The organism is Brevundimonas sp. (assembly GCF_016463295.1).
Taxonomy (GTDB): domain Bacteria; phylum Pseudomonadota; class Alphaproteobacteria; order Caulobacterales; family Caulobacteraceae; genus Brevundimonas.
This window is the reverse complement of sequence record NZ_JAEMRO010000002.1, coordinates 1-183,859: the sequence shown is the minus strand read 5'-3', so window position 1 is coordinate 183,859 and position 183,859 is coordinate 1. Positions and strand designations below refer to the sequence as shown.

178 protein-coding genes, 1 tRNA gene and 3 pseudogenes are annotated in these 183,859 nt (G+C 64.8%); 102 read left to right on the top strand and 80 right to left on the bottom strand.

Going from position 1 to position 183,859, the window contains the following annotated elements:
- Window positions 1-146 precede the first annotated feature (146 nt).
- On the bottom strand, window positions 147-1,598 hold the full coding sequence (cysS, locus tag JHC81_RS01995; RefSeq protein ID WP_292169930.1) for a cysteine--tRNA ligase: 1,452 nt from the start codon (window positions 1,596-1,598) through the stop codon (window positions 147-149).
- A 162-nt stretch (window positions 1,599-1,760) separates the two neighbouring features.
- Between cysS and folE the strand changes: the two genes are divergently transcribed.
- Both folE and JHC81_RS01985 read left to right on the top strand, forming a co-directional pair.
- Entirely contained in the window at window positions 1,761-2,387 is a 627-nt protein-coding gene (gene folE / locus JHC81_RS01990) for a GTP cyclohydrolase I FolE (protein ID WP_292169927.1), read from the top strand.
- 170 nt (window positions 2,388-2,557) lie between these two features.
- Window positions 2,558-2,998, top strand: coding sequence for a biopolymer transporter ExbD (locus JHC81_RS01985; protein ID WP_292169925.1), 441 nt, complete (start codon window positions 2,558-2,560; stop codon window positions 2,996-2,998).
- Between the two features lie 103 nt (window positions 2,999-3,101).
- Here JHC81_RS01985 and JHC81_RS01980 read toward each other — a convergent pair whose 3' ends face one another.
- The 4 genes from JHC81_RS01980 to JHC81_RS01965 all read right to left on the bottom strand — a co-directional run bounded on the left by JHC81_RS01980 (window position 3,102) and on the right by JHC81_RS01965 (window position 6,398).
- Window positions 3,102-4,019, bottom strand: a complete 918-nt coding sequence (locus JHC81_RS01980; protein WP_292169922.1) for a hypothetical protein — start codon at window positions 4,017-4,019, stop codon at window positions 3,102-3,104.
- Window positions 4,020-4,090: 71 nt separating this feature from the next.
- The gene (locus JHC81_RS01975; protein ID WP_292169920.1) at window positions 4,091-4,666 is read right to left on the bottom strand and encodes a DUF6468 domain-containing protein; all 576 of its coding nucleotides are present in this window, start codon (window positions 4,664-4,666) and stop codon (window positions 4,091-4,093) included.
- Window positions 4,666-5,724, bottom strand: coding sequence for a flagellar motor switch protein FliM (fliM, locus tag JHC81_RS01970; protein WP_292169918.1), 1,059 nt, complete (start codon window positions 5,722-5,724; stop codon window positions 4,666-4,668). Before fliM ends, JHC81_RS01975 begins: the two co-directional genes overlap by 1 nt.
- Before the next feature lie 2 nt (window positions 5,725-5,726).
- Window positions 5,727-6,398: a flagellar basal body-associated FliL family protein gene (locus JHC81_RS01965; protein WP_292169910.1), complete on the bottom strand. Its 672-nt coding sequence runs from the start codon at window positions 6,396-6,398 to the stop codon at window positions 5,727-5,729.
- Between the two features lie 177 nt (window positions 6,399-6,575).
- On the opposite strand from JHC81_RS01965, the gene flgF reads away from it, so the two are divergent.
- The 7 genes from flgF (at window position 6,576) to JHC81_RS01930 (ending at window position 12,435) form a co-directional block, all read left to right on the top strand.
- Entirely contained in the window at window positions 6,576-7,313 is a 738-nt protein-coding gene (gene flgF / locus JHC81_RS01960) for a flagellar basal-body rod protein FlgF (protein WP_292169907.1), read from the top strand.
- Between the two features lie 14 nt (window positions 7,314-7,327).
- Window positions 7,328-8,116: a flagellar basal-body rod protein FlgG gene (gene flgG / locus JHC81_RS01955; RefSeq protein ID WP_292169903.1), complete on the top strand. Its 789-nt coding sequence runs from the start codon at window positions 7,328-7,330 to the stop codon at window positions 8,114-8,116.
- Entirely contained in the window at window positions 8,113-8,715 is a 603-nt protein-coding gene (locus tag JHC81_RS01950) for a flagella basal body P-ring formation protein FlgA (RefSeq protein WP_292169901.1), read from the top strand. Before flgG ends, JHC81_RS01950 begins: the two co-directional genes overlap by 4 nt.
- Before the next feature lie 15 nt (window positions 8,716-8,730).
- Window positions 8,731-9,474: a flagellar basal body L-ring protein FlgH gene (flgH, locus tag JHC81_RS01945; RefSeq protein WP_292169899.1), complete on the top strand. Its 744-nt coding sequence runs from the start codon at window positions 8,731-8,733 to the stop codon at window positions 9,472-9,474.
- A 114-nt stretch (window positions 9,475-9,588) separates the two neighbouring features.
- A complete protein-coding gene (locus tag JHC81_RS01940; RefSeq protein WP_292169897.1) occupies window positions 9,589-10,026 on the top strand; it encodes a hypothetical protein in 438 nt (145 codons plus the stop codon).
- Between the two features lie 15 nt (window positions 10,027-10,041).
- Complete coding sequence (locus JHC81_RS01935; RefSeq protein WP_292169895.1) at window positions 10,042-10,548, top strand: hypothetical protein; 507 nt, start codon at window positions 10,042-10,044, stop codon at window positions 10,546-10,548.
- A 78-nt stretch (window positions 10,549-10,626) separates the two neighbouring features.
- Entirely contained in the window at window positions 10,627-12,435 is a 1,809-nt protein-coding gene (locus JHC81_RS01930; RefSeq protein ID WP_292169893.1) for a DUF885 family protein, read from the top strand.
- On the opposite strand, the gene JHC81_RS01925 is transcribed toward JHC81_RS01930, so the two are convergent.
- Together JHC81_RS01925 and msrA are read right to left on the bottom strand one after the other, a co-directional pair.
- Entirely contained in the window at window positions 12,432-12,773 is a 342-nt protein-coding gene (locus JHC81_RS01925) for an MmcQ/YjbR family DNA-binding protein (RefSeq protein WP_292169891.1), read from the bottom strand. The genes JHC81_RS01930 and JHC81_RS01925 overlap by 4 nt on opposite strands.
- 2 nt (window positions 12,774-12,775) lie before the next feature.
- Window positions 12,776-13,423, bottom strand: coding sequence for a peptide-methionine (S)-S-oxide reductase MsrA (msrA, locus tag JHC81_RS01920; RefSeq protein ID WP_292169888.1), 648 nt, complete (start codon window positions 13,421-13,423; stop codon window positions 12,776-12,778).
- Between the two features lie 135 nt (window positions 13,424-13,558).
- On the opposite strand from msrA, the gene JHC81_RS01915 reads away from it, so the two are divergent.
- Window positions 13,559-13,648, top strand: a tRNA-Ser gene (locus JHC81_RS01915).
- A gap of 389 nt (window positions 13,649-14,037) precedes the next feature.
- Here the strand turns inward: JHC81_RS01915 and JHC81_RS01910 are convergent.
- The 4 genes from JHC81_RS01910 to JHC81_RS01895 form a co-directional block, all read right to left on the bottom strand.
- The gene (locus tag JHC81_RS01910) at window positions 14,038-15,678 is read right to left on the bottom strand and encodes a recombinase family protein (RefSeq protein WP_292169886.1); all 1,641 of its coding nucleotides are present in this window, start codon (window positions 15,676-15,678) and stop codon (window positions 14,038-14,040) included.
- Window positions 15,675-16,103: a DUF2924 domain-containing protein gene (locus JHC81_RS01905; RefSeq protein ID WP_292169883.1), complete on the bottom strand. Its 429-nt coding sequence runs from the start codon at window positions 16,101-16,103 to the stop codon at window positions 15,675-15,677. Before JHC81_RS01905 ends, JHC81_RS01910 begins: the two co-directional genes overlap by 4 nt.
- On the bottom strand, window positions 16,103-16,363 hold the full coding sequence (locus tag JHC81_RS01900; protein ID WP_292169880.1) for a DUF3489 domain-containing protein: 261 nt from the start codon (window positions 16,361-16,363) through the stop codon (window positions 16,103-16,105). Before JHC81_RS01900 ends, JHC81_RS01905 begins: the two co-directional genes overlap by 1 nt.
- A 448-nt stretch (window positions 16,364-16,811) precedes the next feature.
- Entirely contained in the window at window positions 16,812-18,128 is a 1,317-nt protein-coding gene (locus tag JHC81_RS01895) for a hypothetical protein (protein ID WP_292169878.1), read from the bottom strand.
- A gap of 891 nt (window positions 18,129-19,019) precedes the next feature.
- On the opposite strand from JHC81_RS01895, the gene JHC81_RS01890 reads away from it, so the two are divergent.
- The 14 genes from JHC81_RS01890 to JHC81_RS01825 all read left to right on the top strand — a co-directional run bounded on the left by JHC81_RS01890 (window position 19,020) and on the right by JHC81_RS01825 (window position 36,173).
- The gene (locus JHC81_RS01890; protein WP_292169875.1) at window positions 19,020-19,340 is read left to right on the top strand and encodes a hypothetical protein; all 321 of its coding nucleotides are present in this window, start codon (window positions 19,020-19,022) and stop codon (window positions 19,338-19,340) included.
- Window positions 19,341-19,641: 301 nt separating this feature from the next.
- Complete coding sequence (locus JHC81_RS01885) at window positions 19,642-21,075, top strand: DNA methyltransferase (RefSeq protein WP_292169873.1); 1,434 nt, start codon at window positions 19,642-19,644, stop codon at window positions 21,073-21,075.
- Window positions 21,072-21,503 carry a DUF5681 domain-containing protein gene (locus tag JHC81_RS01880; protein WP_292169871.1) on the top strand — a complete coding sequence of 144 codons (432 nt, stop codon included), beginning with the start codon at window positions 21,072-21,074 and terminating at the stop codon, window positions 21,501-21,503. Before JHC81_RS01885 ends, JHC81_RS01880 begins: the two co-directional genes overlap by 4 nt.
- The gene (locus JHC81_RS01875; protein ID WP_292169869.1) at window positions 21,478-22,956 is read left to right on the top strand and encodes a hypothetical protein; all 1,479 of its coding nucleotides are present in this window, start codon (window positions 21,478-21,480) and stop codon (window positions 22,954-22,956) included. The genes JHC81_RS01880 and JHC81_RS01875 overlap by 26 nt, the downstream gene beginning before the upstream one ends.
- Before the next feature lie 179 nt (window positions 22,957-23,135).
- Window positions 23,136-24,128 carry a hypothetical protein gene (locus tag JHC81_RS01870; RefSeq protein ID WP_292169868.1) on the top strand — a complete coding sequence of 331 codons (993 nt, stop codon included), beginning with the start codon at window positions 23,136-23,138 and terminating at the stop codon, window positions 24,126-24,128.
- On the top strand, window positions 24,125-25,225 hold the full coding sequence (gene dbpB / locus JHC81_RS01865) for a DGQHR domain-containing protein DpdB (protein ID WP_292169867.1): 1,101 nt from the start codon (window positions 24,125-24,127) through the stop codon (window positions 25,223-25,225). Before JHC81_RS01870 ends, dbpB (JHC81_RS01865) begins: the two co-directional genes overlap by 4 nt.
- Window positions 25,222-26,508 (top strand): tRNA-guanine transglycosylase DpdA, encoded by a 1,287-nt coding sequence (dpdA, locus tag JHC81_RS01860; protein WP_292169865.1) that lies wholly within the window; start codon window positions 25,222-25,224, stop codon window positions 26,506-26,508. Before dbpB (JHC81_RS01865) ends, dpdA begins: the two co-directional genes overlap by 4 nt.
- Window positions 26,505-27,608, top strand: a complete 1,104-nt coding sequence (gene dbpB, locus JHC81_RS01855; protein WP_292169864.1) for a DGQHR domain-containing protein DpdB — start codon at window positions 26,505-26,507, stop codon at window positions 27,606-27,608. The genes dpdA and dbpB (JHC81_RS01855) overlap by 4 nt, the downstream gene beginning before the upstream one ends.
- Before the next feature lie 30 nt (window positions 27,609-27,638).
- A complete protein-coding gene (locus JHC81_RS01850; RefSeq protein WP_292169863.1) occupies window positions 27,639-28,010 on the top strand; it encodes a 6-carboxytetrahydropterin synthase in 372 nt (123 codons plus the stop codon).
- Window positions 28,007-28,702 carry a 7-cyano-7-deazaguanine synthase QueC gene (gene queC / locus JHC81_RS01845; protein WP_292169862.1) on the top strand — a complete coding sequence of 232 codons (696 nt, stop codon included), beginning with the start codon at window positions 28,007-28,009 and terminating at the stop codon, window positions 28,700-28,702. Before JHC81_RS01850 ends, queC begins: the two co-directional genes overlap by 4 nt.
- Window positions 28,703-28,842: 140 nt before the next feature.
- Window positions 28,843-31,362, top strand: a complete 2,520-nt coding sequence (locus JHC81_RS01840; protein WP_366465407.1) for a DEAD/DEAH box helicase — start codon at window positions 28,843-28,845, stop codon at window positions 31,360-31,362.
- The gene (locus JHC81_RS01835) at window positions 31,359-32,237 is read left to right on the top strand and encodes a hypothetical protein (RefSeq protein ID WP_292169858.1); all 879 of its coding nucleotides are present in this window, start codon (window positions 31,359-31,361) and stop codon (window positions 32,235-32,237) included. Before JHC81_RS01840 ends, JHC81_RS01835 begins: the two co-directional genes overlap by 4 nt.
- Window positions 32,230-35,481, top strand: a complete 3,252-nt coding sequence (locus JHC81_RS01830) for a hypothetical protein (RefSeq protein WP_292169857.1) — start codon at window positions 32,230-32,232, stop codon at window positions 35,479-35,481. Before JHC81_RS01835 ends, JHC81_RS01830 begins: the two co-directional genes overlap by 8 nt.
- A complete protein-coding gene (locus tag JHC81_RS01825; protein ID WP_292169856.1) occupies window positions 35,478-36,173 on the top strand; it encodes a hypothetical protein in 696 nt (231 codons plus the stop codon). Before JHC81_RS01830 ends, JHC81_RS01825 begins: the two co-directional genes overlap by 4 nt.
- Here JHC81_RS01825 and JHC81_RS01820 read toward each other — a convergent pair.
- Together JHC81_RS01820 and JHC81_RS01815 are read right to left on the bottom strand one after the other, a co-directional pair.
- Window positions 36,170-42,523 carry an AAA domain-containing protein gene (locus tag JHC81_RS01820; RefSeq protein ID WP_292169854.1) on the bottom strand — a complete coding sequence of 2,118 codons (6,354 nt, stop codon included), beginning with the start codon at window positions 42,521-42,523 and terminating at the stop codon, window positions 36,170-36,172. The two genes, JHC81_RS01825 and JHC81_RS01820, sit on opposite strands and share 4 nt — an antisense overlap.
- Window positions 42,520-44,169, bottom strand: coding sequence for a hypothetical protein (locus JHC81_RS01815; protein ID WP_292169852.1), 1,650 nt, complete (start codon window positions 44,167-44,169; stop codon window positions 42,520-42,522). Before JHC81_RS01815 ends, JHC81_RS01820 begins: the two co-directional genes overlap by 4 nt.
- On the opposite strand from JHC81_RS01815, the gene JHC81_RS01810 reads away from it, so the two are divergent.
- Window positions 44,119-44,490: a hypothetical protein gene (locus JHC81_RS01810; RefSeq protein WP_292169850.1), complete on the top strand. Its 372-nt coding sequence runs from the start codon at window positions 44,119-44,121 to the stop codon at window positions 44,488-44,490. The genes JHC81_RS01815 and JHC81_RS01810 overlap by 51 nt on opposite strands.
- A 589-nt stretch (window positions 44,491-45,079) precedes the next feature.
- Here the strand turns inward: JHC81_RS01810 and queE are convergent.
- A complete protein-coding gene (queE, locus tag JHC81_RS01805; protein ID WP_292169848.1) occupies window positions 45,080-45,715 on the bottom strand; it encodes a 7-carboxy-7-deazaguanine synthase in 636 nt (211 codons plus the stop codon).
- Entirely contained in the window at window positions 45,712-46,665 is a 954-nt protein-coding gene (locus JHC81_RS01800; RefSeq protein ID WP_292169847.1) for a metallophosphoesterase, read from the bottom strand. Before JHC81_RS01800 ends, queE begins: the two co-directional genes overlap by 4 nt.
- Before the next feature lie 340 nt (window positions 46,666-47,005).
- On the opposite strand from JHC81_RS01800, the gene JHC81_RS01795 reads away from it, so the two are divergent.
- Entirely contained in the window at window positions 47,006-47,920 is a 915-nt protein-coding gene (locus tag JHC81_RS01795; RefSeq protein WP_292169845.1) for an HNH endonuclease, read from the top strand.
- On the top strand, window positions 47,913-49,094 hold the full coding sequence (locus JHC81_RS01790; protein WP_292169843.1) for a DGQHR domain-containing protein: 1,182 nt from the start codon (window positions 47,913-47,915) through the stop codon (window positions 49,092-49,094). The genes JHC81_RS01795 and JHC81_RS01790 overlap by 8 nt, the downstream gene beginning before the upstream one ends.
- Before the next feature lie 686 nt (window positions 49,095-49,780).
- Here the strand turns inward: JHC81_RS01790 and JHC81_RS01785 are convergent.
- Together JHC81_RS01785 and JHC81_RS01780 are read right to left on the bottom strand one after the other, a co-directional pair.
- Window positions 49,781-50,320, bottom strand: coding sequence for a hypothetical protein (locus tag JHC81_RS01785; protein WP_292169840.1), 540 nt, complete (start codon window positions 50,318-50,320; stop codon window positions 49,781-49,783).
- On the bottom strand, window positions 50,317-50,628 hold the full coding sequence (locus JHC81_RS01780) for a PadR family transcriptional regulator (protein WP_292169838.1): 312 nt from the start codon (window positions 50,626-50,628) through the stop codon (window positions 50,317-50,319). The genes JHC81_RS01785 and JHC81_RS01780 overlap by 4 nt, the downstream gene beginning before the upstream one ends.
- Before the next feature lie 2,234 nt (window positions 50,629-52,862).
- Between JHC81_RS01780 and JHC81_RS01775 the strand changes: the two genes are divergently transcribed.
- From JHC81_RS01775 to JHC81_RS01765, 3 genes are read left to right on the top strand one after another with little or no spacing between them, the layout of a single operon-like run.
- Entirely contained in the window at window positions 52,863-53,126 is a 264-nt protein-coding gene (locus JHC81_RS01775) for a DUF2171 domain-containing protein (RefSeq protein ID WP_292169837.1), read from the top strand.
- Window positions 53,127-53,132: 6 nt separating this feature from the next.
- Window positions 53,133-53,342: a hypothetical protein gene (locus tag JHC81_RS01770; RefSeq protein ID WP_292169835.1), complete on the top strand. Its 210-nt coding sequence runs from the start codon at window positions 53,133-53,135 to the stop codon at window positions 53,340-53,342.
- Window positions 53,339-53,530, top strand: a complete 192-nt coding sequence (locus JHC81_RS01765; RefSeq protein WP_292169834.1) for a helix-hairpin-helix domain-containing protein — start codon at window positions 53,339-53,341, stop codon at window positions 53,528-53,530. Before JHC81_RS01770 ends, JHC81_RS01765 begins: the two co-directional genes overlap by 4 nt.
- Window positions 53,531-53,805: 275 nt before the next feature.
- Here JHC81_RS01765 and JHC81_RS01760 read toward each other — a convergent pair whose 3' ends face one another.
- Together JHC81_RS01760 and JHC81_RS01755 are read right to left on the bottom strand one after the other, a co-directional pair.
- Window positions 53,806-54,888, bottom strand: coding sequence for an NAD(P)-dependent alcohol dehydrogenase (locus JHC81_RS01760; protein WP_292169832.1), 1,083 nt, complete (start codon window positions 54,886-54,888; stop codon window positions 53,806-53,808).
- A 221-nt stretch (window positions 54,889-55,109) separates the two neighbouring features.
- Window positions 55,110-55,517, bottom strand: a complete 408-nt coding sequence (locus tag JHC81_RS01755; protein ID WP_292169831.1) for a response regulator — start codon at window positions 55,515-55,517, stop codon at window positions 55,110-55,112.
- 144 nt (window positions 55,518-55,661) lie between these two features.
- Between JHC81_RS01755 and JHC81_RS01750 the strand changes: the two genes are divergently transcribed.
- Window positions 55,662-56,648, top strand: coding sequence for a glutathione S-transferase family protein (locus JHC81_RS01750; protein WP_292169829.1), 987 nt, complete (start codon window positions 55,662-55,664; stop codon window positions 56,646-56,648).
- Between the two features lie 5 nt (window positions 56,649-56,653).
- Here JHC81_RS01750 and JHC81_RS01745 read toward each other — a convergent pair whose 3' ends face one another.
- From JHC81_RS01745 to JHC81_RS01735, 3 genes are read right to left on the bottom strand one after another with little or no spacing between them, the layout of a single operon-like run.
- Window positions 56,654-57,457: a thermonuclease family protein gene (locus JHC81_RS01745; protein ID WP_292169828.1), complete on the bottom strand. Its 804-nt coding sequence runs from the start codon at window positions 57,455-57,457 to the stop codon at window positions 56,654-56,656.
- A 58-nt stretch (window positions 57,458-57,515) separates the two neighbouring features.
- Window positions 57,516-58,076 carry a 2'-5' RNA ligase family protein gene (locus JHC81_RS01740; RefSeq protein ID WP_292169827.1) on the bottom strand — a complete coding sequence of 187 codons (561 nt, stop codon included), beginning with the start codon at window positions 58,074-58,076 and terminating at the stop codon, window positions 57,516-57,518.
- On the bottom strand, window positions 58,069-59,271 hold the full coding sequence (locus JHC81_RS01735; RefSeq protein WP_366465400.1) for a histone deacetylase: 1,203 nt from the start codon (window positions 59,269-59,271) through the stop codon (window positions 58,069-58,071). The genes JHC81_RS01740 and JHC81_RS01735 overlap by 8 nt, the downstream gene beginning before the upstream one ends.
- Window positions 59,272-59,336: 65 nt before the next feature.
- Here JHC81_RS01735 and JHC81_RS01730 point away from each other — a divergent pair, with 65 nt between their 5' ends.
- Together JHC81_RS01730 and JHC81_RS01725 are read left to right on the top strand one after the other, a co-directional pair.
- A complete protein-coding gene (locus tag JHC81_RS01730) occupies window positions 59,337-59,747 on the top strand; it encodes an ester cyclase (RefSeq protein ID WP_292169825.1) in 411 nt (136 codons plus the stop codon).
- Window positions 59,748-59,755: 8 nt separating this feature from the next.
- Window positions 59,756-61,144, top strand: a complete 1,389-nt coding sequence (locus tag JHC81_RS01725) for a dihydrolipoyl dehydrogenase (RefSeq protein WP_292169823.1) — start codon at window positions 59,756-59,758, stop codon at window positions 61,142-61,144.
- An 857-nt stretch (window positions 61,145-62,001) separates the two neighbouring features.
- On the opposite strand, the gene JHC81_RS01720 is transcribed toward JHC81_RS01725, so the two are convergent.
- Window positions 62,002-62,439 carry a hypothetical protein gene (locus JHC81_RS01720; RefSeq protein ID WP_292169822.1) on the bottom strand — a complete coding sequence of 146 codons (438 nt, stop codon included), beginning with the start codon at window positions 62,437-62,439 and terminating at the stop codon, window positions 62,002-62,004.
- 272 nt (window positions 62,440-62,711) lie between these two features.
- Here JHC81_RS01720 and JHC81_RS01715 point away from each other — a divergent pair, with 272 nt between their 5' ends.
- Window positions 62,712-63,407 (top strand): hypothetical protein, encoded by a 696-nt coding sequence (locus JHC81_RS01715; protein ID WP_292169821.1) that lies wholly within the window; start codon window positions 62,712-62,714, stop codon window positions 63,405-63,407.
- Window positions 63,408-63,567: 160 nt separating this feature from the next.
- Here the strand turns inward: JHC81_RS01715 and JHC81_RS01710 are convergent, their stop codons facing one another.
- Both JHC81_RS01710 and JHC81_RS01705 read right to left on the bottom strand, forming a co-directional pair.
- A complete protein-coding gene (locus JHC81_RS01710) occupies window positions 63,568-64,632 on the bottom strand; it encodes a zinc-binding dehydrogenase (RefSeq protein ID WP_292169820.1) in 1,065 nt (354 codons plus the stop codon).
- A gap of 202 nt (window positions 64,633-64,834) precedes the next feature.
- Window positions 64,835-65,686 (bottom strand): PhzF family phenazine biosynthesis protein, encoded by an 852-nt coding sequence (locus JHC81_RS01705; protein ID WP_292169819.1) that lies wholly within the window; start codon window positions 65,684-65,686, stop codon window positions 64,835-64,837.
- 164 nt (window positions 65,687-65,850) lie between these two features.
- Between JHC81_RS01705 and JHC81_RS01700 the strand changes: the two genes are divergently transcribed.
- A complete protein-coding gene (locus JHC81_RS01700; protein ID WP_292169818.1) occupies window positions 65,851-67,182 on the top strand; it encodes an Hsp70 family protein in 1,332 nt (443 codons plus the stop codon).
- Window positions 67,183-67,379: 197 nt separating this feature from the next.
- Entirely contained in the window at window positions 67,380-67,607 is a 228-nt protein-coding gene (locus JHC81_RS01695; protein ID WP_292169817.1) for a DUF3072 domain-containing protein, read from the top strand.
- Window positions 67,608-67,816: 209 nt separating this feature from the next.
- Here the strand turns inward: JHC81_RS01695 and JHC81_RS01690 are convergent, their stop codons facing one another.
- Both JHC81_RS01690 and JHC81_RS01685 read right to left on the bottom strand, forming a co-directional pair.
- A complete protein-coding gene (locus JHC81_RS01690) occupies window positions 67,817-68,548 on the bottom strand; it encodes an SOS response-associated peptidase family protein (RefSeq protein ID WP_292169815.1) in 732 nt (243 codons plus the stop codon).
- A 13-nt stretch (window positions 68,549-68,561) separates the two neighbouring features.
- A complete protein-coding gene (locus JHC81_RS01685) occupies window positions 68,562-69,014 on the bottom strand; it encodes a hypothetical protein (RefSeq protein WP_292169813.1) in 453 nt (150 codons plus the stop codon).
- Between the two features lie 134 nt (window positions 69,015-69,148).
- On the opposite strand from JHC81_RS01685, the gene JHC81_RS01680 reads away from it, so the two are divergent.
- On the top strand, window positions 69,149-69,529 hold the full coding sequence (locus JHC81_RS01680; RefSeq protein ID WP_292169812.1) for a helix-turn-helix transcriptional regulator: 381 nt from the start codon (window positions 69,149-69,151) through the stop codon (window positions 69,527-69,529).
- 274 nt (window positions 69,530-69,803) lie between these two features.
- Window positions 69,804-69,953, top strand: a complete 150-nt coding sequence (locus tag JHC81_RS01675; RefSeq protein WP_292169811.1) for a hypothetical protein — start codon at window positions 69,804-69,806, stop codon at window positions 69,951-69,953.
- A 54-nt stretch (window positions 69,954-70,007) separates the two neighbouring features.
- Here the strand turns inward: JHC81_RS01675 and JHC81_RS01670 are convergent, their stop codons facing one another.
- Complete coding sequence (locus tag JHC81_RS01670) at window positions 70,008-71,267, bottom strand: Y-family DNA polymerase (protein ID WP_292169809.1); 1,260 nt, start codon at window positions 71,265-71,267, stop codon at window positions 70,008-70,010.
- Window positions 71,264-71,695: a S24 family peptidase gene (locus JHC81_RS01665; protein ID WP_292169807.1), complete on the bottom strand. Its 432-nt coding sequence runs from the start codon at window positions 71,693-71,695 to the stop codon at window positions 71,264-71,266. The genes JHC81_RS01670 and JHC81_RS01665 overlap by 4 nt, the downstream gene beginning before the upstream one ends.
- Window positions 71,696-72,071: 376 nt before the next feature.
- Here JHC81_RS01665 and JHC81_RS01660 point away from each other — a divergent pair, with 376 nt between their 5' ends.
- Entirely contained in the window at window positions 72,072-72,617 is a 546-nt protein-coding gene (locus tag JHC81_RS01660) for a type 1 glutamine amidotransferase domain-containing protein (protein ID WP_292169805.1), read from the top strand.
- An 18-nt stretch (window positions 72,618-72,635) separates the two neighbouring features.
- On the opposite strand, the gene JHC81_RS01655 is transcribed toward JHC81_RS01660, so the two are convergent.
- Window positions 72,636-74,021: a DUF6880 family protein gene (locus JHC81_RS01655; RefSeq protein WP_292169803.1), complete on the bottom strand. Its 1,386-nt coding sequence runs from the start codon at window positions 74,019-74,021 to the stop codon at window positions 72,636-72,638.
- Window positions 74,022-74,171: 150 nt separating this feature from the next.
- Between JHC81_RS01655 and JHC81_RS01650 the strand changes: the two genes are divergently transcribed.
- Window positions 74,172-74,447 carry a hypothetical protein gene (locus JHC81_RS01650; RefSeq protein WP_292169938.1) on the top strand — a complete coding sequence of 92 codons (276 nt, stop codon included), beginning with the start codon at window positions 74,172-74,174 and terminating at the stop codon, window positions 74,445-74,447.
- A gap of 16 nt (window positions 74,448-74,463) precedes the next feature.
- Here JHC81_RS01650 and JHC81_RS01645 read toward each other — a convergent pair whose 3' ends face one another.
- Complete coding sequence (locus tag JHC81_RS01645; RefSeq protein WP_292169801.1) at window positions 74,464-74,676, bottom strand: hypothetical protein; 213 nt, start codon at window positions 74,674-74,676, stop codon at window positions 74,464-74,466.
- Between the two features lie 223 nt (window positions 74,677-74,899).
- A complete protein-coding gene (locus tag JHC81_RS01640; protein WP_292169799.1) occupies window positions 74,900-75,367 on the bottom strand; it encodes a hypothetical protein in 468 nt (155 codons plus the stop codon).
- Window positions 75,368-75,441: 74 nt separating this feature from the next.
- Here JHC81_RS01640 and JHC81_RS01635 point away from each other — a divergent pair, with 74 nt between their 5' ends.
- From JHC81_RS01635 to JHC81_RS01620, 4 genes are all read left to right on the top strand, one after another.
- A complete protein-coding gene (locus JHC81_RS01635) occupies window positions 75,442-75,966 on the top strand; it encodes a DUF2231 domain-containing protein (protein ID WP_292169797.1) in 525 nt (174 codons plus the stop codon).
- Window positions 75,963-77,303, top strand: coding sequence for a sorbosone dehydrogenase family protein (locus JHC81_RS01630; protein WP_292169795.1), 1,341 nt, complete (start codon window positions 75,963-75,965; stop codon window positions 77,301-77,303). The genes JHC81_RS01635 and JHC81_RS01630 overlap by 4 nt, the downstream gene beginning before the upstream one ends.
- 78 nt (window positions 77,304-77,381) lie before the next feature.
- On the top strand, window positions 77,382-78,065 hold the full coding sequence (locus JHC81_RS01625; RefSeq protein ID WP_292169793.1) for a cytochrome c oxidase assembly protein: 684 nt from the start codon (window positions 77,382-77,384) through the stop codon (window positions 78,063-78,065).
- Window positions 78,062-78,772 carry a cytochrome b gene (locus JHC81_RS01620; protein WP_292169791.1) on the top strand — a complete coding sequence of 237 codons (711 nt, stop codon included), beginning with the start codon at window positions 78,062-78,064 and terminating at the stop codon, window positions 78,770-78,772. Before JHC81_RS01625 ends, JHC81_RS01620 begins: the two co-directional genes overlap by 4 nt.
- A gap of 334 nt (window positions 78,773-79,106) precedes the next feature.
- Here the strand turns inward: JHC81_RS01620 and JHC81_RS14400 are convergent.
- Window positions 79,107-79,313, bottom strand: a pseudogene (locus JHC81_RS14400) (c-type cytochrome); the annotation flags it as partial.
- 155 nt (window positions 79,314-79,468) lie between these two features.
- Between JHC81_RS14400 and JHC81_RS01615 the strand changes: the two are divergent.
- From JHC81_RS01615 to JHC81_RS01595, 5 genes are all read left to right on the top strand, one after another.
- Window positions 79,469-79,867 (top strand): c-type cytochrome, encoded by a 399-nt coding sequence (locus JHC81_RS01615; RefSeq protein WP_292169788.1) that lies wholly within the window; start codon window positions 79,469-79,471, stop codon window positions 79,865-79,867.
- Entirely contained in the window at window positions 79,860-80,828 is a 969-nt protein-coding gene (gene coxB / locus JHC81_RS01610; RefSeq protein ID WP_292169786.1) for a cytochrome c oxidase subunit II, read from the top strand. Before JHC81_RS01615 ends, coxB begins: the two co-directional genes overlap by 8 nt.
- Window positions 80,825-83,368, top strand: a complete 2,544-nt coding sequence (locus JHC81_RS01605) for a cbb3-type cytochrome c oxidase subunit I (protein WP_292169784.1) — start codon at window positions 80,825-80,827, stop codon at window positions 83,366-83,368. The genes coxB and JHC81_RS01605 overlap by 4 nt, the downstream gene beginning before the upstream one ends.
- 2 nt (window positions 83,369-83,370) lie before the next feature.
- Window positions 83,371-83,676 (top strand): hypothetical protein, encoded by a 306-nt coding sequence (locus JHC81_RS01600; protein WP_292169782.1) that lies wholly within the window; start codon window positions 83,371-83,373, stop codon window positions 83,674-83,676.
- 195 nt (window positions 83,677-83,871) lie between these two features.
- Window positions 83,872-84,441: a PRC-barrel domain containing protein gene (locus JHC81_RS01595; protein WP_292169780.1), complete on the top strand. Its 570-nt coding sequence runs from the start codon at window positions 83,872-83,874 to the stop codon at window positions 84,439-84,441.
- A 26-nt stretch (window positions 84,442-84,467) separates the two neighbouring features.
- On the opposite strand, the gene JHC81_RS01590 is transcribed toward JHC81_RS01595, so the two are convergent.
- A complete protein-coding gene (locus tag JHC81_RS01590; RefSeq protein WP_292169778.1) occupies window positions 84,468-84,992 on the bottom strand; it encodes a DUF1543 domain-containing protein in 525 nt (174 codons plus the stop codon).
- Window positions 84,993-85,078: 86 nt separating this feature from the next.
- Here JHC81_RS01590 and mmsA point away from each other — a divergent pair.
- Window positions 85,079-86,086 (top strand): annotated as a pseudogene (gene mmsA / locus JHC81_RS01585) (CoA-acylating methylmalonate-semialdehyde dehydrogenase); the annotation flags it as partial.
- 301 nt (window positions 86,087-86,387) lie between these two features.
- Here the strand turns inward: mmsA and JHC81_RS01580 are convergent.
- Window positions 86,388-87,284 carry a LysR family transcriptional regulator gene (locus tag JHC81_RS01580; protein WP_292169776.1) on the bottom strand — a complete coding sequence of 299 codons (897 nt, stop codon included), beginning with the start codon at window positions 87,282-87,284 and terminating at the stop codon, window positions 86,388-86,390.
- Window positions 87,285-87,384: 100 nt separating this feature from the next.
- Between JHC81_RS01580 and JHC81_RS01575 the strand changes: the two genes are divergently transcribed.
- From JHC81_RS01575 to JHC81_RS01510, 14 genes are all read left to right on the top strand, one after another.
- A complete protein-coding gene (locus JHC81_RS01575) occupies window positions 87,385-87,882 on the top strand; it encodes a lactoylglutathione lyase family protein (protein ID WP_292169774.1) in 498 nt (165 codons plus the stop codon).
- A gap of 359 nt (window positions 87,883-88,241) precedes the next feature.
- Complete coding sequence (locus JHC81_RS01570; RefSeq protein ID WP_292169773.1) at window positions 88,242-89,864, top strand: MFS transporter; 1,623 nt, start codon at window positions 88,242-88,244, stop codon at window positions 89,862-89,864.
- Window positions 89,864-91,009 carry an HlyD family secretion protein gene (locus tag JHC81_RS01565; protein ID WP_292169772.1) on the top strand — a complete coding sequence of 382 codons (1,146 nt, stop codon included), beginning with the start codon at window positions 89,864-89,866 and terminating at the stop codon, window positions 91,007-91,009. Before JHC81_RS01570 ends, JHC81_RS01565 begins: the two co-directional genes overlap by 1 nt.
- A 5-nt stretch (window positions 91,010-91,014) precedes the next feature.
- Window positions 91,015-92,412: an efflux transporter outer membrane subunit gene (locus JHC81_RS01560; protein ID WP_292169771.1), complete on the top strand. Its 1,398-nt coding sequence runs from the start codon at window positions 91,015-91,017 to the stop codon at window positions 92,410-92,412.
- Between the two features lie 349 nt (window positions 92,413-92,761).
- Window positions 92,762-93,469, top strand: coding sequence for an IS6 family transposase (locus tag JHC81_RS01555; protein WP_292169769.1), 708 nt, complete (start codon window positions 92,762-92,764; stop codon window positions 93,467-93,469).
- A 399-nt stretch (window positions 93,470-93,868) separates the two neighbouring features.
- Window positions 93,869-94,426 (top strand): hypothetical protein, encoded by a 558-nt coding sequence (locus JHC81_RS01550; RefSeq protein WP_292169768.1) that lies wholly within the window; start codon window positions 93,869-93,871, stop codon window positions 94,424-94,426.
- A gap of 125 nt (window positions 94,427-94,551) precedes the next feature.
- Window positions 94,552-95,253 (top strand): hypothetical protein, encoded by a 702-nt coding sequence (locus JHC81_RS01545; protein ID WP_292169766.1) that lies wholly within the window; start codon window positions 94,552-94,554, stop codon window positions 95,251-95,253.
- Window positions 95,254-95,274: 21 nt separating this feature from the next.
- On the top strand, window positions 95,275-97,851 hold the full coding sequence (locus JHC81_RS01540; RefSeq protein WP_292169764.1) for a fimbria/pilus outer membrane usher protein: 2,577 nt from the start codon (window positions 95,275-95,277) through the stop codon (window positions 97,849-97,851).
- Window positions 97,820-98,740, top strand: coding sequence for a hypothetical protein (locus JHC81_RS01535; protein WP_292169762.1), 921 nt, complete (start codon window positions 97,820-97,822; stop codon window positions 98,738-98,740). Before JHC81_RS01540 ends, JHC81_RS01535 begins: the two co-directional genes overlap by 32 nt.
- Before the next feature lie 205 nt (window positions 98,741-98,945).
- Window positions 98,946-99,611, top strand: coding sequence for a LuxR C-terminal-related transcriptional regulator (locus JHC81_RS01530; protein ID WP_292169760.1), 666 nt, complete (start codon window positions 98,946-98,948; stop codon window positions 99,609-99,611).
- 92 nt (window positions 99,612-99,703) lie between these two features.
- Window positions 99,704-100,078, top strand: a complete 375-nt coding sequence (locus JHC81_RS01525; protein ID WP_292169758.1) for a hypothetical protein — start codon at window positions 99,704-99,706, stop codon at window positions 100,076-100,078.
- A gap of 120 nt (window positions 100,079-100,198) precedes the next feature.
- Window positions 100,199-100,435, top strand: a complete 237-nt coding sequence (locus tag JHC81_RS01520) for a hypothetical protein (protein ID WP_292169756.1) — start codon at window positions 100,199-100,201, stop codon at window positions 100,433-100,435.
- Window positions 100,436-101,345: 910 nt separating this feature from the next.
- On the top strand, window positions 101,346-101,768 hold the full coding sequence (locus JHC81_RS01515; RefSeq protein ID WP_292169755.1) for a GreA/GreB family elongation factor: 423 nt from the start codon (window positions 101,346-101,348) through the stop codon (window positions 101,766-101,768).
- Window positions 101,769-101,899: 131 nt separating this feature from the next.
- Entirely contained in the window at window positions 101,900-102,127 is a 228-nt protein-coding gene (locus JHC81_RS01510; RefSeq protein ID WP_292169753.1) for a hypothetical protein, read from the top strand.
- A 272-nt stretch (window positions 102,128-102,399) separates the two neighbouring features.
- On the opposite strand, the gene JHC81_RS01505 is transcribed toward JHC81_RS01510, so the two are convergent.
- On the bottom strand, window positions 102,400-103,266 hold the full coding sequence (locus JHC81_RS01505; protein ID WP_292169751.1) for a LysR family transcriptional regulator: 867 nt from the start codon (window positions 103,264-103,266) through the stop codon (window positions 102,400-102,402).
- 93 nt (window positions 103,267-103,359) lie between these two features.
- Between JHC81_RS01505 and JHC81_RS01500 the strand changes: the two genes are divergently transcribed.
- The 5 genes and pseudogenes from JHC81_RS01500 to JHC81_RS01480 all read left to right on the top strand — a co-directional run bounded on the left by JHC81_RS01500 (window position 103,360) and on the right by JHC81_RS01480 (window position 107,234).
- Window positions 103,360-104,589 (top strand): amidohydrolase family protein, encoded by a 1,230-nt coding sequence (locus tag JHC81_RS01500; RefSeq protein ID WP_292169749.1) that lies wholly within the window; start codon window positions 103,360-103,362, stop codon window positions 104,587-104,589.
- The gene (gene uraH / locus JHC81_RS01495; RefSeq protein ID WP_292169747.1) at window positions 104,586-104,984 is read left to right on the top strand and encodes a hydroxyisourate hydrolase; all 399 of its coding nucleotides are present in this window, start codon (window positions 104,586-104,588) and stop codon (window positions 104,982-104,984) included. The genes JHC81_RS01500 and uraH overlap by 4 nt, the downstream gene beginning before the upstream one ends.
- 120 nt (window positions 104,985-105,104) lie before the next feature.
- Window positions 105,105-105,620, top strand: a complete 516-nt coding sequence (locus JHC81_RS01490; protein ID WP_292169746.1) for a heme-binding protein — start codon at window positions 105,105-105,107, stop codon at window positions 105,618-105,620.
- Window positions 105,621-105,803: 183 nt separating this feature from the next.
- Entirely contained in the window at window positions 105,804-106,364 is a 561-nt protein-coding gene (locus tag JHC81_RS01485; protein ID WP_292169744.1) for a lipocalin family protein, read from the top strand.
- A 163-nt stretch (window positions 106,365-106,527) separates the two neighbouring features.
- Window positions 106,528-107,234: pseudogene (locus JHC81_RS01480) on the top strand (IS6 family transposase).
- A 169-nt stretch (window positions 107,235-107,403) separates the two neighbouring features.
- Here JHC81_RS01480 and JHC81_RS01475 read toward each other — a convergent pair.
- Window positions 107,404-108,453, bottom strand: coding sequence for an LPO_1073/Vpar_1526 family protein (locus JHC81_RS01475; protein WP_292169742.1), 1,050 nt, complete (start codon window positions 108,451-108,453; stop codon window positions 107,404-107,406).
- Window positions 108,450-108,620: a hypothetical protein gene (locus JHC81_RS01470; protein ID WP_292169740.1), complete on the bottom strand. Its 171-nt coding sequence runs from the start codon at window positions 108,618-108,620 to the stop codon at window positions 108,450-108,452. The genes JHC81_RS01475 and JHC81_RS01470 overlap by 4 nt, the downstream gene beginning before the upstream one ends.
- A gap of 649 nt (window positions 108,621-109,269) precedes the next feature.
- Here JHC81_RS01470 and JHC81_RS01465 point away from each other — a divergent pair.
- A complete protein-coding gene (locus tag JHC81_RS01465) occupies window positions 109,270-109,938 on the top strand; it encodes a superoxide dismutase (protein WP_292169935.1) in 669 nt (222 codons plus the stop codon).
- A gap of 47 nt (window positions 109,939-109,985) precedes the next feature.
- Here the strand turns inward: JHC81_RS01465 and JHC81_RS01460 are convergent, their stop codons facing one another.
- Entirely contained in the window at window positions 109,986-110,273 is a 288-nt protein-coding gene (locus JHC81_RS01460) for a hypothetical protein (RefSeq protein WP_292169738.1), read from the bottom strand.
- Here JHC81_RS01460 and JHC81_RS14395 point away from each other — a divergent pair.
- The gene (locus JHC81_RS14395; protein WP_366465420.1) at window positions 110,157-110,408 is read left to right on the top strand and encodes a hypothetical protein; all 252 of its coding nucleotides are present in this window, start codon (window positions 110,157-110,159) and stop codon (window positions 110,406-110,408) included. The two genes, JHC81_RS01460 and JHC81_RS14395, sit on opposite strands and share 117 nt — an antisense overlap.
- Window positions 110,409-110,511: 103 nt before the next feature.
- On the opposite strand, the gene JHC81_RS01455 is transcribed toward JHC81_RS14395, so the two are convergent.
- A complete protein-coding gene (locus JHC81_RS01455) occupies window positions 110,512-111,117 on the bottom strand; it encodes a TetR/AcrR family transcriptional regulator (RefSeq protein ID WP_292169736.1) in 606 nt (201 codons plus the stop codon).
- A gap of 137 nt (window positions 111,118-111,254) precedes the next feature.
- On the opposite strand from JHC81_RS01455, the gene JHC81_RS01450 reads away from it, so the two are divergent.
- The 7 genes from JHC81_RS01450 to JHC81_RS01420 all read left to right on the top strand — a co-directional run bounded on the left by JHC81_RS01450 (window position 111,255) and on the right by JHC81_RS01420 (window position 118,157).
- Window positions 111,255-112,400 carry an ABC transporter permease gene (locus tag JHC81_RS01450; RefSeq protein ID WP_292169735.1) on the top strand — a complete coding sequence of 382 codons (1,146 nt, stop codon included), beginning with the start codon at window positions 111,255-111,257 and terminating at the stop codon, window positions 112,398-112,400.
- Window positions 112,401-112,405: 5 nt separating this feature from the next.
- Window positions 112,406-113,119, top strand: a complete 714-nt coding sequence (locus JHC81_RS01445; RefSeq protein ID WP_292169733.1) for an ABC transporter ATP-binding protein — start codon at window positions 112,406-112,408, stop codon at window positions 113,117-113,119.
- Entirely contained in the window at window positions 113,109-114,095 is a 987-nt protein-coding gene (locus tag JHC81_RS01440; RefSeq protein WP_292169731.1) for an efflux RND transporter periplasmic adaptor subunit, read from the top strand. The genes JHC81_RS01445 and JHC81_RS01440 overlap by 11 nt, the downstream gene beginning before the upstream one ends.
- Window positions 114,092-115,465 carry an efflux transporter outer membrane subunit gene (locus JHC81_RS01435; protein WP_292169729.1) on the top strand — a complete coding sequence of 458 codons (1,374 nt, stop codon included), beginning with the start codon at window positions 114,092-114,094 and terminating at the stop codon, window positions 115,463-115,465. The genes JHC81_RS01440 and JHC81_RS01435 overlap by 4 nt, the downstream gene beginning before the upstream one ends.
- Window positions 115,466-115,705: 240 nt before the next feature.
- On the top strand, window positions 115,706-115,849 hold the full coding sequence (locus tag JHC81_RS01430; RefSeq protein WP_292169723.1) for a hypothetical protein: 144 nt from the start codon (window positions 115,706-115,708) through the stop codon (window positions 115,847-115,849).
- A 221-nt stretch (window positions 115,850-116,070) separates the two neighbouring features.
- The gene (locus tag JHC81_RS01425; protein WP_292169721.1) at window positions 116,071-116,475 is read left to right on the top strand and encodes a hypothetical protein; all 405 of its coding nucleotides are present in this window, start codon (window positions 116,071-116,073) and stop codon (window positions 116,473-116,475) included.
- Window positions 116,476-116,528: 53 nt separating this feature from the next.
- Window positions 116,529-118,157, top strand: a complete 1,629-nt coding sequence (locus tag JHC81_RS01420) for an FAD-dependent oxidoreductase (RefSeq protein ID WP_292169719.1) — start codon at window positions 116,529-116,531, stop codon at window positions 118,155-118,157.
- Window positions 118,158-118,201: 44 nt separating this feature from the next.
- On the opposite strand, the gene JHC81_RS01415 is transcribed toward JHC81_RS01420, so the two are convergent.
- Genes JHC81_RS01415 through JHC81_RS01400 form a run of 4 tightly spaced genes read right to left on the bottom strand, consistent with a single transcriptional unit; the run spans window position 118,202 to window position 120,979 of the window.
- Window positions 118,202-118,816 (bottom strand): DUF1190 domain-containing protein, encoded by a 615-nt coding sequence (locus tag JHC81_RS01415; RefSeq protein ID WP_292169717.1) that lies wholly within the window; start codon window positions 118,814-118,816, stop codon window positions 118,202-118,204.
- Window positions 118,817-118,823: 7 nt separating this feature from the next.
- Window positions 118,824-119,237: a DUF350 domain-containing protein gene (locus JHC81_RS01410; protein WP_292169715.1), complete on the bottom strand. Its 414-nt coding sequence runs from the start codon at window positions 119,235-119,237 to the stop codon at window positions 118,824-118,826.
- A gap of 26 nt (window positions 119,238-119,263) precedes the next feature.
- Window positions 119,264-119,926 carry a YjfK family protein gene (locus tag JHC81_RS01405; RefSeq protein ID WP_292169714.1) on the bottom strand — a complete coding sequence of 221 codons (663 nt, stop codon included), beginning with the start codon at window positions 119,924-119,926 and terminating at the stop codon, window positions 119,264-119,266.
- Between the two features lie 9 nt (window positions 119,927-119,935).
- Window positions 119,936-120,979, bottom strand: a complete 1,044-nt coding sequence (locus tag JHC81_RS01400) for a potassium channel family protein (RefSeq protein WP_292169712.1) — start codon at window positions 120,977-120,979, stop codon at window positions 119,936-119,938.
- A gap of 98 nt (window positions 120,980-121,077) precedes the next feature.
- Here JHC81_RS01400 and JHC81_RS01395 point away from each other — a divergent pair, with 98 nt between their 5' ends.
- Genes JHC81_RS01395 through JHC81_RS01385 form a run of 3 tightly spaced genes read left to right on the top strand, consistent with a single transcriptional unit; the run spans window position 121,078 to window position 123,689 of the window.
- A complete protein-coding gene (locus JHC81_RS01395) occupies window positions 121,078-121,758 on the top strand; it encodes a YjfI family protein (RefSeq protein ID WP_292169710.1) in 681 nt (226 codons plus the stop codon).
- 16 nt (window positions 121,759-121,774) lie between these two features.
- Window positions 121,775-122,521 (top strand): PspA/IM30 family protein, encoded by a 747-nt coding sequence (locus JHC81_RS01390; protein ID WP_292169708.1) that lies wholly within the window; start codon window positions 121,775-121,777, stop codon window positions 122,519-122,521.
- Window positions 122,522-122,525: 4 nt separating this feature from the next.
- Window positions 122,526-123,689 (top strand): glutathionylspermidine synthase family protein, encoded by a 1,164-nt coding sequence (locus JHC81_RS01385; protein WP_292169706.1) that lies wholly within the window; start codon window positions 122,526-122,528, stop codon window positions 123,687-123,689.
- 29 nt (window positions 123,690-123,718) lie between these two features.
- On the opposite strand, the gene JHC81_RS01380 is transcribed toward JHC81_RS01385, so the two are convergent.
- From JHC81_RS01380 to JHC81_RS01355, 6 genes are all read right to left on the bottom strand, one after another.
- The gene (locus JHC81_RS01380) at window positions 123,719-124,846 is read right to left on the bottom strand and encodes a cyclopropane-fatty-acyl-phospholipid synthase family protein (protein ID WP_292169705.1); all 1,128 of its coding nucleotides are present in this window, start codon (window positions 124,844-124,846) and stop codon (window positions 123,719-123,721) included.
- 236 nt (window positions 124,847-125,082) lie between these two features.
- Window positions 125,083-125,802 carry an anti-sigma factor gene (locus JHC81_RS01375; RefSeq protein WP_292169703.1) on the bottom strand — a complete coding sequence of 240 codons (720 nt, stop codon included), beginning with the start codon at window positions 125,800-125,802 and terminating at the stop codon, window positions 125,083-125,085.
- Window positions 125,799-126,353, bottom strand: a complete 555-nt coding sequence (locus JHC81_RS01370) for a sigma-70 family RNA polymerase sigma factor (protein WP_292169702.1) — start codon at window positions 126,351-126,353, stop codon at window positions 125,799-125,801. Before JHC81_RS01370 ends, JHC81_RS01375 begins: the two co-directional genes overlap by 4 nt.
- A 59-nt stretch (window positions 126,354-126,412) precedes the next feature.
- The gene (locus tag JHC81_RS01365) at window positions 126,413-126,817 is read right to left on the bottom strand and encodes a DUF2177 family protein (protein WP_292169700.1); all 405 of its coding nucleotides are present in this window, start codon (window positions 126,815-126,817) and stop codon (window positions 126,413-126,415) included.
- Between the two features lie 2 nt (window positions 126,818-126,819).
- The gene (locus JHC81_RS01360) at window positions 126,820-127,842 is read right to left on the bottom strand and encodes a cyclopropane-fatty-acyl-phospholipid synthase family protein (RefSeq protein WP_292169698.1); all 1,023 of its coding nucleotides are present in this window, start codon (window positions 127,840-127,842) and stop codon (window positions 126,820-126,822) included.
- Window position 127,843: 1 nt separating this feature from the next.
- Window positions 127,844-128,650 (bottom strand): DUF1295 domain-containing protein, encoded by an 807-nt coding sequence (locus JHC81_RS01355; protein ID WP_292169697.1) that lies wholly within the window; start codon window positions 128,648-128,650, stop codon window positions 127,844-127,846.
- Between the two features lie 141 nt (window positions 128,651-128,791).
- Here JHC81_RS01355 and JHC81_RS01350 point away from each other — a divergent pair, with 141 nt between their 5' ends.
- From JHC81_RS01350 to JHC81_RS01340, 3 genes are read left to right on the top strand one after another with little or no spacing between them, the layout of a single operon-like run.
- Window positions 128,792-130,147, top strand: coding sequence for an FAD-dependent oxidoreductase (locus tag JHC81_RS01350; protein WP_292169696.1), 1,356 nt, complete (start codon window positions 128,792-128,794; stop codon window positions 130,145-130,147).
- A complete protein-coding gene (locus tag JHC81_RS01345; RefSeq protein WP_292169694.1) occupies window positions 130,144-130,947 on the top strand; it encodes a DUF1365 family protein in 804 nt (267 codons plus the stop codon). Before JHC81_RS01350 ends, JHC81_RS01345 begins: the two co-directional genes overlap by 4 nt.
- The gene (locus JHC81_RS01340; protein WP_292169693.1) at window positions 130,940-131,461 is read left to right on the top strand and encodes a lipocalin family protein; all 522 of its coding nucleotides are present in this window, start codon (window positions 130,940-130,942) and stop codon (window positions 131,459-131,461) included. Before JHC81_RS01345 ends, JHC81_RS01340 begins: the two co-directional genes overlap by 8 nt.
- Here JHC81_RS01340 and gspM read toward each other — a convergent pair.
- The 13 genes from gspM to JHC81_RS01275 all read right to left on the bottom strand — a co-directional run bounded on the left by gspM (window position 131,455) and on the right by JHC81_RS01275 (window position 146,134).
- Window positions 131,455-131,931, bottom strand: a complete 477-nt coding sequence (gene gspM / locus JHC81_RS01335; RefSeq protein ID WP_292169692.1) for a type II secretion system protein GspM — start codon at window positions 131,929-131,931, stop codon at window positions 131,455-131,457. The genes JHC81_RS01340 and gspM overlap by 7 nt on opposite strands.
- Entirely contained in the window at window positions 131,928-133,034 is a 1,107-nt protein-coding gene (gene gspL, locus JHC81_RS01330) for a type II secretion system protein GspL (RefSeq protein WP_292169690.1), read from the bottom strand. Before gspL ends, gspM begins: the two co-directional genes overlap by 4 nt.
- Entirely contained in the window at window positions 133,031-133,987 is a 957-nt protein-coding gene (gene gspK, locus JHC81_RS01325) for a type II secretion system minor pseudopilin GspK (RefSeq protein WP_292169688.1), read from the bottom strand. Before gspK ends, gspL begins: the two co-directional genes overlap by 4 nt.
- A 32-nt stretch (window positions 133,988-134,019) precedes the next feature.
- Window positions 134,020-134,607, bottom strand: coding sequence for a type II secretion system minor pseudopilin GspJ (gene gspJ, locus JHC81_RS01320; protein ID WP_292169686.1), 588 nt, complete (start codon window positions 134,605-134,607; stop codon window positions 134,020-134,022).
- Window positions 134,604-134,966: a type II secretion system minor pseudopilin GspI gene (gspI, locus tag JHC81_RS01315; protein ID WP_292169685.1), complete on the bottom strand. Its 363-nt coding sequence runs from the start codon at window positions 134,964-134,966 to the stop codon at window positions 134,604-134,606. The genes gspJ and gspI overlap by 4 nt, the downstream gene beginning before the upstream one ends.
- The gene (locus JHC81_RS01310) at window positions 134,959-135,450 is read right to left on the bottom strand and encodes a GspH/FimT family pseudopilin (protein ID WP_292169683.1); all 492 of its coding nucleotides are present in this window, start codon (window positions 135,448-135,450) and stop codon (window positions 134,959-134,961) included. Before JHC81_RS01310 ends, gspI begins: the two co-directional genes overlap by 8 nt.
- Before the next feature lie 46 nt (window positions 135,451-135,496).
- Window positions 135,497-135,940 (bottom strand): type II secretion system major pseudopilin GspG, encoded by a 444-nt coding sequence (gene gspG, locus JHC81_RS01305; RefSeq protein WP_292169681.1) that lies wholly within the window; start codon window positions 135,938-135,940, stop codon window positions 135,497-135,499.
- A gap of 12 nt (window positions 135,941-135,952) precedes the next feature.
- A complete protein-coding gene (gene gspF, locus JHC81_RS01300) occupies window positions 135,953-137,167 on the bottom strand; it encodes a type II secretion system inner membrane protein GspF (protein WP_292169679.1) in 1,215 nt (404 codons plus the stop codon).
- Window positions 137,167-138,684: a type II secretion system ATPase GspE gene (gspE, locus tag JHC81_RS01295; RefSeq protein ID WP_292169677.1), complete on the bottom strand. Its 1,518-nt coding sequence runs from the start codon at window positions 138,682-138,684 to the stop codon at window positions 137,167-137,169. The genes gspF and gspE overlap by 1 nt, the downstream gene beginning before the upstream one ends.
- 15 nt (window positions 138,685-138,699) lie before the next feature.
- Window positions 138,700-140,796, bottom strand: coding sequence for a type II secretion system secretin GspD (gene gspD, locus JHC81_RS01290; RefSeq protein WP_292169674.1), 2,097 nt, complete (start codon window positions 140,794-140,796; stop codon window positions 138,700-138,702).
- Window positions 140,796-141,680 carry a type II secretion system protein N gene (locus JHC81_RS01285; protein ID WP_292169672.1) on the bottom strand — a complete coding sequence of 295 codons (885 nt, stop codon included), beginning with the start codon at window positions 141,678-141,680 and terminating at the stop codon, window positions 140,796-140,798. Before JHC81_RS01285 ends, gspD begins: the two co-directional genes overlap by 1 nt.
- Before the next feature lie 190 nt (window positions 141,681-141,870).
- The gene (locus tag JHC81_RS01280; protein WP_292169671.1) at window positions 141,871-144,546 is read right to left on the bottom strand and encodes a TonB-dependent receptor; all 2,676 of its coding nucleotides are present in this window, start codon (window positions 144,544-144,546) and stop codon (window positions 141,871-141,873) included.
- A 79-nt stretch (window positions 144,547-144,625) separates the two neighbouring features.
- On the bottom strand, window positions 144,626-146,134 hold the full coding sequence (locus tag JHC81_RS01275) for a hypothetical protein (protein WP_292169669.1): 1,509 nt from the start codon (window positions 146,132-146,134) through the stop codon (window positions 144,626-144,628).
- Between the two features lie 298 nt (window positions 146,135-146,432).
- Between JHC81_RS01275 and JHC81_RS01270 the strand changes: the two genes are divergently transcribed.
- Entirely contained in the window at window positions 146,433-147,185 is a 753-nt protein-coding gene (locus JHC81_RS01270) for an A24 family peptidase (protein ID WP_292169668.1), read from the top strand.
- Window positions 147,186-147,202: 17 nt separating this feature from the next.
- Here the strand turns inward: JHC81_RS01270 and JHC81_RS01265 are convergent, their stop codons facing one another.
- The gene (locus JHC81_RS01265; protein WP_292169667.1) at window positions 147,203-148,192 is read right to left on the bottom strand and encodes a hypothetical protein; all 990 of its coding nucleotides are present in this window, start codon (window positions 148,190-148,192) and stop codon (window positions 147,203-147,205) included.
- Window positions 148,193-148,280: 88 nt separating this feature from the next.
- Here JHC81_RS01265 and JHC81_RS01260 point away from each other — a divergent pair, with 88 nt between their 5' ends.
- From JHC81_RS01260 to JHC81_RS01240, 5 genes are read left to right on the top strand one after another with little or no spacing between them, the layout of a single operon-like run.
- Window positions 148,281-149,645, top strand: coding sequence for a hypothetical protein (locus JHC81_RS01260; RefSeq protein WP_292169666.1), 1,365 nt, complete (start codon window positions 148,281-148,283; stop codon window positions 149,643-149,645).
- Between the two features lie 34 nt (window positions 149,646-149,679).
- Window positions 149,680-150,309: a hypothetical protein gene (locus tag JHC81_RS01255; RefSeq protein ID WP_292169664.1), complete on the top strand. Its 630-nt coding sequence runs from the start codon at window positions 149,680-149,682 to the stop codon at window positions 150,307-150,309.
- Window positions 150,309-151,889 carry a tubulin-like doman-containing protein gene (locus tag JHC81_RS01250; protein WP_292169662.1) on the top strand — a complete coding sequence of 527 codons (1,581 nt, stop codon included), beginning with the start codon at window positions 150,309-150,311 and terminating at the stop codon, window positions 151,887-151,889. Before JHC81_RS01255 ends, JHC81_RS01250 begins: the two co-directional genes overlap by 1 nt.
- A 1-nt stretch (window position 151,890) precedes the next feature.
- Window positions 151,891-155,463, top strand: coding sequence for a hypothetical protein (locus tag JHC81_RS01245; protein ID WP_292169661.1), 3,573 nt, complete (start codon window positions 151,891-151,893; stop codon window positions 155,461-155,463).
- A gap of 2 nt (window positions 155,464-155,465) precedes the next feature.
- Complete coding sequence (locus tag JHC81_RS01240) at window positions 155,466-156,335, top strand: hypothetical protein (protein ID WP_292169660.1); 870 nt, start codon at window positions 155,466-155,468, stop codon at window positions 156,333-156,335.
- Window positions 156,336-156,503: 168 nt separating this feature from the next.
- On the opposite strand, the gene cysE is transcribed toward JHC81_RS01240, so the two are convergent.
- Together cysE and JHC81_RS01230 are read right to left on the bottom strand one after the other, a co-directional pair.
- Window positions 156,504-157,334, bottom strand: coding sequence for a serine O-acetyltransferase (cysE, locus tag JHC81_RS01235; protein WP_292169658.1), 831 nt, complete (start codon window positions 157,332-157,334; stop codon window positions 156,504-156,506).
- A gap of 22 nt (window positions 157,335-157,356) precedes the next feature.
- Window positions 157,357-158,007 carry an NUDIX hydrolase gene (locus tag JHC81_RS01230; RefSeq protein ID WP_292169656.1) on the bottom strand — a complete coding sequence of 217 codons (651 nt, stop codon included), beginning with the start codon at window positions 158,005-158,007 and terminating at the stop codon, window positions 157,357-157,359.
- A 46-nt stretch (window positions 158,008-158,053) separates the two neighbouring features.
- Here JHC81_RS01230 and JHC81_RS01225 point away from each other — a divergent pair, with 46 nt between their 5' ends.
- Window positions 158,054-158,656 carry a nitroreductase gene (locus tag JHC81_RS01225; RefSeq protein ID WP_292169654.1) on the top strand — a complete coding sequence of 201 codons (603 nt, stop codon included), beginning with the start codon at window positions 158,054-158,056 and terminating at the stop codon, window positions 158,654-158,656.
- Here the strand turns inward: JHC81_RS01225 and hutI are convergent.
- Window positions 158,653-159,864: an imidazolonepropionase gene (hutI, locus tag JHC81_RS01220; protein ID WP_292169933.1), complete on the bottom strand. Its 1,212-nt coding sequence runs from the start codon at window positions 159,862-159,864 to the stop codon at window positions 158,653-158,655. The genes JHC81_RS01225 and hutI overlap by 4 nt on opposite strands.
- Window positions 159,864-160,757 (bottom strand): agmatinase family protein, encoded by an 894-nt coding sequence (locus JHC81_RS01215; protein WP_292169652.1) that lies wholly within the window; start codon window positions 160,755-160,757, stop codon window positions 159,864-159,866. The genes hutI and JHC81_RS01215 overlap by 1 nt, the downstream gene beginning before the upstream one ends.
- Before the next feature lie 25 nt (window positions 160,758-160,782).
- On the opposite strand from JHC81_RS01215, the gene hutU reads away from it, so the two are divergent.
- Together hutU and hutH are read left to right on the top strand one after the other, a co-directional pair.
- The gene (gene hutU, locus JHC81_RS01210) at window positions 160,783-162,456 is read left to right on the top strand and encodes a urocanate hydratase (protein WP_292169651.1); all 1,674 of its coding nucleotides are present in this window, start codon (window positions 160,783-160,785) and stop codon (window positions 162,454-162,456) included.
- Between the two features lie 2 nt (window positions 162,457-162,458).
- Window positions 162,459-163,988: a histidine ammonia-lyase gene (gene hutH, locus JHC81_RS01205; RefSeq protein WP_292169649.1), complete on the top strand. Its 1,530-nt coding sequence runs from the start codon at window positions 162,459-162,461 to the stop codon at window positions 163,986-163,988.
- On the opposite strand, the gene fni is transcribed toward hutH, so the two are convergent.
- Window positions 163,985-165,007 carry a type 2 isopentenyl-diphosphate Delta-isomerase gene (gene fni, locus JHC81_RS01200; RefSeq protein WP_292169648.1) on the bottom strand — a complete coding sequence of 341 codons (1,023 nt, stop codon included), beginning with the start codon at window positions 165,005-165,007 and terminating at the stop codon, window positions 163,985-163,987. The two genes, hutH and fni, sit on opposite strands and share 4 nt — an antisense overlap.
- Window positions 165,008-165,072: 65 nt before the next feature.
- Here fni and JHC81_RS01195 point away from each other — a divergent pair, with 65 nt between their 5' ends.
- Window positions 165,073-165,573 (top strand): sterol desaturase family protein, encoded by a 501-nt coding sequence (locus JHC81_RS01195; protein ID WP_292169646.1) that lies wholly within the window; start codon window positions 165,073-165,075, stop codon window positions 165,571-165,573.
- Window positions 165,570-166,382, top strand: a complete 813-nt coding sequence (locus JHC81_RS01190; protein ID WP_292169644.1) for a fatty acid desaturase — start codon at window positions 165,570-165,572, stop codon at window positions 166,380-166,382. Before JHC81_RS01195 ends, JHC81_RS01190 begins: the two co-directional genes overlap by 4 nt.
- Here the strand turns inward: JHC81_RS01190 and JHC81_RS01185 are convergent.
- Genes JHC81_RS01185 through JHC81_RS01170 form a run of 4 tightly spaced genes read right to left on the bottom strand, consistent with a single transcriptional unit; the run spans window position 166,306 to window position 171,791 of the window.
- Window positions 166,306-167,244 (bottom strand): phytoene/squalene synthase family protein, encoded by a 939-nt coding sequence (locus JHC81_RS01185; RefSeq protein ID WP_292169642.1) that lies wholly within the window; start codon window positions 167,242-167,244, stop codon window positions 166,306-166,308. The two genes, JHC81_RS01190 and JHC81_RS01185, sit on opposite strands and share 77 nt — an antisense overlap.
- Window positions 167,241-168,743, bottom strand: a complete 1,503-nt coding sequence (locus tag JHC81_RS01180) for a phytoene desaturase (protein ID WP_292169640.1) — start codon at window positions 168,741-168,743, stop codon at window positions 167,241-167,243. The genes JHC81_RS01185 and JHC81_RS01180 overlap by 4 nt, the downstream gene beginning before the upstream one ends.
- Window positions 168,740-169,912: a lycopene beta-cyclase CrtY gene (crtY, locus tag JHC81_RS01175; RefSeq protein WP_292169638.1), complete on the bottom strand. Its 1,173-nt coding sequence runs from the start codon at window positions 169,910-169,912 to the stop codon at window positions 168,740-168,742. Before crtY ends, JHC81_RS01180 begins: the two co-directional genes overlap by 4 nt.
- A gap of 37 nt (window positions 169,913-169,949) precedes the next feature.
- Window positions 169,950-171,791 carry a PPC domain-containing protein gene (locus JHC81_RS01170; protein ID WP_292169637.1) on the bottom strand — a complete coding sequence of 614 codons (1,842 nt, stop codon included), beginning with the start codon at window positions 171,789-171,791 and terminating at the stop codon, window positions 169,950-169,952.
- A 96-nt stretch (window positions 171,792-171,887) separates the two neighbouring features.
- On the opposite strand from JHC81_RS01170, the gene JHC81_RS01165 reads away from it, so the two are divergent.
- The 5 genes from JHC81_RS01165 to JHC81_RS01145 all read left to right on the top strand — a co-directional run bounded on the left by JHC81_RS01165 (window position 171,888) and on the right by JHC81_RS01145 (window position 175,916).
- Complete coding sequence (locus tag JHC81_RS01165; RefSeq protein ID WP_292169635.1) at window positions 171,888-172,811, top strand: bifunctional methylenetetrahydrofolate dehydrogenase/methenyltetrahydrofolate cyclohydrolase; 924 nt, start codon at window positions 171,888-171,890, stop codon at window positions 172,809-172,811.
- Between the two features lie 52 nt (window positions 172,812-172,863).
- Entirely contained in the window at window positions 172,864-173,544 is a 681-nt protein-coding gene (locus JHC81_RS01160) for a LemA family protein (protein ID WP_292169633.1), read from the top strand.
- Entirely contained in the window at window positions 173,541-174,365 is an 825-nt protein-coding gene (locus tag JHC81_RS01155) for a TPM domain-containing protein (protein WP_292169631.1), read from the top strand. Before JHC81_RS01160 ends, JHC81_RS01155 begins: the two co-directional genes overlap by 4 nt.
- On the top strand, window positions 174,359-175,051 hold the full coding sequence (locus JHC81_RS01150) for a TPM domain-containing protein (protein ID WP_292169629.1): 693 nt from the start codon (window positions 174,359-174,361) through the stop codon (window positions 175,049-175,051). The genes JHC81_RS01155 and JHC81_RS01150 overlap by 7 nt, the downstream gene beginning before the upstream one ends.
- A gap of 82 nt (window positions 175,052-175,133) precedes the next feature.
- Window positions 175,134-175,916: an endonuclease/exonuclease/phosphatase family protein gene (locus JHC81_RS01145; RefSeq protein WP_292169627.1), complete on the top strand. Its 783-nt coding sequence runs from the start codon at window positions 175,134-175,136 to the stop codon at window positions 175,914-175,916.
- On the opposite strand, the gene JHC81_RS01140 is transcribed toward JHC81_RS01145, so the two are convergent.
- Window positions 175,858-177,306, bottom strand: a complete 1,449-nt coding sequence (locus tag JHC81_RS01140; RefSeq protein WP_292169625.1) for a phospholipase D-like domain-containing protein — start codon at window positions 177,304-177,306, stop codon at window positions 175,858-175,860. The genes JHC81_RS01145 and JHC81_RS01140 overlap by 59 nt on opposite strands.
- 132 nt (window positions 177,307-177,438) lie before the next feature.
- Between JHC81_RS01140 and JHC81_RS01135 the strand changes: the two genes are divergently transcribed.
- Both JHC81_RS01135 and rsmA read left to right on the top strand, forming a co-directional pair.
- A complete protein-coding gene (locus JHC81_RS01135; RefSeq protein ID WP_292169623.1) occupies window positions 177,439-177,627 on the top strand; it encodes a hypothetical protein in 189 nt (62 codons plus the stop codon).
- A 136-nt stretch (window positions 177,628-177,763) separates the two neighbouring features.
- Window positions 177,764-178,600: a 16S rRNA (adenine(1518)-N(6)/adenine(1519)-N(6))-dimethyltransferase RsmA gene (gene rsmA, locus JHC81_RS01130; RefSeq protein ID WP_292169621.1), complete on the top strand. Its 837-nt coding sequence runs from the start codon at window positions 177,764-177,766 to the stop codon at window positions 178,598-178,600.
- Between the two features lie 208 nt (window positions 178,601-178,808).
- Here rsmA and gmk read toward each other — a convergent pair whose 3' ends face one another.
- The 6 genes from gmk to JHC81_RS01100 all read right to left on the bottom strand — a co-directional run.
- Window positions 178,809-179,450, bottom strand: coding sequence for a guanylate kinase (gene gmk / locus JHC81_RS01125; protein ID WP_292169619.1), 642 nt, complete (start codon window positions 179,448-179,450; stop codon window positions 178,809-178,811).
- Between the two features lie 57 nt (window positions 179,451-179,507).
- Complete coding sequence (mltG, locus tag JHC81_RS01120) at window positions 179,508-180,617, bottom strand: endolytic transglycosylase MltG (protein ID WP_292169618.1); 1,110 nt, start codon at window positions 180,615-180,617, stop codon at window positions 179,508-179,510.
- Between the two features lie 48 nt (window positions 180,618-180,665).
- Window positions 180,666-181,946 (bottom strand): beta-ketoacyl-ACP synthase II, encoded by a 1,281-nt coding sequence (gene fabF, locus JHC81_RS01115; RefSeq protein ID WP_292169617.1) that lies wholly within the window; start codon window positions 181,944-181,946, stop codon window positions 180,666-180,668.
- Between the two features lie 111 nt (window positions 181,947-182,057).
- Window positions 182,058-182,297, bottom strand: coding sequence for an acyl carrier protein (locus JHC81_RS01110; protein ID WP_292169615.1), 240 nt, complete (start codon window positions 182,295-182,297; stop codon window positions 182,058-182,060).
- Window positions 182,298-182,453: 156 nt separating this feature from the next.
- Window positions 182,454-183,194 (bottom strand): 3-oxoacyl-[acyl-carrier-protein] reductase, encoded by a 741-nt coding sequence (gene fabG, locus JHC81_RS01105; protein WP_292169613.1) that lies wholly within the window; start codon window positions 183,192-183,194, stop codon window positions 182,454-182,456.
- Window positions 183,195-183,364: 170 nt separating this feature from the next.
- Window positions 183,365-183,859 (bottom strand): ACP S-malonyltransferase (locus JHC81_RS01100; RefSeq protein WP_292169611.1); only part of this gene is annotated, 495 nt, incomplete at its 5' end.

Here is a 183,859-nt window from a genome sequence, read left to right as displayed (position 1 = left end):
CACATCCCCATCGGTCTCCGGGCGACAGCCCGGCGCTCCGCCGGCCCATCCCACCTTCAACCGGCTGCGGCATTCCGCAGGCGGGGAAGTAGCCTGCCTGGTTTTTCAGAGACCAAAGAAACAGAAAGAACCGATCGATCTCCGCCCTACCCCTTCACTCGCCAGGTTGCGCCGTCCGGCCCGTCCATGACGACGACATTCAGGGCATTCAGCCGGTCGCGGATACGGTCGGCCTCGGGCCAGTCCTTGGCGGCGCGCGATGTCGCGCGTTGCTCCAGCAGGGCCTCGACCTCGGCCTTCAAGGTCGCATCGCCGCCCTCGAACCATTGGTCCGAAGACAAGGTCAGCACCCCCAGCAGCCCGGCGGCCTCGATCAGGCTCCAGCGTGCCATGGCCACATCGTTGATGTCGGCCTCGGCGTCGTTCAGCAGGTCTCGCAGGGCATTGCCGAGGCCGAACACCTGGGCCACGGCCGCCGGCGTGTTCAGATCGTCCTCCAGCGCGTCCAGCACCGGGTCCAGCGCATTCTCGGCCAGTTCCATCTCGGCCTCTTCAAGCGTGGCCATGTCGAACCCGATCAAGGCCGCATCAGCGTCGCGCAACACGCCGTACAGCCGGTCCAGGTTCTTCCTCGACTGGTCGAGCAGCGCCTGGTTCCAGTCCAGCGGCTGACGATAGTGCGCGCTCAGCAGGGCCCAGCGGACCACCTCGCCCGGCATGGACTGCACCAGATCGTGCAGCAGCAGCACATTGCCGACCGACTTGGACATCTTCTCCGCATCGACGGTCAGAAAGCCGTTGTGCATCCAGTAGCGGGCATATTCCTGATGCGCGTCCGCCGAATGGGCGTGGCCGTGGGCGCAGACGCCCTGGGCGATCTCGTTCTCATGGTGCGGAAAGACCAGGTCGATGCCACCGCCGTGGATGTCGATAGGCAGGCCAAGGGTCTGTTCGATCATGGCCGAGCATTCGATGTGCCAGCCGGGACGCCCCTCCCCCCACGGCGACGGCCACGAAGGCTCGTCCGCCTTGGACGGCTTCCACAGGACGAAGTCATGCGGGTTCTTCTTGTAGGGCGCGACCTCTACGCGGGCCCCCATGATCATGTCGTCCAGATTGCGTCCCGACAGCCGCCCATAGGTCTCGTAGGACGAGACGTCGAACAGCACATGCCCCTCGGCCTCATAGGCGCAGCCGTGATCGATGATGGCCTGGATCTGGGCCACGATGGCGTCCATGTGGTCGGTCACATGCGGCGCGATGTCCGGCGGCGACACGTTCAGCTGGGCCATGTCGGCCAGATAGGCGGCCTCGTAGCGCGCGGTCACCTCGCCGATCGGCACGCCTTCTCTCGCGGCCTTCTGATTGATCTTGTCGTCCACGTCGGTGACGTTGCGGGCATAGACGACCTTGTCCGCCCCATAGGTCCGGCGCAGCAACCGCACCAGCACATCGAACACCACCGGAGGCCGCGCATTGCCGATGTGGGCGTAGTCATAGACGGTCGGCCCGCAGACATAGAGCGTCACCCGGTTCGGATCGCGCGGCGTGAACACGCGCTTTTCGCGGTGCAGGGTGTCGTGAAGCGTCAGCGTCATAATGCTGCGGTGCCTTGGAAGTGCTTGCGGCCAAGCCGGGGTCGCCCATATAGCCGTTTCGTCCCTTCCGCGAACAGCGGCGGGGACATTATTCAAGGGAGCGCGGCGCGCGTCCATCCGGGGCCATCGCCCCGGCGCTACTTCGCCGCAGACACACGACAGATGACCACTTCGACCAATGCTGCCCTGGTGACCGTCAACGATGCCCGCGACACCGTCGTGGTCCGACCCAGCCGCGACGAGGCCCTGAAGGCCGTCCGCACCCTGCTGGCCTGGGCCGGCGACAATCCCGATCGTGAAGGCCTGAAGGATACGCCCAAGCGGGTGGTCGACGCCTATGCCGAATGGTTCGACGGCTACGACGCCGATCCGGCCAAGGAGCTGAGCCGCACCTTTGAGGATGTTCAGGGCTATGACGACATGGTCCTGCTGCGCGACATCGAGGTGGAAAGCCACTGCGAGCACCACATGGCCCCGTTCCTGGGCAAGGCCTATGTCGCCTACATCCCCACGGAAAAGGTCGTCGGAATCTCCAAGCTGGCCCGCGTGGTCGAAATCTTCTCGCGCCGTCTCCAGACCCAGGAAACCCTGACCCAGCTGATCGCCGAGGCGATCGAAACGAATCTGCAGCCCGCCGGCGTGGCCATCCTGATCGACGCCGAGCACCAGTGCATGACCACCCGAGGCGTGCATCACCGCCACGTCTCGACGATCACCACCCGCTTCACCGGCGTGTTCAAAACCGACGAGGCGCTGAAGGATCGCTTCCTGAAGCTGGCCAAGGGCTGATCACCGCCATTTTTGCGCCCGCAAGGCGTGAATAACTGCGGTTGAAGCGATGCGGGAACGCAATGGGTGCCGAACGTGCTTTACAAGCGCGAACCGGGACGCCAAGAAACGACCCGAGTTAATGTTGTCGCCTGCCGCGTGTCGCGCCGGGCTTGAGGGAGAACCAGCGTATGGGCGCTAAACTTTCCGGTCCTGGCGGTGGCAAGGGCAAGACGATCGAGCAGAACTCGGACATCAACGTCACGCCGTTCGTCGACATTATGCTGGTGCTGCTGATCATCTTCATGGTGGCCGCACCGCTGGCCACCGTCTCGATCAAGCTGGACCTGCCGCCGGCGATCCCGAACCCGAACGACCCGAACCCGAAAGAGCCTGTCTACATCTCCATCCAGGAGGGCGGTCGCCTCTTCATCGCCGAGAACGAAACCGCCATCGACCGCCTGGCCGCCGACGTCTGCGCCGCCCAGGAAGTCACCACCACCTGCCAGGACGAACGCGTCTTCGTCCGCGCCCAGGCCGAGGTGAAGTACAACCAGTTCATGGAAGTCATGAACGAGCTGCAGGACAAGGGCTTCTTCAAGGTCGGCCTGCTGAACGAAGACATCGAATAGGCCTTCACGCCTGTTCCATACGAAAGAAGCCGCGCCCTCCGGGACGCGGCTTTTTCATTGGCGGCGATCCGATGACGGACCGAGTGTCGAAAGACCGTAGGGCCTATTCCACCGACTGGCGCGGCGTCGCCGGTGCCGCGGCACCCGCCTGATACGGCTGCGGTCCCGACGGAGCTTCGGCAGCCGGGGTGCGCGGCGTCGGCTGCGGTGCCCGGGTCGCCGGCCTCGCCGCCGGGCGCGACGGCGTCCGTCGGGCCGCGGGCCGCGGGGTCGGTGCCGGCGTGGCCGTCGAAGCCGCCGGGGTCGGCGCGGGTGCAGGCGCGGCGGCGGCATTGGCGGTCGGAACGACGGTCGGGGCCGGTACTGATGCGTCGGCCGCCGCAGCGGTCGCGGCCCGGGCGGCCAGTTGCTGACGCGCGGCAAAGCGGCGGGCCAGTTTCTCGGTCAGTTCACGGGCGGCCGCCGGCTCCATCTGGGCCATGACCGCCGCCAGCGAGCGCGGCCGCATGGCTGCCGCGACCGGCAGGCGCACATCGTCGCTCAGGGTCGCGAACACCCGCGCCGCCTCCTTGGGGCGCATGGCGGAATAGACGGCGACCAGCCGATCGTTCTCGGCCTTTTCCTGCTCGCTGACCTGACCCAGCAGCTGCTGCACCTCGGCCTTGACGGCCTCCAGTGCCTGGACGCGGGCATCCAGCTTTTGCTCGGCCGTCGCCATCAACGGCAGCATGGACGCCAGATCGGTATCGCGGGCATCCAGCTGGGTCCGGCGCGACTGCAGCGATTGCAGAATCCGCAACTCGGCCGGCGAAATCCCGGCCTGCTGCGCCAGCTGTTCCGGCGTCAGGGCACAGACGGCGGCGGCCGGTTTCACCGCGGCCGCAGCGGCGACCGGTACGGCCTCCTCGGCCCAGGCCTGGGCTCCCTCGAAGAGACCCGGCGCAATGCCGACGGCGCGCACGACCACCACCCCGCCGATGGCGACAGCGATCAGGGGCAACAGGCGCGGTATCTTGCTCATGGTCGGCTACTCACAGGAGCCCTCAAGTCGCCTGCACGCCGCGCGTGAAGGTATAGGGCAAGAAGGACAAATCAGGCGGCGAACAGGTCTTCGTCCAGGTTACGACGCGCTTGGTTGAGGCTTTGCTTCGCGGCTTGGTTAGCGGTCATCGCGCCCAGGATGGCCGATACGTTCGATCCGCCGGGCGCTTGGGCACGGGCCACCGCCGGCGCGGCCATACCCTGGATGCGCTCGGCCAGAGCCGCCATGCGCAGAGCGCGCTCGTCATCCGCCGTCGTGACGGCCGGCTTGGCGACAGGCGCGGGCGCAGGCCGTGGCGCAGCGACGCGCAGTTCCAGCGGCGCTTCTTCGGCGACGGCACGGGCCGGAGCGGCGGGAGCCCGGGCGATCAACCCTTCCAGCTGCGCCTTGACCTCGCGGGCCTTCACGATGCGGTCGTGCAGCAGGTCGGTCTCATGGCCCGAAGCCCGCAGCGTCGCCAGCGCCGTCTCGGCCCGGCCCGCCGCCGTATTCAGCTCGGTCACCGCCGAGGCGAACGCCTGCTGTCCCGCCCGCAAGGCCGACAGCTTGCGCTCCAGCCGCACGCCGTATCCGAGCGCCGCGACCAGCAGCACCATCAGGACACCATCCAGGATCAGACCGGTCATCAGCGTTTTCCTCCAGTCAGGCGGGCGGCGGCGTCGATATTGATCGGGGCCTCCACACGCACGGCGATATGCTGGCCCTTGCGGCCCATCTTGCCGGTGGTCAGCGGTATGGTTCCAGCCCGGATCGAGATGTCCGAATCCGGCGTGACATTGAACATCATGGTGTCGCCGACCTTCAGGTTCAGAACCTGCGACAGCGGGGCCTGTTGCTCGTCCAGCACGCAGCGGACCTCGGTTTCCGTGGTCCAGAGCTCGGTAGCCAGGTGGCCTTCCCAGATGTTGTCGCGTCCAAACTTCTCACCCATGAACTGCTGCAGCAGCATCTTGCGGATGGGCTCCAGCGTCGAATAGGGCAGCAGCAGTTCGACCCGACCGCCGCGGTCCTCCATGTCGATGCGCAGCTTGACCAGGATGGCCGCATTGGCCGGGCGCGCGATGGCGGCGAAGCGCGGATTGGTCTCCAGACGATCCAGGTTGAAATGCACCGGCGTCAGCGGCTCGAAGGCTGCGCGCGCGTCGTTCAGGATGACCTCGACCATGCGCTGGACCAGCACGCGCTCGATCGTCGTATAGGGCCGCCCCTCGATCCGCAGCGCCGCCGTGCCCCGGCGTCCGCCCAGCAGCACGTCGACGATCGAATAGATCAGATTGGAATCGACCGTCAGCAGGCCATAGTTGTCCAGCTCCTCGGCCCGGAACACGGCCAGGATCGCCGGCAGCGGGATCGAATTCAGATAGTCGCCGAACCGGATCGAGGAGATGTTGTCGAGGCTGACCTCGACGTTATCGGAGGTGAAGTTCCGCAGGGACGTCGTCATCAACCGAACCAGGCGGTCGAACACGATCTCCAGCATCGGCAGGCGTTCGTAGGAGACCAGCGCCGAGTTGATGATGGCCCGGATGCCCGACCTTTCGGACCCGTCGTCGTCGCCGAGATCGAAGCCCAGCAGGCTGTCGATCTCGTCCTGGTTCAGGACGCGTTCGGACAGGCCGGAGGCGCGATCCTCGTCCTCTTCGCCCAGCGGGTCGATCGGTTCGGCGAAGGCGGCGTCCGTCATGCCTACTGCACCAGCATTTCTTCGATCAGGACCGCGTCCACCTTGCCCGGCGCCGCCACCAGATTGACCCGGCGCAGGATTTCGGCCCTCAGCTGGAAACTGCCCGCCGATCCGGCCAGATCCTCGGGCCGCAGCTCGCGCAGGAAGCCCTGGAACATGTCCTGCAGGCGCGGCATCTCGGCCTGCAGCTGCTCGGCAACGTGCGCGTCCTTGGTTTCCAGCGTCAGCTTCAGCTTCATGACCATGGGCCGACCTTCCGGCCCCTGAATGTTCATCACCATGTCCGGCAGGGTGAAGAAGGTGACGCCGTCAGGCCCCTCGGCGATTACGCCCATGGACGGATCGGCCTCGCCCTCGGCACCGCCGCCATGGTCGCCGCCTTTCTTCTTCTCTTCGCCGTGACCGGCGTCGGCCTTGGCCTCGCCGTGCTCGCCGCCCTCGGCTTCAGCGGCTGCAGGCTTGGGCTGGAGCATGAAAAAGGCCGCAGCCCCTCCCCCGCCCAGCACCAGCACGGCAGCCGGAATGGCGATTAACAACAGCGGGATTTTCTTCTTCTTGGGCGCGGCATCCCCACCCTCCCCGCCTTCACCTTCCGCGGCGGGCGCATCGGACACGGCCGGCAGGTCGGCGTCACCGCCGCCCTTCTTGTCCTTCTTCTTGCCGAACTTCAGCATGCACAGCGCCCCGGAGAATCTCAGCCTCCATTCGACCGTTTTTTGGTTAACGAGCCGCTAAGAACCGGCAAATCCTGCCGGGTGCACTCTGGCTTCATCCAGTCCAAAGGCCCGCCACCACTGGATTAACCGTGTTGGCACGACCGTTGCGAGGCCCCTTTGCGAAAGGAGCCGCTCATGGAAAATGCCGCCTACGTCGGACTGTCGCGCCAGATGACGCTCCGCCGCGAGCTCGACATCGTGGCCAACAACATCGCTAATGCCGACACCACCGGCTTCAAGGTCGAGCAGCTGCTGGTCGGCACAGAGGTCGGCGAGCGCGCCCGCAACGCCTTCATCCGCCCCAGCGCCAGCTTCGTCTTGGACAAGGGCGTCGGCCGCGACTTCGGCCAGGGCGCACTGGAACAGACGGGCCGCAGCCTGGACTTCGCCATCGAGGGCGAAGGGGCCTTCTTCAAGCTGCAGGACGGGGCCGGCGAGGCCTATACCCGCGACGGGGCCTTCACCCTGAACGCTGAGGGACAGCTGACGACCGAGGGCGGCGCGGCCGTTCTGGGCGACGGTGGCCCCATCATCCTGGACCGCGCCTTGGGCGAACCCGCCGTTGGCCCGGACGGCACGATCAGCCAAAACGGTCAGCTGACGGGCCGTATCTCCGTCGTCCGCTTCGACACCCTGTCGGTGCTCGAAAAGGGCGGCGACGGCCTGTACCGCAACGCCTCGAACACCACGCCCGTCGAGGCGACGGACGCCCGCGTGCGTCAGGGCATGCTGGAAGGCTCCAACGTCAATCCGATCCTCGAGATCACCAATCTGATCGAGATCCAGCGAGCCTACGAGAGCATATCGCGGATGATCGAAAACACCAACGACCTGTCCCGTCGCTCGGTCGAGCGGCTGGGCCGGGTGTCGTAAGGAGAGACTGAACCATGCGCGCACTCCGCACCGCCGCCTCCGGCATGGCCGCCCAGCAGCTGAACGTGGAGGTCATCTCCAACAACATCGCCAACATGAACACCGTCGGCTACAAGCGCCAGCGGGCCGAGTTCCAGGACCTGCTGTATCAGAACGTCGAGCGGATGGGCGCACAGTCGTCCAGCCAGGGCACGGTCGTCCCGACCGGCATCCAGATCGGTGCAGGCGTCAAGGCGGGGGCGGTCTATCGCGTCACCGAACAAGGCACCCCGACCAATACCGGCGGGTTGTACGACGTGGCCATCGACGGGCGCGGCTATTTCCAGATTCTGTTGCCCTCGGGCGAAACCGCCTTCACCCGCGCCGGCAACTTCGCCCTGAACGGAGAAGGCCAGCTGGTCACCGACGACGGCTATGCGGTTCAGCCCAACATCTCCATCCCGCAGGATGCGGTCGATGTCTCCATCTCCAAGTCCGGCCAGGTCCAGGTCATTACGGCGGGCGAGACCGAGCCCTCCATCGTCGGCCAGCTGGAGATCGCCACCTTCTTCAACGAGGCGGGACTGGAAGCGGTCGGCGACAACCTTCTGCTGGAAACCACGGCCTCGGGCCCGGCCAATGTCGGCACACCCGGGGAGGTCGGTTTCGGCCAGTTGCTGCACAAGTTTACCGAGGCCTCGAACGTCGATGCCGTGGCCGAGATCAGCTCGCTGATCATTGCCCAGCGCGCCTATGAGATGAACTCCAAGGTGATCACCACCGCAGACCAGATGCTGTCCGTCGCCTCGCAGGTGAAGTCATGAGGGCGCTGATCCTGGGGGCCGCGCTGGCCTTGGCCGTCGCGGGTTCCGCCTTCGCTGGCCCGGTGACACTGAAGAGCAATCCCGTCGATTCAGACGGCCAAGTCACATTCGGCGACCTGTTCGACGGAGCCGGCGGCGCGTCTGGCGTCGTCGTGGGCCGCCGGGTCGGCCCTTCCATTGTGTTCGAGGCCGGTCAGCTCCAGAGCCTCGCCCGTCAATCCGGCCTGGACTGGGCAAATCCGACCGGGTTGCGCCGCGTCGTGGTGCGTCATGCCGCGGAGGCACCCGCCGTTTCCGCCACTATCGCGCCCACGGCCTCTTCTAATGCAGCTGTCGCGCCCACCTATGCCCCTGCCCGCGCGGCCTACGGGGACCGCGTCATCAGCCGCAACGACCTGGTCGAGGTCGCCTTCGAATCCGGCGGCATCCGCCTGACCGTCACCGGCCGCGCCCAGCGCAACGCCGGGATGGGCGAGCCCGTCGCCGTGCTGAACCTGCAGTCCGGCCGCACCATCGACGCCGTCGCCACCGGCCCCGGCCGCGCCATCGCGGGCCCTGCCGCCCAGTCCGCCCGCTCCAACCAGTTCGCCGCTCGCTAAGAGGGATCACAGTTCATGCGTACCGCCCTGATCACCACCGCCGCCCTCGCCTCTACCCTGGCCCTCGGTGCCTGTTCGACGGCCGTGGAGGCTATCCGCGGGCCGGAACTGGCCCCCATCGGCTATCCGGCGGCCCTGGTCCCGACCAGCCAGGTCTATCTGCCGACGCCCGAGCAGCAGCGTGCGGACCGCGCCGCCAGCGCCAACAGCCTGTGGCGGGTCGGGTCGCGGACCTTCTTCGGCGACCAGCGCGCCCGTCGCGTCGGCGACATCCTGACCGTCAACATCGACATCGACGACCGCGCCCAGACGCAGAACTCCACCCAGCGCAGCCGCACCAATGACGCCTCGGGCGGGGTCACAAACTTCTTCGGTCTGGAGAACAACTTGGGTCGCATATTCCCCGGCGGTTTCGACCCGGCGAACATGGTCGGCATCGAGGGCGAGTCCAACGCCAGCGGCTCGGGCTCGGTAAACCGCTCGGAGCGGGTTTCGTTGACCATCGCGGCCGTCGTCACCGACGTCATGGCCAACGGCAATCTGATGATCCAGGGCCGTCAGGAAGTCCGCACCAACCGCGAGGTACGCGAGTTGACCGTCGCCGGCATCGTCCGGCCCGAGGACATCAGCTCGGCCAACACCATCGCCCACACCCAGATCGCCGAGGCCCGCATCAGCTACGGTGGTCGCGGCGACATCAGCCGGGTCCAGGCCACGCCTGCGGCCCAGTCCCTGGTGGAGCGGTTCAGCCCGTTCTGAGGCCAGAACCGCGTGTAGCCTCGGATGGGCAGGCGCCGCCGCATCCTTGACGGCGGCGGAACATCCCGGGCTTGATGATCGTTCATCGCTTCGAACGACAGCGGGGTCGCGACATTGTCCGTACTTTCAATCCTGGCGACGCTGATCGGTGTCGCCAACGTCCATGCCGCACAGGAACCTGCCTGGACCTGGACGCTTTATGCCGACAGCGCGCCCGTCGTGCTGGCCAACGAAATCCCTGACACGCCCAGCCTGCGCACGACTCTGGAGTGCGAACCGGGGTCCAGCGTGGCGCGGGTCACCCTGTATCAAGCCGCAGGCATGACCGGCATGACCCGTCTGGCGGCCGGCTCATCGACCGCCATGACCGAAAGCGAGGCTGGACGTGGCGGGTCGGCAAAACTGGCCCTGCGGACCGACCACCCGGTCTTTGCCGCCTTTGCCGCGGACGGCAATCTGTCGATGACAGCGGGCGAGACGCGACGCACCATCGAAATCCCGCAGGCCCATCTTGCCAAGCTGCGCCGGTTCGCCGAGCTTTGTTCCGGCTAACGGTCGGAGTATCCCATGCGTCGCGCGTCCCTGCTGATCCTCTTGGCCACGACCGCGCTGGTCGGTGCCTGTTCGACGACGACGCCGGAAGTTCCAGCCACAACCGTCCCAAGCTCCGGCGCGCCGCAACCCGTCGAGGGCTACGACTGGTTTCTGTCGGAAGACGGCACCAACGCCAAGCTGGCTTACGGGACGGCTCAAAGCGACGACCTGAAGCTGGGTCTGGAGTGCGCACGGGGAACGGGCAAGCTCGACCTCACCGCCAGCGCGGACAAGGGAGCGTCGCCGGAAATCCATATCGAGTCCGGCGGCGACACCGAGCGCTATGCAGCCGCCGCAGAGCCCGCCGAAGTCCACGACGGCCTGATCCTGACGGCCGAGGCCGAGGGCGATGCCCCGGTCTTTCAGCGTTTCCGCCGGATCGGCTGGCTGGCCGTATGGCAGGGTGGCGCGCGCCAGACCTATGTCCCCCAGCCCGGCTCGCGCGACCGCATCGAACGGTTCTTCGCCTTCTGCGCCTAGTGCGGGCGATCATGGCTTGACGTGGGCCCGCCCCTCCGATGCATTCACCCGGAACCCGTCAGGGGTTTGGGGGTCCTCATGAAATCCGTCATCGCCGTCAGTGTCCTGGCCTTGCTGTCCGCAATGCCCGCAGCCGCGCACGCCCAGCCCACCGGCCAGGCACCGGGCAATTCGACGCAAGCCCAAGCATCGAATGCCGACCTGGCCGTACTGCTCGCGGATTACGAGGCCTATCTGAAAGCCAACGATCCGATCACCGCCGGCATGGACGGCGACCGTGCCGCTCTTTCGCGCCTGCCCGATATTTCGCGCGAGGCCGAACTGGCGCGTCGTTCGCCACTTCAGGCCTTCAAGACGCGACTGGAGGCGGTTCCCGTCGCTGGCTTGTCGGACAACGAGGCCCAGAACCGCGCCTTCCTGCTGTTCCTGATCGACCGCGACCTGGAAGGCATCGGCCTGGACACCAGCCGTCTGGCCCTGAACTCCGAAGGGGCGGTCGGCCAATCCCTGGCCTATATCGCCTCCGTCACCCGCATTGCGACCAAGGCCGATGCCGAGGCCTGGCTGTCCCGCCTCGCCGGCATGCCCGCCATGTATGACGCGACCCTGGCCCATGCCCGGCGCGGTCTGGAGACAGGCTTGATCCAACCCCGGTCCGTCGTCGAAAGCGCGATGACCTTGGCCCGCAGCGATGTCGGCCTGACGCCCGAGACCGATCCCCTGCTGGCCCCTTTGACGGCTCTACCCGACACCATCCCGGTCGCCGATCAGGCCGCCCTACGCGCCGCTGCCGCCGCCATCGTCGCCGGAGAGATTGCGCCCCGCCGAGCAGAATGGCTGCGCTTCCTGACCGATGACTATCTGCCCGCCACCCAGACCGAACCCGGCATCGGCCAGCGGCCCGGCGGTCGTGACCTCTATGCCTATTTCGTTCGCGGCTACACCACCACCGACCTGACGCCAGATCAGGTTCACGCCATAGGCCTGGAGGAGGTCGCCCGCATCCGCGCCCGCATGGACGAAGAGATGCAGGCGGCGGGCTGGACCGGCGACTTCGCGGGCTTCCTCGCCTTCCTGCGTTCCGATCCGCAGTTCTATGCCACGACCCGCGAGGATCTGCTGGAGAAGGCGTCCGAAATGGCCAAGCGGGCCGACGATGGCCTGCCCGCGCTGTTCGGCACCCTGCCCCGCCTGCCCTATGGTGTCCGGCCCGTGCCGCGCGAGATCGAGGCCAATTACACCACCGGACGCTACTCCCCCGGGTCGCTCAAGACCGGCGTCGCCGGCGGTTATCTGGTCAACACCTCCAGCCTGGACCAGCGACCCCTGTACGAACTGCCCGCACTGACCCTGCACGAGGCCGTGCCGGGCCACCATCTGCAGCTCGCCCTGCAGCAGGAGGCCGAGGACCAGCCCTATTTCCGACGCGGGGCCGACGTCACCGCCTTCATCGAGGGCTGGGGCCTGTATGCCGAATTCCTGGGTGAGGAGATGGACTTCTATCGCACGCCCTACGAACGCTTCGGTCGGCTATCCTACGAGATGTGGCGCGCCTGCCGTCTGGTCGCCGACACCGGCCTGCACTGGCTGGGCTGGGACATCGAACAGGCCAGAGCCTGCTTCCGCGACAACTCGGCCCTGGCCCCTCTGAACATCGAAACCGAGCTTCAGCGCTACATCGGCTGGCCCGGCCAGGCGACAGGCTACAAGATCGGCGAAATCCGGCTGCGTGCCATTCGCAGCCGAGCTGAGGCCGCCCTGGGCGACCGGTTCGACATCCGCCGCTTCCACGACGCCCTGCTGGTCGATGGGGCCTTGCCGCTGGAACTTCTGGACGCCCGCATGGACTGCTGGATCAGCGAGGAAGTGGCTCGGCCTCTGCCCTAGAGCCCCAACCCCGCCCGCGCCTTCTTCGTCAGCTTGGCCGCAATAATCCCGTGCGCGATCGCCAGATGCTCGGCCAGTTCATCGTCCGGCCAGGTGTCGATATCGTCCAGATGCACCCATTTCGCCCGCGCCAGATAGGGGGCCGGGCGGGCGCGGCCATCCTCGGTCAGCACCTCATAGGCGATGTCTGACACCTTGAACGACAGCCCACCCTGCCCGCCGACCATGGCGAACATCTTGCCCCCAACCTTGTAGCAGTCGTGGTCGTCACCGAACGGATGATCCAGCGTGACCCCGGTCAGGGCCAGGCAGACCTTGCCTACACCCTGCCGGTCCACCTCTAGGCCTCGATACCGACGCCGATCGGACAAACCACGCCGGTCCCGCCGATCCCGCAATAACCGGCGGGGTTCTTGGCCAGATAGCCCTGGTGATAGTCCTCGGCGAAATAATAGGGACCCGCTGGCGCGATCTCGGTGGTGATCTGGCCGCGCCCCGCCTTTGACAGCGCCGCCTGATAGGCCTCGCGCGACGCCTCCGCCTCGGCCCTCTGGTCTTCGTTCAGATAATAGATGGCCGAGCGATAGGTGCTGCCGATGTCATTGCCCTGGCGCATGCCTTGCGTCGGATCGTGGTTTTCCCAGAAGGCTTTCAGCAGTTCGGCATAACTGATCTCCGCAGGATTGAAGACCACCTGCACCACCTCGGTGTGGCCGGTGCGCCCGGTGCAGGTCTCCTCATAGGTCGGATTGGGCGTGATCCCACCTGAATAGCCGACCGACGTCACCCACACGCCGGGCAGCTGCCAGAAGATGCGCTCCACCCCCCAGAAACAACCCATGCCGAAGATCGCCGTCTCGAACCCCTCCGGATGCGGCCCCTTCAACGGGCGACCCGAGACGAAATGCACCTCGTCGGTCGGCAGCGGCGTATCACGACCCGGCAGGGCGGTGTCGGCGGTCGGCAGTTCGGTTTTCTGAAACAGCATGGCGATGATCCTCACGAAATCGGCTTTGCACCCATATGGGGACAACAACCCCGCTTGCCGAGGGGGTCCGCTTGTTCTATCAGCCTGCCCTCCGCTGGAACGACCGTCCGGCGGCTTCACGCGCGTCGTGGAAACGGACAGGTGGCGGAGTGGTCGATCGCGCACGCTTGGAAAGCGTGTGTAGGTGAAAGCCTACCGAGGGTTCGAATCCCTCTCTGTCCGCCACGCACTTCCTGGATAACCGCCGGGTCCCTATAACACGGGAAATAACCCCGACATTACCGCGCCTTCGTCGAACCCGGAGACAGACAGCCTGTCTCTGATCGAGTGATCTTGCCTGCAACACGCCGTTTTTGCCGGCCCCGTCTCCGCTCGCCCGGCGACGGGTCGTTTTTGCCTGTCCCTGAAAACAGGGAAGTACAGGGAAATTGCTCGAATTTGCGATTCGAACGCCCCTCATCCCAACCCGGAAAGCCCCGCTATGACTGGGATTCCAAGCGGGCTCAGCGTCGTTTTCCCGGAAGAGGAACAGGGAATTTCACACCGCTGAACAGGGAATATTTTCAGAGGAACAGGGAAGCTCTCTGCCGGATCAGGGATGCCGCGCCTGGGTATCAGCCGCCGGCGTAGAGACGGCGCTGTGCTTCCCAGTCGAGGGGCATCTCGTGGCGGGTGACCGCCTCCAGCGTCAGGCCGGCCGGCAGGCAGCCGTCGAGGATCGCCGCCTTCAAGTCCGGGGCTAGGAAGGCTGTGCGGATCGTTCGGGCGGCGTAGGCTGCGGTCACACCTTCAGCCTCGGCGATCTGGTTCAGTGTCTTGGCCTGCCCCGTCAGCAGTTGGCGCTTCCAGGCCTCGGCACGGATCAGGGCCGCGCTGAGCGCAGGGTCGGTGGCGCGGTGATGGATCGCGGACTGACCATCCGGCCCGATGGCCACCTTGGCCCCGCCGCGTTTCACAACCCGGACCGGGATGGTCAAAATCCGGTCGGATGCCCGGCGCTCGAGCCGGTCGATCGAGATCCGGTCCTGCGGTCCCAGGTTGCGACTTGCCTGCTCAAGCATCGCCTCATCGAACTGGAGGGTGACGGCGTCGCTCGTGACCTCAACACGGTCGACCAGATTGCGGATCGCGAGCCAGTCCGGTGCCCCCTCGGTCTGGATACAGAGCTTCAACTCGTGCAAGCGAGTGGCCACGATCTCCTCCACGATGTGGGCCGAGATGCGCGGCACGGCGCCCAGGTTCTGACGCCGCCCGGCCTGGATCGGGCTCGAGACATAGTACCGGTAGGTGGTTTTGCCGGGCCGCGCCGCTTTGAGCGGCGTCATGCGATTGCCGGCGGAATCGAAGATGATGCCCTTGAACGGCGCACCCTTCTGAGGCCGCCGCACCTCGCCGGGCTTCCTCGTCTTGAGGTCGTTCTCGGCCAATCGCGCCTGGACCGCATCGAACACGGGCCGATCCACGATGGACGGATGCTGGCCCGGGTAGCTGGTCTTCTTGTGGGGGATTTCTCCAACGTAGGTCCGATTGTGCAGGATGTGGAACAGCGCCCCCCGGTCAATCCTGCGCCCACCCCTCAGCACGCCCGCCTTGGTGGGCCAGCTCTTGGATACGACACCCGCCGCCTCAAGCTCCTGGACGATCTTGTGGGCCGAGCCGACCTCAAGGTAGCGCCTGAAAATCCAGCGCACCGTTTGGGCCTCGGCTTCGTTGATCGTCAGGGTGCGGCCGGCGGCGTCATAGCCCAACGGGAGGTTTCCCCCCATCCACATGCCCAACTTCTTCGACGCCGCGATCTTGTCGCGAATCCGCTCACCCGTGACCTCCCGCTCGAACTGGGCGAAGGACAGCAGGACGTTCAATGTCAGCCGTCCCATGGAGGTGGTGGTGTTGAAGGCCTGGGTGACGCTGACAAAGCTCGCGCCGGCCCGGTCGAGCACATCGACGATGCGTGAGAAGTCGGTCAGGGCGCGGGTCAGTCGGTCAACCTTGTAGACCACCACAACATCGATGAGGCCGGCTTCAACGTCATCGAGCAGACGCCTCAGGCCGGGCCGAGCCATGTTGCCGCCGCTGAACCCGCCATCGTCATAAACATCAGGCAGAAGGGTCCAACCCTCGCCGGCCTGGGACAGCACATAGGCCGCGCAGGCATCGCGCTGCGCATGCAGGGAGTTGTAGTCCTGCTCCAGGCCCTCCTCGGTGCTCTTGCGCGTGTAGATCGCGCAGCGGAGAACGCGTCCTGGCTGGCTCATGCGCCGACCCCATCACGCAGGCCGAAGAACCGAGGCCCGTTCCAACGGACCCCGGTGATCAGGCGCGCCACCTTGGAAAGGCTCGCGTGCTTCTGATCCTTCCAGACGTACCCGTCCGGTCGAACCTCGACCTCGTGGCGCACGCCCTGCCATTCCCGGATCAGGGTCGATCCCGGTTGGAAGGTCGAAGTCCGCAGCCGGGGCTTCTTGCCCGTCCGGTGTTGGCTCGCCGCGCGGGACAGCCGGTTGTCCAGGGCGACCGACTGGCCGCCGACTTCGATCTGGAGCGCTTCAGCCAGAGACCGGCGAAGGACATCGGTCGAGCGCACCGGGGGCGGCTCGCCGAGCCGCTCCCGCCACACCGCACGAAGCGCCTCGATGTCCATGGCCGTGAGGCTGGCCAGCGTTTCGCGCAGGTCGCTCATTACTGAGCCGCCTCAACCGGTGCGGCGATCCGCCAGACCCGCCGCTTACCGGCCTTCTCGCTTAAGACGGCATGGCCCCTCTTCTTCAGCGCGCCAGCCAAGGCGCCGCGGACCGAATGCGCCTGCCAGCCGGTGGCTTCGACCATCGCGGCCATATCGGCTCCGTCCTCGTGCAAGAGGATGGCGATTAGGCGATCGAGCTTGGACGGCGGGCGCGGCGTCGAGGCGGGCTTGGCTTCGGGCTTGGCTTTGCGAGGCATGATCGGTGTTCCTGGGTCATCGAGCGCGGGGTTGCGCCTACTGAGCCGAGCCCGGAGTGCCGGGCGGGAACGGGATCACTACCGCTTGCCGGGCAGCGATAGTCCAGTCCGAAGTGCAGCGAGATCGACACGGCGGGTCATCTGCTGATCTGGCGTGTGAGAACTGCCCGGTCGCTAAACTATGGCGCGAAGGCAACCGGCTTCGTCGGGGCTACCAGTGCCAAGAGCAGACATTAGATTCGCAGGACAAAGTAGACCTCGGACACCGCCTCACATCGGCAGGGATTGCGCCTCGGCAAGGCACCCCGTCGCTCGCCTCTGCGCGACGCGCCTTGCGAGTTACAGCGCTCGACAGCCGCGGAACGGCTCCGGACGTAGATGAAACGAAGGACGATGAACTACGGAGCTCTTACATCACCCGACAGATCGCGAGCGTGCGTTGGTCGATCTACCAAACCTTGCCGGGATTGGAGTTCTCTAGATCATTCCACGCATCGCAGGCGAGGCTAAGAACGTCTTCTGCTTCGATGTTGCTCCAACGGAAATTCACATCCGTCCAAAGGGAATCATAGACGCCGTCTAGGCGATAGCCCCGTTGATAGTCGAGCACGAGCAGGCCGGCCGCGTTCAGGCCCACGGCGTCATCGACAAGAAGACCTTCTCTTGTCAGCACACCGTCCAAAGTGCCTGCGCCTTCAAAGCCCGGCCTCTGATGCACCTGCCAGCCGATACGGCCGAATGCGGTCATGTAGATGAAGCCGCTGAGGCAAGCATCAGCTTCCAAATCGTAAGCGGTCGGAAAGACCGCCGCCGGGCCTTGATCGAAAGACTGGGTCCTGACGAAGACGATGCAGGCGAAGGTGGGGCCGAGCTTGAACTGCGTGGCCTTGAACACATTCTTGCACCGGTCGATGCAGCGTTCAGCGATGAAGCGCAGCGAGTCGGATCGATAGTCCCGGTCGCCCGGCCTGCGCCAAGGCGCCATCTCGCGCGCCGCGAATGCGACCCGTTTGCCACCCTCGATCTGCGATTCCAGATCGATATTGACGTCTAGCGCCGTCTCGCGCGCCAAGTCATGCGTGGCGGCACCGCCCGCGACATCCAGCGTCTTCACCTCGACGTAAAAGGTCAGGGGCGTAGTCCGACCTCGCTGATTATCAACGGCAAGCACACACTCGAAATCCGGCGCAGAAGTCTTGGACTTAACCTTGCGGATGGTCAGGGCCTCGCCGAAGCGTTGGCGCAGGAGGCGCTGAACTAGGGCTTCACCATAGACATCGTACATCGCAGCCGCCTGGATCGAGGTCAGGAGCGTTCGGCCCTTCAGATGGCTTAGGGCTTCGTTGACGATCGCCGCGGTGTCGGGGTTGCTGACGGAGTCGTCCTCGATCTGCCGCAAGATACCGACATCCACGGCATCCAGGTTGTGATCGCTCGTGATGCCGGCCGCATAGCCTTGATGGCGCCGCACCGCGGTGATCCAAGGGTACGCTTGCTCCACCGCGTTATCCAAGGCCTCCAAAAAGGCTCGCATGGCATCAGGGGTTGGATCGGCGTCGAGCGCATCTTCGATCTTCTGGACCAAGGGTTGGAGAGTCGGGTCGACTCTTAGCCGCGTTGCGACTGCCCTTAGCCATGCTCCTCGCTCAGGATCGACGAAGAGTTCACGCCGACCGGAGGTCGCCGCCCTCCATCCATCGAGCTTCGCGTCGAGGGCTGTAGGCGCCAGGCCTTCGGCGAAGTCCGTCTTGGCGAAGACGCTCATGTCCTATCGATCCTCAGTGTTTTCGTAAGCCAGCGGCATCAGCTAGACCGCGCACGAACGTCGCTAGCGCTGACAGGGGCGGAGCGGTCTCCTCGACCCACTCCGGCCTTGGGGCCGACCCTTCGCATAGCGAAGCCGAGGTCCCAAGCTGCGGCGTGCGGCCGACCAGCATGTTGAGGAACCCGGCCATGCTTCGTTCGCCTGTTTTCGCCCAAGGAGAAGGCCGATAATCGGATATGACCACCACGGCACAGTTGCCTCGCGGCTTCGGGGCACCACCGAGCGACTGATCCCGCGAAAAGCGGCCAATCTTCCCGGCTCACAGTCGCGAAGTTCCCGGAATAGGCAAGGGCGAAGTTACCAAGGCCGGTCCAATCAAGGCGATGGGCGCAAGTCAGTTATGGCGTTGATGCCGTAAGGTAGTACAACCATCAACGCTATAACTCTCATCGGAATTGCGCCTGCCTAGAGCAGTCCGCTGAAGTTCAGCTAAGAGGCGCAGGGGCTATTGACCTGGGCCGAAGAGAGGAGACGAATTTGACACCGTGCGACGACGATTTCGACCAAGCGAAATTCGAGCAAGGGTTTTACGCGATGGTAGGCCGGTGTCTCACCGCATGGGCACCGATCGAACGTCACCTATTTACGCTCTGCGATTTTGCGCTCGGATCAGACATACGTCGCACCGCGATAGTCTTCTACAGGACACCTAATATAGAAGCGCGCCTCACACTAGCTGATGAATTACTACAGTCTCGCTTTCCGCCGACGACAAGCGGCCAACACAAAAGCCCAATCCAGAAGCAATGGACACACATTCTTAAGCGAGTCCGCCAACAACTCAAAACTCGGAATGTTATCGCTCATCAGCCCGTGCTTATGGGAATTGGCATGTCGATCACGGAGATTCCTGGGCAATCGAAACAAATCAGATCGTTGCCGTTTCAAATGGGAGTTTTCCGTACTCCTGAAGAACAACTGCGGGACCGTTCCCACGATGTGTACAAGGTTCACGACCACGAACTACCGGCTCACCTCGCTGAACTGGAGGAGTTGGCGACCACACTCACGGCCTTTGTCGACGAGTTCATAGAGAACGCCCCGACGCCGGCTGAGATCGCGGACACGCTGATCGAAACGTCCCCGGACGGCGTTACTAGAGCGATCGTTTTGCGAGGTCATCGGAACAGGAAGCGCGACCAAGGTGGATGAAATGTCGCGGTTGCCTGAGCGCGCTCAACTCAGCGCTCTTTACCTCAAGAGAAATTCAGAACGCGGGCACCGCCGCTTGCCGTCCTAGCCGTCATTCCCTGTATGCATTGACCTTTAAGGCCCCGTGCCACTTGCGCTCGGTCTGAGACTCCCCAACTGACCTGACGTCGACGCTTCGCGCCGATGGAAGCGCTGGGCAGCCCGTGTCGCCAGCCGAAGTGCTTCACCAGTCCCCCCACATCCGCGGCCGCAATAACGCGCCCCGCCAGTCGATACATGCAGGTGAACTATGCCCCCGGGTATGGCCCGCGCGAGCCAGATCGCGCCCATTCTTCCCCAGTCTCTCACTCTCTCCATCGAATACTTGCCGATCGCAGACCTCGCCCCCCTGTCGCGCAAGCTCAAGATCCACAAGAAGAAGGACGTCGCCGCGCTAGCCGAGGCGATCGAGCTTTTCGGCTTTGTCGTTCCAGTGCTGGTCGACCAAGCCGGCCGGATCGTTTCCGGCAACGGCCGCCTAGACGCCGCTCGTAGCTTGGGCATGACTGACGTCCCCTGCATCCGCTTGTCCCACCTCGACGAGGACAAGCTGCGGGTCTTCCGTATCGCCGAGAACAACCTTGCGCAGTTGGCGGGATGGGACACTGAAGCCCTCGGCCTCGAACTGCAGGAGCTATCCAACATCGATCTGGGTTTCAGCCTGGAGGTCACGGGTTTCACGTCAGCGCGGATCGATGCGCTCATAATCGAGGGGGACGGCGGCGGCGAGAACGCAGACACCCTGCCGGATCGCCCTTCTGACCCCGTCAGTCGTCTGGATGACGTCTGGCTGTTGGGAGACCACCGCCTCTACTGCGGCGACGCGACCTCCACAGTCAGCATGGACGCCGTCCTCCAGGGAGAGCCAGTCCGGGCAATCTTCACAGACCCACCCTACAATGTCGCGGTCGCAGGCCACATCACCGGCTCTGGGCATCATGACGAGTTCGTTATGGCGTCGGGTGAGATGAGCCAGGACGAGTTCACCGCCTTCCTGACCAAGGTGCTTGAGCGATCCCGGGACGCGCTCGTCCCCGGCGGCCTTTGCTACTTCTGCATGGACTGGCGCCACATGTCGGAAACGCTCGCGGCGGCCGACGCAACCGGCATGGAGTTTGTGAACCTCCTGGTATGGGACAAGACCGCCGGCGGTATGGGCAGCTTCTACCGCTCTCGCCACGAGCTCATCTTCCTGTTCCGAAAGCCGGGCGCGTCGCACCTGAACCGGGTCGAGTTGGGCAAGCACGGTCGCAATCGCTCCAATGTCTGGGCCTATGACGGGGTCAACGGCTTCGGAGCCAAGAAGGCCAAGGCCCGCGAGATGCATCCCACGGTCAAGCCGATGGCGCTGGTGCGCGACGCGCTCCTCGACTGCAGCGGTCCGGGCGACGTCGTGCTGGATCTGTTCAGCGGCAGCGGCACGACCCTCATCGCCGCCGAGCAGAGCCGGCGCCGCGGCCGGGCGACCGAGCTTGACCCCCGGTACGTCGATGTCGGGGTCATCCGCTGGCAGGACTACACTGGTCAGGAGGCCCGCCTTGCGTCCACAGGACAAACCTTCCGCGAGGTTCGCGAATGCCGTCGGCAGGAAGTGCATGCCATCGCGCCCCTTACCTCACCGATGGCGATGCCCGAGGCCCGCGTTCGCACCCGCACCCGTCCGGCGACGCCGGTCGCCTTGGCGGCTGATGCATGACCACTCCCGCTCCCTCCTACGAGGTTGGCTACGGCCGGCCGCCGTCGCACAGCCAATTTAAGAGCGGCCAGTCGGGTAACCCGCGGGGCCGCCCGCCCGGCTCGAAGAACCTTCAGACCATTCTGCGCGAAGAACTCGACCAAAAGGTCCAGGTCACTGAGAACGGCCGGCCCAAGCTGATGACCAAACGCCGGGTCGCGGTTCGGCAGCAGGTCGATAAGGCCGTGAAAGGCGACCCCAAGGCATTCAGTGTGCTGGTGAAGCTCGACATCGACCCTGGCCGGTCGACAACTAGTCCCCACAGTCCGGATGCGGGGCTCCCGAGCGAGATCCCGCCCGCCGCCTACGACGACGTGGTCAGCAGCTTCTTGGAGCAGTTTCAGGATCGCGCGGGAGGGTCTGATGACGGCATTGCCTCTTCCGACTGAGGACTTCGTCCACACGGTTGCGCGGACCAACTTCGAGGTCTTCCTCGGGCTGGTGTTCCATCACCTGAACCCGTCCAAGCCATTGTCGCGCGGTTGGTACCTCCAAGCCATGGCGCAGGCGCTGATGGAGGTGGCCGACGGTGAGAGCCGACGGCTGCAGATCACCGTCCCGCCCCGGCACCTGAAGTCTGTGATGACGACAGTGGCCTTCCCGGCTTGGCAGATGGGCCAGAGGCCAGACATGCGTATCATCTGCACCAGCTACAGCCAGGATCTGTCTTCCAAGCTGGCGCGGGACTTCCGCAAGGTGATGCAATCCAACTGGTATGCGGCGGTCTTTCCGGAGACCGCCGCTTCGGTCGTTCGGGACACCGAAAACGACTTCGGCACGCGCCAGGGCGGCTACCGGTTCTCCACAGCGCTGGGCGGCACGGTGACCGGCTTGGGGGCCGACCTGATCATTATCGACGACCTTATGAAGGCGCAGGACGCCCGCTATCCCGAGGCCCGCCTGCGCGCCCAACGATTCGTCGATGAGACCCTGCTGTCGCGCCTTGACGACAAAGCGAAGGGCGCTGTGATCGCGATCCAGCAGCGCCTGCACGAGGATGACGTCTGCGCCCACCTGATGGGTAAGGGCGGCTATCGTCATCTCAACCTGCCGGCCATCGCCGTCCGCGACGAAATCATCCCCCTGACCCTCGGCCGGCGGCACGCCCGCCGTATCGGCGACCTGCTTAACCCCCGACGGGAGTCCCAGGACACGCTGGACCGGCTGCGGGCGGAGATGGGTCCACGCGCCTTCGAAGCTCAGTACCAGCAAAACCCAACGCCCACCGAGGGTGACTACCTGCGTTGGGAAAAGGTGCAGTTCTACGATCGCGTTCCCGAGCGGGAACGGTTGCAAAACGTCGTCATCAGCTGGGATCCGGCCTCATCCAGCGACCCGAAGGCGGATTATTCTGTCGGCACGGTTTGGGGCCACGATGGCACCGCCTGGTTGCTCCTCGAAGTGATCCGCGAGCGGCTGACCTATACGGATCTGCTCGCTCGGGTTCGGATGGAACGGCGGCGCTGGAAGGCGGACCGCATCCTCATCGAGAACGCATCCGTCGGGCATGGTCTCTTCTCGGATCTCAAACGGGATATGCGGGGCCTGAGCGAAGCGATGCATTGCAGCCCCGGCTGTGCGCCGATCTTGATCCGGCCGGACGGATCCAAGCAGGATCGGTTCTTCACCTCGGTCGAACGCCTCTACAATGGCTTCGCCCAGCTTCCCCGAGAAGCGCCGTGGCTCGACGACCTCCGCCATGAACTCATCAGCTTCCCCGACGGCCGAAACGACGACCAGGTCGACAGCATCAGCCAGTTTCTAAACTGGGCGGTGGGTCGCGGGGGGCGCACGACGCTACTGGGCCGGGAAGCCCGACGCGATGGACCTCGGCCGAAATAGTACTCCAGGTCTTGTTCACACGCTCCACGCTGCCGGCCCGGGTCGAAACTATCCCCGCACAGTCGCTGACATCCACTTCGCTTGTGCGGCATTGGCTTTTTCCGGGTCTGGGCAAGCTGCGAATTTGGCTAAGAAATCGAACTTTCGTTCAACTTTCGACTGGCCTTTGCGCCATTTGGATGGAAAAACTGCGCGACGTTGAGTGCAGAACATGCAAAAAACTGCGCCTCCCAGCAGCGCAATATCGGGCAAAAACTGTGACCCTTGTGATCTCGAACTGCAGCAAGCGAAAGCGAGTGCCGGTCGATTCTGCGCTGCAGGCAAGAGACCTTCCGATGGGCTCGACTGAGGCGGTCGCATCAGCTTGGGCAACACGCATCCGCGCGGCCGCCGTCACAGGTCGGGCTGATGACCTCTACGGTGGCCGCGCCTTCGTTGAGGCCCGGAGAGCGGCCAGGGAATCGGGGGGCAAGCTAGCCATTGTGTCCGCGGGCCTGGGCCTCATCGATGGTCATGCTTCAGTCCCAGCCTATGGGCTGACTACGATTTCCAAAGACGCGGACAATGTCCTTTCCAAGACGGCCGAGAGTGCGCCAGACTGGTGGGACGCCCTTGGACGCTTGTCTCCCTTCCAGAGTCAGGCGCTCGAGAGTGAGCAAGGGCTGATCCTCGCCGCCCTGCCCGGTCCGTACCTTGCCATGGTCGCTGACGCTTGGGCGCTTTGGCCTGCTGAGCGTTTGGCGCGGCTGCGCCTCTTCTGCAGGGCAAGACCTGACTCCCTGCCGACTGCTCTGAGGGACGCCTGGATGCCTTACGACGACCGCCTCGACTCGATCGCGGTTAATCTGCGAGGCACGAAGATAGATTTCGCCCAGCGTGCGGCCAGGCATTTCGTCACGGGGATCATCGGCGGCGGTTCTGCCAAGCAGGATCGGGACGCCGTTCTTGCGGCCCAGCAGGGTCTCGTCGCCCGAGTAGTTCCTGTGCGGATCCGGTTAACCGACGCCGAAATCGTGACTACAATCGAGGCCCACTGGGATGCTGTGAACGGTCGGTCCCACGCCATGCTGCGCCGACTGCGAGACGATCTGGGTTTGGCGTGCGAACAGAGCCGGTTCAAAGGGCTGTTCCGGGCCGTCGCCGATCGGCGTGCTCGCGGGAGCCTTCTATGAAAGCTCCCAAAATCTCCGTTCGCGCCCTGCGCACCCATCAAGGCCCGGATATCGAGGTGTTCGCCTTTTTCCTCCCTGGCGATCAAGTCACTCAGGTCGCCGATATCACCCGACTTCGGCGCGGCGACGGGCAGTTGGACGGATTCCAGCGCAAGGAGATTCGCGCGCACGTCTCGGAGATCGCGGACTTCCTAAGCCAAGGCCCGGTACTCTTCCCGAACGCCATTATCCTGGCCCTGTCGCCACAGGTTCGCTTCAAGCTGTCGCGAGGCCCCGCCTCTGCGGACGAGGCTGTCCGGAGCGGAGAGCTCGAGATTCCCGTCCGACCGGAAGGACAACGCGCTGCCTGGATCGTCGATGGCCAACAGAGGTCGCTGGCCTTGGCTCGCTCGAAGCAGCGAGACCAACTCGTCCCGGTCATCGCTTTTGTCTCGGGCGACCTTGAGACCCAACGCTCCCAGTTCATCCTCGTGAACAAAGCCAAACCGCTCCCGTCACGCCTCATCGACGAACTCCTCCCGTCAATGTCGATTGCCCTCCCCAAGGCGTTGAAGGCCCGCCAACTTCCCAGCGCTCTGTGCGCTGCCCTGAGCGATCATCCCGACTCGCCCTTGCAAGGTATGGTCAAGCGCGAGTCTCAAGGACCCCGCTCATCCGCAGTCATCATCGATACAGCCCTCACCACGGCCATCGCCGCCAACTTGCGGCCGGCCGGCGCGCTCGGCGCCTATGATCCGGACAGCGGACTGGATGCCGCCTTTCAAGCTCTATGCCTCTACTGGGCCGCGGTGCGCGATGCCTTCCCCGAGGCGTGGGGTCGATCCTCCAGTGACAGCCGGCTGATGCACTCTGCGGGCATCCAGGCCATGGGCGCCCTGATGGATCCGATCTGGACCCGAGCCGACGCCAGCGAAAACCCCGCTGCTGAGGTCGCGGCCGCGCTCGCTCGTATCGCTCCGCGCTGTCGTTGGACCGAGGGCTGCTGGGACGATCTGGGTTGGGCCTGGGATGACATTCAAGCGACAAGCAAACACATCAAGGGCCTGAGCGAGCATCTGCTGAGACTTGACCGAGAACTGTCGAGGCCTGCACGGTGAAGTTCATATTCGCAGACAGCCTGGATTTCGTGGATCCCGGCTACGACTTCATCAGAGATCGGAACGCGCCAGGCCGGAAGCCCTACTGGGATGATGCCTATCCGCATGAAATCCTCGGCTACGCGCCCTATCACGGGATGCTGGTTTCGCGCGGCATCGTCGGCGACGGGCCGGTGAAGGGAAAATATACCGAGGCTCAGGCCATGCGGTTCAGGCGGGTGGGTGCTCGCGAATTCTTGCGTCTCAATACTCCGGAATTCGCCAACCTCGCACTCTTCGGCGACTGCGGAGCCTTCACCTATGTCAAGGACGACAAGCCCCCCTACACGCCCGCTGACACGATGGAGTTCTACGACGAGTGCGGCTTCACGCATGGGTGTTCAGTCGACCACATCATCTTTGACTTCGACGAGACCGTGGAAGGGATGGAGGGCGGGAGCGCTGAGGCGCTCCGGCGGTTTGACATCACGCTCGAGAACGCCGCCGACTTCCTCAAGGAGGCAAGCCACGCCGGGCGCTTCACGCCCATGGGAGTTATCCAGGGCTGGTCGCCGTCCAGCATGGCCGAGGCCGCGCGTCGGCTGGTGGCCATGGGCTATGACTACCTCGCTATCGGCGGAATGGTTCCCCTGAAATCAGATCAGATCAAACGCTGCCTCGTGGCAATCCGCGCCGCCATCCCGGCTTCCACACGCTTGCATATCCTGGGCTTCGCCAAGGCCGACGACATCCACGAGTTCGCTTCGTTCAACGTGACCAGCATCGACACGACGTCGCCCCTGCTGCGCGCCTTCAAGGACGACAAACAGAACTATTGGCTCGGAGATGGTCCCAAACTCACCTACTACACGGCCATCCGCGTACCTCAGGCGATCGAAAATCCGCGACTACAGCGGCACGTACGCCAAGGGGATTTCAAGGCAGAAGAGCTGACGCGGATGGAAACCAGCGCCTTGGCGGCTCTACGAGCCTATGACCATGACGACCTCGACCTGGAGGGCGTGCTCGAGACGGTGCTCACCTACAATGCTGTCCTCGCGACCGGGCAGGCCTACGAACATGTCCGCAGCAATCCCACGATGGAAAAACTGCGTGGGCGCTATCGCACCACCTTGGCCGATAAGCCTTGGCGTCACTGCGCTTGCACCATCTGCAAGGATGTTGGCATCGAGGTGATGATCTTCCGCGCCAGCAACCGCAACAAGCGTCGAGGCATCCACAATCTCGCAGCTTTCAAGACCGTGGTGGACAGCCTCCCATCAAACAAAGATCAGAACCCATGACGACACTGACCTTCCTCGCGGCCCGAGCACGCCAGAGTCCCGAGCACGATGTCCTGACGTTTGCAGCCACGGCCGATCAGGTGCTGTCTTTCGCCGAAATTGATCGGGTCGGTCGCGATGACGCCGGAACGTTGCGCGGCTTCCAGCGCCCTCAGATCGCCGGCCATATCCGCGAGATCCGCGACTATCTCGAAACGGGTGCCGCCGTGCTGCCCAACGCGATCGTGGTCGCGTTCATTGAGGGGGTATTGCTCGAGGATCTGGGCGACGGCATCTGCCGCGTAAGCATCGACCTGTCGAAAGGTGCCAGAGGCCTCGTTGTGGATGGTCAGCAACGCCTCACGGCGCTCAGTCTATCGGCCCGCAAGGATTTCCAGTTGTTCGTGTCGCTGCTCGTTTGTCGCGACGAAGCCGAACTCCGGCGTCAGTTTGTCCTGATCAACAACACTCGACCCCTGCCCAAATCGCTGATTTACGAGCTGCTGCCAACGGTCGACGGCCTGCCCGATCGCATGCAGAGCCGCGCGTTGGCTGCCCAACTGACGGAGCGCCTCAACTTCAGTCCGGCCTCCTCACTGAAGGGCCAGATCTATCAACACACCAACCCTTCCGGCGTCCTAAAAGATACCTCGATCCAGAAGGTGTTGATGAACTCACTGAGCGACGGCGTGATGCGCCTGCTGGTACTCGAAGCCAACGGCCAGAGAAAGTGCTTCGATCTCATCAGCGAGTTCTTCAAAGCCGTGCAGATGGTGTTCCCCGAGGACTGGTGGGGTCACAAACCCGCCACCTCCCGCCTAGTCCACGGGGCCGGGATCCAAGCCATGGGCTTTGTCATGGAAACGCTGGCGACGCTGGATAACGCCCGGACATGGAGCGAATTCGCCAAAGGATTGGCCAGCCTCGAAGGGCGCACGGCCTGGACTTCGGGATCGTGGGACTTCGGTAACGGCGACGTTCGCCATTGGAAGGCGGTCAATGTCACGAGCAGCGACGTCGCGCTTCTGACCAAACATGTGGAGGGCATCGTCCGCCGTGATCTGCGGGCGCGACGCGCGGGGGCAGCCGACGCCGAAGTGCCGCAACCCGCGCTCCTCTAACCACCCGACTCATGATCTTCTCGGCGACCCATGTATGAACTGACCAAACAATTCCGCTTTGACGCCGCCCACACCCTCGAGCGCGAGATCGAGGTCGAGGGCAGCCGTCGGATTCACGGTCATTCCTACCGTGCCGAAGTGACTCTGCGCGGCAGGCCGGACCCCCAGACTGGCATGATCATCGACACGGGGTTGCTGGCCAACAAGCTGGCCCAGGTCCGCGATGCGCTCGACCATCGTTTTCTCGACGAAATCAATGACCTCGGCCCGGGGACGATGGAGAACCTGTGTGCCTATATCTGGCGCAAGCTCGAAGACGAGATCATCACGCTCCACAGCGTGACGGTGCTGCGAGACTCTACCGAGGACCGGGTGACCTATTATGGGGAAGCGACCGCGTGAGCGGTGCCTTGGTCCTGTTTTCCGGCGGCCAGGATTCCGCGACTTGCCTCGCTTGGGCGCTCGATCGGTTCGATCGCGTCGAGACCATTGGCTTTGATTACCGGCAGCGCCACCGGGCCGAGTTGGATGCCCGCACCGTCGTCCTCAACAAAATGCGTACCTACAAGGATTGGGATGAGCGGCTCGGCGATGACCGCGTCCTCGATCTGAGCGTCCTCGGCGAGATCAGCCACACGGCCCTGACCAAGGACGTTGAGATCGTCACAACCGCGTCCGGCCTGCCCAATACCTTTGTGCCGGGCCGTAACCTGCTCTTTCTCACCTTCGCGGCCGCCGTCGCCTATCGCCGCGGTCTCAAGCACGTAGTCACCGGGGTCTGCGAGACCGACTACTCCGGCTATCCTGATTGCCGGGACGATACGATCAAGGCGCTCCAGGTGGCGCTCAACCTCGGCATGGAAACACGCCTCGTTTTAGAGACGCCGCTGATGTGGGTCGACAAAGCCGAGACTTGGGCCTTGGCGGATGGGTTGGGCGGGCCGGACCTCGTCGAACTGATCCGATCCGAAACCCTGACCTGCTACCAGGGCGAAACCGAAACCTCCAACGCTTGGGGTCGAGGCTGTGGCGAATGCCCCGCCTGTGATCTGCGCCGCAGTGGTTTCGACCGCTGGCGCGCCGCCTCCGCCTGATTCATCCACCGGTCTGCCTTGCGTAATGATTTGCCAACGCAAGGTTGCTGCGCTTTGATGTCCTCAAGGGGGAGTTTGAGTGCAGGGTTTACAGTCCGAGGTCGCGGCGCGGCCTAGCGATCACGAACGCTTCCCTTACGATGACGCTGGCCTCGGCAGGGTCCGCGTTAATGGCTGACGGCTGGCTGGAGGATACGCTTCGGACGACGCGAGAGCGCTATCAGACGGCGACGGCGCCCTCAGATCGCCTCGCCCTGCTCCGGGAGTTGGCGCGGCTGAGCGGCGGTCGCGCCCTGCCTCCCGCGCCGCTCATAGCGGCGGAGACCGCGCAGCTGCCCCGGTTTGGACTCGCGGCCACAGCGGATGGCGCTGTTCGAATCCTCGACGAGGATCTCTCGGACATTGCTCCCGGTCTGGACGTTGCGCTCAGGATCGACGCCGCGCCGCGGGGCGGTGTGTCGCCGGCACCGGCAGACGCCGTCCTGCTTCGCCTCACGCCTCACGGTCGGTACCGCAGTCGTGCCCAGAAGTCCGCCGTGCAGACCGCCCTGACGGCTCCCAGAGGGAGTTCCCTCATGGTCTCGATGCCAACCGGCGCCGGCAAGAGCCTGCTTTTTCAGGCTCCCATCCTCTTCTGGAGAGAAACCAATCCGGGGGCCTGCGCCGTCGTCATCGTGCCAACCATCGCGCTGGCGGAGGATCATGAGCGCACTCTGCGGGCCATGCCGGGCCTGGAGGCCAGTCGGGCGCTTAGCGGTTCAACGCCCCCGGCCCAGCGCGAGGAGATACTCGCCAACTTCCGCAATGGCGACATTCCGCTGCTGCTGCTCTCACCAGAGGCCGCGTTTGGGGCCGCCCGACCCGATCTTCTGCAAACGGCTCTCGACCTCACCGCGCCGGAGAAATACGGCCAGAAAGGTCTCCTCTCGGCTGTCTTCATTGACGAAGCCCACATCATTGAGAGTTGGGGACGAAGCTTCCGCCCTGATTTCCAACGCCTCCCCGCGCTCATCAGGGAATTGCGCACGCGGAATCCGGACCTGCGCACCGTTCTTCTCTCCGCGACCCTGGTCCCCGCCTCCCAAGCCGTCCTGCGCGCAGACTATGGCGCCGGTGCTTGGGGCGAGATCCATGCGCGCACGCCACGCTATCAGTTCGATCTAAGCGCTGCGGATTTCGCGGATGAAGCCGAGCGAGACACCGCTCTGCTTCGTCTGATCGACCGGGCGCCGCGACCCGCCGTGGTCTACACGACGCGGGTCGAGCACGCCGTTCGACTCCACGACCGCCTGACGCAGGACGGCGGCTATACTCGCATCGCTCTGTTCACTGGCGCGATTTCGGATGCGAAGGCTCGACGGGATATCGTTGAACGTTGGGCGGCCGGCGATCTTGATCTGGTGATCGCGACATCAGCTTTCGGCCTGGGGGTCGACAAGGCTGACGTGCGAACGGTGATCCACGCCTGCCTGCCCGAGAGCGCAGCCCGTTGGTATCAAGAGGTCGGGAGGGCATCGCGCGACGGCTATCAGGGCTTAGGCGTGACCCTCTGGACCCGCAAAACGGAGCGCGCAACTCGGCGACGCCGGACGACCGAAGAGGTCGATAGTTACGACTCTGACGAAGACGATGCGGCGTCGATGGCGGGTAATGGCTGGCTGTCGGCCGAACTCGCCGAGGCGCGCTGGACCGCCCTGTTGAGGGGCGCCAGCAGCGATAGCAGAGATCCGGCTACGGGCGCGGTGCGCCTGATCCTGCCGCTCGACGCAGCGCGGGACGGTCTGGACCCGCGCTACACCGGCGAACGTAATCGGGGCTGGAACCGCAGCCTTCTGAACCTGATGCAACGCCAAGGCGTGCTGACGGTCGAGGCCGAGGCGCCGCGTGAGGACGAAACACCCAAGCATTGGCGAGCGACGATCCTGTGTGACGAGATTCTGGACGCTCAGGACCAGACGTCTTGGTCGAAGGTCTGGGCGCGGGTTTTCGCCGGTCGCGATCAGGAGGCGGGCCTCGCCCGCGCCGAACTGCGAGCTTTTGTGACGGCGATGAAGCGGCAAGATCGCGATTGCCTCCTCAGGTCCGCCTACCGTCTGATTGAGCCAGATGCTGCGCCCGTTGCGTGTGGCCGCTGCGAAGCCTGTCGGCGGCAGGGGGTATTTCCGCCTGGGGGGCTTCGTTCCGATGTTGCGCGCTTCGCCTGGCCGCCCCCCGAGGCTCTGCGTCCGACCCTTCCGCGCGGGCTGATCCTCGTCGCGCCAGAAGGGTCCCAGGACCGGCTCATCAGCCGCCTGGCCCGCTCCGGGATCGAGCAGATCGTGGCTCCAGAGGCTGAAGCCGCCCACATCGCCGCAGCCTTGGCAGACCACCCCGTCCGGTACGGTTTCGTTCAATCCGCCGAAGACTGGCTGCGCCGTGACGGCATGCTTCCAGATCTCCCGACCGCCTTCCTGCCTCCGCCATCGTCATCGCTTGGACCATGGCTAAGGGAGCTTGAGCGGATGACGAAGGCGCGCCCTGATCAACATCTGATCCTGGTTGCTGAGCCGACCTCGCGGGTTGATGGTCGAGCGCTTCACCAGATCGCCTCCCAACACGCGCCGTATGGCGAAGCGATCCTTGATGAGTATATCATCGCGTCCGATGGAGTGAGCTCATGAGTCTCCTTAGCAGCACCCAGGGGACGCCCGAGAGAGTGTGGTCCGCCATCCGGATCGTCGAGGCTGAGGGCGGGCGGATCGGTCGCGACGACCTTTGGACCTGGTTGAACCCCGCCTTTGTCACCGATGGGGTTGCGCGCCAGATCGCCGGCGAGGCCGAGCGCCAGGTGATCGGCGCGGCATCCAGCCTCGAGTTCCTCAAACTCGAAGCACCGGACTATGTCCTCACCGCTGACCCCTTGGCCGACTACGAGGCCTATGCCGACGAGGTGCATGATCGGCTCTGCCGAACTTCCCCAGACCATCCTGACCACGTCATGCTGGAGACTTTCGCCTGGCTGGGTCTCAAGGCGGAGAGTTCAGGCACGGACTGGGCGGCTGCAGGCGACTTCGCTGACCGGGTCGAAGCGGACCTTGGGAACGCCCAGACGGGCGACGCCCGACGTTTCAACGACACCAAACAAACCGCGTGGAGGCGTTGGATGGGCTTCCTTGGCCTGGGCGTTCAACTCCCCGTACGTTTGAGCTTCCACCCGGATGTCACGCGCCGGATCGCCATCGAACTGAGGCGCGCCGGGCTCCCGACCGGCGTCGCTCTCCCGATTGATGCGGTCCTGCAAGCCCTGTCTCAGCGCATGCCCTATCTGGATCGCGGCACCCTTCGCGCCCGCGTGGCGGCTGCAACGTCGATCAAGGACGATCCGAAACGCCTGTCTCACCTGCTCAGTGCGGCGTTGCGCGAACTGCATGACGAGGGACGGGTCGTGCTGGACCGTCGTGGGGACGCCACCGGCTATGTAGATCTGGCGCCTGATCCCTTTCACGAGGTGAAGTCGGTCCTCACCATCAAGATCCTGGCAGGCTCGGATGACTGAACTGCACCACCCACCCTGCTGGACGCGCGCGAATGCGGACGCGATCCTGCAAACCCAGGCGCTCGCGGCGGAGGAGGCCATTTTCCTCGCCACCCACACCGCGGTCCGGGACTTCGAAGCGACATCAGAAAAGTTCGATCTGGAGGCGGCTACCCAGGAGGGCTTGCTCAAAACGCTGTCGAACCCGGCGCGTCGCCACGCCTTCTGCGTCGTCCAAGGCGAACCCGGATCGGGCAAGTCCCACCTGATCCGATGGCTGGAGGTCAACTGGCCGGCCGAACGGGACTTCTGTCTCCTGATTCAGCGCGCAGACGGTTCGCTTCTCGGCGCGCTGAAGCAACTCAAGGCGAAGCTTCCAGCCGAACTGGGCTATCTCTTCGACGGTCTGGGCCAGAGGCATGCGGCCGGACTCGAAGGCCGCGCCTTCCAGTTTTTGACCACGCTGGGCGCGATGCTGGCCGCCAACTATTTCGACGCGCCGCCCGAGGACATCGAATGGTGCCGTGATCATGAACCCGACAAACTGATCCTGTCAGCGCCCGTGCGAGAGCACTGGAAGGGCCCTGATCGCATCCTGCGCATCATGAGCGGGGGCAAGGACCGCAACTCCGCGTCAGCCACCTTCGACATCCCCGACGTGATCGAACTCGGCGAGCTTTGGCAAAGCCATACGGCCGGTGACTCGGAGAAGGCGCGGCGGCTCGGCATGAAGCTGTCCCTGGAGAGCAGCGTGATCGAGGAGGCGCTGGCGCAAGGGTCCTCCATGGAGCACATCCAGGCCGATCTCGCCGATCAGATCCCCAACGTTCTGATGATGGTTCAAGCACTGAACGCCCGACGCAATCAAGCAGTGCAGGGCGTGCTCGGTGTTTCCGCCGAGGCCCTCAAGCGCCTCTTCATGGAGTTGCGCGCGGAGTTGGCGCGCCAGGATAGGGACAAGCCGGCGAGCCACCGTCGCCGCCTGGTCCTCCTGCTCGAAGACGTGACCATGTGGGAGGGGCTCGACGATAGCCTGGTCGACGCCCTGGTCGCCGACGCGACCTTGCGCGACGACGGCGACGTCTGCCCCCTGATTTCGGTGATCGGCCTGACGACCGAATACTACCGCCAGCTCAAAACCAACTATCAGCAGCGCATCACCCACTCCATCCGACTCGGCGTCAGCAGCGATGGCCAGGCCCGCGAGATCGCAGCCCTTGGCCGCGGCGAGCGGACCCGGTTCGTGGCGCGTTATCTGTCCGCGGTCCGAACTGGAGTGGACGACCTGGTCGCCTGGCGGTCCGCCTATCGGGATGACGCCTCGCTGGAGCCGCCCAATCCCTGTCCGATGTGCCCCCGCGTCGAGCCGTGTTTCAGTGCGTTCGGGCAGGCCGACGGAATCGGACTGTTTCCCTTCACGGCGGAGGCGGTCGACGGCTTCTATGAGGCCCTCAAGAACGATGATGACGGCCAAACCCACAAGACGCCCCGCGGCGTGCTTCAGGGCGTTCTCAATCCGACATTGCTCAATCCCGAGAGGCTGGAAACGGGCGCCTATCCGGGTCCCGAAATCGAGTCCCGCTATCTGGAGCCGCCCTTCCTGGACGGCTCGATGCGGACCCTGGTTCGCAACAGATCCGATGATCCCCTCGCCGAGGCGCGACTGAACCGCGTCCTCCGCTATTGGGGCGACCTTCGTCCCCGCAAGACGGTCGAGGACGGCGTCGAACGTTTCGCGGGCGTGCAGCGCAACGTGCTGGAGGCCTTCAACCTCCCCTGGATCGGGGACGGGCAGACGGTGTCCGCGGCCGAGCCTCCGGCGACGCCGGTTCGTCCCTCGGCGCCTGAGGCCGGCGCCCAGGGCGACAGCCAGCCTGCTGCGCCAACCGGGCCGGCCCAGCGCGTCCGCACGGTGACGACGCCGACGCGAGTGACGAACGAGCCCCGACAGGCGACGCGGCAGGAACTGCAGAGGCTGCTGGCACAGGTCGAGACGCTTCGGACCGACGGCATCGTGCCCAATGTCAGCGAATGGAATGACGCGGTGTACCGCGTCGTCCGCGAGATGGATCCGCGTCGGCTGGGCACCGACCGTCGCACCTTCGAGCAGGTCTTCACCGCGTCCAACATCAAGATCGCCGGCACCGGTCAGACGGGAAGCACCCACTTCGTCATCCCGCGAGAGGCCTGGCTGATCGAAGGTCTGGAAGCCTATGCGCGGTTGCGCGTGGACGATGACCTGACGGGCGAGCAGACGGAATTTCACAGAGGGCGATTGGCTCGTTTCAGCCGTCGCCTTGAACAGCGGGCGCGCTCGCATCTGGACCGACTCCTGCCGCTCACCACGGACGGCCGCCGATGGTCGCCTGTCGCCGCCGCGACCCAGGCGCTGGCTGTCCGCGCCTGGTTACGCGGCGCGACCTCGCCGACCGAACGCAGCGCCGTCCAGTGGGTCGCCCTGCTGAGCGACGAAGGCGAGCCTTCAACGGCGCCCAGTCAGCGGACCCAGCCCTGGCAGGAGGCCTTGACGGGCAGCGACAAGCGTCACCAGAACGTTCGGCAGTCTCTGCGCCGCATGATCAGCCTGCCTCAGGGAACGGCGGCTACCTTTGGTCTGGCGGACGCCAGCATGGCGGCCGAGGCGCTTGCTCAAGTCCGCAATACCCTCGCCTTCTCGCCAGGCGTGGAACCTTCGACGCCCGAGTTGCCCTTCGACTGGCGCGATATTCGCCCCATGGCGGACCGCCTGGCGCAACATCTGCCGCGCATCGTTCGCGGCGAAAACGAAATCCTCAAGGATCGCGTCAACCGTCTGATGGCCATGCTGCGCGGCAAGGCGCCGCGGGACCATAATGAACGGTTGGTCGCCCTCATCGATCAGGTGTCCAGCGACATGATCGGCAAGGCGACGACGGAGGTGAAGGCCTGGGGAGACGAGCGGCGACGCCAGGCCCGCATTCTGGAGACCGAGCCCCACAATCGCTTGATCGAACTGCTCTGGCGGCTCTCGCCGGAAAGCGGCTCGACACCGCTGACCGGTCCCGAAGGCCTGGCCTGGCTGATCGCCGCGCCTGCGGGCGAACTGTCAGGCGCTCTAGATCTCTTCAGTCGTGGTGAAGCGGCCGTGGCCGCCCTCCTGCCCCATGTCCGCGATCTCGTGGGCGACGCCGACAAGACCGTAAACATCGATGACATTCATACGGCGGGGCGGACGCTGGCCGAGGCGGCTGAACACGCGCGCGAACGACTGGAGGCCGCGAAATGACGGACGCTCTTGAACGTCTCGAAGACCTCGCACCGCGTATCGCTAGCTCCAAGAAGAGCCTAGCCTTTGGCGCAGCGGCTGATAAGGCCCGGGTTCCCGTCGAGCAGGCCCCCCGTCATGCGCTCTTGCTGGCGCGCCTTGTTCAATGCGCGCACGACCTGGACGGCCTGAACGACGCGGCCCTGCGCCAGAGGTTGTCGGGGGCGATCGCCAAGGCGCAGAGCGTGGGCGAAAGCCTTGAGGACGCCGAGACGGCGGATGAACTTGAGGCGGCCGCGGCGGACTATCCTATGGTCGGCTCCGCCCTGATGCAGGTCATCGAGCGGCTCAGAAACCACTGGTCCCAACTGGTGGCGCAGGATTTCGTGGACTTGGCCGCTGTCGGCCACCTCCTTTCGAAGATCGCAGGGGCGGAGGCAATCGGGCATGATCTGGTCGAGATCAGCACCGCCGCCCAGACGCTCGCCAATGGTGATCCGTCGGCCGAGAAGCTTGCCGAAGGCGCGCCGGCGCTTCGCCTGAGGCGGGCCCAGACCCTGGACGCGATGCAGGCGTTTACCGACGAACCCGAAGTCGACACCTTTCTTGAAGCGGTCACGCGCCAGGAAGCCAGCCTGGACATGGTCACGCCCAAGGTCATGGCCTGGTTGACGGAGAAGGGCGCCTTGTCGGCTTTCCGCGTCCGCGGCTAGGCCTCTTCACAGAGGAAGCGGCTCAGCAGCGCACGGCTCGTCGATGCTTCCATCAGGCCTTCGCTCATGAGGTCGCTCGGCCGATGCACGCAGGCCGGGCAACCATCCACGCAGAGGCGCGCGCTCAGGCGATAGACCTGGTCCGCCAGCCGGCCTCGCGCGCTGAGCCCCTCCTCTTGCAACCCTTCCTCCAACCCGCCATAGGCCGCCAGCAAATGGTTCAGGACAGAATCGGGCTGGGTTTCGGCGCCGCGGACGGCGACGCTCGTCGCCTCCCAGGCGGTCGGCGGGCGCCCCAGTCGAGCTTGCAATGAAAGGCTCGAGCCGCGCACGGCGAACGCCAGGTCATAGAGATCGAACCGTTCGCTTCCGACCGCTTCAACCCCGAACAGAACCCTCAGGACCCCGGCCGGCAGCGGCATGTTCGGATCCAGGCCGAGAGGTTCGGCCAAGGTTTGGAGCGCGGCCGGGTCGTTCGGATCGAGCGCCCGCCAACCGGCATGGTGCTCCTGAAGAGAGAAGAGGCGATCCAGCGCGGCGTCCTCTGTCGCATTCGGGCAATCACCAAGGAAGCCGTCACGCCAATGGCTGGCGGCGTCGTCAGCCTGACCGACAAAGGCGCGGGTCGTTCCGTCTCCATGATTACCAACTTCACAGATGATGATGTCGCGGCCTCCCTCGAGGTCGGCGCCGAACTGCAGCGGCAGGGCGGCATGAACGAGGACCTGCCGATCATCTCCGTGCCCGATGTGAACGAAGCTGTCCTTCAAGCGGAGCGCTAGACTGTGAACGACGGCGGACTGCAGCCAGGCCCTGATCTCGGCGCGATCTCCCGCCGCCCGCAGCGCCTCTGACAGGATCGGCTTGAGACGGTCGTCAGAGAAGGCATCGGCCACCTTGACCACGCGCTCGGGCGACAGGAGCGGATGACAGGCCAGCAGATCCGCCCGCACATCTTCGAACAGGGAGGCGATATCGCCCTTGTTCCAGAGGAAGGCGATCCGATTGAGCCGGTCTAGATAGGCCGGGTCGGCCAGGGCGCTAGAGATCAACTCACCGGCGCGGCGCATCTGGAACATGTTCAGCCCGAGCGACTGGGCGCCGCTCTCCACCTTCCAACGGACCAGGGCGCTCACGACGCGCTTGCGGGCCTGATCATCAACCGTCAGCCGGGCCGCTTCCCTGTCGAGGAAATCGCCCAGCCGACCGGCGTCGAGACGGTAACGAACTCCCTCAGTCTGCACGTGATAACCGTGCAGGGTCGGCCCCTTGCCTGGCGAGGTGAAGACCTGGGTGATCGGAAGGGTTTCGCGGGGCGGGCCGGTCAGAACGAGTTCGGCGTCGGCGCCCCAGAACACCCGCGCCAAGCCGAGACCCGTCGTTTTGCCGCCAACGCCGTCGCCGAGGAAGGCGTTGAAGGCCTCGACCCAGGGCTTGAGCCGTCCGGTGGACAGCGGTCTCGCCTCATCGTCGGCCGGCTTCAGGACAGGAAAGCCGCGCAGATGGCTATGAGACTGGTGGCCGATCTGCCGGTTTTGCGGCGCATTACGCGCCGGAACGAGATTATCGCTCGCGTCCAGCCCGAAGTCGGCGATCCAAGTCGCGCCATGCACCTGACCGAGGCGCTGCAGGGTGATCTGCCGGGGCCGGACATACTCCGCCTCAAGGCCGGGCAACAAGGTTCTCGCCTCCCTTGGCAGACGCTCAAGCCAGGCGTTTGGATCATCACCGAAAGGCCTCAGCCTCTGGGCAGAGTCATAGTCTTGCGCGGCCAACCATGGCCCCTGCCCCGCCACCGGTGGGCGCCAGTCGACCTCGACGGCGTGATAGCGTCGCGTGGCGCCGCCGGGCGACACGGTGGCGGCGGCGAGAGACACGTCCTCCGCGCGAGGTTCGGCCTCACCGGCGCGGATGACGTTCAGTCGGGGCAGGTTGATGGAATCGAACAGAAGGTCCGGCGCCCAGTCGAGCTCGCCGCGTAGACGCGGCAGACCGGAGCCCCTGGCTGTGCCATTGCGCTGCGCGAGGGCCAGCGCCCAAAGCGCGCCCAGATCCGCCGCGTAACCCTCCCAGACAGGGCCGCCGAACACGCGCCGAACGAGCGCCTCGGCCTCGACCAGCGCCGGCGGGGGCGGCGTGTTCGGATCGAAGCCGCCGAAACGCCGCTCGTAGCGCGCGAAGGCGTCTAGGATGGTCGAGACGATCTGACCGCGTCGCACGAAGAAATTGTCGGGGTTGAGGGGGCTGTTGAAGCCCGTCGGCTCGAGCATGGTCCACGGTCGTTTGAACCACCAGCTATCGCGGCTCGTATAGATGGACAGGGTCACCGCCGTGATGGGGCGGTCATCGCTGCCGCGCCCTCCCCGCCCCTTGCGTTGAACGAAGCTGGCGAGATTCTGCGGCGCATAGTGTTGATAGACGAGGGTGATATCCGGATCGTCGTAGCCGACCTCCAGCGATGAGGTGGCGAAGACCACGTCGGCCGCCTTGATCGCGTCCTCGACCCGTCCCGTCGAGGCGGAGGTGACGGGCCTGTCGATGACGCTCAGCGGTTGGCCGGGTCGCCGCAAACCCTGGGCACCGATCTGGGCGGTGTCCTGCGCGGCGAACACCCAACATTCGCCACCCTGGAACCGGTCGCACCCATAGGGCTCGCCGCAACACTGCGTCGGGAGTTCTCCGGTCGCGGGATCTTCGGGATATTTTCGGGTGCGGTAGCTTGCGAGTTCCTTGCCGTCCTCGGCGTCGGTGTAGTCGCCGTGCAGGCGGCGAACCTTGTCGATTGAATCGAGGAACACCACGCTGCGGAATCCGCCATCGCTGTCGGTCCGTCGCCTCATGCCATGGGCAAGGCACATCAGGCTCTGGATCGTGGTGGAAGCGCCCGCGATGTCCGCGCCGCGGGACTCGACCTCGGGCTGGATGAAGTAGAAATACTCCCGGCCGCGCGGATTGATCTCCTTTTCCTTGTCGCTGGCGGCGATCGACAGAACCTCGGCGCGCCCGGCGAGCCGGCCCCAGGTGGCGGCAGGGTCGCCCAAGGTGGCGCTCATCCCGACCATCAGCATGGCGGGGGCATCCGGCGCATTGATCGCGGCGCGCGCTGACAGGCGCTGCAGCGCGAGCGCGACCTGGGCGCCATGGACATGGGAATAAAGGTGGATCTCATCGGCCATGACCGCCCGGGGCGGGGCGTACGCCGGATCATCTCCGAACAGGCGGCCGGCGATCGGATTGTGCATCCACTGATGCAGCGAGTCCGTCGTGATGATGAACAGCGCCGGCGGCGTCTCGCGCAGGCCATTTTTGCTGCCGATCCAGCCGTCGAACGACCAGTCGCACGCCACGCATGCCAGTCGGTCGGCGCCGGCGTCCCCTCCCCCATTGTGGAGATGGAGGGTCTGACCACACTCCGGGCAGCCGAACAGGGGGAAGACGAGTTCGCGATCGGACAACAGCCGCCAGCCCTCGTCTCTGTCCCAGTCCTGAAGGGCGTCCAGCCGATTGGGCGTGCCCTTGAACTGCATGCCGACGGTGAGTCTGGGGGCTCCGGGTTGGCGTGAGAGAATGGCCGCATAGCGCACGAGACGCTGAGCCTGATTGGTCGCGAGCCTGATCCGGGGATAGGCGAGCACGGCTCGCACGCCCTTGACGCCAGCCAGACGGTCCGCCGCGGCGCCGGCGATCAACGGAAGGGCCGCCGCCTCGGTCTTGCCGGCCCCGGTGTCTGCGGAGATGACGACGGCGTCGGTCCCGACTCCCGCCCAGGCGCGACTGAGCGCCTCTAGGCTGCGGCGCTGGAAGCCGGCGATGGTCGCCTTCGGGCCCCAGAGCCCAATGAGGCCGTCCTTAAGCGATATCAGGGCTTGGGCATGGGTCCCGCCCAGTTCCGCCGCCAGATCATCGAACACGGCCGCCAGCGGTTCGGATCTGAGGGGCTTGTTGCGATCTCGCAATTCCACCTTCAGGCTGCGAACCAGGAAGGGGCGCTTATCCGCATCATCCCGATCGAACCGCTGCTTCACATAGCGGACCTCGCGGGCGAGTTCGGCCATCCGGCTACGCACGCGCCCCTCGCCGGCGAACAGCACCCAGCCGTTCGCCGCGAGCCGACCCAGCGCGGCCTGGGCTTGGGGTCGACTGAAGCCTTGGCCATCCGCCAGGGTGGCCGCCGAGGTCCAGCCTTCAAAGACCCCGAAATTGATCCGTTTGGCCTCCAGGGTCTCGAGCGCGTTCAGGACCGCGAAATCTTCATCGGACAGGGCCGGCGCTTCGGGCGGTTCGGGCAAGGGCTCCAAGGTGGCGACGCCCGTCCATTCGATCCTGAGCTTTTCGCCATCGCTCGAATACTGGATCAGCCCTTCATCGCGCAGGCGATCGAATGAAGGCCGCACGACGTCCCGTCCCTCAACGTTCACCCAGGCGAACTGGCGTCGAACATCGTCATAGAGGGGCGGCTTGCGGCTTCGCTTGGACTGGTTGATGACCTCCTCAGCGCGGCCTTTGACGGTTTCATGGTCGGCCGGGAAGATCCGGCGGGGCGGGTCGAGCGGCCGCGCGTTCCAGAAATTGGCCTTGGCCGTAATGACTTGCCACAGGTCGATGTAACCCCCGGCCTGCAACCGGCTCAGACCGGGCAGAACGGACTTTGGCCCGAGGCGCTTCTCGAGCGCAAAACTCGCGGCCGTGCCATAGGCGCTGGCGAGCGCGACATCCCGCACAGCCTGAAGGAGATGCTCGTCCTCATCGGTCAGGGCTTGGGTCGAAGGCGGCGCAACAGGCGCCTGGACCGGCGGGTCGATCAGGTCTCCGGAGTCTTCAAAGCCGACAAGACGGATCTGAACGTCGACCTTGGCGCCGGTGTTGTCGACGACCTCGACTTCGCGCATGAGTGCCGCGTCGAAGACGAACTCGCGCAAGCCCTCGGCCTTGTCCATCTGTTCCTGGTCGACCGGCGAGGCCTCAAGCAGGCGGCGGCTGATCAGAACGATCAGCTTGTGACGCGCTCGCGTCACGGCCACGTTGAGGCGTTCGGGCGCGAAGATGAAGTCCGCCTCGGCGAGGGCAAACTCGGTGTCGGCAACACAGTAGGACAGAACGACCGCATCGCGCTCCTTGCCCTGGATCCGGTCCACGGTTTCGACGAAGGCGTTGGCGCGCAACGGCGCCGGCAAAGCGTTTCGAATGGCTGTGTTCTGAGCGCGGTGCGGACTGACCGCCGCGATCCGTTCACGCCAGAGATCGCTCTTGTAGGCCCCGTCCGCCTCGGTCACATCCTCCAGACGCTCGGCCAGCTTTTCCAGCAGCCGCGCGCTGGCCCAAGCTTCGAACGGATTGCTGCTCGAAGCGGACGGACCGTCATGGACGAGAACCGCGATGGGCCAATCGGGGTCGAGCGCATGCGCTTCCCACGGCTCAAGTCCTTCACGCCAGTCGGGTTTGAGGGCCAGACGCGCGTCCCGGACGGCGTCCGCCGATCGATATTTGCCGAGATAGAAGGTCTTCTCCGGGAAGGTCGTGAGGGGTCCGTTGAGGCGGAAGGTTTCTTCGAGGGCGAACTCCGGCGCGCCCGCGGATTTCAGGAAGGCGTAGAGAGAGCTTCCGAGTTGACGTCCGCTGACATCGACGTCGCGGCCCGCACGGATCGGGGGTAGTTGCCGGTCATCACCAGCGACGACGATCCGCCCATCGGGCTTCAGTCCGGAAAGGGCCATCAGGCCTTGGCTGAGCACCAGTTGCGACGCCTCGTCGATACAGACAAGATCAAACAGAGGAGCCAAGACGCCGTCGCCGGGCGCCTTCTTGTGCGAAAGCAGGCGGTGCAGTTGCCAGACCGAGGCGCCGACCACGACCGCCTCGGCGTCCAGGTCCGCGAAGGCCGCCTCGCCCTCCTGTTTGGCGACCGAGGCCCGATGCTTGATGCGCTGCGACAGTCCCGCGGGAGGCGCTGCGCCCAGGTAATGGACGTCGAAGGCCTCTGGCGCGAACTGTCCGACCCGGGCGGCAACGCTGTCGAGAAGATTGCCTATGGCGTTGCGGGTGAAGGCGCTGACGAACACGCGCGCCGGCAGGCCGGCCGATCTCCGCGCCAGGATGTAGCCGACGATCAGCCACGCCAGGAGGTGCGTCTTGCCGGTCCCGGGCGGGCCGAGCACAAGACCCGCGCGGGTGGGAGCCAGTCCCTCCCAAGCGGTGACCTGCGCGGGTCGCAACGCAGGCCCGCCGCCCTCTCTGAGGAGGGGCGCAGCGACCTCGCGAAGCGCCTGAAGCCAGACCTCCGGATCGCTCGCGCCGGTGGCGAAGGTCTCTGGCTGATTGAGAAAACGCAGGATGTAGTCGCGCGTGCTCATGCCGCCTGCCCCGCGGCCAGATGGCGCAGGAAGCGCGCGGCCTTGTCTGTGTTGAAGTCGATGAAATGCCGATCGAGATGCCAGCCGTTGGCCGGCGTTGTCCGGAGCAGGTCCTGGAAGAGGGGCCCGTCGAAGACATCCTTTCGTACGATCACCTTGACGATGTTGGGATAGGCTAGGTCCTGCTGGGACGGCTGGAGGATCCGACACTCCACCAAGGGCCACTGCAGCATATCCAGGCGCAGGTCCGGCTGGTCGTCGGTGAGGATCAGTTTGAGATCGTTGGGCCCGAGATCGCTGTCCTGACTGGCGGGCGGAATCCTGAACCTCATCAGCTTGTCGCGGCCGTAGTTGACCATGGACATCAACTCGAGGCCCGCCATGGCGCGGCCACCGTCCCGGCGTCTGCTGGCGGGTTGGGCCAGGTTGACCAGCGCCTCAAGAAGGCCCGCCCGGTTCTCCAGAAGTTCGCAGGCGATGAGAACATCCAGGTCCGCCGCATCGAGCGGATCAAACGTCTCGTGGAACAGGAACGGCCGCTTATTCAGCCGCAGCATAGGCGCGCCGGCGGCGGCCGCGACCGCATGCTGTTCGTAGAGCCAGGCGATCACCGCCTGCAGGGCGCCAAGCCGGGCGGCGACATCGGCGACGATGTCAGCCGTTTCGGGCGCACCGGCCACGCCTTCCCGGAACCCGCGGATGACGTCGATGGACAACAGAGACGAAAACGGCCGCTCGAACCCGTCCGCCGGCGCATAGGGCGCGGCGGCGCCGACGGTGGCGAGCGCCTGGCTGACCTGGCGCAGATCATAGGCGACCGAGACGGGCAAGGCGTAGAGTTGCTCCACGACACTGCGGACGGCGGTGGCGGGCAGATGGTGCGCGCCTTTGAACTCCGGCTCCGGAACGATGTCCTCGGGCGGAAACAGCCGGACCAGATGCAGGAGGGCACCGCGGACGCGAGGGTCGTCGAGATGACGGCCGACCGCCTTTTGCAGGCTCAACGCTTCGGAAGGCTCGTAGAAGAATATGTGCGCATATTGGAGCGCGGCTTCGTCGCCCCGGTCCATCGCCTCGCGATTGGCTTGATCCACGGCGGCCAGATCGGTGATGAGCCGGCCCATGACCCCCACCAGGGCGTCAGCTTCATCCTTGAGCTCCGCAGTCTGGGGGACGCGGATGTCATCGCTGGTCGTTCCATCCGAACCCATGCGGCGATAACCGATGGCGGCGATCCGATCATCGACGGGGTCGTAGTCGACCGAGACCAGAAACCGCAGATCGGCTCTCGGCGGCATGAGAAAGCTGTGCTCCTCCTCGGTGCGCTGGATGGTGTTGGTCGACAGGGCGGCCGCCCGGGCGACCAGCCGCGACGCATTGCGGGTCAGCGACCATCCCGCACCGGGAGTCTTCGCCAGACCGTGGGCTTTCGACAGCGCCCCGACAGTCTCGATTCCCATCCTTTTGAGCGCACGTTTGGACTCGTGGGTAACGCCGGGGACCGCAGACACGTCCCGCGCCGCGCCCAGCTCCGGTGCAATCGATTGCACGCAGTGTTCCCGGAAGGCGCACTGTTCGCATTTGAAATACAGGTGGTGGAAGGTCTGATCGGACGGACCGCGGCCGATACGCTTCTGGGCGATCACCGGCAGAGTCTGGCTGCAGAAATCGTCGACCTGACGCAGATAGGGACGCAGGGCAAAGACCTCCGGCTCCGCCCGATCGCCCTGGGCCGTCCCGCTGTCCGGGATACGCCAGACCTCCCCGTCTCGGTTCAGGGTGGCGGGAGCGGCCAGGCGGATCTCGGCGAGCCGCTCTTCCAGCACCCGCACATAGAAGGCGATCTGGGTCTTGTGGAAAGCCGTGGCGCGCCGGGTCGCCTTGATGTCGATGATCGTGAAGCAAGCACGACCGTCGGGCAGGATTTCTCGCCGAACGAGATCGGCGATGTTGCGGTTGAGTTCTAACCCGGTGCCCTCCAGAAAACGCGGAACGCCTTTGGGCTTCAGATTGACTTGGGCGGCGTAGGTCTCCGATCGTTCGCCGCGCAGAAAGGCAAGCGTCAGTCGCTCGGACAGGACTTTCTCGCCTGGCGCCGGCTGCAGAACTGACGCTTCGGCCGCCAAGCGATGGACCACGCGATCTTCGAACTCATTGCCGAGTCTGGCCCAAGGGGCTTCGCGAATGTCTTTGAGCACCGGCACAGCCGCCAGTTCGTCATCGCTTGAAAGCTCGTATCTGACCTTCCGCTCACACCGGTACTGGAACCACGACTTGACCGTGGACGCACTGAAACCCTTCAACGCCTCATGCCCCCTGCGCTTACTCACGAAGCGCTTGCCCCGACGCTACGCAATCAGCCTATCGCGCGAGACGTGTATTGACTACCCACACGACCCAAGCTGAGCGAGACGTCCAGATCGCTTGAAAGGCCGCTATCGCGACCTACCGCGTTCAAAATGTCGTCGTCGAAGGCACGAACCCTTCGTTCGATTTTGTACAGCGACTGGACAACTTCACCTGAGTTCCGCGCCACCCCGCGATCACAGAAACCGCCTAGCGCACCCCGATGTATTTGTGGGTCTGGATGCTGAGACGCCACCTCGGATGCGCGAGACAGTAGTCCAGCGCGGCGGCGGTGTTGGCCGCCTGATCCGGTCCGTCCATCGGCTGCAACCAGAACTGCTCGAAGGCCAACCCCTCAAAGCGTTCAGGCATGGCCAAGGCTTGAGGATAGACCAACTTCAACTCCTGACCGGAGATCTGCGTCACAGGGGCCGCGGCCTTGGGGCTAACGCAAATCCAGTCGATCCCTTCCGGCGCAGCCATGGTGCCGTTGGTCTCCACGGCGATGTCGAAGCCCTGGTTTTTTAAGGCGGCGATCAGGGGCCTGTCCAGTTGCAGCAGGGGCTCCCCGCCCGTGCAGACGACGAGCCTGGGATCGCCTTCGCGGCCTCGCCACATCGATCCGACATGAGCCGCCAGCGCCTCCGGGGTCACGAACTTGCCGCCCCCGTCGCCATCCGTGCCCACGAAGTCCGTGTCGCAGAATGAACAGACGGCGCTGGCGAGGTCGCGCTCCAGTCCATTCCAGAGATTGCAGCCTGCGAAGCGCAGAAAGACCGCCGGCCGGCCGGCTTGGCCGCCTTCGCCCTGCACCGTCAGGAAGGTCTCCTTCACAGCATAAGTCATGTGCGCCGCACCTCCGCTCCGACGTCCACGGCCACAAACTTCGCGGCGCTCAGTTCGGGCTCGCCATCATAGCGATAGGCCACGAGCGGGCCGCCCTTTGCGACGCTGAAATCCACGCACGCTACACGGTGGGTGACCGGCGCGAGCGGCCCAAGCGGGTCGAACCAGTAGTGACCGATGAAGGTCGGACGGTCAGGCGCTGGACGCCGCTCAGAGGTGGGCAGCGGCAGGTCGGGCATGTCGACGCCTGCCGGACCGATATAGGCGGCGCGGTAGGTGGTTGGCGTCGGATCCCACCAGCGTATTCGAATAGCCGTGCGATGATGTCCGTCCTTGTCAGTGAAGCTGTGACCGTCGGGGAGCTCGACCTCGGCCCCCTTTAACAGCGTTTCGACCGCTTCATATTCGGGCGAGCCGCGCTGGCTCGCCGCCTGGACCAGGTCGACGCTCAACCGCTCGCCCTCGCGCAGCAGCGGTCTTAGGTGGTCAGCGTGTTGAGGGCTCCAGCACGCGTGCACCACACGGAACTCTGGCTCCTCGATCCAGAGCGGCAGCTCAAGAAACCAGGCGACCCAACGCTGATGATCGGCGCCGTCGGCCGCGACTTCGGCCAGGAACGCCTGGTGCTGGTGACGATTCTTCTCGCCCACCGGGCCCGCGCGTGAGCGCAGGTAGGCGCCTTCTTGCGCCGGGTGCGGGGTCGCCCATGCGATCGCGTTGAACTCGTGATTGCCCATCACCGCCCGCGCCGAACCGGCCTCGACCATGTCGCGCACCATCTCGAGCGTCCGCAGTTGACCCGGACCGCGATCGACAAAATCGCCGACAAAAATCACCGATCGGCTCGGGTGACGCCAAGCCCCGCCGCGGTGCTGGTAGCCGAGCGTTTGAAGAAGCGAAATCAGTTGGTCCGCGTGACCATGGATGTCGCCTATGATGTCGTAGCTCATGACGACAACCTAGCGGCGTCGGCGGATAAGGCGAGCGCGATCACGACCTGCCGGGACTTCAGTGAGGGGTTGCAGCCTCGGTTTAGGCCATCCTCGCCGGAGGTTCGGCGTACGGGCCCAAAGGCATATGAGACGGGAAGACGTGGGGCTCCGTCAGCCACCCGACGGCTCTGTCAGGGTAGGATTTGCGCCTACTAGTTAGGCCTTCAATGGTTGGCATTTTTCTGTATTTTGACTTTAACAGCACCGCTTTACGCTTTGGCGATCGCGCTATAGGCACCTCGAATAGGCGGATGACACAGTTAATGTATCGAATTGAAAGGTCTATGAGGAGAAAGGCATGACTCCAAGCGGCGTTGCTCTTACGAAGACCTATTTATTCGGCGAGGAAATTGAATCCAAAGCAGCAGACTGGGGCGAGCAGTTGTGGCTTATTCTCAAGCAACTGTTGCCCGTTTCACCACCGATCAGCCTCCGGGCAAGCGACAGCTATGCTTATCTGGGCGACCGCCTCACCAACTTCGTCCATAGCCGGTTGATCGTCAGGGGCGTGCAACTCGTTGGGGAATTTAATGATCTTCCAGGAGAGGCGCTTGACCAGGAACTCGACAATCTCGTCGATGACCTTCTGGATCTTAGCGCGGAAGAACGCGCAAACATCGTCTGGTTTCTTCGACGGGCCTGCGAACGGATCCGGGCGGGAGGAGCGGACCCCACCAAAAGTCAAAAGAAGACCATTCGCCGCTTCGCCCAAGCCAACAGCCATCGCTGCTACCTTTGCGGCCATTCTCTCATTTTCGGCAATGAGGCTGAAGCCGAGGAGGAGTTGCCCGATGACGCGTTGCCCGAGCAGCGAGCGCCGCAGAATTACTGGACTTTCGAGATTGAACACGTTTTCCCACAACGCCGGGGCGGGAGCAGGCATCGGTCTAATCTCGCCGCCAGTTGCAAGTCATGCAACAAGTTCAAGGATGTATTGATTAGCTTTGCGGACCTGCCGGTCGAGACCTATGTAACCCCTTCGATCACTCCTTCTCGGATCACGGAAACGTTCGGGGGTGTGAAGAAGTTCGCATTGCTCTGGCGTCAGCGTGGTTGCTGCGCGCGCTGCGACGTACCGTTCTATGAGGCGGCCGACGAGCGTCTATTCATCGTCCGCGGCGACCCAAAGGACGCCTATCATTTTTTCAACGTGGAGATCGCTTGCGGTCCCTGCGGTGACGAGATCGAAGAAGGGATACTGCTTCGTGCATAAATATAGAGGCTTTCTGGTCGAGCAACAGGCGGGGACAGACGCGACATTTCTAGTCTTCGTCGCTAACGCCAAGGAAATCACAACCTGGGCGCATGCCGACAATATCAAGCTGGACAGGGGTAATGTGCAGCGCGCCCTGGTTGATGCGCGTTGGCGCCAAATCAAACGCTTCTTCGGCGCGTCCCTGAACAACGTCATTCCCACGAGCGTGACCATCGCTTTCGATGAAGGCCTTCCCCATATCGATGACCCAACGACCCTTACGGATGATGTCGCCGGTTATTCGATGCAGCAGATCGACGATGATCTGTGGGAATTGACGCTCTCGAACGCCGTTCAGGACCACACATACATCTTGGATGGGCAACACCGGCTACGCGGAATGGCCGAGGTAGAGGCCGAAATCCCGGTACCCGTTTGTCTGTTCCCTAGTATGTCCAAACTGGAGCGCGCGTTCCAGTTCGTCACCATCAATAACAAGTCACACAAGGTACCGACCGACAATCTCAAGGCGCTGATCGCGAATTTCGACATGATCGAGATTCCGCTCCGTGACCGTCTTACGCAAGCGTCCGTCACCGTTCCACGCTTCGCGACCTTCGTCGACGTTCTCAACGAAGATCCGGAGAGTCCATTTTATAAGATGGTCAACTGGGTGAACAACCGTTTCCCAGGCGCAGAGCCTGTTGTTCAACCCACCGCGCTGGAAAATTCGCTGAAAGCCATCACGCGCGCCTTTCCGGAGACGAAGGAGGATGAGAGCGACGCCCTTTCGGTGCTTTACGCCATCTGGAAGGCCATCTTCGCGACGTACGGCATCACCGCGGACAACGCCGGAAGGTATCCGAACCTCGTGTTGAAGGCGACGATCCAATCCCTTTCGGAGATGATCGTCGATCAACTGAAGGCTCAGTACGATATTGCCTTCAATGACCACCCAATTATGGGCGATGACGGCAAATCTGCTGGCGACGCCGCCAGAAATTTGATGACGGGCGTTCCGGCCGAGTTCTGGCAGGATGTCTGGGCTCTCAAGAGCCTCGATACTTCTGCAGGCAGAGACATCATTCAGGACGATCTTCGTCGTCTAAAGAAACTTGTGCGCGGCACAGGTCGACTCCCGGCCGACTGGAAGGCGCAACTCGCCGTCTATCGCATCATGGACGACGACTGATGGCACCGCGCGGCGACGGTGCCGGACGGCACCGCTTCCGACTGCGAGCTTTCAGCGGCTCGAACTTGAGGATGGCCCCCCCGGAGGACTAGGAAGGGCGCACAGGCTAGCCGGGGGACTCAACGGGACGCGCACTAGATGTTCCCGCCTCGTTCGCGAAATGCGCATAATCGGCAATCCTAGAACCGAAGGTCCGCTCGTGACTCGTAGCTGCCCTTCGGAGCTTCCGCTGATTGGAGGCGGGTGAGCCGCCGCAAAGCAGAAGTCCCTGACGTCCGCTTTGGGTGGACAACGGACACTAGCGAGCCTGCGATCTGGCTTTCCCTACGAAGCAGCCTCGGAGGAAGCGGCTCTCTCTTGCCAAGCGGTTATCGGGCCAAAGCAGGCGGCCAGGACGACAAAAATTATGATGCCGGCTGCTACTTGGGGGCTCGGCAGCAGTGGCCACGCTGCAGCGAAGAACCCTGCAATCAGCAGATTCGCGATAACGGCTGCCCAGCGACTGAACGGCGCGCTGCTGCGCAGAGCGCCAACGTTCATAAGCGCACAGCAGACGACGGCCAGGCCGCTCCCGGCGAACCACAACGCCTCCAGTGAAAGGCGTCCGTAGATTGGAAGCGTGAGGGCCAGATGCAGGACGCCCAAGAGCAGACCCGATAAAGATAGCAGCCACATGGCCTTCCGGGTCATGCGCCGCGCTCGAGTCGACGGGCCAGCGCATGAGCAAGAGCAGCGGCGCCCAGGAACGTGGCCAGGATTATATACGCCTCTACGGACAAGGCGCGGACGAACCCCGGCGGCTCGGCGGCACCTCCCGCCCATGCGACCACAAACACGGTGTTCAGCGCGATGCCGCCGAGTGCGAAGACGGACATGCCGCGAAGACTCCAACGCGCCGTTGCCGCAGCTCCTGCCGCATAGCTGAGCCCGAGGGCGGTCATCATAGGATTGAGCGGCCCGAAGGTCCCGAGCAGGGCATGGATCGTGACAAGGCCGGCCAGCGACGCGCTGGCCGCGACGAGGCCGGCCTGGGTGACTTTGCGCACCCCGTCCGGCGTCCAGATGCGCCAGACGACCGCCGCCGCGAGACAGCCGCTTGCGAAGCGCAGTCGCTCCGCAGCCGGTATGAACTCGAACTCCATCTGCATCGCTCTGAGCCAGATTTCACGGTCCGCCGGGCCGACCTTGATCGCGAATTCAAAAAGCAGTGTCGTGAAATTGGTCATGCCGTAACCTGTCTGGAACGCGATTTGGACGCCCTGACCGGCTTGACGGATTGGGATCGGGCGAACTCGATCCCTGCGCTCGTAAGCCGATAGGCATGTCTGGGGGGTCGACCCGGCTGCAACGACGGCCTCCACTCGGACTCCAGGAGACCTTGCTCCGAAAGGCGGGCGAGGGTCGGGTAGAGGGTCCCTGATCCAAGCCCGGTCGACTTGCTCAACTCATAGCCATATCGCCACGCCTGGGGTTGGTCGGCAAAGTGGGCGAGGAGGACGCGGGTCTGGTTAGAAGCGTTTGCGGGACGTGTCATTCCCATAACTCGCCATATGTCGAGTTATGAGTCAAGCGTTCTGAATTGGTGACGGCTTCATCTGCTTACGGGAGGCTGTGCAGACGTCCGCTTTGGGTCGATTGCGGCCCCCAAGATCGGTCCGAAAAGTGGACATCGAGCGAGCGGGAGGCGGGATTTCCACCCGCAACTGCGGTTGTAACCGGCGTTTTATTTAAACTACTCCCGACCCCAATCTAACCTGCACAAGCTGACCTGCAAGGTCCGCTATGGGTCGACTGCGGACACCAGGTCGCTGCCGAAAAGCAGACATCCGGCCTGCGGCCCGCGAGCCGACATCCGAGCGGCGGCTGGGGGTGGAAAGCGGATGTTTCCTCGGCCCACATCAGCCCCTCACTTATTTGTCCCATCCTCTAGGCGGAGGACGGTCTCAAGCCGTGCAAGGTCGCGAGCCGTTGGAAGCTCCCAAGGCACGGATCTACAGGGTTCGACTAGGCTCACCATCCACCAATCCGCTCCGTTAGCCTCGAACAGGCCTGAGCATGAGTAGCGTGGCTGGCCAAGAGGACCAACGATTGTAAAGAGGCAGGACGCGCGCGCAGAGCCGTGAAGCTCACAGCTAGCCTCGGAAACAGAGCTTGCTGGTCTACTCCCGCAGATTGCTGGCTCCGGGCAAGGCAGTCGCGCGCTGTAGGCACGATAGGCACTTTGAACTTGCGCAACACTTGGGGCATCTGAAATGAGGCCGCTCGACGACTGAGGAGAGGTCGCGCACCCCGCCATGGCTAGGGCCAATAATAGGCTGCACCGTCTATACATCATCCTTGGCACCCCGATCTGCTCAGGCGAGCTCCCGTGTTGAACTCAAGCGCTTTCTCCAAATGTCCGCAATGGGTCGATTGCGGACGTTAGCTTCTAGTCCGGAAGCGGACACCCGGGGCCTGACTTGGTCCCGGCTGACGTCTAGCCTCGTTCAGACAAATACTTATCACCCTGCACGACGTTCTTGCCCGTTACTCCTTTGGGGGTGGCGGGCTTCTCTAGTTTGAAAGGGTGACTGGAGAAACCGTGACGCTCTGAACGTGCCCCCGCTTCGTCATGCAATCCACGCCGCTGCCGAACCACTGGTACAGCACTTGGTCTGATGCCGGCAGCGGCTCGACAGCAGGGTCGCCGGTGAGTGTTACGCCTTGAGCCGAGGCTTCGACCCGGCAGGCATCTTCGACCGGTATCGTTGTGCAGCCGGTAAGACCGGCCGCGGCAGCGATCGCTGACAGGGCAAGACGATCTGTGCGCATCTATTCGCGGACCGGCTCGGCTCGCCAGAGGAAGACGAAATCCCGGTGCTCGGCCCAGGTCTGACCTTCGGCATGGTCGCCTACCGCACATACGGTGGTGTGATACGGACCAACGCCATCGGTCGTCCGAAAAGCGGCGCACGTGCGGCCGCGCCGACTGGTCCAGCGGCCCGCCTCAATCTGGCTGTCGTAAAAGTCACCGGTGACGGAGCCGTCCGGAGCAAGCCGAAGCATCATTGGTTTTTGATAGGGCGTGTCAGGCTCAGTCGACAGGTCGACGCTCCACGAGCCATCCAGGGTAGGCGGGACCGGGGGCGGGCCGAAGGTAATTGGCACAGGCGCGGGTTCTAGTGGCGGTCTGGGACGGCCATAAGTGACCTGCTCCTGTGAGTATTGATCGGCTGGGTGAAGACCCGGGGGTGTCTGTGAGGATGGCTCTTGGGGCGACGTTACCAACAATAGGTACAGCGGTATGAGCATCGGCATCCTCCACCGGACACGGTCTCCCAGAAATGCGCTTACGTCCAGTGGTAGCGCCCGCAAACAACACCAGCCGTGTCCGCTATGGGTCGAAAGTAGACTTTAGCTTCGATCCCCAAAGCAGACTCTGGCCCGTCGCCTCGCCGAATCGGCATTCTCGAAAACACCTGCCACTGAGCCTTAGCAACCAAGGTGGATTTGTATGGATCTACACCGACGGGCCAAGTTGGCTGCTAAGCGCCGAAAGGAGACCTTCGAGCTTCGGCGGAATGCGACGCAGCTATTGTTAGCCTTGTCGCGCGCTTGTTGCCCCGCCGCCGCCGACATTAGAGGCCTTTTGAGGTGCTAGTCGGACAAGCTTCAGCGCGATCACCATCGCAGGGCCTTGTCAGCCTTGCCGTTGCGGTGATCTGCCCAACTTTCTGGAACGTCGTAGTCCAGTCTCCGTTAGCTATGGCAGTCAGAAGGAGACCCGCGATGACCGATCTTTCGCAGATCAAAGAACATATGGAAGTCATTGGTGCCGACGGAGTCCACCTAGGCACAGTCGACAAAGTCGAAGGCGATCGAATTAAGCTTACCAAGGCCGACAGCGGGTCGCACAGCGATCACCACCACTACCTCTCCGGCGGGCTGGTAGCCGCCGTCGAAGGCAATCAAGTCCGGCTGTCCGCCAACGCCGATAACGCCGCCCTCCTCGAAGAAGAAGAGGCCGGCGAAGCGATCGCCGACTTGAAATAGCGCAGCATGACAACTGATAACGAGGCGGTCGCCGCCCAGCTTCAGGCGATCCGCGAGGAACTGGAAGCCAAGGTCTGGCCAACAGCGGTCGACGCGGCAGCATCCGGCGACCACGAACGTATCCGCGATTTGGTCAAACTGAAGGTGGACATCGAGGCCATCGATTTTGCGCTTGCCCATCGCCCGACTGGGTTGTCCGAGGGCAGTCAGAAATGATCGACCTCAACACCGCGACTGCCGAAGAGTTCGACGCCATCGACGGGTTGCGCGGCCACGGCTTCGAGATCGTTCGATATCGCGAGGAGCGTGGTCACTTCACAAGTCTACGCCAACTGGATGAGGTGCCTGGCTTAGCCGGCAAGACCGACGGCGTTGGTGCCCACGTCTCGGTCGAGGGGAGCTGACATCGCCAACGCCGTAGCGACGAGCTGGGCGCGCCGAATGTTGGCGTCTTGTTTCTCGACGAACGGATGCTGACGACACGCCATCCTGCTCTGCGGACCCTAGAAACCGCCACTACACGCCAAAACCCGCCCCTGGCTTTCCGACGCGAGTGCACTTTTCTACATCCACACTGATGGGCGGAAGTGGCTGTTACTCACCAAGACCAAATCCGCGACTAGCGAACGAAGCGAACATTCAAACCGCACACCAAGAGAAGCTGCCTCGTCGAGGTTGGTCAGCTCAAACTCTGCATATCGATGACGTAGCGGTACCGCACCTCCCCGTTCTCAATCTTCACGTAGGCGTCGTTGATGTCTTTGATGTCGATCATCACGACCTCGGGCGCGATGTCGTTGGCAGCACAGAAGTCCAACACGTCTTGCGTCTCCTGCAGATTGCCAATCAGCGAGCCCGCGAGGCTCTGGCGTTTGAACGCCAGCTTGGAATTGTCGACCCCGTCGATGACGTCGAGATTGCCGACCACCACGAACTGACCGTCGCGCTTCAGCAGGTCGAACAGAGCACCAACCTCATGCTTTTCGGGCACGGTCGAGAGAATGAAGTCGAAGGCGTTCTCGAATTCGGCAAGGGCGGTCTTGTCGGTTTCGATTACCGCATTGTCCGCGCCGTGCGTTTTCGCATCCTTCAGCTTGTCGGGGTTTGACGTCAGGACTGTGACTTTGCAGCCCATGGCCTTTGCCAACTTGACGGCCATATGACCCAGCCCGCCGAAGCCGAGAACGGCGACATGGTCACCCTTCTCTACGCCCCAGTGCTGCATCGGCGACCAGGTCGTAACGCCGGCGCAGAGGATGGGAGCGGCCTTCTTCGGATCCAGCCCCTCGGGCAAGGTCAGTACGAAGTCCTCCGGCACGACGACAATATCGGAATAGCCGCCGAAGGTGTTGTCGCGACCATAGATGTTCGTGCCATCCGCTGTCTCCGTCGCCGGAGTCATCGGGCCGTTATAGGTAGCAAGCCAGCCGTTCGGCCCCTCACAATAGTTCTGGTCGCCATCCTTGCAGGGTTCACATGTGCGGCAGCTGTCGATCATGCAGCCGACGCCAACCATGTCGCCCTCCTTAAATCGCGAAGCGGAGGCACCGACGGACTTCACACGACCAACGATCTCGTGGCCAGGGATGCAGGGATAGACGGTGTTGTGCCATTCATTCTTCACCTGGTGGATGTCAGAGTGGCAGACCCCCGCGTAAAGCACCTCGATCACCACCTCATTGTCCTTCGGATCGGGCCGGTCGATCTCCATGCGCTCGAGTTTGGAGCGGGCGGTCTTTGCGCCCCAAGCGATCGACTTCATGAGAACTTCCGTGGCTTTGAGATGAGACAGAAAAAGCCGCAGCCGCTATGGGGGTTCCGTACCGTGAAGTCTCGGCTGCGCGTCTGACGACGATACGCCAGCAGCACACAGCGCCTGCCAGATGCGGGCACATTCTTCTAAATCTACACTCAGAGTACGATCTGGGTTTGTAGCTCCGCCTCGGAGCGGACCGACATGAGTCGTTGATGATCGAGGGCTATTCAGACCGCAATCTTCAGCGGGTCAGGCTTTTTGCCATCTGGCAGGAGCCGCCGCAGTTCCTCATGCACCACCTCTGCCGAGAACGGCTTGGTTATGAAGGCTGCCTTGGCCGGCATCTCGCCGGTTAGCGGCTGAACATTTCCGCTCGAAACCACGATCTCAATGTGGGGCCATCGATCTGCGACATGGCGAGCCAACGCAAAGCCATTCACTGACCCTGGCATCTCGACATCTGTAAACAGCACGACCACCGATGATGCATGCTGCTCGAGCACCTCGAGCGCATCATCGCCACTCTCAGCATCCATGCAGCGGAACCCCGCCTCTTCCAGAATGGCGCGCGCATCCATTCGTATGATCACGTCATCATCGACGGCGAGGGCGTAGGGAACTGTTGAAGTGGTCATGACAAGCCAACCGTCCCGCACTCGATCGGTTCACCACTTTCTGCCCTCGGACAGAAGAAGTCCGAACACCCTGTTCAAGCGAACAGTGGCGGATCATCCACGCCCTCGACACGTTGGACAGCGCGCAGCAAAGAGAGACGTAACATGGGTCAGATGATCGACGGACAGTGGCAATCGGGGAAAGCGACCGAGGCCAGCAAGGGCGGCAGTTTCAAGCGGCAAGACAGCGGGTTTCGGGATTGGATCACGCCCGATGGTGAGCCTGGTCCTGACGGTCGGAACGCCTTTCCAGCAAAGTGTGATCGTTACCATCTCTACGTCAGCTTTGCCTGCCCTTGGGCGCACCGCACGCTGATCGTACGCGCTCTGAAGAAGCTAGAGCCGTTCATCCCCATCTCGGTCGTACACCCTTTGATGCGTGAGAATGGTTGGATGTTTAAGGTTGAAGACGGTTCAACCGGCGATCTCGAGAACGGGCTGGACTATCTTTGGCAGCTCTATGCGAAGGGCCGGTCTGACTACACTGGTAAGGTGACCGTGCCGGTGCTTTGGGACCGCGTCGAACAGCGCATCGTCAACAATGAATCGTCAGAGATCATGCGCATCTTCAATCGCGCGTTTGATGGCTTGGGAGCCGCCGCGCTTGATCTGTATCCAAGTGTGCTCGCCACGCAGATCGATGAAGTGAACGACCAGGTCTACGAAGCGGTCAACAACGGTGTCTACCGCGCCGGTTTCGCGACCACGCAGCGAGCGTATGAGCAGGCCGTCATTCCGCTATTCGAGCAGCTCGATGCGCTCGATAAACGACTGAGTTCATCCGACTGGCTCTTCGGCGATCTTATGACCGAAGCCGATATCCGCCTGTTCACGACCCTGATCCGCTTCGACGCTGTCTATCACACACACTTCAAATGCAACGTCAGACGGATCGTCGACTACGATGGTCTGTCGCGTTTTCTCGAGCGCATGATGGCCATCCCCGAGATCGCCGAGACCGTGCATTTCGACCAGATCAAGCAGCACTACTTCACCAGCCACCTCGACCTGAACCCGTCAGCCATCATCCCGGTCGGTCCGATCCCACATTGGGGCCGAGACAAGCGCAAGTACTCCAACGCGATAGAATGAGACGGTCAGCCCGCCGTGCCACAGAGCATCTCACACGGTTCACCATCGCTGTTGCCATCGAGTGAAGAGACACCACACACCTGCAGATAATAGTGCGCTTCTTCGCACGAGCTCATCTGACGACAGTAGCGTTTGCCCGAACATGTGAACGACCCGCTCGATAGCGATGGCGCATCCGCAGGCTCTTCAGCCGGTGACAGCAGCGACTGCACTGGTGGTGCCGATGACCGCTCGCGCAGTTCTACACTCGCCGCCCTACGATCGAGTTGAGCCTGCGCTACCCGCACCCCCTGTCGCCATTCCCAGGGCGGCACGGTCTGAGCATCGCTCATCGACCACAGACCACTGCGCTCACCACGCGCACGCGCTTCAGTTGCGAGTAGCGTTTGATCCGTGAGGTACCGACGGTATGCCCAAGCATGTCCGTCTTTGACCATCGCGCGATTGACGTCTTGGCCATCACCGAAGACGCGCGCCACGACACGACCATAGCGATCGGTATCGGTTTGCTGCACCGACACCATCTTGCCGAAGACGAGCGCAGACAGCGCTTGCTTCGAGCGATCCCCCCAGGGCTGACCGCGTTCTGGTGCGTCGATCTCAGCTAATCTGATTTTGTGCTGCTGATTGGTCGCATCGAGCACAGTGATGGTGTCACCATCGCTGACACCGACCACCGTCGCTCTAAACGAAACGGCAGTTTCAGATTGCGATGACGAGAGCCCCTCCCCCACGACCGTTGCCAGCTGATCGCACGCAGCGACGCTCGCGAGACACAGCACGCTCACCATCGCTGCGAGCGCGCGCATAAATCGCGTCAGTGTGTTTGTCGTGATGTACACTCAGCAACTGAGTGGCCAATAAAGCCTACGATCTGGTGACCTGTTTTGGTGCTGTATTGTTCTGCATACTCGTAGGTGCGTCGAACGCGAACCGGTCGATCAACCCCCAAGGCCCGTCGAGATAGCGCCAGAGCAGCAAGCCCTCAGCGACGATTTGGAATGGCTCGAACTCCAGTTGGAGCTGCTCAAGCAACTCGCTTGCCTCATCGGGCTCCACCTTGTTCTGCACAGTGATGTGCGGCCGAAACGGAGCCTGGTCTTGCCGTGTCAGCCATGGCGAAAATGCCTCTGCAAGTTCTTGCCGTAAATCATCAAAGCCAGGCGACCCAAGCCGATAGGCTACTCCGCGACCTATTGACCAAGGGCCGCGGACATCCAACGCAAAAGGACATCGGCTCTGGCAGGCCCTTTCCAACGTCTGCACGATGTCGCGCTCGTGCTGCCCTGGGAGTGCATGAAACAGTGTCAGATGGGCCGGCACCTTGTTGCGGTGGCGCGGGAAGTGCGACTGACGCAGGTCTTCAAACCAGGCGAAGGCTCCTTCATCTAGCGCCGCCGTGACGATCAGGGGTGGGTATTCAGACATCGCTTAAGGCTGCCGGGCGAGCTAAACCACTGCGCCATGCAGTAGCGGCCGCGCGATGAAGAGTGGCATGGCGACGTGCCAACTTGTAGATGTCGAGGTCATAGCCACCGCCCGTGACGCCAACGACCGGTGCCATAGGCAGGCAGGTCTCGAGAACATAGCTGTCGCGCTCGAGAAGCCCTTCGTCGCTCAAAGCCAACCTGCCGAGACGGTCGCTAACGTGAGGATCGACGCCAGCGATGTAGAAGACGAGGTCTGGTGCGACGCGTTCGAGCAGACCGGGAAGGGTCGCCCGCAGCTCGGTCATGTACAATTCGTCGCCAGTCCCATCCGGCAAATCGATGTCGAGATCGCTTGGGCCCCTCCGAACGGGATAGTTCTTTTCGCCCTGCATTGAGAAGGTGAAAACGCGAGGCTCGTCCTCGAAAATGAAGGCGGTTCCGTCGCCCTGGTGAACATCGAGGTCAACTACAAGGACCTGCTCGATTTCGCCTGCGTCGATCATTGCGCGGCAGACTACGGCGATGTCGTTAAAGACGCAGAAGCCAGCGCCCTTAGTCGGTCCAGCATGGTGACTGCCCCCGGCGGTATTGCAGGCGAGGCCATAGCGAAGGGCAAGCTGCGCTGCCAACAGCGTGCCGCCGACCTCCATCCTAGAGCGGTCTGATACACCCCGCGTCATCGGCAGGCCGATGACACGCTCCACCTTGGACGGGACGGTGAGATCCAAGACCTCGCGCACGTAGACGGGCTCGTGCACCGCGGCGAGCAGCTCGAAACTCGCGGCCTCGGGGGTATGCAGCCCCTCGGGCCCTATCAGACCCTCCTCGCCCAGCACCTCAGCCAGTCGCGCATACTTCTGCATGGGAAAACGATGACCCGCCGGGAACTCGGGACTGTAGGCCGGGTGGTAGACGATCGGAGGAAGCGGGCGCGGTGAGGGCATGCGGATGGAGGCTAACAGATTAGCGGAGGCAAGGCTGTGTTTGCATGACAGATGGCGCTGCAGGTTCGCCGTCTCAACAAGACGCCAACTGCAAGCAGACATGGCCAATCCGTCTACTTCGGCAAGACGGTCAGGCGCGCTTTCGCGCAGTGCGCCCGCCGCCCCTCCCGCCGTCTCAGTGCATTTGTGCTGATGTACACTGAGTATGCTGCAGCTTTCTCCGACCAAGCGCTCGTGCAGCGTCGACACTGACCTCACCGCAACCAATCACGCATCAGAAGGTTACCGCGTCGAACTTTACGCAGGAAATCTCAATGTCCGACGCCGCCATTGCCGCCACCAAACGCTTCGGCGAAATCGTCAACACCGGCGACCTAGACGCCTTTTCGGAAGTCGTCGCTGAAAGCTGTGTCGACAACGATCCAGCACCGGGACAGGGTGCTGGTCCTGACGGGTTCAAGACCTTTTTCGCCGGCATGCGGAAGGCCTTCCCCGACATGAAAGTCGAGCCTCAGACCATGGTCAGCGAAGGGGACAAGGTGGCCTTTGCTTATACGCTGACTGGAACCCATCAGGGCGATTTTCTTGGTATTGCTGGCACCGGCAAACCCATTGAAATCCGCGGAATGCAGATCGGCCGCTTCGAGAATGGCAAGATGGTCGAGCGCTGGGGGTCTTCCGACGAGCTTGGCATTCTAAAGCAGATCGGCGCGGCACCGGTCTGAGACACCGAATGCTTAAGCACAGGACCTGCGACGTCGCGATCATTGGGGCAGGTACAGCAGGTCTGGCAGCTTACCGCGCAGCAAAGGCTTCCGGCGCGAAGGTATTATTGATTGAAGCCAGTCCTGGCGGAACGACCTGCGCCCGCTACGGATGTATGCCATCGAAGCTTCTGCTGGCAGCTGCGCGCTCAGCGCGTGATGTCAAAGCTGCAGACACATTCGGCGTGCGCGTCAACAAACTCGAGATCGATGGCAAGGCCGTCATGGCTCGTGTGCAACGCGAGCGCGATCACTTCGTCAAAGGTGTCCTTGCACAAGTCGCTGACATCCCAAACTCAGACAAACAGCGAGGCTGGGCGCGGTTTTCTGCTCCGGACGCCCTGACGATCGACGAGCACACGCTTGTCGAAGCCCGATCCATCGTGATTGCCACAGGTGCACGCCCGGTCGTCCCCAATGATTTGGCCGAGGCTTGCCAAGAACGGGTGGTCACTCACGAGACCATCTTCGATCTGAAGACCCTGCCCCGCTCACTGGCTGTGATCGGAGCCGGTCCGCTCGGTCTTGAAATGGCTCTCGCTTTCGCTCGGCTTGGCGTGAAACTCACAGTGTTTGACGATGGCGACACGATCGGCGCGGTCAGAGATCCGGTCGTTGCAAAAGCTGTATCTGATCAAATGAAGCGCGAGCTGATCATCGAACTGGGCGTAGAGGTCGTCGCGAAGCGCAACGCAAACGGCGATGTGCTGGTCAGCTGGAAAGACGCTGGTGGTAAGTCGCGACGCAGAACCTTCGAATACGTGCTCGTCGCGGCAGGCCGCAAGCCGGCGCTGGACGGGCTGGATCTGAACGTCGCGGGCTTGAAGTGCGATGAAAAAGGCGTGCCACTTTTTGATCCAGCCACGCTCCGTTGCGGGCGATCCAATGTCTTCATCGCCGGCGACGCCAACGACGACCGTCCGGTGCTGCACGAGGCATCGCTTCAGGGTGAGCTGGCAGGTCGCAATGCTGCTCGCGCGCCAAGGCTAGAGAAACGTGACCCAATGCCGTCTATGGCCGTGGTCTATTCAGACCCCGATATCGCCAGCGTTGGACCCGGTTGGGACGAAGAGGCAGCGAAGGGCTGGAACATTGGATGCAGTGATGATGTCGGAAGAGCGAGGGTTGATGCGAGGCCATCCGGAATGTTGAGGGTCTATGCTGATGCGAAGAGCGGTGCGCTGATCGGCGGTGAACTGTTTGGGCCGGACGTGGAGCATCTCGCTCATCTATTGGCGTGGGCGGTCCAGTTGAAAATGACGGCGAATGATGTGCTCGAGCTGCCCTTTTACCATCCAACGATGGAAGAGAGCTTCCGGACTGCTCTTCGCGATCTCGCTAACCAGCACAAGCTTTGACCTGAGCTGGTCATTTGATTTCAGACAAGCCCAATTCTGTGTTGCGAGTTAACCCAGCCGATCGCCAACAAACCATTGCCAAACCACAATCCGCTGCTTGACCTTCTGCTACAAGTGACGGCCAAATTTAAGCGGCGATCGTGACTGAGTGTCTTTGTCTTGATCTACACTGAGCCGCCTAAAGCGGACCTATCCAGTGTCCTCTATGGTTGGAAAGCGGACGTCCGACAGCCAAGGTGCGTCAGGGTGTCAACGGCCCCCAGCAGCCAAGTAGGGTTGAAACGGCGTCGTGCCCCCATCGCGCATAGGCGTTGCCCCCTGCGACCTCGACCGTGCCGTAAGAACCGTCATCCGTCCGCGTCGCGAACCTCAAGCGGGTCGAGAAACCGTCCTTGCGTGTCGGCGGCATTGGTTCAGCGTCGTCATGGATGCGGGACGACAAAGGGCTCACGGGTATGTCGGGCAGGTAAGAGAAGGACAGGGCGAGACGCTCAAGCGCGGGGCAGGCATCAGACCTGACTTCCTCGACGCCCCTCTCTGAGACGCGCGTGGCTGTCCAGAGCCGACCCTCTAGTTGCGCTTCTGTGCGAGCCGCGACCGGCTCTCCCGCCCTGATGACGATCTCATGGGCGAGCGTATGGGGACGGTCTTCGGCAACCGTGATCGAAACTAGCCGGTCGAAGCGTATAGACGCATCTTGGGCCTTGGCCGTGCAGCCGGACGCAAGAACGACCAAAGCAGTTGTGAATGTCGGCAAGCGCATGACGCGACGATAGCAGCCACTCCCATATCCGTCATGCACGCCAAATGTCCGCAATGGGTCGAAAGCGGACGGTCGCTTGTGGGTGAAACAGACGTCAGTTCTCTGATGCGGCGACCGGGACCGCCAAAGCGGCGCCGACACCGCTGCACTCCGCTGCATGCCTGGCAGACCTCCTCAGGTTCTCCGGCTCATCCCAACTGCCGTCTCGCACCAAACGAGGGCCTACGACTCCCCATGAGCCATCATGGAAGAAGCCCTGAAAGGCATAGGGTTGTCGTTTGCCATCCCGGATCAAACCGCACACGAAACGACCATTCGGGCTGACGACAACGTTCGAGACCTCAGCGTCCGGATAGGCGAGAGCTCTCTCCAGCACAGTCTCAATGACTATGGCTTGCCCATCTTCCAATCGGTCAAGATCGCGCTTCACTTCGATTACCGTTACGACTTGCGCAGAGGGCTGCGGGTCTATCGCTTGGCAACCGCTCAACGCCACAATCGAGCACGCAATCAGGATCATCGTCTGGTTCATACGTCAGTGGTGAAGCACTTTTGTAGCGAACCGGATAGTCCGCAATGGGTCGTTTTTAGACACCAGCTTCCAGCACAGGACCGGACACCCAGGACCTTTCGGTTAGGGGGTAGCTGGCGTTAACGGCAGCCGATGTAGGGAGTAGCGGCTCCCAGCAAGGAAAGCGATATGCGTTGGACCGTGCCTCTCATCGCCTTTGCTGTTTTCGGGCTCGCGTCATGCGAGGCTGAGCCGCCAGTTCCGCGACCACCCAGCATCCTCGAGGCAGCCCAATGAAGTATTTGGCCGTAGCAGTCACGACGGCAGCGCTCATGGTTGCAGCTCAGCCCGCCTGCGCCTGCCCAATGCATATCGACACTCCCATAGAAGAGACGCTCGAGTCGGATGCCGTGGTGATCGGGTATGTCGTTGACTTCAAATCGGTGCAGCGTGTTGAGCGCCCCTTCCCTGCTCGCGTTTGGCAGCGCTTGCTGGGAAAAGACGGCAATGAAGGGCGCGACGCACCCGCGCTGGTAACTTTGCGGGTCGCAGAAACGCTTGCCGGGTCCGTGCCGACGACGGTCACCGCCGACTGGCACAACGGCTTAAACAACGGCCCGCCTGAGGAAATGCGTGGGGCCTATCTGATGGCGTTGCGGATTAATGAAGCATCGCGATTGCCGGACGCCAGCGCCTATTCCGTCGTCAGCGGCATCTGTTCTGGAGCCTTGGTCTTTCGCCGCGGAAGCGAGAAAGCGAACGCGATCCGCGCATTGTTTGGATTACAGTCGGAACCGCTTGAGCTGCCGCCAAAGACGTTCGCCGAGAGTCTCGGATATCGTGCAGTCCCATGGCCCACACTGGTCGCTTATGGTTTTCTAGCGGTCAGCGTCATTTTGATTGGGTTGATCGCGATGTGGCCCAGGCGGCGAGCTAACATCCTCGAGTCGGATGGAGATAAGGCTTCGGACGACGACGGATCTGTCTAGATGAATATTGCTTCGGCAGAGGTCCGTTTTGGGTCGAAAATAGACATTAGCTTTCAGCTCAACAACAGATGCTGGACTCTTGTCTCGCCTGACCGCCATTCCCGAAAAGGGCACGGCCGGTTAGGGCGCTCGCCGCCCTGCAATCGGCCTCGCGCCGGCCTTAGCCGAGGGTTGGATCGATCAAGAACTTTTCGCCGGTCGCCTTGCGCTCGTACGCCTTCAAGACTGCCGGATCGAGCGCTTCAGCCAAGCCGATCATGCGCGTGTAGTGCGTGGCAAAGGTGGTGGTCAGCTCGTCGAATACACGTTTTCTGAGTCGGGCCACCGTCTCTGGACCGGCTTTCTGAAGGAAGGGTGTCAAAAGCCAGCCCGACACACTCCACTGGAAACCGAACGACAGACGGTCCAGGGTCGTGGGAGAGAGATCGAGCGCTCCGTAGATATAGAGTTGCTTGAAGGTGGTGGAGCCGTAGGGGCTGTAGTCGGTCATGCGCTGGGCGGCGGACCGTTCCATGGCTCGCATGATATCGCTGCCAAGCGATCCGCCCCCGATCGCATCGAAGGCCACGGTCGCGCCGGTCTCGGTGATCGCATCGACCAGCCGGTGACGGAAATCGTCATCGCGGCTGTTCAGCACGTGGGTCGCGCCAATATCCCGCATCAGCGCAACCTGTTCCTCCGACCGCACGACATTGACCAGCCCCATGCCGTCGCTCGCGCAGATGCGCTGCAGCATCTGACCGAGGCTTGATGCCGCTGCGGTGTGAACGATCGCCGAGTGGCCCTCTGCTCGTGCAGTCTCCACGAACCCCAGCGCCGTCATCGGATTGACTGTCAGAGCCGCGCCTTGGGCCGACGTGACACCATCTGGAAGCGCCAGGGCGTCACGGGTTTTGATCTTGCGCAGGTCGGCGTACATGCCGCCACCGATCAGGCCTACTCGACGACCGATCCAGTCCTCACTCTCCGAGCCTGCCGCCACAACGGTCCCCGCACCCTCGTTGCCTACAGCCAGCGATTTTCCGACGCGAACCGCGAGCCCGGCACGACGCGCCTCTGGAATGTCGAACACTAGCTCCGGTCGGTCGAACTCACCCGCCACACGCATCGAGCTGACATCGGCCGGTCCGAGCAACACCCCCAGATCGCTGGGATTGATCGGGGCAGCCTCCACCCTGACCACGATCTCGTCAGCCGCCGGATTGCCAATGACCAGCGGCTCCAACGAGAGCTTCAGAGTGCCGTCCTCCTGAACTGTCGATCGCAGGGCGCGTCCTGTCAGTGCCATCTGGTCTGTTCCTCTTTGTCGCCGGGATGATGATCGCGGTGATGGTAGCGTGATGACGTGTGCATGTCAGAGACGTTCAACAACTGACACGCCGGATTAGGCTTCTGCTGATCCTCACATCCTCGACCTTCGCCTTGGTTCAGCGTGACGTCGTGCCACCTGACGGACCTACCTCGAGAAGGGGGCTGCGCCAGCGACTTTCAATCACCGTCACGGCTCTGCCGCGAATGAGAACTCTGGAGCCCGCAACTTCAGTCTCAATCCTGCCTCCCCGTTCCGGATAGGCCTGGTAAAATGACAGCCGGGTCCGGCCCAGTCGCTCGGCAAACAGAGGTGCCAGAATGCAGTGAGCGGAACCGGTAGCGGGATCCTCATCAATGCCGCATCCCGGTGCGAAGAAGCGGTCGATCACATCAACACCCGGCGTGTCAGACAAGGCACAAACGACCACTTGCCCCGCCTCTTCCGCATGGCCCGTCAGCCTGGAGACGGAATCAATATCCGGGGCCAGTCGCCTGACTGCCACTTCACTATCCAGGATCGCGACGAGATACCGCCCGGCCCAGACCTCGACCGGCTCGATTCCCAGCGCCTCGGCCAGACCTGGGTGAGTCTGCAGGCGTCGCGGCGTATCGGCCGGGAGATCCATCTCGTAGCCGCCCTCGTGACGCTGAACCGTCAGCGCGCCGGATCGGGTAGAAAACGTCACCTGCGCTCTATCCAAGGCCAGCTCGTGCAGCAGCACATGGGCCGCTGCAAGCGTCGCGTGCCCGCACAGATCCACCTCCATCGAGGGTGTAAACCAGCGGAGATCATACTGCGATCGCTTGCCGGTCAGGCGCAGAAATGCGGTCTCGGACTGATTGTTCTCGCGCGCAATGGCCTGGAGCGCGGCATCAGCCGGCCACGCCGCGAGAGGCTCGACGACGCAAGCCGGGTTGCCCAGGAAAACGCGTTCGGCGAAGGCATCAACGGTCCATTGGCGGGTCATGCCGAAGCTCTAGAGAGCGCGGCCGATAGCGTCGAGCGCCCGCAGCCTGCCGTCGGCGAATTTCGTCACAGCTATCTTCAAGGTCGACATACTCATCGACAACCCATGCAGCTTTCTAAGCTCGATTGCGCTAGCTACGCCGCCCACCGATCAAAGAGAGCAGCATGACCCGTCAAACCCCGCAGACGGTAGGGATCGACTTTGGAACGACCAACACTGTCGTCGCCGTAACCGATACGGACGGGCAGACTATGGTCATTCGCTTCGATGCGCCGACCGGTGAGGTGACTGCGTTTCGCTCGACGCTGAGTTTTCAGGTCGAACCGGCACGTGGCGCTGAACCAGCTCGGCGGCTTGTGGAAGCTGGTCCGTGGGCCATTGATGCCTATGTCGAAGAAGCGCTGGAAACCCGGTTCATTCAGTCGTTCAAGACCTTCGCAGCGAGCGCAGCCTTTACCGAGACCGTGATCGACAATCGGCGCTATGCATTCGAGGACCTGCTTGCGGCGTTTCTGCTGAGGCTGCGCCTTCATGGCGGAGAGGCCATGTCAAATCTGCCCGCGCGCGTGATCGTCGGTCGGCCGGTCACTTTCGCGGGTGGCGCACCCGACGAACAACTGGCGCTGAAACGCTACGAAGCCGCTTTCGCGCGTCTTGGCTTTACGGACATCCGGTATGCGTATGAACCGGTAGGGGCCGCTTTCTTCTTTGCCCGAACGCTCAAGACCGACGCCAATGTGCTGGTCGCAGACTTCGGCGGCGGAACCAGCGACTTTTCGATCATCCGCTTCGAACAGTCCGACGAGGGTCTGCGTTCGAAAGCGCTCGCCCAGTCGGGGGTCGGCGTTGCCGGCGACGCGTTCGACTATCGCATCATCGACCATCTGGTTTCGCCAGAACTCGGCAAGGGCGGGCAGTACCACGCGCTTGGAAAGACGCTGCCGATCCCCCAACGCTACTATGCTGCGTTCGCGCGATGGGACCAGCTGGCGCTGCTACGCGCCTCAAAGGACATGCGCGATATCCGCGCCTTGGCACGCAGCGCTACCGAACCTGAAAAGCTCGATCGCCTGATCGAGATCCTCGACGACAACCACGGCTACGCGCTTTATCAATCGGTGTCAGCGCTCAAGATGGCGCTTTCGCGCGAGGACGAGGCGACCTTCAGGTTCAAGGCTGGCTCGGTTCTGATCGAGACCCCCGTGAAGCGGTCGGAGTTCGAACACTGGATCGCGCCCGAACTGGCTGCGATCGAAGTCGCGGTCGATGAAGCGATTGAACGATCGGGGTTGTTTGCTGAGCAGATCGATAGGGTCTTTCTGACCGGCGGCACATCGTTTGTGCCGGCCGTTCGAAACATCTTTCATCGCCGCTTCGGCGCAGAGCGCATCGAAACCGGGGGCGAGTTTGAATCTATTGCTAGCGGGCTGGCTTTGATCGGTCGCGAAACGGACCTGGACGTCTGGAGCCAGCCTCGTTCATCAGCCTCCAACTAGGCTCACCAACAGCTCATCTGTCGCCCCCCCGCTTGCCGACATTACATGCCGACCATCATTGCACTGAGTGCGTTTGTCTTCATTTACACTGAGACGCTGTGTCGACTGGTCAAGGGGTGGCTTTGAGGCACTCGCGCGTCAAGCCAGCAGCGGAACATATTGATCGAGAGAACATTAGGTGAACACAGGAGATCATTATGACCGACACCACCAACCCCAAACTTGACCCACACCCTGGCGGCAACACCGAAAAAGACCCGTCGGATTGGGTCTCTGGCGATGATGCCATGACAGGCGCACAGGCGTCTTATCTCAAGACGCTATCTGAAGAAGTAGAGGCACCAGAGGCATTCGAAGACAACCTAACCAAAGCTGAAGCGTCTCGGCGTATCGATCAGCTCAAGGATCGTCAGAACGCACCATGATGAGGTGATAACGCTCGATGCGCTCTTCTAACGCTGGCGGTGGTCGGGGTTGCGACGAGTAAGACGGTTCGCAATCTCGTCATGCCAAAAGCCCATAAAGCGGTGGTAGATCATCGTTGCGAACCAACGCGCGTTGGCAGCAGCTTCATAATGGCGAACGGCGTGCGCTCGCATATCTAGAAGAGCCCGTCGTTCATCGATCGGAGGTCTCATTGATTGGGCGTTTGCCGCGGCGCGTCAAACTCAATGAGCGCATTATTAGGTAAAGCTCGCTGCAACGCGCTCGCTTCGCTCCAGGGCGCACGCATCCACATGTCGTACTCTTCAACTGTCGTGAGGATCACCGGCATCGCTTTGGGATGGACAAACTTCACCGGTTCGCTGGGGTCGGTCGTCAGAAAGGCGAACAGGTCGAGCGTCTCCATCCCCGTCTTGATCTTACGTACCGAGGTCCATGCGCGGGCGTGAATGCCAGCGAAGAAGGCCAGTGTGTCGGGATCGCTGGCGGCCAAGCGGAACCAGATCGGGCGGTATCGGCCTTCGGTGTCCCGTCCTGGCTCGCTGAAGGCGGTGAACGGGACCAGGCACCGGTTGGCCGGTTCCAGCCACGGCTTCCAGTGAGACGAGCTGGTGTTACGCACATTGGTGGTGCCGATGTCAGGCTCCATTTCCAGCAGTCGGGGGAAATCGACCTCCTTTCCCTTGGCCCTCAGCTTGTCGGCTCGCTTAGTCGCCGCGTCGAAAAGCGACTTCTTCGACGATGGCATGCCCCAGCGCGAGAGCGCCAGTTCCCGCTCGCCGTTGAGGCCGTGGCGGATGATCGGAGCGGGATAGTCGGGATAGACGTCGCCGGGTGCGAGGTTGCCCACGCTGGAGTTCATCGCTCTGGCGATGTCCAGAATGGCCTGCGGCCCTGATCGGATCTTGTAGAGATTGCACATCAGATACCCCCCCTCACCCCTTCCGACGAGTTGCTTTGAGCTCATTGACCAAAGCGGCTCGTTCGCGATCGTGCTCGCTCGCTGTTTCGTGGCGGCGGCGTTCAATGTCAGCGACTTGGTTGTCGAAGTCGGCAAGCGTTTGCGCGTGAGCTGTGTCGAGGTCGGCTAGACGTCTCTCCAGCGCGTCTTGTTTGCGCTTCTTTGCTTTTGACGCTGAGTTTGTCGTGCGTGATTTGGCTTTGGTGATTTTGCCGATATCGACCGCAAGACCGCGCTCGATCACTTCGTCAGGGGCTGCGATCGCCGCATCGTAGTCAGACCCTCCACTCAGCTCGCTAGCTAAACCCGATGCAAAGAGATCCTGTTTAGACCCCCACGCGTCTAATGCTTTTGGTCTTGAAGTCGTGGCGATGGTGAATGCGTGAAAGCCATCGGACCAGGTGAAAACTTTGAGACGAGCTGCCATTCTGACATCCAGACAGACAAGCGCTCGAATGGCTAGTGCGATCCCGATCCTCCCCGCTTGGCGAGACGTCTAACAGCGCCTATTCGACCTTCTCTTGTGCGCGGGTTTCCAACCACTGGCGAACGGAGAACACGATGTCGAAACCAGTTCCAGATGGCCCTGACCCCGTTGATATTTCGGTTGGACAGCGTGTCGCTGCGCGCCGTCTGGAGCTGGGTTACAACCAATCTGACTTGGGTCGTGCGCTAGGGCTGACGTTTCAGCAGGTGCAGAAATACGAGAAGGGGACGAACCGCATCTCGGCTTCCAAGCTATGGGCCATATCCCAGTTTCTTAAGGTCGATGTTGCCCATTTTTTTGTTGGATTGAGCGGCGAAGGTTTCCACCCGGAAGCCCAGATCCCCAGTCGCCTGTCACAAGAGATTTCTAAGGCGGTCAACGGTCTCGCATCGGCCGACCAGAAGCTAGTTTTAGATCTTGCACGTCGGTTGTCGGCGGCTGAGCCATCGAGCTGATCGCTGATCTCGACGCGCAGCACTGGCCGTTACGAACCGGCTGATACTCGTGTTCACTCGTGGGCTCCAACTTATCGGATCTGGTGTAACCGGGTGCGATTTTGAGCGGAGATCAGACCTCACAGTGAGATTTTCTCTGCACGCGTATTGAGAGTGGAATCGTTTTGACTCACAACTCTTGGTAAGCACGTAATAGCAGAGGCGTCGCCATTCAGCGACGTGTTCTCACGTGCCTTCCGCTGTCGCCGCACCTTTGCGGTGATGGAGGAAGACCATGCAAATCGAACGTAAAACCCCCGAGAAAGCCGCTGCTCAAGACCAGGTTTTGGGCTGCGTTTCGCTCATGATCGAAGCTATCATCCAAATGCTCGCCGACGCTGAACTAGACGATCAAGCTAAGCGATTAGCGCAGTACGAGTTGTAGGTATCAGCCCGCTGCCGCCTCGTCGTGGCGGCGGGCTCACTATGCGTGTTGCAATCAAGCTGCGAGCACAGGGGTCTCAGACAGTCGTGTTGTGTAGGCTGGACTGCGCATGTCGGCTCGCAGGGTCCATGCTCGCATCACACCTGTCTGTGCCGGAAACACTGTGCCCCGACCAAAGCGTCGGTTCAGGTGGTCCATCGCCGCCATCAGTTCAGGGCGTCGTGGGTCGGTCGGCTCGATCAAGGCGCGCGGCGCGTCCGCCGGCGTGACCAGATCGTCCAGGATCACACCCGCCTTGGCATAGCGAAAGCCATCGGCCCAGATGCGGCGTGTTGCCTCGCTGGCCGCGCGGACCAGGTCCAGTGTGTCCGATGTCGGCTCCCGCATCCGGGCAATACCGGACACAGAGCGTGCCGGGCCGTCGGCGAACCTGCTGGTATGCATGAAGACCTGGATGTGCGCAGCCAACATGCCGTGGCGACGCAGCTTTTCACCTGCCCGCGTGGCGTAAACGGCTGTGGCCTGCAGCATTGCCGGCAGCGTCGTCACCACCTGGCTGAACGAGCGCGTGACGGCGATCCCCTTTCGCGACGGCGGGGTCAGGTCCAGGTCATTGCACAGCACGCCATTTAACTCGCGCACCAGACGTTCGCCAACGACGGTCAGCAGGGAGCGCGCGACACGCGGATCGAGTGCGCGCAGGTCGGCGGCGGTGTGAACACCGATCTCCTGCAACTTGGCGACCGAGGCCCGGCCCACGCCCCAGACGTCTTTGATCTCCAGCTGCGGCAGCAAGCGATCGCGCGCCTCTGCGGTCGTCAGGTCACAGACACCGTCGAGTTCCGGCCGCTTCTTGGCCAGGTGGTTCGCAGCCTTAGCCAGCACGCGGGTGGGGCCTAGGCCGACACATGTCGGGATGCCGGTCCAGCGTCGGACGGTGCGACGCATGTCTCGCGCGCGCTGTTCCGGATCGGGCATCCCGGTAAAATCGAGAAAGCTCTCGTCGATTGAATAGACCTCAATGTCGTCGGCGAAGGTCTGATAGGCCTCGTTCACGCGACGACTCATGTCGCCGTACAGAACGTAGTTGGACGACCGCGCGACGACACCCTTGGCATGACACAGGTCGCGGATTTTGAACCACGGCGCGCCCATCTCGATGCCCAGGGCCTTGGCTTCCGGCGTGCGAGCAACGGCACAACCATCGTTGTTCGACAGCACGATCACCGGCCTGCCTTCCAGCGAAGGGTCGAACACGCGCTCGCAGCTGCAGTAGAAACTGTTACAGTCCGACAGGGCGAAGACACGGCTCATCGCGGTGCGGGTCGCAACGGTGTCAGCGACCAGGTCACGACGCCCCAAACAACGGCTTCGGATGCCTCGTCCAGAACGAGCGGCGTGCGGGCCTCGTCGGCGAATGCCAGACCGACTCCACCGCAGCGCATCCGCACGACCTTCTTGGCACTGGGCAGGCCGTCAATCACCGCGACCACGACGTCGTCAACGCGCGGTACCAGCGAGCGGTCGACCACGACGAAGTCTCCGTCGTTGACGCCGGCGCGGACCATGCTGCGGCCTGTCACGCGCCACATGAAGGTCGACGCCGGGTTAGTTACGATCAGGCGCGAGGGGTCCAGCGCCTCCTCGACGTAGTCGTCAGCTGGGGACGGAAAGCCTGCGCAAAGCGGGCGGCCTATCAGCGGAATCGTGACGTCGGCCGGATTGACCAGGGTTAAAGTCACTGGTCACCGACTGTGCTGATCCCGAGGCGTTTGAGCTCCAGCCCAGCGTTGACCTGCCCGATTATGCCAGGAGCTCTCTCTTCCAACTCGCGCAACAGACAGCGAAGGCCAGCCCGACCATCGGCGCTCGTCAGATCCAGTCCCTCTATGCAACGTCTCAGCACAGCCGCGTTCGAAGCGATTTCCATCGCTGCTCTCCCAAAAAACGTGCCGTGCCCGTGAGCGGCTTACGAGGATCGGTATGGAAGGGGAAGCTGAAAGTTCTGCTTTCGTTCTTCTGTTGTGGAAGAGCGGTTGGTGGCTTGGGTTTGGGAACGTCGTACCCACCGCAGCATTCAGGGCGTCATCGCTCATATCCAAGTTGGAGACTGCTCTCGTGGCAAACACATCACTTTCCGGGAAGACCATTGCCGTTCTGGCCACCGACGGGTTCGAACAAGTCGAACTGACAACCCCGGTTAAAGCCCTCAAAGAAGCTGGTGCGTCGATCGTGATCGTCGCTCCTGAGGCCGGCTTCATCCAGGGGTTCAACCACCACGATAAGGGTGACACCACATCGGTCGATCAAACGCTCGCCGATTCTGATGCCTCCTCATTCGACGGACTGCTTTTGCCAGGCGGCGTGATCAGCCCGGATGCCCTCAGGATCGATGAAAAGGCCATCGCGTTCGTGCGCAGCTTCGGCGAAGCCGGCAAACCGATCGCCGCCATCTGCCATGGACCGTGGACACTGATCGATGCAGGGCTGGTCGACGGCAAGAAGCTGACATCTTGGCCCTCGCTTAAGACGGATCTCACCAATGCTGGTGCGAACTGGGTGGATGAGCCGGTCGTCAGCGACGGGGGCCTAGTCACCTCAAGGAACCCGGACGATCTGCCCGTCTTTTGTGACGCCGCAATCGAGGCGTTCGCTAAAGGCTAAAGAGTCCCGAACCTCTGACTATGCTCGCCGTCGCGTGCTCCGCGACGACCTCAAAGCGGTCGCGCGGAGCTCTTCGAGATAGGCCGAATGCGGTATGATATCGTCTTCAGCGGTAGCCTCGGTGGCGAGCGCTTGAGCTTCATCAAGCAGTTGAGACACGCCATCAGCTTCAAGCGAGCCGGACATCTCAGCTAAGGTCGCTGCTCTGGCTCTCAGCAAATGCATCGCCGCAACGGGGTATCGAGCAGCCAAGCGCGCTGCCCACAGCGCGCTCGCGTCGGCGCGCCCGTTCAACTCTCCAACGCGGGCCAATATGGTCTCGGCCGCTTCGCGCAGGGCATTCTGCTCAAACATAAACGCGAGACCTCGATTGAGGTCGAAGTTGCTGGCAGCGAACGCGAGCGCGCGATCGGTCGCGACAACGTCTTCGAAATCATTCAGGCGCGAGACAATGTCGTTCAGGCTCGCCACGCTCAGTGATCGCTCGAACTTCAACCATCGCGCAGTCATTGCGGCTTCGCTGCGCCCCTCGCTATCCAGCACAGCGATCTCTGCATCGAACCACCGCTCGTCGCGAACAGGGGTTGGCTCAGGTGCGTGCCAGCCCAAGCGCTTGCGAGATGGCTGCACCAGAGCGGCTTCTAGTGCCGCCCGAGCGTCAACAGCTCGTCCACCTCGTGCAAGACGCAGTGCACGCTCAACCTGGATCTCTGGCTGGTGAGACGTTTTGTTATCGAAGCTCGCCAGCCAAATGTCGAGATCGCCGACGTGATCAGCCAACCGACGCACGATCAGCGCGAGCCGACCGGACTGTGGGACCTGCTTGACAGTCAACGACGCTAGCAAGCCCTTCGCCAATTCGTGGTCGAGCGTGGCGACTGCCCGCCCCAACAACGGCACCCAGGTGGTTGAACGCGTGAGAACAGCGTCGACTAGAACAGGCGACGCTACCCCCTGCCCTGCCGACGATGCCATCGCACCGAGCGCAGGTGCTGCTGCTTCAAACAAAGTCGCGACCTCCTCACGAGGATCGTTCGTGCGCGCTTGCAGGGGTTCCTGAAGATCAAACCACGCGACCAGACGCGGAAACGCCAAGGCTGCATCAGCGACTGCGAGGCGCTCGACGATCATGGTGCGCAACAGTGCGAGCTCTCTCAGCAGCTCAGGTCGCTTTCGCCACGAGATGCGCGCGCGACTGGTCGCCAGCTCGTCGAGGCGCTTGTCCAACGCTTGCGCCAACTCTGCTGCGCCGAGTTCCGATGCGAGCTCGAGCCGAAGACTGCGCTTCAGTGCAGGATCCGTTGCGGCGGCCGCAAACAGAAGCGATGCCAACCGGTCAGCACCCAGTTGAGCGAGATTGGCTTGAGAGAGCGTCTTGCGCAGTTTTGGCGCAGCTTTGGCCATAGGTTGGAGAATGTTTCTGCGGCGAAGTTGGAGGGAGAAGCCATCAGCTTTGCCGCTAAACGGCGAACTGATCTGCAGTACGCACATTGCAGCAAGATGGTTCGCGCGTCCCGATCATATCCGGTCACATTAGACGGTCGATATTTGATCGTGCGCGATCGCTTGTGGCGAACGTCAAATCCAACGCTCGACCCTGACCACCGCCAAGCGCTCGTCGACGAACTGATGCGCGCGCGTCGCTCGGTGAAAGAGCATCGCGAAGAAGGTGGCACCGCGCTCGTCGAAGCACGCAAGGCCGTCAACTCAGCCAAGATCGAATTAGGCGAACGAGGACCACCGTGGTGGACCGACGGCGCGCCTGACTACAATCGGCACCTCGTCGCCAATACCCCCTATGCGACGTGGTACGCGACGCTTGATCGCTAGCGCTGTTCGCACAGAACTACCGGTCCATCTGCCGCATATGGTCAGACCGCTGAGCCGTCTGTGCAGCATGACGTCTCATCGCCAGCACGAGGATGTAAGCGACCGGGAAGCCCATGATGAACCCCGTCGTTTCCAGCACCGCTGCAAACACGATGACCACGATCGCCACCATCACCCATTCGGCAGCCGTGAGTGATTTCACATTCGCTTTGATGGTTTCGACGTTCATGACCCTGTCCCTCAGTTGACCATCAAAAGCGTATCAGCTGCGCGTCGCACGTCACGTTAAATGCGAGACATCTCGCACTAGGCGAGGGGGTGCGCTCTTATCGCTCAGTGCACTTTTCATGATATGCACTGTGACGCCGAAACGCACCTGATCAATGGCGGCCAATAAGGCCCCTGACATATGTCGGCTGCTGATATTGGTCGTCCGCCAGACCGGACCCTTGCTATCGTTTACGCGATACCGCCAAAACGATTGCAACAGCGCTACAGACAATCATGGCATCTTCAACCAGGCCGCTCCGCGTCTGGCCGATCCGCCTCATGGCCCGTTTGCGCCCAGCCAGCGTGAGATAAGCAAGGGGCACGGCGGTCGCCACCGCGATGACACCGCCGAGCCGGTCGCGTCCTTTGGGCGCCAACGCTGCTCCGGCTATGCCCGCACTCATGACACGCGCGAGCAGGCCTAGGGCGACGGTTCGGTCCGGTGCAGTCTTCATCTTGTCGCCAAACAGCTCGCCGACGCCCATCATCAAGGCCCCCGCCGTAAACAGAGGCTGCTTGAGAAGGAGTAGCCTTCCGGGCGTGGACCGACCGGCAAGGTGCGCGGCGGCCAACGCCCCCATCGGAGACATCGATCGCGCGCTGGCCACAGCACCGATTAGCACGGAGGGAAGCAGGTCACGGTATTTCATGCCTCTCAAATACGCAGCGGACCATCCGGTTCATCGCGCTCACCCACGGTTGAAGACCCGCCGGCCAGTGATCCATGGAAACCAATGCCAAGCTGGAGTGTTCGCAATCTAATGAGTGGCCACCGGTGAGCGACACCGAGCCGCGATCTCAGGAGATATCGATGACGGCTGATGCCTTGCATGCCCGGTCAGGGCCCCATCCCCTTCATGCCATCCTGCTGGGCTTCCCGATTGCCCTGTTCAGCGCCAATCTGGTCACCGACATCGCCTATCTACGCACCGAAGAAATCCAGTGGACCAACTTTTCGGCTTGGCTCAACGCCGGAGGCCTGGTCTTCGGAGGGCTGGTGTTGCTCTGGGCCCTCGCGTCGCTTTTGCTCGGCTTGTCCGGCCCGATCCGGCTGCGCCGGCTGGTCTATGCCGGGATCGTCGCCCTCATGTGCGTCATCGGCCTGATTAATGCCTTCCAGCACAGCCGGGACGGCTGGAGTTCGGTGGGGACTTTCGGCCTGCTCCTCTCGATCGTCACCGTTATTCTGGCCCTTGCCGCAGGCGTGATCGCCCACACCCGTCTCTTCAGCCGTGAGGTCGCACGATGATCCGTTACCTGATGGGCGCGACCGCCCTGCTTGTCGTCCTGTCCGCCTGCGGGCGCAGCGATCCCGGCCTGAACCAGACGGGCTCTCAACCCGATATTCCGCCGATTGCCGAGGGTCTCGTGCCGTCCATGAAGATCGCCCAGCCAACAGGCTGGGGCGATCAGGTGCCGACCGTCCCCGCCGGTTTCACCGTCACCGCCATGGCCACGGATCTCCAGATACCGCGCCAGATGCTAGTCCTGCCCAATGGCGACATTCTCGTCGCGGAAGGGCGCGGCGGAAACGCCCCGCCCCTTCGGCCCAAGGATGTGATCGCAGGCGTGATCAAGAAGCAGGGCAATACCAAGGTTGAGAGCGGCAACCGCATCACCCTGCTGCGCGACGCCGACGGCGACGGTCGTGCCGAGGTTCGCAGCGTCTTCATCGACAACCTGGATGCGCCCTATGGACTCGCATTTGTCCAGGGCACTCTCTACGTCGCGAACCAGGGCGCTCTGGTCAGCTTCCCCTACCAGGACGGACAGACGCGGATCACCGCCGCGCCGACCGAGGTGACCAAGCTTCCCTCGGCCATCAACCACCACTGGACCAAGTCTCTCACTGCCAGCGCCGATGGTCAGACCCTCTATGTCGGGATCGGGTCCAATTCGAACGTCGGCGAGCGTGGCATGGCTGTCGAAGAAGAGCGGGCTGTCGTCTGGGCCATCGACCGGACTACCGGCGCTCGCCGCACAGTCGCACGCGGTATCCGCAATCCCACCGCCCTGGCCATCGAACCGACGACCGCTGCCCTTTGGGCGGTGGTCAACGAGCGTGACGAGATCGGCCCGCAGGCCTCGCCAGATTATCTGACCTCGGTTCGCGAGGGAGCCTTCTACGGCTGGCCCTATACCTACTGGGGCAAGGTGGATCCGCGCGTCCGCCCCGCCAACCCCGAACTCGCAGCAACCGCCATCCTGCCCGACTATGCGCTTGGATCACACGTCGCCGCCCTTGGTCTGTCCTTTGCGATTGACGGTGGCTTCGGGGGCGTGTTCTCGCAGGGGGCCTTCATCGGCGAACACGGCAGCTGGAACCGACAGGACCTCAGCGGCTACAAGGTGACATGGGTGCCCTTCGTCAACGGTCGGCCGTCCGGCGAGCCGGTCGATTTCGCCACCGGCTTCCTGACGGATGACGGCCAGGCGCGGGGTCGCCCCGTGGGCGTGACCTTTGATGCCGGTCGCCGCATCCTGCTTGTCGCCGACGACCTGTCGAACACGGTCTGGCGGATCGCACCCACAGCAGCGTCGCAGCCGACGTCGCCTGCCGTGGCCCCGACGCCCGCGACGCGATAGGCGGCGGTCGGTGGCAGATTACGCGCGATGATCTGGCAGCCTTACTGCGGCCCAGGCGCGCTCCCGTCTGATCTCTGGATGCGGTGGAATTTCGATCCCGCCCTTTTGATCGGGCTTGCCGCCATCTCGGCTGGTCTGGTCTGGATGACACGTCAGGATCCGCGCAGCCGTAGCCTTGCACTTGCGGCTGTGGCCACTCTCATTGTGGGTTTCGTGTCTCCGCTGTGCGCCCTCAGCTCGGCCCTCTTCACGGCCCGGACACTCCACCATGTGCTGCTGGTCGCCATCGCCGCCCCACTCCTGGCCTGTGCCCTTCCGCGCCTGCACCGCTGGCATGGTGGCGCGCGGCTCATCGGAGTCTTCGGTTTCGCTGTCCTGTTCTGGGCCTGGCACACCCCTGCCGCCTATGCCTTCGCCCTCTCGAACGACGCCGCCTACTGGGTCATGCAACTGAGTCTTCTCGGAACGGCTACGGTGTTCTGGATGTCGGTTCGGGTGTCTCCCGGGCCGGCGGCGGTGATCGCCCTGCTCATCACCATGGTCCAGACGGGCCTGCTGGGTGCTCTCCTGGTCTTCATGCCGGCCGCCATCTATGCGCCCCACCTGTTGACCACCACGGCATGGGGTCTGAGCCCGCTGGAGGACCAGCAGCTGGCGGGCCTGATCATGTGGGCCCCTGCCGCCGCCGTCTATCTGGTCGCCGCCCTGACGATCCTGGGGCGCTGGATCGGACCTGACAGGCTGCGGAAGCAGTCCGCATGATCGTCAAGCCGATCCAGCGGGTATTGGAATGGGCCGCAGGCCATGCCGACGAGGGCCGGTATTCGCCCGTCGGAATCGTCTTCCACTGGACCATGGCGGTCCTGGTGCTGTTCCAGCTGTTCTGGGGCTGGTTGATGAACCAGCTTCGCGTCGGCGGCGACATGGTCGCAGCCTATGACCTGCACTATGCCATCGGCGTGCTGATGCTGGTCTTGGCCCTGGCGCGACTGGGCTGGCGACTGCTGGCGCCCGGTCCGATCAATGATGCGGACAAGCCCGGCTGGCAGAGTATCGTGGCCCATGTGACGGCCTGGGTCTTCTACATCTGCCTGCTGGGCCTGCCGCTCACGGGCTGGGCCATGATCTCCGCGACGGCCCGGGAACAGCAGCCGGAGCTGCTCTGGCTCGTCAAATTTCCGCTCATGCCGATGCAGGAGCTTACCAACAGCCAGAGATGGGCCATTGAGGCGGTGGCGGAGTGGATGCACTGGGGGCTGATCGTCACCCTTCTGGTGCTGATCCCGATGCACGTCGGTGCAGCGCTGAAGCACCATTTCATCGATCGGGACGACGTGGTCCACGGGATGCTGCCGGTCCTGCCGCAACTGCCGCGGCGGCGGACGCGCTGGCAGCGTCGCTGGCTGGCGATGGAGACGTGGGTCGGGTCTCGAGCCAGAGGGCTATGGCGGAGATTTCGCGACCGCTGAGCCCGGCGACCGCCTGAGACATGACATTGCGTGGGTCATTCCGGCGCTCCGCCCGCTTCCAGCGCATCAACTGGTCGACCGTATAGGCGAACGGTTGACCAGAGACGGCTGGATTTCCGGGTCCAACCCCCTCTCCCGCCATCCCGTGGCAGCTAGAGCAGGCGGGAACGTCGCGGGCGATATCGCCTCGAAGCCAGATCGCGGGTGCCGCGCGGGTCTCACCGACACCCTGCGGTGCCGGCAGGTCAGCATAGTAGAAAGCCACGTCGCGTCGGCTGTCGGCGCCCAGACGCCTTGCGATCGCGCTCATGACGTCGTGATGCCGGGTATCCGCGGCATAGTCCTCCATCTGCTTTTGAAGGTAACCGGCGTCCAGACCCGCAAGGCGGGGTACGCTGACCCCGTCGCCCTGCCCCTGGAGTCCGTGACAGCTGAAGCAGGCATTGGCCGCACCGCTCGCACCGCCGCTCAGCGCGACCAGCTCACCGGTCTCGGTCAGGGCGGCGTCTGTCCGGCTCGGCGGCAACTGACAGGCCGACATCGCGGCGAGTGCCAGGGACATAGCAAGCATCGACAGGGCGCGGCTTTGAAAACCAGACATCGTCCGGAAACACAGGGTTACGGCACAGGTTCCGATCCTTGGGGAACCGCGACGCTTCAGGGGGATTGGTGAAAACACGGGAGGGGCCATGAACCATGCAGACAGGCGAGTATCTGCGCACGACATCCGGCCTGCTCCTGATGGTGCCGATCCTTGTGCTGCTCTCAGCCTGCGCCGACAAACGCCAGCAGCCTCGCGACATCACCGGCGCGGATGCTGCGGCGGGTCTTGCGGTCATCGAGCGGCTGGGCTGTGCGGCGTGCCATCAGATACCGGGCGTGGACTGGCCCCAAGGCACCGTCGGCGGTTCACTGGACGGGTTTGCGGACCGATCGATGATCGCGGGCCAGTTCCCCAATCAGCCAGAGACCCTGGCCACCTGGGTCAGGAACGCGCCTTCTATGAGTCCGAAGACTGGAATGCCCGCCATGCCCATGACATCTGCCGAGGCCCGCGACGTGGCCGCCTATCTGTACACGCTGGAACATGACTGAACCGATCGACGGCCTGCAAGGCTGGCCCCCGCCCGCGCTCGATCCCGCCGGACCCTTCGCCGGTCCGGTGAACACCCTGTCCTGGGCCCTCATCGCCATGGCCGTGAGCGTGTTTCTGGTCGTCATGATCGCCTTGGGCGTGGCTCTCTTCGGCCCCCGGTCATGGCGCAGGAAGATCGGCGGGGAGAAGGTTCTGTGGACGCTGGGTCTGGCCTTCCCGGTTGTTGTCCTGTCGGTCCTGCTTGTCTGGGGTCTCAGCCTGACCGCACAGCTCAGCGAAGAGCCACGACCTGGCGAGATGCGCGTGCGCGTCACCGGAGAGATGTGGTGGTGGCGCGTGGCCTATCTGGACGCAGGGGGCAACGAGGCCTTCCAGGATGCCAATGAAGTCCACATTCCGGTGGGCCAACCCGTCGTGTTCGAGCTGGAGGCCGCAGACGTCATCCACTCCTTCTGGGTGCCCCGCCTCGGTGGAAAGATGGATATGATCCCCGGACGCCGGAACATTCTCAGGCTCCAGGCGGACGAACCCGGGGCTTACGGCGGTCAATGCGCCGAATACTGCGGCGGGCCCCATGCCCTGATGGGCCTGGTCGTCGTGGCCCATACGCCGGAAGAGTTCGCGGCGTGGCGGGCACGTCAGGCCGCGCCCAGCGCGGGCCTGCTCGCAGCCACAGCCCTGCCCATCTCTGCCGGCCGGCAGGTGTTCCAGGCCTCCGGATGCGGGGCCTGTCATACCGTCAACGGGACCGAGGCCAATGGACAGGCCGGCCCGGACCTCAGCCATGTCGGCTCACGACGGACGCTCGGTGCCGGCATCCTGCCCAACAATCAAGGCACGATGGCCGGGTGGATTTCCGACAGCCAGGCGATCAAGCCCGGCAACCGCATGCCGGCCTATCCTGTCCTGACCGGCCAGCAACTGCGCGACGTCTCCGCCTATCTCGAGAGCCTGGAATGACCGAAGCCCCCTCGGAGACCGGCTTCGACACCGACCTTTACAAGCGCTTTCCGACCCAGGGCGAGCGGCCCGAAGGCGAGAAGGATGAGCTGGAGAAGATCTGGTGCGGTCCCAAGGGCTGGGAGTGGATCACCGTCATCAACAACAACTACGTCGGTGTCTATTACATCGGCGCAGCCATGCTGTTCTTCGTGCTGGCGGGCATACTGTCGCTCCTGATGCGAACCCAGCTGGCCCTGCCGCTGAATGGCTTTCTGGAACAGGAAACCTACAACCAGCTGTTCACCATGCACGGGACCATCATGATGTTCCTGTTCGCGGTGCCCGCGGTGGAGGCGCTCGGAGTGCTGCTTCTGCCCCAGATGCTGGGGGCCCGCGACCTGCCGTTTCCCAGGCTCAGCGCCTATGCCTTCTGGGCCTATCTGATCGGCGGCCTAGCCTTCTTCTGCTCGATCTTCTTCGGCCTGGCCCCCAATGGCGGCTGGTTCATGTATCCGCCCCTGACCTCGATGACCTATTCGCCCGGCATCAATGCCGATTTCTGGTTGCTCGGCATCGGCTTCATCGAGATCTCGGCCATTGCCGGAGCCATCGAGATCATCGTCGGGGTGCTCAAGAACCGCGCGCCGGGGATGACGCTGGACAAGATGCCGATCTTCGCCTGGGGCATGCTGATCTTCGCCTGCATGATCATCATCGCCTTCCCCTCGGTGATCCTGGCCACCACCCTGATGGAGCTCGAACGGGCGTTCGGCTGGCCGTTTTTCGATGCGCTGAAGGGCGGCGATCCGATGCTGTGGCAGCATCTGTTCTGGTTCTTCGGTCATCCGGAGGTCTACATCATCTTCCTGCCTGCTGCGGCGGCCATGTCGACCATGGTCGCGGCGGTCGCGCGGACGCCCCTGGTCGGATACCGGCTGGTGGTGCTGGCCATGATCGCCACGGGTTTCATCAGCTTCGGTGTCTGGTCGCACCACATGTTCACGACCGGCATGCCGTCGATCTCGATCGGCTTCTTCTCCTCGGCCTCCATGGCCGTCAGCCTGCCGGCCGGCATCCAGGTCTTCGCCTGGATCGCGACCATTGCCGCCGGTCGCATGCAGTTCTCGACTCCCGGTCTGTTCGTGCTGGGCTCGCTGACGGTCTTCGTCATGGGCGGCCTGACCGGCGTGATGGTGGCCATGGTGCCCTTCGACTGGCAGGCGCACGACAGCTATTTCATCGTCGCCCACCTGCACTACGTCCTGATCGGCGGGATGGTGTTTCCCTTCTTCGCCGCCCTCTATTTCTGGACCCCGATGTCCTCCAGGCGGCCGCTTAACGAGCGGCTGGGCAAATGGGTCTTCTGGCTGATGTTCGCGGGCATCCACGTCACCTTCCTGCCGATGCACCTCACCGGCCTCATGGGCATGCCGCGCCGGGTCTATACCTATCTGCCGGACCGGGGCTGGGAGATCCCCAACATGATCTCGACCGTCGGGGCCTTCCTGTTCGCAGCCGGGGTCCTGATCTGGATCGTGGACATGATCCGCAACTTCCGCCCGTTCGGTCCCAGGGACGCGGGCAACGTCTTCGAGTCCGGTGGTCTGGAATGGCTGCCGACGGGCCTCTATTCCACCCGCAGCATTCCGATCGTGACCACCCGCTATCCCCTCTGGGAGCAGCCCGACCTAGCGCGTGACGTCGAGGCCGGACGCTACTTCCTGCCCGATGCCCCGACCGGCGACCGAGAGACCCTGGTCACCAGCCCCCTGACCGCCGAACCACAGTATCTGCAGCGGATGCCGCGCCCCTCGGGCTGGCACGTCTGGGCGGCCGTCTTCACGGCGGCCTTCTTCCTGCTGCTGGTGATACAGGCTTACTGGGTCTCGGCCATCTGCGGCGGCTTGGCCATCTACTGCATCTTCCAGTGGTGCTGGTTCCTGGACCGGCCCCGCGTTCAGCCCGAGGTCGATATCGGCGCGGGCATCCGGGTGCCCACCTATATGAGCGGGCCGCGCAGCCACGGCTGGTGGGCCATGGTCATCACCCTCGTGGTCGCCGGGATGATCCTTGTGATGACGGCCTTCTCCTACGTCTTCCTGTGGAGCCGCAATCCGCTGGCGTGGGTCGCGCCGCCCTCCACAGGGCTGATCACCACCGCGACCCTCTACGTCTTCGCAATAATCGGGGTGCGAGCGTCCAACGCCGCCCTGGCCCTGGACCGACCGCGCAGCCCCGTCATCGCCACCGGCCTGATGCTGGCCTCCCTCGCCCTAATCGCCGGCGGCTGGGCGATCGATCTGGCCGGATGGATGGCCACGGATCTCAGGCCCCAGGTGTCCGGCCAAGGCGCAACGGTCTTCTTCTTCCTGTCCTGGCAGGGCTTCTTCGTCTTCACTTCGGCCATCATGGGGCTCTATGCCCTGCTGCGCTGGATCAGTGGTCATGTGGAAGCCGGGCGACCCTCGACCTTCCAGCTCATCGGGCTATTCCTGGGCTATACGGCGACACAGGGGCTGATCTCCATCCTGCTCACCCGGCTGTTTCCGGGAGGCTGACGATGCAGCGCTGGCTCTACATGCTGGGAGGGCTGCTCGTCTGGGCCGTCCATTTTGTCGGGGTCTATGCGATCGCCAGCATCGGGGACGTGGTTTCCGATGCTGATGCCCCCGCCTGGCGTCTGATCGGCCTGGCGTTCAGCGCCGTCTGCGCCATGCTCGCCCTCGCACTGCTCATCCACGCGCTGCGACGCGCCGACGACGTTACTGATACCATAGATCTGGCCAACACCTTGGCCCGGCTCGGTGCCCTGCTCGCCCTGATCTCGGTCATCTGGCAGTCGCTGCCGACCGTCGTAGGTTACTGACGCCGCCCAGCCTTGCACGGACGATCGTCCCCTTCGGACGTGCCCGGCGACACAGACCTGCCGGGACAGCACTCGCTATGCCGCCCCGCAAACATTGGGAGCGGGAGCCGAGTCATCGCGTTTGCTCTTTCCGCGCGGATCGTCGGGCGGGTGCGCCTGTCCCGGCAGTATCCGGGTTCTTCCCGGAGTCTGCCCTTGCCCGACATCGCCGGCTGGATCGCCCCTCTCGCCACCGCCCTTGCTGCCGTCATGACGGCCTCCAACCTCGGGGCCCGCGTCACGGGCTGGGGGTTTGTCGTCTTTCTGGTGGGGTCGATCTGCTGGTGCATTGTGGCCCTGACCACCGATCAGCCGAACCTCCTCTGGGCCAATGGCTTCCTCACCCTCGTCAATGGTCTGGGCATCTGGCGCTGGCTCGGTCGCCAGGCCCGCTATGAACGCGGCGGCCAACTCGCCAGTGCCCGCAGTGCCCGGACCGCGTCCTCGACCCTGGTTCCCCTTGGCTCCCTGATCGGCAGCACGGTTTCGGGACCAGACGGGTCCCCTCTGGGTCAGGTCGCAGAGATCATGATGCGGTGCGACGACGCCGCACCCGCCTACCTGGTTGTGAGCGTGGGGGGCCTCGGCGGGGTCGGAGAGACCCTGCATGCGCTCGATGCGGGCGAGTTCGACCTTTGTGCAGACGGCATAAGAAGCCATGTATCGGCGGCCGTGCTGGGCGCACGCGCACCGATTGCGCCCGACAACTGGCCAGCGAAGGCCTGAGGTCGCCCGGCTCCCGATCTCCGCTCCTAGCGGGCCGGACGTGCGCGAATAGGCGTGTAGGCGCAGCTGAACGCAGGATCGCCTGCCCCGATATCGGATTCCAGATGAATGTGCAGGCGCGCCTCGCCCGCTGCCTCATCGAGGGCAAAGGCCTGTTCGGCTTCGTAAAGATCGTCCCGGTGGGGGGCCGTCCAGCCGCGGGCGCGTTTCAGGGCCCTCGACTTGGCTCCAGCCAGGCTGTCGGCGACCACGAAGACATTGCGATGCCGTTCGACGAAATCCTCGTCGTCATAGCCGCCGAGGTTCACATAGTAGAGCCGGGCCGGACCCTCGAACGGCTCCGGTCGAAGGCTGATGCGATAGCCGTCAGCCTGATCGATTTCGGCCCAGCCATCGATATGCAGGCTGCCCGGCCGTCCCCACCACTGCGCCCTCAGACTGTCATAGGTAGCCTCGATCGTCGGGGCCACGACGAAGCGTATGTCATGCACTTCGATATTGGCGCGGGGATGCTCGCCCCCGATGTAGATCGCGAACAGCTTGGGAGTCATGCGGCCTCCGGGGCGCGGCGGGTTGTGGGATTAAGGCCACGCTGCGACGCGAGCACGAGTTCACGCCCGACCACCTGTCCCATCCGGTCGGCAACACCTTCATCCTCAAGCCCTCGGAGCGCGATCCGTCGATGCCGGTGCGTCTGGCCGAGCTGATGATGGAGGCGGGCGCCCCCGCCGGCGTGCTCAACGTCATCCACGGCGACAAGGTCGCGGTCGACGCCATCCTGACCCACCCGCTGGTCCACGCCGTCAGCTTCGTCGGCTCGTCCGACATCGCCCACTATGTCTATCAGACCGGCGCCGCCAACCATAAACGGGTCCAGGCCATGGGCGGGGCGAAGAACCACGGCATCGTCCTGCCCGACGCCGATATGGACCAAGTCATCAAAGACCTGTCCGGCGCAGCCTACGGCTCTGCCGGCGAGCGCTGCATGGCGTTGCCGGTCGTCGTTCCCGTCGGAAAGAAGACGGCCGACGAGCTGCGCGAGCGGATGGTGGCCGAGATCCCGTCGATGCGGGTCGGTGTCTCCACCGACGCGGGGGCCCATTATGGTCCGGTTGTCACCGCCCAGCACAAGGCCCGCGTCGAGGGCTGGATCGACCAGGGGGTCAAGGACGGGGCCGAACTGGTCGTCGACGGTCGCGGCTTCAGCCTGCAAGGGCACGAGAAGGGCTATTTCATCGGCCCTTCGCTGTTCGACCACGTCACCCCGGAGATGGAGTCGTACAAGGAGGAGATCTTCGGCCCGGTGCTGCAGATCGTCCGCGCCGCCAGCTTCGAGGAAGCCCTGTCGTTGCCGTCGAAGCACCAGTACGGCAACGGCGTCGCCATCTTCACCCAGAACGGCCGCGCGGCCCGCGACTTCGCCGCCCGGGTCAATGTCGGCATGGTCGGGATCAACGTCCCGATTCCGGTGCCGGTGGCCTATCACACCTTCGGCGGCTGGAAGCGCTCGGCCTTCGGCGACACCAACCAGCACGGCATGGAGGGGGTGAAATTCTGGACCAAGGTCAAGACCGTCACCGCCCGCTGGCCCGACTCGGACCTGGAGCACGCGGACTCCAGCTTCGTCATCCCGACGATGAGGTAGCCGTCACGCTGATGTCGACACTTCGGCCGTCTCCTTTTGGCGAATGGCCGAATGTCCGGTCGTGGCGCGAAGCGGCTGCCCTACCCTCCCCTTTGTTCCCGTCCCGTTCGCGAAATGCGCATAAGGTGCGTTCCGCGAAATGCGCCTTACCCAGTTTGTCTGCGCCAACTCAGGGATTCGAACCTGACGCGCCCAACACCCCTTCTCTCGCTCGGAATGCCGGTTCTTGACTCATAGCGGCGGTTTGGAATGGCGGTTTATGGCAAAAATGTCATTCGATCGCGCTCAGTCCGTGGGTACTTCACGGAGCCCCTAGGCTCAGAGCGGCTGAGCGAACGATATCAGCGACGGCTCGGACACGGGCGGGATATACCCGGCCGCGACGCATGATCAGCCAGAGTTCGTGATGCCGTTTTTCGGGCAGGGGCACGATCCGAAACTTGGCCCTGTAGGGATAGGCATCGACGCCGCTGCGCGGGAGCAGCGTGTAGCCGAGGCCTTCGCCGACCGGGGACGGGATCTGGCTGATCTGATTGATGAAGGTCCGCACATTCAGATGTTCGGAACCTCGGAAAGTGGCGGGGAAGTTGAGCGAGAAAAGGTCGTCGGCATAGGCGAAGGCGTCCGGGTGGGCGACAAGGCCCATGGCGTCCAAGGTCTCGAAACTGGGCGGCAGGGGCGACGTGTCCCGCGGCACGATGAGGCAAAGCTCTTCCTGGCCCAAAAGCTCGGCGTCGAGCCGCGGATGGCGTGGTTCATGGTCGACAACCCCGAGGTCAAACCGTCCGTCCAGCACGCCCGCCAGCACCGTGTCCTGTGGAGCGGCCTCAAGCCGGATCGTCAGATCCGAAGATGCCTGCATCGACGGGAAGAGGCAGGGATAGAGCAAGACCGCAAAACTGCCCGAGCAGGCGATGGACACTTCACCGACACCCGGGTCGTCGCCCAGTATCGACTGCCGAAGCGCCTTTTCCTCGATCCGCCTCGCGCGGCCGACGGCCAGCACTGCCTCGCCAGCCGGCGTTGGACTGAGACTACGGCCCTGGCGCGACAGCAGCGCCTGTCCGACCTGGTTCTCGAGCTTGCGGAGGTGTTGCGATACGCCGGGCTGGGTCATCCCGCGCAACTCGGCCGTCCGGGTGAAATGTCCCGTTTCGCAAAGGACGGTGAATGTTTCCAACCACTGGGCGTTCAGCATGATCCATCAGTAGCTGTTATGAAAAACTGTCCCAATGATTATTTCTGGTGACGCTCCGTTTTGACTATCTCGGGTGCCAGAGAGCAAACAGGAGAGCACCATGCTGCCCACCCCACGCACCTTTTCGCATATCGGCCTGTCCGTGCCGGACATCGAGGCCGCCGTAAAATTCTACACCGAAGTCCTCGGTTTCTACACGATCATGACCCCGACCGGGATCACCGAAGACACCAGTCCGATTGGCCAGATGTGCACCGATGTATTCGGTCCGGGTTGGTCGAGCCTGCGCATCGCGCACCTCGCCACGGCCGACCGGATCGGGTTCGAACTGTTCCAGTTTGACGGCAACCGGGCACCCGAAGACAACCTTCCCTTCCGCCAACACGGGACGTTTCATTTCGCCATCCAGGATCCTGATGTCGAAGGGCTGGTGGAGAAAATCGTCGCGGCCGGCGGGAAGCAGAGGATGCCGATCCGCGAATATTTCCCGGGCAAGAAGCCGTATCGAATGGTCTACGTCGAAGATCCGTTCGGCGTCGTTTTTGAAATCTACAGCCACAGCTACGAGCTGACCTACTCCGCCGGTGCCTACTCCTGATCGGATCGATTGCGATCAGTGGCCCCACGCTTCCGATCAAGCGGTATGCGACGGGAAGCGAGGCCACTGGTCGTCAGGCTCTACAGACGCAGCGCCCACCAACGGCATCCGCCGGCCGTTGCGGGACCCTCGACCGGCATGGTCGATCCGGTGCCACGTTAGTTGTACATCCCCCCTTCAAGACCGGGAAATGGAACGTTTCTGGTCTTGTCGGGTTGTTCCGTTACGGGGCGGACCTCGAATCGAAAACGATACGTGCTCGCGGCCCTGCCGCAGTCATCACTGAGACCATCTGATTGATGCCGGATCAACCTCGCCTGACTGACAGCCGGGGCGGCTACGCATTCAAGCCCCACGAGATGCCGATCCTGCCCGGGTCGCCCGCCAACCCGGATCATCCGGCGCGGCGCAAGGTCGCCTATCTGGTGATCGGCGTGTTTCTGGGTTTGGTGGGCGGCGCGCAGAACGGGTTCCTGCTCGCCAACACCGCAGCCCTCCAGGGCGACATGGCCCTGACGCCGGTGGAAGCGGGATGGATCAGCGTCGCCTTCTACTCGACCTACGCCTGCATGAGCATGTTGCTGTTCCGGGTCCGCCAGGAGTTCGGAATTCAGCCCTTCGTCCGCTATGCGATGCTTGGTCTGGTCGCCGCCAATTTCGTGCAGTTGCTCGAGCTTGGCTATACGGCGGAACTCGCGGCGCGGGCGGTCGCGGGGATCGCCGCCAGCGGCCTGTCTGCCCTGTCGCTCTACTATCTGATGCAGGGCCTTCCGGCGGCCGCCCGGATCGGTGCCCTGGTCATCGGCATCGGGCTGAGCCAGACCGCATTTCCGCTGGCGCGGGCCATGTCACCGTATCTGCTCGTCGACGGCGACATCAGCCGCGCCTTCCAGCTTCAGTTCGCGCTTTCGCTTGTCGCGCTCGGTGCCGTTTTTGTGCTGAGGCTTCCGCCCGGATACCGGTCGAAGACCTTCGAAAAGCTGGACCTGCCCAGCATCACCCTGTTCATGGCCGGGGTCACCGGCTTGCTGGCTTTCCTGATCCAGGGGCGGATTCAGTGGTGGGATACGCCCTGGCTGGGCGGGGCCCTGGCAATGGCGATCCTGTGCCTGGGCGGAACCGTCCTGATTGAGCGAAACAGGCGGCGGCCCATGCTCGACACGCGCTGGCTGTCGAGCCGGGCAATCCTCGCGCTGGCCATCACCGGGGCGGGGGTGCGTATCCTTGTTTCCGAACAGAGTTTCGGTGCCACCGGCCTGTTTTCGGCGCTTGGCTACGGCAATGAGCAGCTGACCGGCTACTATGCGATCCTCGCCGGAGCCACGATCGCGGGCAGCCTGCTTTCGTTGGCGCGTCTGGATCCCAAGGATCTGACTCGGCCGATCCTGTTCGCGATCCTTGTCATCGCCATCGCTGCTTTCGCAGATACGCGCACCGGGATCATGTCCCGCCCAAGCGATCTTTACTTGACGCAGGCGGCGATCGGGTTCGCGGCGGTGTTCGCCATGGGCCCGGTGCTGATGGAAGGGATACTCCGCGCCCTGGCCGCGGGCCCGTCCTATGTGGTCAGCTTCATCGCAGTGTTCTCCCTGTCGCAGACACTGGGGGGGCTGGCCGGGGTTTCGGCGCTTTCCGCCTTCCATACGATCCGACTGAAGACCCATCTGATCGACGCCGGTGCGACGCTGACGGCGGCGAACCCCCAGCTCGCCCGGGAACTGGGTCAGGCAACGGCGCGGCTTGGCACAACGATTTCCGACCCGGCGCTCCAGCAGCAGGCAGCCGCGGCCCGCATTGCCCGGGAGGTCGGCCGTGAAGCGGCCGTGCTGGCTTTTAATGACGTTTTCTTCCTGATCGGTTCGCTTGCGACCATCGCCTTTGCCATCGTCCTGTTGCCGTGGGTGATGAACCGGGTGCGCGGGCGAAACCCGCTCAGCAAGGAACTGGTCTTCCTCGAAACCATGCGAACCGGGAACAAATGATGGTCCAGACCGACAAGACAGAGACCGCGGGACCGCCCAAGGGGAAGACCAACGCTGCCGAATCTCCGGAGCCGGCGGCCGCGGCTCCCGACAGTTCCGACCAGCGCGGCTGGGCCCCGAACGTCTCCCGCAAGAAGGTCGGCATCGGTGTGGCCGTGATACTGGCTGGCGTTTTTGCTGCCCTCTACGCTTGGGGCCTTACCCCCCTAAACAACGGCAACCAGACAACGAACAACGCCTATGTTCGCGGTCAGACGACGGTCATCAGTCCGCAGGTCGCCGGCTATCTGGTCGAGGTTCTGGTGAAGGATTTCGACCGGGTTCAGCAGGGTCAGTTGCTGGCGCGGATCGACGCCGCCCCCTACCAGCAGCGGCTGCAGCAGGGGCAGGCGAACACCGCCGCCCAGCGGGCCACGCTCGCCAACAGCCAGCAGAGTTTGCGCTCGGGCGAAGCGCAGATGCGGTTGCAGGATGCCACGGTCGCCATTGCCAGGGCGGGACTGGAAAAGGCCCAGGCGGATATGCGCCGGATCGATGAACTGGTCGGTGAGGGGTCCGTGTCTCTGCGCGAACGCGATCAGGCGCGTGCCACGTTGCAGCAGGCGCAGGCCGGCGTCCGGCAGGCCGAGGCGCAGCGCGCGATCGCCGCCGAGCAGGTCCGGTCCGTCCAGGTCGGGCGGGGCGCGCTCCAGGCCCAGGTCGAGGGGGCGAACGCTGCCTTGGAGTTGGCGCGCATTGAGCTATCCCGCACGGAGATTCGGGCGCCACGCGAGGGCCGCCTCAGCGAGATTTCCGCTCGCGTCGGTCAACTCGTCACCGCCGGCACGCAGCTCATGTATCTGGTGCCCGACGATCTCTGGGTGACGGCGAACTTCAAGGAAACCCAGACGGCCAGAATGGCGGTGGGGCAACGTGCGACCCTGAAGGTCGACGCGTTGGGCGGGGCCGAGTTGACCGGAACTGTGCAGAGCATCGCGCCGGCGGCCGGCAGCGAATTCAGCCTGATCAAGCCGGATACCGGGGCGGGGAATTTCGTGAAGGTGCCGCAGCGGATCGCAGTGCGAATCCGGCTCGATCCCGACCAGGCCGGGGTTCAACGACTGGGGCCGGGCATGTCTGTCGTGGCAACCGTGCACACCCGGTGAGGCTGATGACTGTGACCCGCTTCTCGCAACTGGCCCTGTCTGTAGCGCTCACGGGCGCGGTCGTTCTCGGCGGCTGTGCGCCGCAGTTGCGACCGCTTCCCGCCGGGGCGATGGTCCAGCCCGCCATGGAATGGCGCACGGCTGTTCAGGGCACGGTGCCCCTTGACCGTCTCTGGTGGGAAGGGTTTGGCGACCCTCAATTGGCGGCGCTGGTCGAGCGGGCCAGGGTCGGCAATGCCGACGTTCAGGTCGCCGCGGCCCGGGTTGAGGAAGCGCGGGCCACTGAAGCCGCATCCCGCTCCCTTCTGTTTCCCACGTTCGAGGCAGGACTGACGGCGGGTGCGAGACGCGAGGTATCGGCCTTTGGGCAGGGGCAGGAGTCTCTCGCCGCCCAGCCGCAGTTCCGGGCCGCCTACGAGGTTGACCTGTTCGGGCGCAACCGGGCCGGCGTGGAGGCGGCTGAGGCGGGCCTCGCTGCCAGCGAGGCCGCCGAGGAGGCAGCCTTGCTCTCGGTGAGCGCCGCGACAGCAAGTGGCTATGTGACTCTGCTTGCGCTCGATGCGCGTCGCGAAATCCTGCGCCGAACCCTGGACGGACGGGCGGAGGCGCTGAAATTCGCCCGGGACAGGGCCGAGGTCGGCTACACCTCCCAGCTGGAATGGCGTCAGGCCGAGGCTGAATATCAGGCGACAGCACAGTTGCTGCCGCAGATCGAAGCCCAGATCGCGCGTCAGGAAAATGCCCTGTCGGTCCTGACCGGCGAGGTGCCGGGCGATGTCGTTCGCGGGACTTCACTCTCGGCCCTGCGCCTGCCACCACCGCCCGAGGTCGTGCCGTCCGAGCTGCTGCGGCGGCGCCCCGATATCGCGGCGGCGGAATACCGGCTGGCGGCGACAGATGCACAGATGCGGGCGGCAAGGGCTCGATTCATGCCGACTGTCGGCATCAGCGCCACGGCCGGTGCCGCCTTTTCCGATCTACTGGCTGACCCGATCGCGTTGTGGTCGATCGGTGGCAGCATACTGGCTCCGATCTTCAATGGCGGACGACTGCAGGCCCAGGTCGACGTCGCGACCGCCCAGCGTGACCAGGCGGCCTTCGCCTATCGCGGGACGGTGTTGAACGCCTTTCGCGAAGTCGAGGATCGTCTCGCAGTGCTGGCGCGGCTCAGCGATCAGAAGGGCGCGCTCGAAGCCCAGCGCACCGCCGTCGCCGACGCTGTCCGGCATGCGCAGAACCGATATCGTGCGGGCTACACGCCCTATATCGAACAAGTCGATGCACAGCGCAGTCTTCTCGCGGTCGAGCTGTCGCTCGTTCAACTGCGTGCAGACCAGCTCAATGCGATGATCGGTCTGTATCAGGCGGCGGGCGGGAGTCCGGAGCGGTCGGCCCTGCAATGAGTAGCTGAAGCGGCACTCACAGAGTCTCTGGTACCCGCGTCAATCGTGAAGCTGGATGATGGTTTCCAAGCGGGCCTCGTTCCGCCCCCGGCCGGCAACCCGATAGCCTGGTCGGAGCGTCATCGGAGGAGGCCCGCTCAGGTGACTCCAGTGCCTGTCGGCAGTCCTGGTCCACGACGCCGATCGTGCCCGCGGGAGCCGGTTTAGTCGCAACGAGAGCAACGCAAAGCGCGCGTGAACGCTCATCAGTCCTGCCCCCTCAACACGGAACGCTGAATCATGAGTTCGAAACGGTACTGTCAGCCCAAACTTAGCCAGCCGGTAATCCGCCCCGCCTAGCGTCGTCGCCATGGCCAAGAGCACTAACCCGTTCCGCTACTTCGACAGCTCGCCGGAGGTGATCCGGCTCGTGGTCATGATGTACGTGAAGTACCCGCTGTCTCTCCGGAACGTGGAAGATTTGTTGGCCGAGCGCGGTATCGATATCTGCCATGAGACGGTGCGGCTGTGGTGGAACCGCTTCGGTCCGATGCTTGCCGCCGAGATCCGCAGGAAGCGGGTCCAGAAGATGCGCGCCTTCACTCACTGGCGGTGGCACCTCGACGAGGTCTACGTGAAGATCAACCGCGAGATGCACTACCTCTGGCGGGCTGTGGACCACGAGGGCGAGGTGCTGGAATCCTTTGCCAGCAAGACCAGAGACAAGCCGGCCGCTCTGAAGTTCATGAAGAAGCTGATGAAGCGGCACGGGCGAGCCAAGGTCATCACGACCGACGGTCTGCGCTCCTACAAGGCGGCGATGAAAGAGCTCGGTAACACCGACAAGCAGGAGGTTGGCAGGTGGGCCAACAACAGGGTGGAGAACTCACACCTGCCCTTCCGACGACGAGAACGGGCCATGATGAGGTTCCGGCAGATGAAGACACTGCAGAAGTTCAGCTCAGTCCACGCCGCCTTCCACAACCACTTCAACCAGGACCGCCACCTCATCAGCAGAGAGACATATAAGGCCCAACGCTCAGCCGCCCTGGCTGAGTGGAAGACGCTCGCCGGATAGGCACTACGCCCCCTGCCCTACCTGCGCTCAGTGGAGACAAGTTGTCGTTGGGCTGACAGCACCATCCCTACACCTTGGTAGAGGATCGTTCGGCGGGCCCCAGCGGTACAGACGATCGCGCCTTCTGCCCCATCGGGGCCCCGGCCGACCGTGGCCAAGCTTCCTCCCGGCCTTCTGGCAACCATCCAATGCAGCCCGCGAGCCATACCCAAGCCACATATTCCGGCTTTTCGAACACACCAATCTACAGGTTTCGACCAAATGGTTAATCAATTTTAATGATTTGAAATGCCGATGTTCTGCGAGTTCGCCCCGGGTAGCAAGTGTCATGCGGGCTGTTCCGCGTTCGGCGGTTTTCCAGAGGATGCCTGCCGGTCCACACGAATGGAGGGCTAAACTATGCGTGCATTCTACCTCGCCGCCGTCGCCGTCGGTGCCCTGATGACGGCTCCGGCCGCCATGGCTCAAGACACCACCCTGGTCGTCAGCACCAATGTCGCCAGCTACTGTGCGATCTCGCTGGCCAATGTCGCCGGCAGCAATGTGTCCGTCGCCAATGGCCTGCGCCAGAAGGTGACCACCATGCGTCTCGCCTGCAACGATCCCGATGGCGCGGTTCTGACCACCAACAATGCCAATGGCGATCTGCGTGGCCCCCCCGGACCGGGCTCCGGCGGTTTCCAGATCATCAACTATGACTGGGAACTGGTCGTCGCCAATCCGGCCGCTGGCTTGGGCTTCGCTCCGGCGGACACCTTCCCCGGCGACGGTCCGACGGTGACCAATGCCGCCTATTCGGAGGGTCTGGCCAATGGTGTGTCGGCCGACTTCTTCCTGAACCTCTGCTATCAGGAACCGGGCGGCTCGACGGGCTGCGGCGGGGCTGATTCCGAGGCCCTGTCGGCCCCGGCCGGCATGTATCAGGAAACCTTCACCTTCGACCTGAATCCCGCCTGACGCCAACAGGAGCCGGAGCCGCCTTGAGGAGGCTCCGGCCTCTTGCCATTCCATCGACATCGCAATCCAGGGGGGATCGAAAGATGTTGTCCCGACGCCTTTTCACCGTCGGACTGGCCGTCGCCGTGTCCGGCGTCTGGGCCAGTTCGGCCAAGGCCATGCAGGTCTCGCCCATGGTGGCGGAGATCACACCCAGCGGCCCGAAATCCACCTACCGGATGGCCATCCGCAACGACAGCGCTACGCCGATCACCGTGGAGATCGTCAGCTTCAGCCTCGCTGTGGATGATCAGGGAGCCCAGACCCTCGCGGAAGATGCAGGCGACATCATCGCCTATCCGCCCCAGTCCATCATTCCGCCCGGCCGCGAACAACTCGTCAACGTCCGCTACGTCGGTGCCGCCGATATCACGTCTCCAAAGATGTATGTCGTCCGCGCCGCCCAGCTCCCCGTCCGTCTCGGCGATGCCCAGACCGACGCACCCAGCGATGCGGCCGAGGTCAAGGTCGGGTTCAACATCAATACGCATGTCTTCGTGTCCCCCCCCGGCACGGAGCCCGAAGTCAGGGTGTCGTCGGTACGCCGCGCGGAAAATGGCGACGCCCTGATTTCGGTGTTTAACGCCGGGACCGGCATCGCCCGGCTCCGCCGCGCACGCTACCATCTGAGCGACGCTGCAGGCCACCAGGTCGAACCCCCTGCCTCGGACGTCCAGCTCGGCCAGGTCAGCGCGCTACCCGCCGGACAGAGCAGGGAACTGAGGATCCCGGCGGCCGCGATCACCGCCCTTGTCGGGGAGATAGCCGCCGTCATCCGGCTCGAATGACGCACGGTCGGGGGACGCAACATGACCGCGACCAGCGACCAAGCCGTTCTGCGCCTTCAGCTGGGTCTTTGCGTCCTGCTGTATCTCACTGGCCATGCCGGCACTGTGCTGGCCCACGACGATCCTGATGCGCCCATCATGACCGCTCCCAGGATTACGGAGGGAGGTATTACCGTGACCCCACCCGGCACCGATCCAGGATCGGTCGCTGCCGAACCCTCGACAGACATCCAGGACGCCGGTCCAGCGTCGGGTCGTCAGGCGCGGGTGCTGACGCCCATCCAGGGCCCCCTGAAACTGGACGGCCGCTATCTCGGCGACATCAGTGGCGAGGTCGGGCTGGATGGCTCGGGGCTCGTGGATGCGGCCCGTCTGCTCAGCCTTCTCGAACCGGTCATGGATCCGGCAGGGCTGCAGGCGCTGAGGGACAAGGCGGGCGGGCGCGACAGGGTGTCCTTCGACAGCCTCGAGAGCGAGGACTTCAGCCTGTCATTCGACACCTATGCCCTGTCGTTCGAGGTCCGGCTCGGTGCCGGCCTCCGTAGCCGCCAGCGCATCGATTTCGGGTATTCGGACACCCTCGACCCCACCGATTTCGAGCCGCCCGCCACCTTTTCGGCGCAGGCCAATATCTCGCTCGCCCAGATCTATGACCACGATGCTGAAGAGTTCGGAAGCCTTCGTGGTGTGACCGACGTCATTCTCAACTGGGGCGGTTTTGGAGGCGTAACCCTGGTGGGCGGCTTCGACTACGACGGCGGATCCGAAGACCGTATTCGCCGCCACGAGTTCCGGCTCACCAAGGATTTGTTCGGATCCGCGATCCGGCTAACGGCGGGGGAGTTCTCGCCGCCCGTGACCGGGTTTCAGGGCTCCGACCGGATCCTCGGCGTCAGCGCTGGCCGCGCCTATTCCGTCATCCGCCCCTTCCAGAACGTGCGACCGTCGGGTCGACGAGAGTTCGTCCTGGATCGTGCGGCCTTCGTCGAGGTCGAGGTCAATGGCGTGATCGTCGAGCGGCTGCAGCTGGATCCAGGCCCCTATTCGCTCAGCGATTTTCCCTTTGGTCAGGGGGCAAATACCGTCCGTTTCCTTGTCGAGGACGGGGCGGGACGCCGGGAGATCGCCGTCTTCGACCTGTATGGCGGAGCCGCCCTGCTGGATCCCGGCATCGTCGACTTCGGTTTCTCGGCGGGGCTTCTTCAGGACGGGGGTGAATACGAGTACGGCGGTACGCCGGCCGTGAGCGGCTATGTCCGCAAGGGCTTCACCGATGCCCTGTCGCTGGGAGCGTCTGGTCAGTGGGTGGACGACCGTGTGATGGCCGGTGCGACCGCGACCTGGGGCTCGCCGCTGGGTCTCGTGGAGGTCGGACTGGCCGCGAGCCACAATGGACAGACGGGGCAGTCAGGATTTGCCGCTTCCGTGGACTATGTGAAGGCGTTTTCGGTCCTCGAACGCGACGATACCCGCGTGATCTTCACCAGCCAGGCGACCAGCCGCGACTTCCAGGATGCCTTCGAACGCGGCGCATCGAACCCCGAGGCCTGGCGGATTGCCGGCCAGGTGTCCAGCCGTCTGAACCGCTACACCGTCAACGTGGGAGCCGCCTATGTACGGGGACGGGACAACTTCCCCGACGAGCGATCGGTGGACGTCTCCCTCGGTCGCAGCTTCGGCAGGGTCGGGGTGACGTTTTCGGTCGGGCATCGCAGCATCGACGGACGGGAGGACGAGACGCGTGTGGGACTGTCCCTGACCATGGGCCTGGGCCGGCGCTGGAACGCTCAGGCCCGCTATGACAGCGGTGATGATTTCCGCGAAGTTTTGTTGCGCCGCTCTTCGAACGGGGACCTGAATGACCTGTCCGGCGGCGTCCGGATCAGTCGTGATTCCGGACGCGAGACGATCGGCGGCGACCTCCGCTACATCAACAACCGCTTCGATGCCGAGCTGATCAGCAGCCGGCTCGCGTCACGGACATCCGGCGGGGCCACCACTGAAGAATCGCTGTGGCGGGTTTCCACCGGGCTGGTCTACGCCAATGGGTCCCTCGGGATGGGCCGCCCTGGCCGCGAAGGGTTCATCATGGCACGCCGTCATGAGAGTCTGCGCACAAGCCGCCTCGCGCTGACGGACAGCAATGGCCGGGCGATCGCGCGGGCGGGCTGGTTCGGCCCCGCCGTGGCCCCGATCGACCGGGCCTACAGCCCGCAGCGTCTGGAAGTCGCGGTCGATCCCCTGCCGAGCGGCTACGATCTGGGCAGCGGGGTGATCACGACCTTCCCGGGCTTCGGCTCTGGATACGCCTTGACCATTGGAAGCGACGCTTCGCGCACGGCGATCGGCCTGCTGGTCAATCCCGACGGAACGCCGGCGGCCCTGATGAGCGGGACGATCGTAGCGGTCTACCCCAGCCAGGCCACAGCCGAACCCAAACCCTTTTTCACCAATCGCGCCGGTCGCTTTGTCGGCGATGGCCTGGCCCCCGGTCGTTATCGCCTGATGGTGGGAGACAGGACGATCGGCGAGTTCATCATTCCCGAAGAGAGCGAAGGCATAACCGATGTCGGTCATATTCAGATCCGCCAGCCATAAACGCGCCCCGCTCCTCGCCGCGGCGATCACGACCATTTTGGCTGCGGCCAGTTCGGTCGAGGCAGACCCCTGCGACCTGCGGCTGACGCGCGATCCGGTTCCGGTACGGATCGACTACGACCCGTTTGCCTTCAGCCGCCCCCCCGGGCGTCTGGATCTGGACTTGGTCAACGATGGCGATGGGCGATGCGATCTGGAGCTGCGGCTTCTGGATCTGGACGGTCAACCCCTGCACTCTCTCAGCCTGGACCAGGTGGCGCTTGAGGTGCGCCTGCGCGAAGGCGGGGTCGCAGGCGCGACCCGTCTCGATCCTAACCGTTTTAGCCTCTCTGTGCCGGCCAACGCCCCGACAACCGTGGCGTTCGACCTGATGGTTCTGTCAGACGCGGTGGCCGAAGCCGGTGAACACCACACTGCCTTCCGGGTCGAGATCGGTCCGGCCGGTGGCGCACCCCTGGTTCTCGTCGGGCCTATCGATGTCGTCCTGGCGTCCCCGCCTCGCGCCCAGCTTAATATCGCCGGCGCTGCGGGGGCCTTTGGCTCGACCTCGAGCGTCGAGGTCATCGATTTCGGCGAAGCCCGGCCCGGAGCGGTCAAGCGCGCCTTTCTGCAGATCCGCGCCAACACCCCGTCCCGCCTGACCTTCCGGTCGGAGCATGGCGGCAGCCTGCGTCGACTGGGGGCGGCCGAGGACGAAGCGGGGATTGACTATCGCGTCACTCTGGACGGCGAACCTCTCGATCTCCGGCAGCAGGCCGTACGCAGGGTGGACCCGCCCCGAACTGTTCAGGGCCAGTCACTCACCCTGGACTTCGAGCTCGGAGCCACCTCGTCCAGACGGTCAGGATATTACGAAGACCTGCTGATGGTGGATATTGACCCCAACTAGACTATCCTTCGGCAACCACTGGTATATAAGTTGATCCAGATCAAGAGAGGTTCACTCCACCCCGTCTAGTCCAGCGACCGGTCCTCTGCGGCCAAGCGGTCTTTGGTTCGATTGACCCCAAGGGCCGTCTCATTGAACGCCTGAATCTCATCAACGGGCCGCATCGCTGTTCCCCAGGATGTTCCCCTCAAAGAACGAGATGTCCATGCAGTTGATCCGATCATCCGACGCAGAGACCACCCTGGCGTATCAGCATGCCCCGTTCGATGGACACGAATCGACCACGCAGTCAGAACTCCCGCTCCATTCGCTCGGCTCTCCAGCCGCACGGACCGCAGAATGGTTCGAAGTCAGCCCCCGCGCCTGCTTTCTGGTCGATGCCCTCGCTCGGGTTCACGCGGCCAACTGGGAAGCCCGAAGGACCCTGGCCGTCGGTACCTATCTGTCAGAAGCAGGAGGGCGTCTTCGGTTCCATTGTGAGGCGAGCCAGCGGATCCTTTGCACCGCGCTATCGGCGGTCTGCAAGGGCGGCAAGGACAGGGTTCAACGCCTGCTCCGCGCCGACGATGCCGAATGGCGGATGATCTGCATTGTTCCCACCGCCGACCACACCATGGCTTTCGTCGCCCTCGCCCAGAGTGACGGCGCGACCAAGGTCATAGACCAGCTCAGTGACGCCTTTGGCTTTACGCTGGCGGAAGCCAATGTCTTGAAGCTCATCTTGGAAGACGAGGCTCCGAAACAGGCAGCGGCCAGCCTTTCAATCTCCACCAACACGGTCCGCACCCATCTGCGTTCCATCTACAGCAAGATGAACGTCAGGGGATTGGCGCAAGCCATCCGGTTGGCGTCCCGGCTGACAACGTCTTGAGAGCGATAGATTGCAGCCTAGCGGCTGGGTCCGCGTTCGACCCAGAGTGGACCTTGAAATCTTGCTGGCCGCTCTGGCGGAGGATTTAGACAATGTCCGTGCACGTGAAACTCGAAGAAGGATTGAAGCGGGCCTGGCTCACCGTTCTCCCAGAGCCTCAAACCACGACCATCGCGGCCACCATTCTGCAACTGACAAAGCAGCGACCGACCCTGGGTAGTTGGGATTGGATTATCGATCTCCGCAAACCGCACACTCAGGCCACCTCCGAAGAGCTGGATAATATTGCGGCCGCATTTAACGCGGTGACGAGTAAGCAGAGCTACACGATATTTGTGAGCAACGATCCGTCAGCTCACGACGGTTGTGAACGCCTCGCCCAAAGATTTCTGCACCGACGCCACCTCGCTGCGAAGAGCCTTGCCGAGGCCAAGGCTCTCCTTCCTAAGACGATGCACAGCATTTGATGGGCCGTATTTGCCCAATAACAGAGCACATTCGGCCAGGAGGCCCACGAGAGGCTGACGAGAGTTTGATTCGACTCTGTTGGTTGACTGTGATGAACTTTCTGGCGGGGAGTTAACGCCATGGCATCGACTAGGAAGCTGCTGCGCGAAGAGGCGGGCGTAAAGCTATACGAAGTCGGGGAGCCGAAGTCGTACGGTCGGGCGAACGGCGGTCACTATCGCATATCCACCATGCGCCAGAACCTGCCGCGCGTGTTGGCGGACCTAGCCGAAGCCGAAGATGCATTCGACCTTGAAGTCATCTCGTCACTCATGGACCCTGTCGTCCAGAAAATGATGAGCCGGACAGAACACTGAGGTTTGTGCAACCTCCACCGGGTCGGGACCAAAGGCGATCGTGGATCCGGCAAATGACATGCAATGTGACGTAGGCAACCTCGCACCGGGCGGCGTCTATCCTGACTACCCTGCGCCGATGGTCCGCGATGGGCCGGCCCGCGAATGCCAGCACGCCTTTTGATACTAGTGAGACGGGCCGACAGCGGGTCAAGGGAGGCTGACGTGTTGAGACCGATCACCATTAAGCTATCACCCGGCGCCTCTCTGGTCCTTCTGGATTGCCTAGAGCACGGAGTCATGTTCAGCGAAAAAGAGATATCCCGGGGCCAAGCGCAATCGCGTCTTAGCGGCATGGAGGTCGTTTTTGATGTGACGGCTTGCGGCGAGGAGTGGTCGCCTGTCGTCTGGTATCAGCAAAAGCAGCCTATTGGCTGGGTTCACCTTGACGGGCGTAGGTCCGAGGGGCCCACTCGCCCATCCTAGACGTAGGTTTACTTCACCCAACGCCTGGCGAAGCACGCGCCGCTTTATGGCTGGCTGAGCGGGCAGCCAAGTGCGCCCCTCCCCCAACGCGATGCATCAACCTTCGTGCCGGCAGAATAGTGCCCGCTCAAGCGTCGAAGTTGACAAGGCCCCACTATTAAATCCATAGATGCCCTCATCATGTGGAAATGCGCTATCCATTCGCGGAATACGCTTCACGCCGGACGCTTCGTCGGAGGCGTCTAGCCCCAAACTCATTTCGAGCGAAAGCTCAGAGTTTGGGGTCTATTTTCTTATAGAAGATATTACGGTGTAGCGCCCTTTGAGTGAGGCGTTGCTCAGGCTTTTGGCCGGATACTTAAATCTCAATCATTCAGTCAGGCGTGTCGACTTCGGTCGGCCGTTTGGGCTGCGCGATTTCATGACCGAACCCGGAGGGTTGAAAATGACCAGCGTCAAGGCGAGAGCCGTTCGTAAGCCAAGATTACTGATGACATCTCAGGACATGGAGACGATCGAGTCGCTCATGGGGCGCGCGTCGTGCTCCGGCGCGGCTGGAAGGCTCCTGGAGGAGGAGCTTTCGCAGGCCGTGCTCGTCAACGAGTCTTTTTCCGGGAGACCCTTCTGTCGCATTGGCAGCTGGGTCACCTATGAAGACCTCGGTTCGAGACAGGTCCGAAACATCAAGCTTGTTCTGCCTGTCGACGCCGATATCGACAAGCGACAGGTCTCTGTACTTAGCCTTGTGGGGGCCTCTCTGCTCGGTTTGGTGGCTGACACTGAATTTGCCTGGTCGGACGACAACGGCCGTCCGCACCGCCTGAAGGTTCTCCATGTTGGAGCCGAGCCTCATGCCCCACTGGAATGACATCAGCCTTCGGATCCTTGATGCAGCGGTTGCCGATGCTATTGCCGCCGCCCAGTGGGACCGTATCGATCTGCAGACCCGGCGTCCCGATCAAGACAGCAAGGACCCTCGCCAAGGCGGCAGAGCTCGCCATGTCGCCCATCGCCCGGGATCAGCTGACGTCGGCGGCTCTCGACCACGGCGTCCAGACGTTTCATCCGGATCGTCCTCTGATCGACTTGGACTGCTGCTCCGACGCGCGCAGCGTGATCATAGATCGAGTCTTCGCCCTCGGGCCGCACAAGCGATCAGAGACGGAAACCGTCATCCTGGCGCTCGAGGCGCGTCACGCTCGACGCCTGTGCGAGGACATTCGCTGACTGTCTAAGGCAGGACGCCGTCATCCAGGAAGCGCTCTGGAGCCATCCCGGCATCCCGGCTTCGGACGCCGTGAGGCTGACAATGTTGTGCTCGATCGCCCGGCTCAGACAGCGAGCCGATGACCTGTCTTTCTCCAGCGCAGGCTTTTGCCAGCGCATCGTCTCTCTTGCTGGAGGCCTTTGCGACCCTTCCGATCTGAACAGCCCTCTTGGCGTCACGCCGGTCGGCCCTGGTTACGGGATCGGTCCTGACAGACAGCCCTCCGACACGCTCAAGATAGCGTCGTTGCGTCGCGTTCAGACAGGACAGACGTCATGGCCTCGACGAGTTCTCCAATCGCGCCGCCGCTCTCCCATGCATAGACGGACAGGCAGAGTGAAGCCTCTCCCGTGAACAAGGCGCTGGCCCTTACGGAATGGGCGCGGGTGACGCTGACAGGCAGGACCGACACGCCCAGGCCCGCTTCGACGGCCGACAGGACGCTGCCCAGGCTGTTGCCGGTGAAGGCGATGTACCAACGTCGATGCTCGCGCTCGATGCGCTCGATCATGAGGTCCCGATAGAGACCTCCGGGCGGAAAGGTGACGAGCGGTATCGGCTCCGGCCAGTCGCCTTCCGGCATCCCGCTGGCCTCAAACCACGCGAGCGGTTCGGGAAAGGTCGCGCGCACATCGCCGGCGGCTGACGCTTCCTTGACGATGGCGATATCGAATTCGCCGTCTCGAAATCTCTTTGAGATATCGCGGCTCAGTCCCGTCGTGACATCGAGACGGATTTCGCGATGACGCGCTGAAAAGTTCGCGAACTGGCGGCTCATGGCAGGCGTCACGATATCGTCTGGAACACCGATGCGGATGGTTGCCGTGCCGGCGGGATCGCTGAGGAGCATCTTGGCCTCAGCCTGCAGGGCCAGCAGTCTACGCGCATAGCCAAACAGGCGTTCGCCAGCCGGCGTGGGTGCGATAGGACTCGAAGAACGGTCAACCAGCCGGTGCCCGACCACCGCCTCGAGACGTCCCAGCTGCTGACTGACCGTAGACTGGGTGGAGTTGAGGCGGTCGGCAGCGACGGTGAAACTCGCATTGTCGACAATAGCCACGAAGGTTCGGAGCAGCCTGGGATCCAGCATGGCGGTCATTCTATTTATGAATGACGTTCATGCAAACATCCCATTGGCCAATGTCGATCACCCTCAATAGAGACAGCGCCTTCACTGAGAAGGTCATTCCGATTGCCACCCTCCGTCCGCCAATGCCTGTTCCGCAACGCTCGGCTGCCAGATGGCAGCAAGGGCGATCTGGCTGTATGTGATGGCCGGTTTGTCGGCACGCATGACCTGACAGATGCCATAGATGTCTATGACCTGGAGGGCCTGCTCGTCCTTCCTGGTTTCGTGGACGGCCATATCCATCTGGACAAGAGTTTCGTTGGCGATCGGTGGCGTCCGCATCGCCCGGCGACACGGCTCGACCAGCGCCTGCAGATCGAAAAGCAGATGCTGGCGGACGCCTTGCCGACAAGGGATCGCGCTGACGCCCTGCTGACACAGGTGCATGGTTTGGGAACGGTTGCAGTACGCAGCCATGTCGATGTCGATGCGACCGTCGGCCTTTCCAACCTTCACGACATCATGGAGGCCAAGGCGCGCTGGTGTGATCGCGTCGATATCGAGATCGTCGCCTTTCCCCAAGCGGGTATCCTAAGATCGCCGGGCACCGCAGATCTCCTAGACGCCGCCGTCGGGGAAGGGGCGACCGTGGTCGGCGGGCTCGATCCGACAGCCTTCGATGGAGACGCCCATGCGCATCTCGACATCGTTTTCGGGATCGCCGAGCGACACGGCGTCAAGATCGACATCCACCTGCACGAGTCGGGGTTACGGGGCACCGAGCAGATCAGGCGCATTGCCGCTCGCACCTCAGCGGCGGGAATGGGCCGCAAGGTCACCATCAGTCACGCCTACGCCCTCGGAGAGGTCGACGACGGTGATTTGGCACGCACGGCAGAACAGTTGGCCCGGGCGGAGGTGGCGATCATGACGAACGCGCCCGGCGACCGTGAATTCCCGCCCGTCGCCCGGCTTCGTTCCGCTGGAGTGCGCGTCTTCGCGGGCAGCGACAATATCCGCGACGCCTGGTGGCCCTATGGCGACGGAGACATGCTCGGTCGGGCGATGATGATTAGTTACCGCTCAGGGTTTGGAGAAGACGCAGACCTTGATCTTGCCCTCCAAATGGCCACGACGGCATCGGCTATCGCGCTCGGTCTCGAGGGCTACGGCCTGGATCCGGGTGACGAGGCAACCTTTGTTATCCTCGATGCCCCGAATGCGGCCGCTGCCGTGGCGGCCCCGCCCCCGCAGCGGCGTCTGGTCCAGCGAGGCCAACTGGAACCGATATCGCCTTCACGCTTGAGCTCGCTCAGTCCCAATCTCCAGACCCGCAAAGGAAATCCATCATGAAAACCAAAGCCCTCTCGCTCGCCCTTGTTCTCGGGGCCATGGCGGCACCGGCCCACGCTGCCGAAATATCCACCCACGTTCTTGATCTTTCGCGCGGGGCCGGCGGCCAGTCGGTGCCCGTCACGCTATCGAAACGCGATGCCGATGGACGCTGGGTGCAGGTCGGCGCGGCGGCGACGGACGCCAATGGGCGTGTTAGGCGCTTTGACACGTCCGGTTCATTCGAGACCGGTGTCTATCGCCTGCAGTTCGACATGTCCGCCTATCCGGACGCCTCGTCCAAGCCATTCTTCCCAGAAATCACGCTGACGTTCAGAGTAACGGATGCGGACGGTCACTATCACGTTCCAGTCGTCGTAAGCCCCTTCGGGTATTCGACCTATCGCGGCAACTAGCAGAGGCGCTCGCTCACGCTGAGACGCCAACAGATCAAGCCGACTTTAGAAGCGCTGCCGCTCCAACGAACGTGCGAGGATAGTCGCTTCAACTGATACCTTGCAAACAAGGATGTGAATGTGCTGAGCATCGCAATACTGCTTTCCGTCAGCCCTCTGACCCCTGACACCGCGCCGAGGATCGAGCGTGGGACCATTTCTCTGACTGCTGCAAACACCCTTGCTACCGCTGTGATCGCGTCATGCCGCTCGATCGGGCGTGAGGCCGTGGTTGCCGTTGTTGATCGGGGTGGCAATCTAATCGCGCTTCAGCGTGGCGACGACGTCGGGCCTCACAATACCCTAGCAGCCCAGCGAAAGGCTTTCACCGCCCTGTCCACCAAGACTGGCACCACTGTCTTGGCCGAACGCGCCGCTTCCGATCCGACCTCGCAGAACCTCGTCTCGATCCCCGAACTTCTCCTGCTAGGGGGTGGCCTGCCACTGAATATCGATGGCGAGACCATCGGCGCAGTTGGTGTTGCGGGCGCTGGCGGTGCGGCAAATGATGACCACTGTGCTCGTGCAGCCATCGAACATCTTGTTCATGAGCAAGACTCTGCGTCACCTGCGGCAGAAAACTCAGATCCGAGATAAGGGCTAAAGCAAGCCAACTCTGACCGAGACAAGAGAAACCATGGCAGGGCTTGACGTAGAAGCTCCGCAGGTGACCACTGACCTCTGCGGTGCAACGTACGCCGCAAGGCGGCCTGGCTCACGATGCCCCCTGCTGAAGAAGCCAGGCCGCCACTTGTGTCGCTCCGAAGAGACTTCCGGGAAATGACCATGCCGGTTAAACGCCTGTTCCCAATCGCGCTCGTTGTCGGCGCTGCAGTGGCCCTCTCTGCCTGTGCTACGTTCCAGCGAGGTCCTGTCGGCAATGCCGCCGTTCCGCAGCCGAGCAAGGCCGTCGATCTAAACCGATATGCTGGGCTCTGGTACGAGCTCGGCCGCTACGAGAATGGCTTTGAACGTGACTGCGAGGGCGTGACGGCTCGCTACACTGTCCGCGATGATGGTATCGTGGAAATCCTGAACACCTGCCGCCGGGACAGTGTCACCGGCCCGAGCAAGAGCTCTAGCGGCAAGGCCAAGGTCGTAGAGGGTAGCGAGAACGCCAAGCTGAAGGTCTCCTTCTTCGGCCCCTTCTATGTCGGCGACTACTGGGTGCTTGACCGCGCCGACGACTATTCCTGGTCGATCGTCGGCGAGCCATCAGGTCGGTATCTGTGGCTGCTTACTCGCACGGCCCAACCGAGCGACGAGACGCGGGAGACGATCATGAACCGGGCCCGCGATCTTGGATACGATCTGAGCCTGATCCGCGCTACCCAGCATTAGTCGAACCAGGCAGAGAGCCCACCCATCGTGGACCTTCTACGTCACAAACATGAAAACGGCCGACGCGTAGCAGAATGTAGCGCGGCTCAGCCACTATGCCGACTAGGGCTCTGTCAGCCCAAACTTAGCCTGCCGGTAATCCGGTCCGCCTGGCGTCGCCGCTATGGCCAAGAGCACTAACCCGTTTCGCTACTTCGACAGCTCGCCGAAGGTGATCCGGTTCGTGGTGATGATGTACGTGAAGTACCCGCTGTCGCTGCGGAATGTGGAGGACCTGCTGGCCGAGCGGGGCATCGACATCTGCCATGAGACAGTGCGGCTCTGGTGGAATCGCTTCGGTCCGATATTCGCCGCCGAGATCCGCAGGAAGCGGGTCCAGAAGATGCGCGCCTTCACTCACTGGCGATGGCACCTCGACGAGTCTACGTGAAGATAAACGGCGAGATGCACTACCTCTGGCGCGCCGTTGACCACGAGGGTGAGGTGCTGGAATCCTTTGCCAGCAAGACCAGGGACAAAGCCGCGGCGCTGAAGTTCATGAAGAAGCTCATGAAGCGCTATGGCCGGGTGAAGGTCATCACGACCGACGGACTACGCTCCTACAAGGCTGCGATGAAAGAGCTCGGCAACACCGAGAAACAAGAGGTCGGACGCTGGGCCAACAACAGGGTGGAGAACTCACACCAGCCCTTCCGACGACGAGAACGGGCCATGCTGAGGTTCCGGCAGATGAAAACGCTGCAGAAGTTCAGCTCAGTCCATGCCGCCTTCCACAACCACTTCAACCAGGACCGCCACCTCATCAGCAGAGAAACATACAAGGCTCAACGCTCAGCCGCCCTGGCTGAGTGGAAGACGCTCGCCGGATAGGCACTACGCCCCCTGCCCTACCTGCGCTCAGCGGAGACAAGTTCGCGTTGGACTGACAGCACCGCCACGCCTCATTGTTATCGTTGACTGTTTTATCCTGCGCAGGCTCGCGCCCATCATAAAACCTATCAACGAACTTGAACTACGATGCGACGGCATTTTGAGCGCATCACTTGATCCAGATCGACAAAGCGCCGTTGAAATCGATACGACTGACGAGGACGGAGTGAGCCAAGGCTTTTCCGAGGGACGTGAGGACGCTCTGCCTTATCTGTGTTTTCGACCAAACTTCGTCGAACCGCGCGAACGCAGACACAGCTGCAGTTAACTCCTGTTTGATTTCTTCTTCCGTAGGTGTCCTGGAATCAACTAGCGCCAACAATCCAACGACAGCGCCTTCCGGTATAGCCCTCTCCCGCAAACCCTCTTCAAGCTCCGCACGTTTGGGTCCAACAAACCAGAACTTTCCATCGTTCAATCTGGTCAACTGGCCAGTGAGTTGAGGAATTGTAGCCTCCCCAGCAAGCGCTTCTTGCAACTCCTGAGCATCGAACCCCCGTCCAAAGCGAAAGCCGTATGTGGAGTGGATAGCTTTCCAAAGGTCAACACCGCTTATGAGGTTGACGGATAGGCAACCAATACTAGCAAGATATTCATAGGCATGATTTTCGGAAGGTAGTTGGGTAATAAACTCATCTAAAATGCGATTGAATGAATTTATAATATCCTCTTTTGTAACGCCCCCCACTGAAACGTATTTGATAAGAAAAGTCATTGCCAAGGCGGAATACTCTTCGCTCGTTAGCTTTCCTGCTATCCTGATTGCGTCGTTCAATATGAGAGCCGGCCTCGTACCCGTCTCCATCATGGACCTTTGGCCTAACAGATTTACCAGCTCTTCCCTGAGCTCGTCGCCGCCCTTCCGGCCATAAGATTCGTGTGCCGCCTTAAGGACGAACTGATAATCGGGATCCCGGAAAGCGCCGCTGTCTGCCTTTGCCTCAGGCTTGGAAAACTCTTTGATCAACTCATCCCGCAGCTCAGCGCATCGCTGATCGAACGTCGCTCCGGCCTCCGCAAGGTACTGCTGAAGTTGCTTAGCCATCGCTATCATGAGCTCTGACATTTGATCGGCGGACATTCCTCGATTGACAGTCAGAGACGTACCAGCCTGGTAAGCCTCTCCGCCCTCGCCAACCTTTTGATCCTGTCGGCTCACGGCTTTTTGTCGATGTTGATGTCGCCCCCAGCCTGATAACCGGTGCCACCTCGATCGATCCGTTGTTTCTGTGATTTCTTTCGTATCGACTTGACTGCGAAGAAACCAGCAACACCGAAGATCACGGTGATCACTATTCCAAGCCAACCCAGCATTTCAGCCGACATTTTCTTACCCTCGTTTATGAGGGTCGGACTATGTTTCGCGGATTGTATCGACACAAGTGCGGCCGACGCGGAACCCCTCCACGCCGGCCATGCTCGTCGCGCGCCGAAGGAGAGGCGCCGCGAGCTGTCGGTGTTGTTTATCGGAACACCGCCGACTGGTTCCGCCCCGGCTCCGTCCCCGGGGACCGACGCTGCCGTGACGCGGCGCCGGATTCTGGCGGATCAGCCGGTCTAGGGGATCGGATTCTGGGGAATCGGTCCCAGATCGTCTCGGAATCAAGAATTGGCATCAAGACAGCGGGAGGCGGCAGCCCGTGCGGGTGCTACCACTTGAACGGTCTTCCCTCGACTGTTGGAACGGCGATACCGTGAAGGCCTGACGAGGCATGGCCCCGCGGTCTTTCAGGTCCTTCCGGCACAAAGGTGTCGCAACAGAAGTGCGTGATATCATGCAGTCCACGTACGCTGCCTTCTCGGGTCAGGTGCGTGCGTTCACCGGGACTTTGGTCGCTTGAATCACCATGCCGCAGGATCGGTCGATGTGTCGCATGATCCTTCGAGCGATTCACGCGTTGCCCATCATCTTGGAAGGAGCACCATCATGATCAAGCCTCTGGCCCTCACCTGCGCCGTCGCCTTGTCTGCCGCGATGGCCGTCCCGGTCGTCGCCCAGACACCCGTCCGAAGCGCCTCCGCACCCGCGCCAGTCGCTTTCACCCTGCCTGACCTGCCCTATGCGGCGAATGCCTTGGAGCCGGCCATCGATGCCCAGACGATGGAGATCCATCACGGTCGGCACCACAAGGCGTATGTCGACAACCTGAATGCGGCAGTGGCCGCCGATCCGACCCTGGCAGGCGCTTCGATCGAGGATCTGATGGGTAGGGTCTCCACCCTGCCGTCCACCATCCGCAATAACGGCGGTGGACACTGGAACCACAGCCTGTTCTGGACCTTGATGGCTCCGGTCGGTCAGGGCGGCGAGCCATCGGACGAGTTGGCGGCCGCGATCACCCGCGACTTCGGCTCCATGGACGCCTTCAAGACGGCCTTCAATCAGGCCGCGACCAGTCGTTTCGGCTCAGGCTGGGCCTGGCTGATCGTTAAGGACGGCAAGCTGCAGATCACCTCGACCGCCAATCAGGACAATCCCCTGATGGATGTGGCCGAGGTCCGCGGTGCGCCCATCCTCGCCGTCGATGTGTGGGAGCACGCCTACTATCTGAAATACCAGAACAAGCGTGCCGACTATCTTACGGCCTGGTGGACCGTCGTGAACTGGAACGCCGTCAACCGTCTGTACGCCGAGGCAGAGTAGTCGCACTGGCCTTCAGCCGGGCTGCCGCCACGGCCCGGCCATACTGTTCAGCTCGGCATGATCCATTCACACTCCACATCGAGACGCCCTCGGTCAGCGCCTACCTGCGTCTTCGCATGGTCGCCGGGCTTTCGCCAAAAACGCAGGAAGGCGCAGCCTCGGGTTTGCCGGACACCCTGTTCGCGGTCGTGATCCGAAGGGACCAGGAGGTCGTCGGGATGGGTCACATCGTCGGCGATAGCGGGCTCTTCTACCAGAACTTGGACATCGCGGTGGTGCCAGCCCACCAGTGCCAAGGTTTGGGCAAGGCAGTTATCGCCGCCCTTCTCGATCATTTGCCCTACCGCGCCATGGGGAGCCTACGTTGGCCGTGGATTGACAGCACCGTTCGGCTCTTTGCATCCGGACGGTTCGGTGCGACGGCTCAGCGCCAGCGGCCGCTTTTTCTACGACGAAGAGAACACGCCTGATCAGATGGTTGGGTCCATGCTCGACGTCACCGGGCGTCACGAACGCGCTTGCGGCCAATTCTGGACCAAGACTGCTTTCACTTTAATTTAGCGAAAAAACGCGTCAGCTATGCGCTCGGATGAACTCTTCTGCGGCCGCTTCGATATGGTGTTTCAGCCGCGCAGGCTCGACAGGCGGCAGGCCGAACGACGCTCGCAAATGCGCCTCGCCTTTGACTCCGCCAAGAAAGCGCCAAGCAGCACCATCGGGATCACGCACATTAAGTCGTCCGCGGACGGTCTCAAGCCTTAGCCAGTCGGCGAGACGATTCTTCAAGCTCAGCACTGCCGTCTCATAGAACAGTTCGGCCATGCGGGGTGCCCGCCCAGTCTCGGCGACGAGCACGCGATTCATCTGCATCGCCTTTTCTCCCGTCACGAGGTCCAGAAACCGCGTGGCGAGGACAACCAGAGTATCGCGTACAGACTGGCTGGGGTCGGGGGCAAAGCTGTCGGACGACACCGCGCGCTCGCACTCATGCCGGAGGACGGCAGCAAAAAGGGCATCCTTATCGGAATAGCGCGCATAAATGGTGGCCTTGGACACGCCTGCTCTCTGTGCCACGGCGTCCAGGCTGACCGCCTCATAGCCGTGCTCCATGAACAGATCGCCCGCAGCTTGCAGGATGGCCTCGTCTTTGGCCGCATCACGCGGTCGGCCGCGCTTCACGGGGGGTCCGGCGCGCGTCATCTGACCGTCACTTGACATACTGAACCGTTCGGTATTGTTATTCGGGCTGTACCCTAGTTTACCCCGATGCGCCAGTCCCGGCGCAACCCCCAACCCCGGATTACAGGACTCCGAGGATGCGATCTGTCGCGCTCAAAATGCTGCTGGGCGACCGCGCCAAGTATCTGGCGTTGGTGTTCGGGGTGGCCTTCGCCACCCTGCTGATGAGCCAGCAGGTCTCGATCTTCATCGGCCTGATGACCCGCACCGCCAATCAGGTGATCGAGGTGCGCGAGGCCGACATTTGGGTCATGGACCCCCGCGTCCGCTACGTCGACGAGGTAGAGCCCCTGCCTGACGCCGCTCTGGGCCGGGTGCGCTCGGTCGAGGGCGTCGAATGGGCCGCGCCCCTGTTCAAGGGCAACGCCATCTTCCGCACCCGCGACGGCCTGATCAACCAGATCAACATCCTTGGAGTAGACGACGAGACCCTGGTCGGCGCCCCGCGCGAGTGGCTGGCGGGCGATCTGGAAGCCCTGCGCCAGCCCAACAGCATCGTCTTCGACAAAGAGGGCGCGACCCTGATCTGGCCAGACGACGACCCCCTGTCCAAGGTCGGGACCGAGGCCGAGATCAACGACCGCCGCGTGGTCGTGACCGGCATCGCCAACACGGCGCCGTCCTTTATCACCTTCCCGCTGGCCTACGCCCGCTATTCCGAGGCCATCCGCTTCACCCCGCCTCAGAGGAACAAGATGTCCTTCGTGCTGGTGCGGGCCCGCGACGGTGTCGATCACAAGGCCCTGGCCAATCGGATCGAAGCGCAGACCGGCTATCAGGCCCTGACCTGGGACAGCTTCGCCTGGCGCTCGGTGCAGTATTATCTGACTCGCACGGGCATTCCGGTGAACTTCGGCATCACGGTGATGCTGGGCTTCATCGTCGGGGCGGCGGTGACGGCCCAGACCTTCTACCTCTTCGTCATCGAGAACCTGCGCCAGTTCGGGGCGCTGAAGGCCATCGGCGCGACCAATGGCCAGATCACCGGCATGGTGCTGCTGCAGGCGGGCGTGGTCGGGCTGATCGGCTATGGGCTCGGCATGGGCGGGGCGGCGGCCTTCTTCACCTTCGTGCGGGGCACCGCGGCGCTGGAGGGCTTCTACCTGCCCTGGCAGGTGCTGGTCGGCACCGGCGTGGTGGTCTTCCTGATCATCCTGATCTCGGTGCTGGGCAGCCTGACCAAGGTCTACCGCGTCGATCCCGCCATCGTGTTCCGGGGCTGATCGTCATGAGCGCCGTGATCGCCCGCGACATCGAAATGGCCTTCGGCTCCAACGGCCTGAAGACCCAGGTCCTGTTCGACATCGACCTGCAGATCGCGTCGGGAGAACTGACCATGCTGGTCGGCCCGTCCGGCTGCGGCAAGACCACCCTGCTGTCCATCCTCTCGGGTACGCTCAAGCCCACCGGCGGCGACGTGGAGGTGATGGGCAACGTCATCACCCGCATGAAGGATTCCGAAAAGGTCATCCTGCGCCGCCGCCGGATCGGCTTCATCTTCCAGCAGTACAACCTGCTGCCCGCCCTGACGGCGGCCGAGAACGCGGCCATGGCCCTCGTCGCCGACGGCATGCCGCTGAAAAAGGCGGCGGAGAAGGCCCGCGTCGTGCTCGAAACGCTCGGCATGGGGCCACACGCCGACAAGCTGCCGCGGATGCTCTCGGGCGGCCAACAGCAGCGCGTCGCCATCGCCCGCGCCATCGTCCACGAGCCCGACCTCGTCGTCTGCGACGAGCCGACCGCCGCGCTGGACGCCGAGACCGGGCGACAGGTCATGGAACTGCTGAAGGAGGCCGCCGCCGGCCCCGGCCGCGCCGTCCTGGTCGTGACCCACGACAACCGCATCTACCGCTACGCCGACCGGATCGTCGCCATGGAAGACGGCCGGATCGTCGGAGACAGCCGCCTTGGAACACTCCCGGAGGGACTCCATGCCCACTAATCTTCGCCAACGCATTTCGCGCCTCGTCCTGCCCGTTCTCGCGGGCGGGTGCCTGGTCTTCGCCGTCGCGGCCGTGATTCGGCCCGAGCGCACCCGCGCCGACCCGCCCGCCGCGCCGCCCAGCGCCGCGTCCGCCTCGGTCGTCGCCGGTATCGGAACCATCGAGCCCCAGTCCGAGCTGATCGCCGTCGCCGCCGAGGTGCCGGGCGTGGTCCGCAGCGTCCTGGTCCAGCCCGGCGACCGCGTGACTCAGGGCCAGCCCCTGTTCCGGCTGGACGCCCGCGCCGCCGAGGCCGCCGTGACGACCGCGCTCGCCGACGCCGCCTCCGCCGAAGCCGCCGCGCGGCAGGCCGAGGTGGCTCTGGCCGACGAACGCCAGCGGCTGTCGCTGTTCGAGGCGGTCGACGACCCCCGCGCCCTGTCCGGCGACGAGCTGGAGCGCCGCCGCTTCGCCGTCCGCCGGGCCGAGGCCGCCGCCGCCCACGCACGAGCCAGCGCCGCCGCCGCCCGCGCCCAGGCCCAGGCGCGCCGCGTCGATCTGGAGCGTCTGACGGTCGCGGCGCCCATCGCCGGGCGCATCTTCCGCGTCGATGTCCGCCCCGGCGAATACGCCCTTGCCGGCGCGGCGTCAGAGCCCCTGATCGCCCTGGGCGAGGACGCCCGCCTGCACGTCCGCGCCGAGTTCGACGAGGCCGACGCCGCCCGCCTGACCCGCTCGGGCCGGGCCTACGGGACCCTGCGTGGCCAGGCCAACCGCCGCATCCCCCTGACGCTGGTCGGCATCGAGCCACAGGTGGTCGAGAAGCGCGCCCTGTCCGGCGGCTCCGAGCGTGTGGACACCCGGGTGGTCGAGGCGATCTACAGCTTCGATCCCGCCGCCGCCCCCACCTACCTCGGCCAACGCATGGACGTCTTCGTGGAGGCCGCGCCCTCGCCGACGCAGGCCGCCGCCCCGACGACGGAGCCTGCGCGATGATCCGCCAGGCCCTGCTGATCACCACGGCGGGCGTGATCCTGTCGGCGTGCGCAACCGACCTGACGCCGCCTGCTTCGGCCCTGGCCGCCCCCGCCGGCTGGGACGTCGCCGCCCTCCCCTCTGCCGACCCTGCGACCGACTGCTGGTGGACCACCATCGGCGACCCGGTGCTCGACGAGATCGTCGAACAGGCGGGCGACGCCTCCGACGTCCGCATCGCCGAGGCCCGCCTGTTCGAGGCCCGCGCCCGCCTCGGCTCGGCCCGCGCCGCCCTGCGTCCCGAGATCGGCGGACAGGCCATGGCTGAGCGCGAAACCGCCGACGATCTGGATCAGGAGACGTTTCAAGCCCTGGTGTCCTTCAGCCTGAACCCCGACCTGAACGGCGCGGTCCGCACCCGCGCCCGGGCCGAGCGGCTGCGCGCCGAGGCCGAGGCCGCCCGCATCGAGGCCGCCCGCCTGACGACCCGCTCCACCGCCGTCCAGCTCTACGCCGCCTACCGCGAGGCCGAGGCCCGCGTCGCCGCCGGCGACCTGGCCGTGCGCGCGCTCGAAGAGTCCCTGTCGCTTGCCGACACACGCGAACGGGCTGGTCTGACCTCGGGCCTCGACGCCGCGTCCGCCCGCGCCGCCCTGGCCTCCGCCCGCGCCCGGCCCATCGCAGCCCGTCAGGCCGCTGAGGAGGCGCGGGTGGGTCTGGAGGCTCTGCTCGGCCTCAACCCCGGCGCCCTGACCGCCTCGCTCACCCAGCCGACCCCGGCCGCCTTTGAGACCCCCGCGGTCCACGCCCTGTCGGCCCCCGCTGCCGTCCTCGCCCGTCGCCCGGACCTGCGCGCGGCCGAGCTCCAGCTCTGGGCCGCCGGTTCCGATGCGCAAGCCGCTCGTCGCGATTTCTGGCCGACGCTGTCGCTCAGCGCCGCGCTCGGCGGTCAGGAACTCGATCCCGAGACGCCCTTCACCGCCTCGGGCTTCCTCGGCCAGATCGCCGGCGGACTGACCGCGCCCCTGTTCAGCTTCGGTCGGCTGGAGAGCGCCCGAGACGCCGCAGACGCCCGCCGGACCCAGGCCGAGATCGCCTATCGCCAGGCCGCCGTCGACGCCCTGTCCGAGGTTGAGACCGCGCTCGTCGCGCTCGCATCGGCCGAGGCCCGAGCTGCGACCCTGGCCGAGGCGGTCGCCGCCGCCGACGACCAGACAAGACTCGCCAACCAGCGCTATCGGGCCGGCGTCTCGCCCTTCATGGAGGTCTTGACCGCCCAGCGCGCCGCCGCCGATGCCCGAGCGGCTGAGGCCGCGGCTCGCGGGGACGCTTTGATTGCTTACGCCCGACTCAACGCGGCGGCGGGACTGGGCGGGGCAAGCTCCACATGAGCCGTTACTGGCTCACTCTATCATCAGGTGACGCCGACCGGCGCGCGAGCGTCAATTCCGGCTGAAAACTATCCGGGACTGTGGGGTCATGGCTGAGTAGGCCTCGACGACGGATGGCGGCATGCCGGTTTTCATCGGCGAATGGGGCGTGGACGGGGTAACCGCCACAACGTCACGGACCGCAACAACATCCGCCTGTAGTACGCCCGCTTCGGCGCCGTTCATGCCAGACGTTTCGGCATGCCGACCGCAATCTGGGACGATGGTGGGTGGTTCGAGGTCTATGACCACGACACCGACAGCGTCCGGAACAATCTGATCGACTGCCTGGACGGAAACTGCGCCGCGTCGGTGTCCGAACGGTTCGGGCCGGACTGCACCTGACCGACATATCCCTGTCGTCCAGATATGCGGTTATCTGGCTACCCGCGACCGATCAGGCCGGATGAGGCCGTGGATGCCATGGAAGCAAGAGTACGCTACAAGCTTGGCCATGAGGGACGGTGCGCCACATAACGGCGCACAGAGGCGATCGCCTCAGTCAAGCGGTCGCACTGTGGGGGAGACTAGGAATGGAACCGTCTTATGCCGCCATGTTCGGTGCCTTGGCGGGTTCGCTGATCGGAGGCTTGACCTCTTTTTCAACGGTCTGGTTCCAGCAACGCGCCCAGCATCGCGAACGCAAGACCGAAGCGGACCGACTGCGACGTGAAACCCTCTACGCCGAGTTCATCAGGGAAGCGTCGCGGCTATACGGCGACGCCATGACGCACGAGAAGGACGACGTCACCGATCTGGCGGGCCTGTACGCGGCGGTCAATCAGATGCGTCTGTTCGCGACCCCGGCGGTGATCGAGTCAGCCGAGCGAACGATGGACGATATCGTGAAGACCTATCTGACGGCCAATGTCCCGTTGCATGCGATGGCCCGGTTTGCCGAGGCCGGCGGGATGAGACCCATGAATGCCTTTGCCGCTGCGTGTCGGCAGGAATTGGAAGCCTTCGTGTGACTGCCCAAGCCTGCGCCCCATGTTTTTGGTCGATCGTCTGAAGGACATCCGAAATGGTCGATAGTCGACACGACGAGCGCTTCCCCACCCTCAACGAGGATGAAATCGCTATCGCAGCCCGTTTCGGGTCACGAAAACACTATTCGGCCCAGGCGTCGCTGTTCCGTACGGGAGACACGGGGATCGGGCTGTTCGTCCTGATCGCCGGGCGCGTCTCCATCACCCGTCACGACGGCGCGGGACATGTCGCCGAAGTGGCGCGGCATTCGCCGGGGTCTGTGATCGGCGAGACGGCCGGCCTGCTGGGACGCCCTGCCCTGGTGGACGGGACCGCGATAGACGACGTCGAGGTTATCGCCCTGTCACCAGAAGGCTTACGGGCCCTTGTCGTGGCCGACGCCGATCTGGGCGAAAAGATCACCCGCGCCCTGATCCTGCGCCGTGTGGACCTGATCGCCGTCGGCGCGGGCGGGCCCATACTGATCGCGCCGGCCGACAATGCGGCACGTGTCGGGCTGGCCAACTTCCTGCGTCGCAATGGCTGGCCATTCTCTTCCACGACACCTACGGACCCGGAGGGCGCGGACCTGCTGGCCCCCCTGGATATCGGTCCCGACGATCTACCGATCGCCATTCTGCCTGACGGCACAGTCCTGAAACGGCCGGACCAGACCCAGTTGGCGCGTGCGCTCGGCATGATAGCCGACGCAGACCCGGATCAAGTCTACGATGTCGCCATCGTGGGCGCAGGACCCGCCGGCCTGGCCGCCTCTGTCTATGCGGCGTCCGAAGGGCTGTCGGTCGTCGTTCTGGATCAGCGCAGCTTCGGCGGCCAGGCTGGGGCCAGTGCCAGGATCGAGAACTATTTCGGCTTCCCCACCGGCATCAGCGGCCAGGCCCTCACCGCTCGGGGCTTCGTTCAGGCCCAGAAGTTTGGCGTTGAGATCGCCATCCCGACGCGAATAATGGACTTGGTCTGCGGCGGCCATGGCGGCATTCATCGTCTGACCACCGACGATGGCCGGACCTATTGCGCCCGGGTCATCGTCATCGCTTCGGGGGCCCGTTATCGTCGACCCAACCTGGACAGACTGGACGAGTTCGAGGGGCGTGGCGTCTGGTACTGGGCATCCCCGCTGGAAGCGCAGTTCTGCAGCGGCCAGGAGGTCGCTCTGGTCGGCGGCGGAAACTCGGCGGGCCAAGCAGCGGTCTATCTGGCCAACCATGCGTCACAAGTCTGGATGCTGGTCCGCGGCGAAGGCCTGGCCGCGACCATGTCGCGCTATCTGATTGATCGCATAGAAGCCAATCCGCGGATCACCCTTTTGCCCCATACCGAAATTGCGGCCCTGGATGGAGACCCCGCAGGTCTTTCCGCTGTGCGCTGGCGAAACCGCAGAACAGGGGAGGATCAGGACGCACCGGTGCGCAATCTGTTCCTGTTCATCGGGGCGGACCCGGAAACCGACTGGCTCTCATCGTGCGGCATCGGGCTGGACAGTCGCGGCTTCGTCGCAACGACGGCCAACAGTCGCGCCACGGACCACCCCGGCGTCTTTGCCATTGGCGATGTGCGATCCGGTTCCGTCAAGCGCGTGGGCGGGGCCATCGGCGAGGGTGCTGCCGTGGTGGCCGAAATCCATGCCTATCTGGATGGTCTCAAGACCTCATCCAGCGTGTGAAAAGGCCGACCGAAACAGTGGATTCGACCCTTTAGCGAATGGCCTCAGCCGCCGTAGCCGCGACCGCCCCCGCCGAAGCCGCCACGGGACACCACAGTGGTGCGGTTCTGGACCCGGCTGGGAGCCTGACGCGCTTCGGGCGTATGGTCCCGCGCATTGGTGATCGTTCGACCGGTCCGGTAGTCGCGGCTCAGATAGCCGCCGCCATAACCATTGGAATATTGGCCGTCACGATCGCGATACAGCGGGCCGCCACCGCGATAGCCGCCGCCGTTCAGCAACTGGCCGATTATGAAGCCAGTGGCCAGGGGGCCGAAGAAGGAGCCGCCGCCATTGTTCAGCGGGCGACACTGTTCGGGGCCCCAAGCGCCTTCGCATTCGGCCTGCGTCGCATAGCGGGGCGCGCTTTCGGCGGCGACGCGCTGGGCCTCGGCATAGGCGGCGTCGCACTCTGCGTCGGGGATGTCGTTGGCCGCCTGGCATTCCGCGACCGAGGTATAGGCGAGAGCCGGGACCGGCTCGGGCACCGACCTCTGGGGCGAACCGCAGGCGGCCATGGAGAAGCTGACCGTCGCCATCAGGCTGGAGACGTGCAGCGTCCGCGAGCGCTTCAGACGCCGCATGGTGGAGGTGTCGGAGATCTGGATGTCGTCGGTCATCGTGGCCTCACGCCGTCATGCAGGCGGCGTTGAGCAGGCCCACGCCGATGGAGATGGAGCCCAGATAAATGCCTGCCGCCATCTCGCCCGCCTCGATCCGCGCGGCCAGACCGCGATAGACCAGTCGGCTGACGACGATGAAGGCCACGATCTGGATCACGCCGGCCAATACGGCCCAGAGCGCGAATTCCATCAGGCTGACGGTCTGGGACAGCGCCGAGGCCAGCGGCAGGACGAAGCCGATCAGGGCTCCACCCAGCGATACGGCAGCCGCCGTGTTGCCCTGCCGGATCAGGCTGCTCTCGTGATAGGGCGTTACCAGCTGGTAGATGAATTTGAACGCCACGAAGAAGGCCACGGCCGCGGCGAAGGCGATGATGAAGGCGGTGGCCCCCGTCTGAAATGTGAACCAGTCGAACACGGTACCCCCAGTCAGTTTTTGCGCGGTCAGGCGCGGAACTCGGCCATTTCCAGTGGAATGCCGATCATGATTTCGTGTGTGACGTCGCCGACGATGTCGTCCTGATCGTGCGGTTCCATTTCCAGGGCCATCATCAGCTCGCGCCCGCCGGACAGGTCGCGCGCATACAGCATGCAGGTCTGGAAGATGCGGCTGTAGGGGTCCGTCGCGGCCCGATCGTCGAACAGGGATTCCCATAGCTCCACCGGCGGCTGGATCGCGTCGCTTTCAGAAAACCAGAAGCGGGGATAGGCTGGCAGGTCCTCGGCCGCGCCGTCGAACACCGGGGCCGACAGCCGGTCGCGCCACATCCGCCGCTCGCGCTGACCCGGCGGATAGGCCGAGGTCCAGGGAATGAACAGGGTGAAGTCATAGGCCCCCTGACCATCGGGGCTGTCGCTCATGGCCTGAAGCATGACGTGGTCGTCGGTATAGAAGCGGTGCACATGCTGGCCGCCGTCCAGAACGACCCGCCCCTGGGCCGTGATCTCCAGCGCATCTCGGTCCAGTTTGAAATGCGTCTCGTCGCCCAGCCGCTCCCACGCCAAGGGGTCCAGCGAAACCGTCCGGCCCACGGTGATGTTGCGCACCTCGGCCAGGGTGACCGCAGGCGGGGTCTTGTCGCCGGAACCGAACAGTCGCTTGAACATGACTCCCTCTTACCCCGCCAGGGCAGCCGCATCGACCCTGTTTGACGCGACATAGAACAGTCGGTCGCCGGGTCCGACCGCGTGATCGGGGGCGGGATTGAAGGTGGGCGTCGTATCTCGTCCCGTCTGGATCGCCAGCAGCGTTGCGCCGAGATCCAGCAGGGCGCGCGCAAGATCTCCGAAGGGACGGGCGTCGCGGTCGGGCCACGACAGGCTGAACAGGGTGGCCCCTTCGTCCAGATGACTGGTCAGGGCACTGATGACCTGACTGGCACCGGGGTCCTTGCAGGCGCGCGCCACCATCTCCGGTCCGGCAGACAGTACGACCTCCACCTGCGGACAATGCTGATCGATCAGCCGGGCGTGATCCTCATCCTCGAAATAGCAGACGATGTGGGCCTCAGCCGGGGCCAGCGCACAGGCTGCCAGGGTGGCCGACAGCGTGTCGGAATCGGCATCGGTGAAGACCAGGACCCTGCTGGCACCCGGCACGCCCGCGCGCGTCAGGGCGGCGGTTGAGGTCAGGCTCTCGGACTGGACATAGCGGATGCGGGCATCAAGGTCGGTCAGCGTCTGGCGCGTCAGCAGCACCAGGGTCTGATCCGGCGACAGGTCGGCGCACAGCTCATCGATCATCTTCGGCGTGCGGGCGGGGTGGTAGCCGATCAGGACGATGGAAGCGGTCATTTTCGAATAGTCTCCCTTGCCGGAGCGGCGGACGCGCCAGACTTCGCCGATGGCGGCCAGAACCTTGGCAACGATGGTGGTGAATGCGGCGATGGCACCGGGGAATACCCACAGGGCGGTGACCAGGCGACCAGCATCGGACTGAGGACTGAGGTCGCCATAGCCGACCGTATAGGCCGTCGTCGCATACCAGTAGAAAAAGGTGGTCGGGGCCGTCAGTTCACGCTCGCCCGCCAGACCGAACAGCACCCATGTAGACAGGGCATGAAAGGCGATCAGCATGAACAGCAACGTCCAGTGCAGATCGGCCATCGCGTGGAAGGCCTTGTCGAATATGCGCGCCAGTTTCAGTCGTGGCAGCAGCATTCGTCCTTGACCCCGGTCGGGCCCCATGCCCGGAATGCGTGAAGTCATCGCAGACGGCTGGCCAATGTCAACCGTTCCTGTTACGCGTTACATGAAACATGCGTAATCAATCCTCGAAACCCTTGCCCTCGGCGAATGATCGTATACGTGCTTGGCGCAAGGCCCGGCGTGAGGCGGGCATGGTCAAGCTGGAGTTCTGGGTGCCGGAACCCGCGCGAGAGGACGTGAAGGCGGCGGTCCACGCCATCGTCACCGAGTCGACACGCGGACCTGAGATCGTTCGTCGCCCGCGTCGCAACCCTTCCACCGTTCCCTTTGGAGTGAACCATCCCATGGATGCCGTGATCGAAACGTCCTGGACCGTACCGGCCATCAAGACCGCGCTGGAGAGTTCCGACCTGGTCCGCGAGGGCGAAATGACCCTGCGGGTGCTGGAGGGGGCCGAGCCCGTCCTGCTGGCCACGATGAATGAATACGGCGACCTGCCCATCTATCTGTCGGTGGGCGGAGCCCAGATCGTCTGTTCGGTGCTGCTGTGGCCTGTGTCCGAACAGAAGGACGCCGACCGGTTCAACACCTTCCTGCTGAAGGCCCAACGCGTGGTGCCGCTGTCCAACTTCGCCATCACCACGGTGGATGGCCAGGACGTCTATGAACTGATGGGCGAACTGTCGTGCAAGACGACGCTTCAGACCATATTGATCGAACTGCGCACCCTGGCCGAAAACGCGATCGACGCCACCGAACTGCGCGAAACCTTCGGCGCCGACGCGGCCTGAACCGGGAGAGAAGACCATGTCCATGCTCGCCAAACTTTCGGCCCTGTTCCGCGGCACCGCCCATGAGGCGGGCCAGCAGGTCGTCGACGCCAATGCCCTGAAGATCCTGGATCAGGAAATCCGCGACGCCGACAACGCCCAGGGCAAGGCCCGGGACGACCTGGCCGGTCTGGTCGCGCGCCGCCGCATGGCCGAGAACGAGCTCAAGAGCTTCGGCGAGCAGATCGCCAAATACGAAAACTCCGTCCGTGCCGCCCTGGCGCAAGGCAAGGAGGATCTGGCCCGCGAGGTTGCGGTCCGGATCGCCGAGCTCGAGCAGCAGATCGGCGAGCGCGAGCCGATGATCGCCGGCATGAAGGAGGCCGAGACTCGCCTGCGCACCGCCATCGCCCAGACCGACCAGAAGATCGAGACCCTGCGTCGCGAGATCGACATCGTGAAGGTCAATGACTCGGTCCAGAAGGCCCAGACGTCCGTGGCCCTGCAATCGGCGGGTGCCCATTCCCGGATCGGCTCGGCCGCCGACAGCCTGGCCCGCATCAAGCAGCGCCAGGCCGTCAACGAGGAGAAGCTGCGGGCCGGTCAGGAACTCGAGGACAAGCGCACGGGGGCCGACTTGGACGCCAAGCTGAAGGAAGCCGGCATCCTGCCGGGCCATTCGTCCGCCGACGACGTCCTGGCCCGCCTGTCCGCGCCCAAGGAAGTGCAGGTGGTGACCCCGCTGATCCAGCAGGGCGAGACCGTGGACCGGGACAAGGCCTGATCTCTTGCAACGCCTGAAATTCGACCCGCGCCCGGACTGGCAGGCCCGCGCCGACAGCCTGGGCTTCACCTGGCACCATGTGTCGGGCGAGCAGTACTGGGACGAGACCGCCGCCTATGCCTTTTCGATGCAGCAGATCGAGGACGATCTGGAGGCCCCGACCGAAGCCCTGCACGCCATGTGCCTGGATCTGGTCGATGAGGTGGTCAAGTCCGAGCGGCTGATGGCCGATCTGGATATCCCGGAGGCCATGCGGGACTATGTCGCCGACAGCTGGAAACGTGGCGAGCCGTCGCTGTATGGCCGGTTCGACTTCTTCTACGACGGCACCGGCCCGGCCAAGCTGTACGAATACAATGCCGACACCCCGACCTCGGTCTATGAGACGGCGGTGTTCCAGTGGCTTTGGCTGGAGGACCAGATCGCGTCCGGCGTGCTGCCCGCCGAAACCGACCAGTTCAACAGCCTGCATGAAAAGCTGGTCTCGCGTTTCCGGACGATCTTTCCGAACGGCGGCTTCATGCATTTCTCGTCGGAGCCGGACTTCGTCGAGGATCGCCAGACTGTGCTGTTTCTGGAGGACCTGGCCAAACAGGCCGGTCTCGATCCGCAGTTCGTGGCCCTGGGCGACATCGGGCTGAATGCCGACGGCCGGTTCGTCGATCACGAGAACTGGCTGATCGGGGCGCTGTTCAAGCTGTATCCGTGGGAGCAGATGCTGCGTGACGACTACGCGCGCCCTCTGCCGACGGCCGAGGTCACCGTGCTGGAACCGGCCTGGAAGAGCCTGATCTCCAACAAGGGCATCCTGCCCCTGCTGTGGGAGCGGCATCCCGGCCATCCCAATCTGCTGGAAGCCTATTTCGAGAGCGATCCGGCCCACTCGCGGCTGGGCAGCTCCTACGTCCGCAAGCCGCTGTTCTCTCGCGAGGGGGCCAATGTCGAACTGGTCGAGCGCGGCGTGGCCGATCCCGTCCTGGACGGTGGCTATGGCGACGGCATCCACATCCGCCAGGCCCTGTGCCCGCCCGCCCGGTTCGACGACAACCACGTCATCATCGGCTCCTGGGTCGTCGGCGATGAAGCCGCCGGTATCGGCCTGCGCGAAGACGACACACGGGTGACGCGCAACACGTCACGCTTCCTGCCGCACTTCATCCGGGACTGAGCGCGCTCACCCCGACCGCTGCGACGGCCTCACACTCGCTGAAGCGCCACCTGCACGACATCAGTGCGGCCCGTGCTGAAGCCCGCTTCGCAATAGGCCAGATAGTAGCGCCAGAGCCGCCGGAAGCGGTCGTCGTAACCCATTGTCTGGATGCGCGGCCATCCGGCATCGAAAGCCTGTAACCACAGGCCCAGGGTTCGCGCATAGTCCTGACCGAACTCCTGTGTGATCTGTCCCGTCAAGCCGCTCTTGCCGATCGCCGACCACAGGGCCGTCTGGCCGGGAAGCATGCCGCCCGGAAAGACGTGCAGCTGGATGAAATCGGGTCGCTTGCGATAGCTGTCGAACAGGGCATCGTCGATGGTGATGATCTGCAATCCTGCTCGGCCACCGGGAGCGAGGAGATCGTGCACGCGGTTGAAATAGGTCGGCCAATAGGCTTCGCCGACCGCCTCGAACATCTCGATGGACGCGATGCGGTCGTAGCGCCCCTGCACGTCGCGATAGTCAACCAGCTGGACATCGACCCGCTCGGCAAGACCTTGCTCGAACGCCCGCCTGCGCGCGATTTCGGCCTGCGAGGGCGACAGGGTGATGGCTGTTACCTTCGCCCCGAGCGTTCCCGCCGCATACACCGAAAAGCCGCCCCAGCCGCAGCCGATTTCCAGCACCGAATGATCGCGCTGGATGTCAATCGACCGCGCCAAAGCCTCGTACTTCCGGGTCTGCGCCTCGGGCAGTGTCAGCGTCGGCGGATCGAACAGAGCCGCCGAATAGGTCATGCTGGGGTCCAGCCACTGGGCGTAAAACTCATTGCCCAGATCGTAGTGGGACATGATGTTCCGCCGCGACCCGGCCCGGCTGTTGCGCTGCAGGGCGTGAGCGATGGCATTGAAGCCTCTCAGCATCGGCACGCCCGACATGATCTGGTCCAGGGCGTCGTAGTTCAGGGCAAAGGCGGTCAGCAGTGCCGCCAGATCGGGTGTATCCCACTCGCCGGCCATATAGCCTTCGGCAAAGCCGATATCGCCGCGCGTCAGCAAGCGCAGGAAGGCACGCCATCGCGTCAGGGTCCATATCGCCTGAGGCCCCTCCCCCACCGCTCCGTCATCGCCCCCGATCATCATCCGCGTGCCGTCCGGCAGGGTCACCGCCATCGTCCCAAAGCGCCAGAGGCTGCTGAGCCGGCGCAGGAAAGGACGCGCGAAAGCAGGCGCAGCGGACACGTCGCTTCGTGACGCGCCGGTCATCCTGCCGAGATGTGAAGCTGAGCCGTCCATGTCTGAAAAGTCCGTCGAAACAGCGACGTGGGAATGAATGGCCCCGACGCAACCTGCCTGTCTAGTGTCGGGAAAGCTACGGTCGACACTGCCGATCAGATGCGAGGCACACCCTAAACCGGGGTCAGGGCCCCGCTGGCCACGACCGGGCCGGTCGGGTCGCCCGAAGGCGATCCGCCCAAAGGCTCCAGCGTGATCGCCAGGCTAGCCGTCTCGCCGTCCGGACCCAGCAGCTTCGCCGTGTCCAGCACCAGCGCCTCACGCCCGTTCAGCACGCCGAGCGAAACCGGAGCCTGTCCTTCGGGCAGGACCCACAGCTCAAAGGACCGATCAGCCTGGGCCTGGCCCGCTACGGTCGCGACGATCAGCCGGTCATGCGCCTTGTCGAGCGTAACGACGAAGGATGTCGGCCCAGCCTCTTCTTTCAGGAGGGCGATGGAGGTCAGAACCGGCGCAGCGCCGGGCACCTGACCGGGCACGGTCACCACGCGAGGCGGCGTGAGCACCAGGGCGGCGACGGCCACCGCGGCGGCCAGGCTGGCGACCGCCGCAACGCCGCGCCAGACGGCGACACTGTTCCAGACCCCCGCAGGTCTGGTCGTCGACACGCCCAGTTGAGCGGCGACGCGCATCCACACGACACGCGGCGGCGTCTCCGGCTCGATCTCGGCCAGCAGGGGCATCAGCCGCTCCTGCCAATCGGCGACCTCGGCTGCGAAAGCCGGCTCGGCGGCGATACGGCGTTCAGCCTGTGCCCGTTCTTCGGACGTCAGGACGCCGACGACATATTCCGCCGCCAGCTGCTCGTCGGGGGTCAGATCATGATCGGTCATCGGGCGAGACAGGCCTTAAGCTTGAGCAAAGAGCGCCGGATCCAGCTCTTCATCGTGCCGGTCGGCACATTGTGACGCTCGGCTACGTCCTGATAGGTCAGCCCCTCGAAGAAGGCGCTGCGCAGGGCCGCCTGGTGGGTGGCGTCCAGTTCGGACATGCAGCCCTGAAGCTGACGCACATCCTCGCCGCGCACCAGCGAAGCCAGACTGGATTCGGCTTCGTCCGGCACCTCGTGGGCCTCGTCGATCGGCTTGAAGCTGCGCCGACCGAGCTGACGCTGGCGATCGATGGCGCGGTTGCGGGCCAGGGCGGCCAGCCAGGTGATCGGGCTGGCCCGCTCGGCGTCGAACCGGTCCGCCTTGCTCCAGACGGTGATATAGACTTCCTGCAGCACGTCCTCGGCCTCGCTTCGGTTGCCCAAGATACGCAGGCATACGCCGAATAGTTTCGCCGAGGTCGCGTCGTAGACCGCCTTCAGCGCGGCGCGGTCGCCCGACGCCACGCGCTGAAGATTGGCGACGAGCGCCTGTCGGTTCTGATCAGCATCCATGCGTGGCATTCGTCCGTGGCTTGGCCTTATGGCTTACACGGCCCCGCGCGGCGGGCAAGTCAGCTTGAGACGGCCCGCGAGGCAAAATAGCCGGCCGCCGCCGCCGCCGTGGTCACAAAGGTGCCCCAGGCCAGATCGGCCAGGGTGATCGTCGTGCTCCAGGTCTTCAGCGTCGCCTGGTTGGTCAGATCATAGGTCGCATAGGCCACGAAGCCCAGCAAAGCCCCGTTGATCAACGCCTTCTGAAGCGAAGCCTCCTTCAGGGCCGGGGCCGTCGCCAGGGCTGTAATCCCGAAAATATAGATCAGATAGAAGGCCACAGCCGCGACCATATTGACCTTGGGGGCCATGATCGGCCCCAGCACGGGCTTGTACAGCCGGTTCCCCATCAGGGTCAGCCAGATGATGTCCAGCACCAGGAACGCGACGGCCGAACCGCCATAGGCTGCGAGATATTTCAACATGCTCAGACCCCCTTCAATCGATAATGGCTGACGCCCCAGACCTGGCCGTCACTGTCGCCGAACAGACCGGCCGTGGCCATGAAGAAACGCCGCCAGCGCCGCATCCACAGGGCATAGTCGGTCCCATAGACGTCCTTCATCAAGCCGCGAATCTCCGGTTCGTTGCGATCGAAGTTTTCCAGCCAGTGATTGGCCGTGCGCTGATAGTGGGTGCCGCTCCAGCGCCAGTCCTGCTCGACCTCGAACAGGTCCGGATACTGCCGCATCAGGCCGTGGCTGGGCATGATGCCGCCGGTGAAGAAATGCTGGGCGATGAAGTCGGCCTTGTCGGACACCTCGAAGCGATAGGGCGTCGTCACATGGCTGAACACATGGATGAAAACCCGACCCTCCGGCTTCAGCCACGTCCGCACCCGGCCCAGCAGTTCACGCCAGTTGGCCATGTGCTCGAACATCTCCACCGAGACGATGCGGTCGAAGCGCTTCGCCGTCTGGAACACATTCATGTCTGCGGTGACGACCGTCAGATTGGTCAGGCCCAGCCGCGCGGCCTCGGCATCGATGGCCGCTTTCTGACTGCGCGAGTTTGAAACCGCCGTGATGGTCGAAGCGGGATAATGGCGCGCCATCCACAGCGACAACGATCCCCAGCCGCAGCCCAGTTCCAGAATGTGCTGGCCGTCCTGCAAGTCCGCATGCTCGCAGGTCTGGCGCAGGGCGCTGACCTCCGCCTCGGCCAGGGTCGAGGATGGATGATCGTAGAAGGCGCTGGAGTATTTTCGGTTCGGCCCCAGGGCCAGTTCGAAGAAACGGGCAGGCAGTTCGTAGTGCTGGGCATTGGCCGCCTCTGTGTACTCCGCCACCGGGCGTTGAGCCATCTCCTCGGCGAAGGCCTTTTCGGCACCGGGCTGAACCGTCGCCATCTGCTTGCGGGCATTGGCGACGAAGGCCGCAATGGCCGGGCGGGTGATGAAGTCCGGCGCAGGCGCGTCCTGCAAGCTGTTCAGGTGATCAAGCAGACTCATGTCAGGCGCGGTCCTTGGAAAACACGTTCAGGCGAGGCAGCAGGGCCCCGACGCGGGATTGATAGTCGCGGTAGGCATCGCCGCGCGACTTCAGCATGACCTTCTCCAGCGGCGGCACGCCGGTCATGTAGCGAAGGATTACATACATCACGACCGGCGCGACCAGCGCGGCCCAGCCCGCGGGCCATTGGCCACTCAGGTCGATCGCGATGACCGGATAGGCCAGCCAGATGACCCACTCGAACAGATAGTTCGGATGGCGCGACAGCCCCCAAAGACCGCGATCCATGACCTTGCCCTTGTTCGACGGATCGGCGCGGAAGCGGCGCATCTGCTCGTCCGAAAGCGCTTCGCCGCCAATGCCGATCAGCAGGATCAGCGCTCCCAGATAGTCCGTCAGCATCAAGGCGTCGCTAGGCCTCAGCGCTGCGGCCGCGATCGAAACACACAGCAGGGTCGTCGCCGGAGCCTGCACAATGGCCAGGCCATAGAGATTGCGAGAGAAGTTTGGGCCCCACTCCTCGGTCAGGGCGACGTAGCGCGGATCGGCATGCCCTCCCCCCACGCGTCCGGCGATGTAGCTGCCCAGCCGGATCGACCAGACAGCGACCAGCGCCGCGACCAGCCACTGGCGCGGCCCGGGCATGCCCGCCCACGGCGTCAGACTGACCAGCACACCGGCGATGCCCGTACCGAAGGTCCAGAAGACGTCGGTCCATCCCCCGTTGCGAGTCTTCAGCACCGTCCACCAGGCCAGCGTCATCGTCAGGGCCATGAAGGCAAAGGCCAGTGCGAGGGCGATCAGCAAGACAGTCTGGTCCTTGAGAAAGTTGAGCGTCACAGTTACGCGCAAAGTCGGGCAAGGATGCATCGCATCCCGCTGGATTGCAGCACCGTATATCGAACACGCCTCGCGCATCTGCGCAGGCCACCCGCCGGAGACCGCTTGATGTTCGAAAGCCTGCCGCCCTCACCGCCTCAACCCACGACAAAACGACTGCGCGTGGCCGTGATCGGTGCGGGCATTTCAGGCCTGTCCTGTGCCTGGCTGTTAGGCAAAACCCACGACGTCACGCTGTTTGAGGCGGCGGGGCGCTTAGGTGGCCACGCCAATACGGTGGACTGCAACGGCGTGGCCGTGGACACCGGCTTCATCGTCTACAATGAGGTCAACTATCCCAATCTGACGGCCCTGTTCGCCCACCTGAAGGTGCCGACCAAACACGCGGACATGTCGCTGGCGGTCTCGCTAGACGATGGCGATCTGGAATATGGCAGCCGCAGCTTGGCCTCCATCTTCGCTCAGCCCGAAGCGCTGCTGAGGCCGCGCTTCTGGTCCATGCTGGCCGATCTGAACCGGTTCTACCGCACGGCGCCGGGACATCTGGCGACCCTGGATCCCGTGATTTCGCTGTCCGAGTATCTGCGTAGTCATCGCTATGGCGTGGCGCTTCAGGAAGATCATCTTCTGCCCATGGCCGCCGCTATCTGGTCGGCCTCGGTCGAGGGGATCGGCGATCACCCCGCCGCCGCCTTCATCCGATTCTTCCAGAACCACGACCTGATGAAGTTCGTCGGGCGCCGGACCTGGCGCACCGTCGACGGCGGAAGCCGGTCCTACGTAGAGGCTATCGCTGCCGACTTCGCCGGCACTGTGCATCTGAACGCCCACATCGCCGCCGTGAACCGCACCGACGGTCAGGTCCGCATCGACCACCGCGACGGCTCACACCAGATTTTCGATCAGGTCGTCTTCGCCACCCACGCCCCGACGACGCTGAGCCTGCTGGCCGACACCACCGCCGACGAACGGCGCGTCCTGGGGGCCTTCCGCTACACGCCCAATACCGCCGTGCTGCACGGTGACCGCCGCCTGATGCCCAAGCGCAAGCGGGCCTGGGCCAGCTGGAATCACATGGGTCATCGCGCCGAGCCCGGCTCCGGCGGTGTCAGCTACTGGATGAACCATCTGCAGAGCCTGAAGAACGCCCCCGACCTCTTCGTGACCCTGAACCCGCATACGCCGCCCGCGGCTGAGCTCACCTATGCCACCGACCACTACGAGCACCCCCACTTCGATGCAGGGGCTTTGAAGGCTCAGTCGGAACTGTGGTCGCTGCAGGGCCAAAGCGGGGTCTGGTTCTGCGGGGCCTATTTCGGCGCGGGCTTCCATGAAGACGGCCTGCAGTCGGGTCTGGCCGTGGCCGAGCAATTGGGGGGCGTCCGCCGCCCTTGGACCGTCGAGGACGAAAGCGGGCGCATCCACATTTCGCGCGCGACCGATCCCGTCCGACAGGTGGCATGACCGGAGCGTCCGCCCTCTATGTCGGCCCGGTGACGCACCGCCGGTTCAAGCCGAAGATGCATGCGCTCCGCTACCGCGTCTTCATGCTTCTGCTGGATCTGGACGAGCTTCCCGGCCTGTTCAGCAGGCTTCAGCTACTGCGTCCGGGCCGCTTCGGCCTGATGTCCTTCCGCGCCCGCGACCATGGCGACAAGGCGCATGACGATCTGAAAACCTACGTCTCAGGCCGGCTGACTGACGCGGGCATCGAGAGCGGCGGGCCGATCCGCCTGCTTTGCATGCCGCGCGTGCTGGGCTACGGCTTTAACCCGCTCAGCGTCTATTTCTGTCACGACGCCGAAGGGCGACTGACGGCCATCCTCTACGAAGTCCGCAACACCTTCGGACAGCGCCACAGCTATCTGATCGCGACGCCCGAAGACGGCCCGGACTCCGTGCAGCAGACTGCGCCCAAGCGGTTCTACGTTTCACCCTTCATGGACATGGATCTGACCTATGTCTTCGATGTCGCCCCGCCCGGCGAGGACGTCAGGATCACGATCCAGGTCCGCGACGACAAAGGCCCGGTCCTGACCGCCGCCTTCGCGGGTCAGCGACGCGAACTGACGGACGGGGCACTTTTCCATGCCTGGATCACTCATCCCCTGCTGACGCTCAAGGTCATGGCGGGCATTCACTGGGAGGCGGTCAAGATCGTCGCCAAGGGTTTCCGCTTCCGTGGCAAGCCACCCCTGCCCGCCCAACCTGTCACCATCGGCACCATGGTCACGCCGTCCCGCGAAGGAGCCTCCCATGCGTAAAGCCTTGTCCGTACTCGCTGCCCTGTTCCTGACCGCCGTCGCCTCGACCGCCAGCGCCCAGGCCCCTCAGCCGCGCCAGTCCATCGACATCGACCGCTTCATGGGCCGGTGGTACGAGATCGTTCGCACGCCGAACGATGCCCAACGCAACTGCCACGGGGCCAACCAGACCTGGGCGAGGCGGTCCGACGGCACCTTCGACATCGCCCTGTACTGCCACCGCGACCGGCCCGGCGGACGGCTGAGCACCACGCGCTCGCGCGCCCGTATCACCGACCCCCGCACCAACGCCAAGTTCGAGGCCAGCTTCTTCGGCGGAATCATCAAACGCCAGTACTGGGTCATCGACCGCGGCGACAGCTACGACTGGATGATCGCAAGCACCGCCGACGGCCAGTTCGTCTCCATCCTGACCCGCGATCCCAACATCAGCGCCGCACGCCTGGACACCTTACGGGCCCGCGCGCGTCAGCTCGGCCTGCGCACGTCGACCATGCAGGTGGTCGATCACTGAACGCGGGCCAGTGCCCCCTCGGCCGTCAGGGTCGCATCGGCGTTCTCGACGATGTCCAGCCTGACCGCGTCGATGCCGTGCCGCGTCTTCAGCTCGGCCAGCCAGCCAAACAGGGCCGCGCTCGACACATTGGCGGCGGTGAAGCCGAAGGTGCCGGTGGCGTCCATGCCCGTCACGATTGTCAGGCCCGCCGTCTGGGCGGCCTGCACCGCTAGAGGCTCGATGGCCGGGCCGTCGGTCGTCGCAGCCGGCTTCGGCAGCGCCCCGACCTGCCGCTGGACAAAGGCCAGGTCGGTTTCGGCCTGCACTCGCCGATCGGCCGCCTCAGCTCTCCAGGCCCACAAGGGCTGAACGATCAGCAGCCAGACGGCACACAGGGCGATGACCAGCACCATCGCGCCCAGCATCCGCTGCTCACGCACCGTGCGCCCGTCGAACCAGGCGCGGGCCCTGTCGATCACCCCGTTCATGTCGCGGCTCCGATAGTCACGTCGCTGACGACGCGACCGGCGTCGTCCAGGGTGCTGGTGTCGTTCAGCCGCAGACCCGCCGTCGCGACAGCGCTCTTGAGGGCATCAAGGTCTTGATAGGTCGGATAGCTGACCGTGGCGCGCACGCCCCCTTCCGGGTCCGAGACGAAGATATCCAGTTCCGCCCCCTCGACCTGCTCGACGGCGGCGAACAGCACGGCGGCGGCTGACGTGATGCCTCCGGGGGGCGGTGCCGTCGCCGCGCCCTGACGGAAAGCCGCGACCGGGTCGGGTGCGCCGGCGGCCTCGGGCGAGACCTGGGCGATCAACTCCACGGTCTCTGCCTCCGCCTGACGGGCTGCCCCCGTGTCGCGCGCCGCCTGCGCTGCGGCCAGAATCAGCGGCGACACCAGGACCGCGGCCGCCAGGCCCGCAGCCAGTCGCCAGCCTCGCCGATCTGAGGTCTTCTCCCGCCCGACCGCGTCCAGCAGATTGACTTCCGGCGACAGGGCCGCCGCGATCATCAGCCGTTCGACCTCGGCCTCTTCCGTGACCGGATGCACCATACGATCCCCGGCAATCAGATCGAGCAGGTCGGGCTGGATCGTCGCCGCGAACCGATGCCCCCGAAGCGCCAGCCCCGTGCCGAAGGTGACGGCGGCCAGACCGTCCTCCGCCAATGGAGCCTCCAGCGTCAGCATGTCGGGCAGGATTACATCCGCCTTGATGCCCAGCGCATCCAGATAGTCGACCCAGGCCTCGACCAAGGCCCGGCTGGCCACCACCACCATACGCGGCTCGCCCGCGGGCACCGCCCGCCCCAGCGACACCGTGACCCGATCCGGCGTCGCCGCCAGGTCATCGCGCAAGGTCCACAGGGCCGCCGCCCTGACCTGGGCCACACCACCGACCGGCAGGTCCAGCCAGCGCACCGACACGTCCCCGCCCGGCGCAATGGCCACGGTGCGCATGGGCGGCGGCGTCTCGCCCGCATCCAGCGCCAGTCGCCCGCGCTGCAACACGCTGCCGCCCGCATCGAGGATCAGATAGGGGGCCGGCTCGGTCGCCAGGGCCGGGATAAGGATCAGTCGGGTTCGGCTCATTCTTCAAGGGTCCAGCGCTGGATCACGGTTCGGGCTCCGCCCTCGGGCGGCGCATGCAACAGGGCGGTACGGACGGCGCGGGTGCCGCCATAGTCAACGTCGATCCTGAGGTCGAAGAAGCGGGTCAGGACGGTCACCTGCTCGCGGGCCTCCTGCGGCACGACCAGACCGGTCAGGGCGGGTTGGCTCCAGAAAGCGGTGCTGTCGGCCCAACCCTCGGCCGGTCGTCGGGCGATCACGCCCCGCGCCGCCTCCAGCCCCAGCTTGCCGTCGGTCAGCATGACCAGCAGCGGGGCATCTTCCGGCCCCAGGGTGTTCACATTGATCGGCGACAGGCGGCTGACCGGGAGGGCACAGACATGCGGGCGCAGGCGGCGATACAGGTCCGCATCCATCCCCTTGATGGCCCTCAGCTCGCTGACCTCGGCCAAGAAGACACCGCCCGTTCGATAGGGTTCCGCTCGCCCCGCATAGGCTCCGTCCTCGGCTCCCAGCGGCAGGGCGGTCGTATCCGCGTCCAGCCAGTCGGCCAAGGCCTCGGCTACAGGGCGCATACGGCTCTCACCCAGGCCCAGCGCCCGACCCAGCGCCACGAACTGCGTCATCCCCTGCGGTCGCGCGATCAGATCCTCGCCAAACCCCTCGACAACGCTGTTCAAATTGAAACAGGCCTGGCCGTCACGGACGACGGCCGTGATCGTGCCTTCCTCGATCGGGAACGACAGCACCCGCCCGTTCCACTCCGGCTCCAGAGGCGTGCGCGTCGGGCTGAGCGTCAGCAGGCGGGCGACCTGGCGACGAGCCAAAGCTTCAGCCCCGTCGGCGTACCACTGGGCCTGGGTCTGGGTTTCCGCATTGGTCGCGCGGCGCACCGAGAAGCGCACGTCATCCAGCACCGCCACTGCGATCACCGACATGACAGCGACCAGCAGCAGCACCGTCAGCAGGGCCATACCCTCGCGCCGCCTCCTGTCCCTGTGCGGCCTCATCGCCCGCCCCCAACCAGGAACAGCTGATCCACTGGCCCATAGCCTTGCAGCGTCATCACCACCCGCACTGCATCGGGCATCGGGCTGTCGAGACGGCTGTTGAAGGCCGGGGCCTCGGTGCCGTCCTTGAGAAAGGTGACGCTCAGGCCGCTGACGCCTTCGTACAAGACTTGCGGGGGGCCGGGCCGCGCCCCGTCCAGATAGCCGGACACCCGCCGCTCCAGCCGATCTTCGACCAGGCGGTATTCGACCCGCTGCAGCGATGGCCGTGCCTGATCGCCCGGATTGCTCAAGCCGGCGCGGGTCAGGGTCAGGGCGGCATCGCCCGCCTGAACGGCCCCGGTGATCGGCTGCTGCTGCGGGCGCCCGGTCGGCCCGCGCGTGCGCCGCGCCGTCGCCTGACCCAGATCGGCCCTGAGCAGGGCTCGCGTCCGTTGAAGGTCCGCTGTGCGGTCGGCCGCCGCCTTGATGGCGAACTTGTTGTCGATCGACAGGCTTAACACCGCCGCTCCCGCCGCCGCGATCAGGGCGAAGATCAGCAGGGAGATGAGCACTTCAACCAAGGTGAATCCTGAGCGCTTCATCCCGCCCTCGCCCTGAACAGGGTGCGGTCGGCGGCCTGGCCTTCCTCGGTCGAGACGCGGATCAGAACGCGCTGGATCTCCGGATCGTCCGTCGCAAAGACGGTTTGGGACCATCGCCATGAACGGCCACCCAAGGTGGTTTGACCAGAAGTCTCGCCCTCCCCCAAGCTGGGTGCGATGGCCGCCTGGACCGCCAAATTCTCGGCCACGATTCCACCCAGTGTGCGATCCTCGACCCGCGCCTGCGACCGCGTGTTCTCTCCCGCAAGGTTCAGCAGGGCCATGGCCGCGAGGCTGAATACCGCCAGAGCGACCAGCAGTTCGATCAGGGTGAATCCCTGGCGCGATGCGCTAGTCATCGACCGACACCTCGCCCGCGCCATCGACGGACACTGTGCTGGACTGGCCGTCACGCGACAGGGTAACAGTCGCAGGTTCGCTCGCACCGGTGGGATCGAAGACAACGCGCAGGGTGGCGCTGGGCAGGCCTGCCGACGTTTCCGTCTGCCAGACCTCCTTGCCGAAGGGGCCGTCAGTGAGGGCCGTCCACTGAACGCCGTCGAACTGGCTGAAGCCGTAGCCGCGCGCCGTCGCCTCCACCGCAATGGAGCGATTGGTCAGCACCGCCTCCTCGCGCGCCCGCACCAGTCGTGCGGCGAACCGCTCGGCTTCAGCCCCTACGGGCGGTCGCGGGTCTGGCACGGACAGCACCACAGCCCCCGCCGCCAACCCCAGTATGGCGACGACCATCAGCAGTTCGACCAGGGTAAAGCCTTGCCGCTTTGACAGAGCGCTATCGCTCGGCTCACGGAGCCTCGCTGCTTGAGCGCAGACCCCGGCCATCGCGCTCAAGCAGCGAGCGACCGCGTCGCGTGCGCTAGCGCCCCCTTCACGTCTGCCAGTTCCCGAGGTCTGCATCATTGCCCTCGCCCCCCTCCTTGCCGTCCGCGCCCAGGGAGTAGACGTCGAACTGGCCGCCATGCGCGCTTTGGCGGCGATACTGGTAGGGGTTACCCCAAGGGTCCTCGGGCAGGCGCCGGATATAGCCGCCCTGGCGATACCGCTCCGACTGGGCCAGGTCGGCAGGCGCGGTTGTGAGAGCATTCAGGTCGTCGGGAAAGGTCAGGTTGTCCAGCCGATAGGTCTCGATCGCCTGCTCCAGAACGGAGATGTCCGCCTTGGCCTTGCCGACCATGGCACGGTCCTGGCTGGGCAGGACATTGATCGCCACGACGGTCGCCAGCAGGCCGATGATCACGATCACCACCATCAGCTCCACCAATGTGAATCCCTGGCGCTTCCGACGCTTGCGGGCAGCTTTTGACTCGATCATCTCACTCACTCCTCACCCCATCGCCAGGGTATTGATCTGTAGAATCGGCAGCAGGATCGACAGAACGATCAGCGCCACCACCCCGCCCATGACCACGATGATCGCCGGCTCCAGCAGGCTCAGCATCACGGCGGTGAAGGTGGCGAACTCGCGATCCAGATAGTCGGCGGCGCGGTCCAGCATGGGCTCCAGCCGCCCACTGCTCTCGCCCGAAGCGGTCATGTAAACGAGGATCGGCGGGAAGACGTCTGCGCGGCGCATGGCGGCACTCAGCCCCCCGCCCTCGCGCACGGCATCGGCCATGGTCTCGGTGGCCAGACGCAGACGGCGGTTCGACACCGTCCGCGCCGTGATTGTCAGCCCCTCCAGCACCGGCAGGCCCGAGGCGATCATGGTCGACAGCGTCCGCGCCATCGTCGCCCCGTGCAGATCGCGGCTCAGCCGACCGACGATCGGCAGTTTCAGGACCACAGTGTCCGCCTTCAGCCGCGTCGCCGGATTGCGCAGGGCCACAGCCGCACCGATGCCCGTCAGGACCATCAGCAGGATGGCCAGCCAGCCCCAGGTATGCATCGCCTCGGACAGGCCGATCACCAGCCGGGTCAGCAGCGGCAGGGTCTGGTTCATGCTGTCGAACTGATCGACCACCTTGGGCACCACGAAGGTCATCAGCGCCCCGATAACGCCGAGGGCCACGACCGCCAGAACTGCAGGATAGACCAGAGCCGTGATCACCTTGCCGCGCACCGTCTGGTCCCGTTCCAGCCCGTCGGCCAGCCGCTCCAGAATGGGCTCCAGCGCCCCCGAGCTCTCGCCCGCAGACACCATGGCGCGATACAGCGGTGGAAAGGCCTTGCCCTGCCGGCCCATGGCCTCGGACAACCGATGCCCCTCCAGCACCCCTGCATGCACCCCTTCCAGCACCGCCCGCACGGCGGGTCGATCGGCCTGGAGTGCGATGGTCCGCACCGCCTCCTCGATCGGCGCGACGGAGACGAGCGTCGCCAGCTGCCGCGTGGTCAGGGCCAGGGTCTTGGCGTTCAGACGGCCCCAGGCTTTGGCCTTGCCGTCCGCCTTGTGAACCGTCCGGCGTGTCGGGGTGATCTCCAGCGCCATCAGCCGACGCCGGTCCAGCGCCTGACGCGCCGCCCCTTCGTCCGCTGCGGTCAGCGCTCCGCTTACCGTGCGGCCGGCCGCGTCCACGGCCACATAGTCGAACGCCGCCATCAGCCGACGGCCTCCCGTACCGGTTCGACGACATCGTGCGCCTCGGCCGTCTCCTGACGCGTGACCCGCACCGCTTCCTCGACCGAGGTTGTGCCGTCCAGCACCAGCGCACGCGCCCGCCGGGTCAGAGTGCCCGAGGCGTCAAAGGCCACGGCATTGATCGCCTCCTCCTCGGCCTCGGCGGCAATCAGGCGGCGGACGCGATCGTCGACCTTGATCAGTTCGTACAGACCGACCCGACCGACATAGCCGGTCTGGTTGCAGTGGACGCAGCCCTGGGGCCGCCACACCGTCTGACCGGCCTTGACCCCGACCAGCCGTGCCGTTGCCGCATCCGCAGGCTCGGCCCGGCGGCACTCGCCGCACAGCCTGCGCACCAGCCGCTGCGCCACGATCAGTCGCAGGGTCGAGGCCAGCAGGAAGGGCTCGACGCCCATGTCGCGCAACCGGGTGATCGCCCCCGCCGCATCGTTGGTGTGCACCGTCGACAGCACCAGATGCCCGGTCAGCGAGGCCTGAACGGCGATGCGCGCCGTCTCCACGTCGCGGATTTCCCCGACCATGACCACATCCGGGTCCTGACGCAGGATGGCCCGCAACCCCGCTGCGAAGGTCATGCCGACCTTGGTATTGACCTGGGTCTGGCCGACCCCGTCGATGGCGTATTCGACCGGATCCTCGACCGTCAGGATGTTGCGCGTCGCATCGTTCAGCAGACTGAGACCCGCATACAGGCTGGTGGTCTTGCCCGAGCCTGTTGGTCCGGTGACGAGGATGATCCCGTTCGGTTCCTTGAGTGACGTCCTGAAGGCCTCCAGCGCGTCAGGGGCCATACCCAGTTGTTCAAGGCTCAGGTCGGCCTGATCCTTGTCGAGGATACGCAGCACCACCCGCTCGCCCGCCCGAGACGGCAGGGTTGAGACACGCACGTCCAGCGTCTTGCCGCCCAAAGCCAAGGGGATGCGCCCGTCCTGCGGCACCCGCTTCTCGGCGATATCCAGCCGCGCCATGACCTTGATACGCGACACCAGCAAGGGCGTGATCCGCGGATTGAGCGACAACGCCTCTCGCAGCACCCCATCGACCCGCATGCGAACGGTCAGCGTGCTCTCGAACGGCTCCAGATGGATGTCCGACGCCCCAGCTCGCACCGCCTCGGCGATGATGCCGTTAATCAGCCGGATGACCGGCGCGTCGTCGGCCGTATCCAGCAGGTCGGCGGCGGCGGGCATGTCGTCGATCAGACTGTCCAGACCCGAGGGCATGGACAGGTCGTCACCGTCCGTCGCGGTCAGGTGATCGCCCGCATAGACCTGTGACAGACGCCGGTCGAACTCCGCCTGGCTCAGGCGTTCGACATGCAACGGTCGCCCCAGCGCGCGCCGCGTCTCGATCAGGGCCTGGGGGTCCGCACCCTCACGAAGGCCGACCACCGCCACCTCGCCCGCGTCCAGCAGGATGACGCCATGCCGCTTGGCGAAGCCATAGGGCAGTGTCGGATTGACCAGGGTGATCATGACGCCGTTACCGTATCACTGTGGTGCGACAGGGTTGTCGACGGGCGGCAGGGGTTCGGCCGTAACCGCATCCGGCGCGATGATCATCGTGGAGGGCGCGACCGGCGGCTGGGCCCGCATATAGTCACGTAGCATCTCGTCCAGGCTGGGCTCGCGGTCAGGCACGGCCGTCAGCTGCTGCTGACGCATATAGCCCCAACGGTCGGCGGCTAGGGTCTGGGCGTCGGCAGCACTGCGGATGATGGTTGGGCGAATGAAGACCATCAGATTGGTCCGGCCCCGCTGGCGGGTGGTCGAGCGGAACAGACCCCCGATGACGGGCAACTGTCCCAGACCCGGTATCGCATCCACGGCCAGACGGTCGTTCTGGTCCAGCAGGCCACCCGCTACGGCGATGTCGCCGTCGTCCACGACCAGGGTCGTTTCCAGTTCCCGCTTGTTCAGCACCAGATCGTTCGCCCCATCGGTCAGCACGCCGTTGATGCTGGACACCTCCTGACGCAGGAACAGGGTGATAGAGCCCCCGGCATTGATCTGGGGCCGCACGATCAGCTTGACGCCGATGTCCTGGCGCTGGGTCGTGCGGAACGGGTTGGAGTTGCCGTCCAGCAGTGTCTCGCCCGTCGTGATCGGCACTTCCTGGCCGACCAGGATCGTCGCCTCCTCATTGTCCAGCGTCATCAGCGACGGCGTCTGCAACAGGTTGGAGCCGCTGTCGGTCTTGGCCGCATTGATGATGAAGCCGAACAGGCCGTCGCCGATCCGCCCCCCGGCCCCACCAATGAAGCCATTGGCTCCCAGCAGGCTGTTGACCGCGAGATTCTGCAGCTGGCGACGCAGGGGATCATCCTCGTCGAGATCGGTCGCCGCCGCACCGCCCGCGATGGGCAGCAGAGGCGTCGCGCTGTTGGAATAGTTCGTCAGGCCGATGGGCGCGCCGTCCTCTCCGGCCAGTAGCCACTGGACACCCAGCTCCTTGACCGCGGTGTCCGACAGTTCGACCACGATGGCCTCGATCAGCACCTGCTGGCGGCGCTGGTCCAGTTGGCGGATGACTTCGGACAGCATGCGCTGGGTGTCGGCTGAGCCGGAGATGACCAGGGCATTGGCTCCGGGGAAGCGCGCGATCGTGGCGCGCTGGCCCGGCAGCGGCGCGGCGGGTGCAGAAGTCGAAGCTGGCGTCACGTCGTCGGTCGTCGCTCCGGCGCGCGACGTGCCCGGCTCGCGCGGCGTCGCATTGGCGCTGGCCGCCGTCACCTGCTGGCCGACGATCTGTTGCAGCACCGGCAGCAGTTGCTCGGCATTGGCGTGCTCCAGGAACACCACCTTGACGTCGTCCGCCGACAGGGCGCGGCGGTCCAGATCGTCCACGAGGGGCCGCACCCGCGCGATGGCCGACGGATCGCCCCGCAACACGATAGAATTGGAACTTTCGACGGGCGTCACCGACACCATGCCCGACCCCGGCTGCCCGCCGGGCGGAGCCAGTACCGACTGCAGTACCGCCGCGATCTCGCGCGCCGAGGAGTTCTCCAGCGTCACGACCTCGAACCCGGTCCGGTCCACATCGATGCGCGCGATCAGGGCACGGACACGGGCCAGATTGTCGGCGAAATCGGCGACCACGATGCTGTTGGCCCCGGGGTTGGCCAGCACCTGACCCTGCGCCCCGACCAGAGGCCGGATCGTCTCGGCGGCCGAGGCGGCGTCGATGTTGCGAAGCGCGAAGACCTCGGTCGAAAACCGCTCATTGCCGACGGTCGACGGCCCCTGTGCCGCGCCTTGGGCCGGGCTGATGCGATAGGCACCCGACGACGTCGGCGTCACCACGAGGCCGTTGGCGCGCAGGGTCGACAGGAAGACCTCAAACAGCTGGGCCCGGCTCAGATTCCGGTCGCTGGACACGGTGACCGTGCCTGTCACGCCCGGATCGACGATGAAGGTGCGGCCCGTCGAGCGGGAGATGTCCTGGATGAAGGCGCGGATGTCGGCCCCCTGGACGTTCAGGGTCTGGCCGCCTGCCGCCTGGGCATAGGTAGGCATAGTCGCCAGCGGAGCCTGAACGGCCAGAAGCGCGGCCACGGCGGCCGTCAGCAGGGGGCGGGATCGCATCAGCGGCCTGTCCTTATAGTAGTGGTCTGCTCCACGCCATTCCGCTCGAAGCGGATCTCGGCGCTGGTGCTGTTGGAAAGCTGGCCACGCAGGCCGGCAATACGGGCCGGACTGTCCAGCGCCTGCCCGTTGACGGCCAGGATGACGTCGCCCGAGCGAAGCCCCGCCGCCGCAAGGGCCGAGCCGTCGCCGGTACCGCTGACGGTAAAGCCGTTGATGCCGAGCCCCTGCATGCGCGGACGCAAGCCTGCCTGGGCCATCAGCCGCGCCGGATCGACGCTGGGACCGGCCGGTGTGGCCGCTGCCGCCTGACCGGCTTCGGCCGGGGCCGCGCCCTGGGGCGTAACGACTTGCGGCTCGGACGGCGGCGGGGGTGGCGCAGCAGCCCCCATCGGCAGCTCTGTGAACATCAGGCGGCTGAGCGACTCGCCACGCGCCATCACCACGTGATCGTTGGCGACGGAGCGCAGAATCAGGCCCGGCTCGATCTCGTCGCCCACACCCACCGAGACTTGACGTCCGTCGGCCAGGCCGATGATGGCCGAGCCGCCGCCGGTGCCGTCGGCGCGGACGCCGTACAGGCGCATCTGGCTGCTGCCCTGAGCCGTCGCCTCGGTCAGGGCCCCCGGGGCACCGGTGCGGAAGAAGGCGTCGAACCGCTGAAAGATGGAGTAATCCGGCGCTGCGACCGTCGCCGGTGCGGCATTGGCGCTGATGATGGGGGACGGAGCCAGAAACAGCCAGACCAGTCGCGCAATCTGGACCAGCAGGACGATGGCCAGTGCGACCTCGATCCCGCGCCGCAGACGCGCCCGCCCGACGCCCGGCGCATCACCGGTCGGCCGGAGCTGACGGTTCCAGTTGCGAAAGGCGGCGATGACCATGACTTGCCCGACAGGGGCCTGAAGCGGCCCGGCGCGATACCTAGACCGATCGTCCGTATGCGGGCTTCACCGCCATGTGACGCCCGCGAGAACTTGCCGTGACGGTTAGGGGCAGTCCGGACGAAATGACGCCAAACCGTCTTGAACCAAAACGGGGACCGGCGCGTCGCCGGCCCCCGTCACCCGTGGATCAGAAGCGTGCGGTCAGGCTGACCGAGGCGCTGGTGCCCAACTCGTAGTTGTTGATCAGGATCTTGTTTCCAAGCTCCTGGAACTCGTCATAGTCGGTGTTCAGCAGGTTGCGCAGTTCGAGCGAGAAGCCCAGGTCGCGGCCCGCATACTCGAAGTCCTTGCGGTAGACGAAATCCAGGAAGACGCCCGGATCCTGCACATAGTCGGGCTCGCGGCTGCCCGCGCTGCCCGCACCACGTGCCGTGATGCGCTCGCTGACATAGTTGACGATGAAGGTCGCCTGCGAACGCGCCGTGTCGTCTTCCCAACCCAGTTGCAGGTTGGCCACATGCTCGGACTGGCCCTGAAGGCGGCTACCATCCTGGATAAAGAAGGTCGCATCCTCGTCGGCCCCGCCACCGCCCGGCGTGCGGACGACATCGCCTGGCTCGACGCTGACTTCGGAGTCGGACCAGGTGTAGTTGGCCTGCACCAGCCAGCGCTTGTTGGCGATGAAGGGCATGGCGTTGTCGGGGAATTCGAAGAACTTCTTGGCCTCGACTTCGGCCCCGAAGATCGTCGCTTCCGGTGCGTTCAGGAACGACTGCTGGCGCTGGTCCCCCGTCAGGACGACGACGGATTCAACCGGCTTGTCCAGTTGCTTGTAGAAGACACCAGCGGTCAGGAACTGCTGGCGCGCGAAGAACCATTCGTAGCGGGCGTCCAGGTTCAGGATTTCCGTATCGACCAGGAAAGGGTTGCCGGTGAACTCGCGGTCGCTCTCCGGGTCGATGTAGGACTGCGGGGCCAGTTCGCGGAACTGGGGACGACCGATCGTCTGGGATGCGCCGATCCGCAGTTGCTGATCTTCGGCGAAGTTCCAGGTCGCGGTGAACGACGGCAGGAAATACTGCTCTTCGATGCTGGTCGGGGCGAAGGGTGCCGCGCCACCGAACAGATCGCGCGGCGTCACCGTCAGCTCACCGTCCTCGAAGCGAACACCCGCCGTCGTGCGAACGAGCGGAATGATCTCGGCATCGACCTGGACATAGGCCGCCGCGACGGTCAGTTCGGCCTCATAGGCCCCGGCGCCGTTGGTGCCGGCGATCTGACGCAGTTCGATCGTCGTCGGATTGATGTTGAAGTCCGAGTACAGGAAGTCGATGCGCGATTCCCGCTGCTCGTCCGTCAGCGCGCTGACGGCGGCCAGTTGCAGGTCATAGCGCGTCGCATCGCGGCTGCTGTCGGTGTAGGCGACACCGGCCTTGAAGACGATCTCGCGCAGGTCCGACAGCGGCAGGGTATAGCTGACGTCGGCCCCGCCGGAGATGACATCCTCGTCCAGCTCGCTGAAGGAAATCTGGTTCGAAGGGTTATGGATGAAGTCGCCGTCGGCGTTCACGCCATACTGAAAGCGGGACTCATAGGGGGCGTCGCGCGATGTCCGAGCATAGGCCGCACGCCAGTCGAGTTCCAGAGTGCCATCCATGAACTGATGCTCGCCGGCCAGCTGGCTGGAAAACAGCTGGCGCACGAACCATTCCGTGTAGTCGTCGCGCAGGACGCCGCCGCCCACGCTGAGGTCAGGGCCGACGCTGGAGCGGGCTTCCTTGGTCGTGTTGCGGACGTAGAAATTCGTCCACTTCACCTCGTGGTTTTCGTTCGAGAGCGACAGGGCCCCGAGGAAGTTCAGCTGAATGTCGTTCTGGTTGGACTCGAACGCCTTGTCCGTCACGGGCACCAGGATGTCGCCCGAAAACTGGCCTTCCTGCTGGCGACCACGACGGCCGCTCCAGCTGTTGTCATAGCCGGCGACCGCGATCAGGCCGAAGGTGCCCAGGCTGCTTTCGCTGGACAGGCCACCGGCCAAATCGAAGCCGAAATCGACCGGGGTATTGTCGCGCTGCAAGAGCCGCAGCGGTGCATTGACCAGCGACTGGCCCATGCGTTGCAGTTCGGCGGTCGTGAAGTTGGCGCGGTTGATCTGGCGACCCGACTGGAAGGCCGCGTTGATCAGACCGGGGACTTCGCGCGTGTCATCATCAAAGCCGGTGAAATCCGTGCGCGACCCGTAGTAGATCAGGCCTTCTTTGTTCGTCGTCTCGGAGTTGGCCCCGATCGACGTCGACATGGTGAAGAAGGGCTCGTTTGGAGCATCGACGGTGCGCAGGTCGATGACGCCGCCGCCGAACTCACCGGGGAAGTCGGCGGAATAGGTCTTCTGGACCGTCACACTCTCCAGAATGCTGGACGGAAACAGATCCAGCGGGACGACGCGTTGCAGCGGCTCCGGACTGGGCAGGGGCGAACCGTTCAGCAGCGCCGACGAATAACGCTCGCCCAGGCCACGCACATAGATGAAGCGCCCTTCCACCACCGTCAGGCCGGTGACGCGCGTCAGGGCCTGGGCCGCGCTGGAATCGCCCGTGCGCTGCAGGTCCTCGGCGGTCAGGAAGGCGGCCACTTCGGCGCTCTCCCGGTTCGGCTCGGGAATATAGCGGCCCAGGACGACGATCTCGTCCAGCTCGGCTTCCGGCTCCTGCTCGGGCTCAGGCTCGGCCTGGACAGCGGGCGTCTGGGCGGTCGCGGCAGGGGGCGTGACCGGAGCCGGTGTCTGGGCATGGGCCAGGCCGGGCGCGATCAGCGCGCTGGTGGCCAGGAGGACCCCGCTCAGGGTCAAGGAAAGGGTCTTCATGATCTGCGCCTTGGAGAAGTTCAACGGAATACGCGAAAGCCGGAGGCGACCCGGTCGGGCCGCCTCCGCGCATCCGTCATCAGCAGGTCGCGCCGGACGTCAGGCCGCAGGACCAGCCCGTGTACCAGGTGTCGGCGGCATTCTGGACGGCGCCGATATAGGTGGTGGCTGTGAAGAACGGATAGACGCCTGGAGCATTGACCACCGGCACGGCGTTCTCGTTCGCGCCGTTGATGAAGGTCAGCGTCTGGTTGGACAGGCTGGTGCCGGTCGGTGCCGTCAAGGTCGAGGTGCCGTTCGCCGTGTTGTTCGTGCCGGCCGTGAAGGCCGCCGTCGACAGGGTCGTGTTGGCCGGGCGATAGGGCACGGTGCAGGACATGAAGACCGAGTTGAAGGTCACGCCGCTGGTGCCGGTATCGGCGTCGTTGATGGCCATACAGCCGGCGACGGAGCCCGCGACGCTGGTGAAGACCGAGTTGATCACGGTCGCATCCGTACCCGTATCGAAGTGGGCGACGGTGTGGGCGTCGATCGTCGCATTGCGGCCGACCAGGGTCCAGTTGGCGATCTTCGGCTGCGACACATAGCGGTTGGCCAGAGGCGTCGAGGCCGGAGCGGCCGAGAACTCGAAGCCGGCGCTGCGGCTGGTCGTGCCGGCCGGGCGCTGGGTCACGATGCCGAACTGGGCACCACCGCGCCAGCCCGTATCGGTGTCCAGACCGTCGTCGTCGGCACCGGTGATGACGATGCGGCGCAGGTTGACGTTGCCACCGAAGATTTCGATGCCGTCGTCCGAGCTGTTGTGGACCTGGACGAACTCGACCGTCGTGCCGGAGCCGACGCCGGCCAGGGTCAGGCCCTGAAGCTCATTGCCCGACGAGATTTCGAAGCCGGAGTATTTGATCTGGACGTAACGGACGCGGCCCGAGTTATCGGCCGGGGTGTTGCCGCCGTAGAAGGCGCTGGTGCCCTCCACCGTGCCGGTGCAGGTGACCGGAGCGGTCAGCTGGCAGTTGGCCTGCGGTGCGCGACCGGCCAGGACGATACCGCCCCACTGACCTTGCGAGTTCTCGTTGGTGGTGCCTTCGACGTTCTGGCGGCTGGTGAAGATGATCGGGTTGGTGGCCGTGCCTTCGGCGAACAGCTGCGAACCGCGGTTGACCAGCAGATAGTCCGAACCACCCGAGGCGAAGATGCGCACGCCCGCCTCGATGGTCAGAATGCCCTGCTCGCTGCCGGCCGTCGGGGCTGCCGGATCGATGCCGCGGTCGGTGCCGACCGAGGTGCGGCCCGAGATCGAATAGATGGTGCCGGCGCGCAGCGGCACGGTCAGGGCACCATTGATCTGTTGCGGCAGCTGGCAGACGCGAAGGGTGTTGTTGGCGATCAGGCCGACGTTGGCGAAGCCGGTCGGACAGTCCGCGGCCGGCGTGCCGGGTGCGGGCGGGGTCGGCCCCGTTCCACCACCGCCACCGCCACCGCCGAAATCGCCTTCACCGGGCGAGGCGACTTCCGAGGAGCCGCATGCGGCCAGGGCCAGGGCGCTGGCCGAGAGGGCGAGCAGGGTTGTCAGTCGAAAGCCGGTCATCGTTTTCACCGTGTCAGGTCCAAAGGATCGTTCGACAGGTGGAACACAGGCATGCAGCCCGGCCCCGACGACGTATCGCCCCTCCTGCCCGGCCCTCTGGCTAGACGCCGGATGTGACAGTGCGAGCGCCGAACCGTGACGGTTCCGCCGCGCTTGTGTGAAGTTGTTTTCGCCGTTCCATGAAACTCGATCCTGATACGGCGCAATCGTCACACAGCCTTTTCAGGCGCGTTTCACCGGGCGTTGCCATGACCTCAAGCGCGGGCTAGGCCGGTGCAAACCCAAGGGATATCGCCGTTTGACGCCCCCTCTCCTCGCCATCGCCCTGGCCGGTCTGGGCCTGATCGCCGGCAGTTTCATCGGCCTGGTCAGCCTGCGATTGCCGCAGGAACGCGGTGTCATATTCGGCCGCTCCCATTGCGGAGGCTGCGACCGCGCCCTGCCGCCCCAGCGGATGGTTCCGGTCCTCAGTTACATTTTTGCCAGGGGCAGATGCCGGGATTGCGGGTCGACGATCCCGATCCGCTACCCCCTGATCGAACTGGCCTGCGCAGGCGTCGGGGTCTGGGCCGGTCTGTCGCAGCCGGACCTTCCGTCCGCGGCATTCACGGCCCTGCTCGGCTGGCAGCTGATTCTGATCGCCGTGGTGGATGCCGAGCATTTCTGGCTGCCGGATGCCCTGACCCTACCTTTGCTTGCAAGCGGCCTGGTCGCGGCGGCCGTCCTGCCGACGGGCAGCGTGCTGCATTCGGCCATTGGAGCGGTGGCAGGGTTCCTGGGCCTGTGGTTGCTGGCCTTTGCCTATCGTCGCTTGCGCAAACGGGACGGACTGGGCGGCGGCGATCCCATATTTCTGGCGGCGGGCGGGGCCTGGGTCGCCTGGATCGGCCTGCCCAGCGTCCTGCTATGGGCCTCCGTCGCGGCGCTCAGCCTGGTCGCCGGACGCCTCGTTCTGGGGCGCAGGGTGTCCGGGCAGGATCGCCTGCCCTTCGGCCCTTTCCTGGCGCTCGGCATCTGGCTGACCTGGCTGTTCGGACCGCTCGGACTTTGAGGGTCGCCGCCTGAACACTAGCGTCTGGGTGCCCGGGTGTAGCGTGTGGCGACATAGGCGACGCCCTGGCCGTATTCGATCTCGGACCAGCCGTTGTCGGTCACGCCGATCTCATGCACCTGATCGCCCGTATTCACGACGTCCAACGGTTCTCCGGCCGGATCGGCCCGAACGCGTACATCCTCTGTCGTGATCGTTCGCGTGCGATCGGTCAGGACGATGGTCGGGCGGCGACGGTCGGACAGGGCCTCGGTGCGCACATAGCGTCCGTCGAACCGTCCGCCCTGTATCTGCAGCCAGTCCTGCGGCTGGCCGGTGCGAGGCCAAAGGACGGTCACGGTGTCTCCGCGTCCCAACACGGCTTGGGGCGAACCGTCGGGTCCGTCCGTCAAGGCGGTCTGGACCTCGGCATAGCGCACCTCGGCCCGGCGGGTCGCATCGCCCGTACAGCGAGACAGCAGCAGCCCGGCCCCCGCCAGCACCACGATCAGGATCAGGCACCCCAGTCCCGCATTGCTCTTCTTCTTCGGCGGCGGCAGGGGGCGCTGCCCGGCGCGCCATGCTGCCGCCTCGGCCGCCGTGGCGGTTCGAGGAATGGCGGGCGGCTCCTGCACCGGCCAGCGCGGCGGGCGCGGTTGCTGCCAGACCGGCAGTTCGGGCGGCGGCGCGGGCGAGGCGGGCGATTCAGGGGGCGGCACAGGCACAAAGGCGTCGTCTGCGGCCGATGACGTCTCGAACGTCGGTGTGACCACAGGCGAGTCCGCTGCGGCCGGCGTATCATCAGCCACCGGCTCGCCCTGCGCGTCCGCCGCCTCGAAGTGCGGGCTCAGGCCGTCATAGTCCTCTGCGGGACCGCTGTAGATCTGCCCCCCGTCCTCGGCCACCACGATGCGGGTCGCCGGGGTCAGGTCGCCGTTCAGCACCGCAGCCCGCCACTGGTTGGGGTCGCCCAGTCGTACCGTCTGGCCCTCGATCACGAAGGCGATGGAAATCGGCGAACCGGACAAGAAGACCCCCGTGAAGCAGCATGGACAGTCGCGCGAAGAGCGTAGTAAACCAAGCCCTTAATCCGCAACCGAGCGTATGGGGAGTTCGTTGCCCGTCAGCAAACTCTTTGCCTGCGCCGCCCTCGCCACCGCCGTCCTTCTGGCCGGGTGCGGAGATCAGGCGATGGGGGCGCTCTGCGCACCGGACGGTGCCGCGCCTGCCCTGCGTCCCGCCGCCGATGTTGCGAAAGGGCCGATGCGGGTCTTCTGGGACGGGTCCGAAAGCATCGCCGGCTATGTCGATGGCGCGACTGATTCCGTCCGGCCGCTCGGGGATCTGCAGCCGCTGCTGGCCAGTCACGCCCGCGAGGCTGGGGTTCAGGCGCAATGGCTGCGCTTTGGCGAACGGATCACGCCCCTGCCCTCCGGCTCCGGCCTAGCCTCCACCGGCTTCTATCGCTGCGGACAGCAGGCGAACTGCGACAATCAGGAAAGCCGGATCGACAGCGTCCTGACCCGTATCGCAGACCGCACGGGGCCCGGGCTGGACGTCGTCGTCACGGACCTGTGGCTGTCGAACACGGCGTTCCAGGGCAGTGCCGAGATCGCCCTGGGCCAGCCGATCCGTGCCCTGCTGGCCAAGGGCAAGTCGATCGGCGTGATCGGCCTGCGCGCGCCCTATGCCGGCCCGGTCTATGACGTGCCGGGCGTCGGCACCCATGCCGGGGCCCGCGAGCGGCCGCTCTTTATCCTTCTGGTTGGCAGCCGATCGGAAGTGCTGTCTGCCTATCGCACCCTGTCCCGTTCCGGCAGCCCGGCCCTGAGCGGCGACCGCAGCAAGTTTGCCCTGTTCACGCCCGAGCCCGCGACCGCCTGGCTCGGGGCCAGCGCCCCGGTCCAGACCACCGGCGACATCGCAGCCCAGCGCCTGATCGACGGCGATCAGTCCGAGGCCCTGCCCCAGGTCCGCGTCAGCCTGGACCAGCTGCGTACGGGTCAGGCCAGTCTGCGCATCCCCGTCGTCGCCGATGCCCGCATCCTGCCCGGCGCCGTCTGGCGCGGGAAGCTGGGCGGCCAGACCCAGGTCTGGCGACGTGCGGGCGGTTGCGGTGCGGGAGCCTGGGAAAGCCAGCCGGCCCTGTCCGGGGCCTGGCGTCCGGACGGCCCGGACGGCGCGACCTTCACGCTGGACGGTCGATCCACCGCCGCCCTCGTCGCGGGCAGCGACTATCTGATCCAGGGTCAGCTGACGACGAACAACTTCACGGCCGCTCCGCCCGAGACCAAGTGGATGCGCGACTGGAGCGTCTCGCCCGACCGTGCCCGCGCCGTCTCGGCGGCCTCGCCCGCCTTCTTCCCCACGCTCAATCTTGCCGCTTTCGCCGAGCAGCTTGAGGCGGGGTTGCGCGAGACTACCCCGCCGCAGGGCTTGCCACTGGCCAGTCTGGCGGTTCTGGTGAGGGTCGAGCCCTGACACTTTCGATGCCTGCCCCCTTCTGGAGTTTTCGATGACCCGCAACTGGCTTCAGGCCCTCGCCGTCGTGCTGGTCACGGGCGTCGTCGTCTTCGCACTCGGTTGGGGGCTTTTGACCTGGCAAACGGCCAGCACACGGTTTCTCGAACCCGCCCCGATGACCACCAGCGCACCAGCGACGGTCGATCAGGGCAATGCTCTGGACGCCGCCCTCGACGGAGCCTTGGATGGTGGCGGCACCGTCACCACCAATGCCCTGGGCAACCAGATGGAGACCCAGCGCAAGCGTGCGGCCGACGGTCTGGTCGATGGCTTCACGAAGCTGATGATCATCACCACCGCCGTGGCCTTGGGCTGGACCTTGCTGGCCTGGAGCCAGGTATCGAAAGTGGGTCGTCCCGAGACCCAGCGCACGGCGCAGGGCGTCTGGCTGGTCGGATATCTGGTCGTGACCGTCGCGGCCGCAATCCTTCTGTGGCTGACCTTCAACCGTCAGGGGCCGGCGGCAGAGGCTACAGCCACGGCCACGGGCGGCTTCATCGCGGGCGGCATCGTCCTGACCTGGCTCAGCTACTATGTCGCGACCGCCCTGGCCGCGCCCGCCGTGCTGCGCGCCTCGGTGCCCATGGCGACCCTTCTCATTCCGATCGGCAGGAGCCGCTGATGGCCGTCAACATCCTGATTGGCGTTGGGGGCACCGGGGCCAAGGTCGTCGAATCGACCTTGCACGCCGCCGTCGCCGGCCTGGCGGGCGACAACCTGACCGTCGGCCTGGTCGATCAGGACGGCTCCAACGGCAATGTCGGGCGCACGGCCCAGCTGCTGGCCACCATCGTCAGCGCACGCGCCCTGTGGCGCAGCACAGGCGGCGCGCATGTTCTAGGCGGCAGTCCCCTGTTCGCCACAGACATCCAGTCGCTTTCGCCCGCTGAAGAAGTCTGGATCCCGCATCCGGACAAGGCCGCGTCGCTGGCCCGCATCTTCGACCGCGAATCCATGCCGACCGGTGAGCGGCAGCTATTCGACGGCCTGTTTGCCCAAGGCACCAGCGCCGCCGACACCGAACAGGACCTGCCGCTGGACGAAGGCTATCGCGGTCGTCCGCACATCGGGGCCGCCGCCATGGCCTCGCGTATCGAGGACGACATCGAATTCTGGGACAAGCTGACCACCGCTCTGGACGCCGCGCGCGGTGCGACGGAGGTGCGCGTCCTGTTGGTCGGCTCTGTCTTCGGCGGCACGGGCGCGGCGGGCTTTCCGACCCTGGCCCGGCTGATCCGGCGGCGCCTGCCGCAGGGGGCATCCAACGTCCAGATCGGCGGCGTGCTGATGCTGCCCTATTTCGACTTCGACCCGCCAGGCCGCGACGGCGATGCCTCGCGCGACAATGTCGCCCTGTCCGAGGAACTGGTGCTCCAGTCCAAGAGCGCGCTGAAACACTATTCCGACCTGCTACGGGACGAGCCGATCTTCGATCAGCTGTATCTTGTCGGCTGGGACCGTCCGTTCGCCTTGGGCTATCACAGCCGCGGGGCAAACGGTCAGGCCAATCCGCCGCTGGCCCCCGAGCTGTTCGGAGCCCTGGCCGCCTGCAGGTTCTTCAATGCCGATCTGAAGGGCGTGTCCGGTCAGGTGCTGGCCAGTGCCCGAACGTCCGCCGATGCCCTGACCTGGTCCGACCTGCCTTCGCCCGACAACGACCCGGACGCGCCCTATCACAAGCTGGGCCAGTTGCTGCGCTTTGCCGTGGCCTGGAAGCATTGGGGCCCGCTGGTCAGCCGCCCACGCTCGGGCCTGTTCAAGGCGTTCCGAACCGACCCCTGGTATCGCCGTCAGCGCATCGACACGATCAAGTTCGACGCCACCCCGGCCGAGGCTGAGGTCGCCGCGCTCGACGCCTACTGCCGCTGGGTGCTGGGCTGGGCGGGGGGGATAGAGCTGCACGCCCGTCGCGCCCGCATCAACTTCGGCCTGTGGAACACCGACGCCTTCATCCGCCCCGGCGAGCGCCCGAACCAGCCGGTCCAGGTGCCCCGCGCCTTCGAGGGAGCCGATTATGACGACGCCTATGGCAGTATCGTCATGCCGGGCGAGACGGGCGAGGCCCCGCCGACCGCCGCCGATCTGATGGGCCGCCTGACCAACGAGACGGCCCCGGAGGTCAACCAGCGTGGCCTGGGCTGGTTCGTTTCGGCCCTGCACGCCTTTGCCGACGTTCAACCGCCCGCCGCGACGAGGACCTGAGATGCGTCACAGCGGACTGTACACCTACAACCTGCCGCCGATCATCACCGACGGCCCCCTGGCCGAGGCCAAGAAGGCCGGGGCCTGGACCCCGATCGACCATCTCGACAAGCTGGCTGACGCCCTGTTCATCGGCGAGAAACAGGCCGAACGCAGCGACGTGAAGAGCATCCCGGACCCCTGGGCCCAGATGCTGGTCTTCGACCGCGCCCTGTTCGATGCGTCGCATCCGCTTCACACGACCGTCCTGCCCCAGTGGCGCGCCCTGATCGCGACCATCGCCCTGATGCCCGAGTTCAGCGCGGCCTATACGCTGACGGCTCAGCCCGTCGATCTGGAAGCCAGCCGCCGCAACAGCCTGTTCGCCCGCACCCTGCTGGACCTGGAGCCCGCACGCGTACTGGTGCCGGAACTGAGCTGGAAACGTCCCGTCGCCCTGATGATCCAGGAACGCGGCGGGGCCGGGGCCTTCGCCTTCGGGCCCGGTCGCCCGCTGGGCTTCCTGACCCCGACCAGTCTGGTCGCCGCCGGGCGCGCGTCGGAACAGGTGCGCTGTCCCGATGTGCCGTGGCTGAAGGACGGTTTGTCCGACCCGATCGACGCGGCCCTGTCGGAGCGTCAGTTCCGCATCCTGGCCGACTACATCCGCCAGATGTGGACGCGTCTCAGCGCCCGCGACGATCTGGAACCCCGCCTGCGTGGCGGTCTGGCCCAGGCGCTGGAGGCCTTCCATCGGGCCGCCAATGCAAAAGCGGCCCCCGAAGTGCGCGGGCTAAACCCGGCCACCATCGACCTGGCCTGGCCCAGCCCGCTGCATGCCCAGGTGCTGGGCTCTACCTGGCAGTTCGACGGCACCAGCGTGCCCCCGACCGAGGCCGACGCGGCCATCGAGCTGTCGCCGCCTGCCCGCAGCTTGTTCAAGGGCGCGATCCTGGTCGATCCGGATCTGGCCGAGACCCTGGGCAAGCGCCCGGAATCCATCTCCGTCTGGGGTCGGCACAGCCTGGCCGACGCCATGCGGCCCGCCACCTTCGACATCATCCGCCAGGAGGCCGAGGCCGAGGGCTGGCTGGTCATCCGGCCATCCGACCTGTTCACCGACAGCCTGATCACCCTGGACAGCCAGACGATCAACGAGGCACACCCCGCCGCCTTCCAGTCGGCCCTGCTGCCGCTGTCGCCGCTGGCTCTGATGCTGGTGCCCGGTCAGGGCCTGGCCGAGGCGCTGGATATGTCGCCAAGTTCCGGCGACGCCGTGGTCCGCCTGCGGCTACGGCTTCAATCCGGCCGTCCGCATGCGGTACGCCGCGATCTGCCGCGCGCGGACCAGAGCAAACAGGTGCTTCAAGTCCCGGACGACCTGGCCTTCTGGCCCAATTTTCAGGCCCCCGGCTGGCGCTGGACCTTCTTGCACTTCACCGCCAGCATCAACTACTACATGCGGCCCCGGTTCGCCGTCACCGCCGAGGTGATGGCCAGCCAGGTGCGCGGGGCCTCGCTGGATATGTCCGACCGCGCCCGTCGCATCCGGCTGTGGTCGGACTCGTCCACCCTTGCAATCGACGACCTGTTCGGCTTCGTCCCGCCTGCCTCGGCGCTCCAGCCCGAGCGAATCTCCACCGTGCGCGGCACGACGGCCAGCGGCCAGCAGGAGGTTCTGGTCGAACGCATCGGCTTTACCGCCACCGACCAGGGCGTGGCCGAGCTTCATCATCTGCCGGGCGGTGCCGACGCGGTTTTCTTCGCCCGCAAGACGGCGACCGGCGACTTCGTGCCTGCGGGCATGGCACTGGTCCGGTTCGCCCAGACCCGGTCCTCGGCGCTGGAGGCCAAGGTGGCGGTCGACTTCGGCACCACCAACACCGTGGTCTACACCGAGCGGAACGGCCTGCGCGAGCGGCTGGCCTTTCAGGACCGCATCGTCTTTCCCTTCGGCGTGCGAGCCAAGCAGGCGCGGCGCCGCGAGGAACTGGTCGGGCAATACCTCGGCTTCTTCCCGCTACAGAAGCACGAGACCCCCTTCCCTACCGTGGCCAAGCTGCGCGAGTTCCGCCCGGCCCTGCCGCCGGAGCTTCAGGCCCGCGTCCGCGAGGGGCGGATGCATCAGCACGGCTTTGCCGACAATGTCTTCTTCGTCCCGAACTTCGACGGCTTCATCGCGCGTCAGGCCGATCTGGGCCTGTCGGACAACATCTTCCGCGAATGGACCGGCGCAGGACTGCTGAAGTTCCGGCTGAAGTGGGGCGAGACCCAGTCAGAGCGGGCTCTGGCCACCCATTTCCTGCGCCAGATCATGATGATGTCGGCCGCCGAACTGGTGGCCGAGGGCACCGATCCCCTGGCCATCGACTGGCGCTTCTCCTACCCGCAGGCGTTCAAGCCGTCGCAGCATCGCCAGCTGGAGAACGAGCTGCGCCGCAACTGGTCCGCCCTGTTCGGCCCGCCCGGCGACACGACGGCCAACGGTCGCCCGACCTTTCTGCGCAAGACCGAAGGGGCCGCGGCCGCCCATGTCTTCGTCACCCAAGGGGCCGAGAAGCTGATGCTGGTGCTCGACATCGGCGGGGGCACCACCGACATCGCCCTGTGGCGGGACGGCAAGCCATTCTGGCGCAATTCGTTCAAGGTCGCGGGCGGGGACTTCTTCACCGCCTATCTGGCCAACAACCCCGATGTGCTGCGCAAGATCGACATGAGCGAGGTCTCGACCGGCCTCAGCGAGGGCGATCCGCTCAGCGCAGACGGTCGGCGCGATTTCGTCGAGCTATATGTCAACAAGCCCGCCTTCGCCCAGCGGTTCGCCGACAACTTCGGCCTTCTGGCGTCCGAGCCTGCGGGTCTAGGCCTGCAGCAGGTGGCGTCCGTCGCCCTGGGCGGGCTGATGTATTACGTCGGCCTGGTGCTGGGTCAGCTGGTAGCCGATCCGAACTCGGGCCTGCGCCGGGCCGATCTGGACCGGCTGACCGTCGCCTTCGCAGGGCGCGGCTCGACCCTGTTCCGCCAGTTCCACACGGGCGGTTCGGACGACGAGCTGACCCAGCTGGTGCGCCTGGCCATCGCAGCGGCGGAGTACAATCCGGCCGATGTCGCCATCCAGTTCCGTTTCTCCGGCCCGCACGAGGCCAAGCATGAGGTGGCGCAAGGGCTGCTGGTCGATCGCCGCGAGGACCCGACGGGCGGCGAAAGCCGTCTGGCTGTCCTGGGCGAGGACATCGACGTCATGGTCGGGGGTGTGGAGACCCAGGCTCTGGCCACCGCCCCCCTGACGGCCCTGCAAAGCGCGACCGAGGTCGACCGCATCGAACTGGCCCACCTGAGCCGCTTCCTGATCGCCCTGCGCAAGCTGACCGACATCAACATCGACGTTGAACAACGCGGGGCCCTGAACGACATCCGGGCAAAGGTGCGCCAGAACCTGTCGGATTCGCTGCACGATCTGGACGCCGACGCCTTCTCCGACGAGGATGCCCAGCCGTTCGAGCCGCCCTTCATCACCGCCTTGCGCGAACTGGTGTCGATCATGGCCCTGCCCCTGATCGAGCGCGACCGACGCATCGTCGTCAGGGATATCTGACCGTGGCCGGGGACCGCCTGTGGGGCCTGGGGGGCCGCAAGAAGCCGGGGGCGGAGCCGGAGTATGAATCCTCGGACGGGTCGCCGTCCGAAGCGACCGCGCCGTCGGCGAAGGCTGATGATACAGTCACGCTGGAGACCCTGCACCGACTGCTGTCGCGTCAGCAGCGCCAAATCGAGACCCTGTCCGCCGAGGTCGCCCAGTTGCGCCGCCGCCTCGACACAGTCATGCCGCGCCTGCTGACCGGCGATGACGAGACGCTGGCGCCCTTCCCCGATCATGCCGAGACGCGGGGACCCGGCGACCTGGCCGAGGACTTTTTTGAACAGGTTCCGACCCGACTGGCGCGCAAGCCTGTCGCTCCGGCACCAGAGACGCGCCCCGCCACCAACCCGTCGTCCAGCCGCGCCTCAACTTTGTTCGCGCCCGCGGCCACGGCTTCGACCGCAGACGCCGACCTGATCGCTCAGCGCAGCCGGGCGCCTGAGTTCAAGGCCCTGCTGGTGGCCTATCAAGGACTGCTGGACGGCGCGGGCGGCATGGCGGAGTTCCAGCGCGCCTATGGCCCCGACTTCGTGACGACCGGGCCGGGCGAGACCCTGCGTCCGACCGTCGGCGACGAGGAAGGCCCCTTCTGGTTCGTCCCGCTGGACGACCGGCCGTCGCTAGGTCTGCTGCTGCCGTCTGACGGGCCGATCCAGCAATGGGGCGAACTGTATCAGTTCGGCGGCGGCACCCGCGCCCAGTCCGTTTTCGGCCGCGCCTTCGAGGTCGAGCCGGGCAATGTGCTGCAGCTCATCGAGCCCGCCTGGATCCGCTTCGACGGCGACACGATCACGCTGGAGAAGCGCGGACGGCTGCGCGGAGCCTGAAGTCTTCGGGACCGCGAGCCTTCAATGTCAAAGACCTGGCAGGCTTGTGCACCGCCGGGATTTCCGTCGGTTAAGGGTGGTATGGGCCGGCGGAGCGCCGGGCTGTCGCCCGGAGACCGATGGGGGTTTTTCGCAGGCGGGGGTCAGACGTGCCCGGTCTTTGAAAACTCAGATCACGAAATCATAGACGATGTCGGCCAGCGTATGGTCCATCGTCCGCGCGGGCGCATCGCCCGTCGGACAGTTGACCAGCCGCGCCGGCACGCCCGCTACTGTGCATCCGGCCGGAACCGCCTTCAGGACAACCGATCCCGACGCCACCTTGGCATAATCGCCGATCGCGATATTGCCCAGCACCTTGGCCCCGGCGCCCAACAGGACGCCGCGGCCGATCTTGGGATGGCGATCGCCACGCTCGGCCCCGGTGCCGCCCAGGGTCACCCCATGCAGCATCGAGACCTCGTCGCCCACCACCGCCGTCTCCCCGATCACGATGCCTGTGCCGTGGTCGAAGAACAGGCCGGATCCCAGCGTGGCGGCCGGATGGATGTCGACCTGGAACAGCTCCGACATGCGGCTCTGCATATGAAAGGCAAGCGTCTCGCGCCCCTGCTGCCACAGCCAGTGCGCCACACGGTGCGCCTGAATGGCCTGAAAGCCCTTGAAATACAGGAACGGCTGCAGCAACGACCGGATCGCCGGGTCGCGCTCGGCCACCGCCTGCAGGTCCGCCGCCGCTGCGGCCACGATGGCCGGATCGCCCTCGAACGCCTCGCGACACACCTCGCGCACCGACATCGGCCCCATCTCGTCGTCGCCGATCTTGCGTGCGATCTGGAAACTCAGGGCGGCGGCCAGGTCGCCATGCGCCAGGATCACAGCATTCAGCTGCGACGCCAGCAGCGGTTCGTCCCGCGCCGCCTGCTCGGCCGAGGCGCGCAGCATGGCCCAGGTGTCGGGCGCTTGGTCGCTTGCGGCGACGACTTCCAGCCTGGTCATGTCCGGCTCCTTCGGTACGCGATCATAGGCCCGACAGCAGGGCCTTCGCCAGTTCGGGCGGCAATGCGCCCTCCCGCGCCATATGATAGGCCCGCAGGGCTGTCGCCACCGTAAACATGTCGCGGACCGCTCCGTTGCCGATTTCGCGCAACAGATCACCGAACGGCACGCGGGCGACCCGGATGATCTCCGTCGGGTCCGGCGCGATCGGCACCGGCGTCAGGCCCCAGGCCAGCCAGGCCATGGCGCGCTCGTCGGTGACGGAGTTGCTCATCTCGGTCTTCAGCGCTTCGTGCCAGTGCGCGGCCTCCAGACCCGTCTCCTCGGCCAGTTCGCGTTTGGCCCCCTCCAAGGGATCCTCATCGAACGGAGCCCCGCCCTCCGGCATTTCCCACGACCAGTTCATCAGGGCGAACCGCTGCTGGCCCACCAGGGTGATCGTCCCGTCCTCATGGATCGGCAGCACCCCGACCGACATATTCTGCGGCCGCATAACGACATACTCGGCACGCAGGCCCGTCGGCGCGGTCGCCTCATGCCGGGTCAGCCGCATCCAGGGATTTTCGAACATTACGCTCGAGCCCGCATCCTGCCAGGGCGGCGGACGATCAGACCCGTCGTCCCATGACGGGGTCGGCCGGTCGGCATCGAAGGCTTTTCGGAAGTCGCTCATGCGACCGGGTATGGCGCCGACCCGTGCCCGTGCCTAGCTAGACCGCATGACCGACACCGACCTTGGCCTGGCCCTGCCCCTCCCTGTCGCCTCCGCAGAGCTTGAGGACCGCCTCGCCCGCCGTCGCTCGGCCCCGGCCCAGGCCCTGAGCAGGCCCGGCCCGTCGCGCGAACAGGTCGCCCGCATCCTCGAACTCGGCGCGCGCACGCCCGACCACGGCAAGCTCTTCCCCTGGCGGTTCGTCGTCCTCGGCGCAGACAGCCGCGCCAAACTAGCCGAGGCGTTCACCCCCCTGGCCCAGAACCAGCCGCAGCCGGACAAGGCCCGCGCCGTCCTGGGCAAACTGACCGCCGCGCCCGTCACCATCCTCGTCATCTCGTCCCCCGTGCCGAGCCAGAAAGTGCCGGTCTGGGAGCAGCAGCTGTCCGCCGGTGCCGTCTGCATGAACCTGGAACACGCCGCCGCGGCCTTGGGCTTTTCCACCAGTTGGATCACCGACTGGTACAGCTACGACGCCGACGCCTTGGCCCTTCTGGGCCTGACGGAAGGCGAACAGGTCGCCGGCTTCATCCACATCGGCACCTTGGCTGAACCACCGCTGGAACGACCCCGTCCGGACTTGTCGGTCAAGGTCGACTATAGGGACTAGGCACGTACGCCCGCGACGTAGCGTCGATGCAGCATCGGTTTGCCCAGCCAGTAACAGAGCTCCGCAGGACGCTCGATGTCCCAGACGGCGAGATCGGCGGTCTTGCCGGCTTCAATCGTGCCGATGTCACCCTTTAGTGCCAGAGCCTTGGCCGCGATGCGTGTGGCCCCCGCCAGTGCCTCTTCCGGGGTCAACCGGAACTGGACACAGGCCAGGTTCAGCGCCGCCGTCATCGACGCCACCGGCGACGTCCCGGGATTGCAGTCCGTCGCCACGGCCATCTCCACCTCGTACCGCCGCAACAACTCAATGGGTGGAGGCGTCGTCTCGCGCAGCATCAGATAGGCTCCGGGCAGCAATACCGCGACCACACCCGCCTCGGCCATCGCTCGCACACCCACCTCGGTCGTGTGCTCGACATGGTCGGCGCTCAGAGCTGCATGCCGGGCCGCAAGTTCTGCCCCGCCCCCGTCCGACAACTGGTCGGCATGCAGCTTGACCGGCAGTCCCAACGCCCGCGCCTGGTCGAACAGCCGCCCCACCTCATCCGTAGAAAAGGCTATCGGCTCGCAATAGGCATCGACCGCATCAATCAGACCCTCGGCATGAGCGGCAGGCAGGATGTCGTCGATGGCCAGATCGACATAGGCGGCCCGGTCTGCGCGATACCCCGGCGGTACCGCATGCAGGCCCAGATAGCTGGTCCGCACCCTCACCCCGGCCTCGCGCCCGATCCGCCGCGCGACCCGCAGCATCTTCAGCTCGCTCTCGCGATCCAGGCCATAACCCGACTTGATCTCGACGGTCGTCACCCCGGTCGCCTTCAGCCCCTCCAGTCGCGTCAGAGCGCTGGCGTAAAGATCATCCTCCGATGCTGCCCGTGTCGCCGCCACCGACGACACGATACCGCCCCCGGCCCGCGCGATCTCCTCATAGGTCGCACCACCCAGCCGCTGTTCGAACTCGCCCGACCGATCGCCGCCGAACACCAGATGCGTATGGCAGTCGATCAGTCCCGGCGTGACCCAGCGACCGTCCAGACGATCCGTCTCCACCGCCTGGTGCGACGGCAGATCGGCGCGGGCCCCGACCCAGGCGATGCGTCCCTCACGGACCAGGATCGCCCCGTCCTCGATCGTTCCGTAAGGCGTGCCGCCGGGTACCATCGTGGCCAGCCGGCAGTCGGTGATCAGGCGGTCGGCCCGGATCATCGCGCTTCGAACCCGGCCAGCAGTTCGCAGAACCACCGCCCAACCGTCAGCGACCCCAGATCGCCGATTTCCAGGGACGGATCGTACTCCGTCAGGTCCACCGCCCTGACCTTGGCGCAGGCCCCGATCACCCGCGTCGCCTCGAAGACGTCCTGCACCGAGACCCCGCCCGGCCTCGCCCCCGGAGACGCGGGCCACTGGCTGCGGTCGATCACGTCGATGTCGAAATCGACATAGATGACGTCGCACAGGGCCGACAGCCGCTCCAGTTCCTGCGCCACCAGAACCGCCAGCCCCCTTTCCCGGCATTCGCGCGCTGTCCGGACCGCTATCCCCGCAGCCTTGGCCTTCTCATGCGCCCGGCGGGTGTTGGCGAAGGGAGCCAGACCGACCTGGCTGATCCGCCGTCCGTCGAGGCCATCCTCCAGCAGCGCCTGCACCGGATTGCCGTTGGTCAAGCCCTGATCCGTATCCCGCAGATCGAAATGCGCATCCAGCGTCAGCAGGCCCGTCCGCTCCAGCCCCAGCCCATGAACGCCGGGCCGCGTGATCGCATTGTTGCCGCCGATCAGCACACTCAAGGCCCTGCCCGCCTGCCCCGCGATGGCATCGCGCACCGGGCCGAAGGCATCGGCTGGCGACAAGGCCTTCATCGCCAGGTCGCCGATGTCATGGACGTGGGTCGACAACGCCCGTTCCGTCTCGACATCATAGGTCGAGAACCTCGGCAGCACCGCCCTGAACGCCTTGGGCCCTAGGTCGCATCGTCCGGGCGTCAGCGACCGCTCGTTCAGACCCGCTCCGATCAATGCCACCGGCGCATCAGGGTGATCGCCGATCAGGTCGGCCACGCTGCGCCAGCCCAGCGCCTCTGAGTCTTCCAAGGTCATGGGCGGGCAGCGTAGAGAGACGGCCATGTCGACTCAACAGACCTCGAACAGCCGTGTCATCCGAAGCCCGCGCGGCCTCGAGATGACCGCAAAAACCTGGGCCGCCGAGGCCGCCCTGCGCATGCTGATGAACAACCTCGACCCGGAGGTGGCCGAACGCCCCGAGGACCTCGTTGTCTATGGCGGCATCGGCAAGGCCGCGCGCGACTGGGCCAGTTTCGACCAGATCGTCGAATCCTTGCGCGCGCTGGAAGCCGACGAGACCCTGCTGGTGCAATCGGGCAAGCCCGTCGGCGTGTTCCGCACCCATGCCGACGCGCCGCGTGTGCTGATCGCCAACTCCAACCTGGTGCCCAGATGGGCCACTTGGGAGCATTTCAACGAACTGGATCGCAAGGGGTTGATGATGTACGGCCAGATGACGGCCGGCTCGTGGATCTACATCGGCACCCAGGGCATCGTTCAGGGCACCTATGAGACCTTCATGGAGGCCGCGCGCCAGCATTGGGGCGGCGACACCTCCGGCAAGTGGATTCTGACGGCGGGCCTCGGTGGCATGGGCGGCGCTCAACCCTTGGCCGCGACCATGGCGGGGGCCTCCTGCCTGGCCATCGAGTGCCAGCGCAGCCGGATCGAGATGCGGCTGAAGACCCGCTACCTCGACGTCATGGTCGAGACGCTGGCCGAGGCCCTGGCCTTGATCGAACAGGCCGGTCGCACAGGAAAACCCATATCCGTCGGTCTGTTGGCCAATGCAGCGGAAGTCCTGCCTGAAATGGTTCGACGCGGCGTCCGACCCGATCTGGTGACCGACCAGACCAGCGCCCACGACCTGATCAACGGCTATCTGCCCGCCGGTTGGACCGTCGCCGATTGGGAGGACAAGCGCGTCTCCGACCCCGCCGCTGTCGAGGCCGCAGCCCGCAAATCCTGCGCCGTCCACGTCCAAGCCATGCTGGATTTCCAGGCGGCGGGTATTCCGGTCACTGACTACGGCAACAACATCCGCCAGGTCGCCTTCGACGAGGGCGTGACGGACGCCTTCAACTTCCCCGGCTTCGTCCCGGCCTATATCCGCCCGCTGTTCTGTCGCGGCATCGGCCCGTTCCGCTGGGCCGCCCTGACCGGCGATCCCGACGATATCAAGAAGACCGACGCCGCCATGAAGCGGCTATTCCCCGATAACGTCGGCCTGCACCGCTGGCTGGATATGGCGGGCGAGCGCATCGCCTTTCAGGGCTTGCCCGCCCGTATCTGCTGGATCGGCCTGGGCGATCGCCACCGCGCGGGCCTGATGTTCAACGACATGGTCGCCTCGGGCGAGCTCAGCGGCCCCATCGTCATCGGCCGCGACCATCTGGACAGCGGCTCGGTCGCCAGCCCGAACCGCGAGACCGAGGCCATGATGGACGGCTCCGACGCCGTGTCCGACTGGCCCCTGCTCAATGCCCTGCTCAACACAGCGTCAGGGGCCAGCTGGGTCTCCCTGCACCACGGCGGCGGCGTCGGCATGGGCTACAGCCAGCATTCCGGCGTCGTCATCGTCGCCGACGGCACGCCGGAAGCCGCCGCCCGCCTCGAGCGCGTCCTCTGGAACGACCCCGCCACCGGCGTAATGCGCCACGCCGACGCGGGGTATGAGATTGCCCGCCAGGCCTCCGTCGAACACGGCCTCAACCTGCCAAGCCTGAAGGCCTGATCATGACCCACCTCACCATTGGCCAGGCACCGCTCACGCTCAAACAGCTGCGCGCCGTCCTCGAAAGCCCGGTCACCGTCGGCCTGACCGACGCCGCCTGGGCCGATGTCGACAAGGGGGCCGCGACGGTCGCGGCCATCCTCGCCGAGGGCCGCACCGTCTATGGCATCAACACCGGTTTCGGCCTGCTAGCCAACACCAGCATCGCGCCGGAAGACCTTGAAACCCTTCAGAAGAACCTGGTCCTCAGCCACGCCTGCGGGGTCGGCCCCCTGCTGGACGACGCGGTGGTCCGTCTGCTGATGGTGCTGAAAATCGCCAGCCTGTCTAGGGGGGCGTCCGGCATCCGGCGCGAGACGCTGGAGACGCTGATCGCCCTGATCAACGCTGACGTCCTGCCCTGCATCCCGTCCAAGGGCTCGGTCGGTGCCTCCGGCGATCTGGCCCCTCTAGCCCACATGTCCTGCGTCCTGATCGGCGTCGGCGAGGCGCGGCTCAGGGGCCAAACTTTGTCCGCCGAAGCCGCCCTGGCCCGCGTCGGCCTGACCCCGCTGACGCTCGGCCCCAAGGAAGGCCTCGCCCTGCTGAATGGCACCCAGTGCTCCACGGCGCTGGCGCTGGCCGGCCTGTTCGCCGCCGAGGCCACATTCGCCGCCGCCATCGCCGCCGGGGCCCTGTCGGTCGATGCACTGAAAGGCTCCGACGCGCCGTTTGATGCCCGCATCCACGCCCTGCGTGGCCAGCCGGGCCAGATCGACGTCGCCGCCCGCCTGCGCGCCCTGATGACCGGTTCGGCCATCCGCGACAGCCACCGCGACGACTGTTCCAAGGTTCAGGACCCCTACTCCCTGCGCTGCCAGCCCCAGGTGATGGGGGCCACGCTCGACGTGCTGCGCAATGCCGCCGCGACGCTGGAGCGCGAGGCCAATGCGGTGACCGACAATCCGCTGGTCTTCATCGAGGATGGCGACGTCATCTCCGGCGGGAACTTCCACGCCGAACCTGTTGCTTATGCAGCAGATCAGATAGCCATGTGCCTGTGCGAGATCGGCAATATCTCGGAGCGCCGCACCGCCATCCTGGTCGACCCCAAGATGAGCGAACTGCCCGCCTTCCTCGTCAAGGAAAGCGGCCTGAACTCCGGCTTCATGATCGCCCAGGTCACCGCCGCAGCTCTGGTCGCCGAGAACCGCATGGTCGCCCATCCCTGCGTCATCGACACCGTCCCGACCAGCGCCAATCAGGAAGACCACGTCTCCATGGCTACCCACGGCGCGCGCCGCCTGCTGGACATGGCCGAGAACACCGCCACCATTGTCGGAATCGAACTCCTGGCGGCGGCGCAGGGGCTGGAATTCCACCGCCCCCTGACCTCCTCGCCCGCGCTGGAACAAGTGTTCTCCGTCGTACGCGAAGCCGCAGCCCCCTATGCCAGCGACCACTATTTCGCGCCGGATATCGCACGGGCGACCGACGGCGTGCGGGCGGGCCGATATCGGGCCTTCGCCGACAACCTCCTGCCCTCGGCCTAATCTTCCAGAGCCGCCGCCTTGAGGGCGGTCAAGTTGGCCGAGCCGGTGACGAAGCACGTCGTCCGCAACTGCCGGATCAGAATCTGGAAATGCTCTACCACGGCCTCGGTCGAGACGGTGGCCGCCGCCAGCACGCCCGCCGCCTGACCGACCACATCGGCCCCCAGCCGGATCGCCTTGGCCGCTTCCACGCCATCGCGGATACCGCCCGACCCGATCAGCACCAGGTCCGGACAGGCTGCGCGGACGGCCGCAATCGAGCGCGCGGTCGGAATGCCCCAGTCGGCAAAGGCGGCCGCATGGGCCTTGTCCGCCGCATCGGTCGCCCGCTCGCCCTCGACCGTCGCCCAGTTCGAGCCGCCTGCCCCGGCCACGTCGATGGCAGCCACACCCAGCTCGGCCAACCGCCGGGCGGTCGCGCCCGAAATCCCCGCCCCCGTCTCCTTGACCACGACCGGCGCATCCAGCGCCTTCACCAGGGCCTCCAGCGCCGCGCCGACACCCCACCACTCGCGGTCCCCCTCGGGCTGGCAGGCCTCCTGCAAGGGGTTCAGGTGCACGATCAGGGCGTCCGCCGCGATCATGTCCAGCACCCGCCGAGCCTCGTCGACGCCGAACCCCTGCGTCAACTGGGCCGCACCGATATTGGCCAGGATCGGCGTGTCCGGCGCCTTGAGCCTCAGCGCCATGTCCAGACCCGCGCCTTCGCCCTCCAGCGCCGCCCGCTGCGAGCCGACCGCCAGGGCGATGCCCAGATGCTGAGCCGCCTCGGCCAGCCGCGCATTGATAGCCTCGGCCCGCGCCGGGCCGCCGGTCATGGAACTGATCAGCAGCGGGGACTTCAACCGCCGCCCCAGGAAATCGACGCCCAGATCGATCTTGCCGTGATCCAGGTCTGGCAGAGCCTCGTGCACGAAACGGATCTCAGCGAACCCCGCATCGCGCCCATGCCGCGCCTTCCCCGCCAGGATTACGTCCAGATGCTCGTCCTTGCGGGTGCGGATGGCGTCGTTCTGCATAATATGAACCCTAGCGACGAGCGGTCGCTGTTGGAACCGAAACCGAGCGGGCGTAGTGTCTCGCCATGATCCCTGTCTGGTTCACCCTTCTGACGCTGGCCGTCTTCTTCGCCATGGAGGGCGTGGCCTGGTGGACGCATCGCTACATCATGCATGGGCCGCTGGGCTGGGGCTGGCATCGCGACCATCATGAGCCGCACGACAAGGCCTTCGAGGTCAATGACCTGTACGGTGTGGTCGGAGCTCTGGTTGGGACCGGCCTGTTCGTCCTCGCCTGGCTGACCGGCCTGTGGTGGGTCCGCGCCATCGCGCTGGGCGTGACCCTTTACGGTGTCATCTATGCCTTCGTGCACGACGGCCTGGTGCATCAGCGCTGGCCGTTTCACTGGATGCCGAAGAATGGCTACGCCCGCCGCCTGGTCCAGGCGCACAAGCTGCATCATGCGGTCCAGACCCGCGAGGGGGCCGTTTCCTTCGGCTTCGTCTTCGCGCCCGACCCGCATCGCCTCAGCGCCATCCTGAAGGCCCGTCGCGCCGCGCGTGCGGCCGACTTGCCGGCCGAGTGATCCTGCCCTCCATTCCCAGAGCCCGGCAAACGGCAATCGGGCTTTCGCTGGCCGGACTGATCGTCTGCGGCTGGGTCGCCCTGCACGTCTGGGGTATCTTCTTTCAGCCCCTGACCTGGCCGGCGATCGTCGCCGTGCCGCTGCTGATCCTGACCCAGAGCTGGCTGGGCGCCGGCATGTTCATCGTCGCCCATGATGCCATGCATGGCTCGCTGGCCCCCGGTCGCCCCCGGCTGAACGCCGCCATCGGCCAGGTCTGCGTCGGGGCCTATGCCGCCTTCTCGTTCCGCCGCCTGAACGTCTGCCATCACCAGCATCACCGCAGTCCGGGCAGCGCCGACGATCCCGACTTCCATGCCGGGGAACCCATGCGTTTCGGACCCTGGTTCTATCGCTTTTTCACCCGCTATTTCGGCTGGCGCGAGTTCGGCATCGTGACGGTGGTTCTCATCGCCTATCTGTTCGCGTTCGGGGCCTCGCCCCTGAACGTCGCCCTGTTCTGGGGCCTGCCCGCCATCCTCAGCGCCTTGCAGCTCTTCGTCTTCGGCACATGGCTGCCGCATCGGCATGAGGCGTCAGGCGCGGCTTTCGCCGATCACCACAACGCCCGGACAGTGCCCATGCCGTGGCTGGCCTCGCTGCTGACCTGCTTCCATTTCGGCATGCATCACGAGCATCATCTGTCGCCGAACACCCCCTGGTGGCGACTGCCCGAGGCGCGGCGTGAAGCGCTCAGACTCGCGTCCACAGGGCCGGCCGCGGCGGCGGGGCCTTTCCACGATCCAGCACCTGGGTCCAGATCGCGATAAGCGCGCCTCGCCCGAACAGCCACAGCTTCATGGCCCGGCCGACCGACACCCGCTGCTTCCAGACGCCCGGCCCGCCGCGCGCCACCTTGCGACCAATCTCGCGATAGACCCCGCGCGCCGCCGCGATCGCCATCGACGAGCGGAACGGCAGTCCCCGCAGCCCGTCACGCGCGCTGTCGTAATAGGGCTCGGCCGCCTCCAGCAGGCGGCGGGTGACGGCGTGGACCGCGTCCCGGTTGGCCGGTTTGGCCACAGCCTCGGGCGTCGGCTCGACCCCCGCCTCTCTCAGCCAGGCAGCGGGAAGATAGACCCGCCCGCCTTGCGCGTCCTCGATCACGTCGCGCGAGATGTTGGTCAGCTGGAACGCCAACCCCAGATCCTGGGCCCGGCGCAGAACCTCGGCATCGGTCACTCCCATGACCCGCGCCATCATCACGCCCACGACCCCCGCGACATGCCAGCAATAGGCCATGACGTCGTCCATGGTGCGATAGTCGTGATGCTCCACATCCATGCGGAAGCCGTCGATCATGTCGATGGCCCAGCGCTCCGGCAGGCGATGGCGCAGGGCCACCCGCTGAAAGGCCGCAAAGGTCGGGTCCGACATCGGTTCGCCCGTCATGGCGCGGCGCGTCATGTCGTACAGCCGCTCCAGCCGCCGCTTCTGCTCATCGACCGTCAGCTCCTCGTGGCCAAAGCCATGGTCCTGACCGTCGATTTCGTCGTCGCAGGCCCGGCACCAGGCATAAAGCAGCCACGCGTCCTCGCGCACCTCCGGCTCGAACAGCCGCGAGGCGGAGCGGAAGCTCTTGGACCCCTTGACGATCGAGGCCTTGGAGGCGGCGAGGACGGCGTCGGTCATGCGATGGCTTTCGCATCCTCCAGCATCAGGCCCGCCGTCGCCTTGGCCGAGCCGACCACGCCGGGGATACCTGCGCCCGGATGAGTGCCGGCCCCGACGACATACAGATTCGGCACCTTGTCATCGCGGTTGTGCGTCCGGAACCAGGCGCTCTGCGTCAGGATCGGCTCCAGCGAGAAGGCCGAACCCAGATGGGCGTGCAGGTCCTCCTTGAAATCGCCGGGCGTATAGATGCGCGTCGTCACCAGATCGCGCCGCAGGTTTGGGATGTAGCGCTCTTCCAGATAGTCGATGATCTTCTCGCGATACTCCGGCCCCTTGACCGACCAGTCGATGTCGGCGGCGCCCAGATGCGGCACGGGCGACAGGACATAGTGGCTGCTCATGCCCTCCGGCGCCATCGACGTATCGGTCGCGCAAGGCGCGTGCAGATACAGGGAAAAGTCCTCCGGCAGTTTCGGCCCGGCGAAGATTTCGCTGATCAGCTCGCGGTAGCGCGCCCCGAAGCAGATGGTGTGATGCGCCAGCTGCGGCTGCGGCGTCTTCAGGCCGAAGTGCAGCACGAACAGCGACATCGAAAACCGCTTGGACTTCAGCGACTTCGCCTTGGCTTTGCCGCGCGGCGTATGGCCCAGCATCTTGTCGTAGGTGTGCACGACATCGGCATTGGACGCGACCATGTCGGCAGGAATGACCTCGCCGCCTTCCAGCCGCACGCCGGTGGCGCGGTCGCCCAGCATCTCGATGCGCTCGACCGGCGCATTCAGGCGGAAGTCGCCGCCCAGGTCCTGGAAGAACTTCACCAGCCCGGCGATCAGCGCTCCCGTGCCGCCCCGCGCGAACCAGACCCCGCCGCGTCGCTCCAGCGCATGGATAAGGGCATAGACGCTTGACGTCTTGAAGGGATCGCCCCCGACCAGCAGCGTGTGAAAGCTGAAGGCCTGGCGCAGATGCGGGTCCTCGATATAGCGCGCCACCATCGCATGGACGCTGTTCCAGCTCTCCAGCCGCGCCAGCTCCGGGGCCGCCTTGATCATGGACCAGAAGGACTGGAATGGCACGGCACCCAGCTTGATATAGCCTTCCTGGTACAGTTCCTCGGAATACTGGTGGAACCTGTTGTAGCCCTCGACGTCCTTGGGATTGAACGCCCCGATCTGACGCTCCATGGCCGCCTGGTCGTCATTGTAATCGAAGGATTTCCCGTCCTCCCAACACAGCCGATAGAAGGGGTCGACCGGCATCAGATCGACATAGTCCTTCAGCTCCGACCCCGTGCCCTCGAACAGTTCCTTCAGGCAGTCCGGATCGGTGATCACGGTCGGACCTGCGTCGAACGTGAAGCCCTTTTCCTTCCAGACGTAGGCCCGGCCGCCCGGCTTGTCGCGCTTTTCGACCAGGGTCGTCTGGATGCCCGCGCGCTGCAAGCGGATGGCCAGGGCGATGCCGCCGAAACCGGCTCCGATCACAACGGCCCGACGTGCGACTTGATCTCTCATGGTCGTGATCCCTGCCCCGACTCGCGAAGCTGCTGCAACGCCTTGCCCACGGGGACAGGCGGTTTTCCCGCAAGCAGGCGCAGCTTGTCGAGCGTGGTGTTGTGCCCTGCGTAGAAGCGCCGCACGAGGCTTTCGGGCAGGCCATAGAAGCGCTGGAAAACGCGCCACCTCTGTTCGGGCTCCGCGGCGCGGAACAGCATGCGATTCAGCAAGCGATAGAAAGTGCGATCCGCCCAGGTCGCTTTCGAGTGCGCTTCCGTCAGCCGACGCAGCCCTTCGGAACTCAGATCATCGCTGGCCGCGACCTTTCTCGCCAGCCTGACCGCGTCCGGCAGGGAATAGCCGGTGACGGGATGGAACAGCCCGGCCCACAGCCCGGCCCGCGCCACGCTCGGCTCCTCGGCCCAGAAGGCGTCAATATCGCCGTCCAGGGCGATCGGCAGGACGCCCTCCTCCTCACCCACCACCGCCTCGACGGTCCAGCCGCGCGAGCGGATATAGGCGTCGATCCGCCCGTTCAGCGCCGCACGATCCAGCGTCGGCGTATCGGCATAATAGGTATCCTCTATCATCACCGTCCGGTCGTCGAACGGCAGCAGATAGACGAAGCGATAGGCTCCGTACTGGCGCACGGTCGCATCCATGATCGTCGGGCGGGTCAGGTCGTGGGGCTTGGTCAGGCGCACCGTCCGCCCGACGAAATTCTGCCAGCCCAGGTCCAGCGACCGCGTCGGCCTGGGCCCGCGCGCATCGATGACGCCTCGCGCCGTCAGTCGCCTCTGGTCCGACAGCGTCACCCCCGTCGTTTCGACCACCACCGCCTCCCCGGCGATCAGCCGCTCCGCCAGCAGCGGAGCAAGGGCCTCATGCAGCCGCTCGGACGTCATGCTGTTGTACGGCGTCTCCAGCACGCGCGACCGCGCTGGAAAATAGACCTCATGCCCTTCAGACCAGCGGTGCGCCACGGCGGGGGCCAGCCAGGCGCGGTCTTCGTCGTCCAGATCGCTGTCGAAAAAGGACCAGGTGTGGTTGCCCCCGATCCGGCCGTCCCGCTCGATGACGGCGACGCGCAGGTCCGGCCGGTCCAGCGCCAGCCGCCAGGCGATCATCCCCGCCGCCAGGCCGCCGCCGACCAGGATCAGATCATAGTCATCGGCGGCATCACCCATCCAGTCGCTCTAGCACGTCATGCGGGGCGATAAAGCGTCAGGGCTTCTTCTCGACCGTCAGGGCATAGCTGCCGGTCTGGCCCTGGGCGAACGACCCGGCGCGGATTTCATAGGTGCCGTCCGCGGGAGCCTTCCATTCCAGCTTGGCATGGGTGTCCGACAGACTGTCGTCGTCCGACCCCAGGACCTCGAACTCGCCGTCCTCCTGATCGCGCCCGACGAAGACGACGCTGTCGAACTCGTTGGAGACCATGGTCAGGACCAGTTCCTCGTCCTCCTTCAGCGTCACGCGATAGGCGTCGTAGAAGCTGTTGTCGGCAGCGGTGGCGTCGGTCTCGGTCAGGGTGCCGCGCGCGGTCGAGCCGACCAGCAGGCTGCCCGGCTTGGGCTGCGGGCCCCGGTCGATCAGCTCCAGCGAGTACAGCCCCTTTCCTTCCGAACCCAGTGGCGAGGCCCGCACGACGTAGGTGCCGTCCTCCGGTATGGCGAAGTCCAAACGCGAATCGGTGCCCTCGCTCAGGCCGTCGTCATCGGACCCCAGCATGGCGAAGTCACCCTCCGCCTTGCCAATCTGCAGATAGGTGTCGAAATCGCCCGAGCGCATGATCGCGCGGATGCGCTGGCCCTCGCTAGCGGTGAAGCTGTAGGCCTCGAAGTGACGACCGTCGCCGTCCTCATTGTCGGTTTCGCCGATCTCGCCCTGGACCGTGGCCCCGAAGGCCAGCGGCTGGGGCGGCCGGTCCGGCTCGATCTCGGAGAGCTTCAGGGTGTAGTCACCCGTCGCGTCAGAGAAACCGCGCGCCTGGATTAAATAGGAACCTGTCCTCGGAAGGGTGAAGTTGATCCGGGCGTTCAAGCCTTCCGGACCGCCGTCGTCGTCGCTGGCCAGGCTGGTCTCGGCATCGTCGAACAATTCCAGATAACTGTCGAAATCCGACGCCGTCATGTCGATGCGGATCCGCTGTCCTTCGCGGCCCTCGAACCGATAGCGGTCGGCGGCATAGCCGTCGGCACTGCGCCCGTCGCTCTCGCTCAGTTCGCCCTCGACCGTGTCGCCAATGGCAATGGCGGTCGCCGCGATGGGGGCCGGCCCCTCGGACAGGCTGAGCTTGTAGTCGCCTGCACCACTGTCGGACAGCGAAGTCGCCCGCACGACATAGGAGCCTGCCTCCGGAGCCGTAAAGATCAGCCGGGAATTCAGCTCAATGTCCGGCCCGTCGTCGTTCATGGCCAGTTCGGTGAAGACCTCGCCTTCCATCCGTCCCACCCGGACCACGGGGTCGAAGGCGTCCGAGACCAGATCGAAGGTGAACCGCTGACCCGCCTCGGCGGTAAAGACATAGGCGTCATAGTGCCCGCCCTCATCCGTTTCCGCATCGTCATCGGCCAGGGTGCCATCCCGCGTCTGGCCCAGCGCGATCGTGCCCGGCTCCGGCACCGGCGCAGCCGGGGGTCGCTCCGTCAGCGTCAGGGTGTAGTCGCCCCCCTCCAGCCCGGACAGCGTGCGGGCATGCAGCAGATAGTCGCCATCCTTCGGCGCCGTGAACCGCAGTCGCGCATCCGTACCGTCGCCCAGGCCGTCGTCGTCAGTCGCCAGCGCCTCGTCCAGACCGTCCTCATAGACCGCCAGATAGGCGTCGAAGGCCTCGGCCCGCAGGGTGAACTCCAACCGCTGGCCCGCCGTCGCCCGGAAGCGATAGACATCGTAGCGATAGTCGTCCTCGACCCCCACGGCATCGTCGGCGGTCAGGGCCCCCTGGACCTCGCTGCCGACGTCCAGCGTCGCGACCGGCGGCGCGTCCGCCGATTGCGCCAGGGCCGGAACTGCGCTGAACAGCGCCAGAGCGCTGACGGCGGCGAGAATGGTCTGACGGCGCATGCAAATCCCTCGTGAAGTCGCGCCGATCATAGACGCCGAACCGGCCTGTCTGTAAATCGCTGGCACCGCACGATTCCTGACTCCGGAGCCGAAACCATGACGGCCGAACCCGCTCGCGCCTCCCTGATCGACGGCAAGGCCTTCGCCGCCGGCCTGGTGGAGCGCGTCGCCGCCGCCTCGGCCCGATTGGAGGCTGCCCACGCCACCAAGCCCGGCCTGGCCGTCGTCATCGTGGGCGACGACCCGGCCAGCCAGATCTACGTCCGCAACAAGGGCGAGACGACCCTGCGCGCTGGCATGCGCTCCGAAACGCATCGGATGTCCGAGACCACCGGTCAGCATGAGCTGCTGGCCCTGATTGCCACGCTGAACGCCGACCCCGGCATCCATGGCATTCTGGTCCAGCTGCCCCTGCCCGCCCATATCGACAGCGCCGCCGTGCTGGGAGCCATCGATCCAGACAAGGACGTCGATGGCTTTCACGTCGTCAATGCCGGGCGGCTGGCCGTCGGACTGCCGGGTCTGGTGCCGTGCACGCCGCTGGGATGCCTGATGCTGCTGAAGGCGGAGTTGGGCGATCTGTCGGGTCTGAACGCCGTCATCGTCGGCCGCTCCAACATCGTCGGCAAGCCGATGGCGCAACTCCTGCTGGGCGAAAGCTGCACCGTCACCATCGCCCATTCGCGCACCCGCGACCTGCCCGCCCTGTGCCGCACAGCCGACATCCTGGTGGCCGCTGTCGGTCGTCCGGAGATGATCAAGGGCGACTGGGTCAAGCCCGGTGCCACCGTCATCGACGTCGGCATCAACCGCGTCCCCTCGCGCGATCCGGACAAGGCGGCCCTGGGCAAGACCCGCGTCGTCGGCGACGTCGCCTTCGATGAGGCCGTCACGGTCGCGGGCCGGATCACCCCCGTGCCCGGCGGCGTGGGCCCCATGACCATCGCCTGCCTGCTGGCCAATACCTATACCGCCGCCTGCCGGAGCGCGGGCGTCACACCGGATGATCTGAGCGCTTGATCGCCGTGACGCGAGTGTCGATAGTCGGCGCATCGCTTGCCCGGAGACATCGATGATCCGCCCTCATCCTCGCCTGGTGGCCCTCGCCGCCGTCGTCGCCCTGGCCCCCGCCGCAGCCGGTTGCGGGATCAACGCCATCCCGACCAAGGAAGAGAATGCCAAGCGCGCCTGGGCCGACGTCCAGTCCGCCTATCAGCGCCGCGCCGACCTGGTTCCCAATCTGGTCGCCACGGTGCAAGGTGCAGCCATTCAGGAACGCACCACCCTGACCCAGGTGATCGAGGCCCGCGCCCGCGCCACCGGCGTGACGGTCAGCCCCGATACCCTCAGCGACCCCGCCGCCTTCCAGCAGTTCCAGGCCGCCCACGGTCAGCTGTCACAGGCCCTGTCGCGCCTGCTGCTGGTGGTCGAGGCCTATCCCCAGCTTCAGTCCAACCAGAACTTCCTGGTGCTGCAGAGCCAGCTCGAGGGCACCGAGAACCGCATCAACGTCGCGCGCGGCGACTACAATGCGGCGGTTCAGGACTACAACACCACCCTGCGGACCTTCCCGACGGTGATCTGGGCCAAGACGGTCCATGGCGGCTCCCAGCCCATGCAGCCCTTCACCGCCACCGAAGCCGCCCAGACGGCCCCCACCGTCAACTTCGATGCCCTGAACCCTGCCGGCGCGGCACCGCCCGGCGGCTCCGCTCCCGCGACCACGCCCGGCTCGGCCCCGCCCGCCCAGTGATCGCCACCTCCGTGTCCAAGGCTCTGGCTTCATTGCGATGGTGTCGTCCGCTGGCCGTTGCTGGCCTGCTGTGCCTCGCCGGCCTGACGCCTGCACTGGCGCAGGCACCGCTGACCTTTCCACCGCTGGATGGCCGCGTCGTCGATGGCGCACGCCTGCTGTCGCCCGCCAAGGAGCAGGAAATCACGGCGAAGCTGGAGGCGTTGGAGCGCGACACCACCGATCAGGTCGTCGTCGTTACCGTTCCCAGCCTTCAGGGCCACGAGATCGAGGACTACGGCTATCAACTGGGTCGCGCCTGGGGCATCGGCCGTGAGGACAAGGACAACGGCGTCCTGCTGCTGATCGCGCCGGACGAGAAGAAGGTCCGCATCGAGGTCGGCTATGGCCTCGAACCCGTCCTGACCGACGCCATGTCGGCCCTGATCATCCAGAACGCCATCCTGCCGTCGTTCCGCCAGGGCTACTATGAGCGCGGCATCACCCAGGGCGTCGACGCCATCGACGACCAGCTGCGTCTGGACCCGACCGAGGCGCGCGCGATCGCCGAGGCTGCGGATCGACCCGAGGCGCGGCTACCCATTGCGGTCGCGATCATCGTCGCCCTAGTCTTCGCCTTTCTCGTACTCGCTCTCATCAGCAGTGCAGGGCGTGGACGCCGGCGGCGCGGCGGCAACGGCCTGTCGCCCATCCTGATCTGGGCTGCGTCGGAAGCGCTCAGCAGCCGCGGACGCAGCAGCGGCGGATTCGGCGGCGGATTCGGCGGATTCAGCGGCGGGGGCGGCAGTTTCGGTGGTGGCGGGGCGTCGGGCGGATGGTGATCAAGCTGGCTCCCGACACCTACGAGCGCATCGCCACGGCCATCGCGGAGGCCGAGACGCGCACGTCCGGCGAAATCTTCTGCGTCATGGCGCGACAGGTCTCGTCCTATCGCGACGTATCGCTGGGTTGGGCCGCAGCTGCGGCCCTGATCCTGCCCCTGGCCCTGATCCCTCTTGGCATGGACCCCAGCTGGGTGCCGGGACTGGCGGACGCCTGGCAGGCGGGCCATCTGGCCTTCACCGACGTCGCAGTGGCCCAGAACCTGTCGGCCTATGCCCTGATCCAGGCCGCCACCTTCATCGTCGTCTTCCTGCTGACGTCGATCCAGCCCATACGGCGCTGGGTGACGCCCCGTCAGGTGCGTCAGGCGCGGGTGCGCAAGGCCGCCTTGCAACAGTTCCTGGCCCACGGCCTGCACGTCACCGAGGCCCGGACCGGCGTCCTGCTGTTCGCCTGCGCGGCCGATCGTCAGGTCGAGGTCATCGCCGACAAGGGCATCCACAGCCAGGTCGAGCCCGAGATTTGGGCCGACGCCGCCCAGGCGCTGGCGCAGGGCCTGAAGGCCGGCGACCCCGTCGATGGCTTCCAGACGGCCATCGGCCTGTGCGGCGATGTGCTGGCCCGACATTTCCCGCCCCGGCCGCTGAACCGCAATGAGATCGCCGACAAGCTGGTCGTGATGTGACGCATCTGTCCGGGCGTCGCTTTGGCGTCGCAATCGGTGGCCATAGACCCTATCCGTTCGATCGAGCCGCTAACGGACCCGTATGCCCCGCCTGCTGACATACAATGTGCATCGCTGCGTCGGCACGGACCGGCGGCTGGACGTCGCCCGCGTCGCCGCCGTCATCGCCGAGCAGGAGCCGGACATCGTCTGCCTGCAGGAACTGGACGTCGGCCGCGCCCGCACCGGCCATGTCGATCAGGCCGAAGCCATCGCGCGCGATCTGGCGATGACCTTCCATTTCAACGCCGCCATGCGCATCGAGGCGGAGGAATATGGCGACGCCATCCTGACCCTTCGCCCAGAGCGGCTGATCAAGTCGGGTGCCCTGCCCACGATCCGTGGCGTACCGGGTCTGGAGCCGCGCGGGGCCTTGTGGGCCGCGATCGATTTTGATGGCGTCACGCTGAACGTCATCAACACCCACCTCGGGCTCGTGCCCCGCGAACAGCGCCTCCAGGCCGTCGCCCTGGTCGGCGCGGGATGGGCCGGCCATCCGGAGTGCAAGGGCCCGACCATCCTGACCGGAGACTTCAACGCCACCTCCATGACCCGGCCCTACAAGACCCTGGCCCGTCACCTCGCGGATGCCCAGCGTCTGCTGGGGCTGAAGCCTTCGGTGAAGACCTTTCCCTCGACCTTTCCGACCATCCGCATCGACCATGCCTTCGTCACGCCGGACATCGTGCCGACGCGCATCTGGGCCCCACGATCGCCGCTGGCGCGCGCGGCCTCGGATCACCTGCCGCTGGTGATGGATTTCGAGATCAGGCCGACTGCAGCGGCAGACGCCGGCGCGAACGGATCCGCCGCCGCCACGGCCTGAAGGCATCGGCGGTCGAGGTCGGGTCGCCCAGCTGAAACTCGGCGATCAGCCGCTCGATGTTGGACGGTGCCGTAGCGCCCAGCACCTTCATCCGCCCGGTGTCGAACCGCAGCACCGCCTCGCCCACAGACTGGCTCAGGGCCTCGGCGGCGGCAAAGGCGTCGGTGTCCACGCCGATCCAGTGGCCCAGGGTTCGGTGCCGGAACCGGGCAATGGCGGCCCGCCCCTCCTCCGTGCCCGGCTGGGCCGCGATGTCGCATTCGGTATCGAACCCCAGCGACCGGTTGTTCAGATTGGTCGAGCCGATCCTCAGGATGTCGTCGTCATAGATCGACACCTTGGCATGGACGATGATCCGCTCATCCCCCCTGGTCCACGGCGTGAAGGCAAAGAAGCGGTTGTGCCGGTCCGCCTGCTCCAGCCGGTACAGTACCTCCGACCGGGCCGTGTCCATTGTCATGCGGTCGAACCAGCTGGGGCTGGTGCCGGTCGAGACCAGCACGATCTCCGGCCCGTCCCATTCCTCCAGCCGTTCGGCGAGGGCCGCAGCGATCACGGGCGAGGTGAAATACTGGTTCTCCAGATAGATCAGCCGCCTGGCCTTCCTGATCAGGTCCAGATGAAGCGCCTCGTTCTCGCGCACCTCGACCTTGGAATGCCAGCGCGGCTCGGTCCGGGCGATGGCCACGGGCGTGTCGCGCATGTCCGGCTCCACCTCGTCCGGCCAGGGATCGTTGTCCGTCACATCCGGCAGCGTCTTTTCCCAGGTCGACTTGAACCAGCGATGCCGCGCCAGGTCGCCCAGCGCCCTGGCCGCCGGCCCATCCATCACCGCCATGACCTCGTGCCGCGGCGAGCAGATCACACCCGACGGCTGGCAACGGCGCGGATCGCCATCCAGATGCTCGGACGTGTCCCAGCGGTCCGTGGCGATATCGCCACCCCCGACGAAGGCCACGGCATCGTCGATGATCACCACCTTCTGGTGATGGCAGGCCCCCGGAATGCCCGGATCGAGCCGGAACTCCACCATCCGCTTGCGAAACCAGCGTTGCGACTTGTGCGGATAGAAGCCCTGCGACGCTGCGATCAGCAGCGGCGACTTCCAGATCAGCATCCGCACATCCAGCTCGGGCCGCGATCGCACAAGCCTGCGCAGCTGATGGCCGATCTGGGCCTGATGGTCGTGATGATGGCTTTCAGGGTCCAGGCGCGTACGCGGATCGAACTGCCAGCCCAGGATGACGATCGACTTCTGCGCCTTGGCGATCGAAGACCGCAGCGCTTCGAAATAGGCGTCGTTCTCCATCAGCACGGCCAGCCGTCCGGCGGTTTCGACCCGCCAGCAGTTCCGTCCGGGCTCGAAGGCCTGATCGTCCGCATCCGTCATGCCGCGACCCTAGCGCAAAAGCGTGACGGCTGGTCCAGTCGAATGCTGAAGCTGCCACCCTTTCGACATGGATTGCCCAACCGACGCTTTGCGAGCATACTGTCTCCGTCATTCTGACAGGGGACGTCGCCGATGCAGGCGCTGATCGAGTTGATCGCGGGGTTTGTCGCCATGCTGGTGGCCGTCGCCCTGTCGCAATTCGGGATGAACGTCGATGTGCCAAACAAGCCGGAACGCGAAATCCGCCGCGTCCAGGACTGCGGCGATCAACGGGCTGCATCTGTCATCGCGGTCGCCGAAAGCCGTCAGCAAAGCTGCTAGCCCGGCCCTCCGGATCGCGGCGCCACGCGGGCCATCGCACGAAACGGTTCATGGTTGTGTTTGGCCACGTTGAAGGCCATGCAGCCGGAATGCGAGATCATCTTCTGCAACCGTTCGACGCTGCAAAGCCATGACCATGGATCGGCCGACATCAGCGTCGAAGACCGAAGCCCTGCCTTCGTTGCGCGACAGCCTTGATGCCCATGGCTTGCTGGCCAAGAAGAGTTTCGGGCAGCATTTCCTGCTGGACCTGAATGTGACGCGCAAGATCGTGCGCCTGGCCGGGCCGTTCGACGGGCGAGCGGTCATAGAGGTGGGGCCAGGCCCGGGCGGGCTTACGCGGGCGCTGCTGGAAAGCGATGCGGGCTCGGTCGTACTGGTCGAGAAGGACCCGCGATTCCTGCCGCTGCTAGGCGAGCTGGATGATGGCACCGGACGGCTGCGCATCGTCGAGGGCGATGCGCTGAAAGTGCGCGAGGCCGATCTGGTCGAAGGCCCGACGCATCTGGTGTCCAACCTGCCCTACAATGTCGGGACGCCCCTGCTGATCAAATGGCTGACGGGACCGTGGACGCCGCACGCCCTGACCCTGATGTTTCAGAAGGAGGTCGCCGAACGGATCGTGGCCGCGCCGGGCGACGACGCCTATGGCCGTCTGGCCGTGATTTCGCAGGCCGTCGCGGATGCACGGCTGGTGATGCACCTGCCCGCCGCCGCCTTTACCCCGCCGCCCAAGGTCGCCTCCGCCGTCGTGCATCTGATCCCCCGCCCCGACCGGCCCGCTGCGGAGACGCTCAAGCGTCTTGAGCGCGTCACCGCCGCCGCCTTCGGTCAGCGTCGCAAGATGCTGCGCTCCAGCCTGAAAACTCTGGGCGGCGCGGCCCTGTGCGAGGCTGCGGGCATCAGCCCGGAAGACCGGGCCGAGGTCATCGACCTGGCAGGGTTTCTACGGCTGGCCGCCGCGATCAAATAAACGCCAGCAAAAAGGGCCGCCCCCCGAGGAGCGGCCCTTACATTGTCAGCCAATCGAGGCTTGTCGTCAGGCGAAAGACCCCGCCAGAGGGGAGGTCAGGCTCAGACGGCTTGCCGCGTGCGGCGTGAGACAATGAGACATTCGACCACCTCCTTTCAATGTTGAACACTGACAGGAATGTAGCGATCGCTCACCGAGCTACAAGCCCCTAGACCGCTTCCTTCAGCAGCCCGTCGCGATAGCTCCCGACCCACAGGTTCCGCGCCCGGCGGCTACGCTCGGCGTGATAGATGTGGGCCAGCTCGGCATAGGAGCGGTCGAAGTCGTCGTTGACGAAGACATAGTCGAACTGATCGCAGTGCTCGATCTCGCCCTTGGCGTTGGCGATGCGGCGCTCGATGACGTCGTCGGCGTCCTGGGAGCGGGTGACCAGCCGGCGGCGCAGCTCTTCCAGGCTGGGCGGCAGGATGAAGACGCGTACGGCATCCTCCGGGCATTTCTCGGCGATGTCGCGGGCCCCCTGCCAGTCGATGTCGAACAGGACATCGCGCCCCTCGGACAGGGCCTTGTCGATGGGCGCACGGGGTGAGCCGTAGCGGGCCCCGTGGACGTCGGCCCATTCCAGAAAGGCGTCGGCGTCGATCAGGCGCTGGAATTCGGCATCGTCGACGAAATGATAGTCGCGGTCGGCCACCTCGCCCGGGCGGATGGCGCGGGTGGTCATGGACACCGACAGCTCCAGACCGCCGTGATCGGCCATCAGGCGGCGACACAGCGAGGTCTTGCCCGCGCCCGAGGGGCTGGCGACGATCAGGAGGACACCCCGGCGGGGCGTGCGTTCATTCGACATTCGAAACCTTGGGGCGGACGACTCTGCGACTGGGCGTCGTCCTAGTCCAAACGCGCCTCATTGGACAGGCTGTGGTGCCATTTGCGGCGTCGGCTGCTGGGGCACGCGGATCACTTGGGCTCCGGGCGGCACCACGACGCCGGGGGGCAGATCCTGGGCAGGATCGGTGGTCCCGGCGGGAACAGCCGGGGCTTCGGGCGGCAGACCGGCCTTGCGGCGTTCGATCTCGCGCCAGCGCGCCACATTGGCCAGATGTTCCTGATAGGTGCGGGCGAAGGCGTGACCGCCCGAGCCATCGGCGACGAAGAACAGGTCCTCGGTCCGCAGGGGGTTCAGCACGGCGGCGATGGAGGCCTCGCCCGGATTGGCGATGGGCGTCGGCGGCAGGCCATCGATCCGGTAGGTGTTCCAGGGATTGGCGGCTTCAAGTTCCGACTGGCGGATGCCGCGACCCAGGGGGCGACCCTTGGTGATGCCATAGATGATGGTCGGATCGCTCTCCAGCCGCATCCCCAGACGCAGACGATTGGTGAAGACCCCGGCGACGCGCGGCCGCTCGGCGGCGACGGCGGTCTCCTTCTCCACGATCGAGGCCAGGATGATGGCCTCTTCCAGGGTGCGGACAACCGTGGCGGGGCTACGCTGGGCCCACAGTCGGGCCGCGGCCTCGTCATGGGCGCGGCGCATGCGGGCCAGCACCGAGGCGCGCGTCTCGCCGCGCGCGATCTCATAGGTCTCGGGCCAGAGGGTGCCCTCCTCCGGAACTTCCTCGACCTCGCCGACCAGCACCGGCTCCTTCATCAGGATGTCCACCGCCTGGGCCGAGGACCAGCCTTCGGGCAGGGTGACGAAGTGGCGGACGACCTTGCCGTCGACCAGCAGGGCGATAACCGCGTTCAGGGACGCGCCGCTGGGGACCTCATACTCCCCCGCCCGCAGGCGGCGGGCCGAGCCGTTCAGGGCGACGGCGGCCTTGAACAGGTCTGTCGAGCGGATCACGCCCTCGGCCTTCAGCTGGGCCGCGATGGCATTGACCCCGGAGCCGCTGGACAGGGTCACGATGGTGGTTTCGCCGGACCGGGCCGAGGGACCGGGCGCATACAGCACGGCCCATAGCGCGATCAGAGCCGCAATGACGAAGAAGCCGAAGGTGCCGGCCGCTGCCAACAGGGCGGTCCTGCGCCCCGATCCTCGCTCGACCGACCGTCCGAACACCTAGTCGACCTTCCTGAAGATGACCGAGGCATTGGTGCCGCCGAAGCCGAAACTGTTGGACATGGCCACATCGATCTTCATCGGCTTGCCCTTGTGCGGGACCAGGTCGATCGGCGTCTCCATTTCCGGATTGTCCAGATTGATGGTCGGCGGCGCGATCTGGTCGCGGATGGCCAGCACGCTGAAGATCGATTCGATCGCGCCCGCGGCCCCCAGCAGGTGGCCGGTCATGGACTTGGTGGAGGAGACGGCCAGATTCCTGGCATGGTCGCCGACCAGGCCCTCGATGGCCTTCAGCTCGATCCAGTCAGCCATGGTCGAGGTGCCATGGGCGTTGACGTAGTCCAGGTCCGACGGCTGCAGCCCGGCCCGCTTCAGCGCCGCCTTCATGGCACGCAGGCCACCCTCGCCATCCTCGGACGGGGCGGTGATATGATAGGCGTCGCCGCTCATGCCGTAGCCGACAACCTCGGCATAAATCTTGGCCCCGCGGGCCTTGGCGTGTTCGTATTCCTCCAGGACCATGATCCCGGCGCCCTCGCCCATGACGAAGCCGGCGTGGTCCTTGTCATAGGGACGGCTGGCCTTCTCGGGCGTGTCGTTGAAGGCGGTGCACAGCGCCTTGCAGGCCAGGAAGCCCGCGATGCCGATGGGGACGATGGAGCTTTCGGCCCCGCCCGCGACCATGACGTCGGCATCGTCCAGAGCGATCATGCGCGCTGCGTCCCCGATGGCGTGGGCACCCGTCGCGCAGGCGGTGACGACGGAATGATTCGGGCCCTTGAGGCCGTGGCGAATCGAGATCTGGCCGCTGGTCAGGTTGATCAGGGCCGAAGGGATGAAGAAGGGGCTGACCCGGCGCGGGCCCTGTTCCTTCAGGATGATGGCCGTGTCGGCGATGGGGCCCAGGCCGCCGATGCCGGAGCCGACCATGACGCCGGTGCGTTCGCGGTCCTCGTCGCTCTCGGGCTTCCAGTTGGCATCGGCCAGGGCTTCGTCGGCGGCGGCGATGGCATAGACGATGAAGTCATCGACGCGCTTGCGATCCTTGGGCGACATGATCTTTTCGTGATCGAAGACGCCGGGTTCGCCGGGCACACCCCCGCCCCGCCCATCTACCGATGGAATCTCGCCCGCGATGGTGCAGCCATAGCCTTCGGTATCGAAGTTGGTGATCGGACCGATGCCCGAGCGCCCTTCCACGATGCCCTTCCAGTTGTGCTCCACCCCCCAGCCCAGCGGGGTGAGAAGGCCGAGGCCGGTGACGACGACGCGACGCATGCGTGGCGACTCCTTACAGATTCCAAGCCTTGAAACAGTAATGGCCGCCGGACGCCCCCGCTAGGGGGACGTCACGGCGGCCATCGATGCCGTGCGAAAAAGAGGAGGCGATCAGCCGGCCAGCTTCTCGTCGATGAACTTCACGGCGTCGCCGACCGTCTGGATGTGCTCGGCGGCGTCGTCGGGGATTTCGATGTCGAATTGTTCTTCGAAGGCCATGACCAGTTCGACGTTGTCGAGCGAGTCAGCGCCCAGGTCGTCGATGAAGCTGGCCTTTTCGGTGACCTTGTCCGGATCGGCGTCCAGGTGGTCGATGACGATCTTGCGGACGCGTTCCAGGGTGTCGGACATGGGTGTCTCTGCTTTTGGGGCCACCGAAGCGGCTGTTGTCTCAAATCCTGCCGTAAGACGGCGGGGGCGGCGACGCAAGCCTTCAACGAGGGATCGCGCCAACCGGTCTGCGGGGTTTAGCACAGTCGGGACGGGTGGAAATACCCCTCGTCGGCCCTAGACCATCGCCATGCCGCCGTTCACGTGCAGGGTCTGGCCAGTGACATAGGCGGCCTCGTCGGACGACAGATAGACGGCGGCAGCGGCAATCTCGTCGCCGGTGCCCAGGCGGCCGGTGGGGATGTTCTTCAGGATGGTCTCGCGCTGGGCGTCGTTCAGGACATCGGTCATGGGCGAGGCGATGAAGCCCGGCGCAATGCAGTTGACGGTGATGCCCCTGGAGCCCACTTCCTGGGCCAGAGATTTCGAGAAACCGATCATGCCGGCCTTTGACGCGGCATAGTTGGTCTGGCCGGGGTTGCCGGTGACGCCGACCACCGAGGTGATGCCGATGATCCGCCCCGAGCGGCGCTTCATCATCCCCTTCATGGCGGCGCGCGACAGGCGGAAATAGCTTTCGAGATTGACCTTGATGACGTCGGCGAAGTCCTCGTCCTTCATCCGCATCAGCAGGCCGTCCTTGGTGATGCCCGCATTGGCGACCAAGATGTCGAGCGGGGTACCCGCGGCCTCTTCGGCGCGGGCGATCAGGCCGTCTACGGAGGCGGGGTCGGACAGGTTGGCGGCGGCGGCGAAGGCGCGCTCGCCCAGGTCCTGGGCCAGATCCTGAAGCACAGCCTCGCGGGTGCCGGACAGGACGACGGTGGCGCCTTGCGCATGCAGGGCCCGGGCGATGGCCCCGCCGATACCGCCGGTCGCGCCGGTGACGAGGGCGGTCTTATTGGAAAGATCGAACATCTGTTTCTCCTTCCTTCTCCCCTTGCGGGAGAAGGTGCCCCGGAGGGGCGGATGAGGGGTCGCGCGAACGCCTCGGGTTGTTGTTCGAAGGATCACCACCAAAAAACCGGTGCGACCCCTCATCCGTCAGGCTGCGCCTGCCACCTTCTCCCGCATGGGGAGAAGGAAAGTCAAAAACTCTTCGCGAACGCTTCCAGGTCTTCGGGCGTATTCAGGGCCACGCTCTCGCTGTTCGGCGCGATGCGTTTGGCCATGCCGGTCAGGACCTTGCCCGAGCCGATCTCGGCGAAGCGGGTGACGCCGCCGCCATTTCCGCTTTCTTGGCCGGCCATCCATTCCATCGACTCGCGCCAGCGGACGCGGCCGGTGACCTGTTCGACCAGCAGGCGACGGATGACCTCGGGGTCGGTTTCCGTGCGGGCGGTGACATTGGCGACGACGGGGACGACCGGCGCGATCAGGCGGGCATCAGCCAGGGCCTCGGCCATTTCGTCGGCGGCGGGCTGCATCAGCGGGCAGTGGAAGGGGGCCGAAACGTTCAGGGGAATGGCTCGCGCGCCCAGCTCCTTGGCCTTTTCGATGGCGCGATCGACGGCGGCCTTGTCGCCGGAGATGACGATGTTGCCGGCGTTGTTGTCATTGGCGACGACGCAGACCCCGACCTC

Bases quoted from the DNA above. Each gene is read 5' to 3' on its own strand.
- cysS (WP_292169930.1), bottom strand. From the start codon at position 1,598: ATGACGCTGACGCTTCACGACACCCTGCACCGCGAAAAGCGCGTGTTC.
- folE (WP_292169927.1), top strand. From the start codon at position 1,761: ATGACCACTTCGACCAATGCTGCCCTGGTGACCGTCAACGATGCCCGC.
- JHC81_RS01985 (WP_292169925.1), top strand. From the start codon at position 2,558: ATGGGCGCTAAACTTTCCGGTCCTGGCGGTGGCAAGGGCAAGACGATC.
- JHC81_RS01980 (WP_292169922.1), bottom strand. From the start codon at position 4,019: ATGAGCAAGATACCGCGCCTGTTGCCCCTGATCGCTGTCGCCATCGGC.
- JHC81_RS01975 (WP_292169920.1), bottom strand. From the start codon at position 4,666: ATGACCGGTCTGATCCTGGATGGTGTCCTGATGGTGCTGCTGGTCGCG.
- fliM (WP_292169918.1), bottom strand. From the start codon at position 5,724: ATGACGGACGCCGCCTTCGCCGAACCGATCGACCCGCTGGGCGAAGAG.
- JHC81_RS01965 (WP_292169910.1), bottom strand. From the start codon at position 6,398: ATGCTGAAGTTCGGCAAGAAGAAGGACAAGAAGGGCGGCGGTGACGCC.
- flgF (WP_292169907.1), top strand. From the start codon at position 6,576: ATGGAAAATGCCGCCTACGTCGGACTGTCGCGCCAGATGACGCTCCGC.
- flgG (WP_292169903.1), top strand. From the start codon at position 7,328: ATGCGCGCACTCCGCACCGCCGCCTCCGGCATGGCCGCCCAGCAGCTG.
- JHC81_RS01950 (WP_292169901.1), top strand. From the start codon at position 8,113: ATGAGGGCGCTGATCCTGGGGGCCGCGCTGGCCTTGGCCGTCGCGGGT.
- flgH (WP_292169899.1), top strand. From the start codon at position 8,731: ATGCGTACCGCCCTGATCACCACCGCCGCCCTCGCCTCTACCCTGGCC.
- JHC81_RS01935 (WP_292169895.1), top strand. From the start codon at position 10,042: ATGCGTCGCGCGTCCCTGCTGATCCTCTTGGCCACGACCGCGCTGGTC.
- JHC81_RS01930 (WP_292169893.1), top strand. From the start codon at position 10,627: ATGAAATCCGTCATCGCCGTCAGTGTCCTGGCCTTGCTGTCCGCAATG.
- msrA (WP_292169888.1), bottom strand. From the start codon at position 13,423: ATGCTGTTTCAGAAAACCGAACTGCCGACCGCCGACACCGCCCTGCCG.
- JHC81_RS01910 (WP_292169886.1), bottom strand. From the start codon at position 15,678: ATGAGCCAGCCAGGACGCGTTCTCCGCTGCGCGATCTACACGCGCAAG.
- JHC81_RS01905 (WP_292169883.1), bottom strand. From the start codon at position 16,103: ATGAGCGACCTGCGCGAAACGCTGGCCAGCCTCACGGCCATGGACATC.
- JHC81_RS01900 (WP_292169880.1), bottom strand. From the start codon at position 16,363: ATGCCTCGCAAAGCCAAGCCCGAAGCCAAGCCCGCCTCGACGCCGCGC.
- JHC81_RS01895 (WP_292169878.1), bottom strand. From the start codon at position 18,128: ATGAGCGTCTTCGCCAAGACGGACTTCGCCGAAGGCCTGGCGCCTACA.
- JHC81_RS01890 (WP_292169875.1), top strand. From the start codon at position 19,020: ATGTCGATCACGGAGATTCCTGGGCAATCGAAACAAATCAGATCGTTG.
- JHC81_RS01885 (WP_292169873.1), top strand. From the start codon at position 19,642: ATGGCCCGCGCGAGCCAGATCGCGCCCATTCTTCCCCAGTCTCTCACT.
- JHC81_RS01880 (WP_292169871.1), top strand. From the start codon at position 21,072: ATGACCACTCCCGCTCCCTCCTACGAGGTTGGCTACGGCCGGCCGCCG.
- JHC81_RS01875 (WP_292169869.1), top strand. From the start codon at position 21,478: ATGACGGCATTGCCTCTTCCGACTGAGGACTTCGTCCACACGGTTGCG.
- JHC81_RS01870 (WP_292169868.1), top strand. From the start codon at position 23,136: ATGGAAAAACTGCGCGACGTTGAGTGCAGAACATGCAAAAAACTGCGC.
- dbpB (WP_292169867.1), top strand. From the start codon at position 24,125: ATGAAAGCTCCCAAAATCTCCGTTCGCGCCCTGCGCACCCATCAAGGC.
- dbpB (WP_292169864.1), top strand. From the start codon at position 26,505: ATGACGACACTGACCTTCCTCGCGGCCCGAGCACGCCAGAGTCCCGAG.
- JHC81_RS01850 (WP_292169863.1), top strand. From the start codon at position 27,639: ATGTATGAACTGACCAAACAATTCCGCTTTGACGCCGCCCACACCCTC.
- JHC81_RS01840 (WP_366465407.1), top strand. From the start codon at position 28,843: ATGACGCTGGCCTCGGCAGGGTCCGCGTTAATGGCTGACGGCTGGCTG.
- JHC81_RS01835 (WP_292169858.1), top strand. From the start codon at position 31,359: ATGAGTCTCCTTAGCAGCACCCAGGGGACGCCCGAGAGAGTGTGGTCC.
- JHC81_RS01830 (WP_292169857.1), top strand. From the start codon at position 32,230: ATGACTGAACTGCACCACCCACCCTGCTGGACGCGCGCGAATGCGGAC.
- JHC81_RS01825 (WP_292169856.1), top strand. From the start codon at position 35,478: ATGACGGACGCTCTTGAACGTCTCGAAGACCTCGCACCGCGTATCGCT.
- JHC81_RS01820 (WP_292169854.1), bottom strand. From the start codon at position 42,523: ATGAGCACGCGCGACTACATCCTGCGTTTTCTCAATCAGCCAGAGACC.
- queE (WP_292169848.1), bottom strand. From the start codon at position 45,715: ATGACTTATGCTGTGAAGGAGACCTTCCTGACGGTGCAGGGCGAAGGC.
- JHC81_RS01800 (WP_292169847.1), bottom strand. From the start codon at position 46,665: ATGAGCTACGACATCATAGGCGACATCCATGGTCACGCGGACCAACTG.
- JHC81_RS01795 (WP_292169845.1), top strand. From the start codon at position 47,006: ATGACTCCAAGCGGCGTTGCTCTTACGAAGACCTATTTATTCGGCGAG.
- JHC81_RS01785 (WP_292169840.1), bottom strand. From the start codon at position 50,320: ATGACCAATTTCACGACACTGCTTTTTGAATTCGCGATCAAGGTCGGC.
- JHC81_RS01780 (WP_292169838.1), bottom strand. From the start codon at position 50,628: ATGACACGTCCCGCAAACGCTTCTAACCAGACCCGCGTCCTCCTCGCC.
- JHC81_RS01775 (WP_292169837.1), top strand. From the start codon at position 52,863: ATGACCGATCTTTCGCAGATCAAAGAACATATGGAAGTCATTGGTGCC.
- JHC81_RS01770 (WP_292169835.1), top strand. From the start codon at position 53,133: ATGACAACTGATAACGAGGCGGTCGCCGCCCAGCTTCAGGCGATCCGC.
- JHC81_RS01765 (WP_292169834.1), top strand. From the start codon at position 53,339: ATGATCGACCTCAACACCGCGACTGCCGAAGAGTTCGACGCCATCGAC.
- JHC81_RS01760 (WP_292169832.1), bottom strand. From the start codon at position 54,888: ATGAAGTCGATCGCTTGGGGCGCAAAGACCGCCCGCTCCAAACTCGAG.
- JHC81_RS01755 (WP_292169831.1), bottom strand. From the start codon at position 55,517: ATGACCACTTCAACAGTTCCCTACGCCCTCGCCGTCGATGATGACGTG.
- JHC81_RS01750 (WP_292169829.1), top strand. From the start codon at position 55,662: ATGGGTCAGATGATCGACGGACAGTGGCAATCGGGGAAAGCGACCGAG.
- JHC81_RS01745 (WP_292169828.1), bottom strand. From the start codon at position 57,457: ATGCGCGCGCTCGCAGCGATGGTGAGCGTGCTGTGTCTCGCGAGCGTC.
- JHC81_RS01740 (WP_292169827.1), bottom strand. From the start codon at position 58,076: ATGTCTGAATACCCACCCCTGATCGTCACGGCGGCGCTAGATGAAGGA.
- JHC81_RS01730 (WP_292169825.1), top strand. From the start codon at position 59,337: ATGTCCGACGCCGCCATTGCCGCCACCAAACGCTTCGGCGAAATCGTC.
- JHC81_RS01725 (WP_292169823.1), top strand. From the start codon at position 59,756: ATGCTTAAGCACAGGACCTGCGACGTCGCGATCATTGGGGCAGGTACA.
- JHC81_RS01720 (WP_292169822.1), bottom strand. From the start codon at position 62,439: ATGAACCAGACGATGATCCTGATTGCGTGCTCGATTGTGGCGTTGAGC.
- JHC81_RS01715 (WP_292169821.1), top strand. From the start codon at position 62,712: ATGAAGTATTTGGCCGTAGCAGTCACGACGGCAGCGCTCATGGTTGCA.
- JHC81_RS01705 (WP_292169819.1), bottom strand. From the start codon at position 65,686: ATGACCCGCCAATGGACCGTTGATGCCTTCGCCGAACGCGTTTTCCTG.
- JHC81_RS01700 (WP_292169818.1), top strand. From the start codon at position 65,851: ATGACCCGTCAAACCCCGCAGACGGTAGGGATCGACTTTGGAACGACC.
- JHC81_RS01695 (WP_292169817.1), top strand. From the start codon at position 67,380: ATGACCGACACCACCAACCCCAAACTTGACCCACACCCTGGCGGCAAC.
- JHC81_RS01690 (WP_292169815.1), bottom strand. From the start codon at position 68,548: ATGTGCAATCTCTACAAGATCCGATCAGGGCCGCAGGCCATTCTGGAC.
- JHC81_RS01685 (WP_292169813.1), bottom strand. From the start codon at position 69,014: ATGGCAGCTCGTCTCAAAGTTTTCACCTGGTCCGATGGCTTTCACGCA.
- JHC81_RS01680 (WP_292169812.1), top strand. From the start codon at position 69,149: ATGTCGAAACCAGTTCCAGATGGCCCTGACCCCGTTGATATTTCGGTT.
- JHC81_RS01675 (WP_292169811.1), top strand. From the start codon at position 69,804: ATGCAAATCGAACGTAAAACCCCCGAGAAAGCCGCTGCTCAAGACCAG.
- JHC81_RS01670 (WP_292169809.1), bottom strand. From the start codon at position 71,267: ATGAGCCGTGTCTTCGCCCTGTCGGACTGTAACAGTTTCTACTGCAGC.
- JHC81_RS01655 (WP_292169803.1), bottom strand. From the start codon at position 74,021: ATGGCCAAAGCTGCGCCAAAACTGCGCAAGACGCTCTCTCAAGCCAAT.
- JHC81_RS01645 (WP_292169801.1), bottom strand. From the start codon at position 74,676: ATGAACGTCGAAACCATCAAAGCGAATGTGAAATCACTCACGGCTGCC.
- JHC81_RS01640 (WP_292169799.1), bottom strand. From the start codon at position 75,367: ATGAAATACCGTGACCTGCTTCCCTCCGTGCTAATCGGTGCTGTGGCC.
- JHC81_RS01635 (WP_292169797.1), top strand. From the start codon at position 75,442: ATGGAAACCAATGCCAAGCTGGAGTGTTCGCAATCTAATGAGTGGCCA.
- JHC81_RS01630 (WP_292169795.1), top strand. From the start codon at position 75,963: ATGATCCGTTACCTGATGGGCGCGACCGCCCTGCTTGTCGTCCTGTCC.
- JHC81_RS01625 (WP_292169793.1), top strand. From the start codon at position 77,382: ATGCGGTGGAATTTCGATCCCGCCCTTTTGATCGGGCTTGCCGCCATC.
- JHC81_RS01620 (WP_292169791.1), top strand. From the start codon at position 78,062: ATGATCGTCAAGCCGATCCAGCGGGTATTGGAATGGGCCGCAGGCCAT.
- JHC81_RS01615 (WP_292169788.1), top strand. From the start codon at position 79,469: ATGCAGACAGGCGAGTATCTGCGCACGACATCCGGCCTGCTCCTGATG.
- coxB (WP_292169786.1), top strand. From the start codon at position 79,860: ATGACTGAACCGATCGACGGCCTGCAAGGCTGGCCCCCGCCCGCGCTC.
- JHC81_RS01605 (WP_292169784.1), top strand. From the start codon at position 80,825: ATGACCGAAGCCCCCTCGGAGACCGGCTTCGACACCGACCTTTACAAG.
- JHC81_RS01600 (WP_292169782.1), top strand. From the start codon at position 83,371: ATGCAGCGCTGGCTCTACATGCTGGGAGGGCTGCTCGTCTGGGCCGTC.
- JHC81_RS01590 (WP_292169778.1), bottom strand. From the start codon at position 84,992: ATGACTCCCAAGCTGTTCGCGATCTACATCGGGGGCGAGCATCCCCGC.
- JHC81_RS01580 (WP_292169776.1), bottom strand. From the start codon at position 87,284: ATGCTGAACGCCCAGTGGTTGGAAACATTCACCGTCCTTTGCGAAACG.
- JHC81_RS01575 (WP_292169774.1), top strand. From the start codon at position 87,385: ATGCTGCCCACCCCACGCACCTTTTCGCATATCGGCCTGTCCGTGCCG.
- JHC81_RS01570 (WP_292169773.1), top strand. From the start codon at position 88,242: ATGCCGATCCTGCCCGGGTCGCCCGCCAACCCGGATCATCCGGCGCGG.
- JHC81_RS01565 (WP_292169772.1), top strand. From the start codon at position 89,864: ATGGTCCAGACCGACAAGACAGAGACCGCGGGACCGCCCAAGGGGAAG.
- JHC81_RS01560 (WP_292169771.1), top strand. From the start codon at position 91,015: ATGACTGTGACCCGCTTCTCGCAACTGGCCCTGTCTGTAGCGCTCACG.
- JHC81_RS01555 (WP_292169769.1), top strand. From the start codon at position 92,762: ATGGCCAAGAGCACTAACCCGTTCCGCTACTTCGACAGCTCGCCGGAG.
- JHC81_RS01550 (WP_292169768.1), top strand. From the start codon at position 93,869: ATGCGTGCATTCTACCTCGCCGCCGTCGCCGTCGGTGCCCTGATGACG.
- JHC81_RS01540 (WP_292169764.1), top strand. From the start codon at position 95,275: ATGACCGCGACCAGCGACCAAGCCGTTCTGCGCCTTCAGCTGGGTCTT.
- JHC81_RS01535 (WP_292169762.1), top strand. From the start codon at position 97,820: ATGTCGGTCATATTCAGATCCGCCAGCCATAAACGCGCCCCGCTCCTC.
- JHC81_RS01530 (WP_292169760.1), top strand. From the start codon at position 98,946: ATGCAGTTGATCCGATCATCCGACGCAGAGACCACCCTGGCGTATCAG.
- JHC81_RS01525 (WP_292169758.1), top strand. From the start codon at position 99,704: ATGTCCGTGCACGTGAAACTCGAAGAAGGATTGAAGCGGGCCTGGCTC.
- JHC81_RS01520 (WP_292169756.1), top strand. From the start codon at position 100,199: ATGGCATCGACTAGGAAGCTGCTGCGCGAAGAGGCGGGCGTAAAGCTA.
- JHC81_RS01515 (WP_292169755.1), top strand. From the start codon at position 101,346: ATGACCAGCGTCAAGGCGAGAGCCGTTCGTAAGCCAAGATTACTGATG.
- JHC81_RS01510 (WP_292169753.1), top strand. From the start codon at position 101,900: ATGTCGCCCATCGCCCGGGATCAGCTGACGTCGGCGGCTCTCGACCAC.
- JHC81_RS01505 (WP_292169751.1), bottom strand. From the start codon at position 103,266: ATGACCGCCATGCTGGATCCCAGGCTGCTCCGAACCTTCGTGGCTATT.
- uraH (WP_292169747.1), top strand. From the start codon at position 104,586: ATGAAAACCAAAGCCCTCTCGCTCGCCCTTGTTCTCGGGGCCATGGCG.
- JHC81_RS01485 (WP_292169744.1), top strand. From the start codon at position 105,804: ATGACCATGCCGGTTAAACGCCTGTTCCCAATCGCGCTCGTTGTCGGC.
- JHC81_RS01470 (WP_292169740.1), bottom strand. From the start codon at position 108,620: ATGTCGGCTGAAATGCTGGGTTGGCTTGGAATAGTGATCACCGTGATC.
- JHC81_RS01465 (WP_292169935.1), top strand. From the start codon at position 109,270: ATGGCCGTCCCGGTCGTCGCCCAGACACCCGTCCGAAGCGCCTCCGCA.
- JHC81_RS14395 (WP_366465420.1), top strand. From the start codon at position 110,157: ATGGGTCACATCGTCGGCGATAGCGGGCTCTTCTACCAGAACTTGGAC.
- JHC81_RS01460 (WP_292169738.1), bottom strand. From the start codon at position 110,273: ATGATCGAGAAGGGCGGCGATAACTGCCTTGCCCAAACCTTGGCACTG.
- JHC81_RS01450 (WP_292169735.1), top strand. From the start codon at position 111,255: ATGCGATCTGTCGCGCTCAAAATGCTGCTGGGCGACCGCGCCAAGTAT.
- JHC81_RS01445 (WP_292169733.1), top strand. From the start codon at position 112,406: ATGAGCGCCGTGATCGCCCGCGACATCGAAATGGCCTTCGGCTCCAAC.
- JHC81_RS01440 (WP_292169731.1), top strand. From the start codon at position 113,109: ATGCCCACTAATCTTCGCCAACGCATTTCGCGCCTCGTCCTGCCCGTT.
- JHC81_RS01435 (WP_292169729.1), top strand. From the start codon at position 114,092: ATGATCCGCCAGGCCCTGCTGATCACCACGGCGGGCGTGATCCTGTCG.
- JHC81_RS01430 (WP_292169723.1), top strand. From the start codon at position 115,706: ATGCCGACCGCAATCTGGGACGATGGTGGGTGGTTCGAGGTCTATGAC.
- JHC81_RS01420 (WP_292169719.1), top strand. From the start codon at position 116,529: ATGGTCGATAGTCGACACGACGAGCGCTTCCCCACCCTCAACGAGGAT.
- JHC81_RS01415 (WP_292169717.1), bottom strand. From the start codon at position 118,816: ATGACCGACGACATCCAGATCTCCGACACCTCCACCATGCGGCGTCTG.
- JHC81_RS01405 (WP_292169714.1), bottom strand. From the start codon at position 119,926: ATGTTCAAGCGACTGTTCGGTTCCGGCGACAAGACCCCGCCTGCGGTC.
- JHC81_RS01400 (WP_292169712.1), bottom strand. From the start codon at position 120,979: ATGCTGCTGCCACGACTGAAACTGGCGCGCATATTCGACAAGGCCTTC.
- JHC81_RS01395 (WP_292169710.1), top strand. From the start codon at position 121,078: ATGCGTAATCAATCCTCGAAACCCTTGCCCTCGGCGAATGATCGTATA.
- JHC81_RS01390 (WP_292169708.1), top strand. From the start codon at position 121,775: ATGTCCATGCTCGCCAAACTTTCGGCCCTGTTCCGCGGCACCGCCCAT.
- JHC81_RS01380 (WP_292169705.1), bottom strand. From the start codon at position 124,846: ATGGCGGTGACCCTGCCGGACGGCACGCGGATGATGATCGGGGGCGAT.
- JHC81_RS01375 (WP_292169703.1), bottom strand. From the start codon at position 125,802: ATGACCGATCATGATCTGACCCCCGACGAGCAGCTGGCGGCGGAATAT.
- JHC81_RS01370 (WP_292169702.1), bottom strand. From the start codon at position 126,353: ATGGATGCTGATCAGAACCGACAGGCGCTCGTCGCCAATCTTCAGCGC.
- JHC81_RS01365 (WP_292169700.1), bottom strand. From the start codon at position 126,817: ATGTTGAAATATCTCGCAGCCTATGGCGGTTCGGCCGTCGCGTTCCTG.
- JHC81_RS01360 (WP_292169698.1), bottom strand. From the start codon at position 127,842: ATGAGTCTGCTTGATCACCTGAACAGCTTGCAGGACGCGCCTGCGCCG.
- JHC81_RS01350 (WP_292169696.1), top strand. From the start codon at position 128,792: ATGTTCGAAAGCCTGCCGCCCTCACCGCCTCAACCCACGACAAAACGA.
- JHC81_RS01345 (WP_292169694.1), top strand. From the start codon at position 130,144: ATGACCGGAGCGTCCGCCCTCTATGTCGGCCCGGTGACGCACCGCCGG.
- JHC81_RS01340 (WP_292169693.1), top strand. From the start codon at position 130,940: ATGCGTAAAGCCTTGTCCGTACTCGCTGCCCTGTTCCTGACCGCCGTC.
- gspM (WP_292169692.1), bottom strand. From the start codon at position 131,931: ATGAACGGGGTGATCGACAGGGCCCGCGCCTGGTTCGACGGGCGCACG.
- gspL (WP_292169690.1), bottom strand. From the start codon at position 133,034: ATGAGCCGAACCCGACTGATCCTTATCCCGGCCCTGGCGACCGAGCCG.
- gspK (WP_292169688.1), bottom strand. From the start codon at position 133,987: ATGGCCCTGCTGACGGTGCTGCTGCTGGTCGCTGTCATGTCGGTGATC.
- gspJ (WP_292169686.1), bottom strand. From the start codon at position 134,607: ATGAAGCGCTCAGGATTCACCTTGGTTGAAGTGCTCATCTCCCTGCTG.
- gspI (WP_292169685.1), bottom strand. From the start codon at position 134,966: ATGACTAGCGCATCGCGCCAGGGATTCACCCTGATCGAACTGCTGGTC.
- JHC81_RS01310 (WP_292169683.1), bottom strand. From the start codon at position 135,450: ATGGCCGGGGTCTGCGCTCAAGCAGCGAGGCTCCGTGAGCCGAGCGAT.
- gspG (WP_292169681.1), bottom strand. From the start codon at position 135,940: ATGATCGAGTCAAAAGCTGCCCGCAAGCGTCGGAAGCGCCAGGGATTC.
- gspF (WP_292169679.1), bottom strand. From the start codon at position 137,167: ATGGCGGCGTTCGACTATGTGGCCGTGGACGCGGCCGGCCGCACGGTA.
- gspE (WP_292169677.1), bottom strand. From the start codon at position 138,684: ATGATCACCCTGGTCAATCCGACACTGCCCTATGGCTTCGCCAAGCGG.
- gspD (WP_292169674.1), bottom strand. From the start codon at position 140,796: ATGCGATCCCGCCCCCTGCTGACGGCCGCCGTGGCCGCGCTTCTGGCC.
- JHC81_RS01285 (WP_292169672.1), bottom strand. From the start codon at position 141,680: ATGGTCATCGCCGCCTTTCGCAACTGGAACCGTCAGCTCCGGCCGACC.
- JHC81_RS01280 (WP_292169671.1), bottom strand. From the start codon at position 144,546: ATGAAGACCCTTTCCTTGACCCTGAGCGGGGTCCTCCTGGCCACCAGC.
- JHC81_RS01275 (WP_292169669.1), bottom strand. From the start codon at position 146,134: ATGACCGGCTTTCGACTGACAACCCTGCTCGCCCTCTCGGCCAGCGCC.
- JHC81_RS01255 (WP_292169664.1), top strand. From the start codon at position 149,680: ATGACCCGCAACTGGCTTCAGGCCCTCGCCGTCGTGCTGGTCACGGGC.
- JHC81_RS01250 (WP_292169662.1), top strand. From the start codon at position 150,309: ATGGCCGTCAACATCCTGATTGGCGTTGGGGGCACCGGGGCCAAGGTC.
- JHC81_RS01245 (WP_292169661.1), top strand. From the start codon at position 151,891: ATGCGTCACAGCGGACTGTACACCTACAACCTGCCGCCGATCATCACC.
- cysE (WP_292169658.1), bottom strand. From the start codon at position 157,334: ATGACCAGGCTGGAAGTCGTCGCCGCAAGCGACCAAGCGCCCGACACC.
- JHC81_RS01230 (WP_292169656.1), bottom strand. From the start codon at position 158,007: ATGAGCGACTTCCGAAAAGCCTTCGATGCCGACCGGCCGACCCCGTCA.
- JHC81_RS01225 (WP_292169654.1), top strand. From the start codon at position 158,054: ATGACCGACACCGACCTTGGCCTGGCCCTGCCCCTCCCTGTCGCCTCC.
- JHC81_RS01215 (WP_292169652.1), bottom strand. From the start codon at position 160,757: ATGACCTTGGAAGACTCAGAGGCGCTGGGCTGGCGCAGCGTGGCCGAC.
- hutU (WP_292169651.1), top strand. From the start codon at position 160,783: ATGTCGACTCAACAGACCTCGAACAGCCGTGTCATCCGAAGCCCGCGC.
- hutH (WP_292169649.1), top strand. From the start codon at position 162,459: ATGACCCACCTCACCATTGGCCAGGCACCGCTCACGCTCAAACAGCTG.
- fni (WP_292169648.1), bottom strand. From the start codon at position 165,007: ATGCAGAACGACGCCATCCGCACCCGCAAGGACGAGCATCTGGACGTA.
- JHC81_RS01195 (WP_292169646.1), top strand. From the start codon at position 165,073: ATGATCCCTGTCTGGTTCACCCTTCTGACGCTGGCCGTCTTCTTCGCC.
- JHC81_RS01185 (WP_292169642.1), bottom strand. From the start codon at position 167,244: ATGACCGACGCCGTCCTCGCCGCCTCCAAGGCCTCGATCGTCAAGGGG.
- JHC81_RS01180 (WP_292169640.1), bottom strand. From the start codon at position 168,743: ATGAGAGATCAAGTCGCACGTCGGGCCGTTGTGATCGGAGCCGGTTTC.
- crtY (WP_292169638.1), bottom strand. From the start codon at position 169,912: ATGGGTGATGCCGCCGATGACTATGATCTGATCCTGGTCGGCGGCGGC.
- JHC81_RS01170 (WP_292169637.1), bottom strand. From the start codon at position 171,791: ATGCGCCGTCAGACCATTCTCGCCGCCGTCAGCGCTCTGGCGCTGTTC.
- JHC81_RS01165 (WP_292169635.1), top strand. From the start codon at position 171,888: ATGACGGCCGAACCCGCTCGCGCCTCCCTGATCGACGGCAAGGCCTTC.
- JHC81_RS01160 (WP_292169633.1), top strand. From the start codon at position 172,864: ATGATCCGCCCTCATCCTCGCCTGGTGGCCCTCGCCGCCGTCGTCGCC.
- JHC81_RS01150 (WP_292169629.1), top strand. From the start codon at position 174,359: ATGGTGATCAAGCTGGCTCCCGACACCTACGAGCGCATCGCCACGGCC.
- JHC81_RS01145 (WP_292169627.1), top strand. From the start codon at position 175,134: ATGCCCCGCCTGCTGACATACAATGTGCATCGCTGCGTCGGCACGGAC.
- JHC81_RS01140 (WP_292169625.1), bottom strand. From the start codon at position 177,306: ATGACGGATGCGGACGATCAGGCCTTCGAGCCCGGACGGAACTGCTGG.
- JHC81_RS01135 (WP_292169623.1), top strand. From the start codon at position 177,439: ATGCAGGCGCTGATCGAGTTGATCGCGGGGTTTGTCGCCATGCTGGTG.
- rsmA (WP_292169621.1), top strand. From the start codon at position 177,764: ATGGATCGGCCGACATCAGCGTCGAAGACCGAAGCCCTGCCTTCGTTG.
- gmk (WP_292169619.1), bottom strand. From the start codon at position 179,450: ATGTCGAATGAACGCACGCCCCGCCGGGGTGTCCTCCTGATCGTCGCC.
- fabF (WP_292169617.1), bottom strand. From the start codon at position 181,946: ATGCGTCGCGTCGTCGTCACCGGCCTCGGCCTTCTCACCCCGCTGGGC.
- JHC81_RS01110 (WP_292169615.1), bottom strand. From the start codon at position 182,297: ATGTCCGACACCCTGGAACGCGTCCGCAAGATCGTCATCGACCACCTG.
- fabG (WP_292169613.1), bottom strand. From the start codon at position 183,194: ATGTTCGATCTTTCCAATAAGACCGCCCTCGTCACCGGCGCGACCGGC.